Annotated in this window: 206 protein-coding genes and 11 pseudogenes (1 of these 217 only partly in view); 121 read left to right on the forward strand and 96 right to left on the reverse strand. The window is 54.7% G+C overall.

Annotation, left to right across the window (positions count from 1 at the left end; all coding sequences use genetic code 11):
• Positions 1-38: 38 nt before the first annotated feature.
• Complete coding sequence (locus LOY28_RS14800) at positions 39-686, reverse strand: hypothetical protein (RefSeq protein ID WP_258611993.1); 648 nt, start codon at positions 684-686, stop codon at positions 39-41.
• A gap of 302 nt (positions 687-988) precedes the next feature.
• Between LOY28_RS14800 and LOY28_RS14805 the strand changes: the two genes are divergently transcribed.
• Positions 989-1,393: a hypothetical protein gene (locus LOY28_RS14805; RefSeq protein WP_258611994.1), complete on the forward strand. Its 405-nt coding sequence runs from the start codon at positions 989-991 to the stop codon at positions 1,391-1,393.
• 25 nt (positions 1,394-1,418) lie between these two features.
• Positions 1,419-1,847, forward strand: coding sequence for a DUF262 domain-containing protein (locus LOY28_RS14810; protein ID WP_258611995.1), 429 nt, complete (start codon positions 1,419-1,421; stop codon positions 1,845-1,847).
• A 573-nt stretch (positions 1,848-2,420) separates the two neighbouring features.
• Here LOY28_RS14810 and LOY28_RS14815 read toward each other — a convergent pair.
• From LOY28_RS14815 to LOY28_RS14860, 11 genes and pseudogenes are all read right to left on the reverse strand, one after another.
• Positions 2,421-2,858, reverse strand: coding sequence for a GNAT family N-acetyltransferase (locus tag LOY28_RS14815; RefSeq protein ID WP_258611996.1), 438 nt, complete (start codon positions 2,856-2,858; stop codon positions 2,421-2,423).
• Positions 2,859-2,917: 59 nt separating this feature from the next.
• Positions 2,918-4,453, reverse strand: a pseudogene (gene tnpC, locus LOY28_RS14820) (IS66 family transposase).
• Between the two features lie 61 nt (positions 4,454-4,514).
• Positions 4,515-4,850, reverse strand: a complete 336-nt coding sequence (tnpB, locus tag LOY28_RS14825) for an IS66 family insertion sequence element accessory protein TnpB (protein WP_020352221.1) — start codon at positions 4,848-4,850, stop codon at positions 4,515-4,517.
• Positions 4,847-5,179, reverse strand: a complete 333-nt coding sequence (tnpA, locus tag LOY28_RS30135; RefSeq protein WP_408981021.1) for an IS66-like element accessory protein TnpA — start codon at positions 5,177-5,179, stop codon at positions 4,847-4,849. The genes tnpB and tnpA overlap by 4 nt, the downstream gene beginning before the upstream one ends.
• Positions 5,180-5,306: 127 nt before the next feature.
• Complete coding sequence (locus tag LOY28_RS14830; RefSeq protein WP_258611997.1) at positions 5,307-6,047, reverse strand: hypothetical protein; 741 nt, start codon at positions 6,045-6,047, stop codon at positions 5,307-5,309.
• Between the two features lie 115 nt (positions 6,048-6,162).
• The gene (locus tag LOY28_RS14835) at positions 6,163-7,005 is read right to left on the reverse strand and encodes a hypothetical protein (RefSeq protein WP_258611998.1); all 843 of its coding nucleotides are present in this window, start codon (positions 7,003-7,005) and stop codon (positions 6,163-6,165) included.
• A gap of 170 nt (positions 7,006-7,175) precedes the next feature.
• Positions 7,176-7,526, reverse strand: a complete 351-nt coding sequence (locus LOY28_RS14840) for a complement resistance protein TraT (protein ID WP_258611999.1) — start codon at positions 7,524-7,526, stop codon at positions 7,176-7,178.
• 363 nt (positions 7,527-7,889) lie between these two features.
• A complete protein-coding gene (locus LOY28_RS14845) occupies positions 7,890-8,885 on the reverse strand; it encodes a hypothetical protein (protein ID WP_258612000.1) in 996 nt (331 codons plus the stop codon).
• A 26-nt stretch (positions 8,886-8,911) separates the two neighbouring features.
• On the reverse strand, positions 8,912-9,655 hold the full coding sequence (locus tag LOY28_RS14850) for a hypothetical protein (RefSeq protein ID WP_258612001.1): 744 nt from the start codon (positions 9,653-9,655) through the stop codon (positions 8,912-8,914).
• 153 nt (positions 9,656-9,808) lie between these two features.
• Entirely contained in the window at positions 9,809-11,242 is a 1,434-nt protein-coding gene (locus tag LOY28_RS14855) for a J domain-containing protein (RefSeq protein ID WP_258612002.1), read from the reverse strand.
• A 310-nt stretch (positions 11,243-11,552) separates the two neighbouring features.
• Positions 11,553-12,785 (reverse strand): PD-(D/E)XK nuclease family protein, encoded by a 1,233-nt coding sequence (locus LOY28_RS14860; RefSeq protein ID WP_258612003.1) that lies wholly within the window; start codon positions 12,783-12,785, stop codon positions 11,553-11,555.
• Positions 12,786-13,294: 509 nt separating this feature from the next.
• On the opposite strand from LOY28_RS14860, the gene LOY28_RS14865 reads away from it, so the two are divergent.
• Both LOY28_RS14865 and LOY28_RS14870 read left to right on the forward strand, forming a co-directional pair.
• On the forward strand, positions 13,295-14,518 hold the full coding sequence (locus tag LOY28_RS14865) for a PD-(D/E)XK nuclease family protein (RefSeq protein ID WP_258612004.1): 1,224 nt from the start codon (positions 13,295-13,297) through the stop codon (positions 14,516-14,518).
• 98 nt (positions 14,519-14,616) lie between these two features.
• Positions 14,617-14,805: an AbrB/MazE/SpoVT family DNA-binding domain-containing protein gene (locus tag LOY28_RS14870; protein ID WP_258614455.1), complete on the forward strand. Its 189-nt coding sequence runs from the start codon at positions 14,617-14,619 to the stop codon at positions 14,803-14,805.
• 357 nt (positions 14,806-15,162) lie between these two features.
• On the opposite strand, the gene LOY28_RS14875 is transcribed toward LOY28_RS14870, so the two are convergent.
• Together LOY28_RS14875 and LOY28_RS14880 are read right to left on the reverse strand one after the other, a co-directional pair.
• Complete coding sequence (locus tag LOY28_RS14875; RefSeq protein ID WP_258612005.1) at positions 15,163-15,603, reverse strand: antitoxin Xre/MbcA/ParS toxin-binding domain-containing protein; 441 nt, start codon at positions 15,601-15,603, stop codon at positions 15,163-15,165.
• A 616-nt stretch (positions 15,604-16,219) separates the two neighbouring features.
• Positions 16,220-16,399, reverse strand: coding sequence for a phage protease (locus LOY28_RS14880; protein ID WP_258612006.1), 180 nt, complete (start codon positions 16,397-16,399; stop codon positions 16,220-16,222).
• Positions 16,400-16,665: 266 nt separating this feature from the next.
• Here LOY28_RS14880 and LOY28_RS14885 point away from each other — a divergent pair, with 266 nt between their 5' ends.
• Positions 16,666-17,757 carry a hypothetical protein gene (locus LOY28_RS14885; RefSeq protein ID WP_258612007.1) on the forward strand — a complete coding sequence of 364 codons (1,092 nt, stop codon included), beginning with the start codon at positions 16,666-16,668 and terminating at the stop codon, positions 17,755-17,757.
• 494 nt (positions 17,758-18,251) lie between these two features.
• Here LOY28_RS14885 and LOY28_RS14890 read toward each other — a convergent pair.
• From LOY28_RS14890 to LOY28_RS14900, 3 genes and pseudogenes are all read right to left on the reverse strand, one after another.
• A pseudogene (locus tag LOY28_RS14890) lies at positions 18,252-18,407 on the reverse strand (LysE family translocator); the annotation flags it as partial.
• 5 nt (positions 18,408-18,412) lie between these two features.
• Positions 18,413-18,628: a hypothetical protein gene (locus tag LOY28_RS14895; RefSeq protein WP_103393408.1), complete on the reverse strand. Its 216-nt coding sequence runs from the start codon at positions 18,626-18,628 to the stop codon at positions 18,413-18,415.
• A gap of 445 nt (positions 18,629-19,073) precedes the next feature.
• On the reverse strand, positions 19,074-20,117 hold the full coding sequence (locus LOY28_RS14900) for a hypothetical protein (protein WP_258612008.1): 1,044 nt from the start codon (positions 20,115-20,117) through the stop codon (positions 19,074-19,076).
• Positions 20,118-20,421: 304 nt separating this feature from the next.
• On the opposite strand from LOY28_RS14900, the gene LOY28_RS14905 reads away from it, so the two are divergent.
• The 4 genes from LOY28_RS14905 to LOY28_RS14920 all read left to right on the forward strand — a co-directional run bounded on the left by LOY28_RS14905 (position 20,422) and on the right by LOY28_RS14920 (position 27,701).
• Positions 20,422-21,414: a hypothetical protein gene (locus tag LOY28_RS14905; protein WP_258612009.1), complete on the forward strand. Its 993-nt coding sequence runs from the start codon at positions 20,422-20,424 to the stop codon at positions 21,412-21,414.
• Positions 21,407-24,517, forward strand: a complete 3,111-nt coding sequence (locus LOY28_RS14910; RefSeq protein ID WP_258612010.1) for a hypothetical protein — start codon at positions 21,407-21,409, stop codon at positions 24,515-24,517. Before LOY28_RS14905 ends, LOY28_RS14910 begins: the two co-directional genes overlap by 8 nt.
• Entirely contained in the window at positions 24,517-26,850 is a 2,334-nt protein-coding gene (locus LOY28_RS14915) for an RNaseH domain-containing protein (protein WP_258612011.1), read from the forward strand. The genes LOY28_RS14910 and LOY28_RS14915 overlap by 1 nt, the downstream gene beginning before the upstream one ends.
• Before the next feature lie 233 nt (positions 26,851-27,083).
• Positions 27,084-27,701, forward strand: coding sequence for a 3'-5' exonuclease (locus LOY28_RS14920; protein WP_258612012.1), 618 nt, complete (start codon positions 27,084-27,086; stop codon positions 27,699-27,701).
• Positions 27,702-27,741: 40 nt separating this feature from the next.
• On the opposite strand, the gene LOY28_RS14925 is transcribed toward LOY28_RS14920, so the two are convergent.
• Entirely contained in the window at positions 27,742-28,794 is a 1,053-nt protein-coding gene (locus LOY28_RS14925) for a phospholipase D family protein (protein WP_258612013.1), read from the reverse strand.
• A gap of 289 nt (positions 28,795-29,083) precedes the next feature.
• On the reverse strand, positions 29,084-31,216 hold the full coding sequence (rmuC, locus tag LOY28_RS14930) for a DNA recombination protein RmuC (RefSeq protein ID WP_258612014.1): 2,133 nt from the start codon (positions 31,214-31,216) through the stop codon (positions 29,084-29,086).
• A gap of 1,155 nt (positions 31,217-32,371) precedes the next feature.
• On the opposite strand from rmuC, the gene LOY28_RS14935 reads away from it, so the two are divergent.
• From LOY28_RS14935 to LOY28_RS14945, 3 genes are all read left to right on the forward strand, one after another.
• Positions 32,372-32,803 (forward strand): hypothetical protein, encoded by a 432-nt coding sequence (locus LOY28_RS14935; RefSeq protein WP_258612015.1) that lies wholly within the window; start codon positions 32,372-32,374, stop codon positions 32,801-32,803.
• Between the two features lie 146 nt (positions 32,804-32,949).
• Positions 32,950-34,296 carry a patatin-like phospholipase family protein gene (locus LOY28_RS14940; protein WP_258612016.1) on the forward strand — a complete coding sequence of 449 codons (1,347 nt, stop codon included), beginning with the start codon at positions 32,950-32,952 and terminating at the stop codon, positions 34,294-34,296.
• Between the two features lie 497 nt (positions 34,297-34,793).
• Positions 34,794-35,003, forward strand: coding sequence for a hypothetical protein (locus tag LOY28_RS14945; RefSeq protein ID WP_258612017.1), 210 nt, complete (start codon positions 34,794-34,796; stop codon positions 35,001-35,003).
• A 10-nt stretch (positions 35,004-35,013) separates the two neighbouring features.
• On the opposite strand, the gene LOY28_RS14950 is transcribed toward LOY28_RS14945, so the two are convergent.
• Positions 35,014-35,322: a DUF1652 domain-containing protein gene (locus LOY28_RS14950; protein ID WP_258612018.1), complete on the reverse strand. Its 309-nt coding sequence runs from the start codon at positions 35,320-35,322 to the stop codon at positions 35,014-35,016.
• A gap of 117 nt (positions 35,323-35,439) precedes the next feature.
• Positions 35,440-36,354: a LysR substrate-binding domain-containing protein gene (locus LOY28_RS14955; RefSeq protein WP_019579140.1), complete on the reverse strand. Its 915-nt coding sequence runs from the start codon at positions 36,352-36,354 to the stop codon at positions 35,440-35,442.
• Between the two features lie 198 nt (positions 36,355-36,552).
• Here LOY28_RS14955 and LOY28_RS14960 point away from each other — a divergent pair, with 198 nt between their 5' ends.
• The 15 genes and pseudogenes from LOY28_RS14960 (at position 36,553) to LOY28_RS15030 (ending at position 51,289) form a co-directional block, all read left to right on the forward strand.
• Positions 36,553-37,302: an SDR family NAD(P)-dependent oxidoreductase gene (locus LOY28_RS14960; protein WP_258612019.1), complete on the forward strand. Its 750-nt coding sequence runs from the start codon at positions 36,553-36,555 to the stop codon at positions 37,300-37,302.
• A gap of 97 nt (positions 37,303-37,399) precedes the next feature.
• Positions 37,400-38,698, forward strand: a complete 1,299-nt coding sequence (locus LOY28_RS14965) for an MFS transporter (protein ID WP_032831189.1) — start codon at positions 37,400-37,402, stop codon at positions 38,696-38,698.
• Between the two features lie 18 nt (positions 38,699-38,716).
• Positions 38,717-39,565: a transketolase gene (locus LOY28_RS14970; protein ID WP_258612020.1), complete on the forward strand. Its 849-nt coding sequence runs from the start codon at positions 38,717-38,719 to the stop codon at positions 39,563-39,565.
• Positions 39,562-40,584, forward strand: coding sequence for a transketolase family protein (locus tag LOY28_RS14975; RefSeq protein WP_258612021.1), 1,023 nt, complete (start codon positions 39,562-39,564; stop codon positions 40,582-40,584). The genes LOY28_RS14970 and LOY28_RS14975 overlap by 4 nt, the downstream gene beginning before the upstream one ends.
• A 396-nt stretch (positions 40,585-40,980) precedes the next feature.
• Positions 40,981-41,313 (forward strand): carboxymuconolactone decarboxylase family protein, encoded by a 333-nt coding sequence (locus LOY28_RS14980; RefSeq protein ID WP_008015705.1) that lies wholly within the window; start codon positions 40,981-40,983, stop codon positions 41,311-41,313.
• Positions 41,314-41,383: 70 nt separating this feature from the next.
• Positions 41,384-41,627, forward strand: a pseudogene (locus LOY28_RS14985) (alkene reductase); the annotation flags it as partial.
• A gap of 14 nt (positions 41,628-41,641) precedes the next feature.
• A complete protein-coding gene (locus tag LOY28_RS14990; RefSeq protein WP_008015707.1) occupies positions 41,642-42,985 on the forward strand; it encodes a 2-hydroxycarboxylate transporter family protein in 1,344 nt (447 codons plus the stop codon).
• Between the two features lie 71 nt (positions 42,986-43,056).
• Complete coding sequence (locus LOY28_RS14995) at positions 43,057-43,275, forward strand: DsbA family protein (RefSeq protein ID WP_081500264.1); 219 nt, start codon at positions 43,057-43,059, stop codon at positions 43,273-43,275.
• Positions 43,214-43,966, forward strand: coding sequence for a S9 family peptidase (locus LOY28_RS15000; protein WP_052037635.1), 753 nt, complete (start codon positions 43,214-43,216; stop codon positions 43,964-43,966). The genes LOY28_RS14995 and LOY28_RS15000 overlap by 62 nt, the downstream gene beginning before the upstream one ends.
• Positions 43,967-44,116: 150 nt before the next feature.
• Entirely contained in the window at positions 44,117-44,749 is a 633-nt protein-coding gene (locus LOY28_RS15005) for a response regulator transcription factor (protein ID WP_258612022.1), read from the forward strand.
• 295 nt (positions 44,750-45,044) lie between these two features.
• Positions 45,045-46,400, forward strand: coding sequence for a glutathione-disulfide reductase (gene gorA / locus LOY28_RS15010; protein WP_258612023.1), 1,356 nt, complete (start codon positions 45,045-45,047; stop codon positions 46,398-46,400).
• An 884-nt stretch (positions 46,401-47,284) separates the two neighbouring features.
• A complete protein-coding gene (locus LOY28_RS15015) occupies positions 47,285-48,718 on the forward strand; it encodes an NAD-dependent succinate-semialdehyde dehydrogenase (protein WP_258612024.1) in 1,434 nt (477 codons plus the stop codon).
• An 81-nt stretch (positions 48,719-48,799) separates the two neighbouring features.
• On the forward strand, positions 48,800-49,297 hold the full coding sequence (locus LOY28_RS15020) for a CMD domain-containing protein (protein ID WP_008015713.1): 498 nt from the start codon (positions 48,800-48,802) through the stop codon (positions 49,295-49,297).
• Entirely contained in the window at positions 49,294-49,869 is a 576-nt protein-coding gene (locus LOY28_RS15025) for a peroxidase-related enzyme (protein WP_008015715.1), read from the forward strand. The genes LOY28_RS15020 and LOY28_RS15025 overlap by 4 nt, the downstream gene beginning before the upstream one ends.
• Positions 49,870-50,173: 304 nt before the next feature.
• Positions 50,174-51,289, forward strand: a complete 1,116-nt coding sequence (locus LOY28_RS15030; RefSeq protein ID WP_258612025.1) for an AraC family transcriptional regulator — start codon at positions 50,174-50,176, stop codon at positions 51,287-51,289.
• Here LOY28_RS15030 and LOY28_RS15035 read toward each other — a convergent pair.
• Complete coding sequence (locus LOY28_RS15035; protein ID WP_258612026.1) at positions 51,286-52,884, reverse strand: NAD(P)/FAD-dependent oxidoreductase; 1,599 nt, start codon at positions 52,882-52,884, stop codon at positions 51,286-51,288. The genes LOY28_RS15030 and LOY28_RS15035 overlap by 4 nt on opposite strands.
• Before the next feature lie 290 nt (positions 52,885-53,174).
• Here LOY28_RS15035 and LOY28_RS15040 point away from each other — a divergent pair, with 290 nt between their 5' ends.
• Positions 53,175-54,053: a TauD/TfdA family dioxygenase gene (locus tag LOY28_RS15040; protein WP_258612027.1), complete on the forward strand. Its 879-nt coding sequence runs from the start codon at positions 53,175-53,177 to the stop codon at positions 54,051-54,053.
• A 25-nt stretch (positions 54,054-54,078) separates the two neighbouring features.
• The gene (locus LOY28_RS15045) at positions 54,079-54,393 is read left to right on the forward strand and encodes an EthD family reductase (protein WP_054597275.1); all 315 of its coding nucleotides are present in this window, start codon (positions 54,079-54,081) and stop codon (positions 54,391-54,393) included.
• 101 nt (positions 54,394-54,494) lie between these two features.
• On the opposite strand, the gene LOY28_RS15050 is transcribed toward LOY28_RS15045, so the two are convergent.
• From LOY28_RS15050 to LOY28_RS15085, 8 genes are all read right to left on the reverse strand, one after another.
• A complete protein-coding gene (locus LOY28_RS15050; RefSeq protein ID WP_081013814.1) occupies positions 54,495-55,634 on the reverse strand; it encodes a PLP-dependent cysteine synthase family protein in 1,140 nt (379 codons plus the stop codon).
• A 31-nt stretch (positions 55,635-55,665) separates the two neighbouring features.
• The gene (locus tag LOY28_RS15055) at positions 55,666-56,043 is read right to left on the reverse strand and encodes a Rid family detoxifying hydrolase (RefSeq protein ID WP_019579157.1); all 378 of its coding nucleotides are present in this window, start codon (positions 56,041-56,043) and stop codon (positions 55,666-55,668) included.
• Positions 56,044-56,145: 102 nt separating this feature from the next.
• Complete coding sequence (locus LOY28_RS15060; RefSeq protein WP_258612028.1) at positions 56,146-57,648, reverse strand: FAD-dependent oxidoreductase; 1,503 nt, start codon at positions 57,646-57,648, stop codon at positions 56,146-56,148.
• Positions 57,649-57,925: 277 nt separating this feature from the next.
• Positions 57,926-59,236, reverse strand: coding sequence for an FAD-binding oxidoreductase (locus LOY28_RS15065; RefSeq protein ID WP_258612029.1), 1,311 nt, complete (start codon positions 59,234-59,236; stop codon positions 57,926-57,928).
• 70 nt (positions 59,237-59,306) lie between these two features.
• On the reverse strand, positions 59,307-59,972 hold the full coding sequence (locus LOY28_RS15070; RefSeq protein WP_258612030.1) for an amino acid ABC transporter permease: 666 nt from the start codon (positions 59,970-59,972) through the stop codon (positions 59,307-59,309).
• Positions 59,973-59,982: 10 nt separating this feature from the next.
• The gene (locus LOY28_RS15075; RefSeq protein ID WP_007987610.1) at positions 59,983-60,651 is read right to left on the reverse strand and encodes an amino acid ABC transporter permease; all 669 of its coding nucleotides are present in this window, start codon (positions 60,649-60,651) and stop codon (positions 59,983-59,985) included.
• Positions 60,635-61,438, reverse strand: a complete 804-nt coding sequence (locus tag LOY28_RS15080) for an amino acid ABC transporter ATP-binding protein (RefSeq protein ID WP_008015725.1) — start codon at positions 61,436-61,438, stop codon at positions 60,635-60,637. The genes LOY28_RS15075 and LOY28_RS15080 overlap by 17 nt, the downstream gene beginning before the upstream one ends.
• A 46-nt stretch (positions 61,439-61,484) precedes the next feature.
• Complete coding sequence (locus tag LOY28_RS15085) at positions 61,485-62,306, reverse strand: ABC transporter substrate-binding protein (protein ID WP_258612031.1); 822 nt, start codon at positions 62,304-62,306, stop codon at positions 61,485-61,487.
• 275 nt (positions 62,307-62,581) lie between these two features.
• Between LOY28_RS15085 and LOY28_RS15090 the strand changes: the two genes are divergently transcribed.
• A complete protein-coding gene (locus tag LOY28_RS15090; protein ID WP_008015727.1) occupies positions 62,582-63,085 on the forward strand; it encodes an Lrp/AsnC family transcriptional regulator in 504 nt (167 codons plus the stop codon).
• Positions 63,086-63,130: 45 nt separating this feature from the next.
• Here LOY28_RS15090 and LOY28_RS15095 read toward each other — a convergent pair whose 3' ends face one another.
• Entirely contained in the window at positions 63,131-63,742 is a 612-nt protein-coding gene (locus tag LOY28_RS15095) for an ACP phosphodiesterase (protein ID WP_258612032.1), read from the reverse strand.
• 302 nt (positions 63,743-64,044) lie between these two features.
• On the opposite strand from LOY28_RS15095, the gene LOY28_RS15100 reads away from it, so the two are divergent.
• The 5 genes from LOY28_RS15100 to kefC all read left to right on the forward strand — a co-directional run bounded on the left by LOY28_RS15100 (position 64,045) and on the right by kefC (position 68,474).
• Positions 64,045-64,377 (forward strand): carboxymuconolactone decarboxylase family protein, encoded by a 333-nt coding sequence (locus LOY28_RS15100; protein WP_008015729.1) that lies wholly within the window; start codon positions 64,045-64,047, stop codon positions 64,375-64,377.
• A 44-nt stretch (positions 64,378-64,421) separates the two neighbouring features.
• Positions 64,422-65,546, forward strand: a complete 1,125-nt coding sequence (locus tag LOY28_RS15105; protein WP_019579166.1) for an alkene reductase — start codon at positions 64,422-64,424, stop codon at positions 65,544-65,546.
• 169 nt (positions 65,547-65,715) lie between these two features.
• Positions 65,716-65,934, forward strand: coding sequence for a 4-oxalocrotonate tautomerase family protein (locus LOY28_RS15110; protein ID WP_019579167.1), 219 nt, complete (start codon positions 65,716-65,718; stop codon positions 65,932-65,934).
• A gap of 190 nt (positions 65,935-66,124) precedes the next feature.
• Positions 66,125-66,646, forward strand: a complete 522-nt coding sequence (gene kefF / locus LOY28_RS15115) for a glutathione-regulated potassium-efflux system oxidoreductase KefF (RefSeq protein WP_258614456.1) — start codon at positions 66,125-66,127, stop codon at positions 66,644-66,646.
• Position 66,647: 1 nt separating this feature from the next.
• Entirely contained in the window at positions 66,648-68,474 is a 1,827-nt protein-coding gene (kefC, locus tag LOY28_RS15120; RefSeq protein WP_258612033.1) for a glutathione-regulated potassium-efflux system protein KefC, read from the forward strand.
• A gap of 255 nt (positions 68,475-68,729) precedes the next feature.
• Here the strand turns inward: kefC and LOY28_RS15125 are convergent, their stop codons facing one another.
• The 4 genes from LOY28_RS15125 to LOY28_RS15140 all read right to left on the reverse strand — a co-directional run bounded on the left by LOY28_RS15125 (position 68,730) and on the right by LOY28_RS15140 (position 72,884).
• Positions 68,730-69,461, reverse strand: a complete 732-nt coding sequence (locus LOY28_RS15125) for an SDR family NAD(P)-dependent oxidoreductase (protein WP_258612034.1) — start codon at positions 69,459-69,461, stop codon at positions 68,730-68,732.
• Positions 69,462-69,556: 95 nt separating this feature from the next.
• Complete coding sequence (locus tag LOY28_RS15130) at positions 69,557-70,825, reverse strand: carbohydrate porin (RefSeq protein ID WP_258612035.1); 1,269 nt, start codon at positions 70,823-70,825, stop codon at positions 69,557-69,559.
• A gap of 256 nt (positions 70,826-71,081) precedes the next feature.
• Positions 71,082-72,329: an MFS transporter gene (locus LOY28_RS15135; protein WP_258612036.1), complete on the reverse strand. Its 1,248-nt coding sequence runs from the start codon at positions 72,327-72,329 to the stop codon at positions 71,082-71,084.
• 21 nt (positions 72,330-72,350) lie between these two features.
• Complete coding sequence (locus tag LOY28_RS15140) at positions 72,351-72,884, reverse strand: 2,4'-dihydroxyacetophenone dioxygenase family protein (protein ID WP_258612037.1); 534 nt, start codon at positions 72,882-72,884, stop codon at positions 72,351-72,353.
• A gap of 243 nt (positions 72,885-73,127) precedes the next feature.
• On the opposite strand from LOY28_RS15140, the gene LOY28_RS15145 reads away from it, so the two are divergent.
• Positions 73,128-74,102 carry a helix-turn-helix domain-containing protein gene (locus tag LOY28_RS15145; RefSeq protein WP_258612038.1) on the forward strand — a complete coding sequence of 325 codons (975 nt, stop codon included), beginning with the start codon at positions 73,128-73,130 and terminating at the stop codon, positions 74,100-74,102.
• Between the two features lie 15 nt (positions 74,103-74,117).
• Here the strand turns inward: LOY28_RS15145 and LOY28_RS15150 are convergent, their stop codons facing one another.
• The 8 genes from LOY28_RS15150 to LOY28_RS30140 form a co-directional block, all read right to left on the reverse strand.
• Positions 74,118-74,438, reverse strand: coding sequence for a helix-turn-helix transcriptional regulator (locus LOY28_RS15150; protein ID WP_258612039.1), 321 nt, complete (start codon positions 74,436-74,438; stop codon positions 74,118-74,120).
• A 50-nt stretch (positions 74,439-74,488) separates the two neighbouring features.
• The gene (locus LOY28_RS15155) at positions 74,489-75,613 is read right to left on the reverse strand and encodes an alkene reductase (RefSeq protein WP_258612040.1); all 1,125 of its coding nucleotides are present in this window, start codon (positions 75,611-75,613) and stop codon (positions 74,489-74,491) included.
• 159 nt (positions 75,614-75,772) lie between these two features.
• On the reverse strand, positions 75,773-76,102 hold the full coding sequence (locus tag LOY28_RS15160) for a co-chaperone YbbN (RefSeq protein WP_258612041.1): 330 nt from the start codon (positions 76,100-76,102) through the stop codon (positions 75,773-75,775).
• A 72-nt stretch (positions 76,103-76,174) separates the two neighbouring features.
• A complete protein-coding gene (locus tag LOY28_RS15165) occupies positions 76,175-76,870 on the reverse strand; it encodes a DsbA family oxidoreductase (protein ID WP_054597272.1) in 696 nt (231 codons plus the stop codon).
• Positions 76,871-76,935: 65 nt separating this feature from the next.
• Complete coding sequence (locus LOY28_RS15170) at positions 76,936-77,559, reverse strand: TetR/AcrR family transcriptional regulator (RefSeq protein ID WP_019579172.1); 624 nt, start codon at positions 77,557-77,559, stop codon at positions 76,936-76,938.
• A 175-nt stretch (positions 77,560-77,734) separates the two neighbouring features.
• Positions 77,735-78,508 (reverse strand): SDR family NAD(P)-dependent oxidoreductase, encoded by a 774-nt coding sequence (locus tag LOY28_RS15175; RefSeq protein ID WP_019579173.1) that lies wholly within the window; start codon positions 78,506-78,508, stop codon positions 77,735-77,737.
• Positions 78,509-78,605: 97 nt separating this feature from the next.
• Positions 78,606-79,160, reverse strand: a complete 555-nt coding sequence (locus LOY28_RS15180) for an OsmC family protein (protein WP_019579174.1) — start codon at positions 79,158-79,160, stop codon at positions 78,606-78,608.
• Positions 79,161-79,645: 485 nt separating this feature from the next.
• Complete coding sequence (locus tag LOY28_RS30140) at positions 79,646-79,978, reverse strand: hypothetical protein (protein WP_258612042.1); 333 nt, start codon at positions 79,976-79,978, stop codon at positions 79,646-79,648.
• Here LOY28_RS30140 and LOY28_RS15190 point away from each other — a divergent pair.
• The gene (locus tag LOY28_RS15190) at positions 79,955-80,374 is read left to right on the forward strand and encodes a hypothetical protein (protein WP_258612043.1); all 420 of its coding nucleotides are present in this window, start codon (positions 79,955-79,957) and stop codon (positions 80,372-80,374) included. The two genes, LOY28_RS30140 and LOY28_RS15190, sit on opposite strands and share 24 nt — an antisense overlap.
• A 474-nt stretch (positions 80,375-80,848) precedes the next feature.
• Here LOY28_RS15190 and LOY28_RS15195 read toward each other — a convergent pair whose 3' ends face one another.
• On the reverse strand, positions 80,849-81,412 hold the full coding sequence (locus LOY28_RS15195) for a TetR/AcrR family transcriptional regulator (RefSeq protein WP_008022721.1): 564 nt from the start codon (positions 81,410-81,412) through the stop codon (positions 80,849-80,851).
• 106 nt (positions 81,413-81,518) lie between these two features.
• On the reverse strand, positions 81,519-83,003 hold the full coding sequence (locus LOY28_RS15200) for an amino acid permease (RefSeq protein WP_258612044.1): 1,485 nt from the start codon (positions 83,001-83,003) through the stop codon (positions 81,519-81,521).
• Between the two features lie 391 nt (positions 83,004-83,394).
• Between LOY28_RS15200 and metC the strand changes: the two genes are divergently transcribed.
• A complete protein-coding gene (metC, locus tag LOY28_RS15205) occupies positions 83,395-84,564 on the forward strand; it encodes a cystathionine beta-lyase (RefSeq protein ID WP_028941110.1) in 1,170 nt (389 codons plus the stop codon).
• Between the two features lie 110 nt (positions 84,565-84,674).
• Here metC and LOY28_RS15210 read toward each other — a convergent pair whose 3' ends face one another.
• Positions 84,675-85,988 (reverse strand): sigma-54-dependent Fis family transcriptional regulator, encoded by a 1,314-nt coding sequence (locus tag LOY28_RS15210; protein ID WP_028941109.1) that lies wholly within the window; start codon positions 85,986-85,988, stop codon positions 84,675-84,677.
• A gap of 197 nt (positions 85,989-86,185) precedes the next feature.
• On the opposite strand from LOY28_RS15210, the gene LOY28_RS15215 reads away from it, so the two are divergent.
• The 3 genes from LOY28_RS15215 to LOY28_RS15225 all read left to right on the forward strand — a co-directional run bounded on the left by LOY28_RS15215 (position 86,186) and on the right by LOY28_RS15225 (position 89,665).
• Positions 86,186-87,070: an MBL fold metallo-hydrolase gene (locus LOY28_RS15215; RefSeq protein ID WP_258612045.1), complete on the forward strand. Its 885-nt coding sequence runs from the start codon at positions 86,186-86,188 to the stop codon at positions 87,068-87,070.
• A gap of 84 nt (positions 87,071-87,154) precedes the next feature.
• Entirely contained in the window at positions 87,155-88,831 is a 1,677-nt protein-coding gene (locus LOY28_RS15220; protein WP_258612046.1) for a bifunctional protein tyrosine phosphatase family protein/NAD(P)/FAD-dependent oxidoreductase, read from the forward strand.
• Between the two features lie 3 nt (positions 88,832-88,834).
• Positions 88,835-89,665, forward strand: coding sequence for a sulfite exporter TauE/SafE family protein (locus LOY28_RS15225; RefSeq protein ID WP_019579180.1), 831 nt, complete (start codon positions 88,835-88,837; stop codon positions 89,663-89,665).
• A gap of 67 nt (positions 89,666-89,732) precedes the next feature.
• On the opposite strand, the gene LOY28_RS15230 is transcribed toward LOY28_RS15225, so the two are convergent.
• Positions 89,733-90,578: a fumarylacetoacetate hydrolase family protein gene (locus LOY28_RS15230; RefSeq protein ID WP_019579181.1), complete on the reverse strand. Its 846-nt coding sequence runs from the start codon at positions 90,576-90,578 to the stop codon at positions 89,733-89,735.
• Between the two features lie 232 nt (positions 90,579-90,810).
• On the opposite strand from LOY28_RS15230, the gene LOY28_RS15235 reads away from it, so the two are divergent.
• The 4 genes from LOY28_RS15235 (at position 90,811) to LOY28_RS15250 (ending at position 94,211) form a co-directional block, all read left to right on the forward strand.
• Positions 90,811-91,497, forward strand: a complete 687-nt coding sequence (locus LOY28_RS15235) for a GntR family transcriptional regulator (protein ID WP_019579182.1) — start codon at positions 90,811-90,813, stop codon at positions 91,495-91,497.
• A gap of 140 nt (positions 91,498-91,637) precedes the next feature.
• Positions 91,638-92,186 carry a YbhB/YbcL family Raf kinase inhibitor-like protein gene (locus LOY28_RS15240; RefSeq protein ID WP_258612047.1) on the forward strand — a complete coding sequence of 183 codons (549 nt, stop codon included), beginning with the start codon at positions 91,638-91,640 and terminating at the stop codon, positions 92,184-92,186.
• A complete protein-coding gene (locus tag LOY28_RS15245) occupies positions 92,186-93,025 on the forward strand; it encodes an AraC family transcriptional regulator (RefSeq protein WP_258612048.1) in 840 nt (279 codons plus the stop codon). The genes LOY28_RS15240 and LOY28_RS15245 overlap by 1 nt, the downstream gene beginning before the upstream one ends.
• Positions 93,026-93,323: 298 nt before the next feature.
• Positions 93,324-94,211 carry a DMT family transporter gene (locus tag LOY28_RS15250; protein ID WP_258612049.1) on the forward strand — a complete coding sequence of 296 codons (888 nt, stop codon included), beginning with the start codon at positions 93,324-93,326 and terminating at the stop codon, positions 94,209-94,211.
• Positions 94,212-94,392: 181 nt separating this feature from the next.
• On the opposite strand, the gene LOY28_RS15255 is transcribed toward LOY28_RS15250, so the two are convergent.
• The 3 genes from LOY28_RS15255 to LOY28_RS15265 form a co-directional block, all read right to left on the reverse strand.
• A complete protein-coding gene (locus LOY28_RS15255; protein WP_258612050.1) occupies positions 94,393-95,319 on the reverse strand; it encodes a LysR family transcriptional regulator in 927 nt (308 codons plus the stop codon).
• An 86-nt stretch (positions 95,320-95,405) separates the two neighbouring features.
• Positions 95,406-96,671 (reverse strand): Zn-dependent hydrolase, encoded by a 1,266-nt coding sequence (locus LOY28_RS15260; protein WP_258612051.1) that lies wholly within the window; start codon positions 96,669-96,671, stop codon positions 95,406-95,408.
• The gene (locus tag LOY28_RS15265; protein WP_258612052.1) at positions 96,664-98,043 is read right to left on the reverse strand and encodes a dihydroorotase family protein; all 1,380 of its coding nucleotides are present in this window, start codon (positions 98,041-98,043) and stop codon (positions 96,664-96,666) included. The genes LOY28_RS15260 and LOY28_RS15265 overlap by 8 nt, the downstream gene beginning before the upstream one ends.
• Positions 98,044-98,236: 193 nt before the next feature.
• Here LOY28_RS15265 and LOY28_RS15270 point away from each other — a divergent pair, with 193 nt between their 5' ends.
• The 16 genes and pseudogenes from LOY28_RS15270 to ycaC form a co-directional block, all read left to right on the forward strand.
• The gene (locus tag LOY28_RS15270; RefSeq protein WP_258612053.1) at positions 98,237-99,928 is read left to right on the forward strand and encodes a urocanate hydratase; all 1,692 of its coding nucleotides are present in this window, start codon (positions 98,237-98,239) and stop codon (positions 99,926-99,928) included.
• Between the two features lie 11 nt (positions 99,929-99,939).
• Positions 99,940-101,460 carry an amidohydrolase family protein gene (locus tag LOY28_RS15275; protein WP_258612054.1) on the forward strand — a complete coding sequence of 507 codons (1,521 nt, stop codon included), beginning with the start codon at positions 99,940-99,942 and terminating at the stop codon, positions 101,458-101,460.
• Positions 101,461-101,495: 35 nt separating this feature from the next.
• Positions 101,496-103,022: a histidine ammonia-lyase gene (hutH, locus tag LOY28_RS15280; RefSeq protein WP_105348921.1), complete on the forward strand. Its 1,527-nt coding sequence runs from the start codon at positions 101,496-101,498 to the stop codon at positions 103,020-103,022.
• A gap of 83 nt (positions 103,023-103,105) precedes the next feature.
• Positions 103,106-103,891, forward strand: a complete 786-nt coding sequence (locus LOY28_RS15285; protein WP_105348924.1) for an ABC transporter substrate-binding protein — start codon at positions 103,106-103,108, stop codon at positions 103,889-103,891.
• 80 nt (positions 103,892-103,971) lie between these two features.
• A complete protein-coding gene (locus tag LOY28_RS15290; protein ID WP_105348926.1) occupies positions 103,972-104,661 on the forward strand; it encodes an ABC transporter permease in 690 nt (229 codons plus the stop codon).
• A complete protein-coding gene (gene hisM / locus LOY28_RS15295; RefSeq protein WP_258612055.1) occupies positions 104,658-105,422 on the forward strand; it encodes a histidine ABC transporter permease HisM in 765 nt (254 codons plus the stop codon). Before LOY28_RS15290 ends, hisM begins: the two co-directional genes overlap by 4 nt.
• On the forward strand, positions 105,419-106,177 hold the full coding sequence (locus tag LOY28_RS15300) for an ATP-binding cassette domain-containing protein (protein ID WP_258612056.1): 759 nt from the start codon (positions 105,419-105,421) through the stop codon (positions 106,175-106,177). The genes hisM and LOY28_RS15300 overlap by 4 nt, the downstream gene beginning before the upstream one ends.
• Positions 106,177-107,409 (forward strand): M20 aminoacylase family protein, encoded by a 1,233-nt coding sequence (locus LOY28_RS15305; RefSeq protein WP_258612057.1) that lies wholly within the window; start codon positions 106,177-106,179, stop codon positions 107,407-107,409. The genes LOY28_RS15300 and LOY28_RS15305 overlap by 1 nt, the downstream gene beginning before the upstream one ends.
• A 32-nt stretch (positions 107,410-107,441) precedes the next feature.
• Positions 107,442-107,834, forward strand: a complete 393-nt coding sequence (locus LOY28_RS15310) for an ACT domain-containing protein (RefSeq protein WP_105348936.1) — start codon at positions 107,442-107,444, stop codon at positions 107,832-107,834.
• A 65-nt stretch (positions 107,835-107,899) separates the two neighbouring features.
• Positions 107,900-108,730 carry an NAD(+) diphosphatase gene (gene nudC / locus LOY28_RS15315; protein ID WP_258612058.1) on the forward strand — a complete coding sequence of 277 codons (831 nt, stop codon included), beginning with the start codon at positions 107,900-107,902 and terminating at the stop codon, positions 108,728-108,730.
• A 136-nt stretch (positions 108,731-108,866) separates the two neighbouring features.
• Entirely contained in the window at positions 108,867-109,208 is a 342-nt protein-coding gene (locus LOY28_RS15320; RefSeq protein WP_258612059.1) for a helix-turn-helix domain-containing protein, read from the forward strand.
• A gap of 238 nt (positions 109,209-109,446) precedes the next feature.
• Positions 109,447-110,586, forward strand: a complete 1,140-nt coding sequence (locus LOY28_RS15325; RefSeq protein WP_105348943.1) for a succinylglutamate desuccinylase/aspartoacylase family protein — start codon at positions 109,447-109,449, stop codon at positions 110,584-110,586.
• 151 nt (positions 110,587-110,737) lie between these two features.
• Entirely contained in the window at positions 110,738-111,484 is a 747-nt protein-coding gene (locus tag LOY28_RS15330; protein ID WP_258614458.1) for an ABC transporter substrate-binding protein, read from the forward strand.
• An 86-nt stretch (positions 111,485-111,570) separates the two neighbouring features.
• A complete protein-coding gene (locus LOY28_RS15335) occupies positions 111,571-112,689 on the forward strand; it encodes an aminotransferase (RefSeq protein WP_258612060.1) in 1,119 nt (372 codons plus the stop codon).
• Between the two features lie 219 nt (positions 112,690-112,908).
• Positions 112,909-113,523, forward strand: coding sequence for a transcriptional regulator (locus LOY28_RS15340; RefSeq protein WP_258612061.1), 615 nt, complete (start codon positions 112,909-112,911; stop codon positions 113,521-113,523).
• A gap of 179 nt (positions 113,524-113,702) precedes the next feature.
• Positions 113,703-114,209: pseudogene (ycaC, locus tag LOY28_RS15345) on the forward strand (isochorismate family cysteine hydrolase YcaC); the annotation flags it as partial.
• A gap of 77 nt (positions 114,210-114,286) precedes the next feature.
• On the opposite strand, the gene LOY28_RS15350 reads toward ycaC, so the two are convergent.
• Positions 114,287-114,652 (reverse strand): histone-like nucleoid-structuring protein, MvaT/MvaU family, encoded by a 366-nt coding sequence (locus LOY28_RS15350; protein ID WP_258612062.1) that lies wholly within the window; start codon positions 114,650-114,652, stop codon positions 114,287-114,289.
• A gap of 81 nt (positions 114,653-114,733) precedes the next feature.
• On the opposite strand from LOY28_RS15350, the gene LOY28_RS15355 reads away from it, so the two are divergent.
• On the forward strand, positions 114,734-115,741 hold the full coding sequence (locus LOY28_RS15355) for a PIN domain-containing protein (RefSeq protein WP_258612063.1): 1,008 nt from the start codon (positions 114,734-114,736) through the stop codon (positions 115,739-115,741).
• 213 nt (positions 115,742-115,954) lie between these two features.
• Here LOY28_RS15355 and LOY28_RS15360 read toward each other — a convergent pair.
• Positions 115,955-116,992: pseudogene (locus tag LOY28_RS15360) on the reverse strand (DUF4113 domain-containing protein).
• A 449-nt stretch (positions 116,993-117,441) separates the two neighbouring features.
• Between LOY28_RS15360 and LOY28_RS15365 the strand changes: the two are divergent.
• From LOY28_RS15365 to LOY28_RS15375, 3 genes are read left to right on the forward strand one after another with little or no spacing between them, the layout of a single operon-like run.
• Entirely contained in the window at positions 117,442-118,587 is a 1,146-nt protein-coding gene (locus LOY28_RS15365) for a mandelate racemase/muconate lactonizing enzyme family protein (RefSeq protein ID WP_258612064.1), read from the forward strand.
• Between the two features lie 27 nt (positions 118,588-118,614).
• Complete coding sequence (locus LOY28_RS15370; RefSeq protein WP_258612065.1) at positions 118,615-119,544, forward strand: LeuA family protein; 930 nt, start codon at positions 118,615-118,617, stop codon at positions 119,542-119,544.
• Positions 119,545-119,578: 34 nt separating this feature from the next.
• Complete coding sequence (locus LOY28_RS15375; RefSeq protein WP_258612066.1) at positions 119,579-120,325, forward strand: sulfite exporter TauE/SafE family protein; 747 nt, start codon at positions 119,579-119,581, stop codon at positions 120,323-120,325.
• A 309-nt stretch (positions 120,326-120,634) separates the two neighbouring features.
• Here LOY28_RS15375 and LOY28_RS15380 read toward each other — a convergent pair whose 3' ends face one another.
• On the reverse strand, positions 120,635-120,982 hold the full coding sequence (locus LOY28_RS15380; RefSeq protein WP_028941104.1) for a hypothetical protein: 348 nt from the start codon (positions 120,980-120,982) through the stop codon (positions 120,635-120,637).
• A gap of 723 nt (positions 120,983-121,705) precedes the next feature.
• Here LOY28_RS15380 and LOY28_RS15385 point away from each other — a divergent pair.
• The 4 genes and pseudogenes from LOY28_RS15385 to LOY28_RS15400 form a co-directional block, all read left to right on the forward strand.
• Positions 121,706-124,123, forward strand: coding sequence for a TerB N-terminal domain-containing protein (locus LOY28_RS15385; protein WP_258612067.1), 2,418 nt, complete (start codon positions 121,706-121,708; stop codon positions 124,121-124,123).
• The gene (locus tag LOY28_RS15390) at positions 124,120-125,415 is read left to right on the forward strand and encodes an ATP-binding protein (RefSeq protein WP_258612068.1); all 1,296 of its coding nucleotides are present in this window, start codon (positions 124,120-124,122) and stop codon (positions 125,413-125,415) included. The genes LOY28_RS15385 and LOY28_RS15390 overlap by 4 nt, the downstream gene beginning before the upstream one ends.
• A gap of 43 nt (positions 125,416-125,458) precedes the next feature.
• Entirely contained in the window at positions 125,459-127,633 is a 2,175-nt protein-coding gene (locus LOY28_RS15395; RefSeq protein ID WP_258614459.1) for a DEAD/DEAH box helicase, read from the forward strand.
• Positions 127,634-127,777: 144 nt separating this feature from the next.
• Positions 127,778-128,186: pseudogene (locus LOY28_RS15400) on the forward strand (transposase domain-containing protein); the annotation flags it as partial.
• On the opposite strand, the gene LOY28_RS15405 reads toward LOY28_RS15400, so the two are convergent.
• The 10 genes from LOY28_RS15405 to LOY28_RS15450 form a co-directional block, all read right to left on the reverse strand.
• Complete coding sequence (locus tag LOY28_RS15405; RefSeq protein WP_258612069.1) at positions 128,151-129,821, reverse strand: hypothetical protein; 1,671 nt, start codon at positions 129,819-129,821, stop codon at positions 128,151-128,153. The pseudogene LOY28_RS15400 and the gene LOY28_RS15405 sit on opposite strands and share 36 nt — an antisense overlap.
• A 10-nt stretch (positions 129,822-129,831) precedes the next feature.
• Entirely contained in the window at positions 129,832-130,800 is a 969-nt protein-coding gene (locus tag LOY28_RS15410; RefSeq protein WP_258612070.1) for a hypothetical protein, read from the reverse strand.
• A gap of 687 nt (positions 130,801-131,487) precedes the next feature.
• Entirely contained in the window at positions 131,488-132,495 is a 1,008-nt protein-coding gene (locus LOY28_RS15415) for an MBL fold metallo-hydrolase (protein WP_258612071.1), read from the reverse strand.
• 406 nt (positions 132,496-132,901) lie between these two features.
• Positions 132,902-133,156, reverse strand: coding sequence for a hypothetical protein (locus tag LOY28_RS15420; protein ID WP_258612072.1), 255 nt, complete (start codon positions 133,154-133,156; stop codon positions 132,902-132,904).
• A 293-nt stretch (positions 133,157-133,449) separates the two neighbouring features.
• Positions 133,450-133,638 (reverse strand): AbrB/MazE/SpoVT family DNA-binding domain-containing protein, encoded by a 189-nt coding sequence (locus LOY28_RS15425; RefSeq protein WP_258612073.1) that lies wholly within the window; start codon positions 133,636-133,638, stop codon positions 133,450-133,452.
• Between the two features lie 401 nt (positions 133,639-134,039).
• Positions 134,040-134,375 carry a hypothetical protein gene (locus tag LOY28_RS15430; protein WP_258612074.1) on the reverse strand — a complete coding sequence of 112 codons (336 nt, stop codon included), beginning with the start codon at positions 134,373-134,375 and terminating at the stop codon, positions 134,040-134,042.
• Between the two features lie 22 nt (positions 134,376-134,397).
• Entirely contained in the window at positions 134,398-135,126 is a 729-nt protein-coding gene (locus tag LOY28_RS15435) for a metallophosphoesterase family protein (RefSeq protein ID WP_258612075.1), read from the reverse strand.
• A gap of 154 nt (positions 135,127-135,280) precedes the next feature.
• The gene (locus tag LOY28_RS15440) at positions 135,281-135,496 is read right to left on the reverse strand and encodes a hypothetical protein (RefSeq protein WP_258612076.1); all 216 of its coding nucleotides are present in this window, start codon (positions 135,494-135,496) and stop codon (positions 135,281-135,283) included.
• A gap of 434 nt (positions 135,497-135,930) precedes the next feature.
• Positions 135,931-136,395 carry a hypothetical protein gene (locus LOY28_RS15445; protein WP_258612077.1) on the reverse strand — a complete coding sequence of 155 codons (465 nt, stop codon included), beginning with the start codon at positions 136,393-136,395 and terminating at the stop codon, positions 135,931-135,933.
• Positions 136,396-136,435: 40 nt separating this feature from the next.
• Positions 136,436-136,876 (reverse strand): DUF6957 family protein, encoded by a 441-nt coding sequence (locus LOY28_RS15450; protein ID WP_258612078.1) that lies wholly within the window; start codon positions 136,874-136,876, stop codon positions 136,436-136,438.
• Positions 136,877-137,184: 308 nt separating this feature from the next.
• Between LOY28_RS15450 and LOY28_RS15455 the strand changes: the two genes are divergently transcribed.
• Positions 137,185-137,658 carry an XRE family transcriptional regulator gene (locus LOY28_RS15455; protein ID WP_258612079.1) on the forward strand — a complete coding sequence of 158 codons (474 nt, stop codon included), beginning with the start codon at positions 137,185-137,187 and terminating at the stop codon, positions 137,656-137,658.
• Between the two features lie 609 nt (positions 137,659-138,267).
• Here LOY28_RS15455 and LOY28_RS15460 read toward each other — a convergent pair.
• The 3 genes and pseudogenes from LOY28_RS15460 to LOY28_RS15470 all read right to left on the reverse strand — a co-directional run.
• Positions 138,268-138,426: pseudogene (locus tag LOY28_RS15460) on the reverse strand (PLP-dependent aminotransferase family protein); the annotation flags it as partial.
• Positions 138,427-138,493: 67 nt separating this feature from the next.
• Entirely contained in the window at positions 138,494-139,984 is a 1,491-nt protein-coding gene (locus LOY28_RS15465) for a hypothetical protein (protein WP_258614460.1), read from the reverse strand.
• 588 nt (positions 139,985-140,572) lie between these two features.
• A complete protein-coding gene (locus tag LOY28_RS15470; RefSeq protein WP_018926017.1) occupies positions 140,573-141,595 on the reverse strand; it encodes a zinc-dependent alcohol dehydrogenase family protein in 1,023 nt (340 codons plus the stop codon).
• A 268-nt stretch (positions 141,596-141,863) separates the two neighbouring features.
• Here LOY28_RS15470 and LOY28_RS15475 point away from each other — a divergent pair, with 268 nt between their 5' ends.
• From LOY28_RS15475 to LOY28_RS15490, 4 genes are all read left to right on the forward strand, one after another.
• Positions 141,864-142,781, forward strand: coding sequence for a LysR family transcriptional regulator (locus LOY28_RS15475; RefSeq protein WP_064618037.1), 918 nt, complete (start codon positions 141,864-141,866; stop codon positions 142,779-142,781).
• Positions 142,782-143,143: 362 nt separating this feature from the next.
• Positions 143,144-144,397: a multidrug efflux RND transporter periplasmic adaptor subunit MexE gene (gene mexE / locus LOY28_RS15480; RefSeq protein WP_111455248.1), complete on the forward strand. Its 1,254-nt coding sequence runs from the start codon at positions 143,144-143,146 to the stop codon at positions 144,395-144,397.
• Positions 144,398-144,412: 15 nt separating this feature from the next.
• Positions 144,413-147,604, forward strand: coding sequence for an efflux RND transporter permease subunit (locus LOY28_RS15485; RefSeq protein WP_018926020.1), 3,192 nt, complete (start codon positions 144,413-144,415; stop codon positions 147,602-147,604).
• Complete coding sequence (locus tag LOY28_RS15490; protein WP_018926021.1) at positions 147,601-149,022, forward strand: efflux transporter outer membrane subunit; 1,422 nt, start codon at positions 147,601-147,603, stop codon at positions 149,020-149,022. The genes LOY28_RS15485 and LOY28_RS15490 overlap by 4 nt, the downstream gene beginning before the upstream one ends.
• Positions 149,023-149,257: 235 nt before the next feature.
• On the opposite strand, the gene LOY28_RS15495 is transcribed toward LOY28_RS15490, so the two are convergent.
• The 3 genes from LOY28_RS15495 to LOY28_RS15505 are packed head-to-tail and all read right to left on the reverse strand — an operon-like array spanning position 149,258 to position 152,565.
• Complete coding sequence (locus LOY28_RS15495; RefSeq protein ID WP_258612080.1) at positions 149,258-150,223, reverse strand: HlyD family secretion protein; 966 nt, start codon at positions 150,221-150,223, stop codon at positions 149,258-149,260.
• Positions 150,224-150,227: 4 nt separating this feature from the next.
• Positions 150,228-150,428, reverse strand: coding sequence for a DUF1656 domain-containing protein (locus LOY28_RS15500; RefSeq protein WP_018926023.1), 201 nt, complete (start codon positions 150,426-150,428; stop codon positions 150,228-150,230).
• On the reverse strand, positions 150,418-152,565 hold the full coding sequence (locus LOY28_RS15505) for an FUSC family protein (RefSeq protein WP_258612081.1): 2,148 nt from the start codon (positions 152,563-152,565) through the stop codon (positions 150,418-150,420). Before LOY28_RS15505 ends, LOY28_RS15500 begins: the two co-directional genes overlap by 11 nt.
• Before the next feature lie 210 nt (positions 152,566-152,775).
• Here LOY28_RS15505 and LOY28_RS15510 point away from each other — a divergent pair, with 210 nt between their 5' ends.
• Both LOY28_RS15510 and LOY28_RS15515 read left to right on the forward strand, forming a co-directional pair.
• Positions 152,776-153,675 carry a bestrophin family protein gene (locus LOY28_RS15510; RefSeq protein WP_111453630.1) on the forward strand — a complete coding sequence of 300 codons (900 nt, stop codon included), beginning with the start codon at positions 152,776-152,778 and terminating at the stop codon, positions 153,673-153,675.
• A gap of 76 nt (positions 153,676-153,751) precedes the next feature.
• Positions 153,752-154,807, forward strand: coding sequence for a tetratricopeptide repeat protein (locus LOY28_RS15515; protein ID WP_018926026.1), 1,056 nt, complete (start codon positions 153,752-153,754; stop codon positions 154,805-154,807).
• 85 nt (positions 154,808-154,892) lie between these two features.
• On the opposite strand, the gene LOY28_RS15520 is transcribed toward LOY28_RS15515, so the two are convergent.
• The 4 genes from LOY28_RS15520 to LOY28_RS15535 form a co-directional block, all read right to left on the reverse strand.
• On the reverse strand, positions 154,893-155,270 hold the full coding sequence (locus LOY28_RS15520; protein WP_018926027.1) for a response regulator: 378 nt from the start codon (positions 155,268-155,270) through the stop codon (positions 154,893-154,895).
• 44 nt (positions 155,271-155,314) lie between these two features.
• Positions 155,315-156,529, reverse strand: a complete 1,215-nt coding sequence (locus LOY28_RS15525) for a hybrid sensor histidine kinase/response regulator (protein WP_018926028.1) — start codon at positions 156,527-156,529, stop codon at positions 155,315-155,317.
• Between the two features lie 78 nt (positions 156,530-156,607).
• Positions 156,608-157,420, reverse strand: a complete 813-nt coding sequence (locus LOY28_RS15530; protein WP_018926029.1) for a protein-glutamate O-methyltransferase CheR — start codon at positions 157,418-157,420, stop codon at positions 156,608-156,610.
• Positions 157,420-160,911, reverse strand: coding sequence for a response regulator (locus LOY28_RS15535; RefSeq protein WP_258612082.1), 3,492 nt, complete (start codon positions 160,909-160,911; stop codon positions 157,420-157,422). Before LOY28_RS15535 ends, LOY28_RS15530 begins: the two co-directional genes overlap by 1 nt.
• 258 nt (positions 160,912-161,169) lie before the next feature.
• Here LOY28_RS15535 and LOY28_RS15540 point away from each other — a divergent pair, with 258 nt between their 5' ends.
• From LOY28_RS15540 to LOY28_RS15620, 17 genes and pseudogenes are all read left to right on the forward strand, one after another.
• The gene (locus tag LOY28_RS15540) at positions 161,170-161,532 is read left to right on the forward strand and encodes a response regulator (RefSeq protein WP_018926031.1); all 363 of its coding nucleotides are present in this window, start codon (positions 161,170-161,172) and stop codon (positions 161,530-161,532) included.
• A gap of 200 nt (positions 161,533-161,732) precedes the next feature.
• Positions 161,733-165,524 (forward strand): hypothetical protein, encoded by a 3,792-nt coding sequence (locus LOY28_RS15545; RefSeq protein WP_258612083.1) that lies wholly within the window; start codon positions 161,733-161,735, stop codon positions 165,522-165,524.
• Between the two features lie 146 nt (positions 165,525-165,670).
• On the forward strand, positions 165,671-166,966 hold the full coding sequence (locus LOY28_RS15550) for a glycosyltransferase (RefSeq protein ID WP_064618045.1): 1,296 nt from the start codon (positions 165,671-165,673) through the stop codon (positions 166,964-166,966).
• Positions 166,967-167,115: 149 nt separating this feature from the next.
• On the forward strand, positions 167,116-167,982 hold the full coding sequence (locus LOY28_RS15555) for a phospholipase (RefSeq protein ID WP_111453624.1): 867 nt from the start codon (positions 167,116-167,118) through the stop codon (positions 167,980-167,982).
• A 189-nt stretch (positions 167,983-168,171) separates the two neighbouring features.
• Positions 168,172-169,053 carry a phosphatidylinositol-specific phospholipase C domain-containing protein gene (locus LOY28_RS15560; protein ID WP_258612084.1) on the forward strand — a complete coding sequence of 294 codons (882 nt, stop codon included), beginning with the start codon at positions 168,172-168,174 and terminating at the stop codon, positions 169,051-169,053.
• Between the two features lie 80 nt (positions 169,054-169,133).
• Positions 169,134-170,039, forward strand: a complete 906-nt coding sequence (locus tag LOY28_RS15565) for an AraC family transcriptional regulator (RefSeq protein ID WP_258612085.1) — start codon at positions 169,134-169,136, stop codon at positions 170,037-170,039.
• A 288-nt stretch (positions 170,040-170,327) separates the two neighbouring features.
• Entirely contained in the window at positions 170,328-171,638 is a 1,311-nt protein-coding gene (locus tag LOY28_RS15570) for a sugar ABC transporter substrate-binding protein (protein ID WP_018926037.1), read from the forward strand.
• Positions 171,639-171,820: 182 nt separating this feature from the next.
• Positions 171,821-172,750: a carbohydrate ABC transporter permease gene (locus LOY28_RS15575; RefSeq protein ID WP_064618053.1), complete on the forward strand. Its 930-nt coding sequence runs from the start codon at positions 171,821-171,823 to the stop codon at positions 172,748-172,750.
• Between the two features lie 10 nt (positions 172,751-172,760).
• Positions 172,761-173,591, forward strand: a complete 831-nt coding sequence (locus LOY28_RS15580; protein ID WP_018926039.1) for a carbohydrate ABC transporter permease — start codon at positions 172,761-172,763, stop codon at positions 173,589-173,591.
• Positions 173,592-173,623: 32 nt separating this feature from the next.
• The gene (locus LOY28_RS15585; RefSeq protein WP_086944234.1) at positions 173,624-174,727 is read left to right on the forward strand and encodes an ABC transporter ATP-binding protein; all 1,104 of its coding nucleotides are present in this window, start codon (positions 173,624-173,626) and stop codon (positions 174,725-174,727) included.
• Between the two features lie 16 nt (positions 174,728-174,743).
• A complete protein-coding gene (locus tag LOY28_RS15590; RefSeq protein ID WP_258612086.1) occupies positions 174,744-176,219 on the forward strand; it encodes a mannitol dehydrogenase family protein in 1,476 nt (491 codons plus the stop codon).
• A 126-nt stretch (positions 176,220-176,345) separates the two neighbouring features.
• Entirely contained in the window at positions 176,346-177,842 is a 1,497-nt protein-coding gene (xylB, locus tag LOY28_RS15595) for a xylulokinase (RefSeq protein WP_258612087.1), read from the forward strand.
• A 13-nt stretch (positions 177,843-177,855) separates the two neighbouring features.
• On the forward strand, positions 177,856-178,794 hold the full coding sequence (locus LOY28_RS15600; protein ID WP_018926043.1) for a carbohydrate kinase: 939 nt from the start codon (positions 177,856-177,858) through the stop codon (positions 178,792-178,794).
• A 396-nt stretch (positions 178,795-179,190) separates the two neighbouring features.
• Positions 179,191-179,922 (forward strand): hypothetical protein, encoded by a 732-nt coding sequence (locus LOY28_RS15605; protein ID WP_018926045.1) that lies wholly within the window; start codon positions 179,191-179,193, stop codon positions 179,920-179,922.
• Positions 179,923-180,151: 229 nt separating this feature from the next.
• A pseudogene (locus LOY28_RS15610) lies at positions 180,152-182,442 on the forward strand (type VI secretion system tip protein VgrG).
• Positions 182,439-184,172, forward strand: coding sequence for a hypothetical protein (locus tag LOY28_RS15615; RefSeq protein WP_258612088.1), 1,734 nt, complete (start codon positions 182,439-182,441; stop codon positions 184,170-184,172). Before LOY28_RS15610 ends, LOY28_RS15615 begins: the two are co-directional and overlap by 4 nt.
• Positions 184,169-185,116, forward strand: coding sequence for a PoNe immunity protein domain-containing protein (locus tag LOY28_RS15620; protein ID WP_018926048.1), 948 nt, complete (start codon positions 184,169-184,171; stop codon positions 185,114-185,116). The genes LOY28_RS15615 and LOY28_RS15620 overlap by 4 nt, the downstream gene beginning before the upstream one ends.
• Positions 185,117-185,215: 99 nt before the next feature.
• Here LOY28_RS15620 and LOY28_RS15625 read toward each other — a convergent pair whose 3' ends face one another.
• Positions 185,216-185,512 carry a hypothetical protein gene (locus LOY28_RS15625; protein WP_018926049.1) on the reverse strand — a complete coding sequence of 99 codons (297 nt, stop codon included), beginning with the start codon at positions 185,510-185,512 and terminating at the stop codon, positions 185,216-185,218.
• Positions 185,513-185,884: 372 nt separating this feature from the next.
• On the opposite strand from LOY28_RS15625, the gene LOY28_RS15630 reads away from it, so the two are divergent.
• The 3 genes from LOY28_RS15630 (at position 185,885) to LOY28_RS15640 (ending at position 187,349) form a co-directional block, all read left to right on the forward strand.
• The gene (locus tag LOY28_RS15630; RefSeq protein ID WP_018926050.1) at positions 185,885-186,418 is read left to right on the forward strand and encodes a hypothetical protein; all 534 of its coding nucleotides are present in this window, start codon (positions 185,885-185,887) and stop codon (positions 186,416-186,418) included.
• Between the two features lie 171 nt (positions 186,419-186,589).
• Positions 186,590-186,859 (forward strand): DUF2790 domain-containing protein, encoded by a 270-nt coding sequence (locus LOY28_RS15635; RefSeq protein ID WP_018926051.1) that lies wholly within the window; start codon positions 186,590-186,592, stop codon positions 186,857-186,859.
• A 91-nt stretch (positions 186,860-186,950) separates the two neighbouring features.
• Positions 186,951-187,349: a hypothetical protein gene (locus LOY28_RS15640; RefSeq protein WP_018926052.1), complete on the forward strand. Its 399-nt coding sequence runs from the start codon at positions 186,951-186,953 to the stop codon at positions 187,347-187,349.
• On the opposite strand, the gene LOY28_RS15645 is transcribed toward LOY28_RS15640, so the two are convergent.
• Positions 187,346-187,615: a DUF1652 domain-containing protein gene (locus LOY28_RS15645; protein ID WP_026286409.1), complete on the reverse strand. Its 270-nt coding sequence runs from the start codon at positions 187,613-187,615 to the stop codon at positions 187,346-187,348. The two genes, LOY28_RS15640 and LOY28_RS15645, sit on opposite strands and share 4 nt — an antisense overlap.
• Before the next feature lie 390 nt (positions 187,616-188,005).
• Here LOY28_RS15645 and eco point away from each other — a divergent pair, with 390 nt between their 5' ends.
• Complete coding sequence (eco, locus tag LOY28_RS15650; RefSeq protein WP_086944229.1) at positions 188,006-188,488, forward strand: serine protease inhibitor ecotin; 483 nt, start codon at positions 188,006-188,008, stop codon at positions 188,486-188,488.
• A 30-nt stretch (positions 188,489-188,518) separates the two neighbouring features.
• Here the strand turns inward: eco and ilvA are convergent.
• Both ilvA and LOY28_RS15660 read right to left on the reverse strand, forming a co-directional pair.
• A pseudogene (gene ilvA, locus LOY28_RS15655) lies at positions 188,519-189,514 on the reverse strand (threonine ammonia-lyase, biosynthetic); the annotation flags it as partial.
• A gap of 222 nt (positions 189,515-189,736) precedes the next feature.
• Positions 189,737-191,215 (reverse strand): RimK family protein, encoded by a 1,479-nt coding sequence (locus LOY28_RS15660; RefSeq protein WP_258612090.1) that lies wholly within the window; start codon positions 191,213-191,215, stop codon positions 189,737-189,739.
• Positions 191,216-191,415: 200 nt separating this feature from the next.
• Here LOY28_RS15660 and rimI point away from each other — a divergent pair.
• A pseudogene (rimI, locus tag LOY28_RS15665) lies at positions 191,416-191,862 on the forward strand (ribosomal protein S18-alanine N-acetyltransferase); the annotation flags it as partial.
• A gap of 55 nt (positions 191,863-191,917) precedes the next feature.
• Here the strand turns inward: rimI and LOY28_RS15670 are convergent.
• Entirely contained in the window at positions 191,918-193,066 is a 1,149-nt protein-coding gene (locus LOY28_RS15670; protein WP_064618079.1) for a PQQ-dependent sugar dehydrogenase, read from the reverse strand.
• Positions 193,067-193,117: 51 nt separating this feature from the next.
• Positions 193,118-193,480 (reverse strand): hypothetical protein, encoded by a 363-nt coding sequence (locus tag LOY28_RS15675; protein WP_064618081.1) that lies wholly within the window; start codon positions 193,478-193,480, stop codon positions 193,118-193,120.
• A gap of 213 nt (positions 193,481-193,693) precedes the next feature.
• Between LOY28_RS15675 and LOY28_RS15680 the strand changes: the two genes are divergently transcribed.
• Positions 193,694-194,554 (forward strand): Ku protein, encoded by an 861-nt coding sequence (locus LOY28_RS15680; protein ID WP_018926060.1) that lies wholly within the window; start codon positions 193,694-193,696, stop codon positions 194,552-194,554.
• An 80-nt stretch (positions 194,555-194,634) separates the two neighbouring features.
• Here LOY28_RS15680 and lpxO read toward each other — a convergent pair whose 3' ends face one another.
• Complete coding sequence (lpxO, locus tag LOY28_RS15685; RefSeq protein ID WP_026286412.1) at positions 194,635-195,534, reverse strand: lipid A hydroxylase LpxO; 900 nt, start codon at positions 195,532-195,534, stop codon at positions 194,635-194,637.
• Positions 195,535-195,768: 234 nt separating this feature from the next.
• Between lpxO and LOY28_RS15690 the strand changes: the two genes are divergently transcribed.
• Both LOY28_RS15690 and LOY28_RS15695 read left to right on the forward strand, forming a co-directional pair.
• Positions 195,769-196,446 carry an SOS response-associated peptidase family protein gene (locus LOY28_RS15690; protein ID WP_018926062.1) on the forward strand — a complete coding sequence of 226 codons (678 nt, stop codon included), beginning with the start codon at positions 195,769-195,771 and terminating at the stop codon, positions 196,444-196,446.
• 182 nt (positions 196,447-196,628) lie between these two features.
• Positions 196,629-196,841 (forward strand): hypothetical protein, encoded by a 213-nt coding sequence (locus tag LOY28_RS15695; RefSeq protein ID WP_081626507.1) that lies wholly within the window; start codon positions 196,629-196,631, stop codon positions 196,839-196,841.
• Here the strand turns inward: LOY28_RS15695 and LOY28_RS15700 are convergent.
• A complete protein-coding gene (locus LOY28_RS15700) occupies positions 196,811-197,152 on the reverse strand; it encodes a hypothetical protein (RefSeq protein WP_018926064.1) in 342 nt (113 codons plus the stop codon). The genes LOY28_RS15695 and LOY28_RS15700 overlap by 31 nt on opposite strands.
• Before the next feature lie 154 nt (positions 197,153-197,306).
• Here LOY28_RS15700 and dapF point away from each other — a divergent pair, with 154 nt between their 5' ends.
• Positions 197,307-198,125, forward strand: coding sequence for a diaminopimelate epimerase (gene dapF, locus LOY28_RS15705; protein ID WP_018926065.1), 819 nt, complete (start codon positions 197,307-197,309; stop codon positions 198,123-198,125).
• A 39-nt stretch (positions 198,126-198,164) separates the two neighbouring features.
• Here dapF and LOY28_RS15710 read toward each other — a convergent pair whose 3' ends face one another.
• Positions 198,165-198,446, reverse strand: a complete 282-nt coding sequence (locus LOY28_RS15710) for an excalibur calcium-binding domain-containing protein (protein WP_081626508.1) — start codon at positions 198,444-198,446, stop codon at positions 198,165-198,167.
• Positions 198,447-198,794: 348 nt separating this feature from the next.
• Between LOY28_RS15710 and LOY28_RS15715 the strand changes: the two are divergent.
• From LOY28_RS15715 to LOY28_RS15725, 3 genes and pseudogenes are all read left to right on the forward strand, one after another.
• Positions 198,795-199,066 (forward strand): annotated as a pseudogene (locus LOY28_RS15715) (hypothetical protein); the annotation flags it as partial.
• Positions 199,050-200,639, forward strand: coding sequence for an ABC-F family ATPase (locus tag LOY28_RS15720; protein ID WP_026286413.1), 1,590 nt, complete (start codon positions 199,050-199,052; stop codon positions 200,637-200,639). The pseudogene LOY28_RS15715 and the gene LOY28_RS15720, both read left to right, overlap by 17 nt.
• Positions 200,640-200,808: 169 nt before the next feature.
• Positions 200,809-201,996 carry an MFS transporter gene (locus LOY28_RS15725; protein ID WP_258612091.1) on the forward strand — a complete coding sequence of 396 codons (1,188 nt, stop codon included), beginning with the start codon at positions 200,809-200,811 and terminating at the stop codon, positions 201,994-201,996.
• Positions 201,997-202,023: 27 nt separating this feature from the next.
• Here the strand turns inward: LOY28_RS15725 and LOY28_RS15730 are convergent, their stop codons facing one another.
• Entirely contained in the window at positions 202,024-203,061 is a 1,038-nt protein-coding gene (locus tag LOY28_RS15730; protein WP_111453602.1) for a dienelactone hydrolase, read from the reverse strand.
• Positions 203,062-203,230: 169 nt separating this feature from the next.
• On the reverse strand, positions 203,231-203,842 hold the full coding sequence (locus tag LOY28_RS15735) for an FMN-dependent NADH-azoreductase (RefSeq protein WP_064618091.1): 612 nt from the start codon (positions 203,840-203,842) through the stop codon (positions 203,231-203,233).
• Positions 203,843-203,972: 130 nt separating this feature from the next.
• Here LOY28_RS15735 and LOY28_RS15740 point away from each other — a divergent pair, with 130 nt between their 5' ends.
• Together LOY28_RS15740 and LOY28_RS15745 are read left to right on the forward strand one after the other, a co-directional pair.
• A complete protein-coding gene (locus tag LOY28_RS15740; RefSeq protein WP_018926069.1) occupies positions 203,973-204,881 on the forward strand; it encodes a LysR substrate-binding domain-containing protein in 909 nt (302 codons plus the stop codon).
• Entirely contained in the window at positions 204,878-205,237 is a 360-nt protein-coding gene (locus LOY28_RS15745) for an MmcQ/YjbR family DNA-binding protein (protein WP_026286414.1), read from the forward strand. The genes LOY28_RS15740 and LOY28_RS15745 overlap by 4 nt, the downstream gene beginning before the upstream one ends.
• Positions 205,238-205,244: 7 nt before the next feature.
• Here LOY28_RS15745 and LOY28_RS15750 read toward each other — a convergent pair whose 3' ends face one another.
• Both LOY28_RS15750 and LOY28_RS15755 read right to left on the reverse strand, forming a co-directional pair.
• Entirely contained in the window at positions 205,245-205,673 is a 429-nt protein-coding gene (locus LOY28_RS15750; protein WP_258612092.1) for a DUF1294 domain-containing protein, read from the reverse strand.
• Positions 205,670-206,500 (reverse strand): undecaprenyl-diphosphate phosphatase, encoded by an 831-nt coding sequence (locus LOY28_RS15755; protein ID WP_026286415.1) that lies wholly within the window; start codon positions 206,498-206,500, stop codon positions 205,670-205,672. The genes LOY28_RS15750 and LOY28_RS15755 overlap by 4 nt, the downstream gene beginning before the upstream one ends.
• A gap of 294 nt (positions 206,501-206,794) precedes the next feature.
• Here LOY28_RS15755 and LOY28_RS15760 point away from each other — a divergent pair, with 294 nt between their 5' ends.
• The 9 genes from LOY28_RS15760 (at position 206,795) to LOY28_RS15800 (ending at position 215,069) form a co-directional block, all read left to right on the forward strand.
• Positions 206,795-208,429 (forward strand): methyl-accepting chemotaxis protein, encoded by a 1,635-nt coding sequence (locus LOY28_RS15760; RefSeq protein ID WP_258612093.1) that lies wholly within the window; start codon positions 206,795-206,797, stop codon positions 208,427-208,429.
• A gap of 238 nt (positions 208,430-208,667) precedes the next feature.
• On the forward strand, positions 208,668-209,231 hold the full coding sequence (pnuC, locus tag LOY28_RS15765; RefSeq protein ID WP_258612094.1) for a nicotinamide riboside transporter PnuC: 564 nt from the start codon (positions 208,668-208,670) through the stop codon (positions 209,229-209,231).
• Entirely contained in the window at positions 209,228-209,752 is a 525-nt protein-coding gene (locus LOY28_RS15770) for an AAA family ATPase (protein ID WP_086946407.1), read from the forward strand. Before pnuC ends, LOY28_RS15770 begins: the two co-directional genes overlap by 4 nt.
• A 372-nt stretch (positions 209,753-210,124) precedes the next feature.
• Positions 210,125-210,577, forward strand: coding sequence for a hypothetical protein (locus LOY28_RS15775; protein WP_018926076.1), 453 nt, complete (start codon positions 210,125-210,127; stop codon positions 210,575-210,577).
• 1 nt (position 210,578) lies between these two features.
• Complete coding sequence (locus LOY28_RS15780) at positions 210,579-211,172, forward strand: adhesin (RefSeq protein ID WP_258612095.1); 594 nt, start codon at positions 210,579-210,581, stop codon at positions 211,170-211,172.
• 64 nt (positions 211,173-211,236) lie between these two features.
• Positions 211,237-212,178, forward strand: a complete 942-nt coding sequence (locus LOY28_RS15785; protein ID WP_096480148.1) for a heme utilization protein — start codon at positions 211,237-211,239, stop codon at positions 212,176-212,178.
• A 67-nt stretch (positions 212,179-212,245) separates the two neighbouring features.
• A complete protein-coding gene (locus LOY28_RS15790) occupies positions 212,246-212,926 on the forward strand; it encodes a C39 family peptidase (RefSeq protein WP_018926079.1) in 681 nt (226 codons plus the stop codon).
• Between the two features lie 45 nt (positions 212,927-212,971).
• On the forward strand, positions 212,972-213,718 hold the full coding sequence (locus LOY28_RS15795) for a hypothetical protein (RefSeq protein WP_018926080.1): 747 nt from the start codon (positions 212,972-212,974) through the stop codon (positions 213,716-213,718).
• Positions 213,719-213,764: 46 nt separating this feature from the next.
• Positions 213,765-215,069, forward strand: coding sequence for a hypothetical protein (locus LOY28_RS15800; protein ID WP_258612096.1), 1,305 nt, complete (start codon positions 213,765-213,767; stop codon positions 215,067-215,069).
• Positions 215,070-215,137: 68 nt separating this feature from the next.
• Here LOY28_RS15800 and LOY28_RS15805 read toward each other — a convergent pair whose 3' ends face one another.
• A complete protein-coding gene (locus tag LOY28_RS15805; RefSeq protein WP_007937802.1) occupies positions 215,138-216,463 on the reverse strand; it encodes a sigma-54 dependent transcriptional regulator in 1,326 nt (441 codons plus the stop codon).
• A gap of 343 nt (positions 216,464-216,806) precedes the next feature.
• Here LOY28_RS15805 and LOY28_RS15810 point away from each other — a divergent pair, with 343 nt between their 5' ends.
• The 3 genes from LOY28_RS15810 to nhaB all read left to right on the forward strand — a co-directional run bounded on the left by LOY28_RS15810 (position 216,807) and on the right by nhaB (position 220,215).
• On the forward strand, positions 216,807-217,073 hold the full coding sequence (locus LOY28_RS15810) for a hypothetical protein (protein ID WP_018926082.1): 267 nt from the start codon (positions 216,807-216,809) through the stop codon (positions 217,071-217,073).
• A 282-nt stretch (positions 217,074-217,355) separates the two neighbouring features.
• The gene (locus LOY28_RS15815; protein ID WP_258612097.1) at positions 217,356-218,645 is read left to right on the forward strand and encodes a hypothetical protein; all 1,290 of its coding nucleotides are present in this window, start codon (positions 217,356-217,358) and stop codon (positions 218,643-218,645) included.
• A gap of 67 nt (positions 218,646-218,712) precedes the next feature.
• On the forward strand, positions 218,713-220,215 hold the full coding sequence (nhaB, locus tag LOY28_RS15820; protein WP_258612098.1) for a sodium/proton antiporter NhaB: 1,503 nt from the start codon (positions 218,713-218,715) through the stop codon (positions 220,213-220,215).
• A 97-nt stretch (positions 220,216-220,312) separates the two neighbouring features.
• Here nhaB and LOY28_RS15825 read toward each other — a convergent pair whose 3' ends face one another.
• The 3 genes from LOY28_RS15825 to gnd are packed head-to-tail and all read right to left on the reverse strand — an operon-like array spanning position 220,313 to position 223,634.
• Positions 220,313-221,137, reverse strand: a complete 825-nt coding sequence (locus tag LOY28_RS15825) for an HAD family hydrolase (protein ID WP_258612099.1) — start codon at positions 221,135-221,137, stop codon at positions 220,313-220,315.
• Positions 221,134-222,657 carry a glucose-6-phosphate dehydrogenase gene (zwf, locus tag LOY28_RS15830; protein ID WP_018926086.1) on the reverse strand — a complete coding sequence of 508 codons (1,524 nt, stop codon included), beginning with the start codon at positions 222,655-222,657 and terminating at the stop codon, positions 221,134-221,136. The genes LOY28_RS15825 and zwf overlap by 4 nt, the downstream gene beginning before the upstream one ends.
• Positions 222,654-223,634 carry a phosphogluconate dehydrogenase (NAD(+)-dependent, decarboxylating) gene (gene gnd, locus LOY28_RS15835; protein WP_258612100.1) on the reverse strand — a complete coding sequence of 327 codons (981 nt, stop codon included), beginning with the start codon at positions 223,632-223,634 and terminating at the stop codon, positions 222,654-222,656. Before gnd ends, zwf begins: the two co-directional genes overlap by 4 nt.
• 272 nt (positions 223,635-223,906) lie before the next feature.
• On the opposite strand from gnd, the gene LOY28_RS15840 reads away from it, so the two are divergent.
• Entirely contained in the window at positions 223,907-224,089 is a 183-nt protein-coding gene (locus LOY28_RS15840; RefSeq protein WP_018926088.1) for a DUF6026 family protein, read from the forward strand.
• A 194-nt stretch (positions 224,090-224,283) separates the two neighbouring features.
• Positions 224,284-226,029, forward strand: a complete 1,746-nt coding sequence (locus LOY28_RS15845; protein ID WP_258612101.1) for a phosphoethanolamine transferase CptA — start codon at positions 224,284-224,286, stop codon at positions 226,027-226,029.
• A 65-nt stretch (positions 226,030-226,094) separates the two neighbouring features.
• Here LOY28_RS15845 and LOY28_RS15850 read toward each other — a convergent pair whose 3' ends face one another.
• The 6 genes from LOY28_RS15850 to speB all read right to left on the reverse strand — a co-directional run.
• On the reverse strand, positions 226,095-226,586 hold the full coding sequence (locus LOY28_RS15850) for a GNAT family N-acetyltransferase (protein ID WP_018926090.1): 492 nt from the start codon (positions 226,584-226,586) through the stop codon (positions 226,095-226,097).
• A 119-nt stretch (positions 226,587-226,705) separates the two neighbouring features.
• Positions 226,706-227,287 carry a DinB family protein gene (locus LOY28_RS15855; protein ID WP_258612102.1) on the reverse strand — a complete coding sequence of 194 codons (582 nt, stop codon included), beginning with the start codon at positions 227,285-227,287 and terminating at the stop codon, positions 226,706-226,708.
• Between the two features lie 18 nt (positions 227,288-227,305).
• Positions 227,306-228,424: a cell division protein ZapE gene (gene zapE, locus LOY28_RS15860; RefSeq protein ID WP_258612103.1), complete on the reverse strand. Its 1,119-nt coding sequence runs from the start codon at positions 228,422-228,424 to the stop codon at positions 227,306-227,308.
• Between the two features lie 91 nt (positions 228,425-228,515).
• Positions 228,516-228,857 (reverse strand): nuclear transport factor 2 family protein, encoded by a 342-nt coding sequence (locus tag LOY28_RS15865; protein WP_008010768.1) that lies wholly within the window; start codon positions 228,855-228,857, stop codon positions 228,516-228,518.
• A gap of 52 nt (positions 228,858-228,909) precedes the next feature.
• Positions 228,910-229,626 carry a YafY family protein gene (locus LOY28_RS15870; RefSeq protein ID WP_018926092.1) on the reverse strand — a complete coding sequence of 239 codons (717 nt, stop codon included), beginning with the start codon at positions 229,624-229,626 and terminating at the stop codon, positions 228,910-228,912.
• A 107-nt stretch (positions 229,627-229,733) separates the two neighbouring features.
• Positions 229,734-230,686, reverse strand: partial view of an agmatinase gene (speB, locus tag LOY28_RS15875; RefSeq protein WP_018926093.1) — the 3' portion only. It continues 7 nt past the right edge of the window; 953 of the gene's 960 nt are visible here — the last part of the coding sequence; its start codon lies off the right edge, out of view — the gene reads right to left on this strand; it ends in the stop codon at positions 229,734-229,736.

Genomic DNA, 230,686 nt, shown 5'->3' on the forward strand with positions numbered 1-230,686 from the left:
CTGTCGCATCCCCCATCTGTGAGCGTCAGCGGCTAATTTCATAACCATTGGAGACCGCATTTTAAGATTCCAGAGCTAAGATCTCTCGCACTGCGATGATGCAAGCTATCGGATGCTATCGCTAGGTGGAACCAGAGCCACAGTGCCTGCTTTGCAGTGAACTCCATCATGTAACCGCCAAATACCATCTCAATGGTTTCACCAAATTCAGTCGCTACAAACATGCGGAATGTGGCGTCTTCTCGACTGCGAAATTCAATCCTTGGGTCGGGGTCAACAAACTCACCACCAGCAATAAACAAGTAATCGGGATCAGGCAAAATCTCTAAGGATCCCTGCCCATCTTCCGGAAACATTGTGCCGCTAGTCCTATCGCTAGCAAAACACTTGAATACGTCTAGATGTTTTTTTGCCTTGGCCGAAGAATCGATAGGCGAGAAAAGTCTAGGTTTAATCTCTTCAATTGCTACGAGCGCATCGAAAATGCACCAGGCGACATCGGCCGCTTGATGCACCGTATAGTACTGTTCGAAATCATCCAATGTCATTCTGATTAACTGGCCTTGTAATGCTATTGATGCTTCGTAAGTGTCACCAGTACGTCCCAGCCAATGGAATTCTTCAAATTCCTCGAACTCCAAGTCACTACCGTATTCAAGATCGCAAACATTCTGTGAGTAGCTCATCACGCATCTCGCTTCGACAATCGTATTTATGCTTAATAAAAGCAACGGATTAAAATGAGCAAAACTTTAGCGTGGAGGCAAAATAAAAGTTCTCCCATCTTAAATTCAATACGTGGTTTCAATTTGAGAAAAATCGTTGTGACCACCCTTCCCCACAGACATAACCACGACCTCACGCAACCATTACTGAGCGGTTGTCACTCTGTTGAGCTCAAAACGGGCATCCGTTAATGACCCCAAAATGGGACATTAAGTGTCAAAAGCGAGGTTAATGTCCCTTTTTGGGGTCTTTAAAAGGGGCGATGATAAATCACCTGACATCCCGTTACGGCAAAAAAATCTTCTATCGCGCTCAAGGTTTTTCAAAACGATCCGTTTTTCATCTGTACGTACACAGTGAGAAATCAGCATTGAGCCTATCAACGATTGCATTCATCCAGTGCCTGCAGAGCGCTATTCCGTTTTCCAAGACGACCCAAGGCAATCGCCAACGGAGATCGTGGGAGCGACTGATCGATTACATCGAATCATCCGCCTCCCTTGCTGAGTTTGACAAAGCTGTGGCTCGGGCGGAGGGGTATGCTCAAGCACTGGTAGATAGTGAACAGATCGACACCAAGTCCCCTGAGCGTGACTTGTTGATCATCGTGACGGTGGATGAATGGCGACTGCACCGCATTCAGTCGAACATTCCGACCAGCCTTTAACACTCCCCCTTCCTAAAGGATATCCATGCCCACCGTATTTCCGCGCTACTGCAATGACGAAATTTTAGATACCAGTATCCAAATGCCCCAGCGAATTCTGGACACATCGACTCATCAGTTTCCGATTGATGTTCTCGCCCGGCGCTTTGAGAAGTACCTGGCAGACCCATCGTCTGTCCACGATAACTACCCATGGGCTGTGCGGTTTGTTATGGGTTTTCCTGTTTCATCATGGCAGCGTGAACTTGTATGGAATGCGGGGCAGCAGTCTCGATTCATCGTTGCTGTGTGGGTGGGGGCCGATTTGGGGAGCTATCTCACTAACGAGTGGTGCGGTTCTTCTGGTGGGCGCATGGCTATGGCCGAGAACAGCGAGATCCTGATTGATGGCCAGCAACGTCTGCATAGTCTGGAGGAGTATTTTCTTGATCGTTTGGCTGTCCCTGATGCCTAGGGTCTGGTCTGAGATTGGTAATGGCGAGCGCAAGCGGTTCTTTTCTACGATATTCACCCATTCCCAAGTATCCTCTGGTGACGAGGTAGCGCTGCGCAAGACTTATGATCTTTGCGCTTCAGGTGTAACGCCTCGGACGCACGGTCAGCGCGCGGCTCGATAAGCTTCGGATGTTCGATTGTTGGGGCATGCCCCTTTGGGGATGGCTGTCGTAAACCAAGCCCTGCCTGTCGACAGGTCTTGGCCCTTCGGGCTTCCATCCTCATGCTCTTCGACCATCCTGGTCTGCGCGCTCCGCTTCCACGATTACCCAGCCACTTCCAATCAGGGGTCAAAAGCAAGCAGCGCGTTTATTAGCCTAACGGCACATTGATTGAGCTTCTTGGAATCGCTTCGCACGTTACAGGAAACCTGAAGCCTCTTAGAAGAACATGCCTGCTAGGTAGATGACTTCCAGTGTATCTGGAACCAGACGGAGGGGGCTCCTAGCGTAAGCGTACGCCGAACACATCTTGCGTGATTAAGCGGATGCCCACCTAAGCGTAAGCATCTAATCAGTACATTTTTTGATTATTATTTCTGGCACTTTTCAAAGCGAATATCACCTTCTGGTAAGTTCTCCACGGGCTGCCAGCCGAGGCTTCGATAGAAGCCACTCGCACGGCTAGCCTCAGCTGTTTCTAGCCAGATCGTCTGGTGGTGTTGAAATAGGAAAGCCTCTGCTTTATCCATCAGTCTGCGCCCCAATCCGTTCCCCTCGAATTCGGGTAGAACGAAAGCGGCAAACACACATCCGTCCTCGACATCGGCCATAGAAAAGCCTACAGGGGCACCATTGACCTCGGCGACCCAAGCGCATGGGGCCTCTAGAATTGCCTGTCGTATAGTTCTGGGAGTAATCCCCATTTCCGCTAGCTGATCAAGGGATAAGTGATTTTCGTGAACGCTGGTTCGAATATCAAAAATGGCATCGATATCCGCTAGGTTGGCGAGTCTGATTGTTTTTTCCATGACGTACTCCTTTATATTCCATCCATATGATGGAAAGTATCCTTACATATCTGGCGCAATCAACGGTGGCCCCATTTGTACGGCAGTAACTCCGTAATCTCACTCGCCCGCTGCGTCGGCAGCCGTGTCAGCACGTCTTTGAGATAGGCATACGGATCATGACCGTTCATGCGTGCCGACTGGATCAGACTCATGATCGCCGCTGCCCGTTTGCCACTGCGAAGCGATCCGGCAAACAACCAGTTTGAGCGTCCAAGTGCCCATGGCCGGATCTGGTTTTCGACCTGGTTGTTGTCGATGGGCACAGCCCCGTCCTCCAGGTAGCGCGTCAGCGCTACCCAGCGTTTAAGGCTGTAATCCAGGGCTTTGGCCGTTGCTGATCCGTTGGGCACCAGATCACGCTGGGCCAACATCCAGTCATGCAGCGTTTTGATGATTGGGGCTGCCTTTTCCTGGCGTATTCGCCAACGATCCTCATCGCACATGTCCCGAGCTTGGCGTTCAACTTCGTACAAGCCACCAATCGAGTACAGCGCTTGTTCAGCCAGCTGGCTTTTGTTCGCCACATGCAGATCGAAAAACTTGCGACGGGCGTGGGCCATGCAGCCAATTTCGATGATGCCTTTCTCGAAACCGGCTTTGTAGCCAGCGAAATCGTCGCATACCAGCTTGCCGTTCCACTGCCCAAGGAAGTTGCGCGCATGCTCGCCTGCACGACTGGGACTGAAGTCATAAACCACAGCCTTGAGCGCCGAAAACGGCGTGGTGCTGTAGGCCCAGACGTAAGCGCGGTGAGTTTTCTTCTCGCCTGGCGCGAGCATCTGAACCGGAGTCTCATCGGCGTGGATCACGCCCTGGGCCAACACTTGTACACGCAGGGCATCGACCAGAGGCTGGAGTTGTACGCCGCTCTGTCCGACCCATTGCGCCAGTGTCGAGCGAGCAATCGCCAGCCCGGCCCGAGCAAAAATCTTCTCCTGCCGGTACAGCGGTAAATGGTCGGCGAACTTCGCCACCATCACATGGGCCAACAGGCCTGCGGTCGGGATGCCCTTGTCGATCACTTGGGCCGGTACAGGCGCCTGGATCAGTGTTTCGCACTGGCGGCAGGCCCATTTTCCACGCACATGCTGCTCGACGGTGAACACGCCGGGTGTGTAGTCGAGTTTCTCGCTGACGTCTTCGCCAATGCGCTGAAGTTGGCAGCCGCAGACGCACTGGGTGTTTTCTGGCTAGTGACGGATCACTGTACGTGGGAACTGCGGCGGCAGCGGCGCACGCTTGGGTGTCTGACGTAGCTCGTCCGGTGCAGGTGGCGGATTGACCGCCTTCAGCTCGGCCTCGATGGCCGCGATATCAGTGTCGAGCAGGTCGTCGAGCAAGCTACCTTGGTCAGGGCTTAGCTGTTCGCTGCGTTTGGCGAACTTGTGTCGCTTGAGGATGGCGATCTCATGAGCGAGTTGCTCGTTGACCGTTTCAAGGCGGTGGATTTTCTGGCCCATCGAGTCGACCTGGTGCAGCAACTGTAAGGCCTGTTCGGCCAAGGCACGTAGCTGTTCCGGTGTCATTTGATCGAGATTGGGCGAGGAAGTCATGCCGCTGATTGTGCCAGAGCCGGAAGTCAGCAGCGATAAACCGATGGGTTAATGGCAGGCGTTACAACACTGTGATCAAGCCGCCAGCACCGACCCGTTGCCATGGTAAGCCCAGTACCAAAGCCTGAAGTTGCTCGTTATCGAGTTCGACCTCCGATCCGTGCCGAATGCCGGGCCAGTGAAACTTGCCTTGATTCAATCGTCGCGCCGCCAGCCAGATACCCACGCCGTCATGCACCAGAACTTTCATCCGATTGGCGCGGCGATTGGCGAACAGATAAGCGCAGTGCGGCTTCGCCGCACCGAACACGGCAATGACCCGGGCTAACGCCGTTTCGGTGCCGGCGCGCATGTCCATCGGTTCGGTGGCGAGCCAGATCGCATCGATTCGAATCACCGCAACAGGTCTCGCAGAAAGGAGGCACAGGCGGCAGCGCTTTCGGTCGGCCAGTTCACTTTGACGGTGCCACGCGAGTGCTGGATTTCAACGCAGATGCTCGATGACGGAGCCTGGGAATGCCCTCCGGCGAGCTGCAAAGGTAGCGGAATGAAAGCAGGTTGCAGCTCCGTGGCTTTGTTCGTTTGTACCCGAATCCATTTATGGACGAGGTTCGCGTTAAGGCTGTGGTGCTGCGCGACGCTGGCAATCGACGCGCCGGGCTGAGCGCACTCTTGGACTACCTGGGCCTTGAAGGATTTGGAATAGGATCGGCGTTGTGGCTGCATGGAAAGACCCGCTTAAAAGGCTAGAAATGGTGTCCACCTAAAATAGGTGGACACCATCGCCTTTGGCGTCGTGGTCAGGAAGGTGAGTTGGCCGGACGCTTACCTCCTAGCAACGAATGCCCCCCTATTAAATTTTCAAATTTCTAAGCACCTGAGTCACTTGGGGGGGGCTCGATGCCAGTGAGAGCTCAATCAGTTCTATGCGATAAGCATCGCGATTCGTGATAAAGCGCACACACATCGCGCCGATTGAAATTGATAGGAGGAATGCCATCAACACCGTGATGATTTTGGTGGATGCAGGACTGTCCAGGCTGGTCGAAAATAGAGATGACCAATTACCTTGAGTAAGCATGTTGCCCAGCGTGAAATTGAGGATCAAGAGAGAGAACACGGCAAATTTTTTGCCGTCAGCTTCAATAAAGTAACCCAAGCGTCGCTCGAGCCTTTTGATCTTAAGCTCCAAGTAATGTTTAGCGCTTTTGAGGTCATCCACCTCGTAGCACCTCAGCTGGGCCACCAAGTCCTGATCATGGTCAATTTCGGCATCCCTGAGAATGCGTGAGCGTTCCTTCCACATCCGGATGCCGCACACCATGAGAATGGGTGGGCATAGCAAAGACAGCGTTGCAATCAATTGGGACAGCACTGCGCTCCATACGGCTAGCGTGACCCAGCCGCTCGACAGTGGAAAGATAAGCTTGTGCCAAATTGCGAGCACTATGAGCACGAAGAACGGTACTGAGGCAGCAATGATTCCATATTTGGAAATTCGATCTACGATGAGTTCAAATTTGGTCAAGGCTGTCCGGGGCCGGTAGGGCTTCATTGCCTCAAGGGTGTTTAGAAGTGCTTTGAGATTCTGCATATATTCTCATTTCAGTGTACGACCGCAATCATGACGGGGTTTCAGCAATGAACGCACCGGGATGCCTGAGAGGGCCTTCGAACCAAGAAGACTGATTCTCATTCCCATGTTTTCGTTAGCCGTCGCCATAGGATATCGGCCAATTCGCCGGCGAGGTTCCGGGCTCAGTGATGTCGTTCACATCTACAGTCTCAGGCTGTTCGGTCGTAAATGCTTCCGGAGCAACCCATCTGTTCGCTTGCTCTAGGAATTCGTAGAAGCAAATCCGCAGAGAGTCTCGATATTCGGTCATATCGCTGAAGTATCGGATAAAATCTTTGTGATCTTGGTCGAGATCTACGGTGTCGTTGGAGAACACCTGCGAAGGCCTATAGGTGTCACTTTCTGGGTGGTTCTCGTACTCCTCCACGAACAACCGAACCTTGTCGGTTATCACCAACCACTGCAAGGCTCTGTCTGCTCCAAGCGGCGATGCGATGGCTAAGGTCTGTCGGAAGTCGGAGAAGCGTGAGTGGGCAGTGAACAGCGCACATTTCAGCTTGAAGTAATCTGGCCGCTCCTTAACCTCCTCAAGGAATGTATCAATCCTCACCTTGGTAAGGATCTTCTCGTCGGCCTGCGTAATGGCCATGGTGTGTGCAAAGAAATGGCGTTTTTCGTATGCTTGTATCACCGACGCTATCAGAAGATTCAATATACGCAGAGCCTTAGCTTCATTCTTGTGTCTAGGCCAAAGGTCAATCAGGACATAGAAGAAGTATGCCGCAATAAGACCCGTGAGAAGGTCTCCAACGACGTCCTCGAACGCATCCGACTGCAACGCAGCAATCAGCCGTGGCCAATCCTTCATGGCAACAGGCACATCGAATTTGATCTTCACTATTAGCAGTAGGGCGAAGGCCATCCAGGCCCCCCAGAACAACCAGAACTCCCTATGACCCTTCAAAAAACTGAACATCCTGATCTCCATGGAAAAGGGCCCCGCAGGGCCCATTTTTACACTCAAGCCGCCTGCATACTAGGGTCAGCCAGCGACTGCCGTTTCGGGCATTTTGAGATGCTCCAGCAACCAAAACGACATTAGCGGATATCGGCATATCGCTATGGCTATAGATAGGATATGGAGATTCAAAGACTGAATTTGTGCCCGCAACCGTCCTTGAGACATTTGTAATTATCGAGAATGCTGTCATCAACGATTTCACCGGCTTTCGAGCCAACTGTCGCTCCGGCAGTACCACCCACTAACGCTCCCAAAACGCTCCCCGCGACTGCCCCAACAGTGGCACCCACAGCAGCACCAACTGGCCCGGCAAACATACCTACAATCGCTCCAGCTTCACCGCCAGCAACTGCACCAGCTGCCGCACCGCCGTAGCCAATAACTCCTCCGGCTACTGCCCCTGCAGCCGTGCCAGCCCGCTTGGCGTAGTTCCGCTTTTCGACATTTGTACCACCACATTTTGGGCATTGACTCATTCTTATTTCCTCAGGTTTAAAATCACCGTGGCTGGGTTGTATCCGCACTTGAACTCCACTGAGACAGTTCAAGATGTGCTTATCGTTTCAACGAATGCAGGAAACCCTGGCTGCACTCTCCAGGAGCGTTCCAGTGATGACCGACATCCGCACGTTCTCCGGCAAGCTAGTGTTCTTCGCGTAATTGTAAACTTGAACAACCAGCGTATCGAACACACCACCATTCTGGGACATCTGATCCATGGTCAGCGCAGCACGTTCGGCATCATCAGAGCCCGTGCCGAGCGAAGTACGCCGATCTTTCCTCTTCTGCTCAGGGCTATTGGCTAATCCCCACGTGTGCAAACGCTATATCGTCATCGTCTAAGTATTCTGGCGAACAGGTGCGAACTCGGCCCTCACGAAGTACGTCTTCTCTTCAGCAACTGCGTCCGCCAAGCCAGCTTGCGCGCTGACTTCTGCCAGCTTTGCTTTGACCGACAACTCTAGGTTTCTGTCAGTAGAAAACGACGTGCTTTCCTTGATTTCCAGTGATGCCGAAAGGCATCCACCATGCTCCCGAGCAAACACCACAGCCTTCCATGATGGCTCATATGAGAGCCAAAAGAAGCTGTCCCTTTCAACCTTGCTATCAACACCCCAAGCCCTTCCGGACAAAGAAAACTCGCGAGTATCGAGGCTACCGGCTTCTCGCTCGGAGCTACTCGAGTAGTTGACACCTCCACCCGCCACTTGCCCCGCCTGCACGGATGCTCCACCACTAACAGTCCTAGTGCTTTTGTCCGATGTTTTTTTTGTGATGGTGATCTTGGTTGCGCCGAGATGAACTAAGAGCTTTATCAGCTCCGACTCTCGCTCTTCTAGCAGTATCGCGTCGTAGCTATCGCTAGGAATGTAGAGGTTTCCATTCTCAGGATTCGGATAGTCCGTTAAGGGATGCTTCCTGTATGCCTTACCTACCACCGGATGGCCCGGCTGGAAACAATAGCCAGCAGCTTTCGCTTGAGAACGCGAAATTGAGTGTTGCTGCACATAGGAAGCAAGGAGACGCGCTTCTTCTAGCTCAGCTGGATCCCCCTCCGGTTTGGCAGTGTGATTCTTAGCGAATAAAGACATCAGGCTAGGTCTACCGAGTACCGCAGACGCTATCAAGGCAGTCGGTAGTGCAAACGGATTCAAAACCGACACCGCTGTTGTAGCGACAGCAGTTGCGATAGCCGCCCCGCCTGGGACTTCGAGCTTCGCTGCAGCACCCGCATCGCGACCAGGCATTGTAAAGTTGGGTTGGTAGGCCATGTCGTCATTTTTTGCAGCGTACGGCACGAACTGCTCTTCTACGATGTAGATCAGATCCAGCATTTAATGCTCCTTAGGCCAGACGCTTTTCAATAGAATTTCGGATGCCTGACGTGCCAGCTAGTCAGGAGGTGCTTTCGCCAGCCATGCGGAGCTTTTCCGCCCGAACTGAACAGTCTTTCCTCTAGCACCGCACCCGTGATGCGCAGGTGGGCAGCAAGCCCATCAATCCAGACGCAGTAATCCTCGTAATCCAAAGCAGAAACACGATCTACTACGCGAATCCTGAGAGCCGCGGGATTCATGCTTTTAGAGCCGGCGCTCACTTGGACTGCTGGCCATCCGTCTTGGTCAGTCAGCGTATGAACACTACGGGCAGTCCACTGATCCAGGATGTAACCATTAGCTTTCGGATAGGCAAAATGGATTAGCTTTGTGAAGTAAGCAGGGCCCATTCCTGGAAGCAGTCCCGCAGTACGCAATTGCATGAATGCATCGTAAGCAGATCGACGTGTGTGTTTTCCATTCCGAAGGTCATCACAGATCTTTATCCAATGAGCCATGTGCACCATCAGCGTTCGCCCATGGCTCGCTCTCATCCCCCCCCAGGCCAGGGTGACAAGGGCGCATACTTCTGTCGGTGCATTCGATGACCAAAGGGAATAAAGGGTTTTACGCGACGGCGCCGCCGCTGGGACGGATACGTGGTGAGCCATCAACGAGCCGACGTTACTAAGCCATTTATTAGGAGACTTACCAACCCAAGGAATAAGTGGGGTGCTGTAGCTGCTGAGGAAAATGGAGAGCTCTGTGTGGACAATTGGGAAACGCATGCTTCGATCCGTATTCAGTTACCAGTAGTGGCAAAATATTTTTACCAATGCATTCCTATTCAGAACCTGCTGAGATTGGGCGTGATCGGAATGACTCCGCTACGATCAATTATGAGGCAGCTGATGACATCTGCCACATCTGGCCTCCCCCGTTCAAAACTCGTCTTCGGCAAGGTTGTATGTCGTCATGTTGCCGTTGTGGACTTTATACAGGGTGAGTGTGAGGTCGCTGTACTGCGTGCCCCCGGACGTCTTTTTCTCCTCAAGCGTGAATTGCTCAGAGCGCGACAGGTAGCCGGCGACAAGATCTCTATAGCGCACATCATAGCTACCAGGCGTGACTGCTTTGATCGTGAAACGCCCGTGTGCGGGAATGAACACAAAGCGAGCTGGCTTGGCGTAGTTTCCGGTTAGAGATACGAGCTTTACAAAGACGTCTGAACTGTTTTGCCCATTGTCGATGGTGACAGTAGAAAGCCCGTTGGAATTGGTTTGAGGGTAACCCTTCACATAAGACGCCTGGGTTGGCCACGGTTGCCCATTTGGCGCCTTTGCAGGTCGCGTCCAAGCTCGCTTAGCAGTAGTGCCGGCATTCGTGGTGGACGCTTGAGCTATAGGTTGGCGAGTTGTGACTGTCCCAACAGCGTTTGATGCGGGTAGTCCAGTGGGCGAAGTCAGCTTGCCTTGATCGCCATTCGCAGTAACTTCAGATAGGTATGGCTTTGGGCCTCGAGGTGGCGAATAAGTGTGCGTCTGCGCGTTCATCACCGCTGAGGTAATGCCGGTGACAACCACAGCAACGACAGCTAACTGCACAAAAAACCGACGCTGCGTAAGTCTCCAAGCATTCCTGAGGCGGACACTGTCGCCGCCGAGTGCGGTTAAAAAAGCTTCAATAGTTGCACGTAACTTGGCTCCTTCATCATCGATGTATCCACCGCCGGACTTTTTCTTACGGGGGATTTTTTGCGCCAAGCTAAGCGCGTCCATGGCGACCGCGCGTGCCATATCTGGACGGCCTGAGGCCGCGAAATACCATGCCTGATGTGCAGCCAATCGTGCGTTAGGTAATACGGGCTGATTCCCTCCGAGCAAATTCACCCAAAGGGCATGGATGGAATAGATTGGGCCCCACGGAACACCCCACCAACCCAAAGCCCAGGTAATCGCAGATGCTTGAAGTGCCTTCTTTTCGGCGCAAGGGCTACAAAAAATCCCTTGGCTCATTGAACGTAGAGTGAAAACCAAAAAGCTCTTGGCTTTCAAAAAGATCACGTACCGAGGCTGTGCAGATACTTTGCCGCAACATGAGCAGACGATCGGCTCGGGAGCCTCGAACGTTTCGGCCGAGCCCTCCTCGGCCGTCTCTACTGATATCGTGTCATATTCAGCTCGAGACTCTGGTTCACTCAGTACGGCGTAGGCTTCATTGAGATGCTGAAATTGGCTGGTAGCGCCAGCTGACGTGTTGCGATCTGGGTGTAGCTCCATCGCCCGTCTGCGATAAGCAGCTTTGATCGATGCACCATCAGCTTCGGTATCTACTCCAAGAATGGCGTAGAAACCCTTAGGATCCTTGCTACCCATCACGCTACGTCCCTGTCTTTTTTAGCTTTTTCTTAGGTCTGGGTTGGCCATCGACAACACACACGAAAATCAATGTCCTTTACGTCGTGCCGTGTCCAGCTTTTTATTTTGAACGAAATAGATTCAACATGATTTTAGGGCATATCGCCACTATGCAGAAGGATCAAATTTGTTCGGACGCACGCTCCTATTTTTTTAATCGGAAAGTGTGTTGATCCGTTGCCTGCTTTGAATGCAGTCGAATGATCCATGGCTACCCTCCTCCCCCAATGCCGCAGTCGACGACAGTTTCGACATTGTCGCTGGATGATTACGCCAGCGAAGGCACAAGTGATAGGTCATTAGCGGTTTCGGCATCTTGCGAACTCGGCTGGAAGCCTTGAACGTTCTGTATGGTTTGTAGAATCTGAGGGACGATATGGGACGGGTCTAGCAAGCATTGCATGTTGTTGGCGACGTTATCTCGATAGAGATGGCTATGCCATTGGAAGGCCTTCCAATGCCGCGGAAAAATATGTGGAAGCTCCTGCATTGACTCCGCCTGCTGCTCAATACTTCCCATACCACCGCTGGTGACAGGCACAAAACCATAATGTAAGGCGTCCGACGCGACCTCGACTCTGAACAGCATGTTCTCGACACCGATGTTGAAAAAAAGGCCTACGTGCTTCACCTTCAACCTGCCGGCCATGAACCACTTCGAGCAATTTTCTTCATTTAATTCCAGGCCAGGAAATCCAGTAGGTGACGGCGCCCGTGGGTGGACGCTCGCAATCTCGCTTTGAATTGCCTGGAAGAAGCGGAACAAAACTGCTCCCTTTGCATAGGGAAGTGCTTCAGCGATGGCATCAGCCGACTTGAAGCTTTGATCGTCACTGCATAACAGCTCGATTAGAGTATTTCTGGCCTTCTGCGTCATTGTCATTCCTGAGATTTTTCGAACTAGGTTTCGGTACTGGATCAATGCGTGATGAAGGGCCGGTGTGTCAGTGCAGGATTCGAGACACAGATCGAGCCACTCAAGGATGTGCTCACGATAGGAAATCCGTTGGTAGTCGACCCCTTGATGACTACGTTCGTGAGCATCAGTACCTTTTTTGGTCAAGTACAAGAGATTCCAACTCTTGCCAGACGCCATGCCGATGTCGGCGTACTGCTTCAGCTGCCAGTTCCCGTCCTCAGCGTCGATTTTGTTTTCAATCAGGATGAGGTGACTTCGTAAGTGAATGACAATATCTACCCGGCCCCGACCACCACCAAACGTCTGCTCTTTTCGAACTTGCGCATTGTCCAAGGAGCTCTCGTGCTCAAGCTCAATAGTGGACAGAAAATGCGCAAGGAATACTGGGCCTTTTCCGTGACTACCTCGCGGATTGAGTAATTCCGCGATCATGGCTGAGTGCGTAGCGACCTCTGCCCGCTCAATTTTCGTGATCACGAAAATGTTAAATGTTTCGCCTGTGGCTGCGAGGTTCGCCTGACTCTCCTTCACTAGGTAGCCGGCTCGCTCCAAAAGCGATTGCGTGTTCGGTAGGTTTTGCATGTGCTGGGCGCACTCCGTTGCTCTGTAGATGACGTTTTAAGGGGTTTGCCATACGACGCCCAAGGTGCTCATGATGCAAAATGCTGCACTACCTCCTCCGTTGTAACCCACGGAAGAAAAGTAGAGCAGGCATGTCGTCTCCTTGAAAGGTACGCTAAAGCTTCAGGTGTCGGCGAAAAACCAAGTAACTTTTTGATTCTGAATCAGCGGCTCAGGCGGCGGGTTATCGAAAGGCTGGCAACTGTGCTATGAAATGAATACACGCATAGCGCTAGGCCTCCCCAAAAACTTTAGAAAAATCGGCCTCCACTGAGGCGCCCAGACACTTGGAGCCTTCGTGAAGGAAATACTCAGACTTGAGCAGTAAAGCAGGCCTCGCGAAAAATAGAGAGGACTTAATGTGCTGAGTTGGCACCTACGTCTGATAGACACCGTTACGCACAAACGTACCTGGCTTCGCGAAAACCATTTGCTCTAAGCCACCACCCAGCAGTGCACATGAGGCCAGAATGGAAGCATCCGTTATCGAGGACTTACTCACCGAATTTCAGATCTGGTACGACCTAGATCTCAAAGCGAAGCAAAAGTACCAAGCACAGCTAGCGCCGGACTTTCGACTGATAGACTTTCTTCAACGTGACGAAAATGCGCTTTCATCGTATCTCAGCCTCCTGCTCGACCCGGTTGGCCCACATGGACAGGGCGATGTATACCTAGCCAAATTTCTTGCCCTACTTCCCGAATCCAGCTTTCAACCGGCCACGGCGGATCACGTAAGCAGCCACACCGAGTTCAGGCTACCAAGCAATAGACGTTTGGATCTCTACCTACGATTTCGCACAGGCGGCCTAGCCATTGAAAACAAGCCTTGGGCGACTGATCAGAAGAAGCAGGTCTATGACTACGCAACATACCTGGATAGTCAGCATCTAGACGGACGATGGACGCTGATATATCTCTCCAACGGAGAAATATCCGAGCATAGCCTGCCCAAGCACGCGCCCGCTCATCTAGCGGATCGAGTTGTCAGCTTGGATTTTTTCCGGCTAGCTGGATGGCTGGACGAATGCGCGGTGCTCACCCGAGCTGCATCCGTGCGCCTGTTTGTTGAGACAGTCGCGCAATTTATTCGTGAACAGGTCAATGGAGAAATGCAGTTGGACAACGGTCACGAGCTTACCGAGTTGATGCTGCGAAATGAAAAAAACCTGAGGGGAGCTTTTTATATCTCTCAGCACCTGCACGAGGTCAAGCGCCAGCTATGGCGGGATTTTGCTGATCACTTGCGTGGCGAACTCAATGCATTAGGCGCCGAGTTGGTCTTTGACGAGGAGTTGATTGATGGTGCTGCTCATAATGTGATTGGAGTTCGTTTGAATCCTGCTGACCGATGTGGGCCTAGCTGGGCGTTCAATAAACGAAACCATGAAGGATTATATTTCGGTATCTGTGCCTTTAGCGAGGCTGACACCAAGAGGATTGACTCCGGAAAAATCAAACGAGCGATGGACAAGCTCTGCGATTTCCCTGGACGCACTACCGTTTGGTGGCCATGGTGGACATTCGACTCCAGGGCCTTCACTTCCCATCCAGTCCCGTCGAACTGGGTCAACAACGCAGACGCTTGGCTGGGACTCCAAGACAAAAGCCACGAAGGGTTCGCAGCCATAATCATCGGAACGGTCAAGCGTATGCAGAGCGATTTCGATATTAGCTTACTGCAAGGCCGTTGAGATTCGGCCACCCGAAGCCAACTCATAAGCTATGGAGACCACACGTGAAAAAGCCACCTATGAAAATCATGATCGAAGAATAGGATGGTGACGGCGCGATTCGAATTCCCGATGAGGCGTTGCAGGAGCTGGAGCTTGATGTTGGCGACACGCTGTATTTGATAGAGGAATTTGTCGGTAACACGCGATGCCTAGTCCTATCAAAAACGGCTCAAATCGCGGATCGAATAGACGAGCTCACTGAAGCCTGGGATAGCGAACAGCACGGTAGCGCTGATGCCACATGAGGAGTCAAAGAAAGGCCGGTTGCGACTCGGTATTAGGCCTTAATGTTGCTCGCCTCTAGCAGACCAATTTTCATCAGTTTTAGCATTTAGCCCGCAGGCCCGAAAGCTTCGGTGTAACGTAATTTTGTGCATCGTAACAATCGCAGGGTTACCATCAGAAAAGTGCGTTACGAGCCAATAAATGCAGCGCCAAGAGCTCAAAACGTCGTTCAACTCCGTCTACGTAGCTGGTTAGCTGATACCTCAATATTGGGCTCTGCCCTTTCGAAAGACCTAAGCCAAGCCGGGCGTTGCCCGAAGGGGCGAATGCAACAATCAACATCAGGTGCTACTGCTGAGCGACGCCCGTGACGAAACTCAGACGACCACTCCCCTCTCCAGTCGACCGATAAGATCCAAGACAGCATTCGTTTCTACCCTCGTCCCCAACATGTCGAGTGGGCGCCTTGATCCAAGCCCACGACCCCGGGAGTTCATCCATTTCTTCGCGGCGACGGCATCGTTCTCGAATAGGGAAAGGGACGCTTCGTACACAGCTATTAATGCGACCAGGCGATCACTTTCAGCGGTGTTCAAGCGACCAGTTTTCGCCCTTCGCGTCAACATAGCTGGTGACATGCAAAGAGCATTGGAGATATCCGCTCGCTGCATCTGCAAACGCATCGCTACCTCATCAAGAAGCTCAAAAGAAAGACCCACGTGAATGAGGTCATGGAGCCTTGTTCCGCGTGAAGGCAATCCAAGGGCTTCCCAAATGCTCCCAGAGACTGATGGGCTAGGTTGGTATTCGAAATTCATTTCTCAAATCCATCTGCGCCTGGCGGAGTGGTGAAAAAGCGTTGTCGGTACAGGCACTCTCTCGCAGTGTACTCGTGGAAGGTACGAGAACGAGCATCTCTATGATAGTCACGCTACGTGTCGATTGGTCACGCTTCGATTAAAATCGGTCAGGATGTTGATCTCAGCGTCAGGAGAGAGCGTACCGCCCTCATACCTGTCACCGAGAGATAGGCGACGCTAGAAATGTGGCGTCCATCGTTAGGGAGATGCTTGGCTGATTAGAGCTCGGAGGCCCGAAGACGCCATAACAACATTGCGCTGAGATTCTGTCGCTCGACAGCACTGATGGAACGTCTCAAACAACTCCCTCTAGCAGATCCTACATTTGGGCGAAAGCTGATCTGGGCGATCGGTAAGGATGGCCATTTTGTAGTCGAGTAATGCTCAGCACCTGCATATACCACATAGTAATTTTCAACCGCGAGCTCGTGCTCTCCATCCGACATTTGCCAGAGAAACTTCTTGCGTGCCATGCAGCGACCAATGGACTGAGCATCGATGCCGCTCTCCTCGTGAAGCTCATTGGGCGCCGAGGAAGCCAACGTGGCGCAGGTAATAAGCGCCCGGCACCGGGTTATTGGTAGCGCTGGGGATAGAAGGAAGCGGAAATTTTCTTGTAGCTGCCCTTGGCTACCTGCTCGGCGAACGAGACATCGACCTGTTGCGGCTTGGCGATCAGGCCTTGGGCGGTGGCTGTCAGTGACTTGACCCAACCAGCGGCCGGGGCGTCATGCTGGGGGTGCCCGATGACCATTGGAGCTTCGTGCAGAGCCGGGTCATACGCTCTCACAGTCGCGGCCAGATCGGACTGGTGTGCGTGCCGGGTTTGAAGATGTGCAGTGGTTTCATTGCTTTGCGCTGCGTGGAGGTGATGCGCACAGCCCGGGCCAATGGGTGGCAACAGGACTTTTAATCGAGATTAAAGAGTCAGGAATTCGGAGCTAACCTACCAACGTTCGCGGGGTGGTAGGCTGGGCGTAAGCTCTTCATTGGTTACAGCTACACGTAAAGGGATCGACAGTGGCCAAATTGACTACACCGCTTGGCGAAAGCAAAAACTCAAGAACTCGGCTGATCAAGATTGTAGAAATAGTTGGAAAGGTTGGATTAAGCGCAGTACCTGTACCGCCACTGGTTTCGGAGGTGGCGAAACTGGGCTTGGAAAAAATCTTCAGCTACGTTCGCCAACGAGATGAGCAACGGATTTTAGAGTTCTATCGGGCATTTCTTTACAGGGACGAATTACCAGATAAAGACATCCTTGATGCGGAAATAGAGGAAAGCAATTTCCACGCCTTGCTAAATGCCTGCGTCTCCGATATCGAGGAAGAAAAAACAGTCCCGTATGCGAATCTCACCCGGTCGATTGCGTTGGGCCGCGTAGATCCCGAACTGCGCCGTCATTTCATACTTACCCTCAGAGACCTGTCCTGGGAGGAGTTGGATCTACTGCGAAGAATTTACGTGGTAACGACGCATCCAGTTATTCCTAAGAGGGGCAAAGACTTTGACGTCTCTCACTTACTTACCTACCACCCCAATCAGATATCTGAAACTCTCGCAGTCTCGAATCTGAAAATCAAGGGAATGGTAGAGGATGACAAACTCTCTAGCGCAGGTAGTAGCTTTGTCACCGCCTGCTCGAATGAGGACGACTTTGAGCCCGGTGTTTACGACTATAAGGTTTGGTCAGGCGATACCTGCTTGATACTGCATCTGAGCGGCAAACGTTTCAGCAACACCGAAAGCGAAATGCTAGCTGCGTCGTTGAAATCAAGCTGTATCCATTCCTATTCGGTGACATCTGTGGGCGGGTTTGAGAGCAGACGGGATGATGCCTTATCTCGCTTGCGCACTAACTGCTGCGTGATCCTAATCGACGAGGATTTCGAGGCCACCCCGACCAGTTTGGAAGCGATTTCAAAAATTGCAGAGACAAGGCCTGTTGTTCAAGTGCTCAACAATCGGGAGGCCATTGATGAAGAACCGCTCGCTCGATTGCCCATGATTAGACTGGAACAGAGTAAAGGCGATTCTTGGCGAGCAGAAACTGTAAATTTGCTCATTCGAGAGATAAACCAGCACGGGAAAGCGAACGAGGCCCAGAAGTAGCGCAGGCCATCGTACTGAGGCGGTTTATAAAGCGTTTACAGCCGTTTTCTGCGGCAAGGTTCAAGCCATGTGGCATGGGGGCAAGTTTGCCCCATTGCTCAACGGCCTCTGCAAAGGGGCGCAGGCTATGCGTGCCGCAGGGCACGCCGCCAGTTGGTTCGGCCGAGCCTTAATGAACGATCTACGTTCGGGGCTTGGCGCTGTCGCCCTTGGCGCCAGTTGGCTCGGCCGGGCCGTGTTGAACGACCTTCGTTCGGCACTTACACAAGTAAGCCCACGGTTCAGGACAAGGCATTTCACAGGGAGCTCGATCAGATGCGTGCGGATGCTGAAGCCGGAGTGATACATAAATCAGTGTGCGAGCCAATGGACGATGGTGAGTCTAGCCTTGCGCTCGATGACTACCCTGGCTTGAAAGAGGCAGGCTCTGCATCAAATCAGTGGTGATGTTTTGGCGCCTGTGCTGCGGTAATCGGTACCTAGCCGCCCTCCTCTTATGCAGCCTGTCGACGCATGGTCAGGATGGCTGCTCCGAAGCAGATGAACGTCGACCCAACTACCCGGCTGACCCACCGGGATAGCTCGGGATAGGTCAACACGCCCTTGGCCCAAGAGACCAGTGCGGCATACAGACTAAGAAACGTCACCGAGCCAATCACGCGAGCTTTATGGCTCCGCCCTGGATATCGTCGCGCGCCATTCGCAAATCATTAGCGTCCTGGTTGAGCCGGTGAATCATGTTGAGCAACCGTTGGCGTAGCACTTCGTCTTGGAGCTGCTCAGCAGCACGCATCACATCAAGCGCCGCGGCCTCATTGTTGGTGGCAACGGCGTCGAGCAGTTTGCGCATGCTTCTTGATGGCCGATTCATCTCCAACCCTCCTAGGTTTCGGTGACGCGAATCATATGGCCGGAATGTTTCGCCAGTGTTTCAGTTGCACGAACTGGTTTTGAATCCCATTCCAGCTGGCCCGCTGGCCCGAACAAGCGACTTCTTCATTGCCCTCTGCGTAGGTCTATCAGACACAGGAAAACGTGATCTCGATGGGTACAGCAGTCAGTCGAAAGGACTTAAGCAAACGGAAGAGTCGATGGGATTAGCCTGATTCAGTCGGCGCGGGATTTCGCTAACGCTGTCGCTGGACTCAAGAATATGCCTGAAGGTTGTCGAGACCGACGGTAAAAAATCGATCTCGACTATAGATCGGCATGACTGCCTATAGCAGCTCGCTTCGACAATATAAGATCCAGACCTTGGTCGAAGCTTGAGCCATCCACCGCAAGTCAGCGTAGAGATTGGCCCCGCTGCCCACCTGTCAATCCTCCCGCGTAAACTTCTCATAAGAGTGAGCATGATAGGAGCACAGCCCTCCTTTATCTTGGTCTTCCTGACGGAGGGGCTCTTCACACATTTCACATTCTGCGTAGTCGAGTTCAGCTGCGCACCAAAGGCACTGCTGATCGAGTATGACGAATGTGCCACGTCCGCATTGGTTGCAGCCTTCCAATGTAGGCTCATCCCCATCACGAGGATCGTAGGCGTGGGCTTTCTCTAAAGCGTCAATCATGAGCGGAGCTATCAGTAGCGAATGGCCACAGGCAATGCAGGTGGCCTGGAATCGCTTATCGTTTGACTCGACAGTATCGCCCGCATCTAGATTTTCCTGCGAAGGAGCCAAGAGGGTGGAGGCACATTCTGGGCACTTGCATTCCTCCAGCCAAGGTTCCATCGCTTCAGGCACACCGGCCTCCGCCCACGCGTCATCGCAGCGCTGCTTGTTATCCACGAAGAAGTTGTGATGCAACAGCATGATTTGCCATGCGTCCCCAAGAATTGCGGCGGGTGACTCCTCCAGTACCGTGTGAATAAAATCCCTTAGCACAGGGAACAGCTCTGCTACAAAGTCGGCGACTTCACCCAGAGTATGTGCCGGATGCAGGTGCTCCAAATGATTGCGGCAGTCCTGTAGCTTGTCGACCACAGTCCAGTCGACCTCGATGCCAAAAGCCTCAAAACGTTTTTTTATAGTGCCAACATCGATGGTAGTGGATTTGAACTTCCCCACAGGTATCCATTTTATTCCTCCATCCCCATCGGAATGCGGCAGAACTTCCGGCGCGTTGAAGATCAGAGCCGCCGCATCGGAGGGGTCATCAGCACAGGTCGCGATCTTATACTTGAACAGGAGTAGCACGCCCGCGAACAGGTTCCGGATAGCAGAGAGCGCGCGAGCTGGATCCCCCTCTCCACCGGCCGCCCGACACCGCTCGAAATCTTCGACACCCAGGCGAATGGAGGTCATCGCATTATCACGTAGTTTGGCTGTATCGAAGCGAGGCATTTGTCGCTGCTGCACCATGGTTTTTTCCTTTCTGAAGGTAATACGACGATGGTATCCCAACTACTTGCAAGCCCAAAAACTATGACATTGGCATGATCATAAAGCCCCGTCATAAGAGCTTCCTTCGCGGTGAAATCCTGATGTTAAGGGTCGACGGTGTCAAAAAGGTGTGTTGCCCGGACGGTTAATCAGTAAGCGTCCGGCTATGCTGATATGACGCCTCACTTGTAGATCCTCCACCGAGGCCGTTTTCACCACACCAATGCCACCACGTCGGGGTAGCTGGATGGAGAGAGAAGCCTACCGCAGGAGCTTGCTCTGGTTGCTGGCAAACATTGCCATGACAGGTGCGCGTGACCGTGCGCAGACGCTTGCTCTCCTCTGCCAAGCATGCGCGGGTATTCACCGACTGGAACCCACGCTCCCCGTCCTGACTGCTGATCGGCTCGAAGCAAGCCTTCAGGTACCCGTAGAAGAGTGGCTGCCCGATACAATTCGTGGTGAGTTAACGGGCGCCCTCCTCGTATCGTCCTTAGTGCCCAGCCGCATCTGCAGGGAGATGCACCTGGAGTACGAGGCACATGAGCAGATGGATCTCACTCAGGCGCTGATCCTTAGGATCAGAGATTTCTGCAAAGTGCTGCCGGATGGTCAGACGCTGTATAGAACTTTCCGACGGTTCCTGATCCAAAGCCCAACGACCCAGCGACGCCCTGCGAGACTTATCTTCCAGCCGCTGGATGTGTCTCTGGACGACCTGTACAGACCGCCCAAACGACATGAAATCCTGGGGACAAACCTGTACTTGTGCCCCTGCTGCGGCTGGGCAATGAATGTCACCCAGCCCGAAATAGCTTGCACATCGCAGTGGTGCGAGCAGGCTGGCAGTCTATTTGATCGTCAGCATGATCAAGTGGTGCGACGCAGTAACGGCGCAGTTCTTGCGGGCGTTGCTGCTGAAGACATTCTGGTGCTTCAGGATACGTTCTGGAAATTCACCCTGTTGCCTGGGCTGCTGGAGCTCCAACTCGCGGAGGGGCTCCAGAATCTAGGCTTTAACCCTGTCCTATGGCCTGACTTTGATGACGCAGACGTTAGGATCGAGCTCGACGGGGAGTATTTAGACCTGGATGCCAAGGTTTGGCGGTACCCCGACGTGCTCGCATCCCACCTGAATGCTCTACCACGATCAAAGTTGCGATGGATTGTCATCCCAGATTATCAGGCCGCTTCCTTGCCGTTCCTACGGGAGAAAACCGGGCTGCAGGTTCACACCTATACCAGCTGCCTGAAGGAGCTGAAAAGACGTGCGTGAGACTGCAGATTTGAGTTGCATTCTCTTCCTGGCGCTCGCCGCAAAATATGTGAGCGCGAGCCCTGTCATCGCTGATGCAGCTGCATTGGCGGCCGGCCAAGTGAGTCACTGGGCCGGCTTGAAAGCGCTGACTCGCAAGGAGCTCACGACACTGGGGGTAGCCCTACGCTACATACATCCGCAACTGACCGAGCCACGAGAGTTTCTAAGTGCTGCCCAAAGCCTGCTGTTGCGAGACAGCACGTTGTTTGAACTGACGACTGATGAACCGCTGATCCAGCTGAGCTATCGGGATCAGTACCGGCTCGTGAGCGTCGTAGAAATAGACGACCTCATTCAAGAATACCTGGCTCGCCTATGTGCCTTTACGCAGCCAGAGCGTAAGCGCATCCCTGCCAAAGGTGCCTTCACGCTGAGGGCAAAGGTCGAAGGCAACTACAAGCTGTTTGAAATCCTTGAGGAGGATCGAGCAGCGCTCCCCCCACAGGGGCAGACCCTGCCGATTCCAAATGCGCCAGCCCTTGCTCGCGCGAGCTGGAACATTCAGGCCCTGCACACGCTAGCTGAACAGCTGGATACAGCGTCATCGGTGCACAACAGTCACCTGCAAAGCTTACGTAACATCATCCCCAAAGAAACCGACGTGCAAGCCGATGCTGGGAATTTCTATCGAGTCAACGCCCCTACAGGCTCGGGAAAAACGGTTTTAATGGTCATGATGGCCGTGGACGCTGCACGCCGATGTCAGCAAGTGGCAATTGGCGTGCCGGGCCTGCTTGAAGTTGAGGCAATGACCACCGAGATCCGACGAAGTCTGGATATCGTGGCACCCACGCTCACCGTTGCCCCACTACACTCTGAGAGTCGCATGGCGGAAATGGCAACAAGGCAGTTTGGCAAGAACAACCTGGCGGATCCTTACCGATACGTATGTTTGCTGAGCGCCTACGCATCTGACGGGCAGCCTGTAGCTCGCGGTAGCGAGCCCTGCTTTCGTACGCGGCTGGTAGAAAGTCAGGGGGCCGGCGCCGAGCGTTCCTCCAAAATGGATCACTGCCCATTTCTCTTCAAATGCGGGAAAACGGCGATGCTGGCTGGAGCGCTGCAGGCCAACATTGTGGTGGTCAATCACGACGCTTTGCTGAGTGCCTCGACGAGCATCCCGCTGGAAGACGGCAATCGAATCCGAGGGCGTCGCAGCTACCAGGAACTACTGCTACGCACCCGTTCGATTTTCCTGGTCGACGAGATCGATGGGCTACTGAGTCGTGCTATCCAAAGCTGCACCACTGAGCTGGAGCTCGGATCAAAACGGCAGAGTACCGCCCTGGCCCGTCTGCATTCCGACCTCGGTCAACGCTCCGAGGTTGCAGGCATCAAGAGCACGAAACTGAACAACATCAAGTGGGCGCTCACGTTCACAGGCCAGACACCTGATGAGATTCTGGATCTTCACGCGGAGAAACATTTTCAGTGGCCTCGTCATGGCATGAGGTGGCCGCAGTCTGAAGATTCCAGTCTTCAGGCCGCACTTAAGGTTGACGGTGGCGAGTTGCGTTCGCTTTACCAACTCAATGATCGGTCACTACCAGAACACCTCCATGCCTTGCACGACAATTTGAGTCACTGGAGCATCAAGGCCGGGCTGCAATCGCCAGAAGACATACTCCGTCAACTCACCAATATCCTGCGCGCGCTGCTTGCCGCTGACCGGTTGAAAACGGGCACCACGATCACGGCGGAACTGAAGGGCGCGTTGATTCTGCGTGGCGCCTTGACCCTCATACAGCGCCAAGTTCGTTTGCTTCATCGACACATTCCAGAGCTGATCTGGGCCGACATCCCATACGCTCGCGAGGTACAGAATGCGCTTGAAGGGCATCCACCCATTTCTCTAAATCGAAACGGCCCGTTGCAACAACCTATCTGCGGCTTTAAACATAAGATAGGAGAGCATGGCGGATCGACACTCCATATCGAAACACTGAAGGGAGACCCGCACGCAACGTTGCAGCTTCTTCCCAGCCTCACCTCTCTAGCATTCGCGGGTCATGAGCGAATCTTCATTGGGTTATCAGCCACTGCGCATTTCCCTGGGGCTAGTCGCTACGACCTGCCCGCCATAGATCTGATCGATGTCCCGGATGCTTCGGGCCAGATTACCTTCCAGGATTTGCCAACTACGACACGGGTTTCGGGAACCCAAATCCAGGCACGAAAACAGCAAGTGCGCCAGCTCGCTCAAGAGCTCGCGCTGTGTCTACCTGGAATGCTCGCCGCGCTCCATAACAATGATCCGACTCGCGCGCGAATCATCCTCGTCACCAACAGTGACGCCGATGCCGAAGTATTGGCTATCGCGCTTCGAAACATCCTGAATAACGATCCGCTAGTCAACGTGACCGGCACTATCCAGGGTATCCCTCGCGGATACAGAAGTCTCGGCAAACGTGTGCTTTGGCTTCGAGGAAAAGAGGCAGCAAACCGCCTCTCGGAGTTTCCAGCCGCTCAGGCAATGCTCCATCATGACCTTCCGACGCTGCTCACAGGAGAGCATCGCGACGCATGCATCCTAGTGAGCGCCCTGTCCCCAATCGCTCGGGGACACAACATCGTGTATGAGAATGGGCGTTCGGCAGTTGGGAGCATCATTGTATGTGTGCGCCCTCTTCCACCCTCTGATCACCCCGCCGACACTCATGCTCATATTTGCTACGAGAACTGCAAGAAACTGCAGTCGTATGCAACACCTGGTGAGGCGATGGAGGCTTCCCGGGCGCTGGCCTACCATAACCTGAATGCAATTCGTAAAGCCCTGCCAAGCTTCTCTCATCAGCCGAAAAATGTTCGGCACTACACCATCATGAACATCCTGGTGGACATTGCGCAGTTGGCAGGTCGAGGTCGGCGGGGTGAGACTTCGATCACCTGCTTATTTGCGGATGCAGCTTTTTTTGAAGGCAATAGCACTTGGGCCACCCTCCTCGACGCCAGTGTGTGCCTGATGAGGCAGGATGGTGAATGGGACGACTTTCGCAGGGAGCATGCCGGCATCGCTACAGCGATGGAAAATTACATTTTGATGTCACGCAAGGAGAGCTAATGAATACAGTACTGCGCACCAACCTGTTTCGTTTCGATCCTGCCCAACTGGGACACGCCTATCAGGCAGTGCTCGATCGCTCTTTCTACGATGCTTGGTATGCGCTCAAGGCGATCATTCCAAACTCTGATAAAAACCTTCCAACGCGTGGGCTTGAGGAACTGCTTGCAGTGTTGTCGCATGGGCCGGTGAAAGTTCAAGCGCGTCCGAGCGCTGATGGGCGAGTACCGGCGTTTCTACTTCTTAACCCGATCGCACCTGAAAGGTTGAATGAGGCCTTAGAGGTATGGGCATCGGAAGTGCTCAAGGATCATCAGGTGCGCTTCCCCGACTTGGCGAAGCGTCTGGTTGTCCAGGATGTGACCGAGCTCGATGCTGCCGCCCTTTTTTCTGAAGAGACGACATTGCCGAGCGCCTATATCGTCGCACCATGGTTAGCAGGTCAACTGCTGGCCGCAAAACCACTGCAGGCACAGGCGCAGGTACCGGTAAAACTGATGCCGGCGGCGGACTATCGCCATGATCGGGGTGGTATGACGCTGCTGACCTGGGAGAACCCGATTGTCACGCCGAATCAAGCAGCTATTGCCCACCATGTTTTAGATCTGAAGCTCTCTTTGCTCCATGGTCGATGCAAGCCCTATCTAGACCTTCGAGTACACGTCAATCGGGTCATGCCAAGTTGGGTGGGACAGAAGAAGCATGCTTGGGTGAATACAGGCAGCAGCGTTGTTTGCTGCAAGGTCAGGACACTGCCCCCTGTGGACGGCAAGTTCGTGACAGAGTATGTGTACCCTACCAGTCGACTTTTAGGTTATCTCGGGGCAGAGCCTCTTCCTGCGATCATTGAGGGCGACATTCCAATAAGCAGCCTGATCAGGCCTATTCACGCCTCTACTCCTTCCTTTGCCCTAATTGGCGCCGGCGCCGGCCCTATCTTTTTCGACCAAGCAAGCTTCCACGTGGCTGAATGTATCCCGGGTGCTGAGCCGATGCTCGCCGAGCAAACCATCAGGAGCTTCCTGCGCCAGAAGACAGCCCCGGTCGAACCGCTTTCCATCAAGGTGATGGTGCTTGCTGCCTCATCAGATCTGATGGTGCGACTTCACAATGCCGCTGAGGCAGTGGGCAAGGTCAGCGGTTTTTTCAAGAAGGCGCCAGCGCCGACGTTTGTGCTAGAACGGCTATCGGTCGCGGATGCGAGTAATTGGCTCCTGAATCCTTGCAGAGATAATCAGGGGCTTGCGCAGTGGTTTGCAGAGCAGGTACTACCTGAAGTGCTGCGCAGTGGGGTCAAGGTGGCGATCGTGGAAACGACGCCTGAGGTGGCTAAGAAGTCTGATTTTGATCCCAAACACAAGCTGCGCAGTCTGTTCGCCCTGCATGGCATCAGAACGCAGTTTATCTTCCACCCTCGCGCTGTTCCCAATCGTAGTTCAACGGGCAAACCTGACCAAGACCATCCCGCCACGAATGCGTTGATCGACACGATTCGGCTACACGGTCTAATTCCCTTGCCGTTGCCGCAGTGCAAGGCGGTGCCGCCGGACTGCGTCATTCTGTCCATATATCTGGAGCGCGTCTCCATCAAAGGGCCGGCAAATCTTCCACTCATCACTCGGCTACAGACAGGTTCACAACGCCCCGAGGTGTTTTGGTTTAGCGATAGAACGAAAACGATTGGCCGGTGGTATCCCTACGAAGAAGCGATCGCGCACATTCACAGTACTCCAGAGCTCCTCAGCGATTCCGAAGTGACAAAGCTGGTCAGTCAGACGTTCCTCTCGCCGACGCCGATTCCCGGTCAACCGCTGATTGTCTGTCTCGACAAGAACCTGTCCTCGATTTATAGAGGGCTGCAGGACACCCTGGGCGGTGGGCTGCCGCCGGTACCAGAAGATGCTGCGATCGTCCGGGTGCGCTCAGATACGAATAGCGCGCTGATGACGGGCAACCATTCAGCTTCACCTCACCACCCAGTTCATATTGGAAATCACATCGGGCTCTACCGAGCGCAGGACGACGCCCGCGTCCATTATTTTGTGGCACCTTCCAAGGTATTCAACAAGGAGCGTTCACACCGTGATGCGAACCGATACACAACTGAGTATGGGATGGATAAGCCATGGCATCAGCTCGGGGTCACTGAGCTGTTCGTTATGCAGGTGGGATGCTTCAAGGGTGAATCTGCGGTAGCTGAACAGATTGGCTTGCTGTGCCGGCACGCGCCTTTATGGGACTGGTATCTTCGGTTGCCGGGGCCGATGCATCTTGGCAAGAAAATTGGAGCTGACCATCCTCTCGTTGAGGCGTTGCGCAGTTCGATAAGCTAAGGGGCATTACGATAGGGAAACGCCTGTCTTGATCATTCACCCGTGGTGTCACAGCGCTCCTAAATTGCATCATGCAGAGCGTCATGATCATGGGAACGTCGACGATCCTCAATGATGCACAGTGCGGTGTGGCGGCTTGCTCTGCTCTCTCGTTTTTTGATCCTTTCCTAATGCCGCATCGGATCAATTGCTCGGTGTAACCTGAACAGACTCTAAATAAGGTCTTCCCAGCCATGAGCATCCAAGCCAAGCTTCTTCACCTTCAATCCATCCAAAATCTCCTAGCGCCATACCGCTACCTCTATTGCGTAGACCTTGAGGCTACCTGTGATGAGGTTGATGAGTCGGAATCACCAAGGCCGCTTGAAGTCGTCCCTGATCAGATGGAAACGATCGAAATTGGCCTGGTGGTGATCAATCTGGAAACGCTTGAGATCGTCGATGAATTTCAGCGTTTCGTCCGACCTCAAATCAAACCCACCCTTACCGATTTCTGCATAAAGCTCACATCCATTCAACAAGCGGATGTGGACAGCACAGGAACCTATCAAGAGGTTGGCGAAGAGCTACGAACGTTCACTATGCGCTATCCAAATGCGGCTTGGGCGTCATGGGGTGACTATGATGCACGACAGCTTGAGCGCGATGCTGGCTTTGCTGCGTGCCCTTCCCTGCTCGAAGGCTTGCCACATTTCAATGCCAGGAAATGGCATGCCGGCCTATATGACAATCGACCGAAAGGACTTATGCAAACGGTGGAGTCGCTGGGCTTGGTCTGGCAGGGTACCTATCACCGAGGAATCAACGATGCCAGGAACGTTGCATCCATCATTAAAGAGATGCTCGGCTGATTGGTGAGCCGGGCCCATTGGCCCGAAGGAGCAACCTGGCTCATTTAGAAGGCTCTGATCGCGTCCGACTGGTCAGGCATGGGGCTGTGATCTGGCGTAACGCCTCCTTCGCCCCGTATCTGACAGAAGCCTTAACTCCGCTCACCTTTTCATCTGCCAACCTTTCTAAGAAATTGTAGACGTGGTCGTACGTTTTCAATTGTTTGGCCCGATCAACAATGAACTCGGGTTCTCCCACTACTGGAAAGCCATCGATGTTTGTCTGAGCTTTGTGGCCTGTCGCTATCCAGATGATGTTTGCAGCGTGCGAGGTGGAGTATCGGCGCCAGTCTTTAGGAAGGCCGTTAAGCTGCTCCTCCTCCGATCTATTGCTGATCAGGTTATCGAATAGCCACTGGATATCTGCGTTTGCCATTCTCAACTTGTTTTCATACTTAGGGAGAGACTCCTTGCTACTAGAGCTGAACTCCTTCTTCAGCTTCACTGGCTTCAGCGGTTTGTCATCGAACAAATCGCTTTCATACAACTCCGGGGTGTCTTCGTTTGGCATAGGTGCTCTCACCGTTTGCACCTCGGCTTCTTCTGTTTTTGGCTCATCCTCTTTTACTGGCTTATCCGGAAAGCCCCTAGCGCTCCAAATTTCCTTTGCTGCCACCAGATCGGTAGCTTCGATTTCGGCTGCCTTGTCCCAAGTGCTCTCGAACCAGTCCAGGGCTTGCTTGAACTCATCGCGCTCAGGGTCGAGCAACACCCCGGCTTCATTCCAGCCCAATGCCTGCCCCTCGAACCCGAGAGCAGCGTCAGAGAAGTTGGCTGACCCCACGATAGCGCCCGCATTGGAAACAACTACCTTGGCATGCAGTCGGCTAGATTGCCTCATGCGGATGCCAGGCTGCGCCATGATGCGTTCTACAGCATAAGGGTTGGTTCCAGGGTGACTCAGATTGCAAATCAGTCTGCCGGCTCCTTGGCGGGGTATCAGAGCCTCTGAGCCATTACCCCAGAAAGCGACCGCCACGCCGTAATCGGCATCGGGGGCCTGAATGAGATCTTTGATTGCCGACAAAATTTGTTCGCGACTTCCCAAGAACATTGAGCAGAGTCCTTCCGTTGGCAATGGTATTGCAACCCTCCCAGATTGGAACGGGAGAGCGGTGGAGGTGATCAGTGCCCGCTGATTGAATAATCGGACGGCACCCTATGGAAATATTGGTACCTAAAGGACGTCAGCCACCACACGTAACCTCGACTAGCTAGCGTCCTTTATCCACATTCTGAGGAGTATTCCCTTGCCTGAAATGCAAGACCAATGAAAGCCAGCTCGCCTTGGAGACGGCCACCATCGGATCTTCAAGCTGAATCAATCGCGTGTCTATCGCCTCCTATTGGTGTGAACCATTAGCTCGGATGGAGTCAGATGAGGCTATCAATACCGTAGTTTCAACCTCTGCGAGTTCAACGACGGCACTGCTTAGCTCTAAGTTTGCGCGTTCGACCAGATCGGCTGGCAGCTCTTTCTGGACGGACACACCCAGGTCTTTAAACTCGGCGGCTTGTTTGATCAGGTTCCCTTTTCCGGTATACAGCTGACCGAAGGCTCTGTCGTAACTGTCACGGGCCCTGTCCAACTGGTTGCCCACCCCCTGCATGCTGGTCAGGAAGCCATTGAGCTTGTTGTAAAACTTCTCAGCTCGGTTGGCCAACTCGGCGGTGTGCTTGTTCTGATCCTCGAACCGCCACAGCTGGCGGACGATGTTAAGACTGGTCAACAGGGTGGTGGGTGTGGCAACCAGCACGTTACGCTCGATAGCCCGCTGGAACAGGGTTTCGTCGTACTTAAGGGCTTCGACGTAGGCGGATTCGATCGGAATAAACATGATCACCACCTCGGGTGAGTTCAGGCCAGGCAGCTTGAAATAATCTCGATCGGCCAACTCATTGACCCGGTCACTCACCGCCTTGGTATGGGCCGCCAACGCTTGACCGCGTTCCAAATCGTTATCGGCGTTTACATACTGGGTGTAGGACATTAACGACGTCTTTGCATCGATGATCAGATGCTGTTTTTGTGGCAGGTAAACGATCGCATCGGGACGTTGTCGGCCCTCTTCAGTGGTGAAGCTGACTTCCCGTTTGTAGTCGATATCAAGTCGCAGGCCCGAGTTGTCCAGTACGTTCTCCAGCATTAGCTCACCCCAGTTGCCCTGTACCTTCTTTTGGCCTTGCAGGGCGGTAGTCAGCTTGTCGGCCTGATCGGTGATTTCCTTGTTGAGCGTTTGTAGATTCTTCAGCTCAGTTCTGAGCTCGATGCGCTGCTCCGCATCTTTAGCGTGAATATCCTCCACCTTCGCCTTAAAGCCTTTCATTTCGGTATGGAGAGGATTGAGCAGGTTGGTGATGCTCTCCTGATTCAACTCTTTAAACGCTTTGCCTTTACGCTCTAGAACCTCGTTGGCTAGGCGTTCGAACTCTTTGGTTAACTCCTCGCGATTCTCCTGCAACAGCTTCAATTGCGCGTCAAAGTGTTGCTGCTTTTCATCCAACGAGGTCTTGAGCTGGCCATGGGCGTTGTCCAGCGCCGCATATCTGTCTTGCGTAGTCTTCAATTCGCCCTTGGACTGCTCCCACCAGGTTTTGTAGTTGGTGAGTGCTTCCTGTTTTTCTTCCAGTTGCGTCTGCGCTTTCTTCAGCGTCTCGCGAATTTCAGCCAGTTGAGCAGCAGTATGCTTTTGCACTACGTCGGCGGTCGCCAGCTTTTCATCCAACTCCGCGATGCGCTGATCTTTCTCTTCGATGCGCTCCTTCGAAGTCGTACCGTTAATGACAAGTTGTTCTTTCAACTTGTTCGCCGATTCCTGTGCCGTAGCTCCGACCTCACGAGCCTGTTTTTCTGTTTTACGCAGGGCTTCGAGTTCGGCTTTCTGGGCACCCCAATCACGTTCAAAACGCTCTTGAACGACCTGTTTCTCTTCGAGCTGGGTCTGGGCTTGTTTCAGTGCCTCGCGACTTTCGGACAGCAGCTTCGCTGTATTGGTTTGTTGCACCTCTGCGGCGACCTGCTTTTGATCCAGATCTGAAATGCGCTGATCCTTCTCTTCGAGACGTTCTTTGAAGGCGGTACTGTTACTGGCTAACTGGTCTTGCAGCTTGTCGGCCGCCTCTTGTGCTTTCGAGCTCGTCTCTCTGGCCGCTTGTTCGGATTTTCGCAAGCGATCTATCTCAGCTTGTAGGGCGACCATATCACCCTCAAGGCGGTCGATCCGTGCCTTGCCGCTATCCCGTTCCGTTTCCAACCGTCCAAAAGCAATATCCAGTGCTGCTTTCTCTTTAGACAGGGTGCCAAGCGTGGTCTGTTGTTGCGATAACTCTGCCTGGACACGCGTCAAATCGGCCTGTGTCACTTCCAGATCAGTCTGTAGTTGCTGGTTGTTGCGCTGAGCACGCCAACTGGCGATCGCCCAAGCCGCGATGAAGGTCACCAATGGCAATACGATGAGAATCACCAAATTTTCCATATCCATTCTCCTACGTCCAAATTGTAATTATTTAAGGCGAATGAGGTCTCAGGTCTTTAGCGTAGCTGACCCCAAGGATAAAAAATGTGTTCTACAGGATGCTGAGGGACGTCGCGCTTGATACACGAATGACGAGCGCCTGCGATCAGTCCTGCAATGAAAACTATAGCGGCCTCATGCCAGTTGAAATCAACGGCTAGATATTTACGCTTTTCAATGACTTGCGGCAGCTTGGATTACTACGAGGATTGCAGGTAACCCGAGGGGCGAGTTGGAACACTTTAAATCTGGCAGCGCTACGGCGCTGATCCGCGTGTACTGCTTAGTGGGTGGAAACGTGTCCAGTTTCAGCGTTCGCTGACTGCACTCTAAGCCAATTACGCAAACGAGGCCTTCATCGCGACCATCTCTGTGCGAAGCTGTTTGACAGCAAATGCTTCTGGCTGCAAGACATCACTTAAAAAAAGCACCACCTGGGTAATCTGCAACCTCTACTCGCTGATTAGAATGGCGATCAAATTGAGACCGCAATCCCATGATCCTGACCTCATGGCAAGATCAGATCACACGAAAATACGACTCCGAAAAGCACAGCCTTGGTTTGAATAGCAGCAAGCAGAGGCTTCGCTGTACCTTTAGGTGGTTATACAGATTGAGAATAACAGAGGTAAAGATGAGCTGATGTTTTGGAGGGAGCCGCTCAAGTGGTAGATGCAAAAGGATGGGGGTCTTTTGTGACGATCATCATAAAGTGATGATTGAGTGCTCTGATCGTGACTGCTTTGGGAGTCATTCCGATATCATCACTCTGTCCCCAGACGACATCCGAAATGCCCAAAATTAATACTTGGCGCCTCCCCTACTTGCGCCTTATAAAGAAACGAAATATATATTCGCTTTTTACTTGCCCTATGTAATAGCATTGCTCCCCATTATAGATTGAGTTTAACGAAATCGACGCGCACACACTTAGGAAATGTGTAACACCTGCGAATTAACAAACAAACGTATCGGTTCAGTTTTTGCTTACTACAAACATAAAAATAAAACACCTCTTGACAGAGGTAAAAATCGAGCCTACACCTTCCATACAAACACTTGCCAATACGGTTTTTGACTTGCGAGTCACTTGCAATTCTGATGGAGATTTTTGTTATGGAAGCAGAACAAAAAAGAACTGAACTTATTGATAAAATAACCACCCGTATTGGCTACGATGAAAAGTGGGCACGATCAGACTTCTTCTGTGCTCAGATATTCGTATGGTTGACAATTCTTGCTAGCTTTTTCGCTGCGATCCTTACTGCCGCACAAGCTGCTTCAGCTTTGTTTCTTGCCTTATTAGCAGCTATACCCGGCACAATGATTGTTATCGAAAAAAGCTTCGCGTTCGGTAAACGTGCTCGGTGGCACTGGGAAATGGTTGCAACTTTGGAGGGATATAAAAACAAATTGATTTTTCAAGACGCGGATGTCGGAGAAGTCTCGATACTACTGAGCGAATTCATAAAAGAGATGGAGAAAAAGTTCCCCATCGTGTCTGTAAATGCTTCACTTTCGGATACATCTACAAAGTCTGATGTTTGAAAAACAGATCATTCAAGGCTAATTTTCGTTTGTTCTGAGATCTCTACGAAGGTAACAAGGACAGGTATGAAAATCGTAACCAGTAAAGCCTGCAAACATTTGGCGCGCCCACTCTTTAATCTGAATGAAAAATAGGAATGCAAAAAATGGCACCTAAAGCAGGTAACAAAAAATACATTGAGTACACTCCTTTTTTTAATAATGACTTCGGTAAGTTAGGGGTAAAAATAGCTAATAAATGGCCAGAGAGCTCCGCGTTGAAGCGTAATGGCAAAACCAAGAATACGCTCGGTATTGCTCTTTCTGGTGGTGGATATCGATCAGCTATTTTTTGTTACGGAATCCTTCGTGGTCTCTACGAACTCGGCGTGCTGGAAAAAATAGATTATATTTCTGCCGTATCCGGAGGCGCTTGGATAGCTACACCATTCGCGATGGCCGAAAACCTCGATTACTTCTTCAACATCCCAGAAGATCGTGCGAATTTTATTGAGGAGGGTTTTGAATCTCTGTTGGTCAACCCACTTCGCCTTATGGAAGAGGCAGCGCTTACCCGCCCTAACAATAACTATGTGAGCGATCTATTTGGTCGACTTCTTGCGCGAACTTTTCTTCGTGAGTACGGTGATTATGGACGTTACAACCCACTTAATGATCCAAATCTGATTAAGGATGATGACAGACCCTTTCTTATCGTCAACGGAACATTAAACTTCCGCCGACCCGATGCTTACGATATTACCCAGGAGTGCTTCGAAATGACCCGTTTATACTGCGGCTCTCGCTCTCTTGGCTACCTGGATACTGAGAATATGCTCGCCGACGATGATACTATTCGAATCCGCGATGCTATTGCCATTTCTGGGGCCGCAGTAGCAGTTCACGTTCCTGGCTTGGGCAATGAGGTCTCAGGGCATGGGTTGAGTCGGGAGATAATAAACTTCGCTACCGGGCAAAAAACACCTACACAAAACCCACCAAAATCGAATCGTTTAGATGTCGCAGATGGCGGCCACTATAATAACCTTGGCATTGAGTCGCTTGTGAATCGCGGTTGTGGCTATATTATCGCTATCGATGCAGAGCACGACCCAGAGCACAAAATTGCAGGTGGTTCACGTCAGAAATTTGAAGGTTTGCGTACATTGATGCAACGCAACCACATCCCTCTGCCAGAGTTTGTCATTAAAAAACTCGACCGTGCAAACGAGCCTCTGCACCTCGTTTCGGGCGATAGCAAAGTACCAGACATCCTTTATATCAAGCTAAAATCACTAGCTGCGTTTAACAAGTTTGCTGCCAAGAGGCCCTACAATAAATCTAGCTTTTTAAGAAACATGTTTGATCGTGGGGAATTCGCTTTCGACCCGCAATTTAGCACAGCCAAGTTAGACTATAGCTTTGCTGAACATCGAAACCTTACCGAGCTTGGCACCTTTATTGTGAAGGAGAATGCAGATATATTTACCAGCTTTGCGAAAAAATCAAAATAAGACATCTCATCCAAATGATAAGAAGCTTGTAAAGCTCAACATCTAACATAGATCTCAACGGAAATTCCCCATGTTTTCGACAAGTTCGGGCAGGCTGCTGAACCACATGAAGGGGCCGCCCCCACTCCTCATGAAGTAGATGGCATAGGGTTTGCTGTGGCAGCGTGCAAAAGTGGCGTTCCCACCGCTCAATGCGTAGGCCTGCGGGCCAAGTCGACTTTTTCAACAAAATTGGTCGTAAGCGGTCAGTAGCTAACGGGTTCAGCCTAACCATGCCGACTCAGAAGCTGCCTTCCCTACGCCTAAGTTCAGCTAGAGTTCATCCACCGAGAGGGGTTCCCTGCTAGAAAGGTGGTACCTAGCTACGCTCACAGTTGAGCTACTAGCTGGCGTTACACGGAGCAGAGCGTGCGCAGCAGTTCAGGCACTAGCCAAATAACACGATCCATTTAAATTGTCCGACTGTTACGCTGTCCTTTTTCCATGGAGGAATCGCGATGCCAAACTCAGATCTGCTCCCTTCCCTGCTATTCAAGATCAACGAAAACCAGCAAGCCCTTGAGGCTGCCATTATGGAACTGACACTCTGGGTCGAGCAGCGTGGATCGGGTGAGGTTGGAGGCAATGTGCGCGGTGCCCTGGACGCGATCAGAACCAATGAAGAGTTCATCAACATGACGCTCGCTGTGTTGATGACACCGGAATAATTCACCCCCCCTACGCCGAAAGATCTTGCTGACCTTGGGTCACTGAAAACGTGCGCTTGCTGATTGTGCTCCGAGCCTGCTGAGCAAAAGAAACCCTCGTCGTGGCCATCTCTGAGCGAAGCTCGCTAATTAGATTGGCAATGGCTCGGCTCGATGTGAGATTCGCCGTCGAGATACCAGTGACCAGCAATTCCACTTGACCAGAGGATGGCTCGAATACCTTGATCATCAGAGATCCATCGGGATTCACGGTGCCGCTACAAGACAGCGGCAGGAAGCCACATTCAATGGTGTGGCGGAGCTCCAGAATGGAAAGCATGATGGTCGGCCTTAGCATTATTTCTCTTTAGTTTTTTCTCCCAAAGAATGGTCGTCAAGCAGTGTGACAGCGCAAAATACGACCAGTTGTCACATGTCTTCATGTTGGGTACAGGCATCAATAGGCAAAGTCATGCCCCAGCTCTTTCTGCATCCACTCCAAAAAGCGCCTGACCCGAGGGAAATTTGAATGAGCCCTAGGGAAAACTAGATGGTGTGCAGTGATAGAAGCGCTCAGCTCCGGCGCCACCTCAACCAATGCGCCTCTCGCAAGATAGTCCCGGGCCAGCAGCGTGCTTTCTAACGCAAAGCCAAGGCCGTGACTGGCAGCTTCCAGCGTCATATACGAGCGGTCGAAGCTTAGCGTGTAAGGTTGTTCGGGACGCGACAGGCCATGTTGTGCGAACAACTGCGGCCACTTTATTAACGTGGCCTCCGACAGAATCAGATTACAGTCCAGCAAATCCGCAACTACCCGGATGGGGCGCTTGGCCAATAGTTTCGGGGAAGCCATCACCGCCATCTTTTCATTGCGTATCGTGCGCACTTCATAGCTAGGCCAATTGGGCATGCCATGGCGGATATCCACATCAATCTTGTCTCGACTGAAGTGCAGTGATTCATAGGAGCACGAGAGGTTGAGCTGGATATCGGGATGGCTCTGGCGAAACTGCTCCAAGCGCGGCATTAGCCACAGCAAACCGAAACTGGGCGACGAGTGCAACCGCAGGCAATCCAGGCTGACATCACTGGTAGCGCGCTCTGTGGCTACGGCGAGGCTATGCAGGATGCCGGAAACCTCGGTGAGATATTGCTCACCGACCGGCGTCAATGTGACGCCTCTGGCCGTTCTGAAAAACAACTGTCTGCCGATCATTGCCTCTAGTTTGGCCAGCTGGTGACTAACCGCCGAGGGTGTCAGGTCGAGTAATTCAGCTGCGCGAGCGACATTGCCGAAGCGCGCCGTCTGTTCAAAGGCCTGAATGGCTTTCAGGGGTGGCAGTATCGGAGGTGCATCGCCGGGTGAACGCATGATTATTGTTATTCCGCTGCAAGTGACATAAGCCGGGCATCCAGCTATTCAAGCATCCGCTCACTGGGTTGGCGAGTGCTGAATTTTTTTCAGCACCGAGTGAGATTCGCGTTATTGCTCAAGGTCACCCTGGAGAACAAGCTGGGCCATCGATTCATTGCGGGTCGACCCAATAACAACAATCAGAGGTACCCTCCCATGCTTCTTCAAGGCAAAGTCGCGATCATCACCGGTGCCGCCTCCGCACGTGGGATTGGCCGCGCAACGGCGACTACCTTCGCGCAACAAGGCGCGCGTGTCGTGATCCTCGATCTGGATAAATCCGCCGCACGGGATGCCGCTGCTTCCCTGGGCGAAGGTCATTTGGGGATTGCGGCCAACGTCGCAGACGAATCGCAGGTTCAGCAGGCCGTCGCCAAAATCATCGAGCACTTTGGTCGCATCGACATCCTCATCAACAATGCCGGCATTACCCAGCCCCTCAAGACATTGGACATTCGCCCTTCCGATTACGACAAGGTACTGGACGTCAGCCTGCGCGGCACCTTGCTGATGTCGCAGGCGGTGATTCCGACCATGCGTCAACAGTCTTCAGGCAGCATTGTGTGCATGTCTTCCGTTTCGGCTCAGCGTGGTGGCGGCATTTTCGGTGGCCCTCATTACAGTGCCGCAAAAGCAGGTGTGCTGGGGCTGGCGAAAGCCATGGCACGGGAACTGGGGCCGGACAAGGTACGCGTCAACTCCATCGCCCCAGGTCTGATTCACACCGACATTACCGGTGGCCTGATGCAGGACGAACGCCGCCACGCGATCATCGATGGCATCCCACTAGGGCGTCTGGGTGAAGCCCAGGATGTGGCGAATGCCGCATTGTTTCTGGCCAGCGATCTCTCCTCATATTTGACTGGCATCACGCTGGATGTGAACGGCGGCATGCTGATTCACTAATTACACCTGGCGGGCCTCGCGGCCCGTGCGGATCTGGATCGACGATGCAGCCGGGCCTTTGGCCTGGCGGTCAATAAAAACAAGAGATCAGACCATCATGACAACCCTGTCGCTCGAAGCGGTTTCGACCGTGCGCTCTAACGCCTACCGGAAAACCGCCTGGCGCCTGATGCCTTTTCTGATGCTGTGCTACCTATGCGCCTACCTCGATCGCGTCAACGTCGGCTTTGCCAAACTGCAAATGATGAACGATCTGGCGCTCAGCGAAACAGTCTATGGACTCGGTGCGGGCATGTTCTTCATCGGCTACTTCCTTTGCGAAGTCCCCAGTAACATCATCCTGCACAAGGTCGGTGCGCGGGTCTGGATCGCGCGCATCATGATCACCTGGGGTATCGTTTCCGCCCTATTCGCCTTCGTCGAAACCGCCTGGCAATTCTATGCATTGCGCTTTCTGCTCGGCATCGCTGAAGCCGGTCTGGCACCGGGTCTGCTGCTGTATCTGACCTATTGGTTTCCGTCGTACCGTCGTGCCCGGATGACCGTGTTGTGGTTTATCGCCATTCCGCTGTCAGGCATGGTGGGTGGCCCGCTCTCCGGCTGGATCATGACTCATTTTGCAGGTATGCATGGCTGGGCGGGATGGCAATGGATGTTCGTGCTGGAGGCCATACCTACAGTCGTGGTTGGACTGCTGGTATTGAGCTATCTCAAAGATGGCGTGCATCAAGCGAGCTGGCTCAACGACGACGAAAAAGCACTGATCAACCGTGAGCTGGCCGAGGATGACCAGAAAAAAGTCACGCATGCCTCTGTGGGCGAATTCATCCGCGACCGTCGTCTCTGGTTACTGGCCGCCATCTACTTCTGTGTCGTGATGGGCCAGTACGCAATCACCTTCTGGCTGCCGACCCTAGTGCGTAACGCAGGAGTGTCCGACCCGATGAAAATCGGCGTACTGACCAGCCTGCCTTACCTCTGTGCAATTGTGGCCATGCTGTATGCCGGACGCAGTGGCGACAAACATCGTGAACGCCGCTGGCACCTAATCATACCGATGATCGCGGGTGCTATCGGACTAACCCTGGCGGCAATGATGGGCGGAAATGTGACGCTCTCGATTCTGAGTCTTTGCCTAGCTGCTTCCGGAATTCTGTCCGCGACGTCGATGTTCTGGATGTTACCCACCACGTTACTCGGTGGCGTGTCTGCCGCCGCAGGCATCGCGGCGGTCAACAGCTTCGCCAACCTCGCCGGCTTCTGCTCGCCTTACCTGATTGGTTGGGTCACCACGCTGACCGGTTCCAGCGCCATCGGCATGTACCTCATCACCGGCGTACTGGTGGGCGGAGCCCTGTTGGTACTGCGCATTCCCGCCGCCCTGGTCAATCGTTGATACAACGGAGTTTTAAGCATGACTACCCATCCTTCATTCGCTTCATCCAAAACCCTGGTGGAGCGCGCCCACGACATTCGCCGCCATGCGCTGCGCATGGGTCAAGTCCAGGGGCAAGGTTACGTCGGTCAGGCTCTCGGTGCCGCCGACCTGCTGGCAGTGTCCTACTTTCACGCCCTGAACTATCGGCCGGAGAATCCGGAGTGGGAGGAGCGAGATCGCTTCTACCTCTCCATTGGCCACTACGCGATTGCTCTGTACGCCGCGTTGATCGAAGCAGAAATCATCCCGCTCGATGAGCTCGAAACATACGGATCGGATGATAGCCGGCTACCGATGTCGGGCATGGCGACGTACACCCCGGGCATGGAAATCACCGGCGGTTCACTGGGTCAGGGCCTCGGCATCGCGGTCGGAGCCTGCCTGGGTCTCAAACGTAAAGGGTCGCCCTCCTTCGTCTACAACCTGCTGTCCGACGGCGAGCTGAATGAAGGATCTACCTGGGAAGCGGTGATGTCGGCGTCGCACTGGAAGCTCGACAACCTGATCGCAATCGTCGACGTCAACAACCAGCAAGCCGATGGCTATTCAAGTGAAATCCTGTCGTTCGAACCCATCGTCGATCGCTGGCAGGCGTTTGGCTGGTTCACCCAGCGTGTCGACGGCAATGACCTGGAGGCGTTGGTTACCGCGTTCGATGCCGCACGCAACCATCCTGGCACGCAACCGCGAGTCATCATCTGCGATACCAAAATGGGTAAAGGTGTGCCCTTCCTGGAAACCCGGGAGAAGACGCACTTCATCCGCGTGGAAGAGCACGAATGGGATCTGGCACTGAGCAATCTTGAAGAAGGAAAAAAGCAATGAGCAACGCCATCCACAGTCCGACTTCGACTGGCGAGCCAGCCAAAAAGCGCCTGACCACCTCGGCAATGATCGCGTCGATTGCCTCTGAAGGCCAAGCCACCCGCTCAGCACCTTTTGGCCATGCATTAGCCGCGCTGGCGGATCAGCGCTCAGACATCGTGGGCATGTCCGCCGACTTGTCCAAGTACACCGATCTGCACATTTTCGCCAAGGCCCACCCGGATCGTTTCTATCAGATGGGCATGGCCGAACAGTTGCTCATGAGTGCTGCAGCAGGGATGGCACGTGAAGGTTTCGTGCCGTTCGCCACGACCTACGCCGTGTTCGCCTCGCGCCGTGCCTATGACTTCATTTGCATGGCGATTGCCGAGGAAAACCTCAACGTCAAAATCGTCTGCGGCCTGCCCGGCCTGACCACTGGCTACGGCCCAAGCCACCAGGCCACGGATGACCTGGCGATCTTCCGTGCCATGCCCAACCTGATGATTGTCGATCCGTGTGATGCACTGGAAATCGAACAGGCGGTGCCCGCTATCGCGGCGCATCAAGGGCCGGTCTACATGCGGCTGTTGCGCGGGAATGTGCCGCTGGTGCTGGACGAGTACGGCTACAAATTCGAGATCGGCAAGGCCAAAACCCTGCGCACCGGTAACGATGTGTTGATCATCTCCACCGGCTTGATGACGATGCGCGCACTGGAAGCGGCCAAAGAGCTACAAGCTGACGGAGTTGATGTCGATGTACTGCACGTACCGACGATCAAACCACTGGATGAGCAAACCATTCTCGCTGAAGCGAGGAAGTCCGGTCGCTTGGTCGTTACCGCAGAAAACCACTCGATTATCGGTGGATTGGGTGAAGCCGTTGCAACGGTCTTGCTACGTAACGGCGTAACACCAACCTTCAGGCAAATCGCGTTGCCCGATGCTTTCCTGGATGCTGGCGCCTTACCTACGCTGCATGATCGTTACGGAATTTCGACTCAGGCGGTCTGCGCCCAGATCAAAGCATGGCTTTGATCTGGGCCTAAAGAGAAGAGCCTAAGCATCGGCTTAGCTGTCAAGAGCGATGAACAAGGGCGTCTTTCGACGCCCTGACTTGTTAAGCGGTCTTGATTACTAACTTCTCCAATGCATCTTTGGTGAGATGCTCATAAGCTTGACCAGGCGGATTTAAGAGAGGCGAACCTCGAGGACATTGGGCAAAGCCAATATCCGAGCGACAAGATTCCACCACATTCTCCTACCGCTACTGAATTGTCACGCCCATTCCCTCCCCCTTCGCAACGCCCTCACTACATATGGATCAAGTCGGCTGTCGCGCCCCCTTGCAAGCCTACCAACTAGATGGTAGATTCAATCGAATTCACATCTCCTCCCGTAAACCTACAGGGCGCCCCGCCCAGGTGAGTCCCCATGCAAGATTGGAAGCAAACTCGAAAAGACATCAGCGCCCGCCTAGTACAGCTGAATGGCCTGTCCCCAGAGACCATGAAAGGTATGGCTTCTCTAGGGAGCGCCGGCGCAAAAACAAACCACCTCGATGCTAAAACTCGTGAACTGATTTCGCTCGCCGTAGCGGTGACCACCCGCTGTGATGGCTGCATCGCTTTCCACGCTGCTGAGGCCAAAAAGCTTGGTGTAACTACTGAAGAGGTTGCTGAAGCATTGGGTGTAGCAATCAACATGAACGCCGGTGCTGCATTGGTCTACAGCACTCACGTTTTGGATGCGTTCGACAAACCTTAATGCAGGGCATTGCGGGAATATCAGAACTAATTGCTGCCATCCGCCCAGCCAATAAACTGCGAGACTTTTCATGAATGAGCTTTTCACGCCTACGATCTGTGCTGAACGCTATTAGCCAACCGTGTCGTTTTAGCCCACATGACTCGCACTCGAACGCTGAAAAACAATTCAAATGAACTTATCGCTCTCTACTACGCGCAGCAAGCGTCTGCCGGTCTGATCACAGAAGGACTGGAGGCCCGTGGCTATTTGTATACCCCGGGTATTTACACTGCGGAACAGGTTGAGGCTGGCGCCAAGTCAGTGATGCTGTATGAGGAATAGCGACATGAACAAGTCTTATGAGCAGTCCCTGAAAATCGATGCTCCCCGTGATGGCGGGTTGCGTCAACTGCGTAGCCTGTGCGGTTACGAAATAGGGGTAATCCCACTCCCAATTTTTCTCGGCATCGCCGTAATCGTATATCTCTCGGCACACTTGGGTTTTTTGCCTAATAACATGATCGGTGGCCTCGCCGTCATCATGACGATGGGCATGTTCTTCGGCCAACTGGGTTCGCGTCTTCCGATTCTGAAGGAAATCGGAGGAGGAGCCATTCTGTGCTTGATGCTGCCATCGATTTTGGTGTTCTACGGCTTCTTCGGGCCAGCCACGATTGACGCTACAAAAATGCTAATGAAAGAAGCCAACTTTTTGTACTTCGTGATTGCCAGCCTGGTAGTCGGCAGTATTCTCGGGATGAGCCGATTTATTTTGATTCAGGGCATGATGAGGATGTTCATACCTCTTCTCGTCGGAACCCTGGCTGCCGTGGCAAGCGGACTCATTGTGGGAAAACTCGTCGGCTATAGTTTCTACCACACCTTCTTCTTTATCATTGTTCCCATTATTGGCGGGGGCATTGGTGAGGGAATCCTGCCTTTATCGCTTGCTTACTCAGCTATTCTCGGCGGTACGCCGGATATCTACGTTGCTAAATTGGTGCCTGCCGCTGTAGTCGGCAACATCGCGGCGATTATCTGTGCCGGCTACTTGGCCCGGCTGGCGCTAAAACGCCCGCATCTCAATGGCGAGGGTTCATTGATCCGTGCCAAAGACGAGAATGATAAATTCCAAGCCAGGGAAGATAACGGCTCGACTATCGATTTCAGAGTGATAGGTGCAGGCATTCTGGTCATCTGTGCATTCTTCGTCCTTGGCGGCCTGCTTGAAAAAGTCTTGGGGATTCCTGGCCCTGTCCTGATGATCTTGGCCGCTGTACTTTTTAAGTACGTTCGCGTTCTGCCGGAAAAACTGGAGAAAGGCACAAGCGCTTTCTACAAGCTGATTTCTTCCGCCTTCATTTGGCCGGTAATGATCGGCTTGGGCATGTTGTATGTCCCTCTCGATAGCGTCGTAAAAGTCTTTTCTATCAGTTATGTCCTAGTCTGCGTATCCGTCGTTGCCTCAATGGCCATCGCAGGTTTTTTCATTGGCAACCTGATGAAAATGTACCCCATCGAATCAGCCATCGTGACCTGCTGCCACAGCGGCCTTGGCGGTACCGGGGATGTTGCGATCCTCTCAGCCTCCAATCGTATGTCGCTGATGCCATTCGCTCAGATCTCCACCCGCCTCGGCGGCGCTTCGACGGTGATCATTGCTAGTATTCTTTTGCGTATTTTTGCTTGATGCCGAGTGCAGGACACTCATCATCAACCCCTCAATAAACCCAATGGTTTTCACTTTCTAGTGAACACCATCTGAGGTCAGATTTTGTCTGCCCTTGGTGCTGGATTGCCAAACGGCGCTTTAAAGCAGCCCTTGAGCAGTTTGAGCACAAACATCTGGTAGAGATAAAGCTGCGGGCCTACCGGCACGCACCAGGCCAGGTATCAGAGCCGTTCAAGGAAATTCATGATGAGCAAACAAAAGATAACGTTCCGAAACGCCCAGGGTATAAGCCTGTCAGGTCTGCTTGAGACGCCGGAGGCGCCCAAAGCCTATGCATTGTTCGCCCACTGCTTCACCTGTGGGAAGGATATTAAAGCTGCCGCGAGAATTGCTAAGGCGCTAGTCGACAATAATATCGCTGTACTGCGATTTGATTTCACAGGTCTAGGCAGCAGTGAAGGAGATTTCTCCAACAGCAATTTTTCCTCCAACGTTGCCGACTTGGTAGCGGCGGCGGAGTTTTTGCGTGATACATACCAGGCTCCATCCATCTTGATTGGCCATAGTTTGGGCGGAGCCGCAGTCATAGCAGCGGCGAAGTACATCCCAGAGGCAAAAGGCGTGGTGACAATAGGTGCCCCCGCTGACGCGACCCATGTCCTGAAGCAGTTCAAAGGTCACGTAGAAGCGATCAGAGACATTGGTGAATACAAAGTAATGCTGGCAGGAAGAGAGTTTACTATAAAAAGGCAGTTTCTCGATGATATTGAAACCCAACAGCAGGATACAAATATCGCTAACCTACGACGCGCATTGCTTATTTTTCATTCCCCAGCAGACAGCGTTGTATCAATAGAGCAAGCCCAGAAAATTTACCTAACAGCTAAACACCCCAAGAGCTTCATTTCACTCGACTCGGCTGACCACTTGCTTACTAATAGTCAGGATGCGGATTATGTTGCGTCATGCATTACTGCCTGGAGCTCTAGGTATCTGTAACCCTAGGCATTGCTTCCCGGCGAAAATGCCATAGCACTGGGTCATTTTCATATGGCATCAGCACTTGGCCGGAGCGAGCTGGATATCGTGATAAGTATTCCCTGTAAGAAAATCTGACTTTTCCGACATCGATAACAGTTGGCACACTTAATGAACTTACCAACACAAATCCGGCTGGCCTTGGTCGATGATCACACCTTAGTGCGCGATGGGATCAGAGCTCTACTATCCGTCATTCCGACTGTGACCGTGGTTGGTGAGGCTGAAAATGGTGCGGATGCTATGGTGATGGTTGAGCACTGCAATCCTGATCTTCTATTGGTCGACATCAACCTTCCCGACATAAACGGTCTTGAGCTGACGCGAAAAATACGTGACAGGTTCCCCACCCTGAAGGTGCTCGTGCTCAGTATGTATGATAGTAAAGAATATGTAAGTGAATCCCTACGCTCCGGTGCGAGTGGCTATGTATTGAAAAACGCCCCCTCAAGAGAGATTGTCGCTGCGATTGAAGCAATTAAAAACGGAGGTACTTTCTACAGTGCTGAAATCGCACAAAAGCTGCTTCTTGATGATGGCATTATCAACGAGCTAACGCCCCGGGAAAGCCAAGTTTTATATAAAATGACTCAAGGGCTGAATAACAAGGAAATGGCACGAGAACTGAACATCAGCGTCAGGACTGTAGAAACCCATCGCTTGAGCATTCGACGCAAACTCAATATCGACAAACCTGCTGCATTGGTAAAGTATGCAATAGACCATGGAATAATTCCGAGATAGAGAATTTAGCCAGTGGTCGTGACGTGTCATTCAATTCATGTTTATAACAGTGCCCCCATCGGAACTGTATCGCCCATCCGCGACAGAAGTTGCCTAACGTGCCCACAAGATGTGGGCGCCACAGTCAGCGCGCCCTTGCAACCCTACCAATCGGATGGTAGATTCTGATCGCCCTCTAGAAATTACTAAGCAAAACTATAGGGCCTGTGCTCGATGAGTTGCAGACTTCCTACGACAGTCCGGCACGCTATTAGCCAACCGCTCTTATGCTGGGTGCCTGCCGAGGAGATTGAAAATGCCCTACGATTTTGACCTTTACGTGATTGGTGCCGGTTCCGGAGGCGTGCGGGCTGCGCGTTTCTCCGCCGGTTTTGGCGCGAAAGTGGCTGTGGCCGAGAGCCGCTATCTGGGCGGCACTTGTGTGAACGTCGGCTGTGTGCCGAAGAAGCTGCTGGTCTATGGCGCACACTTCGCCGAAGACTTCGAGCAGTCGCAAGGTTTTGGCTGGACGCCGGGCGAAGCGAAGTTTGACTGGGCGACGCTGATTGCCAACAAGGATCGCGAGATCAATCGACTGAACGGCATCTATCGCGATCTGCTGGTCAACAGCGGTGTCACCTTGCATGAGGGCCACGCCAAGATCGTCGATCCGCATACCGTCGAGATCAATGGCGAGCGCTACACCGCCAAAAATATCCTGATCACTACCGGTGGCTGGCCGCAGATCCCGGAGATTCCGGGACATGAGCACGCGATCAGTTCTAATCAGGCGTTCTTCCTTAAAGAGCTACCCAAGCGCGTTCTTGTGGTCGGTGGTGGTTACATTGCGGTGGAGTTTGCCGGGATCTTCCACGGACTCGGTGCCGAAACCACTCTGCTGTATCGCCGTGATCTGTTCCTGCGCGGCTTCGACGGTGCGGTGCGCAAACATTTGCGGGATGAGTTGACTAAGCGCGGCTTGAACTTGCAATTCAATGCCAACATCGAACGTATCGACAAACAGGCCGATGGCAGCCTGAAGGCGACGCTCAAGGATGGTCGTGAGCTGGAGGCGGACTGCGTGTTCTACGCCACCGGTCGGCGTCCGATGCTCGACAACCTGGGGCTGGAAAACACCGGGGTCAAACTCGACAAGAAAGGTTTTGTCGAGGTCGATGAAATGTATCAAACCGCTGAACCGTCAATCCTGGCCCTTGGCGATGTGATTGGGCGGGTACAACTCACGCCGGTTGCTCTGGCGGAAGGCATGGCCGTGGCGCGGCGTTTGTTCAAGCCCGAGCAATACCGCCCGGTGGACTACAAGATGATCCCGACCGCCGTGTTCAGCTTGCCGAACATCGGCACTGTCGGGTTGACCGAAGAGGAGGCGCGAGAAGTCGGACACGATGTGGTGATATTCGAAAGCCGTTTCCGGCCGATGAAGCTGACCCTGACCGAATGTCAGGAGCGTACCTTGATGAAGCTGGTAGTAGATGCCAAAACCGACAAGGTTCTCGGTTGTCACATGGTTGGCCCGGATGCCGGCGAGATCGTGCAAGGGCTGGCGATTGCCTTGAAGGCAGGCGTCACCAAGCGCGTTTTCGACGAAACCATCGCCGTGCATCCGACGTCCGCCGAAGAGTTCGTTACCATGCGCACGTCGGTAGCCTAGACGATTCCGACAACGGTACTCCGGCGCACGCGGAGTTTCGGGATAAGGCTAGTTTTTTTGGTTTTCGGGTTGCTCTGAAATCAAAAGCTAGCCGCGACTGACGTCGCAAAAAAACGATCTCCCTTGCCCTGCGGGCAAAGCCGTCCACTGTCATTCCCTGCCATTCGCTTCATTCTAAATTTCAAAAAAGGCAAGGACAGCGACAACAGCAACGACGAAGCAATCGAGTCGATTGCCCTAAAGCCTGAGGCAGCCACGAAAGCGCACAGCCATCGAGATCTCTGCTTTGTTTTGGAATCAAATATAGGAACTCCGTTTCCTTTTTTTAAATTCAAGGGCGCTAGCAAACTATTTTTTTGTAGGCCGTCCGGGCACCACTGTGTTTGCCTTTGGTGAAGGCGGAAAGGCCTGACGTTTAGGCACCCGCAGCGCTGAACGAACAGTGATACGCACGCTGCGGTTAGCAGGTGCGAACCCACTCCATCGGCATTCCGTCTTGGCTCTGCCAAGACACAACCATCTGCGCTCGCGCCTTTCTCCTAATCAGAAAAAAGCGTTCATCCAATAGGTGGCTTTATCCAGCCAAGTCGGATCGATATACCCATGGATCACCTCGGAACGTCTACAGTCAGAAACTCCCATGTAGTAGGCGCGCAATCGTACCCGATGCCTTGATTAAATATTTTTTTCACCAACACCTTAAAAATTAGAAGTAAATTCTAAATCCGAGCCGATTTTTGAAAAATACGGAAAATTTTTCGTTGGGAGATGCCCTATATTTTATTGAAGCCCATGTGTCGTTGATAGCTTGTAACTGAGCACCACAATGAGTTTTTAGCCAAGCCGTGGGACGTTGAAACCATTAGCAACTATGAGAGGTGATCATGGAACAAATACCATTGTTTATTGGCGGTGTATGGCGTAACACGCATCCCACTGAATCGATCCCCGTAATCAATCCGGCAACTGAAGAGCAGATCGGACTCATTGCGAAAGCTAGCTTGGCTGACATGGAAGACGCGGCAATCGCTGCGGAAAAAGGCTTTTCCACCTGGAAACAAGTCTCTGCGCTCGATCGCGCAACGATTATGCACAAAGCGGCAAACCTGATTCGTGAGCGCGCAGAAAATATCGCCCTCACCCTCACCGCTGAGCACGGAAAGCCCCTGGCCGAGGCGATGGGTGAAGTCGCTGCAACTGCAGACACCATCGATTGGCATGCTGAAGAAGGCAGACGCGCGTATGGGCGTGTCATCCCCTCGCGCGCATTAGGAATTCATCAGTTTGCCTTGATGGAGCCTATCGGGCCTGTAGTGGGATTTGCGCCATGGAATTTCCCGCTCATTCAAGCGGTGAAAAAGGTCGCTGGTGCGCTGGCCGCCGGCTGTTCGATCATTTTAAAAGGCGCAACCGAGGCACCTACGTGTGCTGTTGAGCTTGTGAAAGCATTCGCTGACGCTGGCGTTTCTCCAGGAGCCGTAAACCTACTGTTTGGCGACTCGAGCCAGATTTCTGAGTATTTGATTGCTCATCCTTCCATCCGGAAAGTGACCTTCACCGGATCAACGCCAGTGGGCAAAAAGCTTGCAAGCCTCGCAGGGCTGCATATGAAGCGATCCACAATGGAGCTGGGTGGCCATGCGCCGGTAATCGTTATGGACGACGCGGACATCGCAACCGCAGTCAAGATTTCTGTCGCCGCTAAATATCGCAATGCGGGCCAAGTCTGTGTCTCCCCGACTCGCTTCATTGTTCACTCAAAAGTGTTCGACGAGTTTGTTTCCCGTTTCGTGGAAGGCGCACGCGCAATCAAGGTGGGCGACGGCCTTGATCCGACGGTAACAATGGGCCCAATGGCTCACCTGGGCCGGCTTAAGGCAACAGAGGAACTCGTGGCGGATGCGGTATCCCATGGAGCGAAGCTGGAGACTGGCGGCAACCGCGTAGGCGACAAGGGTTATTTCTTCGAACCCACCGTTCTCACGAATGTACCGGTGACCGCTCGCGCCATGGTTGAAGAACCCTTCGGGCCGATTGCGTTGATCAATTCTTTTGACGACATCGATGAAGCCATCAAGGAAGCCAACAGACTGCCATATGGCCTCTCTGCCTACGCATACACGCGATCGCTTAGCTCGGCTAATAAGCTGTTTAACGGCATCGAGTCTGGCGCCATCTCGATCAACCATCACAGCGTTGCCCTACCCGAGCACCCGTTTGGCGGCGTAAAAGATTCCGGATACGGAACCGAAGGAGGCCCTGGCGCACTGGATGCTTTCATGACCACGAAGTTCGTTTCGCTTGCGAGCGTTCTTTAACGTTCGGCGAACGTGTTTTTTAGTCGCTATCGAGCACTGCTGCATTCAGGAAATAACGCGTCGCTAACTATTGGAACTCTTATGCTTACTCCGAACATTATCGAGCGTCTTGTCGGCGCAAACGAAAACTCTCCGCTCGCGATGGCCATTGCTGAGCGGGCAGAAATTATGGCGCTGAGTCAAGCGAGCCATGATGCAGTGATCATTCCGAAGGATCCCGGTGGTCTGTCACATGCAGAACGTGCAGCCCTTGCTGAACGAATCGCTCGGTTGAGCAACTCTGAAGAATTGGCTGATCACTACCATGCTTGTCTTGAGACAGCAGGTGGCGAAGAAGGCCTGTATGTTGCTGCCAATCCTCAGCAGTCCGCTTACGGGGATGAACGCTTTATGGCGATCATCCGATTCACGGATCTGGTCACTCAAAAGCCGCGAGAAGCTACAAAGCAAGATATCGATACGTTAAAGGCTGCTGGGATTTCAGAACCTGACATCGTAAGGCTCACTGAAGTCCTCGCTTTCGTGAACTACCAGCTCCGGGTCGTAGCAGGATTCAAAATTGCAGGAGAAATGAAATGAGCCAGGTCGTGCATAATTTCACCGTATCGGTGCCTCACTGGTCGCCGTACATCAAGCCTGTTGAGTTAGAAAGCGCGAGCCAAGAGCAGCTTGATGCGATGAAAGTGACTCCATCGAGCAAAAAAATCTCGGAATATGTGCTCACTCTCGCCCATGACCCCGAATCGCTCGCGGTGCGATCCCCTTTGTTCAACGCCATTATGTATGGCCGCGCCGGCTTGCCCCCAGCTGAGCGTGAACTTGGGGCGATTGGTTCTTCAATTGTTAATCGATGCGTCTACTGCGCTGCAGTACACGGCGCCCGATACAATCAGCTGACCAAAAGTACAGAGCTGGTCGCAAAAATTTTTGCAGACGAAACCGAAGCACAATTGGATGATCGCTCTCAGGCGTTGTTTGACTTTGCGGTTGAGTTGGCCAAGTCCCCCCCAATGCTGAATACACGGCATGCCGATGCCTTGAAAGAACTCGGCTTTGACACGCTTGGGGTTGTCGACCTCGTGCTGGCCACAGCCATCTTCGGTTGGGCAAATCGCCTGATGCATGTTTTAGGTGAACCCGTAAAAATCTGATCAGACGCTCCATTGAAGTGATATCAAAATAGCGGGCAGCCCCAAACTGCCCGTTCATCAAAATGACCGTTTTCGATAGCAGCATTTCCGCACCCCATCCTTCCGCATCCTCTGACTTCCCTCCTACTCGTATCTCGAAGCGAAATCGACGCTGCCGGCCAGGCCTTGGAATATCCCTATCAGACGTGCTACACAGTCTGTCGTAATACTTTGCTGCCCCTGAGCAACCGATTTGCAACGCAGCGCCAAGTAAGGGTCTCACCTCTTTCCGAGCAAGTATTGCGTGGCAGCTAACGGACATACAATGACCCGACCTCTCACCGTCAGTGCCACTTGGCTTGTAGGCGTCATCGAGGAACTGACTCGGCAAGGTATCGAGCCTTCCCGTTTGGGCGCTCCCTGGACTCAACAGTGGGACGACGTGGCGCCTACGCGGCAGCTGCAACTCGTGCAAGTGAGGAGGCTTTGGCAGCGCGCGATGCAACTCTCCCAGGATCCGCTGCTCGGCTTGAAGGTTGGCGTAGCACTGCCACTGCAATCGATGAACGTCGTAGCACTGGTGTTGATGCACAGTAGCTCATTGCGCTACGCGCTCGCTCATACGGTCAGGCTGCAGCAGTTAGTTAGCAACTCTGGTCGTTTTTCAGTTGAACCTGTTTCCAACAATGGTGTTCAGCTGGTTTACCACGTAACACCCAGCCCGGTTGCCATGCATCCGGCCCAGATAGATTCGCTGTTTGCCGCGTACATGCGCCTTCTCTATAACTGTATGCCGACTGATCGAAGGCCAACCAGAATTGAGCTACCTGGTACTGACGCGTGTTTAGCCGACCGCTATCAAGTCTATTTCGAATGTCCGATCATTCTCGGAGTCGAGCACGCTCGTGTTGTATTTGGCGCTGAACTGCTGGACTCACCCTGGCAGGCTGCTGATCCAACATTGCTTCGCATCGTACTCGGTCGCGCGGAGACGATGCTTAAAACCCAGGGTAGCTCCGACACGCTCGTTGATTACGTGACAGCAGCCATCGCAGCACAGGGATTTTCGGAAGCGAATTGCGACAGCGTAGCGCGCTCGCTGGATCTCAGCAGGCGTACTCTTCAGCGTCGATTGGCTGAGCGCGGTTCATCCTTCCGCCAATTACTGGAAGCGGTACGTATGAGCGAGGCATTGGAAGGCCTGGCTGATCCCAATCTGCCGCTTGTGATGCTGGCAGAACGGCTGGGCTATGCAGAGCCCAGCGCTTTTTCGCATGCTGTGCGAGGTCATTTCGGTAAAGCACCTAGTGCGCTGCGCCAAGAATTAGCAAGCAGCTTCTCTGCAGGAGGAAAGGCCCTTGCAATCACCAGCAACGAGAGTTCCGACAACCAAAATACGGCTTGTGCAGCCGATTCGACCCGGTGCGATCTTGAGGGCTAAAGCTCTCGGAAAAGATCACGCTCAAGAACTGCACTCGCCGCGACCAGCCCACTGACCATCGCGCCACTGACTCCGGCAGCGGTCACATCCTGTCCACCGAAAAACAGACCTTTAACGGGGCCATGCGCACGCATCCAGCGCTGTGCAAAACGAAGTGGCGTTTGCTCATATCCCATGAAATTGCCGTGACTACGATTTAGAAAGTGATTGAAAGTAAGAGGTGTAGCCAACTCGGCATGAGCAATGTGTCCGCCGATTTGAGGATAATGTTTTAAGGCCACGGCCAAGAGGTCTTCTCTAAGGCTTGCTGTCATGTCCTCGTACTCTGCACCTCGGTGCTTCCACTTCGTGCCAGTGAAACGTTCGAACACCGACCAATCTGTCAGGCCGCAGACGTCCATCGTGCTCTGCTTAGGGTGACGGTCGGCCCAACTCGGATCCCGCAGTGATGGATGGGCAATGAAATGAAGGGGCATGGGCTGTCCCTCTGGATCAGCTTTGTACCGAGCGAGATTCGCTGGTAGATCGTTGCTTGGGTGCACCCAAAGATTGGCTGGATGAATGTTCAGATCTGCGTTTGCGATGTCAATGCCAAGGTTAAGCACAGCAAAACATTGAGTTGTACCAATGCTCTTAGTCACCTCGCCCAATGGCTGCGCCAGTTCTGGATTTGCATGAGCCAGCAGCGGTACGGTCTGAGAAATACCAATCGCACTGACGACTCTGTCCGCGAAAATTTGGCTTCCGTCAGCGGTTTTTACACCTACCACGCAACCATCACACATCTCGATGCTCACAACCTCAGCAGTAACAAGGCAAGCTCCTCCTGCAGCACGTACTGTGTCGGCCATTGCTGTGGCGATGCGTTGCGAACCGCCAACGGGGTAGCTCGCACCATCGATGTAATGGCTGAAAACCATGGCATGGATCGCAAAAGAGGCCTCAGCAGGGGAATTGCAGTAGTCGCCGTAGTTCCCACACCAGACTGCCTTAAGGTCAGCGTTGTCAGTCAATTCGTCCAAAACACCCTGCACTGTGCGCTGTGCAAGTGGCATGAATGCAGTCTGAGCCTTGGTGAACGTTGCCTCAGACGTTGAACGTGGCAACGCCCGCTCTCCGAAGAAGCATTTCGCAGCCCGGCTTGCTTCACCCACTAGCTCTACGTAACGATCGATCGCGCGCGCATCCTTCGGAAAGTAATCCTTGAGTCGATCCTTGTAGGCTTCTGCGCCGGCCATATGATCGTAGCTATTGGCACCTACGATAATGCGATTGTAGTTTTCGGGCATGGGCGCCCATTCAAGTTGACCACCTGAGACTTTGTCGAAAAGGCGATAGAGGCCACTCGTTTTGCGGTGTACCTCGCCCATATAGTGCAGGCCTACGTCCCACTCGAAGCCCTGGCGTTTGAAGGATTGCAAACAACCACCCAACACCGCGTGGCGTTCGAGCACCAAAACGCGCTGTCCTTCGAGCGCCAACAATGCGGCTGTGCTTAGGCCGCCTGCGCCAGAACCTATGACAATCGTGTCGAACCTGCTGTCTAGCTCGCCACGAGCCAACGCGCGTTTAAAACTCAGATCGTAATCGCTCATCGCTCGTCCCTTCCCTGCCCTTTCCGGGATTTTTATTGATCACTGCTGCGCAATCGCTACGCAGCCTGGCTGAGTGTGGGTACGTGGGGAATCGGCGTGAATGGCACCACACGCCAAAGATTTGTTTCGACACGACAATTTAAAAGGTGGGAACACCAACCGCCCAAGGTATTGGCATCCCAAATCAATTCTCTGTCGCACGGTAGCAACGACAGCAGAGGACTGGCATCGGAGAATCCCTCCACGGTCTTCCTGTGATTTATTTATAAAAACGAGAGAAAGGGACTGCGATGATGGACAGCAACTTTAGGCATATTCAGGTGGAACCCGAGGCTCAGGGTTTTGGAGCTAGGATTACTGGTATCTCGATTGATAAGCCACTCACGGCAGCTGTACTAAGAGAGGTGAAGGAAGCGTGGGCTAGGCACTCGGTGATTTACTTCCCGGATCAGCCTCTCTCCCACACACAACTGGAGGCGTTCACGCTTCAGTTTGGTGAGTTCGGCGTAGACCCATATATCATCCCGATGGAAGCTCATCCGCACATTCTCGAACTCAGACGCGAGGCTGATGAAAAGGCAGTTAACTTTGGTGCACAGTGGCACTCAGACTGGAGCTTTCAGGAACAGCCGCCAGCGGGAACCATCCTACATTCCAAGATCACTCCGCCCGTGGGCGGCGATACGCTATTTGCCGACGGCTATCGTGCCTACGATGATCTTTCTGAGACCATGAAGGGACTCATCAATCATCTCGTCGCGATACATTCTGCGAGCATGCCCTATGGCAAAAATGGCCTGTTCGCAAAAGAGACAGAAGCACGCTCAATGAAGATAGTGGTCAGTGAAGACGCCGACAAAACCTGGCCACACCCGCTGGTACGTGTACATCCCGTAACGGGTCGCAAATCCCTCTACGTGAGCCCTGTCTACACGCAGGGTATTCAGGGTTTGACTCATGGAGAATCAACGTCGCTGCTGAGTTATTTGTATCAGCACATGGTGCAGGACACATATGTCTACCGTCACCGATGGGCGCCGAACATGCTTACTCTGTGGGACAACCGCTGCACGCTTCACAATGCAGAGGGTGGCTACGACGGCCACCTACGCCTCATGCATCGAACAACCATCTCAGGCGAACGCCCTGTTGGTGTTGCCGCCGTTTAATCAATAAACCAGGGAAATACACCCAATGATTGACGTAAGCATTCTGTACCCGAATGAAGCTGGCGCAACCTTCGACTTCGATTACTATCGTGAGCAGCATATGACGATGATTCAGCAGAAGATGGCCGGGGCCTGCAGTCACTTCACTATTGAGAAAGGCCTTCAAGGCCCAGTGCCTGGAAGCGCTCCAACCTACATTGCGATAGGTCATCTCTTCTTCGAATCACTCGACGCGTTCGCCTCTGCATTCGGGCCGCATGCCAAGGCTATCGGAGCGGACATCGCCAATTACACCAGTCTCAAGCCCACCATTCAGATCAGCGAAGTGATCGTCGGCTGATCCCCAAGAAACCAATTGGCGCACACCGAAAGGCACCTGTTTTTAAGAACCAGGTGCCTAATTATTTAACGCTTGCATAAGAGCCATCAATTTATTAATAACTAACAATGAGCCACAACACTACTACCGCATATATTTTTACAAAGGCTGATCAGTGACACATCCGAACTCTTTCCATCGAGAAACAAATTCAAATATTTCTCATAAGGCCTTATGTCAATATTGGCTTCTTTGAGCCAATCAGCATCGTAATATGTAGAGGCATAACGATCTCCCGAATCGCAAATTACCGACACTATCGAACCTGTCTGTTTCTGTGAGCGCATTTGCTCCGCAATACAACAAACACCAAAGAAATTCGTTCCCGTAGAACCACCAACACGGCGCGATAACCGCTCTGAAAGAACGTGCATGGCAGCAAGTGAAGCGGCGTCTGGAATCTTGATCATGTGATCGATGACATCAGGGATGAACGAAGGCTCTACCCTAGGCCGACCAATACCTTCGATGCGAGACGGAGTCGCACAAGTGCTCGCCTTATCTCCAGTATCGTAGGATTCGTAGAAAGCGGAATGTTCAACGTCAACTACACAAAGTCGAGTATTCAGATGCTTATACTTGATATACCTTCCGATTGTGGCTGATGTTCCTCCAGTGCCGGCACTCATAACCACCCACGCTGGTTCAGGATCTTGCTCCATTGCCATTTGCGAAAATATACTTTCGGCAATGTTATTATTGCCGCGCCAGTCTGTAGCGCGCTCTGCATTTGTAAACTGATCTAAATAATGACCACCCGTTTCACGAGCAAGTTGCTCGGCGACCGTATAGATAGCTCCAGGATTGTCAACAAAGTGACATGCCCCCCCTAATCGATTGATAGCATCGATTTTCTGGCAACTGGTGGAGCGCTGCATTACCGCAGTAAAGGGCAGATTTAGGAGCTTAGCGAAATACGCCTCACTGACAGCTGTTGAACCAGAAGATGCCTCGACTAATAAAGTACCTTTCTTTATCCAGCCATTGCAGATGCCATACAGGAAAAGCGATCGTGCCAAGCGGTGCTTCAGACTGCCTGTAGGGTGAGTAGACTCATCTTTCAGATAAATCGATATCCCAGGTAGCCCATTAAAATCCAAAGGAATCAGATGTGTATCGGCAGAGCGATTAGCATCCCCCTGCAACACGCCGATCGCCCAGCGAGTCCACTCTTTATCCTGATTTCCGAGATTAAGATTCATAAATATCCTGTTTTGGCCACTAATTCAACATTCAGTCCAATGCGACAATTGCGTCTACTGCGACGAGGGCTCCTTTCGGAAGTGCGGAAACCTCGAACGTGGCTCGAGCGGGGAACGGTGAAGAGAAATAGGTCGCATACACTTCATTCAACCTGGCGAAATCACCTAAGTTCGTAACCATTATTGTTGTTTTGATAGTCTTTGAAATATCAGTACCTGCTGCTCCAGCAATCGCTGAAATATTGCTGAGGCACTGTTTCATTTGAAGCATGGCATCTTCCGCTACTAGCTCTCCCTTGGAAGGGTCGATGCCGAGTTGTCCCGAAACAAACAGATACTCGCCATGGCATACTGCTTGCGAATATGGGCCGACGGCAGCAGGCGCTAACAAAGTGGAAATATTTTTCATAAAAATACCCTACCCTTTTTAGAATATTAAAATTCACAGCTTCGATATTAGTAAAGGTACCGATTGCCGATACCTTTCATGAACTGAACAACGACACTTAATTCAATCAGCGAAAACTTTTCTTTTTTGAGTTGAATTATTGAAGGGAACGACCCCTACTATTTCAAGCTCAGCGTAATCGGTAAATTTATTATAAATTTCTTCAGCATCCTCAAGATATAGCGATTTGGTGATACCACGCACCGCGCGAGGAACCGAATATCTAAAGCCGCTGATAGCGGAGCCGGAAAGCCCCATACTGACGAGTGCGCTATAGGTAAAATTGAATATCTTCGAAATGTAGGGAGTTTCCCCAGACCTTTTCTCGACAAACTCAAAATTCTCACCCAAGTAGGGATGACTGGAAATTTGAGCATCTTCCTCCCCATGAGCCGGGCTATATTTGTCTTGCCAGAGTGCTATGCTATTGGCAATGCTTGAAAGCTCCGGGCGTAGAGAAAAATCATTCACAAAACCGACGGCGACGATCAAATAGTCCACTTTGAGCTTGTCTCCAGACGCAAGGGAGACCTCAACTTGTTCTTTTCCGTCATCAATTACGAGTTTCACCCCTTCCCAGGCCGCATTGGTACGAACGCTTGCACCTTCTAGGCCTGACAATCGATTGTAGGCGTCCTGCGGAGCTGGAATGTTGTACCTGAACATATGCCGCATGTATTTCCACTTCAGGGAATCGTCCATATCAGCGTAATGATTAAGGAACCCTGCTTTTGCCATCCAGATCTGAGGATTAATACGCTGGATATCCTTGCGACGAATACAAACAGTCGCTTCTAACGCTCCCGCCTCAAGTGCGGTCGAAGCGTTATCGAAAGCAGATGCGCCTGCACCGAGAACAGCTATCTTCTTCCCTACAAGCTTGGAAAAATCAATATGCTCTCCTGAAGAAGCATATCGATCTTTGGGCAATGCCGATGAGATGAATTTGGGTACATGCCACGCCCCGCTGCCATCAACGCCCGTCGCAACAACGACTCTGCGAGCATAAACAAACTCGCGAGACGATATTTCCCCTCGACCGTCAAATCTGTTCAGCTCTAGTCGAAACAGTTTGTCTTCTGGAATAACGTTGGATACACCAGTAAGATTCTCGACTGGAATCTTCAGCGTATCGCGACACCATGTAAGATACTCTTGCCAGTCCCCTTTCGGAATCTTGACCAGCTCTTCCCAAGCCTCTTCACCGTATTTGGCTGTGTACCAGGCTTGAGGTGCAAGACTGGTTAAGGACGCATCAATACCTGGCAAATGCTTTACGGTACGCAAAGTGCGCATCCGCGCCGTATTGTTCCATGGGCCTTCCAGTCCCTTAGGCTGCTGATCAAAAACAACGATGTTATCAACCCGTTCGCGCAAAAGCCCCGCCGCGATTGCCAGCCCGCCTTGGCCTCCCCCGATGATCGCCACGTCATAGACATGCTTGCCGCTAGGGTGCGTCTTGGGCAGCACCCAAGGGTCATGGGGAAAACGTAGAACGTGGAGATCGGCCTGTACCCTGGACGCCAATTCATCAAGAGCACTACATTCTGTTGATTTCACACTCATTTTTCTTCACCTATCTACATAGATCCGAAATATAGGTCATCTCGTCGCAAACAGCCCTAGAGGCCACTCATATCGCTCTTTCGCTAATCCGGCTTGATAAAGTCAGTGTATTCTTCCTTCACTAAAAGCAGTTTCCAATCTTCACCGCTAAAGCCAAGCAAAACCGAATAGACTTCTAAAAAAAGCTAAACTTTTGGAAATATTTTCCAAGCATTCGCTAATGCGTGAACAAAGACCTCCAACAATACTGCAGAGCCCACAATTTTTTTCGTCTTGGTTACGTAAAAAGTAACGTATTGCGATAGAAACGAATTCCAGCGTCATACGCTTCTAATGCGATCTCACGCATTGGATATTTCGAAGACGTTCTTAGTGGCAATGGAGTAATTACATCATCGCCGAGTGCGATTTTAGCCAGCATTTTTCCGAAATAGGCATTTGGCGCAATGCCTCGCCCATTACATCCGATGGTTGCAAAGATGCCTGGGCGCGGTTCAACGAGATGCGGCAATCTGTCGACCGTTTGGCCAAGCGTGCCCGACCATCGATAACCCCATTTGAATGTAGGCGCGAATGGGTAGACGAACTTCATGGCGCGATTTACCCAATTATCCCCCTCCGAATGAATGGGAAGGAATCCAATAGATCCAACATGTAGGCGACCAACTGGGTCATACCTGAACCACAGCGGTATTTTATGGGTGTCCCACATGGCGATGTAGTGAGGTAAAATTCGCTCTCTCCACTCAGGAGGTAACGGATCTGCAGTGGCAATACCAAAAGCACCAAGAGGCATTATTTCCTCTTTGAAACCTGGTACCAGATCATTGCTGTATGCGTTGGTTGAGAGAATGACCTTGTCGGCTTTTATTGTCGTATTGCCGGTGGTAGCGACCCATCCGGTACCTGAAGGTTCCAGGGATGTCACTTTAGACCCGGTAGAAATTCTAAGACCTCTGGCGACTGCGGCTCGCGCTAACCCGCGCACGTAGGCAAGCGGTTGAAGCGTAAATCCGCGATGATCGATCAGTGCAGCTTTATATCGGGTCGATCCGTTCATCTCTTCGAGTTCAGAGCCATAGACCATCTGAACATTCGCGCCCAAGGCTTGCCAATCCACGGCCTGGGTTTCGAGTTCTCGTGTTTTCTGAGGAGACGTTGAACAGCGGATGATAGGCCTCTCGTCAGCGGCACAGTCAACACCGTAATCGCGTATCAGTTGACGGACGACGTCAGGCGCGCTGCCCAACTCCTTCAAAAAGAGCTGACCGTAATCCGGGCCGAGCGCACGAAGAATTTGTTCCGGCGAGAGAAACTGACCCGGATTTACCTGCCCTGCGTTCCGTCCGCTAGCACCAGAACCAATTTCTTGGGCTTCAACCAATATTGTCCTAGCGCCGCGTTCTGCACAGTGGAGCCCAGCAGTCACGCCATTGAATCCGCCGCCAATGATCAAGACATCGCAGGACTCTTGCCGCGCCAGAATCACGCTTTCTGGCTTTTCCCCACCGGTCGCAGACCACATTGAATGGTTGATTTCAGATTCTTGTCCGCTAATGAAAGGTCTATCGCCATTAAACATAGTCATCCTACTTCGCTACGAGCGCTTAAATTATTAACCATTATCAATCGCTACAAAGGGTTCGTTTTTTGCTTAACTAAATAGCCATGGTATGCAAAATCTTCCGCTCCAGCGCCGTGACAGCGCGAGTAATAGGAAACGCAATTACAAAATAAATTACTGCAGCAGCGGTCAACAGCTCCACCGGATGCCCCGTTCGGTTTGATATGTTTTGACTAACGAACATCAAGTCGGCCATACCCACGGCGGAGACGAGTGCACTCTCCTTAAACAAGCTAGTGCAATTCGATAAAAGCGTGGGAGCCGCTCTGAGGAGCGCTTGTGGTAGAAGAACGTACAATGTATGGACACGGTATGTCAGTCCGAGAGCAACCCCCGCATCATGTTGTTCTTTGCTAACGAAGCTGAACGATGCACGGAACGTCTCACTGGTTATCGCCGCCATATACAACGTAAGCGCGATGATTCCACAAGTCAGGTTCGAGAGCTCAACACCTAATACCAGAGGCAAGCAGAAAAACATCCAAAACAACTGAATGAGCACTGGAGTGCCACGAAACAACGCCACATATACGGTACTAATCCCATATATAATTTTGTTTTTTGAGCTACGCGCTATGGCGACCATAAAGCCTAAAGCGCAACCCAATATCACACAGATAGCTGTAAGCTTCAGAGTTAATAAGAGGCCAAAAAACAACGCAGCCTTGTAATCGAAGATTACTGAAAAATCTAGTTCCATGGCCGCGTCCTCATGAGTTTTCCGCTTTACGGCGGCGCTCTATGTATTCTACGAGCTGAGATATTGGGAACGATATCGCAAAGTATATGAGTGCAATAACCGTGAACACTTCTATAGGACGGTAGGTATCGGTGGCCAAAATTTTCCCCATGTACATTAGATCTTGCAAGGCTACGATCGCAACGAGTGCAGTTTGCTGAAAGGCGCCAATTCCGTTTGCAACTAACACAGGTAGAGCCGAGCGAAATGCTTGAGGTAGCACTACATAGACCGTTCGTTGAAACGGAGAGAGACCCAACGCAATAGTCGCGTCGTACTGATTACTTTGCACTCCCTGGATGGCCGCCCTGTACGCCTCTGCGTTGAATGCTGCGAGATTAAGGCCAATCGCCAAGATCCCCATCGTCAATGCATCTATGTAAACATCGAAGATGATTGGTATGCAGTAGAAAAACCATACGATCTGGACAAGCGCAGGAGTACAGCGGAAAAACTCGATGAACAGAGTGAAAGGCCAACGGAGTATCGGATTGGGGCTCATTACCAGGAGCGCAATAACGAAACCCAGAGTCAACCCTATGATGTTCGCCGCCACGGTGAGCTGTAGGGTTACGACTAACCCTTTCAGTAGTGGCCAGAGACCGTTCGCGATAAAGAACAAATCAAATTGATAGTTCACGTCCGACTCCTACAGTCTCGCCAATATGAAAGACTCTCTGTATGAACTCTCTCGTTCGAGCTTCCTTGGGCCTACCCAGTACCTGTTCAGGGGGGCCATCTTCGACCACCACACCGCCAGCGCAAAAAATCACGCGCGAAGCGATATTCTTTGCAAAGTGCATATCGTGAGTCACTATCACCATCGGCATGGACTGTTCAGCCAAATGCATAATGACTTGCTCGACTTCAGCGACAAGCTCAGGATCAAGAGCCGACGTAACTTCGTCGAATAGCATCAATTTTGGGTCGAGCATTAAAGCTCTGGCGATGGCCACTCGCTGCTTTTGTCCACCAGACAAGTGGGCTGGATAGGCTTTCTCCTTTCCTTCCAATCCAAATCTGATCAACAAACCACGTGCTCGCTGTTCTGCCGATTGTCTTGACTCCCCCCGAGCCTTGATCGGCGCAAGTGTCAGATTTTGTAAAATATTCAGGTGCGGGAACAAAGTGTAATGCTGGAAAACCATACCGATGTTACGACGAATATCCTTATCAATTACGGTTCTTCCGAACTTATCAGTCGTAATATAGTTTTTACCTTGAAACAGTAATTGACCTTTATCAATATCTTCTAGACCCATCAACACTCGTAGCAACGTACTTTTTCCGCCACCACTCGGCCCAATCACGACGACACGGTCACCAGGGCACATGCTAATGTCCAAACCTTGCAGCACAGGTTTTACGCCGCCTGCGTAGCTCTTGTGCAGCCCCTTCATTTCTACGAGATAGTTTGCATTTGCCATTAGCTTCTACTCCAAATTCAGACAGCCACTACCACTCACTAGGAAATTACTTAGTCTCGTGCGCTATAGCTTTTTTGATTAGCTCATCCATATGACCGGTCGTGACGGCATCATTGATATAAAGGTCTAATACTTGAAGATCAGCGTATGAGGTATCACGCCGTAGGCCAAACGAAACACCTTTTTTATCGATCGCTGGTACAGGTCTAAGAACTACCGCCCAGTCGGGGTGAGAAGCGGCGAAAAGGTCATTAGCTGCCGATGTATCGAAAATCACATCAGCTCGTTTGGACATAACAGCCAAACGGATTTCGTCGGGGCCAGGCAGACGCATGATCGATGCGTTTTTGATGATGGCCGTTAAAGACTTATCCTGAGCTGTGCCAGATGACACCGCGATGGTCACTCCCGATTGGTCGATATCAGCAACTCCTTTAGGCTGATTCGTCTTGGGATTTTTCTGGTTGTAAATAAAGGTCGATTCGGTAGCTGAAAGGTTTTTAGAGAACACGATAGAGAGCGCACGTTGCGGGGTAGCCGTAAGTGCCGGTGCCAAATCCCATTTTCTGGATTGCAAGCCAGCGATCATGTTGTCCCAACTGGTGTCCACAAAGACCGGCTTAACCTTCAGTATTTCAGCGAACTCTCTGCATGCGTCTACAAAGAAACCTGAATACTCCCCGGTGGCAGGGTCTTTCATGATGTAGGGCGGAGCCTCCGCCGTGCCACATCGAATTGATCCAGATTTTTGGGCTGCGGCCCATATGCCATCCCCCTCACCCTCGGCGTAAACGCCTGACGATCCGGAAACCACTCCTACTAGAACCAATGCCGGTAACAGACGCATGCCCATACGTTTGAAAATCATATCGGTATCTCCCAGTGATGCGCCGGCCAAGCGCAGATTCGAGGGGATGGCCCTCTGAGCCTCTTGTTATTTTCAGCGCGCCCGCTTTGGGACTGAGACGCACCTCTTTTTTTCTCCCTAATGAAGCACTCCGCTCGATCCGTCTCGCTGTTGAAAAAAGACTACCATTTGACAATAGGTAAACTATTGCAAAATTTCCACACTCGAACCTCTTGACTTGGAAGCAACTTCTAATGTTTTCTCTATCTGTGCAATATTTTTTCGAGGCTGTGTAAATGACCAGTTCTTCAAAGCTGCCGGATCGTTCCTCCCGTCTAGACCGTATCGATCGTCGAATACTGGCGGGACTTCAGCGCGACGCTACTCAGCCCGTAACCGAGCTCGCAGAGCAGGTCGGGCTCTCTATGACGCCCTGCTGGCGCAGAATTCAGCGCCTGGAACAGCAAGGTTTCATAAAGAAACGTGTCGCCATCCTCGATAGAACGACACTGAATGCAAAAGTGACAGTGTTCATCATGATCAAAACTAGAGAGCACTCCATCGAATGGATAGATCGTTTCTATCAAGCGACTCGCGATATGACAGAAATTGTTGATATCTATCGGATGAGCGGCGAGGTTGATTATTTGATCCGCGCGTTCTTACCGGACATTCAAGCCTATGACGTGCTTTATAAAAAAATCATCGGTCAGTTACCCGTAGCGAACATCACGTCCATGTTTGCAATGGAAGAAATAAAATCAACAAGCGAAGTACCGCTTGATTTTATTCCAGACTAAATCAGATTCTGAGGCAGCTCGCGGTATCCAGACGAGCTGCCTGGTCTAAACGCTAACCATCGAAATTGGCAATACTTCTCCTAATTCCGAACCGGGTTGGGCGTACTGCCACAGCAATGGATAGAACTCTAGGAAATCCGCACTTAGCGGCTCATACAGCGCTGTCAGCTCTTCGTATGCCCCATGCAAGCCTTCTGGTTGGGATAGGCGCAGGGAAATGACTTCCAGCCCATGTCCGATCATCGAAAAATCCCTATACGCGCCAAGCCAATCTTCCGAAATAATCAACGGCGCGATCTGGGCCAAGCGCTCCGGCAACGCGGGTTCATCCTCTAAAAGTCGGTAGATTTTTTGAGAGAAAACGTCCAGGGGCTGATCGGCGTATCGCTCCCAATCCCGCGCTAAGCAATGATCAAAAAACATGTCGAGAGCGATACCCGCGTAGCGACGTCTTGTAACAGGAAATCGCTCCAGAGCCCTTCTAACCAGTGGATGGGAATCCGTAAAAGCATCAATTCGACGATGCAGCCTGATTGCCTCTGCAGTCTGCGTAGAGAAATTTCCTAAAAACGTCCCCTTTACAAAATCCCCATAAAGACTCCCCAGCAGCTGCTGTGGCTCCTGACCGCCTAAGTGGAGATGTGCAAGGTAATTCATCAGCGACTCCTACTAACTATAGGGCTTTGGGGTGGGTTGATAGCGCTGGGCTCCGCCCGTCCGAGATTGGCCCTCTACACAAACGCTACCATTCACTAGGTAGGTCATCAATAGCAGATTTAAAGCCGACCAGCCATCCTAGCTCTGCAGCTGCGTGTCGCCCGCAGCCACCTTCAAAATGACATGATGACGCCGATTGTCGTTTTTCTCATTGCACGCCTACCAACTAGATGGTAGCGTATATGCAGATTCAAAATTATCCCCGTGAACCTGCAGGGCGTTAACGCCCACGTGAGAATCCTATGCAAGATTGGAAGCAAACTCGTCAAGACATCAATGCCCGCCTGGTACAGCTGAATAGCCTGTCCCCTGAGACCTTGAAAGGCATGGCTTCGCTAGGAGGTGCTGGCGCGAAAACAAACCAGCTGGACGCCAAAACACGCGAACTGATTTCGTTAGCCGTAGCGGTGACTACCCGCTGCGATGGCTGCATTGCTTTTCACGCTGCAGAGGCCAAAAAGCTCGGCGTAACTACTGAAGAGGTGGCAGAAGCTTTGGGCGTAGCAATCAACATGAACGCAGGGGCTGCGCTGGTCTATAGCACTCACGTGCTTGACGCCTTCGACAAGTCATAAGTCTTTCTCCGCCCTTCAACTCTTTAACGACGTCGAGATTAATCATGAATAAGCTGTTCACCCCTTACGATTTGTCAGGCATTGCGCTGAAAAACCGTGTTGTCATGGCGCCGATGACCCGCACCCGTACCCTGAACAACATTCCAAATGAATCCAACGCGCTGTATTACGCGCAACGTGCTTCTGCCGGCTTGCTGATCACCGAAGGCCTGCCTATCTCCGACGAGGCTCGCGGCTATCTGTACACCCCTGGCATTTACGAAGATGAGCACTTGCCAGGCTGGCGCAAAGTCACCGAAGCCGTACATGCCAAGGGTGGGAAAATTTTTGCGCAGCTCTGGCACGTTGGCCGTATGTCTCATGTTTCGGTGCATGGCATGGTGCCGGTCTCCTCGGGTACGGTGCCTGCGGTTGATACCACGGTGTATGCGTGGATCGACCCTGGCAAATCAGGCCCGGTTCAACCTAGCGCTCCACGTGCTCTGGAAACTGAGGAAGTAAAACGCGTTATCGCCGACTTTGTGAAATCTGCGCGAATGGCAATGGACGCAGGTTTTGATGGTATCGAAATCATGGCGGCGAACGGCTTTCTGTTCGATCAGTTCCTGAGCAGTGCCTTGAACACTCGAACCGACCAGTACGGTGGCTCGATTGCCAACCGTCAGCGCTTCCTGCTGGAGACCATTGACGCAATTGCTGCTGAAATCGGTGGCTCCCAGATTGGTGTACGTTTCTCGCCGTTTGGTCGCCTGTATGACTTCGGCGTGTACGACGGTGAAGAAGAAACCTGGATGAGCATGGCAGCAGCCCTCAATGAACGGGAACTAGCGTTCGTTCATCTGAACTACCAACCAACCATCCTCGCCGCGCAAACACCTCCGGGTTTCGGAGCAGCCTTCCGCGAAGCATACAAAGGCACCTTGATGGCTGCTGGCGGCTTCACCAAAGAGATCGCAGAGTCTGAACTGGCCAAAGGTGAACTCGACCTGATCGCTTTCGGCACCGCCTACATTGCCAACCCTGATCTGGTAGAGCGTATGCAGAACGGTTGGCCATTGGCGGAAGGCGATCGCGCAACCTACTACGGCGTAAGCGATTCGATTGAAAAGGGTTACACCGACTATCCGACTTACGCTAACGCTGCTCAGCGGGTTCCGGCTGAAGCGTAATTGCTTTAAGGCTCAGCCTACGTTGAGTTCTGCGTGGGCAGGCCCGTCGTAATGCGGTACCTACCAGTCATGTCTGCTGTAAAGACTGGATAGAAGCCGCGCCCCAAAGTCACGGAGATATGGGCGTCTTCGGTACTGACCTATAGCCCTTATTGAAATGGAGCACACTATGCCGTTAGTCATTATTAAAGGTATCGAAGGCGTTTTCACGGAAGAGCAAAAAGCCGAGGCGATTCATAAAGTCACCGAGGCCATGGTCTCAGTCGAAGGTGAAAATATGCGCGCTCTCACTTGGGTTCTTTTCGAGGAAGTGAAAAGCGGCAGTTGGGGGATTGCAGGAGAACCAATCACCGCAGAAAAGGTGCTGAAGCTACAAGCTGGCGAATAACGCGCGGCCCTGAAAATCAAGCCTTTTCTGGATTTGGTGCATCTCGTTTCTTGGGACTTGGCATCTTCTCCAGGAAGGGCTTTTTCATTCAAAAGACATTAATTGGCCTCAAAGTGCTTGAATGAAAACCATCCTTTACGCGGGATGGCCTCTATCACTCATCGACCTAACGGACATCCTGGAGGTCATCTTGATTCTTATCATTTACGCTCATCCATACCCCGAAAAATCACTTGTTAATCAAGCAATGCTCGAACGCGTATCCAGCAATCCGGACATAGTCATACGTTCCCTGTACGACCTTTATCCAGACTTCAATATCGACGTTGAGGCTGAACAGAAAGCGGTCGATCAAGCACAGCTGCTCGTACTGCAACATCCGATGTATTGGTACAGCTCCCCGCCCCTTTTGAAATTATGGATCGATAAAGTATTCACTCACGGTTGGGCATACGGCAAAGGCTCTGTCGCCCTCAAAGATAAGAGTCTGCTGTGGGCCGTCACGACGGGTGGCGAGCACGATCATTTCCAAATAGGCAACCACCCAGGTTTCTCGGTGTTGGCTCAACCCCTCCACGCAACGGCAATCTATTGCAGCATGCGCTGGCTGAACCCGGTCGTGGTACACGGCGCGTATGCAGCTGCACCCGACTCCCTACACTCACAAATCGAGCACTATTACGCGCGCTTGGCCTCCTGGAAGGAAGATTGATATGGAGACTCACAGTCTGATTGAAATGCTCATTTACTTGGGCTCAGCTGCCTTGATAGTCCCAATCGCCGTTCGGTTAGGCCTTGGCCCGGTTCTGGGCTACCTGTTGGCCGGCTGCCTGATCGGCCCGTGGGGCCTGAAGCTGGTAACGGATGTGGAGTCCATCCTGCACTTTGCTGAAATCGGCGTAGTTTTGATGTTGTTTATCATTGGTCTCGAACTTGATCCCAAACGTCTTTGGGCCATGCGCCGAATGGTTTTCGGTGGAGGCGCATTACAGATGCTGGCCTGCGGTGTTGCAATTGCCGTGTTTTGCGCCGCACTTGGCTTGAACTGGACAGCAGCACTGTTGGTGGGATTGACGCTGAGCCTGTCGTCGACCGCCATAGCCATGCAGGCCATGAACGAGCGAAACATGACCGCAACTGCCGTGGGTCGCAGCAGCTTTGCCGTGCTGTTGTTCCAGGACATCGCGGCGATTCCGCTGGTCGCGATGATTCCATTGTTAGCCGCAAATGGTGGTACGCCTACCGGCGCGGAACTCGCGTTGTCCATCGCGAAAATCGTCGGTGCGATTGTCGCGGTGGTGCTCTTGGGTCAATACGTCTCCCGGCCCGTTCTGCGCTTTGTCGCGCGCTCGGGTTTGCGCGAAATCTTCAGCGCCGTCGCGCTGTTTCTGGTGTTTGGATTCGGGTTGTTGCTGGAAGAGGCAGGATTGTCGATGGCGATGGGAGCATTTCTCGCCGGCGTTCTGTTAGCCAGCTCGGAATACCGGCACGCGCTGGAAAGTGACATCGAGCCATTCAAGGGGCTGCTGCTCGGTTTGTTCTTTATCGGCGTCGGCATGTCGATCGACTTCGGTACCCTGATCAATGCGCCACTGAAAGTCTTTACGTTGACCGTGGGTTTTATCCTGATCAAGCTGCTGGTGATCAAACTCCTTGGCCGCTTCCTGAGTGTCCCTACTGAACAGCGCTCCTGGCAGGCGGTGTTTCTCGGTCAGGGCAGTGAGTTCGCCTTCGTCGTATTTGGCGCAGCAACGGTTGCCGGCATCCTGGTCGACCCTTGGGGTAAAAGCCTGACCTTGGCGGTAGCACTGTCCATGTGCGTCACACCTCTGCTGATCCTAGTGCTCAATCGCTTGGAGTCCGCAAATAAACAGGGCAACCAGGAGGCTGACACCATCGACCAGCGCAATCCTCGGGTAATCATCGCCGGCTTTGGTCGATTCGGCCAAATCGCGGGCCGTCTCTTAATGTCCTGTGGCTTTGAAGTAGTGGTGCTGGATCATGATCCCGATCATATCGAGACGTTGCGCAAGTTTGGGGTCAAGGTGTTCTACGGCGACGCGACCCGTCTTGATTTGCTGCACGCCGCCGGTGCTGCTCAAGCAGTGGTGCTGATCAACGCCATCGACAATCAGGGAGACAACCTGGCACTGACTCGGCTGGCCCAAGAGCATTTTCCCTCCCTGAAGCTGGTGGTGCGCGCTCGCGACATGGGGCACATCATTACCCTACGCCAGATGGGCATAGAGGCAGTCGAGCGGGAAACTTTTGAGAGCGCCTTGTCCCTTGGACGCAAAGCGCTGGAACAACTGGGCGTCGGGCGCTACGAGGCCCGTGAACGCGCGGATAGATTCCGCCGTCTGAACCAGGAAATGCTTGAAGAAATGGCCGCGCAGCCCGAGGACGACACTGAGTTCAAGTACGACGCATACAAGCGGGCCAACGCCCTTCTGACGGAAATTTTCAACGAAGACCGTGCTCATCCAATCAATAATTGGCCTGAACATGATAGAAGCAGCCAAGAGGAAACACGAAGCTAAACTATCCTCATGATCGGGGCGCCTGAAAGACCAAAAATGATGATTTGCGTACTAAAGAGCGCGTAAACCGTGAGGCAACAACTGCGTAATCTCACTGGTTGGCTTCGTCGGAAGGCGTTTAATGAAGAACTTCAGGTAAGCGGTAATCGCCCGGGCAATACACCTTTGTCCCACCTTCGATCAAAGCGGCGGTGTCCACTTAACCTAAATTAGGTGGACTCCATTTTTAACCTATTAAAGTGGATGCGTACACACTTAGATAGCAGTCGTTAGGTAGCCACCATCCACAGGGAGAACGACTCCATTTATAAACGATGCGGCATCAGAAGCCAGGAAAGCAATTGCCTTGGCAACTTCTTCGGCAGTGCCAAACCGCTTCATTGGAGTTCGAGACAGCAATCTAGCTCTCTTGGCCTCGTCATCGATTTTTTCTAATAAGGGGGTTGCAATCCAGCCCGGAGCAACCGCGTTTACACGAATATTATCAGGTGCGTAGGCCTCCGCGAGAGACTTGGTAAGCTGAACAATCCCCCCTTTTGCTGCCGCATATGCGACAAGCTTGCCACCGCCGAAAAATGAGAACATTGAAGCAATGTTGATAATGGATCCGCCTTGCTTTGCCAACAAGGGGTATGACAGGTTAATGAGCCTATAAACGGCTTGCAGTTGTACTGATAGCACTTGGTTAAAAGCCTCCCACTCGACTTCTCTCTCTCCCAGGGTGCCTCCAGCTGCTGGCACCAGAATATCGAGGCGATCAAGGCTCTCAATGACTTTTTTGAGCGCCGCATCGTCAGTGACGTTGACTTCTCGAAGATCGAGGTCAACCCCAGGCGTGACGTTTGTTTCATCCGCGCCGAGACCTATAGCAACGACCTGAGCGCCGTGACGAGCGAAAAATTCAGCCGTTGACTGCCCAATACCCGAGGTACCGCCGCTGACGAGTACAACTTTTCCTTTAAATAAATCGCTGATATAGGTAGTCATTACAACCTCAAGGAGTTAGTTTCATGGTGAAAACAACTGTTGAATCCCAAGAAAGAACCGCTGCAATAAGCAAGAAGCATTGAGTTAAAAATATTTCAAAGCCCAAGCATTGAGCCCACATCAAGCATGACTTGGAGGCCAACAACGAAGCCATTGCTGCTCAGTTCTCTGACCCCAGGGTTATAGTAATTGTCAGGGTTAATCAGGTATTGAATGCTCGGCTCGACCGCCAGGTTATGGCTCAACGCAAAATGGCCATTAGCTTCCAGTGCGTAGATATTCTTATCGCCCAAGCGAGGATCGCCAAAGTTGGTGATACGTTCTCGCTGCTGGAACTCCAACTGGTGAGGATTGACCCGCATATAGCTGGTTTTGAAATTCAGCTTGTCTTGCGGTCGATCGAAAGGCGCGAGGTAGGTTAATCCACCTTCTGCGAAATAACTGAAGGGTTGCTTGCTGTCCGCAGCCGCCGAAACTGAACCGAACATTTGTAGGCCCTGTCCATCAGCGCGCCATAAGGTTTGCCGGAACTTGAAGAAGGCACCAGCAGTGCCATGGTCGCTAGTGCCGGTTAATGGATCTATCTGTTTTGAAGAGTTGAAGTAAGCATTGAGTTCGTATTGCGTGTTGTCGTCGCTAGGCTTACTGCCTATTCCCACCAAAAAGCTGGTACCACTGGCGTCATCGGTGCTGAAGTCCAAGCCTTTTCGCTTTTTCAAATAGTCCACAGGATTAGATTCAAACGCACCGGCGTGTACATATAGACTGGGATTCACTTGATACTTTAGGTAACCACCCCACGCACCAAAGGGAGGTGGCAGCATACCGGTGGAAGCGTCTAGGATTGGGTCAGTGCAGGTAACCACGGTTTCACAATTATAGATGTAAAAGTAGCGTCGGGCATTGGTTCGCCCGATATGCAAGTCGAGCTGTCCATCGAGCCATTTTTGCTCGAAGGTCATAAGACTCAACTGGTTGGCGGCGATGTCATTGTGAAGAGGGGCGCCAGCAAAGTAGGTGCCTGCTGCGCCCTGCCAGTTATGCGAAGTAGGCTGCCCGGTGCCATTGTCGAGAATGAACAATGTTTCTTCAAAATGAAACGCCGCGCCATCTAGGCCTGCCAAGGTCGCGAGGTCGACATCGGCACCTAGGTATAAGTCGCCACTGTTGCCAAAGCTATTGTGCCTGGGGCCAGTATCGAGATTCTTCATAGACAAGCTCGTGAATTGCACATGGGGCTGAATGCCATAATTGGACATTTTCTCGCCAAGCTCTACTAGAGGGCCTTCATTGTTTTGCGCCCAAGCTTGGGGAAACACAAATGCGGTTACCAGAAAAACGCCAAAACGTATTAGATAGCTCATGGTCAATACTCTTTTTTATTTTTGTAATGAGTAACTATGTCAATACTTCACTATCGACAGGACGTGGCAGGTAAAAGCGCCAATAACGCTTCCACCGTCCAAGTTTGTATATAGTTCGTTTACGTGTTCCAGCGCTTCACAGTGAAGATATTGCATCAAGTTCAGGCGCACGCTAGATAGCGCTGATCAACACTTTACTAATTCGGCCTACTGCCATGCTCTTCGGCAGCAGCTGTGCAACATGTCAGGAACAATGTCACAGATAGCTTCCCTCAATAGCATGAGTTGATGACGGCTGACGCTGGAGTACGGAGGGAGCAGTCTCCTTAAGAAACAGCGACAAGAGCGCTGCCAGCACCGCACCACTACTGGATATCCACATCACTATGGACAAGCCAAAACGGTCTGCGGCGAAACCAGCTACGGTCGGTGCTACAAAGCCGCCGATTAGCTCACCCACCCCCATGATCATGCCCAGAGCCGTGGCCATCACTTCCCTAGGCACGGTTTCCGCCGGAATGGTCGACATAAAAAGTGTGAAACAGCCCAGTCCGGTAAAGGTCAGCACCATCAGTATCCCGAGAATTAGCGGTGACGGAGCAAACAGCAGCGCCATCGGGCAACACGCCGAAATTAGAGAGAAAATCACCAACGTGGGACGTCGACCGATTCGGTCAGAAATAGCGGGCACCACAAATCCCCAGAGCACCCATGCTGCGCCCAGACAGCTCATGATCGCGCTCATACTGGGCGGGGTGTATCCGCGATCAGTCACTAGGAAAGTCGGAGTAAAGGAGATAAGGATGACGAACCAAGTCAGAAACACGCAACTGATCAAGGTGCATAGCACAATGTTTCGGCTTTTTAGCAAGGCCAAGCGGTTTCCGGGTTCCTTATCTCGAATGATTGGCGTAGGGCGTGGATCATCTCGCCGGACGTATCGCCATAAGAGCCAAGCTATCAACAGGCCCGGCAGCAAGGAAACTATGAATGCGTGTCGCCACCCATATGCCTCAGCTAGGTGTATTAATACTGGAGGCCCGACCACCGCACCAAGCAAGCCAGCCGCCGACCCCTGCAACAACCCCATATTGAGACCGCGTCGATGAGATGATGAGGCCTCCACCATCATCGACTGGGACAACGGCAATATTGGCCCCTCGGCCAAACCCATGATCCCACGAAACAGGAGCAAACTAAGAAACCCTGTGACCAGCCCAGAAAGCGCCGAACACAAGGAAAACAAGATCACTGCAATTACTAGGAGTGGCTTCCTCACCCCTTTGCGGTCTGACCAAGCTCCCACCAGCGCTCCTGATAGCGCCCAAGCGAGAGCTAATACAGAAGACAGCATGCCCAGATGACTGTTGCTTAAATTCAGCTCGGCAGACATGTATGGAAACAGAAAGGACAGCGCCAAACGATCAAAAAACACAAAGCCAAAAGTCAGAAATAGAACACATAGCAAAGTGTTTTCGTAACCGGCTTTATTATTGTCAGCCATAGTTATTCTCCGAAGAGCGAGTTAGCGAAATAGGCGATCCACAGCGTCAGCGCCCAAGCCAACCTTTTCATAGTGCTCACGGCACAAGGCAATGTAAGAGTGCACATCGAAGTAACCAGTGGACTCGCCCTGCTCGTCTAACCAGATCAGTGGCCCTTTGACAATGAAAAACACACGCATAGGCTCTTCGTGGTCATACGCGACCAAAGTGTGACCTTCGCCCGGTGTTTCATAAACAAAGTCTCCTGCGGTCGCCGTCCAATCGTGCTCCAGATAGCCCCATTTGCCGGAGAGGGTGTAAGCGAAAACCTCATGAGGGTGATAGTGCCTATTGACCAGACCAGCGCAGCTGGACATCAAAATATCGCACCAGCGGTTTTCACTTGGGGAAATCCACAAAGGTCGTGAAGAAACGGTTTCAGTGAAAGGCACGTAGAGTCGCAAGTCATCGCTGGCCGCATTGGGAAGATAAACCTCAGGTTTAGCGTCAGGCATTAAGCAATTTGCAATAGGCTGCAGGTCTTTCCAAAATTCGGTGCTGGCTAATTCGGGCATGGTCGGCCTCTGATTGTTGGGAGAGTGCGACCACTTTAAGGCGAGAAATTCAGATCGGTTTGACCACAACTGACATCATTGTTGCCTGAATCGGACGGAGGCTTTTGGGGCTGGCAGAACAATCGATTTGGCCCGGCGAGTCAGTTGACATGGGCTATTGCCCAGAGGTTAATTGGGCCTCTGAAAGCCTCGTGATTTGCCTTGCTTGCCTGAGCGCTTTCAAAAACAACGAGAATAATAAAAATGAAGACAGGCACCCTGCTCGACACCCGACGGGCGACTACCGATTGCGTCCCCCTTGACCAGCGCCTGGCCTTCTGGGAGCAGTACAACGCATCTACCTTGGTGGGCCTCAAATGCTCGTCCTATAGCGAGACAGGATTCGCCGCTAGCGAGGATAATCTGAGCCTGGAAAGCATGCGGGTAGCTCATATCGTCGCCAACGAACACGTTATTGAACGTGACGGCTCGATGATTCGTGCGGTGCCCAAGGCGTCCGTTTTCGTGTCTCTTGTCACAGGAAGTGCTTCGTTTTTCTTTCAGAACGGCAACTGCCATTTACTGGAGCCTGGAGAACTGATGGTGTATCGCACAGACAAACCCTACCTGTTTGGGTTTTCCGGCTCCATGCGCAAGTTCATATTCGACATTCCCCAGGAAGTTTTTGCCAGTCATTGCTTGAGCCGTTTCGAAACTGCACTGAAAATCAGCGCTCACACCGGCACGCAACGCTTGCTGATGCGCACACTCGCGGAGCGCACCCGAGGTTTTTTCGAGCAGCCACTTAGCCAGGACGCAGATAATTATCAAGACGATGCATTAGAGTTGCTGGGCAACATAATTGCGGGCCAGGTCAGCCAGCGTCGAATAAATGCGCTAGGTGCCTCCTATTTGTTAGCTGCCAAGCAATACATCATGGAACAATTGGCGGATCCGACTTTAAGTTGTGAGCGAATTGCTGCTGAAACCGGCGTCTCTACACGACATCTTGCACGACTGTTTGCTCAGGAAGAGACTCAGCCACATCGCTTCATTTTGGAGAAGCGCCTGCAGCGAGCTTTCCGCCTGCTGAATAGTGAACAAGGAAGGGGGCTAGACATTTGTGAGGTTGCCTACCGTCAAGGTTTTACCAGTCAAGCCCACTTTGCTAGGGCCTTCAAGTCGCGCTATGGACAAACACCTTCCGAGGTTCGAGCGATGGCCTCAGGAAAAACTTGAGGATGCGTCATGCCTTCAGCATTTCACGTCCAATTCGGCAAGGAGCTCGGTCAACGTGGCTGACAGTTGCTGGTCTCGGCGCTTGTAATACGTCCACTTACCTACTTTAGTCGCCACAACGAGGCCTTGATCACTGAGAGCCTTCAAGCAAAGCGAAGTGGCCGGCTGAGATAGCCCGGCCTTTTCCTGAATGAGACTGGCACAGACACCATAGACGTCGAAGGCGTATATCTGCGTCTGGTCGTGGAACGCCGTAAAAGGGTCTTTCAGCCACGCCAATACCTTCCTGCGCACTGGACTGGAGAGTATTTTCAGAGTCTCATTCAAATCCGGCATTTGGGTTGGTTCCTACGCACGCAGAGTATCCCTGCTACAAGCGGACTATCTTAAGCGTTGCAGAATGGATAGTCGATGTAACCTTCCTCTCCTCCGCCATAGAGCGTATCTGGGTTAACCGGATTCAGTTCGAGCCCGTTCCTGAGGCGATGAGGGAGGTCTGGATTTGCAATGAAGGTGCGGCCAAATCCGAACAAGTCTCCGTAACCTTTGGCGAGAATCTCTTTTGCTTTCGCTTCTGTATAGCGGCCGGAATACATGATCGGCGCAGAATATACTTGGCGCAGCGCCTCGCGAAATGAAGCTGGCAAGTCAGGGGCATTCTCCCAGTCAGCCTCGGCAATCGACAGGTAGCCCACCCCTAGTTCCTCAAGAATCTTGGCTGCCTCAATGTATGTATGCTGAGGATCCCGCTCCACGAGGCCTAAGTAGACACGCTCCTCTTCTGTCGTTTCGAACAACGGAGCGAACCGCACCCCTACCCGGTCACCTCCGAAGACGCTTATCACCGCTTCGCAGATCTCACGGAGGAACCTGAGACGGTTATCCAGCGAGCCACCGTATTCATCAGTTCGGCGGTTGGTGTGCTCGGAAATGAACTGATTAACCAGGTAACCGTTGGCGCAATGAAGTTCAACACCGTCGAAACCAGCTTTTTTAGCGTTCAATGCTGCCGCGTGATAAAGATCGACCAGCTCTTTGACTTGATCGGTCGTCAACTCGACAGGCTCGCTAGGTTCAGCAAGTGCACCTGCTTGCGGGCCGGTTTCGATAAAGACTTTCACAGCCGTGGCACGAATAGCGGATGGCGCGATCGGGGGGCGGTTATCGGGTTGGAGACTGGTGTGTGAGACCCGGCCAACATGCCAAAGCTGGCAGAAAATAACCGATCCTTCTGCATGGACAGCATCGATGACTTTACGCCAGCCTTCTACTTGAGCATCGCTATGAATACCCGGAGTCCAAGCGTAGCCCTGCCCGCGAGGTTCAATCTGGGTTCCCTCTGTGACCATGAAGCCTGCAGTTGCCCGCTGCCGATAATAGGCGGCCATAAGGTCATTGGGGATATTACCCGGTTGAGAACTTCTGGATCGGGTCAGCGGCGGAAGGACGATCCGGTTTTTAAGCTTCAGATCGCCTAGGGCAAGAGGTTGGAACAGGCTAAGGTCAGTCATGATGACTCTAAGATAATGAGCGGAGAGAACACATTAACACATTCGAATGTTTAAATGTGTTAAGCTCCCTGGCCTCCTCGCTCTTCGTATTCATCCGGCGTGAAAGCCCCTGATTATTTCGGCTAGCCTCGCGCCCATAACAAGCGGATCTGCATTTTCCTAGAAGACCTCGTTGAGCTCAGTAACGATTGCCTTTTTCAACGCTCCAACCGATCGAGAGCCGCCCAGAACCAAACGTAACCGCCCTTCGTGAAAAATCGCCAAGGATGGCACTGAGCGGATGCCATACATTTGGGAAATCGTCGGCGAAACAGCCACATCAATCCTTCCGAAGTTGGCGCGAGAATACAGCTTGTCTGCCAGGTCGTGAAAGACCGGTTTCATTTCCTGGCAAGGCTTGCACCAAGACGCCGAAAAGAGCACGACGCTGCTGCCTTTTGCAACGAATCTGGCGAACTGTTCGGCTTTCAAGTCTACGATACGGTTCATTTGCACCTCACCCACAACGCCACTTCAAATCTAGAGATTGCAGCACCAACAGGTGCCGCAAAGTCTCTAGCATCAATTACATCCATCAATACCGCAGACTTGACCGCTGAACGACTCCTCCTCGCCCTTTGCTTCCAAATACATTTGATTCAGTGCTTGGAGAAAGTCTTCTGGACGCTGAGCACCCGCCATGGAAAATGCATTATTGAACACAAAAAACGGAACGCCTGAGCCGAATTGGGCCGCCGCGCGCTCGTCTTCCTGCATCTGAAGGCGCAGATCCGGGGATGACCACGCGAGTCGAATCGACTCATCAGATACCCCTACAGACTTCGCTATCGCCTCTAAACTTTTCCTGTCAAAGAGCGATTTACCCTGGGTGGTACTTTGCTCATAGAGTGCTTCCACCAGGTTCTTCTTCACTGCTACATCTTCGACTGCTTTGACCAATACGTGCGCGTCCGCAGTGTCACCAAACAGCATGGTTTCGAAACGGTAATCAAGCCCCGAAGATTGGCCATATTGCTTAACCGTACTCATCATGGTTACAGCAGCGGTTGGACTACCCAATTTACGCTTGAGGGCTCCTACCATAGGCTCAGCAACATGGTTCGGGGCAAGACGGTAAGCTCTAACGTTGACTTGAACGCTGTCCTTGTGAGGAAAGTTTTCAAGCGCTTTTTCAAAACGACGCTTAGCGACCCAGCACCAAGGACAGACGTAATCAGACCAAATATCTATTACGAATTTCTTCGAAACACTGCTCATAAATCACTCTGTATTAAAGGAAATAAAAGAAGTCGTCGCTATTTGGGGAAGACTAAAAGCGACTGTTAATAACTCTGTTGATGCTCACTGGTATGTCTGATCTCATGAGCAGCCATTGCGGCTGATCGCTCCACCGATTCGAGCAAGCAGTCGAACCCAGCTAAGGGATCTGCCGATCTGCCCAATGTCCAATCAATGAGACTCGCCCCCTCTAATGCGCTCAACAGCATGAATGCATAGGCTTGAGCGGGCCTGGCCAGCAACCAGCCTTTCTGAATAGCTGCCTCACTGATGGTTCTCTGGAGCCAGTCAAGTTGCGTCTCGAAAAAGACTCGAGTCAGCACTTGAAGCGATAAAGGTAGCGCTGCCATTTCTGCCGCCAGTGCGCCACACAAAGGTAGAAGCCCATCATTCGCACTGACGACAAACAGACGAGAAAAAGCTCGAAGCCGCATCAAAGGATCCTTATCAGTGTCTTCAATTGACCTAATCGTCGCTTCGAAGCGATTGATTGAGTCTTTGATCAACTCCTGACCGAGACACTCTTTGGTCGGGAAGTGATGATGAATGCTGGCTTTTCTAATACCAATCGTTGCGGCTAGATCAGCGTAACTAAATGCTGAGTAGCCCTTAGACCTCATCTGGTCTTCCGCGACTTTTAACAGCGCTGCTCTTGTCGAAACAGACATTGAAAACTCCTGCGGCTAGGGCTCAGCCGCCCTACACCAAAAGCTGGCAAGCTGCTGCCAACTGGGCCAGTCAAATGGCCTTTGATTAACGTTCGAGCCATTGCACCTCCCAGCACTCTTGGTGATGGAATGGAAGTCGACTTAGGCGACTTCCATCAGACAGCGTTAGCTGAAATCAGGCACGAACGGCCATGATTCCCGCATCCACGTCCCAGATAGCACCGGTCACCCAGGATGTCTTGTCCGACAGCAGGAACACGATGGTGTTGGCCACATCCTCAGGAACACCAACTCGACCCAATGGGTGGAAATCGTTCAGCGACTTCATCGCTTCTGGGATCGCCTCTTTGTCCATGAAACCTTCATAAATCGAGGTGTGAACGATCCCTGGCGAAACTGCGTTGACGCGGATACCCGAGTGAGCCAATTCAATTGCCAGGTTGCGTGTCAGCGCATGCAGACCTGCCTTCGCCATGGAGTACGCAGAGGCCGGCGAACCTGCCAAAGCGGCCTGTGCACCGATGGAACCGACGTTGACAATTGACCCTTCGCGCTTGGCGGCGAGCATGTTCTTGACTACTGCCTGGGTGATGAAGAACGTTGCACGGTTGAGAGACAGGTACATGTCGTACTCAGCTTCGTCGTGCTCGGTGAAGGCTTTGGGAATGAATATGCCAGCAGAGTTCACCATCAGGCTGATATCGCTATGCTTGGCATTGATTTCGTTGCGAACGAAATTCATGCCTTCTTCAGTCATGAGGTTTGCGACTATCACAGAAACCGGGCCAAACGCGCTCAACTCGTTACGGACGGCGTCTGCCTTGTCTTGCTTGCTGCCTGTCAACACCACGCTGCCACCGGCTTTCAGCACCATGCGAGCAGTTTCCAGACCCATACCACTGGTACCACCTACAACAAGCAGTTTCTTACCTTTGAAAAAATCGTTCATTTCATACTCCAGCTAACCAAGTTATCGAAAATTGCAGCGCCAGAGTTCATTCGTCTGCTGGCGCTCTTAGGGTTCAGAGAATCAACCCCCTTGAAAATCAGTCCTCACGAACCTCGAGAGTCGGCTTCATACGGATAGCTTTCGAGAAGTTGGCGTAGTTAACCGAAGTCTTAATTACATTTTTATGCAACTCTTCCACGCGCTCACGAGGTGCGTCGGTGTGCAGGCGAATCACGACGCTCACTTCGTCGTACCCTGGGTTGACGCTCTCGTCGAGGCCCAAGAAACCACGCAGGTCGAGGGTACCGTCCGTCTCAATTTCCAGACTGTGGATCTTGATACCCATCATGGCGGCGTTGGCTGCATAGCCGACCGACATGCAAGCGTTGAGAGCGGCCATTAGCAGCTCTTGAGGGTTAGGCGCACTGTTCTGGCCCAGCAACTCATTTGGCTCATCGGCGACGATTTCGAAATCACGCGAATAGGTCTCACCGGCGAGGCTGTAGCGACTGACTTTCGCCACAGAGCGCGTCTGGCCTTTCCACTGAGTCTTAACGTTAAAGCTGGCGTGGCGCTTGCCCGCATCCTCAGCAACACCTTGGGCAAACTGCTGCAGGGCGGCTACGTCAATACCGTTCAGGTTATTTGTCATTTGGTAAGTCCTCTGTGCAACGCATTTTTGCGCGTGGGTTGATGTTCGACGGAAGAACTCTACCAACTGGTAGGGAGGAATGCAATAGAATTTTTTGAAATTGCTTGATGCGCGAAACCCAGCAAGGAGTAATCTACTCACAAGCCCGGTAAACATAGCCCAAAGCTAAGCACCGTCTATCCGAACGGACAGACGGCAAAACGCCTACGAGTAGGATGGCTTAAAGCAAAGAAGCTATTACCCTCTAAATCTTTACCAGGCTTAAAAAATTAATTGAAAAGGTATCAGGGAGAGTAGTCATGAACCGTAAAATAGCTTCAGGTCTTTTTTTATCAGCAATTGGAATATACATCGCTGTGCCTCAAACGTCGTTACGTACAGAGGCGCAAGAACTACCTACCGCAAGTTCTGTATCAGCTGTTGATAACCAATCCAAATCTACCGCTACTGCGTCTGATGGTGCTGATCATGTCGGCGCCGGCGCATTAGCACGAAGTGGCGCTGAGCATGGCACGGGCCAGGTGGCTGCTGACGGTGCCGATCATGTCGGAGCCAAAGGTGTCGCCGCTGATGGCGCCGATCACCTCGGGGCCAAAGGTGTCGCCGCTGACGGTGCCGATCACGTCGGGGCCAAAGGTGTCGCCGCTGACGGTGCCGATCATGTCGGAGCCAAAGGTGTCGCCGCTGATGGCGCCGATCACGTCGGGGCCAAAGGTGTCGCCGCTGACGGTGCTGATCATGTCGGAGCCAAAGGTGTCGCCGCTGACGGTGCCGATCATGTCGGGGCGAAAGGCTTGGCCGCTGACGGTGCCGATCACGTCGGGGCCAAAGGTGTCGCCGCTGACGGTGCTGATCATGTCGGGGCCAAAGGTGTCGCCGCTGACGGTGCTGATCATGTCGGGGCCAAAGGTGTCGCCGCTGATGGCGCCGATCATGTCGGAGCAAAAGGTCTAGCCGCTGACGGTGCCGATCATGTCGGAGCAAAAGGTCTGGCCGCTGACGGTGCCGATCACGTCGGGGCGAAAGGTCTGGCTGCAGACGGTGCCGATCACGTCGGGGCAAAAGGTGTCGCCGCTGATGGTGCCGATCATGTCGGAGCAAAAGGCCTGGCCGCTGAAAGCTCGGATCGCGTGGGTAAAAATCAAGTGGCTTCCAAAGAAACTAAGATTCGGGTCGGTGGTATTGGCTCCGATGCGGTGGCTTCACTTAGGTAGTTGGTCAATCTATAGGAGTAGTAGTGAATCCTATGGATCTATATCTCTAAAGGTCGCGGTGGAAATGGCAGTTAGCTGCCATCTCCTCCGCAGATCCGTGCGGAACTATCGCATACGGCTCCTCGCCTTAGTGACGCGAAGCGTTCCCCTGAGTAAGGATGTGCACTTCTGGTTTTGGGGGCTTTCTTGCCTACAAGGGCGGCATGCCGGAGACCGAAACCGCCAAGACGTATCCGGTTTTCGTCGGCGCGTGACAGTTGAAATACTCCCCCCTCTCACCTGCGATGCTGTACAACGGAAAATTCGATCAGCTTTGCCGTCGAAGCATTAAAGGGAGAATCAATCTTGGCTAGTGCGGTACTCATTGCACCGGAAGATGCTGCGCCTGCCATTGCGCTAACCCACTAAACTGTCGTCCGCGTAAAATGCCCCCCCACGGAAGAGCGGCAATATAGATCAAATCCTAAGCACAAGTTACGAAACGATAATATTTTGCAAAATCAAATTAAACCCAGACTGATCAACGACCTTGTCGCTAAGTGCCCAGGAGACAAAACTGCTGCCTTCAAGCAAGCTCAAGATCGCTCTTGAAACCTCTTTCGGATTGAGATCTGCCTTAATAACTTTTTGGGATTGACCTATGACTAGATTACTTTCTAACCAAGAAATATGAATCTCAAAAAATTTCTTAGTCAACTCCTTAAGGCTTTCTGGCAGCGCAGACAACTCAGCTGCAAGCGCACCGCAAAGTGGCAACATGCCGTTATCCGAGCTATCGACAAAAAGCTCGGCAAATGCTTTTAGCCGACCTACTACATCATGACTCTCTTCGTTTATTGACTCTAGATTCTTGGAAAATCTAAATAGGTAACTCTCAATAACAGCAATTCCGAGCCCTTCCTTTGTAGGGAAGTGATGATGAATGCTCGCCTTTTTTATGCCAATTTCGTCAGCCAGATCGGCATAGCTAAATGCAGCGTAGCCTTTGGTGCGCAGCAATAACTCGGCGGTGGTTAAAAGGTCGGAACGCGTACTCATAAAGCTTACCTAGAGTTTTTAATGAATGCATATTAGCTGCCTTAAGGCAAGAGTTCAACTCTAGAGATGAGAGGACGCTGTAAAACGACCTCCCATCTCTATTAAGCTAGGCCCCTACGTGGCTAGGATCGCTTTTAATTTCTTCCGAACCTTTAGCTTTGGAACGGACGGCCTTCGACCAACCCAGCATCAGTGCACCAGCGACTAACGGTATAGAAAGAACGGTGTAAGTTCCGTTGGGATAATCGAACGCCAAGAGAACCAATACCACAAGCAAGAAAACAAGAGTTAGCCAAGAGGTGAACGGCGCTCCAGGCATTCTAAATGAGACCATTTCGACCTCACCTCTTTTTACAGCACGACGGTAATTTATTTGCGATAAAACAATGAATGCCCAAGTCGAAAGAATTCCCAGCGATACCAAGTTCAGTAAGAGCTCAAATAATTGCGCGGGGATCAAGAAATTCAGTACAACACCAAATACGTTAATCCCCATGGTGACCAAGATCCCCATATAGGGTACCCCTTGACTACTCATGCGTTTAAACATTTTCGGCGCTGACCCACCCATCGCAAGTGACCTCAACACGCGCCCAGTGGCGTATAAACCTGAATTGAGACTTGAGAGCGCCGCTGTCATTACAACAATGTTCATTACGGAGCCAACGCCAGGTACACCAAGTGCTTCAAAAAAAGTTACAAAAGGACTGACGTTAGCGCTATAGGCTGTCCAAGGGAGCACAGTAACAAGCAGGAATACGGAGCCCACGTAAAACAAACTTATTCTCCAGATCACCCCATTAATGGCTTTGGGAATAACTTTTCTTGCATCCGCCGTCTCGCCAGCAGCAGTCCCCACCAACTCTATGCTCGCATAAGCAAAGATGACGCCTTGCACGATGATGATTGCTGGCAAAAGCCCATGAGGAAATATCCCCCCGTTATCCGTGATCAAATGCAAGCCCGGAATATGTCCTGCCACCTCATGCCCAGTAGCAAAAAAGAACGACCCGATCACCAAAAAAATACTGATAGCGGCGACCTTTATCACAGCGAACCAGAACTCCATTTCACCAAACCATTTGACACCGACCATGTTCATCAATGTCACTACACCCAAAGCACTTAGCGCGAATACCCACTGAGGAACATCCGAAAACACACTCCAATACTTCATATAAATAGCAATGGCGGTTATATCAACAACACCTGTTAACGCCCAAACCACAAAATACATCCATCCTGCAACGAAAGAGGCACGTTCACCCATAAACTCCCTGGTGTAAGATACAAAACTTCCACTGCTTGGACGGTGCATCACTAGCTCACCCAGCGCCCTCAAAATGAAAAAGGCAAATATCCCACAAACCAAATAAATCACCGCAAGTGCAGGCCCCGCGATTTGCAGTCTGGCCCCTGCGCCCAGGAACAGACCTGTACCGATGGCTCCACCCAGCGCCATCATTTGTACATGACGTTTCTTTAAATGCTTTGAATATCCGCTTTCATGAGAATCAAGCCAGTTCGATCTATCTTTTAGTTCGCTGCCACACTGAACTGCTGAGAGAGATTGTATTTTTTGTTTTTTCATGTTTCACCCAAGCGATTAATTTGCAGTTTTTGTTCTTATCCCTTGCAAACTTAACTTTCTTCTTCCCATTCCAAACGGGAAGTGCGAGAGAAGCCTTGAGCTCCCATGTCGTCAAAGACACTAAACCTCTCCCGCTCAATGCCACAACACGCTCAGATCATCGCTTTTCGGTCGACCAGGTAGCGAAATCCCAAGACACAAAAAACCTACCATTCACATGGTAGCCATGCAAACTCTATTTTTTAACTATTTTTAATATCTTGTTTTTTAACGAGTTTTACCTACAAGCCAACCTTGTGGTAGACATTTAATGAAAATGGCATTTTAATCTTGAATCTGCGGTAGCTAGTACGTAGCCAAACCTCACCAAATGCTAGAATTGGAAGCCGGTATGAAAAAATATAAAAACGTGCAAACCCTACTCGCCCACGCCTCTATCGAGCCTGATCAGCATCATGGCTTCGTTAATACACCGGTTTACCGGGGTTCCACTGTGGCGTTCCCTACGTGTGAGTCGATGCGTGAGGGCCGCCAAAAATATACGTATGGCCGGTGGAACAACCCCTCGACGGAAGCATTGACTCAGGCCCTCCAGCAGCTGGAGGGAGCGGAAGGCACGGTTCTTTGCCCTTCGGGGCTCTCGGCATGTACGACTGCCATACTGTCGGTGGTGGGAGCTGGGGATCACCTGCTCATTGCCGACAACGTGTATTCGCCGATAAGGGCTTTTTGTGAGCAGGTGGGTCAACGCCTTGGAATCGAGGTCACGTTTTACGACCCGACAATAGGTGCCGGCATCGTAGATTTCCTCAAACCAAACACTAAAGCCATCTATACCGAATCTCCCGGCTCTTTGACTCTGGAAATACAAGACATCCCTGCAATAGCCAAGGTTGCCCATGAACATGACATCCTAGTTATTACAGACAACACTTGGGGTACCCCGCTTTACTTTCCATCACTGGAACTTGGTGTCGATCTATCCATCATGGCTGCCACGAAATATATCGTCGGTCACTCAGATGCCGTTCTTGGTACCGTATCAGCCTCCAAGCGTGCGTGGGATAGCCTCAAGCGATTCCATTTCAACATGGGATTGTTTGCGAGTCCGGATGACGTGACGCTGGCGCTCCGAGGGATGAGGACGCTAGACGTGCGACTGGAACGTCATTACAAAAACGCGACGACTGTCGCCAAGTGGCTGGAGACACGCGAGGAAGTGGAAGCAGTTTATTATCCTGCATTAGAGTCTCACCCTCAGCACCAATTATGGAAAAGGGATTTTAAAGGAGCATCAGGTTTACTGTCCTTCGTGACAAAACCTTCCACGCAAGCAGCGGCAGATGCACTCTTGGATAGCCTATCGTTGTTTTCAATTGGCTACTCTTGGGGCGGTTTTGAAAGCTTGGCGATGATCGCAGATCCCAAACCCGTTAGAAGTGCGACGTCCTGGGAAATTGATGGACACCTTGTGCGGCTGCATATTGGTCTTGAAGACCCATCTGATCTGATCGAAGACCTCGAACAAGGCTTTGCGAAATTCAACATGTTACGCGGCTAATCTTGAAGCTGATTATATGCACAGCCCTTAATTGGGCTGTGCTTTCTTGTCCGCCCGAATGCTTTATCTCAAGATCAACACCTTCAACACTGCTCGCCGATAAGACTCATCTATTTCCCTTCTAAAACCTGAATCCGACGATAAAGCGTTCGTTCACTAATTCCCAGTTCTTTGGCTAAATCTGCTCGCGACCCCTCGAACCCATTAAGTACCTGGGCAAGGTTTTTTAGGGACTTGCTATTTCTATTTGTAGTTTTGTACTGGGAGACGTAGCCAGTTACATTCGTAGGCAAATCTCTTTCCCGTACAATCCCGTCGTCACTGAACAGACGCGCCCGTTCAAGAATATTTTTTAGCTCCCTGATATTCCCCGGAAATGAATACAGCATAAGGCGCTTCAATGCTTCCTCGTCAATTTCAGCCCGACTGCCAGGTGCAATTCGTTTTAGATGACTTTCTATAAGCAGCGGTAAATCGTCTAAACGCTCTCTCAATGGCGGAAGCGTTATAGGGAAAGCACTGATTCTGTAGTAGAGGTCTTCGCGAAAAGTGCCAAGTTCAACCATATCCTTTAAAGGCTTATGAGTTGCAACAACGAGACGAAAATCGGAATGGATCGTCCGTAAACTACCAACAGGTCTAAAACTGCCAGACTCAATTAGACGCAACAATTTGACTTGCATGGAGAGAGGTACATCGCCTATTTCGTCCAGAAAAAGCGTACCGCCATGCGCAGCCTCTGCAAGCCCAATTTTCTTACTGAGCGCGCCTGTGAATGCTCCTTTTTCATGACCAAATAATTCACTCTCGAACAGCGACTCTGAAAGGCCGGTGCAGTCGACTACAACCAGAGGTGCCTTTGAGCGCGGACTACCCATATGGAGCGCCCTAGCGAACAGCTCTTTACCGGTTCCCGACTCACCCTGCAAAAGAACGGGAATCGGGGAAGGCGCCGCTCGCTGCAGCGCGCTTAACGCTTGTTTAAAAGACGGCGATACGCCCACTAGCCCCTGCTTTTGCGGCTGCGCAGACGCTATGTCTACGGTGATCAATCTTTCAACGTAAGCAACTACCTGGCCCTGGCGATCCAAAATGGGACGAAGCTCAACATCAACGTGTTCTGGCCCCCGGGGAGTGTGGTGAATATGCAGTACCCTTTCCGCAGCATGGCTATCAAACGCCTTGCGCATTGGACAAAGCTCACCCGCCTGATCGCAGGGAACGGCATAGCCATGCGAAACCTTGAAGCATTTGGAGCCAACGTGTGGTTTTCCCTCAACACCAAAATGCCTTTGATAGGCCTTGTTGGAGGCGATGACGTTGTACTCGACATCCAGGACGATGGTGGGTCTATCGTCATGCTCAAGGTAAGAAATCAACGCTTGAACATCTACATTGCTCGTAGCGATTAGCCCACTACTCATAATCTTCTCCCGAACACATATGTTTCCTACTGCCAAATACTGCCACAGACTGCCAGTTAACTGCCAAAAATAATGGCAGACACTGATACCTCGCCCTGGAAACGCAGGAAACACGCTGTTTAGAGCGTTCAAAGGAAAGATCAACACTGGCATGGATCTTGAGACTGCTGACATAGCAGCTATTCAGGAGCTATCTAATGTATTTCGGCGAAAAAATATTGGTCGAAGAATTCTTTGACGAAGCGACATCGACGTTCAGCTATCTATTGCTTGACCGCTCTACCATGCAGTGTGCGCTTATCGATAGCGTGCTTGACTACGATCCGAAATCGGGCCGCACAAAAACTGAATCAGCCGACAGAATCGTTGCACGCGTGACGGAGCTGGGCGCATCCGTCGAATGGATCCTTGAGACACATTTACATGCCGATCATCTGACCGCTGCTCAATATTTGAAACAACGGCTAGGCGGCGAGATTGGCATCGGAAACAGAATAAAAGACGTTCAAAAAGTCTTTAGCCACTTGTTCCATACAGAAGATGAACTTAGAAGCGGTTCCGATCAGTTTGATATTTTGTTTGATGACAACGATACGTTTCATATTGGCAGCTTAACCGCCCAAGCGTTGCATACGCCTGGGCATACACCTGCCTGTATGACCTATCTTATCCAGGATGAACAAGCAGGTCTCGCGTTCGTGGGCGATACATTGTTCATGCCTGATTACGGCACAGCAAGGTGCGACTTCCCTGGAGGGGACGCCAGAACACTCTTTCGGTCAATACATAAGATTTTGGCGCTTCCTGAATCAACCCACATTTTCATGTGCCACGATTATCGTCCGAATGGCCGACCGCTCGCGTTTATCACCAGTGTAAAAGCACAAAAGCGTGAAAACATCCATGTCCGTGAAGGTACAAGCGAAGATACGTTTGTGAACATGCGAGAAACACGTGATGCAACTCTCGACATGCCAATGCTGATACTGCCATCCGTCCAAATCAATATGCGTGGCGGCAACATGCCAGAGCCAGAAACGAATGGTATCCGCTATCTGAAAATACCGCTCAACACGCTTTAACGCTTTAACGCTTTAACGCTTTAACGCTTTAACGCTTTAACGCTTTAACGCTTTAACCTTGCGTAGTTATCAACGGAAAATAATATGAATACTTATAAATTAAGTTCGGATTTTTCTATTGCGTCGCAACTGACCGTGGTCGATGTGAAGCAACTGGCTGAGCTCGGGATTCGTACCCTCATCTGCAACAGGCCGGATGGCGAGGCAACCGACCAGCCAACACATGTAACGATCCGCCAAGCAGCCGAAGCAGAAGGAATGACATTTCACTACCTGCCCACCCAAGCATCAGCCATTGCTGATGAAACGGTAGATTCCTTCGTCGCAATTTTAAAGGAGGCGTCGAGACCTGTGGTTGCCTACTGTAGAACTGGCACCCGGTCAGCGATGCTGTGGGCGCTCTCTGAGGCAGGCAAGCAGAGTCTGTCCGCCATTCTCGAAAAAACCAAAAGCGCACAGGTGGATGTTTCTTCACTTGCACGCAGAATCAGCAATGGTGGACGCACCGTTAATGCCATGGCTACGACTCATCACCAGATCGTCATTGTCGGTGCCGGCTCTGCAGGCATTGCCACTGCAGCCAGCCTGAAGTCACGAGAACCGAATCTGGATATCGCACTAATCGACCCTGCTGACGCGCACTACTATCAACCTGGGTGGACTATGGTCGGCGGAGGCATCTTCGAGGCTGAATCTACTGTAAGGACTATGGCATCTGTCATGCCTCGAGGTGTGACGTGGATCAAAACAGCGGTAACTGCTTTCGACCCACAGGCCAACGCAGTCGTCCTCGATGGAGGGAGAGTTATTCAGTACGACCAGCTTGTCGTCTGCCCAGGCTTGAAGCTCGATTGGTCGGCTATCAAAGGACTGACTGAGACATTAGGCTCCAATGGCGTAACCTCTAATTATCGCTACGATCTTGCGCCTTACACCTGGAAGCTTGTCCAGGAACTCCAATCAGGCAAGGCCCTCTTTACGCAGCCGCCAATGCCAATCAAGTGTGCGGGTGCGCCTCAGAAAGCGCTCTATCTCTCATGCGATCACTGGTTGAAAAACGATCGCCAGGCGCAGATAAAAACGCAATTTTTTAATTCCGGCGGTGTGCTATTCGGCGTCGCCGACTACGTCCCAGCCCTCATGGCGTACATGGAAAAATATGCGGTCGACTTGAAATTCAGCCACAAGCTGGTCGCCGTGGATGGCCCCAACAAACAGGCGACTTTCGAACGTACCGATAAAGATGGAAACACCCAGACCGTGATTGAGTCGTTTGACCTCCTTCACGTCGTGCCTCCGCAGGTTGCTCCAGACTTTATTCGCTCAAGCCCGCTAGTGGATGAGGCGGGCTGGATCGACGTAGATCCGACGACCTTGGCTCACCGCAAATTTTCCAATGTTTGGGCGCTAGGAGATGTGGTGAATACCACAAATGCGAAAACCATGGCGGCTGCACGTAAACAAGCGCCGGTCGTAGCGAACAATGTCTTGGTTAACCTAGGGATGAAACAGCATCAAGCTGCGTATAACGGATATGGCTCCTGCCCTCTGACGGTTGAGCGTGGAAAGGTTGTCTTGGCCGAGTTTCTCTATGGCGGAAAGCTAGCGCCGACGTTTGCCACCTGGTTTCTGGATGGGCGCAGACCCTCTCGTTTGAGCTGGTTTCTTAAAGAGAGAATTCTCCCGCCGTTCTACTGGCATTGCATGCTGAAAGGACGTGAATGGTTCGCTGACACGGAAGTAAGTCAGGCGGAGCATTAAAATATGGATGAGCACAGCATGCTGGCCGTCGTTCTTGGCGCGGTCATTGGAGGTGTTTTGGCCATGACCGGTGCAGGCGGGGGAATCCTCGCCATTCCTGTATTAGTTTTCGGTCTAGGTTTATCAATGACTCAGGCGGCGCCCGTCGGGCTGCTAGCAGTCGCTTTAGCTTCCGGCGTCGGAGCTGTGCTCGGATTGAAGCAAGGCGTCGTTCGATATAAAGCAGCAGCCTTCATATCGTCGATTGGAATCGTGGCTGCGCCGCTAGGCTTACACCTGGCTCAGCGCATTCCAAACAAGCCTCTCGCGTTGGTGTTTTCGTTAGTTCTCGTGTACGCCAGCGTGCGCATGTTGCGCAATGCAAGTCGGGAAATCCGTAATGGCGTTGCCACCCCACGACGCGAGGTGTTGCCCTGCGTACTCAATCCGGCAAAGGGGCGGTTACGCTGGACGCTGCCCTGTGCTCGAGTATTGGCACTAACCGGTTTCACGTCAGGCTTACTGTCAGGCTTGCTGGGTGTCGGAGGAGGATTTGTCATCATTCCGGCCCTGACGCGATACACCAATCTGGAAATGAAAAGTATTGTCGCAACTTCTCTTGCGGTGATCGCCTCGGTTTCAATCGGCGGAGTGATTGCTGCCGCTATTAGCGGCGTCATGTATTGGCAAGCAGCGGTACCGTTTGCTGCCGGTGCGGTTTTAGGATTGATCGCGGGAAGGCAGCTAGCTCACAAGCTGGCCATTCCTCGTTTACAACAGGCATTCTCGATCGTCGGAATCGTCGCAGCCATCATGCTGGGAGCCAGCGTATTCGATTTAGGTCTGGGATCATGACGTGCCAGACAAATTCCAATATCAGCAAGCGTCTCCACTGGGAGACGCTCATTTGCCGAGTTACAGATTACCTGGCTGGCACAACCTTCTGCCGCTGCTCTCCCAGACCGTCAATCCATAAATGGATCTGGTCGCCGGGGTGTAGCCACTGGGGCTCCGGTTTCATCCCCATGCCCACCCCCGGAGGAGTTCCTGTACAAATTACGTCACCGGGCTGCAATGTCATGTACCGACTGCAGTAGGACACGATCTGCGCAACAGAAAAAATCATCGTTTTTGAGTTGCCGATTTGGCGTCGCTCGCCATTTACGTCAAGCCACATGTCGAGATTCTGCGGATCCGCAACTTCGTCTCGGGTCACCAACCAAGGCCCTATCGGCCCGAAAGTGTCACATCCCTTGCCTTTATCCCATTGTGAACTTTGCATCTGGAAAGCCCGCTCAGAAACATCGTTCACCACGCAGTAACCAGCAACGTAGTCCAGAGCATTGGCTTCGGACACGTATTGAGCCTCACTTCCAATCACTACCCCCAGCTCAAGCTCCCAATCAAGCTTTGTTGAATGCGGAGGCTGAACGATGTCGTCATCCGGCCCAGAGAGGCAGCTGATGGCTTTATGAAAGATGATGGGTTCGGTGGGAATCGCCATGCCAGCTTCTTCAGCATGATCTCGGTAGTTGAGTCCAATAGCGATAAATTTACGCACTTGGGCCACGGGTACTCCGTACCGAACGCCCTCCTCTACCACAGGCAATCCAGCGACATCTAGCTTAGATAGTTCAGCAAGAGCTGCGGGAGCCAGTACCGAAGCATCGATATCGGTGACATGCGCAGAGAGATCGCGAATCCGACCATCGGTATCCAGTAAACCTGGACGCTCCTTGCCTGGAGGGCCAAAACGACAAAGCTTCATTACTACCTCGACTGTCTTCTAAAAAAACAACGAACGTTAATGGAGGCCGTTGAAGGAAGCGCAGCCTCAATCGCAGTGGAATGTGTGTTCTGTGAACGCTTTAGTCCGATGAAAGCCCTGAGGGGGAGCAGTCCGAGCAATCAGCGACCCTTTTGATAATTGAGAAAATCCATCTTATGACATAAAATATATTTTTCGCAACAAACAATATTTTAGTTTTGAGAGGCAGGTAATGGTAGAAAGCGCGGCCAAAAGTCTCACTCAGGCGACATACGAACGCCTACGCAGAGACGTTTTGTCCTGCGTGTTGCCGCCTGGAAGTAGAGTCAACGTCAAGGAGCTATCTGGACAGTACGAAGCCAGCGCAGGCGCAGTGCGAGAGGCCCTGTCCAGAATGACTGCCGAGGGGCTTGTCATAGCCGAACCTCAAAAAGGATTTCGAATTTCAGCTGTTTCGCTGGCGGATCTGAACGACCTCACGCAGGCCCGAATTGAGATAGAAGCGAGCTGCCTTCGCCACTCCATCGAAAACGGCAATGTCACCTGGGAGTCAGGATTGGTTTCGGCCTACCACTGCCTTTCGAGGATTGCAGGGCCTGACACCATCGACCAATACGAAGCTGACGCCTGGAATACAGCGCATGAGGCGTTTCACGAAGCACTGGTCAGCGCTTGCCCAAACACCTGGCTGTTGCGAATGCGAGCAATGCTATTCGAACAAACGGCGCGCTATCGGGCGATGTCGATAGCAATGACTGCCAAGAATAGGGATATCGGTGATGAACACAGGAGGCTCCTCGATGCAGCCTTAGCAAAAGATGCGACCAAGGCCAGTGAGCTGTTGATTCATCACATTCAGACGACTTCCGCAGCTCTGATAAAGGGGCTGGCGAGTATCCAAGCAATGAAGGAGCAATAGCGCTGAGTTAGTGCATCGCCTCTTTAATAATATTGCGGTTCGCCCAAATTGACTGGATTGCAATCAAATTCGAGCGGCGGCAAACGGGCAAGGAGTGGCTGGCACCGCAGAATATCGACTCCAACCACATCGGAGTCGGTATGAAAAAATCATTTCTAGTCGCTGGCATCTTGGCGCTTTCGTTGGCCGCAGGCATTACTCAAGCCCAAGAGTTCAAGGTGCAAAGCAGTAGCCCATTGAACGGACATCTTCAACAGGCCCAGTTCGCCAATGCGTTCGGCTGCAACGGCAAAAATCTTTCCCCTCAAATATCCTGGAGCGGCGCTCCGCAAGGTACGAAGAGCTATGTGGTGACTGTGTATGATCCCGACGCACCTACCGGGTCAGGCTGGTGGCACTGGGTACTGGCGAACGTACCCGGAAATGTAAATGAGCTAAAGGAAGGCGCGGGCAGCTCTGGAGGCAAACTTCCAGCCGGCACGCTTGAGGTTAAGGGCGATAGCGGTATGCCTGGTTACCTTGGAGCCTGTCCGCCTGAAGGACAGACACACAATTTCCTCATCACGGTTAATGCCCTGAAAGTCGATAAGCTCGAATTACCACCTACTGCCACACCGGCGATGCTCGGGTTTATGGTGCTGGGCAGCTCGCTTGGCAAAGCAACACTCACGGTACAAGGCAACCGCTAATGTCGATGACGAACGCTTACGACTCCTACAATGCGCTGCGCATCATGACTCGACCGGGGGTCGGGTCGGCGGGAGTCGTTCTTCAGCAACAAAATCTGGAGTTCAAGCGTTTGTATATCGAAAGCCCTGTGCTGATATACGTCGAGAAAGGCATGAAAGCGGTTCGGTGGCCCGGAGGAGAGTATTTGATCCGCGCAGGTGAAGCGATCGTTGTAGCTGGGGGTCAATCGCTCGACATCACCAACAAATTAGCGGACGACGGTAGCTACCGAGCGCACTGGCTGGCGTGGGATGAAACGTTGATCGCCTTAAACGCCGAATCCAATCCGGATTTGCCAGTCATTAAACATGCCCTTCCCATAAGAAGCGATACCGCAGATTTTGCGGTATCGCTTCACCGTTCAATTCAGGCGGTGGAGGACAGCACAGTCCCGACCATGATTGCTCGCCATCGCTTGCAGGAGCTTTTGGTGTGGATCGGCATAAACGGAGGACGACTTGAGCAGTCACGAGTGCTGACAATGGCGGTCAAGGTCAGACGACTCATAGGAAGAGATCTGGCTAACGAATGGAGCGCTGGAGTCGTAGCGTCGGCATTTGCGATGAGCGAGGCCACTATGCGCCGTAGATTGGCTGAGGAAGGGACTAACCTAAGCAATCTGCTGATCGATGCTCGCATGTCATTTGCGCTGCAGCTACTCCAATCGACAACTCAGCCTGTAATGCAGATAGCACTTTCTGTGGGCTACCAGACGCCGTCTCAATTCGCTGTCAGATTTCGAGATAGATTTGGCTTTCCACCGAGTGCAATCAGGGGACATCGACGCGCAGATCCTTGATTTGATCGAGCTCCCTGCCCCCTCTCCTAGCCCCGGCCATGTGACAGAGTTTTTTGCTTGCCTCATGCCCCCAGATGCAGAGCAAAAAAGAACTCTCCGGGAGCCCACTGCACAATCGCAGATAATTCCGTTGCAAGCCTACCAACTGAACGGTAGCCTTATTCATAGCAACCAACCATATATTTTATGAATTTCGCTTGACTTGAATAGCTGCTACCGGTCGCAGAAGCTGGAACCCTCAAGCGCGAGGTAACTTTACAAGTCTGTAGCAACCTATACGTACTGTGGGGAACAGCTAGTGTCAAAGCACATACTTGATATACCGCTACTCAAAGGCGCCCAAAAAGTAGTCCTGTTGACTACTTTAGCAATGCTAGCTTTTGCAGCCAACTCGGTGCTTTGCCGACTTGCTCTTCGTCATACAGAAATTGATCCTACCTCCTTCACACTAATACGTCTGGTGAGCGGAGCTATCATGCTTTGGGTGCTCCTAGCGATTAAAAATACTACGCCCCGCCCGTCAGGAACCTGGTTTGGTGCTTTCACCCTGTTCACCTATGCATTCGCTTTTTCATACGCATATTTGAACTTGGAAACTGGGACTGGCGCGCTACTTTTGTTCGGCGCAGTACAGCTCACCATGCTTGGTTACGGGTACTGCAAAGGCGAGAGGATGCAAGGAGTCGCAATTGTAGGGCTACTCCTTGCTATCGGAGGTCTTGTGGCCTTGTTATTACCCGGGACAAGTGCGCCTGCGCTTGGTAGCGCTGGAATTATGCTGTTATCAGGCATTGCATGGGCCGGATACTCCTTAATCGGCAAGCAATCGAACGACCCACTCGCATCGACTACAGGAAATTTCTTGCGAGCCGTCCCTATGATGCTTTTAGCTTCAGTCCCCTTCATTAGTGACTTTTCGATCGATTTTTGGGGGACTCTTTGCGCCATTGCTTCTGGGACGATTGCCTCAGGTGTTGGTTATGCAATCTGGTACGCGGCGATACGTTCGCTGTCATCGTTTCGAGCAGCAAGCATCCAACTGAGTGTTCCTGTCTTAGCGTCTCTCGCTGGGGTACTCCTCTTGGGTGAACAGCTTACCGTTCGCTTAGCACTGACATCGTTGGCAGTGTTAGGAGGAATTGGCTTGGTGCTTAGCGACAAGCGTTTAGCAAATGGCACTGATTGATTTCCTAGATCCCAATCGTAACCGGAGGGTATTGCACAGGTTCTGACGACCAGACGCTACCATTAACCGTGTAATCATCCCATTCCCAGTCGGGTGATACTTTCATTTCATCCAAGTGACTATGGGCTGCAAATGAGTCGACGAACCCAATTGGATAGTTGGGCTGGCCACTCCCCTCCTGCTATCCCCCGCGATGATCTCCGAAAGCTTCAACTAATGCGTCCTGCATGAGCATTGCGGTGCGCGTGCGGTGCTCTGACTCGCGAGCGACAGCAAACACCGGACGGTCGACTATGAACTCGGGAAGAGGCAAGCGATATAGCTCTCCACTAGAGACCCAAGGCTGAGCAATGTGGTCAGGCACAATCCCGACAAAACCGCCGCTGAGCAGCAGCTGCACAGTTGCTTCGACATGGTGGGCCAGGGGTGAGGAATGCTGCAGGAAGGAAGCTGGGGCTGAATCTTGGATCAGGTAGCCGCGACGCACATATCGCGCTCCCTGCTCGATGATATACCGCGTCTCATCTTCGTCTTTGCCATAAGCTTGATGACCTCGCCCGCAGTACAACGCAGAGGTCTCGTTGCTGATCACTTGATAGGTGAGCGACGGCAAATCCGACTTACAGATTGTGATGCCCACTCCAGCCTTCTTCTCGGCTACCGCGCGTTCGACCGCGTCCGGTGGGGCAACGCTGATACTCAGGTTCACCAACGGATACATGTTAGAAAAACTTGCAAGGGCAGTGGCGATGGGATTGGCGGGGGTGAATGTGCTGTGGTCAATTAGCCACAGACTAAGGTCACCTTTGACCTCGCCTTTGGAGTGGGCAAGCGTTTCGCGAAACTCATCTATGGAATCTAGCAATCGTAGAACAGCTGTGTACGCGACCTGCCCTTCCTGAGTTAACTGAAACCCGCTGCGCCCTCGCTGGCACAGCTGGCTACCGAAGCGCCCTTCCAGATCGGACAGTTGTCGACTGATCGCTGATATGCCCATACCAGTAGCCTCCTCGGCGGCGGACAGCCCGCCACACTCCACAACAGCCTTGAAAAGCCGCCAGTGTTTGAGGTCAATGTCGTGTAGAGGGGGAACCGCTGGGCTGTTCACTTCTTGTACTCCAGGATTGGTGAGTAAAGCGCTGGTATCGGCATACCTGCGCACTCGTCCTTGTTATTGGAATCGTGTGGAGCAGATTAATCTGGGGCCAGTTGAGCGTCCAGCCGCATAAGTGTTGCAGCCAGCACCTCTGTCCCGCGCATGAGTTGCTCAGGCTCAAGCCACTCTTCGGGGCAATGGCTTCGGCCATTGAGGCATGGAACAAACACCATGCCGATTGGCCCGGTAGCGCCCACGTAGACAGCGTCATGTCCCGCGCCGCTGGGCATAGTTATATTGGTGTAGCCCAGACTTTGGGCGGCTGCGCTCACAGCTTCGATTACCAGCATGGAGCAATCGGTTGGGTCGGCATACGTCAATGCCACCGATACCGCGCTCAAGCGCAGATCTCTGAGCACCGGCTCACATTGGCTCAACAGATCCTCTGGAAATTTCAGCAACACATCTTTGGAGTCACTGCGCACTTCAAGCACCATCTCAACCTTCCCCGGCACTGCGTTTGGTACATTTGGGGTCACATCAAGACGGCCGACGGTCGCAACGACATAGTTGGGGTTTCCGGACAGCGCAGCGGCCATATCGCGGGCCTTTACGATCATGTGCGCAGCACCGACCAACGCGTCTCGGCGAAGATCCATAGGTGTCGTACCGGCATGATCAGGTAAGCCACACACCGTGATGCTCACCCGCCGGATGCCGACGATGTTGGTAACCGAGCCGATCTGCACGCCCTGGCTCTCCAACACGGGCCCTTGTTCTATGTGCAACTCGACGAACGCGGCGGTGCTCTCGGGTGCCCTCAACGCCTGGTTCAAACCATTTGGATCGCCGCCGATACGTGTTAAAGCCTGCGCAAGGCTCTCGCCAACCCGATTCTTGGAAGCGAGCATATCGGTGCTTAATAGCCCAGCAAACGCGCGACTTCCTACACAGGATATGCCGTAGTCGCTGGGCTCCTCTGAGAGAAAATCAATCACCTGGAACGGATGGCGCAGGCACCGTCCTGCGTCCTTAAACGCATGGGCAACCTCTAACGCTGCCAATACGCCGATGATTCCATCGAAGCGCCCTCCGGCGACCACGGTATCGCAATGCGAACCGCTGATTAAAGGCTTGCGGCCAGGCTCGCTGCCTTTCATCTCACCGATTAAATTGCCACCTGCATCCAAGGTTACGCAAAGACCTGCGGACTCGAACTCGCCTTTGAGCCAGCGTCGTGCTTCTTCGAACTGAGGGGAAAAAGCACGGCGCGTCCACGGCACGCCAGAAACAATAAAACTGGAGAGCATTTCAACCCGGCCCCACAGCCGGTCGCGGTTCAATTTCACTTGGGAATCACTCATTTCGGTCGGTGCTCTTGTTTTGATTGTGGGGGCGCAGGAAACGACCGTAACCTGGGCTGTTGAGTATTGTTCCTTGGTCAAATACGCCTTGGCCGCGACAGAATGTTTTCTTGACCCGCGCGGAAAACTCCATTCCTTCGAACGAGCTCCACTTCACGGCGCTGAGGCTTCCGGAAGGATCGAAGCGGTAGCGCTCTTCAGCGAGAATCACGAAATCCGCGTCTTTACCGATTTCAAACCCGCCCTTGCGATCGTCCAATAAGAAATGTGCAGCAGGGTTATGGCTAAGCAGTTTCGAGACCAGCGTGGGTGAAAGGCTACGGGTGGTCGCCCCTGTCCAAAGCGCTGGCAGCAGCGTTTCCAAACCGGGGCCGCCGGAAGAGTTGCGGAACACATTTGGGTTATTTTTGCGCTCCAGCCCCCAGCTGACATGGTCGGAAGAAACGAATGTGCAATGGCCAGCAGCTATGTGGCCCCACACTTTTTCAGTTTCTGTCTTGGGTCTGATCGGTGGGTAATGCTTGGTCTTGGCTCCGAGCCGTCGTGTGTGCTCTTCATGGTTAAGCATCAGATATTGGATACAGGTTTCAATAGTCGCTGTATGACCGGCCTTGCGGTACATCTCGCAAAGCTCAAAACCGCGCCCGGTGGACACGTGAACTGGATGTGCACGAGCCCCTGTCTGCGCTCCGATCTCATAGATCAGTGCCGTAGCCAGATCTTCGATCAACGGCGGGTGAGCTCGAAGAAAGGCGTCCCAGCCCGTATCACCCACTTCGATTTGACGTTTGATGTTTTTGCGGGTCAGCTCCTGCATCTGGTTATGCACTCCACACACCAGTCCAGAAGGAGCTATGAGACTGAACAGCTCGTTCAGTAAGTCCTCCTCGATGCGAGGGAAACGGCCAGGGGCTGCCTCGAACGTTGAGAATTTGAAGGCACAAGCACCGGCCTCGATTAGTCCGGGAATGGCGCCCACCCCATGCTTCTCATCCACGGTAGCGAAAAGCCCCACATCGATATGGCAGTCCCGCTCGACTTCGGCCGCCTTGCGCAGTAGCTGTGCCGCACAAGCTACAGGCTCAGGATCGTCATATGGCATATCGACCATCACAGTGATGCCCCCGGCTGCTGCCGCACGGCTGGCCCACCCCAAGCCTTCCTGGTTCGCCTGACTACCAGAATGCACCTGACCGTCGATAACACCTGGCAGCACCCAATGCCTGCGTTCGTCGAGCGTGCACTTGGCGGCCGGCGGCTGACCTGCTCCACGAGCGGCAATTTTTCCGTCGCGGATGGCAAGCCATCCATCTTCAACTATCTGTTCGTGATCGACGATTCTGCCACGCACTACGAGATCGAAATCACTCATCGCTCCACCTCCTGAGGTGTTTCTTTTTACGAGTGAGTATCGAACTGTGCCTGCGGCATGAACCATGACGCATATGGAAACTTCGGTTGCAGCTTTTTGCATGGTTCGCCGAGGTGCCGGCTTAAATAATCGAGTCACCCGAGGGGAAGCCTGCCAACTGTGCTTCCGTAAAAAAACCTGAGAGTGGCTTGATATGACCCAACAAAAACCTCAACAGATAAAAGCTGCGCGTGGAAGTACCTTGCGGTGTAAGGGCTGGAAGCAGGAGACGATCTTGCGAATGCTCGAAAACAACTTGGAAAACGCGGAGGACGCGTCACGACTGACGGTCTACGGCGGGATCGGCAAGGCTGCACGTAACTGGGAAAGTTACGACGCGATCGTTGAGTCACTAAAGAATCTGGAGAACGATGAGACCTTGGCCATTCAATCGGGCATGCCGGTGGCCATTTTCAAAACACACCGTCTGGCCCCACGTGTAGTAATGGCCAACAGTAACGTTATCAAGGCCGACTGGCCAAAATTCTACGACCTAAGCGCCCAGAACCTCACCGCATTCGCCTCTTACACTGCTGGGCCTTGGCAGTACATCGGCAGCCAAGGCGTAATCGAAGGGACTTTTGAAACCTTGGCCCTGGTCGCTGACCGCCACTTCGGCGGCGAGCTCAAAGGCCGTGTGTTTTTCACCGCCGGCTTAGGCGGCATGGGGCGCTCGCAGCCACTTGCAATGACCATGCATGGTGGCGTCAGTGTGACAGTGGAAGTACGCCAAAAGAGCATCGACGAACGCCTGGCCAACGGCTACGCAGACATTCAGGCCGCCTCGCTCGAAGAAGCGATCGGAATGGCCGACTCTGCCCAGAAAGAAGGCCGTGCTCTTTCCATAGTAGTGCTCGGCAATATGGTTGAAGCATTGGAGCAGGCTCTGAACTATGGATGGAAACCCGACATCGTTACAGAGATGTGCCCATGCCATGACCCGTTCGCATTGATTCCGGCCGGACTGTCCTTAGCGGAAGCCGCCGAATTGCTTGAGCGCGACCGTGACGCCTACATGGCGAAATCCCGTGAATCGATGAAACGCATCGTCAAGGCTATGAACCGCTTCAAGAATGAGGGTGCGGTGGTTTTTGAATACGGCACGTTCGTGCGCAAAGAGGCGGTTGACGCTGGCATGTCCCGCGAAGAGGCCTTCGCCTATCCAGGCTGCATTGCTGAATACGTCCGCCCACTCTTCTTCATCGGGCGTGGCCCCTTCCGTTGGACTTGCGTGTCCGGCGAAGTATCGGATCAACGTCGACTCGACGACTTGGCACTGGAGATGTTCAAGGACGATCCACTTGTAACTCGCTGGATCAGCCGCTGCCGCGATCGCTTGCCGGTAGAAGGCCTGCCAGCCCGAATCTGCTTCCTCGGATTTGGTCAGCGTCGCGATTTTGGTTTGGCCGTCAACGCCCTGGTGCGTTCGGGCGAACTCAAAGGCCCGGTCGCTTTCTCGCGGGACAACCTCGATACCGGTTCCATTGCCAACCCCGCATTTGAAACCGAGAACATGCTTGACGGTTCGGATGCGATCTCCGATTGGCCGTACCTGAACGCTCTGCTCAACGTCTCGGCCATGGCAGACCTCGTGGCGATTCAATCCAACGGCACGATGGGAATTTCTGCCCATACCGGCGTCACCATGATCGCCGATGGATCCGAAGAGGCAGACCTACGTCTGGATGCTTGTCTCACCACCGATGCCGGCATTGGCGTAGTGCGCCACGCCCAAGCGGGCTATCCGATGGCGAAATTGGTAGCCCAAGGCCTCGGCCCGCTGACTGACCAAGAGATTCAAGTCCCGCTGTGGTGGAGCCCGCAAGCCACCCTGCATCGCCCATAAAGGACGAAGTCATGGCCCTTCTTCATTTGATTGAGCAAGTCAACGTTATAAGCACGGACGGCACAGCCCGTGTTATCGACGTGCTGATCGACGGCGACCGTTTCGTTGGTCTTGCACCACGAATCGATCATTCGACGGTCAATCTCGACGAGCGTACTGATGGGCGCGGCAAGCTGCTGATACCTGGTCTGATCAACGCACACCATCACTCGCACGACCGTTTTGATAAGGGCCGTTTTTCCGGCATACCGTTGGAAATCTGGATGGGGCTCTACAGTCCACCAACCCACCGCCGAGGCTGGACACCGCGAGAGGTTTACCTGCGCACCCTGGTAAACGGAATCGAGATGCTGCGCAATGGCATCACCACTGTAGTCGATGACGTGCACTTCGGTGGCCACTTGGAACCTGAGGTGGTGCACGCGGCATTTGAGGCATATTCGATCCTAGGCATCCGGGCCGACGTCAGCGTAGCTTGGTGCGACCGACCCTATCAGGAAGGAATTCCCTATCTCGCCGAGCGTCTGCCATCGGAGCTCAAAGGAGCAGTAACCGAAAAAGCGGCTCCACAGGTGCTTGCATACTGGCAGGAGATGGCGCAGCGCTGGAACGGCAGAGTGCGCTTCGTTTTCTCGCCCTCTGGCCCTCAGCGCTGCACCGCTTCTTTTTTGCAGAAAACCTGGGAGCTGGCCGAGCAGTATGACCGTCCCGTACTCATCCATCTGCTGGAGACCCGGATCCAGGCACTCACGGCGGCAAAGTTCTACGGCATGCCCATGGCCAAGTACATGGACGAGCTCGGCCTGATGAACTCGCGCAGCGTTCTCGCCCATGGGGTATGGCTCACGGCCGATGAACTCGACCTGATCGCCAGCAAAGGGTCGAGCGTGGTGCACAACCCTGCCTGCAACATGAAGTTGGGCAGCGGAGTGGCGCCGGTGGCCGAGATGCTCAAGCGTGGTATTCCGGTTGGCTTGGGGACTGACAATAACAATGGCAACGACTTGAACTCCATGTTCGATGCCATGCGCCTTGCCGCCCTCTCCAATGCACTACTGGATCAATCGTCTTCCAGTCCGGTGGATGCTCTTCAAGTGTTCACGATGGCTACTACGGGCGGTGCCAAAGCCATAGGCCGTGGACGCCAAATCGGCTCAATTGAAATCGGCAAGCAGGCAGACTTTTGCCTGATCGACTTAAAGACCTCTGCCTTCACCCCACTCAATGACGCGCTTACCCAACTGGTGTTCTGCGAGCAAGGCAATTCGGTGCGGGACGTTTATGTGGGAGGCCAGAAGGTTGTCGACAAGGGTCGCATCACCCGCCTGGATGAAGAGGCACTCCTACTCGAAGTTGCTGAACGCATGCTGACGTTGCAAGGAAGAATTGGCAGCGGTCAAAAAGCTCGCGAAATCCTTCGGCCGTATCTTGAAGGGGCCTACGAGGACTGCCTGCGCGACCCGCAAATGGAAGAACTTCGCCACTCAATCAATTACTTCAACCAACCCCGCAAAGCGCCGAAAGCGTTTTAGAGCGATCAACATATTGACGACCTGTGAGCACAAAAATGACTAAAGAACAAAAAATCGTTCCCGGCAAAACCCGCCTCGCGACCTGGCGCGCGATCTACAACGGCGCGCCTGCATGCCTTTGTGAAAGTGCACGCGCAGGCATCGAGGCCTCCGCCACAGCGGTGGATACCCTGGTCGAGAGTGGTCGCGCTGTTTACGGCCTCAATACCGGCTTTGGAAAACTCGCCAACGTGCGCATCAGCGACGCGGATCTGCGTCAGTTGCAGAAGAACCTAGTGATGTCGCACATGACGGGGTATGGGCCGGCCTTAGGCGGTGATGTCGTGCGGTTGGTGATGGCACTCAAAGTAGCAAGCCTTGGGCGTGGTGTTTCCGGTGCTCAATACCGAACTGTCCAGTTGTTGGAAGACATGCGCGAACGTGGCGTGATTCCTTACATCCCCGCCCAAGGTTCGGTCGGTGCAAGCGGCGACCTCGCCCCATTGGCACACATGACCGCTGTAATGATAGGCATGGGTCAAGCCTGGTATGACGGCGAACTGCTCGACGGCGCCGAGGCGCTGGGTCGCGCCGGTCTGGAGCCCATCGTATTGGCGCCTAAGGAAGGCTTGGCGTTGATGAACGGCACCCAAGTATCCACTGCGCTGGCGCTTACCGGATTGTTTGCTTTGGAGAATGCCTTCAAGGCCGCACTGACCATCGGCTGCATTACCACTGAAGCACTCGCGGGTATTGCGAGCCCCTTCGACCCCCGCATCCACGAAGTTCGGGGCCACGCTGGGCAAATTACGGTCGGCGCAGCCTTCAAACGTCTGCTCGATGGCAGCCCGATGCGCGCCATTTCCGAAGCGTCGGGCAAGGTGCAAGACCCCTACAGTATCCGATGCCAGCCGCAAGTGCTCGGCGCTTGCCTGGACATGATCCGTTTCGCCAGCAACATGCTAGAGATTGAAAGCAATGCGGCATCTGACAACCCGTTGATTTTCGTCGATACCGGCGACGTGATATCGGGCGGCAATTTCCACGCTGAACCTGTCGCCTTCGCTGCGGACATGCTCGCCATCGCTATCGCGGAAATCGGCAACCTTTCCGAGCGCCGATGCAACCTGTTGCTTGACCCATCCTTTTCGGGTTTGCCACCGATGCTAACTGTAGATGCAGGCCTGCACTCTGGGTACATGACGGCACATATTTCCGCCGCAGCCATGGCTTCGGAGAACAAGCAGCGTGCCACCCCAGCCTCTATCGACACTATTCCGACTGCCGGGAACCAAGAAGATCACGTGTCTATGGCCACGCATGGTGCGCGCCGACTGCTGGAGATGACCTCCACGCTGCGCGGGATCCTCTCGGTCGAAGCGCTTTGCGCAGTTCAAGGCATGGATCTACGCGGTGGCAATCCCTACAGCAAAGCGCTTTCGACGAGCATTTACTGCATTCGCGACCAAGTGCCCGCTATGAATGAAGATCGACCGATCGCGCCGGACATGGCGACCGTCGCTGAACTGATCAGGAGCGGGGCCTTATCCGCAGCAACACCAAGTCTAGACGAACTGTTCTAACCAACGCCGCCACCGGCTCCTGCCGGTGGCCAACCTCAGATACACAGCCTGTCACCTGCCAACTACTGCACAGAGAAAAAATCATGAACAAGAATCTCGTTGTAGCTTGCGTAGCCGCCACTCTGTTCGCCGGCTCAGTCATGCTCAAAGCCGAAGCCGAAGAGATGCTACGCCTGGGCGTTGATCCTACTTATCCGCCACTGGAATACCGCGATCCTCAAGGCAAATTCGTCGGCTTCGACATCGACTTGGGTAATGAAATTTGCAAACGCATCGAAATGAAATGCGAGTACGTGAACAGCAGTTTTGATGGTTTGATTCCAGGTTTGCTGGCTCGCAAGTTTGATGGCGTCCTTTCCAGCCTGTCCATCACAGAGCAGCGCCTCAAGCAAATTGACTTCACCGACAAGCTCTCTAATCCCTCTACCCGTTTGGTTGCAAAGGAGGCCGCCGGCATATTGCCTACCGAGGAGGGTCTTAAAGGCAAAACCGTTGGGTACCAACAAGGCACCATCCAGGAGTCCTACGCCCGCACCTACTGGAAACGGCCCGGCATCCGACTACAGGCCTACGCCAACCAAGATCAGGTTTACTCGGATCTGGTGAACGGTCGTATCGACGCCGCGCTCCAGGATGAGGTGCAGGCCACTTATGCCTTCCTCAAAACCGATCAGGGAAAAGGCTACGCATTCGCCGGGCCTGTGATCGAGGATGAGAAAGTCTTGGGCAGCGGCACAGCGATCGGCGTGCGCAAAGATGACACCGATCTCAAACAGCGGATCAACAAAGCCATTGCATCCATGCTTGCCGACGGCACTTACAAAAAGATCGCGAGCAAATATTTCGACTTCGACATCTACGGCGGGTAAACGCAGAACGCCGGCCACGTCGATGCGCCGGGCCGGCTTCGCAACCTCCCTCTCTGTCCACCGTTTGCGAGTAATGTGCCATGCAATGGCTTGAATACTTACCGCTGATTGCTAAAGGCGCTTTAAGCACCGTTCAGTTGGCGCTGGTAGCGCTGGTACTGGCGCTGTTTTTGGGGCTGCTCAGTTCCTTGGCTAAGTTGTCGGGCCGAGCCTGGCTAGTTATTCCAGCGCAGTGCTACACAACCTTGATCCGAGGTGTGCCTGATCTAGCGCTCATGCTGCTGATCTTTTACACGATCCAAATTGGAGTGAATCACATCACAGACAAACTCGGCGCTGGCCGAGTGGAAATAAACCCCTTCGCCGCCGGCGTCATGACCCTCGGTTTTATCTACGGAGCCTACTTCTCCGAAACGTTCCGAGGGGCATTCCTAGCCATTGATCGTGGTCAGACTGAGGCTGCAAATGCCTATGGTCTGTCAGGGCTACAAACGTTCAGAAAGGTGCTGATGCCGCAGCTAGTCAGGTATGCCCTGCCCGGCATTAGCAACAACTGGCAGGTTCTGGTGAAGGCCACCGCACTGGTTTCAATCATCGGTCTGAGCGATTTGGTATTAGCCGCCCAGGAAGCAGGCCGCAGCACTCACAACACTTTGCTGTTCATGCTAATAGCGGGAGCCGTGTACTTCTGCCTTTCCGGGATCTCTAGCCTGTTGCTGCACTGGGTGAAGTGTCGCTCAGCGGCGTGGGCCCGGGAGGTGGAATTATGATCGAACTCTTCACTACTTATTGGCAAAGCTTTCTGTGGTCGGATGGGCAGCAATGGAGCGGTGTCGCAGTTACCCTCATGCTATTGATCGCCTCAACAGTGGGTGGCTTCGTTCTTTCGATTCCGCTCGCAGTGGGCCGGGTCTCCTCGTCCCGAATGCTGAGCGCAGCCATATGGCTGTACACATACACGTTCCGCACCACGCCTCTGTACGTACAACTGTTGATTATCTACAGCGGGCTATACAGCTTGTCATTCATCCGGGATACGCCGCTAGTAAGCGACTTTTTCCGCGACGCCTATTGCTGCACTTTGCTGGCATTCATCCTCAACGAGTGCGCCTACATGACCGAAATCCTCGTGGGTTCGATTCGGGCTAGTCAGCGAGGCGAGATTGAGGCCGCGAAAGCCTTCGGGTTGAGCGCCGCCACCATCAACTTCAAGGTGATCTTGCCAAGCGCTTTGCGCCGCGCCCTGCCGGCCTATAGCAACGAGGTAATTTTCATGCTGCACGGCACGACCTTGGCATTCACTGCCACCGTGCCCGACATCCTCAAGGTGGCAAGGGATGTGAACTCGGAAACTTACCTGACGTTTACCACCTATGGGCTGGCCTCACTCCTCTACCTAATGATCTCTCTTTGCATTATTGCCAGCTTCCATGCTGCGGAAAAACGCTGGCTCAAGCATCTCAAACCCAGAAAGGCCACCAAAGCCGCCAAACCTTCCGCTCCTACTCTAAAAGAAGGTAGTTTCGTATGAATGCCCTGACCGTTGACAACATCCATAAAAGCTACGGTAGCCACAAGGTTCTACATGGCGTGTCGTTGAGTGCTCAGCGTGGGGAGGTGATCAGCATCATCGGCTCCAGCGGTTCTGGCAAAAGCACATTTCTTCGATGCGTTAACTTTCTTGAGCAACCAGATTGCGGCAAGGTCAACCTCGATGACCTGTGCATTGATATCGATCCCAAAAAATCGCCTAGACCCGACAAGCAGACGCTACGCAGACTGCGCACGCGCCTGGCGATGGTGTTCCAGCATTTCAACCTGTGGGCGCATATGACTGTGCTGGAGAACGTCAGCATGGTGCCGATGCAAGCATTGAAAGTCAGCAAGGAAGAGGCGCGTGCCCGTGCGGTCGCTTACCTCAAGAAGGTCGGTTTGGACGAGCGCTTCCACAATACTTATCCGGCCCATCTGTCCGGCGGCCAGCAGCAGCGCGTCGCCATCGCCCGAGCGCTAGCAGTCGAACCTGAGGTAATGCTTTTTGACGAGCCCACCTCGGCGCTTGATCCGGAACTGGTAGGGGAAGTGCTCAAGATCATGCAGCAGCTTGCCCAAGAGGGACGCACGATGATCGTGGTCACGCACGAGATGGGTTTTGCGCGAACGGCCTCAAGCAAGGTCATCTTCTTGCACGGTGGCAAAATCGAAGAGCAAGGTACGCCAGAGGAATTATTCGACAATCCTAAAAGTGAGCGCCTTCGCCAGTTTCTTGCCATGGGGCTCAAGTGATGAACAGTGAGCACGGCTACGGCAGCTTGATCAATGTCCCTGAAACCATTTACGCCATACGGCACGAGCTCCACAAACATCCCGAATTGGCTTTTGAAGAACATTCAACCGCGAACCTTATTGCTGAGTCATTGCAGAGCTGGGGACTAGAGGTGCACCGGGGACTGGCTGGAACAGGTGTCGTAGGGGTATTGCGAAGCCAAGTAGGCACGCGATCCATCGGACTACGCGCCGACATGGACGCATTACCGATACAGGAAAAGAATCAATTTTCACATGCGTCTGTGCATGCCGGCAAAATGCACGCGTGCGGTCATGACGGCCACTCCGCCATGCTGCTGGCTGCGGCGCAAGAGTTGTCACGCACCCGCAGCTTTGACGGAACGGTCTATTTCATATTCCAACCCGCCGAAGAGCGTGATGCAGGCGCCCTACAAATGATCAAGGACGGGCTGTTCGAGCGCTTTCCCATGGACGCAATCTTCGGTATGCACAACTGGCCGGGATTACCGGTCGGCCAATTCTCGTTGCGCCCTGGGGCCATGATGGCCTCGGACACCGAATTCCGCATTACCGTCTCTGGTAAAGGCGGACACGCAGCGTTGCCACAGCAATGCACCGATCCAATACCGGCCCTTGCGCACCTTGTCCAAGCGATCCCGATCATTACAACGAGGAGCCTATCGCCTTTAGATCCGGTCGTGCTATCGATTACCCATATTCATACAGGCACCGATGACACGTTGACGGTCATTCCAGATCAGGCCCAGCTCGGAGGAATCTTTAGGGCGTTTTCAAGAAACTCCATGACAACCATTGAAACGCGGATACGTCACTTGGCATTGCATGTGTCGCAAGCATTTCATTGTGATGTTCAAGTGCAGTGCAAGTCCGACTATCCCCCTCTGATCAACCATGCGCAGGAGACGGAGCTGTGTGTTGACGTCCTACGTAAACTCGTCGGGCCCGGCCAAGTGGTCACCGACGCGGAGCCGACAATGGCCTCCGAGGACTTTGCGCACATGCTCGAGCATACGCCTGGCTGTTACGTTTTCATTGGCAACGGCGCCAGTGACCAGCGCGGTCTCGGTCACGGCGACGGGCCATGCGTGCTTCACAGTGCCAGCTTTGACTTCAATGACGACATTCTGGCCCTAGGCGCCACCTACTGGGTGCGGCTAGTGGAGACTTACCTTCCGCACACTGACCATGCGGACAATCACCTGCGGTAAACGGTCGCCTCATCAATTTTCAAGGAGCAATCATGCAACTCGCAAAAAGTATCAATCTGAAAGTATTGCCCGACGTCTACAGCATTTCCCGACTGCACGGGGACGAAAAGCTTCCGTCCTGGGCAGATGGCACAGGATTCGTCAGCATCTCACGTTCGCCTGAAGAACTGTCGATCGTCTGCTTGCAATCACGTGTACCTGAAGGCGTTAAAGTTGACCGCGACTGGAGGTGCGTTCAGTTCGTGGGCCCATTCGCCTTCGATGAAACAGGCATCATCCTCTCTGTCATCCGCCCTCTTACCGAAAGCAGTTTTGGCGTGTTCGTGGTGTCAACCTTCGATGGCGATTACATGCTGCTCAAAGAGACCGACTTCGAGAAGGGACTGTCGGTACTAACTGAAGCTGGCCACAAAATTCACCGTTAGCTCAGCAGGCTGCGCCTAACTTTTATTAGCGGCGCAGCTTTACAGAACACATGGAGCGCCTAGTGATGTCGACGATCTGGACGCCAGCAATGGTCGATACTGCCCAACTTGCCGATCGGCTGTTAGTGCTGGGGCCGAGAGGTTTTTTAGCGACTTCCGATACCGTACTGTTTAAAGAGGCGTGGGTGTCGACCCTTGATCTGCATGTCGGCAGCGTACATGGCGTGGGTTACCTGAACGGTTCGCCCATACATATGATTCAAACCGTTTCTACCCAAGAGCTACCAAGCTGTGCCTGGATGCCACTTAGGCATCTGATGCTTGAACGTGACCTTGCAACTTACAAAATGTTGGCCTACGCAGCTCAAGTGGGAACCTGGGCACAGCAACATCGGTTCTGCGGTGCCTGTGGCGCGCCTACTGTCACGTCGAAAGCAGAACGAGCGTTATGCTGCGAAGACTGCCGCCTGCGCTTTTATCCCAGGATCTCTCCCTGCATGATCGTCCTGATCACGCGAGGCGAAGAGGTGTTGTTGGCCCGCTCACCCGCTTTCGCACCTGGGCTTTACAGCACCCTTGCCGGGTTTGCGGAGCCAGGGGAGTCCATGGAAGGATGCGTAATCAGAGAAGTCCGCGAGGAGGTGGGAATCGAGATATGCAACCTTCGCTATAAAGCCAGTCAGTCATGGCCTTATCCGCACTCAATGATGTTCGGCTACCATGCCGACTACGACGGAGGCGAAATTGTGCCGCAGCCGGGGGAGATCGAAGATGCGCGCTGGTTCAACTTGCATGAACTACCAACTCTATCTTCCCACCGCTCGATATCTCGTTATCTTATAGAGCTACATATTGCCGAAATGAAGGGTATGCCCTCTCCTGCTCCGCCTCAGTAAGGATAAGTTTTGAGCTGTTCGACTAGATGTTTTTCGAACTACCCGAATTCAGTGAGCTCAGACATGGAAACTTAATCTTTCTAGCTTTCTAATGGCACACCAAAAACAGATATTCGCAATAAGGAGAAGGTCACACATGAATATAAATTTGACTATGGGGATGCGCTTGCAGGAGGAGCGGAAGCGACTCGGGTACAGCCAGGAAGGCTTCTCCCTGCTCATGGGTGTCTCTCGTCGAACTCAAGTTAGTTATGAGACCCGTGACAAAAATGCGGGCTTATTATATTTGAGTAAAGCCCAAGCCAAAGGTCTAGATATTTATTACATCATCTCTGGAAACGCCATAACTACTGAACAACAGCTACTTTCCGAAACAGAGGCAAACCTGCTGAAAATTTATCGAAACCTTGACCGACAAGAGAAAGAGTCGTTGATGATCATTGCTCAATCACTAGCCAAAGCCCCATCAAAAAAATAACGATTTTATCGATTATTAGAACTGCCTAACTGAAGTTTAATACCCCCTCTCTGTTCCGTCCTTATCCAGCCCGTCCCTCGATCTGTTCGATCTGTCAGTCACCACGCTGATCCGCGTCAACGCGCGCTTAGCTCTCCCAGACCTCGTTTTCCGATCGCTCAAACGACCAATGACCACTTGAACTACGGAGACAAAAAGTCCACGATAGACAAATATCACACGAACAGGTGTCGCTGGCATGGCTCAAACCGTAGAAACCACCCTTCCTTCGCAAACCCCGGGCGTGGTGCACAAACTCTGCAAGCACACCTTCGGTGGTAGCTTGGGTCAACGAAGTGCCTACATACAGGCCGGGTTGCATGCCGACGAACACCCAGGGCTTCTTGTGATTCAACATCTTCTCGTTCATCTGCAAAAGCTGGAGCAGCAAGGGCGGATTTTCGGTCGAATTGTGATCAGGCCATTCGCTAATCCTGTTGGCATGGGTCAGCAGGTTTTTGGCCAACTAACTGGACGCTTTAATCTCGCCAATGGTGAGAATTTCAACCGCAACTTTCCAAATATCGTCGACAAGCTGGAGACCGTGCTGACAACGACACGACCAGCCCATAACGACACTTCAGCAATGAAGGCATTGATGCTGTCTGTGCTTGGCGATTCGATTCCTACGGAAACTGTCGCCGCGAATAAGTACCTGTTATTACATGAGGCGCTACAGCACGATCTGTTTATCGACCTGCACTGTGACACCTCAAGCATTTTGCACATTTACGCCAACCTCAATCAGCAGGAACGGGCAACACGTCTCGCCACATGCATGGGTGTAACGGCGGTGTTTCTCGAAGAGGAAGCCGGTGGATTCCCACTTGACGAGGCATATGCCAAGGCCTGGAAAACGTTGTATGTGAAAGAGTTCGTGGACAAAGAACACCTTGGTTTCTCCGCTACCGTCGAGCTTCGCGGCCAAGCCGATGTGGAAGACGATATCGCCGAACAAGATGCGATGGGACTACTGCGTTTTCTCTGTGCCGAAGGCTTGATTCGCTTGGACGATGACACCGAACACCCCATCAGACCGGAGCAGGTGACTATCTATCCACTGGAGGGGGTTGCCCATCTAGAAGCAACCGGCACAGGCATTATTGCCTGGAAAAAAGCGCTCGGCTCTGCCGTGCAGCGCGGAGAAATTATTGCCGAAATTTTGCCACTTGATATGCAGCTCGGAACTTCGCGTATTCCGGTACTAAGCCCAGTCGACGGCGCTCTCATTGCCCGACATCACATCAGGCTGGCTCGAGCGGGTCAACGCATTGGTATGGCAGCGGGAACCGAACCGCTGCCAGGACGTATTACAGGCCAATTGATGCACGCTTTCTAACAACCAGAGTAGGTACCAAACCTATCAATAAGCTACGAAGACTCAATTTTTAAACTGCCTTGGCAAGCTGCTTTTTGCGGCTTCACCAACAAAACCGACAATCAATCTGAGGCACCTAAAAATGAAAATCCACGCAGTATTCAGCGGTCTTATGCTCGCGCTCTCTATGTCCATGGCCCACGCGGCAGACCAACCGCTAAAAATCGGCATAGAAGCGGCTTATCCTCCCTTCGCCTCCAAGTCACCCAACGGAGAAATCACCGGTTTCGATTACGATATTGGCAATGCGCTCTGTGCAGAAATGCAGATCAAGTGCCAATGGGTCGAGCAGGAATACGACGGCCTGATCCCCGCTCTAAAAGTCAAAAAGGTTGACGCGATTCTATCGTCGATGTCGATCACAGAAGAGCGCAAGAAATCTGTCGACTTTACCGACAAGTATTATCAGAGCCCCGCTCGACTGGCGATGAAAAGTGGAACACAAATTGGTGAAGACCTCTCCGGCCTGAAAGGCAAGCGCATCGGTGTGCAGCGCTCCAGTATCCATGATCGCTTTGCGACCGAAGTCCTGACGCCCAAGGGTGCGGAGATCGTGCGCTATACCTCGCAAAATGAGATCTACCTGGATATGAATTCCGGCCGGCTGGATGGAACTGTCGCTGATCAAATCATTCTCAGCGAGTCATTTCTAAAATTGCCTACCGGTCAAGGATTCGCCTTCGCTGGCCCACAGTTGACTGATCCAAAATACTTCGGTGACGGCATCGGCATAGCCTTACGCAAAGGCGATGCCCCGCATGTACAAAGTTTCAATGACGCCATCAAGGCATTGAGGGCCAAGGGTATCTACCAAGCCATCAACGCGAAATATTTCGACTTCGACGTATATGGCAAGTAACCGCTGATATCAATACTCCTGGGGTAGTTCGCTACTTCACGTTGTGAACTGTTTGCTAACAAACTATCAAAACAAAAGGTACCTACATGAAGATCAAAGAGTTCGGCGTTGAAATCTGGATGAACGCCTATGAAAACGATTGCAAATACAACCTGGCCGAAACTTGCGTCGAGTCTTTGACCATCGAACAACTACTTGAAATGGCCGGTAAAAAAGACAGCATTCTCGATGAGCTGTTGCCGTTGAAGATGACGTATGGCGCCATCGAAGGCTCTGATCGCCTGCGAAACAACGTGGCGGCTTTGTACTCGAAGCAGAGCAAGGACAACGTGATCATCACCCATGGTGCGATAGGTGCTAACGCCTTGGTGTATGAAACCCTAGTTGAGCCTGGTGACCACGTTATTTCCGTGGCTCCAACTTACCAGCAGCACTACTCGATTCCCGAGAGTTACGGCGCCGACGTTTCGATTCTCAAACTACGTGAAGAGAACGCCTTCCTGCCTGACCTAGAAGAGCTCAGTGCGCTGGTCAGGTCGAATACCAAAGTGATTGCCATCAACAACCCGAACAACCCGACCGGGTCTCTGATGGATCAAGCCATGCTTGAGCAGATCGTGGCGATTGCTCGTTCGGCCGGTGCCTACCTTCTCAGTGACGAGGTCTACCGGGGCATCGACCAGGACGGCGACGGCTTCACCGTCTCGGTGGCAGATCTGTACGAAAAAGGTATCAGCACCGCCAGTATGTCCAAGGCGTTCTCGCTGGCCGGTCTTCGTTTGGGCTGGATCGTCGCGCCAACCGACCTGATTCATCGGGTCACCATTCACCGCGACTACAACACCATCAGCGTCGGGATGCTAGATGATCATTTCGCGTGTATCGCGTTGGAAAACAAGGACAAGATTCTTGCCCGCAACAAATCCATTACTCGCACCAACCTCGAATACCTCGATCAGTGGATCGCGAATGAGCCCAAGGTCTCGTTCGTCAAACCGAAATCCGGCACCACGGCCCTTCTGAAGATCGATGTCGACCTGTCCTCCCGTGACTTGTGCGTCAAGCTCCTGGAAAACAAAGGCGTTATGTTCACGCCAGGCAGTGCTTTGGACATCGAAGGTTATGTGCGCATTGGTTATGCCAACAACCTATCAGTCCTGAAAGAAGGCCTGGAAAAGGTTTCGGAATTTCTCGCGGAGTTTTGATCTTCTCCTCCATGCCTTCGCCAAGCCGCCTGGCATGGTCTGATGAATGATGCCGACAGCGATGCCGTCGGCATTTTCATTACTCGATTACAACATTCGCATGATGTTGGACGCTCCCATAGGCGGTCGTTACTAGCCCTACAAAACCTCGGCTCGTAGTCAAACACCGCAGCTGATACATTTGTCCACCTAATGGAATCTCTTGCGACCTGCTCCAGCATGAAAAAACTTAATAATTACAAGGCCATCGCCGACGGCATCGCGCTGCTGTATTTCCCTCATGCGGAAGTCATCATTCACGACGTAAAAACGCAAACCATCGTCCACATAGCCAACAATATTTCCAAACGAAAACTGGGAGATGATTCAGCCCTCGATCAGTTACCGGGAGATTTCGAGATCGTCAGCAACCTGGGCCCTTACGAGAAACTTAACTGGAACGGACAGAAAATTCGCTCCATTACCAGCGTGCTGAGAAACGACGACGATGAGCCCGAGGCGCTTTTGTGTATCAACATGAATTTCACCGTGCTGGAGATGGCACGTGAAGCGCTGAACAATTTCTTCGAGCCCAGCCGGTTGCTTCCACAACCTGACGCATTGTTTCGGGATGACTGGCAAGAACGCATCAATACCTTTCTGCACGCTTGGCTCAGAGAACATAATCTGTCACTTCCTGGACTGACGCGAAATGACAAACAACGGCTGGTTGAAGCTCTATTCGCCGAAGGCGCTTTTGAAGGCCGAAGTGCTTCAGACTACATCGCTAACGTTCTGTCGATGGGAAGGGCTACCGTGTACAAGTACGTGAAGCGCCTGCGTGAAGCAGTGTGATTCGATTTTAAGATCGATTACTGAGTACGCTGTATGGCCAAGACCTCGAACCCCTTTCACGACTGAAACCGTACTTGGCAAGCAATCGCGGAGCTTCGTTTCGAGCTCTGTTTTCTGCTTGAGGTCGGCTTCACTTTTCACGCAGCTCCCTCCTCACTCTGCTAATGCCCGACAACTCGCGTGTGGCCCTGGCTGACGTGGCCAAGTTCTTCGAACTGCCCACCGTCCTGACCACCAGCTTCGAACAAGGCCCTAACGGCCCACTGGTACCGGAGCTCAAGGAAGTGTTTCCGGACGCGCCTTACATTGCCCGTCCTGGCCAGATCAATGCTTGGGACAACGAAGACTTCGTCAAGGCGATCAAGGCGACCGGTCGTAAACAGCTGATCATTGCCGGCGTGGTAACTGACGTTTGCGTGACCTTCCCGACGCTGTCGGCCCTGGCTGAAGGGTTTGAAGTGTTCGTGGTCACCGATTCTTCCGGCACCTTCAACACTACCGTGCAACAGGCGGCGTGGAACCGCATGACGCAAGCCGGTGCGCAAATGATGAATTGGTTCTCGGTAGCCTGCGAGTTGCAGGGCGATTGGCGCAATGACATCGAAGGCCTGGGCAACCTGCTGTCCCAGCGCATTCCGAACTATCGCAATCTGATGAATAGCTACTCGGCATTAGCAGCGCGCTAAGCTTAATTCGGCCTTGCAATTCCGAAAGCGCATACAACAAAGGGCCCTCGAAGGGCCCTTTTGTACTCAAACCAAAATCACTTGCTAAGCCAGGACTCAACAGTGTCAGAGCCGTGTTTTGCTTTCCATTCCTTCAGAGTCTTGTGATTGCCGCCTTTGGTTTCGACGACTTCGCCGGTGTGAGGATTTTTGTAGACCTTCACCTGGCGCGGCTTACGAGTACCGGATTTTGGTTCGGCAGCTGGAGCGCGACGACTGGCTTGTGGATCAAGCAGGTTGATCACGTTCGGGAGGCTGTAACCATACTCGGCCAGCAAAGCGCGAAGCTTCGTTTCGAATTCGATTTCTTTCTTGAGGCCAGCATCGTCTTTCAGGGCTTCGAGCGCCTGAAGCTGTTCAGCGAGGTGTTTTTCTAATTGACGGAATTCGGCGAGTTTCGACATCGTTGTCTCCTTCATATTGATAGGCCATTATCGGGGGCTGCCCGACTCCAAGTCTAGCCAAGGGATCAAAAAAGGATTTTTATGCATTTAGTAATGCTCGACACCTGCGTATGGCTGGATATTTCGTCCCAAAAAGCAGAATTACCAATGCTCACTGCCCTAGAGCATCTTGTCGAAGAAGGAGTCATTAAGCTCCTGGTGCCAGAGCTTGTACGTACAGAATTCGAGCGGAACAAGGACAGGGTCATTGAGGCCACGCGCAAACGAATTGCCAGTGAGTTTCGAGTTGTCAAAGGGATCATCGAGTCGTTCGGCGGTGAAGAGAAAGACGCAGCGCTAAAGACTATTGATGATGTAAACCACAGGCTGCCAATTCTCTCTGAAGCCACTCAGGGCACCGTCAGCCGCGTAACGAAACTGTTTGACCAGGCTTTCCAGCCCCCTATCTCAGATGCCGTGAAGATCAAGGCTGCGGAACGAGCAATCGAGAAGAGAGCCCCATTCCACAAACAGAAAAATAGCGTTGCCGACGCTGTGCTGGCCGAGGCCTTCCAAGAATTCCGAATCGAGCATGCAGCAAATTTCGAAAGTTTCAGGTTCGTAACTCACAACGTTACTGATTTCTCCGGTAAAGATCACAGAAAGCCACACGATGATTTCGCCGAAATTTTTGATGGCAAAACTTCTCAGTTTTTCAACTCTACAAGCCCAGCGTTGGAGGATCTGCTCGACTTGGAGGAATTCCATTACGAGTTCAGCTTTGCTTGGGAAGATGAGACGCGTGGCCTGCAAGAGATCATGTTAGCCATGGACGAGTTATTCGATAAAGTTTGGTACAACCGGCACATGAACACGATGTATCGCATTGATACTGGCGAAACGGAAATAGTGCTTGCCGGAACCGAACTCTATGGTAATAACGTTATCCACGAGGACATTCTACTGATGGCTAAGGGGGCAGCTCAACGCATCAGAGAAAAATACGAAGATACCGGGCCTTGGAGCAATTTCGAATGGGGCATGCTTAACGGAAAGCTCTCCGCATTGCGGTGGGTACTGGGTGAGGAATGGGACATGCTCGACACCTGAGGACAACGAGGGGTTGTGCCCCCTCAATCCTCTATCAATCCCAGCATTCCTGAGAGCTTCATGAATTGCCCCCAATTTTGATGACGACGCGATGCTCCGATGCCCTTTACACAAAAAAAGTTATGGCTCAGCAATAATTATGGCTGAGCCATAATTCGAGATAATTCAGTTATGCCGATTCCCCGAGCGTCTCTGCCGATGGCACAACTTGAATCACCTGCAGTAAACCTTCCAAAGCTGATCAATGTGCGTCGTGAAGCTCTGACTCATCATCTCCCGCCGCATCCCCCAATTCGGATTAGTCGGTACACTCGCCAGGCGCATCGTCCCCCTGCCCCACCGACCATTGATAGCATCCAGAACGCCCATCACCTTTGCTGTCGATTCTGGCTGAGAGATAGCAAAGAAGTCTTCGGTTTACTCGCCTTTCCGGCGTAGATGTACCAGGAGCACCTCAGCCTTGCTGTACTTGAACCCCGGTCGGAAGACTCGATCTACCGCGTCTACCGCAGCCTTTGTCATCAAACGAACGTCGTCCGTTGGATAGGGTAATACCATCTGGACACCGTTGGCGTACTTGGCCTCCTCGGGATGTATGCTGACCCGAATCTTCTTGCGCAGCGAGTGTTGGGCTCGGAGCTCTTCAGTCGCACGTTGCATGTAGGTGGCCACAGCTTCTTTGATGGGTGCGATATCGGTGAGGCGCTTGCCAACATTCGGGAACAGCAAATCTCTTGTTTCGGTGGATCAGGTTCATCTAGCTCCAGGCATGGCGTGCCGGCCAACTCACGCGCTGTTTTCTCGATCACCACGCTGATTTTTTTGGGTAACATCCAGGGATCGGTTTTGGAGAGATCCCAGGCGGTCTTGATGCCCATGCCTTCAAGGTGAAGCGTCATCTTCCGTCCCACACCCTAAACATCCGAGACCGAGCATTTCTTCAGCACCCAGTTGCGCTGGGTTTGATCGCGAAGGTCGACGACTCCATCGCTCTGCGATTGCCATTTTTTGGCTGCATGATTGGCGAGCTTACTGAGAGTTTTCGTACTAGAGATCCCAACGCCGACCGGGATACCAGTGCTCCGATAAACCTGCGCACGGATCCGACGTCCTAACGCCTTAAAATCACCTGGAACGCCAGCTAAATCAGAAAAGGCTTCATCTGTAGACCTGAACGTTGAGCACCAGCGACTCGATCACACTCATTACACCCTCGCTCATATCGCCGTTTATGTGGAGTAGAAAATCAATCGGGAACCGAAAATTTAATTCATGCCACTGTTTCCCCTGCCCCAGCGCCCCTAACTATGTTCCAGCTGTTACCGCAGACCGAAAACTACCCTAGTAAAGTGTAGTGGGCGTGTGTGGGCAGTTTTTAGTACGCACCAACATACCTCAGATCTTCCTTAGACTATATTTCGATAATCTAGCTGGCGCGAAATCGTTCAAAGTTATAAATAAGTGAAAAAAACTGTTAACAACCAATCGCGTGCGAAAAGTGTAATAAATAAAATTGCTTTGAATTCAATAGCGAATAGCAAATGATCATCAATCTCAAGAAAGTCAATATGGAGCAGTATGAAACTTACTTCATGTTGATGGTTGGATCGCCTTATTTTCGGGGCTTGATACTGGCGCAGTGAACCAAGTACATTCACCTCGCTTTCCAATATCGATGGTCGCCAACAGGAAGTTACCCCATGCTCATTGCTAAAGCTGAAGTTTTTTTAACAGAAGTGTCATATAAAAGTCCTTATCAAACCGCAACCAATATAACCGCCAAAGGTCGACATGTAGTCTTGAGGGTGACGACAAATACGGGGCTGGTTGGATGGGGAGAGTCGGGGATTATATCGAGAGGGTATCCTGCGCAGGGTGACACTCCCGAAACGATGCTGGCGGTATTGGAAAATTATTTATGCCCAGCAATAATCGGTAAAAATCCGTGCATGTTTGAAATAATAATGAATAAACTCGATAGCGTAATTAAAGGCCATCTTTTTGCCAAATGCGCGATAGATCATGCACTTCTAGATCTTGCGGGAAAAGCATACGGAGTTCCAGTCTGCAACTTGTTAGGAGGAGCGCATGCACTTAGCTACAAGGTAAGCCGCAGCCTGCCGTTTGCTTGCGCGAAAGTCGTCACTGAACGTGCTCTTGAATTACAGGGGCTTGGTTACGAGCGACTGACACTCAAGGGATCCGGCGTATTGAAAGACGATTACACCTGTTTTAAATCTGTCAGGCAAGCTTTAGGAGATGACTTTGAGTTGGAAGTAGACCCCAACTGTGCCTATGACATTTCCACCGCTATTCAGTTTATAAAGCGCATAGAACAGCACGGCGTTTTTGCTGTCGAGCAACCAACACCTGGCCACGATATCGCCGGCTTGGCCGAGGTCAAACGCAATGTCTGCACCCCTATCATTGCCGATGAAAGCGTTTTCAATGCCAGAGATCTCAAGGAGATAATTCATCTTAACGCCGCGCATGTAATCTGCCTGAAACCATTCAAGTCCGGTGGCATATTATCCTCTCGCCGCTTATGCGCCGCGGCGGAGATCGCCGATTTGCAAGTGAGCACCGGTAGTATGCATCCATTTGGTATTGGCACCGCTGCCCTTCATCATTTTGTTTCTACGCTAAAAAATGTAGCAACCACAGGATACGGGTGCCCTACTGAGAGATTTGCAGACGATATAATTGACGAGAGTTGCTACTCATTTCGTGATGGTCAAGTTACACTTTCCATCGATAAGCCAGGATTAGGCGTAGAGGTTAATGAAGAAAAACTACTTTCATATACCTCACTCTATAAATCAATCGAGCGCTCAAAAGCCGTATAACCCCTTTAAGGCAATGGATTGTATTTTATGACTTTTATAACGCTCGTCGATTCTACGCTGCGCGAAGGAAATCAAGCCCCAGGGGTTAAACTCACAACCAAATCTACCTTGACCATAGCCTACGCACTCGCGGACGCGGGTATCGACTTTATCGAAGCAGGCCACCCGTACGCGTCGAAACAAGAGTTCGACAGAGTCACCGCTCTTGTAAAATCAAAAATCGCCAAAAACATACTCGCACACTCCCGCGCTCACCAAGACGACATTAATGCCGTTGCGGCGACAGGGGCAAACTGGATAGGAATATTTGCAGGCATCAATGAAACGTCACAGAAGTATCGCATTAGAAAATCAAAAGCACAGATACAAGATCTAATTAAACGAAGTGTGCTGTATGCAAAATCACTTGGCCTGAAAGTTCGCTACACTATTGAGGACGCTTCCAGGACGCCATCTGATGATTTGATTGAGACGTTTAAAATTGCTAAAGCTGCCGGTGCGGATCGAATTTGCTATGCAGATTCATTAGGGGTTTGCGATCCTTTCAAGGTTCAGGCCACTATTAAACTAATCAGGCAATCATTATCTGACATTGATCTCGAAGTGCACTTCCATGACGACAGAGGTTTGGCGATGGCGAATACCTTAGCCTCCATAGAGGCAGGCGCTACTTTTATTTCCTGCACGGTCAATGGCATCGGCGAACGATGCGGCATCACCGAAACATGTCTTCTGATTACTAATCTGCACTTCAACTCAATACTTTGCAGCGGTAAAGCCTCGAAAGTCTTAAAGCTCAGCAGCATCGTTTCGAAAGAGCTGGGAGACGCCTTTGACCGACGGCGCCCGATTATCGGCGAGTACAGCTTCGTACATACCGCAAAGCTTCATGTGACCGCCAATTCCCGAAACAAAAATTGCTATCACTGGATAGACCCTGCTTACTTGAGCGAATAAACCGCGAACTTGAATCTTATGCGAGCACCTCAACATGATGGGTCATGAGTGGTTGACAGGCGTCGGTCTGATTTTCCTCGGATTAATAACGGGATTCGTCGGAACCAACACGGGTGGGAGTGTATTTTTAACCGTCCCAGTGATGATCTGGCTGGGGATTCCGCCTCAGTCGTCGATCGCCACAGCGCGCCTGGCTTCGGTAGGCACCATGATTGCCGGACTGCGGCACTTCCATAATCAGGGAAAGGTCGATTATGCGTTGGCCGTTCCGGCTGCGGTACTTGGGCTGGCCGGGGCTCTTGGAGGAGCGAGCCTTCTTCTTCGAATAGACCCCGCGCTGCTGCACAAAGTAATTGGCGGGCTGACACTGCTGCTAGTCGCACTGTCGCTTATAAAAAAGCCTCGTAACGGCGAAACACCTCCCTCAGCGATCAGGCGTCTGTTTGGCTATATTCTTTTCATCCCAGTAGGAATGATCGGCGGGTTATTGGGTGGACAAGCCAAACTCTCGACGTATTTATTCATTATCTTTTTCAGAAAAACCATTAGCGAATCGGTGGGTACCCGCAAAGTCGGCGGGCTTGTCCTCTCCGTGGGCTCACTAATAATTTTCGGCGTCAGCGGCATCATTAACTGGCAGTACGGATGGTGTCTGGTTATTGGCACACTATTGGGTGCAAATGCCGGCGCGAAGTTTGCGTTAAAGAAGGGCGACCAATGGATGGAGTCAGTTTTCAATATAGTCGTGATCGCATTGGCATTGAGGATGCTGTTCTGGTAAGCAGAAATCACGCAGTCCAACGAAATCGGAAGGTGTACTCTCGAATACGTGAATGGGCTCCCCCTGTTTGCCAAGCCTTCATTTAGAAACGCTCATGTCCTGCCCTTTCTAGATTCGATCTCACAGGGTGTTCTGTTATCCAAAGCTGGCACGTTGTTAAGTTTTTAATTAGGCCGTCTAGCTTCTCTAAATCGCCTTCCACAATCGCGCGCTCATCCGCCGTCAATGGAACTGTTTTTAGGGAATTGTCCTATGTTGGCTTTGCTTTCCAAAGCTTGAGCTCATGCACCGACTTTTGGCTGGTTGAAATCACAGCCCTAGATCTCGACCCAACTGATCCGCTTTCACTTCATCTGTGGCAAGACCAACCTTCATGAGGTGCAATTGCAATTGGTTGCGCAAATGCATTCTCAGACGAGACCTAAGCTCGACGTAGTCGGCAGATGGGCCTGCATAGATATCACGACGTTTCATCACGTCACGCAGCACCCTGACGCTCTCAGTGCCAATCCCTGACGCGTGCAGCCGCACGCTAGGATCGAACCCAGGATCTCTCTTGAAACTACCGACAGCCTCTTCAACCAATCGCACAAACGCTGGCGCGTCACATGCCTGCTGAGCTGTGCGCCAAATCTTAATCTCCAACTCATCTTCCATCTGCTCTCTCCGATTCATACGAGACTCCGCGCACGTGAAAGTTGTCCGACACGGGTATTTTTTAAAAAAATGACTCGTTGTTTGAAATCAAACGGGGAAGCAGCGGCTTACGCCGCGAAGTGGCGATTTTGCTATGCCCATAAGGCAGGCCATACGTCAGCGTCAGCAGGATAAATCGCAGAAAAAAAGCCAGAAGCAGAAGCACTGCTAAAGCAAAAACTCACACCGTTTCGTCAGCAGGATCGGCGGCAGGTGGAGCGCCGAGATCGCTGCTTTTTTGTTGCTCTCAAATATAAAGATCCGTCGCTCAAAAAAAAATTCAAGGGGCCTTCTGAAAAAATATTTCTGTTGACACGATCGGAGCAAAGAAAAATACGTTCCGCTCTACCGCCTAACTCTGTGTAAACGACAGAGCTGCGATAGGCTGGAGCTTGGGCATACCCGGACGCTTCCTCAATCATCCGGTCTATTACGTGCCCCCCAGTTCATGGCTGCTCAGGTCAACCGAACTTCTCTATCACTGGTTTGAACAACGTATCCCGGTAGACAAAACATCCATGGTCTAAGCTTTCGATCACTGGAGTGACTGTGACAGCTAGCGCTGTAGGGTTCGTTGATGGGCATTTTTTCCGATCAGTAGCGCTGGGTAGTCCATAGTTCTAGAGATGCATTTATCGGATACCGCCATTGCGCCAGCCCCCACCTTTCAAGGTTGAAATACTCATGGCAAGGAAGAAGGCAAAAAACTCGACCGGCACCGGCATCCTGATCATTTTTGCACTGGCTTTTGGTGCATTCGCTTCGATCCCGAAGAATGCATGGATCGCTATTGGCATCGTCGCTTGCATCGTCGCCATTATGTGGTTGTTAGCCACTCGCACTAAACGACAGCTTGAACAGATTCAAAGGTCTGCTTCAGCGACAACGCACCTGCGGGAGCCGCGAAGCAAAGACGTGACCTTCTCCATGCATGAGGCTTCGTCGAGCAATAGGTCTGAAGAACCCTCCGAATTTTATACCGTCCAACTCGGCTCCCCCCCTTCCGCCTCCTTTAAAATTCCAGATGCAAGCAAGCAGAAATCCGATACCCGCTGGGTTCCGGCGGGCGAATCGGTCACTGTGTCTGGTTTTTCACTTCCCGGTGGAATGCTCTATGTAGGAAGCGCACTGGGCCGATACGACGCGCAAGAACCATCACTGCTCAATGCCAAACTGCGGATAGCCAAATCGTACGTTGATATCGAAGAGCGGCTGATGCCCTACTGGCCGAGTTTTCACTCCATTTCGCCAGAGGCTCGGCGCGGATACCTGCAGTGGCTAGAAGGCGGACGTCGTGATCCACTGGCAGACACCGGCTACGTCTTTTTATTTTTTTATGGCCTTGAGCGCCGTGCACTTGTTGATGCAGTAAGCGATCCGCAGGTGAAGGCCGAGATTCCTCTGATCACCAAAGAAGTCCAACGGCTGCTGGATATCTATGGGGACAATCGATCGTTCAGGGGGTACGCGGAGGGCTTTCTGGACTACCTGAGCAATCAAGCGCTCGATCCTAACCTTTACCTTGGCCCACCTCCTGATGCCGTTGCTTACAGCTACGAAATGCCGCTTCCACTACGCATAGGGTTAGGGCAACACGCCTCCAACAAACGACCACTTGATGCCGACTGGGCATTGGCATGGGCACTCGCCGACCCCAACATCAGCAAGCGCACCCCGGTAACTCGGTGTAAGGATGTCTTCGCTGCATTGTTCAAACTCAAGTACACGAGTACGCACCCTGCCGGGCTAATCCTCGCGCAGAACAAGACCAAGCTTAAAGCAAGCTATCGACCGGCCTCCGCAGTGTTAATGGCACCCGCAGTTAACCTGGGGGATCTTCCTGATGTTATGGCTACTTCAGGAACGCGTAAAAACCTGCAATTGATTGTTGAGCTTTGCACCAGCGAGTTGGAGCCCTATAGCCGCTATCTGGGCCGAAACCCTGAAAGCGCAGAGGCGCTGGAGGGGCTTTTGCAGCTTCCTGTCGCGCTATGGCCAGCGCCGGCCCGTGCAGAATTGGACGATCTTCAACACAGGATCGGTGATGACCTGATTGCCATGAGTTTTGGCGAACTCGCTGGACGGTTCAAGAGCGCAGGGGCGTTGTCTCGCGACAAAGTACTGGCACTCGCCCGCGCGCTGGAGTCACTCCATATCGGTATGGAACCTGACGTTCTGGCAGGCAGTAAAACACCGAAAGCCGAAGACCAAATTGCATTGTTCGTGACCCAACCAGAGGACGGATCACTGCGAGCTTCGGCGGCCTATAACGCGGCCTCGGTCACTCTTGACCTAGCCAGTGCAGTAGCATCTGCCGATGGGGATACTTCAAATGAAGAAGTCACCATGCTGGGTCAGCACATTGACTCATGGAGTCACCTGAGTGTTGCCCATCGCAAACGTCTCAAGGCGCACTTACGAATCCAAATTCAGCAACCTCCAACACTCGCAAGTTTGAAGAAAAAGCTCGACCCTTTGACCGTCGAAGCAAAGCGCGCGATTGCCAGCTTCCTAGCCCACCTCGCACAAGCCGATGGCACCGTCAGCCCATCGGAGGTGAAGCTTCTGGAGCGAGTGTATAAAGCGTTGCAACTGGACAGTCAGCTGCTCTACAGCGATCTTCACGGTGCTGCATCCGGAGCAAGAGTTGCATCCGTCATACCACCCGCCAACACCACTCAGTCCGAGCCTGGGGTTCCCCTCCCAGTTAACGCCAAGCAAGGGTTCGTGCTCGATCATGAGCGAATTGCTGAATTGCAACGAGAAACAGCTGAGGTATCCGCCCTACTTGCTCAGGTGTTCACTGATGACCGGGTTGAGGAATCTGAGCAGCTTATTGAGGATGCCGAATCGACTTCAGCGTCGAGTGCTGACGTTGCGGGCCTCGACTTGGAACATTCTGCGTTCCTACGCCTATTGGTCTCACGTCCAGAGTGGAGTCGATCTGAACTTGAGTCCGCTGCGAGCGACATGGAGCTAATGCTCGATGGTGCTTTGGAGCAAATCAACGACATGGCCTTTGACCGCTTCGATATGCCCATCACCGAAGGTGATGATCCCATCGAAATCAATAAAGACATTCTGGAAGAGTTAGCCTTATGACCACTATCAGAGCCAAGGATCGCGACGCGGTCATCCAATCGCTACGCGCCGGCGTCGTCCCTCGTGTCGGCCAACACTTGATTCAGGTCGGCCGGGTGGGCGAACTCGATGCGCTGATCACCGACGTTAACCGCCTGGTTGAAAGCGGCTCAGCATTTCGCGTCGTGATTGGCGAGTACGGCGCCGGCAAGACGTTTTTTCTCAACCTGGTACGAGCCATTGCGATGGAGCGCAAACTCGTCACCATGCATGCTGACTTAAACCCCGATCGCAGGCTGCATGCCACTGGGGGACAGGCACGCTCACTCTATTCCGAGCTGGCCAAGAACATGTCGACACGCACAAAGCCTGATGGTGGGGCTATGCAAGGCATCGTCGAGAAATTCATCTCCCAAGCCAAAACAGAAGCCAAGGCGGCGGGTACTGACAGTGAGACTGTCATCCGTACACACCTGGCTGAGTTGACCGAGATGGTCAACGGCTACGATTTCGCTGAAGTGATCGCTGCGTATTGCCGAGGTTTCGAGGACGGCAATGAGCAACTCAAGGCTGATGCCATCCGCTGGCTGCGTGGTGAGTTCACCACCAAAACCGATGCGCGTGCGGCTCTGGGTGTGCGAACGATCATTGATGACGCCTCCGTCTACGATCAGCTCAAGCTGCTGTCGAGATTCGTCAGGCTCGCAGGTTTTGGCGGCCTGATGATCTGCCTCGACGAGCTGGTCAACCTCTACAAGCTGGCCAACACGCAGGCACGCAATGCCAACTACGAGCAGATCCTGCGCATCCTCAATGATTCGCTGCAGGGATCGGCTGAGGGGCTTGGATTCGTCCTGGGTGGCACCCCTGAGTTCTTGATGGACACTCGCCGAGGTCTGTTTAGCTACCCAGCCCTGCAATCGCGCCTGGCCGAGAACTCGTTTGCTAAAACAGGGCTGGTGGATCTGTCGGGCCCAGTTATTCGCCTGACCAGCCTCACCCCCGAAGACTTCTATGTGCTGCTTCAGAAGCTGCGCCATGTGTATGCGGGCGGCGATGCTGAAAAATATCTACTGCCTGACGAAGCGCTCCCGCTGTTTATGGCGCACTGCAATCAGCGCTTGGGGGAAGCCTACTTCCGCACGCCGCGCACCACGATCACTGCTTTTATCAATCTGCTGGCCATCCTGGAGCAAAACCCGGGAGCTGATTGGAGGGTGTTACTGGGAGGTGTCGAGGTAGCTAAAGACCTGGGCGGAGAAGACGACACGAAGGTCGACGCGGACGATGAACTTGCCACCTTCACACTCTGAGTCATCAGGTTTCGACCAGCTAGAACCCCGTATTCAGCGATGGATTTGGGCTGAAGGCTGGACGTCCTTGCGTGACGCCCAAGAATGGGCAGTGCCTGTTCTAGTGGACGCAGACCAGGATGTCATTATCGCCGCCGCAACGGCGGCGGGGAAAACCGAGGCCGCGTTCCTCCCCATCCTCACCCATTTACTCAATCACAATGACCCTCCCGGCTCTGTGCTGTACATCAGCCCCCTCAAGGCCTTGATCAATGATCAATGGGGCAGACTCAGTCGTCTCTGTGAGCAACTGGAAATTCCTGTGGTCGGCTGGCACGGGGACATCTCATCGAGCAAAAAGCATCGATTTCTGAAGTCGTCGGAGGGTGTGTTACTGATCACACCTGAGTCCCTTGAAGCATTGTTCGTCAACCGAGGCTCAAGCCTGGCCGGCGTTTTCCAGAACCTGCGCTACATCGTCATTGACGAACTTCATGCATTCATTGGCAGCGAGCGCGGCAAACAGTTGCAGTCCTTGATGCACCGAGTCGAGCTCGTAGCAGGACGTCGGCTTCCCCGAGTGGGGCTATCAGCGACCTTGGGCGATATGAAATTGGCGGCGGAGTTTCTTCGTCCGGCCGGCGCCGACACGGTGACCGTGATCGAGTCCAAAAACTCCAATCAGACACTCCAGGTGCAAGTCCGCGGTTACATTCAGCCGCCAATGAGCGAGCTCAAAAGGGCTTCCGTCGAGCCTTCTGATCGTAACGAAAATGAAGATGAGACTGAGAACAAGGCAAGTCCTGACTTCGCGATCGCTGATCATCTGTACAAGGTATTACGAGGAAGTAATAACCTGATTTTTCCGAACAGCCGGCAGCAGGTCGAATGGTACGCAGACCAACTGCGTCGACGCTGCGAGAAAGACGGAATGCCCAACGAATTCTGGCCTCATCACGGCAACCTTTCAAAGGACTTGCGTGAGCAGGCTGAGCACGCTCTTAAGGCCGGCAACCAGGCGGCATCGGCGATCTGCACAACGACGCTTGAACTGGGAATAGATATCGGGAGCATCAAAACGGTAGTACAGATTGGTGCCCCTCCCTCAGTGGCAAGCCTGCGTCAGCGCTTAGGTCGCTCAGGAAGACGCCCAGGAGAGAATGCGGTACTGCGCGCGTACTGCAAAGAGTCGCCTCTCAAAGATGGATCGAGCCTTTCCGATCAACTGCGCCAAGGCCTGGTGCAGACCATTGCCATGGTTCGCCTGCTGATTCGAGGGTGGTTCGAACCCCCGAGAGCCCAAGGCGTTCACGCCTCTACTCTGGTTCAGCAAGTCCTTTCCATCATCGCCCAATGTGGGGGCGCATCAGCGGCAGCTTTGTGGAAAAGCTTGATCGCCGAGGGGGCATTTTCCAAAGTCGAAAAATCCGACTTCGTGGGGCTACTCAGGACATTGGGAGAGCATGAACTCATTGTTCAAGACAGTTCGGGATTGTTGCTTCCCGGGACGGTTGGAGAGCGTCTGATAAACCATTATGAGTTTTACAGCGCATTCACCAGCGATGAAGAGTTTCGCCTCGTGTGTGATGGGAAAGCCCTGGGGTCAGTACCGGTAAGCCGCCCGCTTACCAAGGATCAACGAATCATCTTTGGGGGGCGACGATGGCAAGTGCGTGACGTTGATCTCCAGGCCAAGGTCATTATTGTTACTGCCGCACGCGGCGGTGCTCCTCCCCAGTTCGATGGTTTGGGTGCAATGGTGCATGACACCGTCCGTGAAGAAATGCGTGCAGTGCTGGCAGATACTTCGCCCTGCCAGTTTATTGATCGCGGCGCCCATGATCTGCTCGACGAGGCTCGGAAGACATTTGTCTCATTAGGCCTCGGTGAACGCTACATCATCGAGTCGGGCAGCAAGTGTTATCTGATCAGCTGGCTAGGTGATCATGCTAACGATGCACTGCGTCTGTTGCTCAATCATGTAGGCCTATCTTGCGATAACGCAGGCCTTGCCATTGAGATTGACGCCAGCCTCATTCGAACCCAGGCAGCGCTGGAGGATGTCGGTAGATTGGATGCAGGCGATCTCGATTCGATTCTTGCGAATGTGGAGAACATGCTGCGCGAGAAATGGGATTGGGCATTGCCGGAGTCATTGCTGATGAAGTCGTTTGCTTCTATATCGCTGGATATTTCGACTGCTATCGTTTTTGCACAGAGTCAGACTTTGACCAAATAAGCTGGTCAGGCAGTACGGAATAGAAACTGAACCGACCAGGCCAGGCTGGAACGCATATACCTTTCAGGTTCGGCCAGTCGTGAGCGATCACTACCTACTATGTCCTGCGCAGCGGCGTCCACTATCGACGCACTACATACCTGAGTGATGGCCCAGAGTGACCTTGTGCCCGAAGGGTCGGTTATCGCTAAAGCTCTGGAGACAACCTCAAACGCTGGACGGCACTGACTCAATATCTCGAGGATGGCGCTGTGCCCATAGAAGATAATGCATAGCACTTGGACGCTCGAACTGGTTGATCGCCGGGTCACTACGCAGCGGTGTACGGGCAGCTGCAATCATGACCTTGATCGAATCGGCACGCATGAATGGGCATGATCCGTATGCCTATCTCAAAGATGTGCTGACGCGGCTACCGCGCACCAATGGATGCCCACCTGAGTTACGCAAGGTGACTTCGGCGGACGTTTACTTTCAAATCACGGTATTCGACTCCGGACTGAGCAGAGTCCGCTACCTAGCATTCAAGCGTCGCTTCAAGCGTGAGCAGTAAGCTGTCATTGCGACCCATAACCGCTCCCAACTCCGCATCCAAATGCTTGTGCAAAGCTTCCAGTTCACGGTTGCGATTAACGCCTAGAGGATCCAGCCGGTCGATCATGTACACGACAAAGACGCTCGTGATTCCAGTCAATGCTCCGATGATAACTGCAGAAACGACAGGGCCGATGAGTCCCAGACCAGGGATGGTCAATATGGACTTCTCAATGAATTCCTCCAGTGCAACGCCACCAATTACCACTGCGCCGGCACAGATAACTTTCAAAGCTTCATGAGCGCCTTCTCTAAAGGTCATTCCTTTCGGCGGCATTGCGAGTGTTTTGAGTGCACGCAACAGAGACATGAAACCTTCGCGGAACATGCGAATGACCCGTTTGCTGGTGGTCATTAGGGTATTCAGAAAAACGGTGATCAGGTTCGATAGTACGCCCGCAACGAAGCCTGCTCCGCCGGCCGCTAGGGCTTCCTTCCATTTGCTTCCCACTCGTGACGCCACACGCTCCATTCGGGAGCGCAGCTCTGGCCACCAGCGATCATGGGCGGCACCGTTACGATAAAAATCCTGAAGCTCGTCAAAACTTGCCGCGAAAAACTCGACGAGCATTAGACCGAACGCTTGTTGGAAGGCCATTTTACCGCCTTCCTTCACACTGGTATCAAACAAGTCCTTTTTGAATTTTTCACTCTTGTAATAGGCGTCGTGAAGCTTCGCTTCGTACTCGGCGCGAGCAGCCTTGTCCTTGGCCAGGATCAGCTCTGGGTTGTCAGCAATGGTCTGCTTCTCCAGACTGAGCTTGAGCTCGTTCCGCTCTTTGATCGTCAGCTCTGATTCGGGTTTGGATTGCAGTTCGGCTATCCGCTCTCGCCGAGCAGGGCTTTCTTTCTGCAGGCGCTTGACCAGATCCTCCACCTTCTGGTCGCCTTTGGATTGGTTGAAACGCTCCTTAGTAGGGTTCAAATTAGAATCGCTGTTCGCCAAAGGGACGGCATCAAGCCCCGCGAGATCTCGACCAGGATCCCGGTGGATCTCAGCAGCTGAAATCGTATGATCAAGGTTGCGTTTGTCTACTTGTTTCGGCGCAAAGATCTCATCTGTGTAGGCGTCTTTCAGACGCCCCCCTGCCTGATCGGTAGTGTCCGCTCGGTTCTTATCGACGTAGCGCGAGTCGCGATCAAAAGTTTTACGAAGAGCCTTGTCCATCGGGGGAACCTTCGCGTAGTTCTCTCGTGCCTCGTCGGTTGCGTAAACCTGTTTGCGGGCATTGTGGATGGTATCTACGTTGCCACCCACCTTGTCATAGGTAGCCAGAACCTTACCCAAGCCAAATGGAACTGCCACCGCCTGGAGCACCTCGCGGCGACTGTCCCGCACCAATTGATCAAAGCGCTCCCCGTTATACGCTTTAGTGAAATCCTGTAGGGCTGCATCAACCTGCGCGTCACTCACCTGCGTATCCAGGTCTACTGTGAGGGCACTGAATGCCAAGTCGACTCGCTGGGTGTCGATCGGTTGTTGCAGCATTGCTAAAGCGTCAGCAGGTGTTGGGAGGGAAACGAGTACGGGCTGGTCACGTAGCTGTGCCTGTAGCTGGCGGCGGGCTTTGAAACGATCAATACGATCCGTCATGTCACTCTCCTTAGGCGCTGGCGCGCAGTTGAACCCAGTGGGACAAGAATTGCCTCTCCGCATCCGTGACTTCATCATCCAGGTGAATCACAAAACGAATGACCTCCTGAAACAGGTCTTGAGCTTCGGCGCCGATCGCCTGAGCGATTGCGAACGCTTCTTTCAGCGAGGGAGGCTGGTCAATCTGAGCATCCAGAGCACCACGAACTTGAGGAGGAAGCCATTTGGCCCCCATACCTAGCAACAACTCGTCGATCTGTTCCTGTTTGTCCCGGCTAACCTGGCCATCGCTGGCTGCACACGCTTGCGCCACAGCTTGCATAGCAATGAGCATCCGGAAGTAGCTGTCGTTGTCCTTGATACGGGAGGTGGCCTTTTCAAGTGCCGACTCAAATCTATTTTCGCGCTCCAAATAAAACGCCTTCGCCTTTGCCTCACCCCGGGACTCCGCTTCCTTGACCTTTGCATCTTGCCTATTTTTGCGGGATGCCCAGAATTCAGTCATGGATTGACCAAAGTTACTTACGTAATCCTTGGATGCGTCGAAGCCGCTGCTCAATGCGTCCCGCGTCGACTCATAGGTGTCAGCGATGGCATCAGCCACGACGTCCGCTGCGCTGGAAACGGTATTCTGGGTGACGTCGAAAGCATTCGATGCAGCTGTGGCGGCTTTCTCCGAAGTCTCAGTCACAGTTGTAAGGGTGGCGTCGTAAGCATCGCAGACACCATCGACGACCTTGTCGGCTACATTCGCGACGGCTTCTTTAGTAGCGTCGTAAGCATCCGATGCAACTGTCACAGCTTTTTCCGAAGTCTCGGACACGGTGGTGATAGTGGCGTCGTAGGCATCGGAGACAACGTCGACAACCCTGTCGGTCGCATTTGATACAGCTTCTTTAGTGGAATCGAAGGCGTCGGATACGCTTTCCTTCACTTGATCGGCAGCCTGGGCAACCGAGTCGAGGAGTCGTTTGAACATTTGGGGGCGAATCCCTGCGGGCCAAATAAAGGCCCGATTTTGGGAAGCTTAGCTAGATGATGTCAATACGCTTCTATTGTCGCGCATCAGCGCCGAGGACTTGGATGTGGGTGACTCTCCTAGGACAGAATCCAGCGGTGGACTTCAATGCAAGTCCACGATCAGGAAAAACGCCTCCTACAGGGCTCACTCTAACGTCATGAGCATCACTGTCACCAGCGGGCAGCCCATCGAATTCAGCATCTTCAGAACCACGACGGATTCGATAAAACCTGCAATCAAGGGCAAGGTCTGAGCCTAACTCAGGCTGGCTTGATGTGCCGCAGCGACAAGGTATCCCGCAAGGTGGGCACAACCACGGGCTGTTCGAGTTTGGCTTCCAGGGGAACTCGGACTTCGCACTACCGAGGGGCAGACCCGGAAGGCCGCGGCTACTTCGAACAATGGGAAGTGGTCGCGCAGCGCATCGCGAAGTTGCCCGCAGGCGTACGCCAGTCGTGATCGGTGCTGCGGCACCGGATGCCTGTTCTCGACCCAGCCCAGCGGGGAGAAATCGGCGGCGATTCTGGCCGGCCAGGACTGCGCAGAGGCCAAGACCACGAAAGCATCTAGCAGCACGAAGGCGTAAAGTCATCCACTGGCGCGAGTTGAGTCGCCACTCGCCATCGAGTTCCGCCGGTGCCGATTCTACTCCCGCAGTGGCAGAGCAACGTCGGTAAGCGGATAGGGTGCGACGACATCGGCGTAATGCGTTTTCAGGCGTTCGAACAAAGGGATTTCCCCCTTCTGTGCTCGCAGCAATTGCGGGTCGTGCGGATCGTTGCCGAAAAAGTCTTCCCAGTGCCCGATGAGCAGCTTCCGGGGTTGAGTGATCTTCAGGAGGGCCTCGGGGTACAACTCAACTTGGTCTGTCGACGCCGCGCAGATGATTTCCACATCGACGCGCTTATTGTCCGGCAGGATAGGTGGAAAACCGTACGGTGGGTTGCTGGCTGAGTCCTGGTAGTGGATGCGGTAGACGATCTTGCCATCATCGTCCAGCAGATCCACCAGCCAGGCTAAGGTGGTGCCCTCACGCCAGCCGAACACCGTTTTGGGGAGTTCGCTCAGTTCCTTTTTGTCATAGTCTCCAGGCAGGAGATCGATACCTGCCACATGCGGTGCGTGCTTAGAGTGGATGGCCAAGAATCGGAAATGCCCGTTACGTTCCCAGCGTTGATCATCGGATTTCACAACAACAGGTTCGGCACGGCCATCACGCTCGACCGGGATCATCTTCGCTTCCATGTTCACGAACCGACTCGAGAGTGGTACGGCAGCAAGGATGTGGCCAGCGGTGACCGAACCGTATGCGATGGCATTGGGCGTGTACTTCTGCATGATCAAAGGGACATCGAGTAGATGATCGTAATGCGAATGACCAATCAGCAGAACGGTGACGTTTTTCGTCTTCGGCATGTAATCATCGATGCGCTTGGGATTGGCAGCCACCAGGAATGGCGGAAAACTAGGATTGCTGAAAGACGGTGCGAACAGCAGCTCCTCGCCTTTCCAGTTCAGCAGCCAGCCACCGACGCCGAGGTAGGTTATTTTCGGTTCGGCCAGTCCTTGCTGTCGTGTGGTTGGCTCCGTCCCAGTGAGATCCTTGGCGCAGCCTCCCAAGCACAACACCACAAGCAACATGACCAGACGCATCGCTAGCTCTCCCTGGATTTCCCTAGAAGACTAGCGCAACGCCAGCAGAAAACCGCGTAAACCTATCAGGTGGTTCCCCCAATTTCCCTGATCATGTAACAGGTCATACTTTTTCGTAGGTCATATGTACGTAGTCGAAGCGCTTTTCCCTATCGCGGATCGACTCGCCGCCCATGCCGCAGAGAAGCTGCCGCTCGCATATCGGCCCAAAGCGATCCCTGGTGATGGGCCACGTTTGGCCGACCATTGCACAGCCGGAGGGCTGCAATAGGTCGTTCTCTGCCGGTCATGTCCACGAAGCATGCTGGTCAAATCCGATGCAAAAGACTGGTCAGGTCGAATGCAAATGGGTGGGTAATTCCGTGAAATCATCCACTTTGCAACCATGTCATTACGACTCAAATTTTCAGCCAACGTTGACGCCAGATTCCTGAGGATCCATGTCCATCACAATCACTCTCTGACTAGAAGTGGGGTCAATGTGGGAAATACCAATCCAAGGCTCAAGTACTTCGTACGTAGCAATCCCCCTTCCCTTGCAGATGATGTCTTCGTAACACGCAACAACATCTTCGAGGCCTCCGCCTTCTGATCTAGGGATGATCACCGCCAGCTCGGGATCAAAAGCTTCCAGGGCTCTGATTAATTCACCAACCTTCATGACTGCTATCTCGCTGTGGAGGCCTCGTTGCTCGTATGATCAACACCGAGGACTAAGGAGTTGATGCGGGACACCAAGCGTGTATCTACAAGCTTCAACTTCTCTGGACGGAGGTCGATATCGGTGGCCAAAAGGTAAAGGACTTGGGACACGGAATCGCTTTCTCCTGCCCTTTCAGCCAGTAGGTGCGATCCGTCGCCCGGAGCGATGATTATGGGGGCATTCAAAGGAGTGGGAGAGTCTTTCATGTTGACGACCTTACCCAGCAGTCAATTTGGCCGAGCTTGATTGCATCAGGCTGGAGCTGAGTCGTTCGACTTCGGCGTCAAAACTATAGCCCCGTCAATCACTTCAATCGTCAGCACGTCACCGATATTCAGCCTTGAACTGTCGAGCAGCTCAGGTGGCAAGTCAATGATGAGGTCGCCACTCCCATCCGCAGCATCTTGGCATTTCACTATCCAGCATTGGACTTCGGTCATGATGCTACTCACACTTTGGTTTTGTCCGGGATGATTCACTAGCGGATCGCATTCACTTCATCGAGGGCAAGACCGCCCTAGGTCAGTGGATGATATCGACCACGGGCACAGCACCGTTCTCGTACCACCAGTGGCAGATGACATACCGGCTACCGTTAAATGTTTCGCAAAGCCGATAACCCTTAAGCTCGAATACCCTTTCGATCTTGGAGGTGCGGATTCTCCTGCCATCGGAAAAACGGCCCCGCGTTTCTGAAAAAACAACTCCAGTCATGCACGGAGACTGAATTTCAGCACAGCAAAGGTACCCGGTGATCGGGACACCGAAATCAATATCCTGTGCCTCTAACACGCTCTTTGGGAATCCCAACTATCAACCCTCTTGGCATTCGATACCGACGTCAGTGAACTCGATCAAACCGATCTAACGCGCCATTGTCATAAAGCCAGTGGGCTACGACATACTTACCGCCATCGACTGCAGTCACGACTTCATAGCCAGCGCGCTTTTGTCGATCAGCAATGGGTTGCGTATGGATTGGCAAACCTTCCGGAAAGACCCTGGCGTGATCGCAAAACAGAAGCCCAGTCATCCGCGGAGGACGCTCCAATGCGCATAGCAAATAGCCAACGACGTCTGGATCAGCAACAGCTTCGCGTGCTCGCTCAATGACCTTCGGCAGTTTGAAAAACCTTAAGTCAGACAGCTCCGCCCCATAAGTTTTGATCCAGTGCACCTGGTCTCCCCCTCTTCAGCGATCAGATTTCTACAGTCAAATTGGGAGCAAAACCCGTCTCTTCCCCTGGGTAACCACGGGGGTTCGAAATGATCCTGCATCCACCTAACTCGATATCCACCGCCCGATGCGTGTGACCGTATATCCAAACATTTGCTAGCGGCAGCAGCGATTGCCAACGGTTGAAAAAAGCTGCACTCAAATGTCCATCATTCTCTTCGCCAGCAAGCTCAGCCACGGGACAATGATGTGTAACCACGACAGTCTTGCCTTCAAATGGCTTACAAAGCTCATTCTCAAGGAATTCGAAAGCAGCACGATTTAGCTCAACAACATCTGCTGGGCGTAGACGTCGATAGCTGTCCTCAGTCCCAATCATTTTGAAGTCATTCATCAGTTGCCCACATATCAACGTCGCCGCCATTACGTCCCCGGTAGATGAGAAATCAGTCCACCCCGTTGTAACCAAAAATCGGATTTCATCGTGAATCCACACCTGATTTTCCAGGACATGAATATGGGGGGCGGCTGCGTCCCGCATTTTTCGCAGCGTGTGATCGATGTGACCACCGTAAAATTCGTGGTTCCCACAGACATAAATAACCTCACATCTGAAGGTTTCATTTGCCCATTCCACGCCACGACACTTGGTGTGTATGTCTCCCGCTAAGATCACCACGTCTGCGATGTTCGGAGGCGGCACGAAATCAGAAAACTCGAGGTGTAGATCTGAGAGCACGTGAACTTTCATCTGTGAATCCTCAAGCTCATTCTCCAGGTACGCCAGGAAAAATATGAGCCAGTGACAGGCGAGCAAGATGCGCCGTGAGGATTGAATCGCTCCTTCGCGTAAGCGCCTAGCTTTGCCGGATCACCCACAAGCAGCGAACCATTGGCTGGGCTAATCAGTGCTTCGTAGATTCACCAGCACCCCATGTCGGTGGATGCTCAACAATATCAATCGTCATCGTCAGCTCAAATTGCATACGAGCGAAAACAGTATCGAGCTTCGGATGAGATCCTGATTCACGTAGTGCTGTTACTAGCTGAAGAAGCTCTTTGCCGCTAGCCAGGGACATTTGAACATTGCAATACACGGTATTGTCGTCTTCATGAGACATATCGATTCCAGATACCCATGCCGCATGGGGCTGAGGTGAGCTCACCAAACAGTTCTAGGCACAGGAGACACATTCATACCCGCCAGGAAGGCTCGGAAGCTTTTCCGTCCATCCAAGCGTTTGAATGACGCAATCACGTATGTGGCATCCAACGTTGTGAGCACCCAGAACCGCCCTTCCTTCCTAGCAAAACGTATGGAGGAGGTGCGCAAAAAATGCCCGTCATCTAATCGCCCGAATTGATCGACCTCCCTGTGGCCGAACACGACTCCGATCGCCGTGCTGCCGGATACGAAAACATCGCTCAAGTAAGCCGTGATGGGAAGATCGTAGTGGCGCTGGCACGCACGTAGGATTCTGCGCAGATGAAAATCCGTGAGGCGTCTGGAATGAAGTTCGAGCGTTGTATTGCTTGGCATTGCCCCAGCCCCGATTTAGTAGATTTTTTTGACTTCAACTAAAGAGTCGATGCAAAACTGAGGATCGTGAACGTCTGCATACACTGCTCCGCTAGCCACTTCCAAGAGACACACTGGGATCCCAATTTTATTGTAACCAAGCGATAGCCCAGTCAATTTTTCCATGCTCCATGTATCAGTTTTGTTCATCCACTTTGGGATCACCGCCTGCACTTGTATCAACTCCAGATCAGGCCCGCTTTTTTCGAGGATCTCCTTAAACGCAGTTTCATCACCAGCCATTAGCACTAGAGGGGTCATCCGATCTTCATTACGGATTTTTACATCTACGTGATACCAATGAGTTGGGAGCAATCGAGAGATTTTGAACCAATGTGAATGACCTTTCCCGAACATTCCTTCATCCCCTGCCTGATCATCAATATCTGTTCCGAACGTTCCTTCGTCCTCTGCCTGATCGGCAATATCTGTTCCAAACATCTCAACCTAAGCTCCAATCAATTCGTGAACCGATTTCACACTAGAAAAAAGAAAAAACCGTCTTGAGACTTGCTGCCTTTTCGTGACCGGGGCCCTTCAACACGTAGACCGTGTTACGCGTTTCGAAGAGAAATCCTTCCTCAAACGAAACTGCAAAAGTACTTCGCATCCAGTCGCCAACGTCGAAGCGCCGCTCGCTGTCAAAGCGAACATTGTGAGCAAACAGAATCATCGGGAGCTGTCCTGCAGCGTGGATTTTGTTCAGCTCCTCTTCGGTGACGTCGACTTTGAAAATTGTCCAGTTCTCAACCAGGCAGTACGGTTTTCGCGGATAGAGAGCTTGGACAAGCCCAATGAGAATCTCATCTGCGTCCATGGGGCCCTGGCGGGGTTCGCCCGGGTCGCCGAGTAGTTCGTCATCACCTTCGTTTTGATCTGTACTCAACTGCAAAATCTCCGTTAATTCATTTTCTGTGTTCACCACGCGCGCCCTTCACAGGCTGTGCAGCTGTAGGTCGGAACCGATCTCGGACGAACGTGATTGGTTGATCACTATCCTCACTCGTTCGATGCCACTGCTCTCAGGTCTCTGAGAATCTCTAGAGTTGGCGTGTCCTCCATGAGCATCTTGGTTTGAACGCCCCGGCAGAGTTAGGTTGGCTGTGTCCTGCCACTCGCTCTCATCGCCGTGTACCGACTCTGGGAGCAGTCGGCTGTACGGATAATACACTATATTGACGTTTATCCGTAAAGCTCAGTTATGGCTATATCCTGACTTTTGAGAAAGTCATGGAACTGAGAACCGCATTTGCAGGTGTGCTTCGGGCGCTCCGCCTCGTCCGGCGCGCCAAGTACGCTGACGTCTCGGATGCGACCCACCGACGTAAAGTCAGTGCACTCGAGAACGCGCAGACCAGCATCACCGTCGAGCAATTTGACGAGCTGGCGCAATCCCTTGGCCTCGATCCAATAGCGATGCTTACCCTTTGCATTGCTCATCGCCAGGGTGAGCAGCCACTCACTGTTATCGGCCGCGCATTGACAGACGTAGCAACCTTCGAAGCTGAGGGTGGCATGAAGGTGCTCAGCGATCAGTTCGATGCTGACGGTAACCTGATAAAACGCGGACGCGGCAAGCCGCTAAACGCAGACAATGAGCGAGCGGTACTGGCACTTAAAGCGGAAGGTGCGACGCAGCAGCAGGCAGCGGCGCAGTTAGGGCTGGCTTTGACGTCTGTGAGGGAATACTGGAAGAAGTCCTAGGTATTTCGCAGTCAGTGGTCGAGGCTAAGATCGCGCCCCACTTAGGGGGCCGCGATTAAGTAGGAACACGCCGAAAACGCGGGCCTGGCGCTACATTTTGTTTTTCCTCCGCAGGCGGCTTCTTAGGTATGCTCAGAGAGCGGCAAGTGGAGCGCGCGAGCATGCGGATAACAGCCCGCCAGGGCCGAGACGCCAAGCAGCCCGGCTTACGATAGCCGTTCCCGAAGGGCACGCCAGAAGTCAATCTAGGTTAGCTCCTCGAATCACATCAATTGCCAAAATCCAAAGTCGTCACCCCCTCCCTCTCCTAACGTCCGACATCCAAGACGTTCGATCTGTTCGTCATCGATGGAGCGTTATCCCCGATCTTTTCCGCCTATGCTCCCTTCAGCATTGCTGCGGTCGGGCAGCGGTGCCAGAAATACGGGCTTCAGTGGTCTCCGAGATGCCAATATGAAAGTGTAAACAGACGGGTATATTTGGGGGCTATTTTTACGTTTTCAGCGTAAGTTGAGCATGCTGGTGATGATTATCAGCTGTAGGCCTTGCTATACGGGCATCCCAGAATTTAGATTTTTTTACATAGTCGTTGACAACGCTAAGTCACTAGGCGTATTGAATGGTCGAGATCGACACACTCAAACGATCCGCCAACTGCCGCAATGAGGGCAGGCGCACTCGCACGTCACTGCCCGGCTCATTGATCAGATTGTTCAGGTAGCGGTACACCGCCTGGTACGCGAAATCGGAATCTCGTGATCCTTTCATGGGTGATGACCGAACACGCTACGAACGTCATGACGCACTCTTGATGCATCCGCCAAACCAGGAACATTCACTGGCCCATCGACCATTCGCCAGTCACTGCTGTTTCATTCTCGGGGTCCATGTCTTCGACTTGCACGCCCGCGTCGCCGCTTTCCGTGTCTGGCACCCTACCCTCATCCCGAACCACCGGCCTCATGCGGTAAAGCGTACCGATCAGGCTGACCGGTAACCCGCTGACATCCACCATCCACTGCTGAACCTGCTCGGGTGCCGGACCGCCCTGCATCGCCCGGTGCAATTCCGGCAGCGCTACCAGCATGCCGGGATGGCATTGACGAAGAAAATGCTCCAGGGCCGCGCCGTTATCGACAAACGGGGCGAACAGCAGGCATACCAGTTGGGCTTCACTCAAACCGAGATTTTTTTGTGCCTCGGCTGTCGCCAATCCGCGCTGATCGGCCATGGTCAGCGGATTGCCGAAGGTCTCCACTGCCTGCTCGCAAAAGCGCTCGGGCAATTGTTTACGACGCATCATCACCAACGCCCGCTGCAGGTATTCGCTGACCCCCTCTTCGTAGGGGCGACCGTGTACAAAGCGCGCTTGCAAGCCGCGAAGGTGCGCGGATATCGACGGACTGACATGGTCGTTATCACTGAGTTGAGCCGTCAGTTCGTCAGGTTGGAAGCCGAGGAAGTCAGTGAGCAGCGGCCAGCGCTCTTCCAGGTTGCTGACCAGCATGTCGTGGATGTCGATGAAGGTCGTGCGACGGCAGGCCTCAAAGCGCTCGGCAGGACGCCACGCAGCCTGAGCAGAGTCGGGATAAAACTCGCGATAGCAGTCGCTGCCCAGTTCATCGAGCCGCGCGAACAATCCCTCGTAGCCCGTTTCATGGCGGCTCGTCGGCGCAAGCCCGGCCTTGGCTGCGGCACGGTTCAAACCCTCGATAAACTGCGCCTGCCGACGGGGTGAATCGCTGCTGACCATGACATCGACGCCGTTGTCCCAGCGGGCAATTTGTCCATAAAAATCACCTGTGGCCAGGTACCCGTCGTCCCACAACTCAAGCGGCCCGTTCCAGGCCCGACGGTGCCCGACCATCAGCAGGTTGAGCCGATTCGACTCGCGGCCGGCATCGGAGATTGGCGCCAAGTGATTGAACGGCAGGACCTCACGATTATCGACCATCAACATTTCGACCCGGGGATCGTCGTAGAGAAACAATGCACTGCTGCTGCGATGGATGTTTTCCAGTGCTGTCGCAGCCGTACCATTCAAGCGCAAAGTGGCCACTCGCAGCTGAAATGTCGCCGGTGCCCGACCGGCGATACTCAGTTGCGCGGCGCGCAGCAGCGCCAGTGTGTAGCAGCTGTCACGGGACCCGGACTGGATCGCCAACACCTTGTATTCGCCGATACGCTCCATACCTCCAGCCGACACCACCAGGCGCTGAATCATCAGTTGCAATGCCGTGCGCTCGGCGCGAGAGAAAAAGCTCAGCAAGCGCTGCAGTACTTGTTGATAAACATAATTCATTGCCTGTTCATGGGTATGGGTCATCATTGTTTACCTGTTACTCATAAGTTCGACGCCACGCAAACAATTACATGCACTGCGCGACGGATTGCCTGTCATGAATGGGGTGCCGGGGTTGTTATCAAATGCTAGCACTTAAGCATTTTGTAATTATTTGAAATGGTTGCATGTCTCGAGAACCCCAAACAGGGCAATACCGCCGCAACGCCAGGCAGGACGGGTGTTTTTCGGCCCCGAGCGATGTCCTAGGAAATTTCCGACAACATCCCACAGACGTGTAATACAAGAAATAAAGAAAGAAGTTGCCAATAAATGTATTACCGCCGAGCGGCGTCGAATTATTTGTTGAGCATGTATTGCCGATGCGCGTTGAAAAGTTTCAACCTGATACCCAGCCATGACTCTTTCCTTGAGATGAAATAATCATTCAATTATCAGGGCTTACATAATGATTAGAAGATACAGATCGAGAGCAAAAACCAGTTCAGTTGCTGAACCGCCCCACCGAGGGATCGATGGGATGTCTCATTTTGGAGGTTTTGACAGCGGAAAAGTCCGTGCCTGCACGGACCTTTCCAGAGGGGTTTATACAAGGGGGCTCGTACGAAGAGCTCAGACAGGCTCGACCTCAAGGGCGACCCGTTCGCGGCATGGGCATTCGTCCATGTAGCGGTGTGCTTCGACAAACTGGGAAAACGGGAATACCCGAGTCTTGAGCGGCAGCAGCACATGGTCTGCGGTCAACTGGTTGATGTCGCGCAGGGCACGTTGCAGTGCGGCCTGATCCTGGAGGATGCCCAGCTCCGGCTTGCCGGTGAAGTTGCCGATGCAGTGCACGAAGAACTGAATGTTCTTCTGGAACGCCGCACAGGCCGGAAATGGCGTCTGGTTACCACCCTGCAGGCCATAGAGCACCAGGCTGCCGCGAGGCGCGAGCACATCGCCGAGCAGCGACATCTGCGGGCCGCCCAGGCCATCGAACACCACATCGACGCCACGGTTGTCGGTAATTTTGTTGATCCGCATCAGCAGATCTTCTTCTTCGGTGACGATGACTTTTTCGGCACCCAGCGACAGCAGGTATTCACGCTCGTCCGCGGTTTTGGTCGCAGCGATTACTCGCACACCAAGGGCTTTGCCCAGCTGTACGAACGACGGCCCGGCGCAGTGACTGGCGTCGGTCACCAGAGCGAATTGCCCGGGCTTGACGCGCGCCAGATCGGTGTAGCCAAAATAGGCGACCAATAGCGGCGTGTAATGCACGCTGGCTTCGACCGGACTGAGCACGTCCGGGTAGCGGGTCAGCGCCGTGCGCGGCAGAACGATCTGTTCGCCGTAGACCGGATAATCGTTGGGGCTTTCGGCCGGGAAGCTGGCGACCTTGTCACCGATAGCGAGGTCATCGACCCCCTCGCCGAGCGCCGTGACCACCCCGGCCATTTCATGACCCAGGCCTGAAGGCAGGCGAGCATGGGACGAGGCCAGGTTCTGGCGCCAGAGAATGTCGTACCAGCTGATGCCTATCGCCTCGACACGCACCTGCACTTCGCCCGGCGCAGGCAGAGCGGCCGCATGCTCTTCGCATTTGAGCACCTCGGCTGGACCAAACTTGTGAAAACGGATCGTGCGGGACATCGCAAACCTCGTCAAAGTAACCTCTAATGCCCTGAACTCTATCTGGGCTTTCTACCCAAGACCATCAGTGGCTATTAATAGTCGACATGCCTGTCATTGATTCCGCAGCGACGGCGACATCATCCAATGCCGTAAAAACCGAAGCAGCCTTTCAGGGAAAACTGAATTACCCTGTGCAGAGTACCAGCCTTTCCCCGTAAGATTCACGCCGGCCATTGTTCTCATATGGTCGCTCACGTCAAGTTTGCTGAATCTGCCAGGACCCCAGATGAATCGTAATGACCTGCGTCGTGTCGACCTGAACCTGTTGATCGTTTTCGAAACACTGATGCACGAGCGCAGTGTGACCCGCGCTGCGGAGAAATTGTTCCTCGGCCAGCCGGCCATCAGTGCGGCGCTCTCGCGCCTGCGCGGGCTGTTCGATGACCCGTTGTTCGTGCGCACCGGCCGCAGCATGGAACCTTCCGCCCGAGCGGTGGAAATCTTCGCCCTGCTCTCGCCGGCCCTGGATTCGATTTCCACCGCGGTCAGTCGCGCGGCGGAATTCGATCCGGCCACCAGCACCGCGGTGTTCCGCATCGGCCTGTCGGACGATGTCGAGTTCGCGTTGCTGCCGATGCTGCTCAAGCGGCTGCGCGCCGAGGCACCGGGCATCGTGCTGGTGGTGCGTCGGGCCAACTACATCCTGATGCCGAACCTGTTGGCCTCGGGCGAAATTTCCATTGGCGTCAGCTACACCGCCGACCTGCCGGCCAACGCCAAGCGCAAAGTACTGCGCCGCAGCATGCCGAAACTGTTGCGAGCCGACTCCGTGCCGGGGCCGTTGAGCCTGGATGACTTCTGCGCCCGCCCCCACGCGCTGGTGTCGTTCGCGGGCGACCTGAGCGGCTTTATAGATGAAGAGCTGGAGAAGCTGGGGCGCAAACGGCACGTGGTGCTGGCGGTGCCGCAGTTCAATGGGCTGAGCACACTGATCAGCGGCACCGACATCGTGGCCACCGTCCCGGACTACACCGCCGAAGCGTTGACCGCCGCCGGTGGTGTTCGGGCGGAAGATCCACCGTTGCCGGTGCGCAGCTTTGAATTGCACATGGCCTGGCGCGGGTCGCAGGATAATGATCCGGGTGAGCGGTGGTTGAGGTCGCGGATTCAGATGTTCTTTGGGGATCCGGACAGCCTGTCCTGATCCTGATCCTGATGCTGATCCTGATGCTGATGCTGATGCTGATGCTGATGCTGTATTGAGGCTGATGGCCTCTTCGTGGGCAAGCCTCGCTCCTGGACCGGATCAACGATACACAAATCCCCAGTGGGAGCGAGGCTTGCCCGCGAAGGCCACTACACGGTTTCAAGCCAGACCTTTGCACTCCACGCAACACACAATTGTCATCATTTCATTTGATAGCCCGCTAACGAAAGGTGCATGCTAGAGGGCTTGCTTCTGGCTTATATCATTCCGAATGATAGTTACCTTTGCCTCGTTCGATTCGTTTGATACCGCCCCGCCAAGCATTATCCGCCCATCTCAATACATTGGCGGATGCATCCATGGAACAGTCACTCAAACATTTGCGCTTCCCCTTGGCCCTGTTGGCCGTGATGGTGATGAGCGCCTGCGGCAAGACTCCGGACGCTGCCGCCACCATGCCCGCGGCCAAAGTCAGCGTGGCCAAGGTGCTGGAGCAACCGGTCAACGAGTGGGACGAATTCACCGGGCGCCTGGAAGCGCCGGAAACGGTAGAGATTCGTCCACGGGTCTCCGGCCAGATCGATGACGTAACCTTCACCGAAGGCGCATTGGTCAAGAAAGGCGATCTGTTGTTCCAGATCGACCCGCGTCCGTTCCAGGCTGAGGTCCGCCGCCTCGAAGCCCTGGTTGCGCAAGCTCGCGCCACAGCCACCCGCAGTGAAAACGAAGCCCAACGCGGCGAACGTCTGCGCACCAGCAACGCGATTTCCGCCGAACTCGCCGACTCGCGCACCAGTGCCGCTCAAGAGGCTCGCGCCGCCGTCGGTGCACTCCAGGCGCAACTGGACTTGGCCAAACTGAACCTGAGCTTCACCCGCGTGACGTCCCCAATCAGCGGTCGTGTCAGCCGTGCGGAAATCACCGCCGGCAACCTGGTGACCGCCGATACCACCGCGCTGACCAGCGTAGTGTCCACCGACAAGGTCTACGCCTACTTCGACGCCGACGAGCGTGTGTTCCTCAAGTACAACCAGCTCGCCCGCCAGGGTCAACGCGGCGCCACTACCCCGGTTTACATGGGCCTGTCCAATGAAGACGGCAACCCGCACCAGGGCCAGATGAACTTCGTCGACAACCAAGTCAACCCGAAGACCGGCACCATCCGCGGTCGTGCGGTGTTCGACAACAGAGACGGCAGCTACACCCCGGGTCTTTATGCACGCCTGAAACTGGTGGGCAGCGGCACCTACTCCGCGGTGTTGATCAACGACGAAGCGGTCGGTACCGACCTGGGTAAAAAGTTCGTGCTGGTGATGGATGCCGACAACAAAACGGCTTATCGCCCCGTCGAGCTGGGTCCGAAAATCGAAGGTTTGCGCATCGTGCGCAGCGGCCTGAACAAAGACGACACCATCATCGTCAAGGGTTTGCAACGGGTTCGCCCTGGTTCGCCGGTCAGCCCTGAAGTGATCCCGATGGCCAGCAAGGAAACCCTCGCGGCTCTCGCTCAACAACGACAAGCGCTGGAAGCCAGCAACCTGCCCCAAGTCGCACCTGCCAAGGTCGCGCCGGGTACGGTTGTGAAACTGGCTGCTGCGACTCCACGCGGTTAAGGGGCAATTACTCCGATGAATTTCTCCCAATTCTTCATTTCACGGCCGATCTTCGCAGCGGTACTGTCGCTGCTGATCCTGATCGCCGGCGCCATCTCGTTGTTCCAGTTGCCGATCAGCGAATACCCGGAAGTGGTGCCACCAACCGTGGTGGTCCGTGCCAACTTCCCCGGCGCCAACCCTAAAGTCATCGGTGAAACTGTGGCTGCTCCTCTGGAGCAAGCCATCACCGGCGTCGAGAACATGCTGTACATGTCCTCGCAATCCACCGCTGACGGCAAGATCACCCTGACCATCACCTTCGCCCTGGGCACCGACCTGGACAACGCGCAGGTGCAGGTGCAGAACCGCGTGACGCGTTCCGAGCCCAAGCTTCCCGAGGAAGTGACGCGCATCGGTATCACCGTCGACAAGGCGTCGCCCGACCTCACCATGGTTGTGCACTTGACCTCGCCGGACAAACGCTACGACATGCTCTACCTGTCCAACTACGCCTTGCTCAACATCAAGGATGAGCTGGCGCGTCTGGGCGGTGTCGGTGATGTGCAGCTGTTCGGCATGGGCGATTACTCGCTGCGGGTGTGGCTCGATCCGAACAAGACCGCTTCGCGCAATCTGACCGCCACCGATGTGGTCACCGCGATTCGTGAACAGAACCGTCAAGTGGCGGCCGGTGCCCTGGGTGCTCCGCCTGCGCCGAATGCCACCGCGTTCCAGCTGTCGGTCAACACCCAAGGCCGTCTGGTGTCCGAGGAAGAGTTCGAGAACATCATCATTCGCTCTGGCGAAAATGGTGAAATCACTCGCCTGAAAGACATTGCTCGCGTCGAGCTTGGCTCCAGCCAATACGCCCTGCGCTCCTTGCTGAACAACCAACCGGCGGTGGCGATCCCGATCTTCCAGCGCCCAGGCTCCAACGCGATCCAGATCTCCAACGACGTTCGGGCGAAAATGGCCGAGCTGAAAAAGAACTTCCCGGAAGGCATGGACTTCAGCATCGTCTATGACCCGACGATCTTCGTGCGCGGTTCCATCGAGGCGGTGGTTCACACCCTCTTCGAAGCACTGATCCTGGTTGTGCTGGTGGTGATCCTCTTCCTGCAAACCTGGCGCGCCTCGATCATCCCGTTGGTGGCGGTGCCGGTTTCGCTGATCGGTACGTTTGCCGTGATGCACCTGTTCGGCTTCTCGCTGAACGCCCTGTCGCTGTTCGGACTGGTATTGGCCATCGGTATCGTGGTCGACGATGCGATCGTGGTGGTGGAGAACGTCGAGCGAAACATCGGGCTCGGACTCACTCCGGTAGAAGCCACCAAGCGTGCGATGCGTGAAGTGACCGGTCCGATCATCGCGACGGCGCTGGTGCTGTGTGCGGTGTTTATCCCGGCCGCGTTCATCTCCGGCTTGACCGGTCAGTTCTACAAACAGTTCGCCCTGACGATTGCGATTTCGACCGTGATCTCGGCCTTCAACTCGCTGACCTTGTCGCCAGCACTGGCCGCTGTGTTGCTCAAGAGCCATGACGCGCCGAAGGACCGCTTCTCCAAGGTGCTGGACAAGATCTTCGGTGGCTGGTTGTTCCGTCCGTTCAACCGTTTCTTTGACAAGGCCAGCCATGGCTATGTCGGCACCGTGGGCCGGGTTATCCGCAGCAGCGGTATCGCCCTGCTGCTGTACGCCGGCTTGATGGTGCTGACCTTCTTCGGTTTCTCCAACACCCCGACCGGTTTCGTACCTGGCCAGGACAAGCAATACCTGGTGGCCTTCGCGCAACTGCCGGATGCCGCGAGCCTGGACCGTACCGAAGATGTGATCAAGCGCATGTCCGACCTGGCCCTGAAACAGCCTGGCGTGGAAAGCGCGGTGGCCTTCCCTGGCCTATCGATCAACGGTTTTACCAACAGTCCTAACGCCGGCATCGTGTTCGTCACCCTGAAGCCTTTCGACGAGCGTAAAGACCCGAGCATGTCCGCCGGTGCGATTGCCGGTGCGTTGAACGGCCAGTACGCCGGGATTCAGGAAGCCTACATGGCGATCTTCCCGCCACCGCCGGTACAAGGCCTGGGGACCATTGGCGGTTTCCGCCTGCAGATCGAAGACCGGGGCAACCTGGGCTATGACGAGCTGTACAAAGAAACCATGAACATCATCGCCAAGAGCCGCAGCGTGCCGGAACTGGCCGGTCTGTTCACCAGTTACACCGTGAACGTGCCGCAGGTCGATGCCGCCATCGACCGGGAAAAAGCCAAGACCCACGGCGTAGCCGTCAGCGACATCTTCGACACCCTGCAGATTTACCTGGGTTCGCTGTATGCCAACGACTTCAACCGCTTCGGTCGCACCTATCAGGTCAACGTTCAGGCCGAGCAACAGTTCCGCCTCGAATCGGATCAGATCGGTCAGCTGAAAGTGCGTAACAACCGTGGCGAGATGATCCCGCTGGCGACCTTCATCAAGGTCAGCGACACCTCCGGGCCAGACCGCGTGATGCACTACAACGGCTTCATCACCGCTGAAATCAACGGTGCGGCAGCCCCAGGCTACAGCTCCGGCCAGGCCGAGAAAGCCATCGAGAAACTGCTCAAGGATGAACTTCCGAACGGCATGACCTACGAGTGGACCGACCTGACCTACCAGCAGATTTTGTCCGGCAACACTGCGCTGTTCGTGTTCCCGCTCTGCGTACTGCTGGCGTTCCTGGTGCTCGCGGCTCAATACGAAAGCTGGAGCCTGCCACTGGCGGTGATCCTGATCGTACCGATGACCCTGCTGTCGGCCATTACCGGGGTGATTGCCTCGGGCGGCGACAACAACATCTTTACCCAGATCGGCTTGATCGTACTGGTGGGACTTGCGTGTAAGAACGCGATTCTGATCGTCGAGTTTGCCAAGGATAAACAGGAAGAAGGCCTCGGCCCGCTGGCAGCGGTACTGGAAGCTTGCCGTCTGCGTCTGCGGCCGATCCTGATGACCTCCTTCGCGTTCATCATGGGTGTTGTGCCACTGGTTTTCTCCAGCGGTGCTGGTGCCGAAATGCGTCATGCCATGGGTGTGGCGGTGTTCTCCGGGATGCTCGGGGTGACCTTCTTCGGTCTGTTGCTGACGCCGGTGTTCTACGTACTGATTCGCAACTTTGTGGAGCGCGGTGAGCAACGCAAAGCGGCCAAGGCACTGAAATTGGAAAAGCAACTGGAGGCGCAACAATGAGCCTGAAAGCCTTCCTGCCGAGCCTGCTGGTACTGGCGCTGAGCGCCTGTGCCGTCGGCCCGGACTATAAAACCCCAGCCACCGAGGCGGCCAACATCACGGCCGCCAACGATGGCAGCGCCGGTCAGAAGAACTTTGACCGCGCCCGTTTCGAAGGCATCTGGTGGCAGCAATTCGACGATCCGACCCTCAACCAGTTGGTGAAGCAATCCTTGCAGGGCAACCGTGATTTGCGTGTGGCTTTTGCCCGTTGGAAAGCGGCCCGGGCGATTCGCGATGACGCCAGCAATGACGCCATGCCGACCATCACCAGCCGCGCGAGCAGCGATCTGGGCAAAGGGCAGATTCCGGGTCAGACCACCAAACGGGTCAACAGCGAACGCTATGACCTGGGCTTGGACATGGCCTGGGAACTGGACTTGTTCGGTCGCATCCAGCGCAACCTGGAATCCAGCGACGCTGAGCAGCAAGCGGCCGAAGCCGATCTTTACCAACTGCAAGTCACCATGATTGCCGAACTGGTGGACGCCTATGGCCAACTGCGCGGCGCGCAACTGCGAGAAAAAATCGCGCTGGCCAACCTGAACAATCAGCAGGAGTCACGCAAGATCACCGAAAGCCTGCGTGACGCCGGTGTTGGCGATCAGCTGGACGTGGTTCGTGCCGATGCGCGCCTGGCGTCTGTCGAAGCCAGCGTGCCGCAACTGCAAGCCGAACAGGTTCGTCAGCGCAACCGCATCGCCACCCTGCTGGGTGAACGTCCGGACAAACTGACCGTCGACCTGAGTCCAAAAGACTTGCCGGCGATCGCCAAGGCCCTGCCCATCGGTGATCCGGGCGAGCTGTTGCAACGGCGTCCGGACATCCGCAGCGCCGAACGCAAATTGGCGGCTGCCACCGCCCGCATCGGCGTGGCCAAGGCTGATTTGTTCCCTCGGGTGAGCCTCAGCGGTTTTCTTGGCTGGACTGCCGGGCGCGGTTCGCAGATCGGCTCGTCGGCGGCCAATGCCTGGGCACTGGGCCCGAGCATCACCTGGGCGGCGTTCGACCTGGGCAGCGTGCGCGCCCGTTTGCGCGGTGCCGATGCTGAAGCCGAAGGCGCCCTGGCGACCTATGAGCAGCACGTATTGCTGGCACTGGAAGAATCGGAGAACGCCTTCAGTGATTACGGCAAACGCCAGCAGCGCCTGATTTCGCTGATTCGTCAAAGCGAATCAAGCCGCGCCGCTGCGGACCTCGCCGAAATTCGCTACCGCGAAGGCACCGTGGACTTCCTCGTCCTGCTCGATGCTCAGCGTGAGCGTCTGGCAGCCGAAGACACCCAGGCCCAGGCCGAAGTCGATTTGTATCGCGGCATCGTCGCAATCTACAAAGCCCTTGGCGGCGGCTGGCAGCCAGAGACGGTCGCCAGCAAGTAATGCTTTAACGTGCCCCTTTGGTTGGTCGCAACCCAACCAAATTCTTTGCCCCGTGCCTCATTCGGTCACGGGGCTTTTTTTTGTCGGTCTTTAATTCAACGCATATCCCTGTGGGAGCGAGCCTTTGTGGCGAGGGGCTTGCCCCCGTTGGGTCGCGAAGCGGCCCCAATCTACGACTGCTGCGCAGCCGAACGGGGCAAGCCCCCTCGCCACGTAAGCCCGTCCCCATATGGGGTTAGTGGGTTGCCTCGTTACCCCGGTTTTCCATGACAGTGACGGTGGCCGTGGTCCCGGCACGCAGGCTGTTTTTGGCGATATAGTCGGCGTCGATCTGAATCCGCACCGGCACTCGTTGCGCCAGTTTGACCCAGGTATAGCTGGGGTTGATGTTGGCCAGCAGGCGACTGCCGGGGGAGTTCTCACGGTCGGCGATAGCAAAAGCGATGCTTTGTACGGTGCCGCCGAAGGTCTCGCCGCTCATCAACTCGATCCTGACCCGATCACCCTCCTTGATTCGCGGCAGCTTTGTTTCTTCAAAGTAGCCACTGATATAAAACGAATCGCTGTCCACCAGTGCCAACAATGCGCCCCCGGCAGTGGCGTAGTCCCCTTGGCGAGTCAGCAGGTTGGTCACGTAACCGCTGACAGGCGCTACGACTCGTGTGCGCTGCAAGTCCAGTTCGGCCTGGGTCAGAGCGGCGATCGCCAGCTGCACGTTGGCATGTGCCAGGCCCAGATTGGCCTGATTGCGCAAGAGTTCCGCCTGCGCCACAGCGACTTCGGTACTGGACTTTTCCCACTCTTCGCCGGAGATCGCGAAGCGCTGTTTAAGGGTTCGACGGCGCTGCTCTTCGCTTTGACGCTGCCGCAGCAGCGCTTCGCTGGAGACAATCGTCGCTTCGGATTGACCCAGCGTGGCTTTGGCAACTTCCACCGCACGCTTGGCATGCTCCACCGCCAGCGTATAGCGAGCCGGGTCGATCTCCAGCAGCAACTGGCCCTTCTCGACACGCTGGTTGTCTTGAACGCTCAGGCTGACGATCCGCCCCGAGACATCGGCGGACAACGTCACCACATCGGCGCGAACCCGTGCATCGCGCGTCCAGGGCGCGCGGGTGTAATGCTCCCAGGCGAACCAGCCAAGGATGACGGCCAGCACCACCACCGCCAGGGTCGCGAGTCGGGCAAGGATCGTCTTCAAGGCATCAGGCTCCCATCATCAGAATCAACGTTGCGCATACGCAGGCATACAACGCGCCTTCGAACAGGGCTTCATGCCAGACAAATCGCAATACCCCCAGGCGGCGCAAGGTCCAGTCCAACAGCAGAAAAATCGGCAAGGCCAGCAACAGCGCCTGGGCGATTGGCGGCAGATAGACGCCCCCCACTTCCAGATCAATGGGCAAGGGCTGGCACTCCTTCCTTGTCTGCGGGTTGAAAGTATTTGCGATGGCGCTCCAGAAACGACACCACGATCAACAACGCCACGCGCATCCTGAATACCGACCACAGGTGTTCATGTACGTCTAGATGCAAGTCGTCCATTTCATCGCCCAAGACATGCAAGCTTCCGAGCAACTGCACAAGGTCAACCCCGGGTCGCCCGGCGATCAATCGCCCTGTCTCTCGGACTGCCGCCAGCAAACGGTTCTGTTGTTGTGTACTCAACAACGTATTGCTCTGCCCCTGCTGCCTGAGCTGGTTCAAAGCCACCCCCAGCGCCATGCACCCGAGGCTGACTTCGAACAGCTCGCGGGTATGCTTGTCGCTGGTCGCCGGCAATAGTCCCAACATCATGGTCAGGCGATCGACCATACGGCTTTCAAACGCAAATTGCTGTTCATCGGTGGCCGGCGTCTTCAACAAAGCGTAGACCTGCTCGCAGCTTTCATTGAACAGCCGGCGCATTCGTAAATCGGGCCTGAACGGGAAGATCAAGGCGTAAACACTGAGTGCCAGCGCGGCGGCGCTGATATACGCGCCGGCAAATTCAAACCACTGAATGGCAGAGTTTTGGCCGATTCCTGCGTTTTGCGGCCCCAGCAACAACATGGTCGTCAGTCCAAGACCAATGCCTGTGCCAGTGGTTGGCGGACTGGCCAGCCCCACCGCGACCGCGTACAGCAATGGCGCAAACAACAAGGCGAGCAACTCGAAGTCACTGATCATCGGCATCAGCATGAACAGATAGAACGCCGACACCACCAAGGCCAGACCCAGCCCCCTGGCAAAGCTTTGACTGGCCAGCAACGGCCGCGGAAAAGTCGCCATCAGCGAACAGAGAATCCCCACTACAATCATCCCGCCACGGGCCCCATCCCAAGCAGTCTCGATCCAGATCAGCCCCGCCACCAGTAACGCTGTAAATGCCCGGACTGCGTTCATTGCTGCCAACGTGAAGTCCAGATGCAACGGGTTGTCCTGGCCGCGGAACACGCAACTGGCTTCCCGTCCTTCCTGGATCGCGTCGCTCAGTTCCAGAATCTGCCCCAGTTGCTCCAACATCCGTGCCTGCTCCCAGCGCAGTGCCCAGGCCAATGAACGCAGCGTGGCAGGCATCGTCTCGGTGAGTTGTTCGGCCTTGTAGGCCTGGTCATCGAAACGCTGTTGCAGCGTCAAAAAATGATGCCGCGCCTCGGTCGACAATGAGCGACCTTGCACGGCCAGCTCATCAAGGAATGCCAGTTCCTCGCTGCGCAAACGCTGTATCTCTTCCGGCAGCGCGCCTTCCCAACGTTCGGTGAGTAATTGCCGCTGGTGACGCAAAGCCGTCAGCCGCGAAGTCAGCAGCACCAGTTGATTGCCAAGCAATTGCACCAGGCTATTGGCGCTGCGCAACCGTGGTGCATCGAAGTACAAATGTCGACGCAGCCCTTCAAGGGCGCTGATCTCGCCCAACAGTTGCATTTGCCGCTTGTGGAAATCGGCCTCGCTTTCCTCGGTTCGAATCACCGCTGCCGCGTGAGTCGCGAGCAGTTTGATCACTTGATCGATCTTGGCGAAGTAACCCTTGGCCACCGCCTCCGGTCGCGCCGTCAGAAGGCTGACAACGCACACGCAGGCCACCGCCAGCAATGTTTCTGTCACGCGAGTGACTGCCAGCAGGAACGTACCCTCCTGATCGGGTTGCGCCAGCAGTGCCACCACCACCGCCGTGTAACCGCTCAGGACAAACGCTTGGGAACTGGTGTAGCGCAACAAGGTGCCGCCGGCGGTACACAGCGCCAACCACAAGGCCAGGGTGATGATGAAGGGCAGCGGCGCCTGGGGGAAAATGGCCATGATCAACACCGCGACCGCCGCGCCCAACGTGGTGCCGATGATCTGGCCGAAACTTCGGGCCAGGGCCATGCCGCCCAATGGCTGACTGACAATGATCACCGCCATGATCGACCACTTGGGCTGGTCGAGGTCGAACACAAAGGCCAGGTACAGCGTCAGCAGCCCCGCCACGATGGTTCTCAGGGCAAACAGCAGCACCTCGCGTCCGGGGTTGAGAATCGCCTTGAAGTATTGAAGCAGCGGTTGCATGGGAGCGCTCATCGAGTCATCTCCTGCAAGCGTAGTCATTGCTTCCTTGCTTCGACGAGTTTCAATGTCGACAAGACCTGTAGGCCATTTCGCCGATGGACACGCCTGCGTCGATAGAGCCTGTCGATCACTTCGTCAGCCAAAGCGATTGGACAGGATCCCCCCATGCCCCTAGGCTGAAATCGCTGCGAAAGCGTCACTCTCTCTATAAAGCCCCTGCCCATGATTGTGCGTCCCAAGCCGAATCTGCTCGGCATGTTGTTTTCCCTTAAAGGCTCGATTGCCAAGCGCATTGCCTTGCGCAGTCTGTTGGTGACCCTGCTGGCGTCGGTAATCGTGCTGGTGGAGATCTGGCACCCGGCGTATTTCTCCAAGGTCAACGCCACGCCGTTCACCCTGCTGGGTCTGTCGTTGTCGATCTTCATGAGTTTTCGCAACAATGCCTGCTACGACCGCTGGTGGGAGGGCCGCAAGCATCTGGGGCAGTTGATCATCGAAGTGCGATCGTTGATTCGTCAAACCCAGGGGCTGATGGAGGCGGCCGAACGTGAACTTATGCTGCGTGAACTCTGCGGGTTCGCCCATGGCCTGATCGCCCGCCTGCGCGTTGAAAACGAGATGAGCGCCATCAAGCCGTGGACGCAGGATGCCGTGGACGCAGAGCATCCGAACATCACTGACGCGCTCTTGCAGCGGATTGGCGTCCGGTGCTCGGCCCTTGCCGAACGCGGCCAGATCAGCGAATGGCGTTATACCCAACTGGAAACGCGACTGGTCAGCCTCAGTCAGGTCCAGGCCAGTTGCGAACGCATCAAAAGTACGCCGCTGCCCTTCCCCTACACCCTGTTGCTGCACCGCACCATCTACCTGTTCTGCATCTTGTTGCCGTTCGCCATGGCCGAATCTCTTGGCTGGCTGACACCGGTGATTACCGCCATTGTCAGCTACACCTTTTTCGGCCTCGACGAAATTGGCGACGATCTGGAAGACCCGTTCGGCTTCGATGAGAACGATCTGCCGTGCAATGCGATTTTGCGCACGCTGGAGCGCGAAGTGCTGGCAGCGTTGGGGCAAACCGACTTGCCACCGGCCCTTGAGCCCGATGACTACGTGCTGAACTGAGCCAGGGTTTGACTCACAGCCCGGCCTGACCGAAGCTGGTGACCTTGTAAAAGCCTGTCAGCTCCCGGATTCCTGCATGCCTCAGTCCCGCCGCTATCTGCTCATCAGCCTCTGTGCACTGTTTGCCCTCGCCCTTGCCTGGTTTTTTTTGCGCAGCACGACGCCCGTGGTGCCGGAGGCAATTCGACGCGGCTACAGCGAAGCGCTGACCCAGGCACGCATGGGTCAACCGGGGGCGGCGCGGGTTCTTTACCAGCAATTGGGCCGCCCTGACCTGTCCGACAAGCGCCGCGTCTGGCTGCATGCCGAACTGCCCAACTACCCCAGCCCGCAAGCCTTGAAACTGGCGGATGCGGACCTGCAACATCCATCGGCGGAGGTACGCATCGCGGCGATCAAAAGCATCAGCGGTTTAGTGCCCAATGGACAGCGAAGTCTGTTGCTCGGGCCCTTGCTCGATGACAGCGACCCAAGCGTCCGGTTTGCGGCGGTCAACGCCTTGCTGGGGCTGTCTCCGGATGAGCTGGGGTTGTATTTCGGCCCCCTGGAGCAAGCCATTGACGCTTGGGAGCAGGTCCTCAAGCAGCAGCCGGAAAGCGCCGACACCCAGTACCAGCTGGCACGCCTGCATTTGCACAATGCCGAACTGAAGGACGCGCAGCAGGCATTGGAGCGCACGTTGCAACTGGCGCCCGGCAACTTGCCGGCACTGGTGATGCAGATTGACGTGCTGGATCGACTGGGCCAAAGCGATGCCGCCCAGCAATTGTTGGCGAAGCAGTTAAAGGCCCAGCCCGATTCGGCCTACTTGCAACATGCGTTGGGGCTCTGGTTGCTGCATCACGGGCAAAGTGAGTTCGCGTTGCTCGGGCTGTCCAAAGCCGTGGAGCTTGAACCCGACAACAAGGATTACCGCTACGACCTGGCCACCACGTTGCATGGTGAACAAGAGCTGGAGGCCGCGCAGAAACAGCTGCAGGAAATCGTCCAGCGCCACCCGGCCGATCGCAAGGCGCGCGTGCTGTTGATCAACTATTGGAAGGAAAGCGGGCAGTTGCAGAACGTACAGATCCTGTTGGCGCAGCTCGAGCAGCTCAATCCGGATGATCCGGCGTTGCAGCAAGGGCTTTAATCAAGATCAAAAGATCGTCCGAACGCGGCCCGAGCCTTCGGCAGCGCCTACAGGGGGGCCGTACGACACAACCGTCGACGCAGCTTCAGGAGAGCATGTCCTGCATGATCTGTTGCAACACATCCAGATCGAATGGCTTGGCCAGGATCGGTGCCTTGCGGGTGATCGGGCTGTCGGTCTCGCGGATTTCCTGCGGGTAACCGCTGATGAAGATCACCTTGAGTTCCGGTCGCAGCTTCACGGCTGGTTCGGCGATTTGCACGCCAGAAATCCCGCCAGGCAGGCGGAAATCGGTGATCATCATGTCCAGGTTCGGTTTGCTCGCCAGAATCTCAAAGGCCTGCTCACCGTTTTCGGCTTGCAGCACTCGGTAACCTTCACCCGACAAATAAGCGGACAGCACCATCAAAATCGAAGGGTCATCTTCAACGATCAGTACCACGTCTTGTGCATCTTCACTCATGGAAAACCTTTGTTCGGTCAATAGCTGCTGATACGACCATGTGGTCAATCAGAGGTTGCGTTCATCGGGCTGTTTTCCTGCAGCGGCAGACAAACGCGAAACAAGGCGCCTTCGCCAATCCGGCTCTCGACGGTAATGGAGCCACCATGGGCGGCGACAATCTGCTGCGAAATAAACAACCCCAGGCCCAGCCCCGCCACCACGGCCCTGGTGGAAACCCGCTCGAACTGCTGAAAAATGCGCTGTTGATTCTCTACACCGATCCCGATACCGCGATCCTGAACCTCAACCCGCGCTTGCCCGTGGTGATTGTACACGCGAACGTCGATCGCGCTCTTGGCACCATAGCGCAACGCATTAGTCAGCAGATTGCAAATCACTTGTTCGATACGAAACTCGTCCCAGTCGCCCATCACGGGCTGGTCGGCGATCAAGCTGACTGACGACTCTGCGGCCTCAACCTGCGGTGCGAAGTTCTGCAAAAGATTGTGCACCAGTTGCACCAGGTCAAACCGACTGGGGCGGATAGAAAGCTTGCCGGTGCGGATCCGCGACACATCAAGCATGTCTTCGATCAGGCGGATCAAGCTTTTGATCTGCCGTTCGTCGCGCTCGACCATGGCGTGCATTTTGTCCAGGGTGAACGCCGCGGCGTTATCCCGGGCCAGGTGCATTTTGCGCAACTGGGTTTCGAGGATCAGGCCATTGAGCGGTGTACGGACTTCATGCGCAACGATGGACATGAAGTCATCGCGCATGCGCACCGCCTGCTTCAGTTCTTTCTGGGTGTTCTGCAACTGTTCGAGCAACGCCCCCTGTTCGCGGCGACTTTGCTCCAGGGCTTCGACCTGTTGCTTCATCGCCTTGCTCTGGCGATACAGATCGACGAAGACATTGACCTTGCTCTTGACCGCGTGAACATCCAGCGGCTTGTGCAGAAAGTCCACGGCTCCGCTTTCGTAGCCCTTGAATGCGTAGTTCAGATCACGGCCAGCGGCACTGACGAACACAATCGGGATGCTTTTGGTTTTTTCCGTGCCGCGCATCAACTCGGCCAACTCAAAGCCGTTCATGCCGGGCATCTGCACATCGAGAATGGCCAGCGCGAATTCGTGCTGCAACAACAGCGACAGGGCTTCGTCGGCGGACAAGGCCTTGTAGACGATGAGGTCCTGCCGCTTGATCAACGCCTCAAGCGCCAGCAGGTTCTCCGGCAGGTCGTCGACGATCAGCAATTTGGCCTGGATATTACTTAGCATGGGATTTGTTCCCGCTCGACACGAAGACGGCCGAAGCACCGATCACGATAGCTTCTACACAAGGAATACCTGCACGGTTCATGATTTGCGGTAGATCCTTTCTTGTTTGACCAACGGCTCAAACTGATTGCCATAGGCCGAAAAATCCAGGGTTTCCTTGCTGCCCAGTGCCAGAAAGCCCCGATGACACAAAGATTCGTGAAACAAGCCGAACGTTCGATCCTGAAGCTTTTTGTTGAAGTAAATCAGCACATTACGACACGAAATCAATTGAGTTTCGGAGAATACGCTATCAGTGGCCAGGCTGTGATCGGCGAACGTTACGTTGTCGCACAGGCTCTTGTCGAAAATCGCGTAGTCATAAGCCGCCGTGTAGTAATCGGCGAACGAACGCTGACCACCGGCCTGCTGATAATTGTGAGTGTAGGCCCGAACATTCTGCAGGGAGAAAATCCCCTGCCTGGCTTTATCCAGCGAGCGCGGGTTGATGTCAGTGGCATAGATGATAGTGCGCTCCAGCAAGCCTTCTTCGCGCAGCAGGATCGCCATCGAATAGACCTCTTCGCCGGTGCTGCAACCAGCAATCCAGACCTTGATCGACGGATAGGTCTTGAGCAGCGGCACCACTTCCTGACGCAGCGCCAGGAAGTGCGAAGGGTCGCGAAACATTTCGCTGACCGGAATCGTCAGCAATTGCAGCAGCTGCATGAACGCGGTTGGGTCGTGCAGGACCTTCTCTTGCAGCGCCGAGATGGTATTGCACTCGAATTGGCTCAATGCATGGTTGACCCGACGCTTGATCGACGCGCCGGAGTAATCGCGAAAATCGTAGCTGTATTTGAGGTAGATCGCTTCGATCAACAACCTCAGTTCGATTTCGCTGCGCTCCATTAGAGGCGTTCCATCTTCGGTAACCACACACGAATCAGCGAGAACAGGCGATCCAGGTCGATGGGCTTGGCCAGGTAGTCGTTGGAGCCGGCCTGCAAGCAGCGCTCCTGATCGTCCTTCATCGCCTTGGCCGTCACCGCAATGATCGGCAGCTTGCGCCAGCGCGGATCATTGCGGATTTCCAGAGTGGCTTCGAAACCATCCATTTCCGGCATCATCACGTCCATCAGCACCAGGTCGATGTCCTCGACTTCATTTAATCGCTCAATTGCTTCACGACCGTTACGGCCAATCACCACCACCGCACCCTTCTGCTCCAGCGCACTGGTCAGGGCGAAGATATTGCGTACATCGTCATCCACCAGCAGCACTTTGCGCCCCTCGAACACCTTGTCGCGGCTGCGGGCGGTCTTGAGCATAGTCTGGCGTTCATGGGATAAGCGGGATTCGACCTTGTGCAAGAAGAGTGTCACTTCATCCAGCAACCGCTCGGGCGAACGCGCGCCCTTGATGATGATCGAGCGCGAATACTTGCGCAGCTCGGCCTCTTCGTCCCGGGTCAGGTTGCGTCCGGTATAGACGATCACCGGTGGAAACGAGCAGATATCCTCGCAGGACATGCGCTTGAGCAAGTCGTTGCCAAGCATGTCCGGCAGTTTCAGGTCGATGATCATGCAGTCGAAAATCGTCGTGCGCAGCAAATCGAGTGCATCCTGCGCCAGGCCGACGGCAGTGATTTCGATGTCCTCGTCGCCGATCAATCGGGCGATGCTGTCACGCTGCAGATCGTCGTCTTCGACCAGCAATATGCGTTTGACCTTCTGGGTCAGTTTGGCTTCGAGGCGGGCAAACACCTCCTTGAGCTCCTCGCGCGTAGTCGGTTTGACCGCGTAACCGATGGCGCCCATGTGCATGGCGGCCTCGACACGGTCTTCGACCGAGATCACATGCACGGGAATGTGCCGGGTTTCGGCTTGCTCTTTCAGGCGCTGCAACACCGTCAGCCCGGAATGATCCGGCAGGCGCATGTCCAGCAGGATCGCGTCGGGGATGAATTGCCTGGCCAGGTCGTAGCCTTCATCGGCGCCGTAGGCCACCAGGCACTGATAACCGAGTTCATGGGCCAGATCGTAGAGGATGTGCGCAAAGTCCGGCTCATCTTCCACCACCAGGATGCAACGAGTGGCGAACGGCGCCTTGTAGCGATCATCATCGAAACGCGCGACTTCGACCTCGGCAACCAGCGGTACAGGCGCGGTAACCACGATGGCTTGCGGCATGGTCACCGGCGTGGCTTTCATCGTTTCGACAGGCGCATCGCCCGGTTCGATGTAGTGCTGCGGCAACACCAGGGTGAACACACTGCCCTGCCCCGGCGTGCTGGTCAGGCTGACGGAGCCGCCCAGCAAGGTGGCCAGATCACGAGAGATCGACAGGCCCAGGCCGGTTCCGCCGTAACGACGGTTAGTAGTGCCGTCGGCCTGACGGAAGGCTTCAAAAATGCTGTCCTGATGATCCGGCGCAATGCCGATCCCGGTATCACGGACGATAAAGGCGATGCCCTCGCCTGGCTGAGCCGCGACAATCAGGCTGACTGTGCCCTTTTCGGTGAACTTCACCGCGTTGGACAACAGGTTCTTGATCACTTGCTCCAGGCGCTGGCGATCGGTGAACAGCATCAGCGGTGCGTCAGCGCGCAATTCGACTTCAAAATCCAGTTTCTTGTCCGCAGCCAACGGCTCGAACATTCCTCGCAGGCCTTCCACCAGGCGCGCAACGCTGGTGTTCTCCGGACGCACCTCAAGCTTGCCGGCCTCAACCTTGGAAATGTCGAGAATGTCGTTGATCAGGTTGAGCAAGTCGTTGCCGGCGGAATAGATCGACTCGGCGAACTTGACCTGCTCGGCGCTGAGGTTTTCCTGCGGGTTTTCCGCCAGCAATTTCGCCAGAATCAACGAACTGTTCAGCGGCGTGCGCAATTCGTGGGACATGTTGGCAAGGAATTCGGATTTGTATTTGCTGGCACGCTGCAATTCTTCGGCGCGGGCCTCGAGCTCGAGCTGGGCCTGATTCAGCTGGCTGTTCTTCAGGTCCATGGCGTCGCGTTGCTCGGCCAGGATCTGCGCCTGTTCGGCGAGTTGCTCGTTGGTTTGCTCCAGCTCGATCTGCTGGGTTTCCAGGTGAGCCTGGGACTCCTTGAGAACCCGCGACTGCTCTTCCAGCTCTTCGTTGGCGCTCTTGAGCTCTTCTTGCTGAACCTGCAACTCTTCGTTGAGTTGCTGGGTTTCGGCCAGCACTTCCTGTAAGCGCTGGCGATAGCGCGCCGCTTCGATCGAGGTGCCGATGTTGCCGGCAACCAGTTCGAGCAACTCGATGTCACGATCTGTCAGCGGTCGCAGGAAACCGAGTTCGATCACCCCGTTGACGCGATCGTCATCGCTGGTCGGCACCGCCACTACACTGCGTGGTAAACCGTCGCCCAGGCCGGAGCTGACTTTGAAGTAGTCCCCTGGCACCTCATCAAGACGAATCAGACGCGCCTGTTGCGCCACCTGGCCGACAATCCCTTCGCCATTGTAAATCTGCTGCTCAAGTGCTTCCTGTTCCCGGGAGAAACCGTAAGACGCGATGCGCTTCAGGCCACCATGCTCCTCACGGACATAGATCGCCGCGACGGCGCTGCCCAGGTATTGCGCGCAGAACTGCAGGATATTGCGGCCCAACAGATTGAGCGATAACTGCCCCAGGACTTGCTCGGCCAGTTCGGTCTGGCCATTGCGCAACCAGGCCTGCTGTTCCAGACGCCGGGCGCTGGCCTGTTGCGCGGCGAGGTTGACGCTGTAGCTGCGGGACAGGTTGAGTAGATCCCGGCGGCCGACATAGGCCAGCAATCCGCTGATACCGGCTACGAACAACAGATAAAGGGCGATGCTCCAGATTGTGGCGCTTCGCACTTCTTCATTGCGCGTGGCACGCAACTGCTGCTCCATGTCGATCACGTCTTCGAATTGCTTGCGGATCTCATCGGTCAACCGTTTGCCGCGCCCGACCTTGACGACGCTGCGGTAATCACCGCCTGCGCGCTGCAAATCGATTATCGATTGCGCGTAATTGGCCCATTCCGTCTGCAAGGCCTGGAGCCGGTGCAAGCGGTCGGTTTGCACCGAATTGTCCGCGGTCAGTTCGAGCAAGGTATTGAGGGCGGCCACTATTCTTGGCTTGGCCGTCTCATAGGGCTCGAGAAAATGCTCGTCGCCACTGAGCAGGAAACCGCGCATACCGGTTTCCAGATCGACGGTCAGTTTTACGGCTTCATTGGCATTATTGATCACCCGGTCCGAGTGCTGGACCCACTGGATCACCGACAGCAGATAGGTGATCAGCAAGACAAAGAACGCCGCGCTGATGACACCGACACCCAACGGCAGGCTGACGTTGCGGCTCAGGAGTTTACGGAATCGTTGCTCATCAACCGCAGGCGCAGAGGTCATGGGAAGCCTTGTCGAACTGTTGGAAGCCATCGAGTCTGCCCCAAATCGGCCGAGGGGATCCATTTTTCTGACACGTTTTTCGGCAATATCCTGCATTTCACTGCTCCGGCGCAAAGGAGCGGTTATTCTTCGCGGCTCTTGTGCGGCTATTGTTCTTTGTAACGCCTCGGGAACTTGTCGTGATCCGTCACTTACTCATGCAAGAGCCCGGCGATTTCGATCGACGCTATCGTAAATCCAACCTTTGAGAGCCCCACTATGTCCACCAACACATCCACCATCCTGGTCGTCGAAGACGATGCCATCGTGCGCACGCTGATCGTCGATGTGCTGGAGGAACTGGAATACCGGGTACTTGAGGCCGATGGCTGTGAAGAGGCGCTGGATTTCATCAACGATGAGGACCAGCACATCGACCTGCTGATGACCGATGTGGGGCTGCCGGTCATGGACGGCCGGGAATTGGCGAAACAGGCACGCCTGCTGCGCCCCGAGTTGCCGATCCTGTTCGCCAGCGGTTATGCCGAAAGCATCGAGGTGCCTGACGGCATGCATGTGATCGGCAAGCCGTTCTCGATTGATCAACTGCGGGATAAGGTCAAGGACATACTTGAAGTGTAACTAAGCGCTTAAGCCGCACCGAGCACCTGCTCCTGAAAAGAGCGGTGCTTTTTAGTTTTTCCGCAACGGAACAGTCCGTACCCTCAACAACTTTATGACCCCATCTGAAACAGACACTAATACAATGCCAGTTGCCCAATAACTTAAACTAAAAGAGGATCCCCACACCTTTAAGCAACAACCAGTAGAAGGAACTACCAATGGACCAACAGCACACAACTGCGAATTATAATTTGCAACTATCCAACCCTCAAGACATCACCCCTCGACTTAAACAAGGCATTGAGGGCGATAAAATCGAGCGAGGCGAAATCATCGCACAGCTTAAAAAGGCTATTTCCGGAAAAGAAAACAATGAGCAGATAGACTGGGAAGAGCTATTCATTACAGTGACCGAAGGTTCTTCGTTCGAACAGGCGCTGCGCCCCGGCGCTGTCATGTTGCAGAGCATGATCGACAAGCCCGCCTTTAAAGAAGTGCTCGCCTACTATTCCGTCCATCCCGATGCTTCGTTCTATGTTGTCGATGCAGGTCACATCATCGCTTCCCATAATGGCCGCGAAATACGATTGACCGCAAAGACCAAACTTGATCCGGACCTCAATGATGATTTGGTTGCAATCGCGGATATTGCAGCAACCATCGACAGAGTGGTGTTCTTCGACAATCGGCTGGGTGTTGCTCAATGGATCACATTCCACGAATACGAACTGCCCGAAGATGTAAAACGCATAAAAAACCTGATCAAACATCTAGAGTTTGACTACCACCCTTCCCCTGCATTGGGTAACTACTGGGAAGCCATCACGAGCAGTGAGGACAGGGCTTTGGTGTTGTCGGCGGATGACAGGCAAACAATTCGTACCTTGACCGCTCAGCACATCGGCGGACGCGGAAAACTGCTGGTGGACCTGTGTAGCATTGCATTGGGAAATCGTTCGAAAACAGCAAACCGATTGAATTGCCGCGAACTGCTGCATGAATTGGGTGTACACCCCTATTTCAAAAGCTGGTCCGAAAGTTACTTAAAAGCGCTTGACTGGTACGGATCCAAATCAGGTGAGTCCGTCTCAGAGTTGAACCTCGAGCAGGTGCTCATGACTGCAATTATTCTCGACATTTACCCGGACGCGGGAGGCGACGAGCGTCGAAATCACATCGCGGGTTACAACCTTTATGCACCTGAAAACATAGAGAAATCGGTTCCAGAGGTTTTCACTGAACTGGAACGGCATCTTGAGAATGAGCATGACATTCCTTCTAACACCAGTACGCTCGCCGCCTACTTGCTGCTGGCAGGCAGGGCACCCGAATTTCTGGTAAGAAATCTGCCCGAATCATTGCGACTGGGCACCCCCGAATGGATTACGTTCTGTCGGGGTGTTGCCATAGCAGAAGCCAACGCTTGCGGCTCCGTGCTTTCCATGACATTTGCAAACGTCATGCAACTTGAAGCGATTGAGCCAGTCAACAACGAGCAGGAAATTCTGCACAGCGTGCTATCAGTAGACCCGATTATTGACTGGGCGCTGTTGAACAACGTGATTACTCTTGAGCAGGTGATCAGTGACTATAAAGGTTCTGGTGATCGTGCCATTGAGGCTTATCAGACCTTTGCGGATGCCTATTCGCAAGCAGTCGCCACGTTATCGACCCCACTGCCCAGCCGAAAAGCGATTTCCCGGGAGATACTTGAGCAGATCGTGCCGGACTGCGATTTCATCGACGAAAAAATACTGTTCGAGAAACAACGGGGTTGGCACGAGTTCAACAATTTCGAGCCGTTAGCCATGTCCATGGTAGAGCTCAACATGTCCAACCATCTGGGGACACTGAACTGGGATTTGAAAAGAAGCCCTAGTCTCTACCAGAGATTTCCGCACCTTGTGCCTAATCTGGTCTCTACGGAGGGGATTTTCAAACGTCGTTTTGACCAGGCTTATGCGCCATTGGAAAAAGCGATGGCCAGTATTGTCAAGCTGGCTTTGTCGGCGTTACCGCCGGCTGACCGGGTTCGTTTGCTGTGCGGTGAAGTCACTTTCTTCACTATCCGGCCCTCGGTTGCCATCATCCAGCCTCCCGATTTGTTTCCTCAGGAAAAACAGAAATCCAAAGATGAAGCCACGGGTCGCTATGGCGTCGTGATGTGCTCGAAATATGAAGGCCGGTTGTATTGTTATGAACTGTTCACCTTGCACGGTGAATGCAGGGAGAACCCTCAACTGGCAGCACTTGTGCAAAAAGAAGGTCTGCTGGCACAACCTGCGAGACTGGACTTTACCGATCACATCAACAGTTTGAGCAAAGCCGAAAAAATCCACAATTTGCCAACTGATATAGAGAGCTATACCCATGGAGTTCCACCAGGCAACACCCGGTCCAGTCATGGGGTAATTGAAAAACTGGGATCATTGAACGCATCGGTAAAAACAACACGCACTATTAAGCCTGGTTATTATGAGAGTTATCAAAGCGAAGAATTCAGCCCCCTGACAAATTTCATTTTGAAGCATCGCCCCCTCTGGACGTACGACGAACTGATAGAAGACGCACGGGGCCGAACGGAACTGGAGCAAAGACACTCAAAGGAAGAACAACAATTCGAGACATTCATTAATATTATTGTGCCCTTTAAATCCTGCATCGAAGACTTCTTCTCCGACGATCCGGACCGTAACAGGGGCAGTACGCTGTCCTGCACGCTTGAACTAGCGATGACCGTTTTGCTGGTCGTTGGCGTCGCCGCAAAAGCCGCTAGCGTTGCGGCAAAGGCCGTTTCCACGGCCTCGAAGACCAGAGCGCTAGCCAAGTTGGGCCTAGGGTTTCTCCACTCTGTGTTCAACCCGCTGGACGGTACGCCAGAGCTGATCCTGGGCGTCGGAAAGTATTTAAAGAAAGGTGTATTGGGTATCAGTCGGGCTGGCTTGAACTCTTTGGAAAGTGCAACCCATCAACTTCGAAGACTGACCGGCAGTGCTGACGCTTATGACTTGATCAAAGCGGCGCAACGAACTGATATCGGACAAGGAACCTGGCGTCCGCTGGGTAGCTCTGGAGATTCTTTCGTCGTGTCTGCGGTCCGCATGCAGGATGACTGGTACGCTCTCAACCGGCTGGGGCAGCCGTGGGGAAAGAAACTCAAAAACTTCGACTTGAGTTTCAAGTCCTACGTTCGCAAGAAACTCCTGCCGGATAGCTTCGTCTCCGCCTATGTCAAAAGAAGCTTACCGATCGCCCAGACAAAAATTGACACCGCACTGCATCAACTGGTGGCGAACAGTGCTGATTTCGAAGTAAAAGCAGTAATAAAGTATTTCTTCGGCAACAGTTCCGCTCAAACTGTTGAGCACCTGACCGAAGCATTACGCAAAATGAAAAAAGACCTCAATCACATCTCCCTGAAGAACATAGATATTGTAAAAAAACCTTCGGACGGCGCGCTGGCGGCAATGCTTCCCGAGACCTTCGCGCGATGGAAAGCAGCGAATTACCCTGCCGATTCAGTTAACAGTCGATTCATTAAGATCTACTCGGACAATATGACTGACTTTTTCCAAAAGGAAAGGTTCGACAGAGGACGGATCGCTGATGGCGTGGTGCATGAGATGTCTCATGGCTCACAACGTACGATTGACCTGATGTATGGCAACCCGGATCCCGCATTTGGTAAGGCCGGCGATGTCGATGTGACTCAGTTGATGAATCTGGCGAAGCATCCGGAAGGATTAGATCCTTTCACATTGCGGGATGCCGATCACAAGGGGTTCCGTGAGTTTAACCAGCTTAAAAAAGACTTGCCCAAGATCGTTGCCGAGGCTCCTGCACTCCTGAACGCCGACTCTTACGCCCTGGCTATTGGCTTGCTGAATCAACGATCGGCCAATTACCCGCGCTTTCTCGAAAACCTGGGCCGGATGAGGAGCAAGTTCGACACCGCAACCGGTAAGCACATCACGGAGGCTGTGATCATTAATCTGTCTACACTCGCCTAGATGCCTGGAACAGAAAATCTCTGTCAACGGGGGCGCTGACCTCCCGTCGACTCAAGTAAACGGCCGCAAACTCACAGGAATCGCCTCCTGTGGTTTAATTGCGGCCTTTTCTTCGTCCCTCCTCGCCTACACCAAGGAACACTGTCATGAGTCAGCTCAACGCAACCAAAGTCCTGGTCATTGGTTACGTCTGGCCCGAGCCCCGTTCTTCAGCGGCCGGTGGGCACGTCATGCAAATCCTTGAAACATTCTTGCAGCAAGGCTGGGACGTCACCTTCAGTAGCCCGGCCGGCACCGGCGAACATCGGGCTGATCTGACGGCGTTGGGCATTCGTGAAATTCCGATTGAATTGAACAACAGCAGTTTCGACGACTTCGTCAGTGAACTTGCTCCGGACATAGTGCTGTTCGATCAGTTCATGATGGAGGAGCAGTTTGGCTGGCGGGTCGAAAAATACTGTCCCGATGCCCTGCGTGTCCTCGAGACATCGGATCTGCAAAGCTTGCGGCACGCCCGGCATCAGCGCCTCAAGGATCGCTTGAAGGTCAATGACGACAATAATGATTTCAGCGACTTGTTCGCGCCGGCGTTGCGCGAAGAGTTCGAACTGATGGCTGATACCGATCTCGCCAAACGGGAGATTGCTGCGCTGTACCGTTGCGACTTGAACCTGATGATCTCTGAAGTGGAGATCGAATTGCTGGTCGAGCAGTTCAAGCTGCCGCGCAACTTGTTGCACTGGTGTCCGCTGATGGTCGAACCTGAGCTCGTACCGCCGACAGCCTTTGAAGATCGGGCGCACTTTCTCAGCATCGGCAATTTTCGACATGCGCCGAACTGGGATGCGGTGCTCTGGATGAAAACAGCTATCTGGCCGTTGATCCGCGAGCAACTGCCCACGGCTCAGTTGCATATCTACGGCGCTTACACCCCCCCCAAAGCTACCGCGTTGCACAACCCGGCCCAGGGCTTTCATGTCATGAACTGGGCAGAAGATGCTTTGCAAGTGATGTCGGCGGCACGCATTTGTCTGGCGCCTCTACGCTTCGGTGCCGGTATCAAAGGCAAGATCGTCGACGCCATGTTATGTGGCACCCCCACGGTGACGACGCCCATCGGCGCCGAAGCCATGCATGGCAATCATCCCTGGCCTGGGACCGTGGCCCGCACGGCACGGGAACTGGCTGACTGTGCGGTGCGCCTGTATAAGGATGAAGCGCTTTGGGCGCAGGCCCAATCCCACGGACAGAGGTTACTGGCCGATCGATATAAAATGTCGGAACATGGCCCGGCATTGATCAAGAAGTTGTTGCACTGCCAACAGCACTTGACTCAACTTAGACGCGATAATTTTACCGGTAGTATGTTGCGTCATCACCACCATAAAAGTACGCAATACATGGCGCAATGGATTGAGGCGAAAAACCGAAACCCCGCCTAAGTTACACACAACTAAATACACACATCTTGCATTATCACGACAATTGATCACCCCTCTCTTTCCCTTTATAAGTTCTTGACCGAAGTGGGTGGCAGTCACTCACTTCGGCCAACCAACAACACCTATCAAACTATGCAAGGAAGCATTAAATGGACAACATTGTTCAGAACAACTACGCATTTAGAAACTGGATGGGCGCCACGCCGGCGATTGATACTTTGTCGCTCGCCGAATTGACACTGCCAGGCACCCATAACGCCGGCAGCGACTGGAAGGCATCCTGGCCGCTGATCCCAGGCGCCCATTGGCTGGCGTGTCAGCACGAATCGTTTTACTCGCAACTGCGCCATGGTTCCCGAGTGCTTGACATCCGTTTGACGTATGACGCCAGTGCGCCGGGGCTCGGCAAGTTCTGCATTCATCACAACGGCTACCGTAACGGCCGCACGTTTGGGCACCTTGTCAAAGACGTAGAAATATTTCTGCAAGAAAACCCCAATGAATTCATCATCCTGGATTTTCATGAGTTGAATGGGGATACCTTTGATTACGCTTACTTCAATAAGATGATGATCCATTTCCTTGGATACCGCTTGATTCCCAACCAAAATCGCTCGTTGAGCATCGGCCAACTCAAACGTCTCAGCGACAGCCAACGCGTTGTGGTTGCTGCGCCTTGGCACTGGGCAATTGACAAGAACGTGTTCATTCAGCAAATCGAGCACAAATGGTCTGGAAACGGCCTCACCAGTGCCTCCGAGTTGGAACAGCACATTATAAAAGTGCTGAAATTCCCGCCAGGCACATGGGCACCATGGTCCCTGTCCGCGACCAGTTATAGCGCTCTCGGTGGTCCGGTAGATATTCACGATGAGCTTAATTCGTGGTTTGACCCGAATAAAAGCGACTGGGCAACACGGTGCAACATTATCAATGTCGACTTCATTGAAGAAAGCAACATCGTTTCGTATTGCCTGACCGCAAACCTGAGTAAAGCGGCCAAGCGCGCCAACTAGCGCCGAGCCATTAAAGGATTAATTCTTATGCAAGTATTTCCGTGACTGGCAATGCAGTCGCGCACTTCTATGCTGGGTCATGAAAGCCTTTCTACGCAGGCGAGCAATAGAGGTATGGCACGCAGCCACACCCTAAACATGGACCTCGTCCCCTCCATGGAAGGGACGAGTCTACGACAAGGAACTGTCATGACCCATAACGCAGTAATCACGCTGGATAAACAAAAATGGATGAGTAATGCCCTCGACATCGATCGTATAAAACTGACTGATGTTATCTGGCCCGGCGCCCATAACGCCGGCATGGATAAACAGGCGCCTAATTATGAGGTGGTCGTCGGCAACTGGACGACATGTCAAAACGGTTCATTTGCATGGCAATTGTCCAATGGCGCACGGGCATTCGATATCCGCCTGGGCTACACCGATGGGGCTGAGCAGTCGATTTTCTATTTCCATCACCATGGATATCAATCACATCGGGTTCTCGATGAACTCATCAGCGCAGTTTCATCTTTCCTGGACCGAAACCCGGATGAATTCGTGGTTTTGGACTTTCATCAGCTAGGGGACGGTAACAATCGCTTTGACTATCAGAAACTCAATGAGCTTCTGGTCAGCCAACTCGGACAGCGAGTGATACCGCCCGACAACGCCACAAAAACGATCGGCGAGCTCAAGCGGATCAGTGCTCGCCGCAGGGTGATATTAGCGGCGCCCGTACGGCGGGAACTGGATGAGAATTATTTCTGGCCGCGTATTGCACACAAGTGGATCAACAAGCGGTTTACCGACACCGAGGATTTGAAAACCCATATTTCCAACACACTCAAAGACGCGCCTTACGAAACATTTTTATGGTCGTTATCGGCCACCAGCTACGCGTTTCTGGGAGGGCCTCAAGACATCAAAAACCACATCAATGACTGGTTCAATCCCACCCGGGACTGGGTCACGCGCTGCAGCATCATCAATACCGACTTTTTCGACGAATCCGAAATCGTTCGTTACTGCTGGAGTGCCACCAGCATGAAAGCGGTATACGGTGATGCCTTGCATGCCCCCGCCTGAGCACAGTCGCGTTGCAAGCTGGCCTTAGGCGCCCCGAAAGAGGCATGATCAAGAGGCGATAACAATAAAAGCGCCCTGACATGACCCGAACAGCCAGAGTCACCGATCCTTCCTACGAATTGATGGACGACCACAACGGGTTGTCCATCATCTATCGCCAACACGGATTCCCCTGCCCCCTGGTGCGCTGGCATTTCCACAAGGAATACGAACTGCACCTGATCATCGCCAGCTCCGGCAAGGTGTTCATCGGTGACTACATCGGTAACTTCTACCCGGAAACACTGTTCCTGACCGGCCCCAACCTGCCCCACAACTGGATCAGCCAGGTGGGCGAAGACGAAGTGGTGCCCGAGCGCGACATGCTGGTCAACTTCACTGACGAGCTGTTCGAAAGCGGCTATCAGGTGTTCGCCGAACTCAAGACAATTGCGCCCTTGCTGGAGCGCGCGCAGTACGGCATCGAGTTTCGCTGCAAGCGCACCATCCGCCAGGCCATGACCTTGATGCAGCGCATCGCCGACACCCACGGCATGACCCGGCTCGGGCATTTTTTCATTCTGCTGGAGTTGCTGGCGGCGTCCGATGACTACCAGTTGCTGTCCGGTGCCACAACGCCGCAATTGGCCGATGAACACAATATCGACCGTACCAACCGGGCGGTGGATTACATCTTTGCCCATTACGCCAGGGATTTAACGCTGGAAGAGGTGGCCGAGCATCTGGGCCTGAAGCCGACCTACTTCAGCCGAGTGTTCAAACAGGCCACCGGACGCTGCTTCATCGAGTTCGTCAATCGCCTGCGCATCAGCAAATCCTGCGAGCTGCTGGCCGATGGCGACAAAACGGTGACCGATGTGTGTTTCGAGTCGGGCTTCAACAACATTTCCAACTTCAACCGGCGTTTTCAGCAACTCAAGGGCATGACGCCGTCGCACTACCGGCGGCTGGCGGTGCAACGGTTGACTGAGCAAAACCTCGGCTGATTTTTAGATCTCCTTCGCGGGCAAGCCTCGCTTTTGCAGGAGCGAGGTTTACCCGCGAAGAGGCCGATGAAACCTGTACAAATTCAATGACCGTTCGCCTCTGCAAAGCCTGTCCTTGCATCTCCCCCGCCAAAGCCCAGTGCAAAAAAGTATCGATCACAGTGCGATGGATGATTTGTCAGCCTGTCAATTGAAGGCTGTAATCGCTGCACATTCTTCCCTCCGCAGGAAGACACAAAAACAATAACTGTCCTTCTGTAACCCCCGGGTGCAGAAAAGGAGTGCACGATGCAACCTTCGGTAAAAGCTCTGCTTGCCCTCACCTGCATGACCCTCAGCAGCGTCAGCCTCGGCGCTCAGACCCTGACCATCGCCACCGTCAACAACAGCGACATGATCCGCATGCAAAAGCTCTCGAAAACCTTCGAAGCCGAGCATCCGGACATCAAACTCAATTGGGTGGTGCTTGAAGAAAACGTCCTGCGCCAACGCCTGACCACCGACATCGCCACCCAGGGCGGGCAGTTTGATGTGTTGACCATCGGCATGTACGAAGCCGCACTCTGGGGTGCCAAGGGTTGGCTGGAACCGATGAAGGACTTGCCGGCCAACTACGCCCTCGACGACGTTTTCCCTTCGGTGCGTGAAGGTCTTTCGGTCAAGGGCTCGCTCTATGCCCTGCCGTTCTACGCTGAAAGCTCCATCACCTATTACCGCACCGACCTGTTCAAGGAAGCCGGGCTGACCATGCCGGAGCGCCCGACCTGGGAACAGATCGGCGAATTCGCCAGCAAACTCACCCATAAAGATAAAGAACAGTACGGCATCTGCCTGCGCGGCAAGGCTGGCTGGGGCGAAAACATGGCGCTGATTACCACCGTCGCCAACGCCTACGGCGCACGCTGGTTCGATGAGAAATGGCAGCCGGAATTCACCGGTCCTGAGTGGAAAAATGCGCTGAATTTCTACGTCGACACCATGAAAAAGTCCGGCCCGCCTGGCGCATCGAGCAACGGCTTCAACGAGAACCTGGCGCTGTTCAACAGCGGCAAGTGCGCGATCTGGGTCGATGCCAGTGTGGCCGGCTCGTTCGTGACCGACAAAACCCAAAGCAAAGTCAGCGACCACGTCGGCTTTACTTACGCGCCGCATCAGATCACCGACAAAGGTTCGGCCTGGCTGTATTCCTGGGCACTGGCTATCCCAACCAGTTCCAAGGCCAAGGAAGCGGCGAAAACCTTCAGCGCCTGGGCCACGTCCAAGGAGTACGGAGCCCTGGTCGCGGAAAAAGACGGCATCGCCAACGTGCCACCAGGCACTCGCGCCTCGACCTACACAGAGGCTTACATGAATGCCGCGCCGTTCGCCAAGGTGACGCTGGAATCGCTGAAAGCCGCGGACCCGAGCCAACCGTCGCAAAAGCCTGTGCCCTACATCGGTATCCAACTGGTAACCATTCCTGAATTCCAGGCCGTGGGCACCCAGGTCGGCAAGCTGTTCTCAGCGGCGCTGATCGGCCAGACCACGGTCGACCAGGCCCTGACCGCCGCCCAGTCAACCACCGAACGTGAGATGAAGCGCGCCGGTTATCCCAAATAACCAGCGCCCCCCATGTAGGGGTCGGCTTGTGTGGCGAGGGAGCTTGCTCCCGTTCGACTGCGCAGCAGTCGCAAAGCTTTTGGGGCCGCTTCGCGACCCAGCGGGAGCAAGCTCCCTCACCACACAAGCCTCGCCCCTACAGTTGATCTTCATTTGTCTGTTCCCAATCGGTTCTGATCGCCATGAATACTTCAACCACTGTCAAAGCTCACATGGACATCCCGCAACCGGTGCGTAAAAGCCGGTTGACCAACCCCGGCTGGTTTCTGGTCAGCCCCTCGGTGGCGTTGCTGCTGCTGTGGATGATCGTGCCGTTGGGCATGACCATTTACTTTTCGATGATCCGCTACAACCTGCTCTACCCCGGCGAAAACGAATTCGTGGGGCTGGAGAACTTCAGCTACTTCCTGAGCGATTCGGGTTTCCTGCCCGGCGCCACCAATACCCTGTTGCTGGTGGGCAGTGTGTTGCTGATCAGCGTGGTGTTCGGCGTGTTGATCAGCGCGTTGCTGGAGGCCAGTGAGTTTCTCGGTCGCGGCATCGTGCGGGTGATGTTGATCTCGCCGTTCTTCATCATGCCCACCGTCGGTGCACTGATCTGGAAGAACCTGATCTTTCACCCGGTCTCGGGAATTCTCGCCTACATCTGGAAGCTGTTCGGCGCGCAGCCGGTGGACTGGCTGGCGCACTACCCGCTGCTGTCGATCATCATCATTGTGTCCTGGCAATGGCTGCCCTTCGCGATCCTGATCCTGATGACTGCCATGCAGTCCCTCGACCAGGAACAAAAGGAAGCAGCGCGCCTGGACGGTGCCGGCCCGATCGCGATTTTCTGGCACCTGACCTTGCCACACCTGGCCCGGCCGATTGCGGTGGTGGTGATGATCGAAACCATCTTCCTGCTGTCGGTGTTCGCCGAAATCTTCACCACCACCAACGGTGGCCCCGGTTACGCCTCGACCAACCTCGCCTACCTGATCTACAACCAGGCGCTGGTGCAGTTCGACGTCGGCATGGCCTCCGCCGGTGGCTTGATCGCGGTGGTGATTGCCAACATCGCGGCCATTGTGCTGGTGCGCATGATCGGCAAAAACCTGACAGACAAAGCCTGAGGCCCGCGCCATGACTCTTCAACAATCCCGTCGTCTGCAAAGCCTGCTGCTCGGCACCCTGGCCTGGGCCATCGCGATCCTGATTTTCTTCCCGATCTTCTGGATGGTGCTGACCAGTTTCAAGACCGAAATCGACGCCTTCGCCACGCCACCGCAGTTCATCTTCACGCCGACGCTTTCGAACTACCTGCACATCAACGAGCGTAGCGATTACTTCAGCTTCGCCTGGAACTCGGTGGTGATTTCCTTTAGCGCCACGGCATTGTGCCTGCTGATCGCGGTGCCGGCCGCCTACTCCATGGCGTTCTACGAAACCCAGCGCACCAAAGGCACGTTGCTGTGGATGCTCTCCACCAAGATGCTGCCGCCAGTGGGCGTGCTGATGCCGATCTACCTGTTGGCCAAGAGCTTTGGCCTGCTGGATACGCGAATCGCGCTGATCGTGATCTACACGCTGATCAACCTGCCGATCGTGGTCTGGATGGTTTACACCTACTTCAAAGACATCCCCAAGGACATCCTCGAAGCTGCACGCCTGGACGGCGCCACCCTGTGGCAGGAAATGGTCCGGGTGCTGCTGCCGATCGCTAAGGGCGGCTTGGCTTCCACGGTGTTGCTGTCGCTGATCCTGTGCTGGAACGAGGCGTTCTGGTCGCTGAACCTGACCTCGTCCAAAGCCGCGCCACTGACCGCACTGATCGCCTCTTACTCAAGCCCCGAAGGTTTGTTCTGGGCCAAGTTGTCGGCGGTGTCGACCCTGGCTTGCGCGCCGATCCTGATCTTCGGCTGGATCAGCCAGAAACAGCTGGTCCGCGGCCTGTCGTTTGGCGCCGTGAAATAGCCCTCAAAGAATAAACATAACGGAGCGCCATCATGGCCAACCTGAAAATCAAAAATCTGCAAAAAGGCTTCGAAGGTTTTTCTATTATCAAAGGCATCGACCTGGAAGTGAACGACAAGGAATTCGTGGTGTTCGTCGGCCCGTCGGGTTGCGGCAAGTCCACCCTGCTGCGGCTGATCGCCGGCCTTGAAGAAGTCAGCGGCGGCACCATCGAGCTCGATGGCCGCGACATCACCGAAGTCAGCCCGGCCAAGCGCGACCTGGCGATGGTGTTCCAGACCTACGCCCTGTACCCGCACATGAGCGTGCGTAAAAACATGTCGTTCGCCCTCGACCTGGCCGGTGTAGCGAAAGCCGAAGTCGAGAAGAAGGTCGGCGAAGCAGCGCGCATCCTGGAGCTCGGGCCGATGCTCGAACGTAAACCGAAACAGCTGTCCGGCGGTCAGCGTCAGCGCGTAGCGATCGGCCGGGCCATCGTGCGCAACCCGAAAATTTTCCTGTTCGACGAACCGCTGTCCAACCTCGACGCCGCCCTGCGGGTGCAAATGCGCCTGGAACTGTTGCGCCTGCACAAAGAACTGCAAGCCACCATGATCTACGTGACCCACGATCAGGTCGAAGCCATGACCATGGCCGACAAAGTCGTCGTGCTCAATGGCGGTAAGATCGAGCAGGTCGGTTCGCCACTGGACCTGTATCACCAGCCGGCCAACCTGTTTGTCGCAGGTTTTCTCGGCACACCGAAAATGGGCTTCCTCAAAGGCAAAGTCACCCGTATTGAAAGCCGGGGCTGCGAAGTGCTGCTGGACGCCGGCACCCGCATCACTCTGCCGCTGAGCGCGGCCAACCTGAGCGTCGGCGGCGCGGTGACCCTGGGCATTCGCCCGGAACACCTGGAGTTGGCGCAACCTGGCGACTGCACGTTGCAAGTCACCGCCGATGTCAGCGAACGTTTGGGCAGCGACACCTTCTGCCATGTGCTGACGTCGTCCGGCGAAGCGTTGACCATGCGCGTTCGCGGCGATCTGGCCAGCCGTTATGGCGAAACCCTGAGCCTGCACCTGGACGCCGAACACTGCCATTTATTCGATGCCAACGGCGTGGCGCTGACTCGTCCACTGCGCGCCGCAGCCTGATATCAGAGAACATGCGATGAAACTGAACAAGTCCAACCTCAACCGCCTCGCCCCCGAGGTGGCCCTGCCCGCCTACACCCTGAGCGACACCCGCCAGGGCATCGCGCACATTGGCGTCGGCGGTTTCCACCGCGCACATCAGGCGTACTACACCGACGCCTTGATGAACACCGGCGAAGCACTGGACTGGGCCATCTGCGGGGTTGGCCTGCGCGCCGAAGACCGTCGTGCCCGGGACGATCTCAAAGAACAGGATTACCTGTTCACCTTGTTTGAACTCGGCGATACCGACGACACCGAAGTGCGAGTCATCGGCGCGATCCGCGACATGCTGCTGGCCGAAGACGGCGCCGAGGCGCTGATCGATAAACTGGCCAGCCCCGAGATCCGCATCGTCTCGCTGACCATCACCGAGGGCGGCTACTGCATCGACGACAGCAACGGCGAGTTCATGACGCATCTGCCACAGATCCAGCACGACCTGAGCAATCCGAACACGCCGAAAACCGTGTTCGGCTTCCTCTGCGCCGCGCTGGCCAAACGGCGTGCCGCCGGCACGCCCGCGTTCACGCTGATGTCCTGCGATAACCTGCCGCACAACGGCGCGGTGACCCGCAAAGCCTTGCTCGCATTCGCCGCCCTGCGCGATGCCGACCTGCGCGACTGGATCGAGCGCAACGTCAGCTTCCCCAACGCCATGGTCGACCGCATCACGCCGATGACCAGCATCCAGCATCGCCTGCAATTGCACGACAAACACAGCATTGACGACGCCTGGCCAGTGGTCTGCGAACCGTTTGTGCAGTGGGTGCTGGAAGATAAATTCGTCAACGGTCGCCCGGCCTGGGAAAAAGTCGGCGTGCAGTTCACCGACGACGTCACGCCTTACGAAGAGATGAAGATCAAACTGCTCAACGGCAGTCACCTGGCCCTGACTTATCTGGGTTTTTTGAAGGGTTACCGCTTCGTTCACGAAACCATGAACGACCCGCTGTTCGTGCGCTACATGCGCGCCTACATGGACCTGGACGTGACGCCGCAACTGGCGCCGGTGCCGGGCATCGATTTGACCGAGTACAAAAACACCCTGGTGGCGCGCTTCTCCAATCAGGCGATTGCCGATCAACTGGAGCGGGTGTGTTCGGACGGCTCATCTAAGTTTCCGAAATTCACCGTGCCGACCCTCAACCGCTTGATCGCCGACGGCCGCGAGACCAAACGTGCGGCGCTGGTGGTGGCGGCCTGGGCGCTGTACCTCAAAGGCGTGGATGAGAACGGTCAGACCTATGCAATTCCGGATCCGCGGGCGGCGTTCTGTCAGGCGCTGGTGGCCGATGATGCATTGATCACCCAGCGGCTGCTGGAGGTTGAGGAGATTTTCGGCACGGCGATTCCGCGTTCGCCAGAGTTCGTCGCGGCGTTCGAGTGGTGCTGTAACAGCTTGCGGGAAGTTGGCGTGACGCAGACGCTCGAACGAGTGCTGGCCGTCTGATTATTCCCACGCTCTGCGTGGGAATGCAGCCCGGGACGCTCCGCGTCCCATCCAGAAGCGGACGCAGAGCGTCCATTGATGCATTCCCACGCAGAACGTGGGAACAATCTTCGGTAGGGTGTTTCCATGGCAAACCAACAACTATTCCTGGGCATCGACTGCGGCACCCAAGGCACCAAAGCCGTGATCCTCGACGCACACAGTGGTCAGGTCCTCGCTCAGGGCGCTGCTGTCCACAGCCTCATCAGCGGCCCCAATGGCCGTCGCGAGCAAGACACTGCCCAGTGGCTGGAAGCCTTTACCCAGGCCACCCGTCGCGCGTTGCTCGCCGCGGATGTCGATGGTCAGGCCATTCTCGGCATCGGCGTTTCCGGCCAGCAACATGGTCTGGTGCTGCTCGACGATCACGGCAAGGTACTGCGCCCGGCCAAGCTCTGGTGCGATACCGAATCCACCCCGGAGAATGATCGTCTACTGGCTCATCTGGGCGGTGAAAAAGGCTCCCTGGAGCGCCTCGGCATCGTTATCGCGCCGGGCTACACCGTGTCCAAGCTGCTCTGGACCAAAGAACAACACCCGGAAATTTTCGCCCGCATCGCCCGTATCCTGCTGCCCCATGACTACCTCAACTATTGGCTCACCGGTCGCAGTTGCAGCGAGTACGGCGATGCGTCGGGCACCGGCTATTTCAACGTACGTACGCGCCAGTGGGACTTGCAACTGCTGCGCGACATCGACCCCAGCGGGCGCCTGCAAGCCGCGCTCCCGGAGCTGATCGATGCCCACCAGCCGGTCGGTACGATCCTGCCGGGCATCGCCGAGCATCTGGGCATCAACCCCAAGGCCCTGGTCTCCAGCGGCGGTGGCGACAACATGATGGGCGCGATCGGCACCGGCAACATCAAGCCCGGCGCGATCACCATGAGCCTCGGCTCTTCGGGGACGGTCTACGCCTATGCCGAGCAAGCGCACGTCAGTCCGGACGCCTCGGTGGCGACGTTCTGTTCCTCCAGCGGCGGCTGGCTGCCGCTGATTTGCACCATGAACCTGACCAATGCCACCGGCGCGATTCGCGAGTTGTTCGAACTGGATATCGAGCAGTTCAACACCCTGGTCGAACACGCGCCGATTGGTGCTGAAGGCGTGTGCATGCTGCCGTTCCTCAATGGCGAACGCGTTCCCGCCCTGCCCCATGCCAGCGGCAGCTTGCTGGGGTTGACCATGACCAACCTGACCCGGGCCAATCTGTGCCGCGCCGTGGTGGAAGGCACCACCTTCGGTTTGCGTTACGGGCTGGACCTGCTGCGCCACAATGGCTTACAAAGCCGCAGCATCTGCCTGACCGGCGGCGGCTCCAAAAGCCCGGTGTGGCGGCAAATCGTCGCCGACATCATGAATACGCCAGTGATTTGTACCGAACAGAGCGAGGCCGCGGCGCTTGGCGCAGCGATTCAGGCGGCGTGGTGCAAGTCTTGGGCAAACGGCCACGAAGACAGCCTGGCGGACTTGTGCGAGCGCTGCGTGAAGCTCGACCTGGCCAGTGAAACCCTGCCGATTGCAGAAAATGTACAGGCCTGTCAACAGGCCTACGAACGCTATCAACAGCATGTCGCAACCCTTTAAAGAGCGAGCAACTATGTATCTGGTGTGTGGTGAAGCGCTATTCGATTTCTTCAGCGAAGACGATGCCAGCGGCCTGGCGTCCAAAGTGAATTTCAAGGCAATTGCTGGCGGCTCGCCGTTCAACGTCGCGGTAGGTTTGCGCCGCTTGGGCGTGGATGCCGCACTGTTTGCCGGGCTGTCGACCGACTACCTCGGCCGTCGCTTGCAGCAAGTGCTGCAGGATGAAGGCGTACGCCCGGATTACCTTGTGGACTTCGCCGCGCCGACCACGCTGGCGATGGTGGCGGTCGGTGCTAACGGCTCGCCTCACTACAGCTTTCGCGGCGAAGGCTGCGCGGATCGGCAGTTGAGCCTTGCTCATCTGCCGCAACTGGGGCCTGAAGTGCGCGGCTTGCACATCGGCTCGTTCTCGCTGGTGGTGCAACCGGTTGCCGATACCTTGCTGGCGCTGGTGCAGCGCGAAAGTGGCAAACGCCTGATCAGCCTCGACCCGAACGTGCGCCTGAATCCCGAGCCGAACATCGAGTTGTGGCGTTCACGGATCGCCACCCTGGTGGAGCTTGCCGACCTGATCAAGGTCAGCGACGAAGATTTGAGCCTGTTGTATCCCGAGCAGGATCCCCAGCGCGTGATCGAAAGCTGGCTGGAGCATCGTTGTCAGTTGGTGTTCCTGACCCGTGGCGGTCAGGGGGCGACGGTGTTCAGCCGGGCTCATGGCACATGGTCGGTGCCGGCCTGTTCGGTGAAGATTGCCGACACCGTTGGGGCTGGCGATACCTTCCAGGCGGCGCTGATTACCTGGCTGACCGAGCAGCAGCTGGATTCGGTTGCGGGTGTGCAGCGGCTGAGCCGTGAGCAGATTGACGGGATGCTCAGGTTTGCGGTGAGTGCCGCCGCGTTGACCTGCAGCAAGACCGGGCCGGATTTGCCGTATCGGCGGCAGTTGAGCTGAAATACACGCCCCCCATACCTCTCTACTATGGCGGGTCCTGATTTCAGGGCCTGCCGGTGGACTTGAATAAAAGACAGCTTGCATATCTTTCTTCATTGAGCGCTACATCTTTTCTCCCATTATATTTTTTAGATATAGTCTTATTGCAATTTAAAAATAAAACCCGTACAAAAGATAAGCGATCATTGACAGCTTTATATTTTTTATACCCGAGAAAATTTATAGCGATTTATACTTGCAACTATTCCAAAAAATAATCATATGCAGCCAACTACAACCAGTTAGTTACTTGACCGCTACATGCCTTCAACTAGTATCTTTTCCACGCACGGCGCAGGTAAGGACAATTGCTGTGCGAAATCCTTATACCACCACAACAGGAAAAGGAACTCCAACATGGAAAGTGTCGCTATCTCAGCTGCCCAAATTAACTGGAACGGCGGACAACGCATTACGCTCACCGCAGGTGATACAGCCACCTGTACTGCGCTTAGCCCAGGCCAGCTGTATGGGATCTTTATCTACAACTCCGCGCAAAATGACAACAACTCGACTGTCTCCGTGAACTGGAGCAACAGCCAGCCGCCCGTACCGATCACGGTACCTGGCACCACGGCCAATGCAGGCCTGGCATCGTTGGGTTTTGTCTCGGGCACCGATACTCAAACCGTTTCGGTCTCACTGTCCAGCAACGCCGGTAAATCACAGGTCGAAATCTGGCTGGGAAGTGTCAGCATGCCGACCAACACATCGGGGCTCAGCAACTATCCGCTGCCGGCCGATGGTGAGCAGCATCCGTTCAACAAGTACACCCGCTACTATGCGGTCCCTCCATCGAAATGGATGAACCTGACGATCACCAGCACCATTACACAGTTCCTCTCTTGCCAGTTCCGTGAGGCGCAAGCGACCGTGTTCGTCGTCAATGAGACGTCGAACGGCCTGCTCTCCGGCCAGGTCACCACGATCGGGCCTACTGCAAGTGAAGTTGGGGCCGTCAAGATCAGTTACTCGCAGATTCAGAGTATTTCCAATAATCTGCAAGGCGACGGTACGCAGTGGGTCTGGATGGATGCTGACAGCCAGCAAAACTCTCAGAGCGCGACCATTTCCCTGCAATCGCTTTGAATTTATTGGCTGAGTCATAAACGAAGGCCCCATCTGTGGGGCCTTCTTTTTTATATGGCGTAGCGGTCAATTGCCTCGAAAAGTGCCTGTATTCATCGTGCAAAACCTCAGCTATAGGGGAAAGCCCTACAAGCGTCAGGCCCCTGACCTACGGCATTTTCGCCTTGAACATGGCCATTTAATACTGCACCATCCGCCCCCTGCTTTTTCAAAGGACGGAATTCAAGGCATGCTGGACGCAAACGCAATCCATATCTCCCTCACCCTCGAAGGCGTTTCCGTCGACCTTCAGGTGCTCAGCTTCATCGGCCGCGAGGCCCTCAACCAGCCGTTCTGTTTCGACATCGAACTGGTCAGCACCCGCCCCGACCTGAAACTCGAAGAGCTGCTGCACAAGCCCGGTTGTCTGACCTTCGGCGCCACCGGCCAGGGCAAAATCCATGGTCTGGTGTACCGCATCGAGCAAGGCGATTCCGGCAAGAGCCTGACCCGCTACAGCATCAGCCTGGTGCCGCAACTGGCTTACCTACGCCACAACCACGACCAACAGATTTTCCAGCAACTCAGCGTACCGAAGATCATCGCCCAGGTCCTCGAAGCCCGCGGCATTCTGGCCGACGCCTACAGCTTCCAGCTCGGCGCGATCTACCCGGAGCGCGTGTACTGCGTGCAGTACGACGAATCCGACCTGCATTTCATCCAGCGCCTGTGCGAAGAGGAAGGCATCCATTTCCACTTCCAGCACTCGGCCAGCGGCCACAAACTGGTGTTCGGCGATGACCAGACGGTGTTCCGCAAACTGGCGCCGGTGAGCTACCAGCAGGACTCCGGCATGGCCGCCGAAAAACCGGTGATCAAGCGCTTCAACCTGCGCCTGGAAACCCGCACTACCCGCGTCAGCCGCCGCGACTACGACTTCGAAAAACCCCGGCTGCTGCCGGAAAGCGCGGCCAAAAGCGCGTTCGCCCCGGACCTCGAAGACTACGACTACCCCGGCCGTTTCACCGACCGCGCGCGCGGCAAGCAACTGGCAACCCGTGCCCTCGAGCGCCATCGCAGCGACTACCAACTGGCCGAAGGCAAAGGCGACGAACCGACCCTGGTCAGCGGCCACTTCCTGGCCCTCAGCGAACACCCGCGCGCCGAATGGAACGACCTGTGGCTGCTGCTGGAAATCGTCCACGAGGGCAAACAGCCGCAAGTGCTCGGCGAGAACATCACCAGCGACGTCACCGACAGCAAGGACGATTTCCATCAGGGCTACCGCAACCGCTTCCTCGCCACCCCGTGGGATGCGCACTTCCGCCCGGCCCTGGAACACCCGAAACCGCAAGTGCTGGGCAGCCAGACCGCCATCGTCACCGGCCCGCCGGGGGAAGAAATCCACTGCGATGAATACGGCAGGGTCAAGGTGCAATTCCACTGGGACCGCGACGGCCAGGCCGACGACAAAACCAGCTGCTGGCTGCGCGTCGCCAGCGGCTGGGCCGGCAATGCCTACGGCGGCATCGCCATCCCGCGAGTCGGCATGGAAGTGCTCGTCACCTTCCTCGAGGGCGACCCCGACCAACCGCTGATCACCGGCTGCCTGTACCACAAGGAAAACGTCGTCCCCTACGACCTGCCGGCGAACAAGACCCGCAGCACCTTCAAAACCCTCAGTTCGCCGGGCGGCAAGGGCTACAACGAGTTTCGCATCGAAGACAAAAAGGCGCGGAACAGATCTACCTGCACGCCCAGCGCGACTGGGATGAAAACATCGAACACGACCAGAAAATCCGCGTCGGCAATGAACGGCACGACACGGTCGAGGCCAACGTGTTCAGCGAGTTCAAGGTGGAAGAGCACCGGATTACCCATCTGGACCGCAAGACCGAAGCACGGGCGGATGATCACCTCACCGTGGGCGTGACCCAGCATGTGAAGATCGGCACGGCGCAGTTTGTCGAGGCGGGTCAGGAGATTCACTACCACGCCGGGGAGAAGGTAGTGGTCGAGGGTGGCATGGAGCTGACGGCCAAGGCTGGCGGGAGCTTTGTGAAGATTGATGCGGGGGGTGTGACGATCAGTGGGACTGAGGTGAAGGTCAACTCGGGTGGTGGGCCAGGTTCCGGCACTGGAATCGCCATCCTTGCCCCGCTTATTCCAGGACTTGCTGCTGCCGACATCGCCGGTCGCCTGATGAAAGAAGCCAAGACCAATCCGACCTGGCTGGAATTGAACCTGCATTACGACAACCTTGAGCCTGTGCAGGGCGCGTCGTATCGAGTTGATTTTGCCGACGGGTCGACCCGTGAAGGCGTGCTGGACGACGACGGCTTTGCTCGTTTGGAGGATGTCCCGAAAGGACCGGCCAAGGTGTATTACGGCGAGGATCCAAGACCGTACAACCGTGAATCAATCAAGGTTGTCGAAAGCTCCGACGATAAGATCAACGAAGACTTGCTCAAATTAGGATATGACCCGAACGAGGTCGATTTACAGGCTTTGGTTGAACAAGCTGCAGGGAGGCTGGCATGAGTGAAGTAGCACAAAATACCGAGGTCACAGACGACACAGACCGTAAGGCCGCTTATAAGGAAGCAGCTGTCGAGTTGGCCAAAGGTATCGCCATGGGCGCCGTGCCTTTCCTCGGCCAGGCCATCGACGCCTATGACACTATCGAATCGTCCATTACTTTGTATAACGCAGAAAGCGCAGACGGAAAGGAAGACGCCAAATTTGACCTTTTAATGGCAGTGATAGGCTGGATACCAGGCCCAGGCGATGGGTTGAAGAAAAGCATGCGCATCGTTAACCGCGACCCACAGCGATTTGCACCGGTTTTGTTCGATCTGTTGCGCTTCGTTCTTCAGGAGTGTGGAATCAAAACCAGTCCCGAGGAGCTGCTCAAGCAGGTTTTCGATGCGTCAAAATTGAGTGCTGAGCTAGACGCTATCATTAGCGCGGTCAAAGGCTCGTCGACATTTCAGAGTTTGCCTAATTGGGCAAAATCCGCGGTCGTTACCGTCTTGGCGACGTCTCGCGACAACATGCCGGAAATGCTCGCTATTGTCGAAAGACGCTTGCTCAAGTGGAAAGGCATGCAACGCAACAGCTCTGCGATGGCGGCGTCAAGCAAGCCGGCAACAACAAAGAAACCCGCGGGCAAAGATGCTTCAGTGGCGAGTCAAGGTGCGGACGGCGCGAGCGGCACACATTCCAACAAGATTGACCAGCAGAACGCAGCCACCAAGGTCTACCATATTGCCAATGATGCACTTGGCGTCAGTGGAGAGCATATCGCCGACTATTACTGCGCGGAAACTCTAGGCTGGGGTAAACATTGGGATGGCCATGATAAAGGCGCAGAGGGACGTTGGCTTAGTGGCAATCCTGACGAAAATACGTTAGGCAAACTTTCAATGGGTGGCACCCCAAAAGAATGGCACGCCCTGTATAAATTATCTGATGGGGCGAACGGTACTGGTATCGACGCAGTATGGCGCGCCGATCCTGCAACGAATGATTCAAAAAAGTTTGCGATTGTCGAAGCTAAAGCAAGCAGAGACGAAGACACTCCAAAGTTTATAAAAGATCAATACAGAAAAAAAGAAGAAGAGGATAAGGCCGCTAAGCACTCAAAAAAACCGGCGGCTTCAGGCCCACAACCAGAACCTCGTAAACCCAGCATTGTTTCCAAACTGGGTGTTTCGGGTGATATTGCAGTTGAAGAGTTACTCGAACCTGTTGATCAATCAGACACGACTGCAGAAACAACCGCGCCGAAAAAATCCCGACCGGGAAAAAAACACAATAGTACGACTACTAAAAATGCATCGACGAGCAGTAACAGAAAAAAAGCCACCAATGATAACGCACCAAAAGAAAAAGCTAAAACAATAGAAAAAACAGAGCAAAAAAAAGAAATTGACTCTGCTCAACCTACCGAAAAATCGGGCAAGGTTGTATTGGTACAAATGAGTATCGAATGGATTCACCAGAACATAGACAAAGCTCTACGTGAGAAAATTTCAAAGAACGTTCTTAGTTCATTCAGTCGGCATTTATTTTTCACACCTCTTTACAGCGTTCTCAATGGTCCTCGCGAACACGCAAAAGCTCGAAAAAATATGACGGGGCCGGAGACTCATACTGCGCACGAGGCTATTCACTACAAAGAAAACAAAGTTAAAGAAGCCGTCAATAAAAAGAAGGCGTCACTCACCAAAAAATACGGCAAATTGAGCTCCCTGAAGGCGGAGGAATGATCATGAGCAGAAGACAACAATTCTTAAGCGAAGCTCGCTTCGATAATTTTTTTATCAACTACAAAGATTCGATTGAATTCTTCAAAGAAAATACGTTTCAGGCGGACTCTGACGAGCAAGAAAAATCGCTCAGAGCCAGATACTTTCAGAAGCTGATACTCAAGGAAATACTGATACGCTACACCGCTGGCAATGAGATCGTAGTCCTGATCCCATTATTGGAAAAGCTTGTAGAAAGTTACGAGCTTCTTCAGGAGAAGCTGGCGAATTACGAAAAAATCCCGAACATTACACCATTAACGATTGATGACTGGCCTGATCAGTACGAAGAATGCGTTCAAGTGTTCAGTCTGTGCATTCTTCTACATCGCACCGACCTGCTAAAACGATTCGTTGCCTTAATAGATCCAGCAGGTTACGCAGGCGATGACACCCTCTATGAGGATTTGCTTTGCAAACTGCTGCCTGACCGATACGACGTCGATCGCTGGTATCACGATGTTTACTCGCCTCTGGTATACGCCACCTATGAGGAGGACAAGGAAGAAGCTTCCAAACTATTGCAAAAATATTGCAATGATTGGTATCCCGCGTTTGAGCAGGCCTCATGGCACGACTCTCACAAACAAGGGGATGAAGGAAGCTACTTTGGATATTGGGCGCTGGAGGCTGGTGCTATTGCTTTTCTGTACGGTATCGACGACAGCAAAATTAATCATATGGTTTATCCAAAAGACTTGGTCGAATACGCGAGAAATTACCAACCGACCGACACTGCCCAGATTGCTCGTATAAATGCAGGGCAACCTTGCAGTAAAGCAGGCTATTGGTTTACACCTGCACAAGCAGAATCTCGTCGCTATTTCGAACAGGGCGAAATCATGCCGAGCTTCAGCGACTCGAGATGGGGCGATACTATTTGGTATTGGTCAGGTGAAGAATAATAGCGGCGGCAGATTGACTTGACTTCAGCCAATCATTGTTCGGATGGGCGAACAAGCCAGCGTCCGCAAGAGGCTGGCTTGTGTGTAATACCGTATCCGTCAGACCGGCGCTTTCCAGCCCATCATCCGCTGCTGCGCAACTTGCAGCAGGTCGCAACCATCCTGGGTCAACAAATAAATCGCATGGGTAATGTGCGGAATGTCCTGAACATCACCGTGCTTGAAGCATAGGCAGTGAAGTGTTTCAAGTAACTGGCTGGAGGCCCGGATGCGCTGGAGGGCGGATTCGAGGATGTCCTGGGGATTGGCTTCTGTGTCGATTACCAAGGGATTTGAGTTGGTGACGCTGCTTTTGATTGAACGATAACGATCTGGAAACGGGTTAAAAGTTTGCATATGGATTACTCGATTGTTTGTAAGTAACCACCAGCACCGTGACCAAACGATGGAGGCGGACTGTGTACAGGCTTGGTCAACCGATAACAACCAACCGGCTCGCCCGAAGGCGTCCCGCACACAGCCGCCATAGCAACGCACTGTGAGGACATAGATGTCCGCAGCGCGAATGATGGCACATATGTGCGTTGTTATCAGGTGACCAAACCTGTTCGCTGATTTTGCAGCGACGCCAAACAGTAAACGCTGGCAGCCGGCCGGCGAAAGACGACAACACGCCCGAGCCTGTAGGAACGGGACGAAGCTTTCTTAGGATTTATCACGACTCAAGGGCAGTAACGTAGGACCCGACAACCGAAGGGATTTCCCCGAATGCAAACACCATGGAAGTACATCATCGCGGCACTGCTAGCCGCCCCGGCCTACGCGCAACCACTCCAGACAATCCTCACCTGCCCTTTGGCCGATAGAACTCAGGTGTCCTTGCTGGCGGAAACGAATGCGCAAGGCCAGCGCCTGTTTGTGAAACTCGACAGCAAAATCCAACCGGCCTTTACCGACATCCCGGATTTCGACTTTTTCGGCGAAGTCTTCCTGGCAAAGTGTGTTTCTTCCAGCCTGATATTCGCCTTCGCATACGGCTCGCCGTATCTAAAAGGCGTCGTTTTACGCAAGAACCCTGTCACTCACACCGTCGAGCGAATCGATTTTGCCGAGAAGGCGCTACCACGTTGGCTGTACCTCGGACGAGAGCAGATCCGACTGGTCATTCCTAATATCGGGTATGAAGTGTCGGCGAAGTTTCTGGTCTATGACTATGTTGCTGGAAGGGGGCAGTTGGAAGGACCCGCTGGTATAGAGACGCCTCCAGATCGACGTGGGTTCAAGGTTGTGCACCTCGAATAGATAACCGCACAACCGGCTCGCAACAACCATTAGCCCGCTACTTAACCTTCGATTAATCCTGCGGTCCAAAACTTTACTGGACCGCACTCCCTCAGCACCCTCTGACGCCCAGTGCGGCAGGTTCGACGCTCTTGCATCGAACTGGCTTCCCCTCTGCACTGGAGACCCATCATGAACATGCGAACACTGCTGATGACCACCGCCCTCGCCTGCACCGCTTTCGCCGGTTTCGCTCAGGCCAACGACACGTCGTCCTCTCAGGCCGTGCCTTATCACTACGGCATGCCGCTGAATGTGGGCAAGGTCATTTCCATGACCGAACCGTCGACGCTGGACTGCGAAGTGGTCACGGCGGACATGAAGTACATCGATAGCACCTCGGGCAAGCCTGCGGAAATTACCTATCGAAAACTTTCTGACGCGTGCAGTTATCAGAGCTGACAGACGATTCTGATTCGGCACTTGGCGGTAGGCCTGCGGGGATTCTGAGGCTATGCTTCGGCGTCCCCCTCTACTGCCGAAAGGATTCGCCATGCCGTTCTCGTTTCGCACGCTTTCAACGTTCACCGCCGCGCTTTGCTTTCTGCTGGCGCTGGTGTGGGGTTTGATGCCGCAATGGTTGCTGGCGATCTGGAGTATCGAGTATTCGCCCGCAGCGGGGTTTGTGGCCAGGCGCAGTGCGGTGCTGTTCGGTGCGCTTGGGGTGATGTTTTATCTCGTGCGGCAGGCACCGCCCTCGGCGGCGAGAAGTGCGATATGCAGCGGCTTTATGGTTGGCTGTTTCGGCTTGGCAGCGCTGGGCTTCGGCGAATGGCTCAATGGTCATGCCGGGCCGGGTATCTTACTGGCGATCCTGGTGGAATTGGCACTGGGTCTGGGGTTTATCCAGACCCGGCGCGTGTCGCTCGAATTGGGTGAAACAGTCGGCTAATGAGCTTTCGACTTAGTGCTGGGCAAATGGCTATGGGTCTTGTGCTCAAGGTCGGTGCGTAACTCGGCGATCAGATGATTAATCTCCCGACATCCGTTGAGGCGATGGGCGTCTATGCCGGTGACGCACAGGTCGAGATGGTCAGTCTCGTTGTCCGAATACACCTTGACGGTCATCGACAGATCCGGAGATAGCGTGCATTGGCAGCGTTTCGGAAGAAAACTGCTTTCAACGATATTGCGTAGTTCCAAGGCAGAAAGAAACATGGCCACCCTCTCGGTATTGTGAGATTGCCAATCGAAAATCAATTGTCGGTCGGAGCTCAGATCACCCGTTCTTTTCTTCCTTGCGGGCTTCATCGTTCCAACGTCCGACCGTTTTTTTGTTTCAGCGCTGACTCAACGGGACCGTGGTCAGCTCAAGACAGCTTCAGCATAAAACATGCCCGGAATTTCGCCCTGCGGCTCGTCGGCCAATCAAGGGTTTAACAAAGAAGGCAATACATCACGTCATGCAAAATGCAAGAAAGGACTGTTTTCGACACCTGCATTTTGCAACCCATCTCTGATGGCGGGTTTGCATTGACCGAGGACGGCAGTGAGAATGCGGCCATCTGTTCAGTATCCGCTGACCCAACGCACACGCAAGGAGGCATTATGGGTGCTTTGCCCTTTAATACGACCGTCGGGCTGATAGTTACCGTTCTGTCGTCCGTTGCCCAGGCCGCGACACTCGAAGACGTCGCGCCGTATCCCAAACCAGAGAGCGGCTTTACCCGCCAGGTCATTCATCTCGCCCCGCAAAAACAGGAAGACGCCTACCAGGTCGAAATTCTGGCCGGCAAGACCCTGACCGTCGACTGCAACCGTCAGCGTCTAGGCGGCATGCTTGAGGAAAAGAACCTCGAAGGCTGGGGCTACCCGTTTTACCGGCTGGAAAAAGTCACCGGCCCGATGAGCACCCTGATGGCCTGTCCTGACGGCAAGCACAAACAGGACTTCGTGCCGGTGGTCGGTGACGGTTTCAAGCTGCGCTACAACAGCAAACTGCCGATCGTGCTCTACGTGCCCAGTGATGTCGAAGTGCGCTACCGGATCTGGTCGGCGTCGAGCCGCGTCGAGAACGCCGTTCAGGAATAACTGGTCCATCCCTCACGCCGGGGCGCCGCTCAATGCGGCGCGCTCGGCCACATGACGCAAGCTGTCGAAGTTGATATTCGCACCGGAGTCGATGGCCACCAGGGTCTGCCCTCGGGTGCCGGTTTGCGCCACGTACTGCTTGATACCCGCCACGGCCAGGGCGCCGGAAGGTTCGGTGATCGAGCGGGTATCGTCGTAGATATTCTTGATCGCGGCGCAGAGTTCGTCGTTGCTGACGGTCAGCACTTCATCGACGCAAAACCGGCAGACCTCGAAACCATGCGCGCCGATCTGAGCGACGGCCACACCATCGGCGAAGGTGCCAACGGTCGGCAGCACAACCCGTTCGCCGGCCTGTAAGGCCGCCTGCAAACAGGCGGAATGTTCCGATTCGACACCGATGATCCGCACTTCCGGGCGCAGGTATTTGACGTACGCGGCGATACCGGCGATCAAGCCACCGCCGCCCACCGGCACAAAGATCACATCCAGCGGCCCTTGGTGCTGACGAAGGATCTCCATGCCGACGGTGCCCTGCCCGGCGATCACGTCCGGGTCGTCGAAGGGCGAGACAAAGGCGCGGCCGGTTTGCTGTGCCAGGTCCAGCGCATAGGCCAGGGCAAACGGAAAACTTTCGCCGTGCAGCACCGCATCGGCGCCCCGGCTGCGCACACCCAGCACCTTTAATTCCGGCGTTGTGCAGGGCATGACGATAGTGGCGGCAATCCCCAACTCGCGAGCCGCCAACGCTACGCCTTGGGCATGATTGCCTGCCGATGCGGTGATCACGCCCCGAGCCTTCTGTTCATCGCTCAGGTTCACCAGCTTGTTGTAAGCACCACGGATCTTGAAGGAAAAAGTCGGTTGCAAGTCTTCGCGCTTGAGCAGGATCTGATTACCCAACGCCTCGGACAAGGCCGGTGCCGCTTGCAGCGGCGTGCGCACGGCGAGTTCGTAGACCGGCGCGGCGAGGATCTTTTTCACGTAATGCTCAAGCAAACTCTGCTGGGCGGGGGTGCTGTTCATGGTCGTCTCCTGACGTTGATCGGAGCCCAAGAGACAGAAACTAAAAACCCGCCTCTAGGGCGGGTTGGGTGCTGCAGTCGTGAGCTAGCCCGCCAAATAAGGAATGGCGGTAATAATGCTTGGCTGGCAGCGCAATACGGTGGAAGTCATGGCTGGAAATTAGCCGGACGCTGATGGCAAGTCAATGGCCAAATTTCAACAAGCTCGGTAGGTTGAGGCCACTCACCAAGCCTGACCACGGCGTTTGAGCTCCAGCCGCCGGACGAACTCTTCCAGCACCAGCGTGTACAGATCGTCCTGCAGGTACGCGTCTTCGATGCCGGCGTCGATGTTTGGGTTGTCGTTGACTTCGATCACCACCACTTTGTCGCCGGACTGTTTGAGGTCGACGCCATAGAGTCCGTCGCCAATGAGATTCGCGGTTTTCACCGCCAGTTCAACCACTGCTCGCGGCGCTTCGTGAACCGCCAGGGTGCGGCATTCGCCGTTGATGTCCTGGCCTTTGGCCTTGTGGTTGTAGATCTGCCAGTGGCCCTTGGACATAAAGTACTGGCAGGCAAAAATTGGTTTGCGGTTGAGCACACCAATGCGCCAGTCGTACTCGGTGTAGAAGAACTCCTGGGCCAGCAGCAACACCGAGTGTTCGAACAGTTCGGCGGTGGCCTTGAGCAAGGCTTGCTGGCTTTCGACCTTGATGACGCCCCTTGAGAAACAGCCGTCGGGGATTTTCAACACCAAAGGAAACCCCAGACGCTCGCCTACCCGCTCAAAGTCTTCCGGTCGCTCCTTGTAGAGGATTTCAGTGGCCGGCATGCCCAGTTGATGGCTCTTGAGCAAGTCAGTCAGGTAAACCTTGTTGGTACAGCGCAGGATCGACGCCGGATCGTCCATCACCACCAGGCCTTCACTCTCGGCTTTTTTCGCGAAACGATAGGTGTGGTTGTCGACGCTTGTCGTCTCGCGTATCAGCAGCCCGTCGTATTCGGCGATTCGGGCGTAGTCTTTGCGTTCGATCAGCTCAACGTCGATGCCCAGCATCTTGCCGACCCTGACAAAGTTGTCCAGAGCCTTGGGGTTGGAGGGCGGCAATGCTTCTTGCGGGTCGTACAGAATGGCCAAGTCATAACGGGCCAAGCGCCGAGAGCGTGGCAGGCGCCAGATCTTGCGACTGAAACTATCCAGCGCGTTTGCAAACTGATCTTCCTGATCTTCACGCAACTTATGCAGGGTGCCGAACTTTACACCTTCGATGTGCCAACCGTTAGTTCGACGAAATTCAACTAACAGTATCGGACAAGGGAAAACCTCGAATAACTGTCGAGCCAATTCCTGTAATGGCTCGATTGAGGTCTGGCCGAAGTACAGGGTCAAGGTGAAACCTTCGGTATCGCTGTAAACATGATGACTTAAGGCTTTTTCCAGGGTTTTATCCAGATCGTCCAAGGCCAGGCCATACAGGGACTTTCGGGTCAGCTCGCTGATGGTCCGCACCGACGGAATCACCTTGTGCCCCCGCGCTTCGGCCAACAGCGAGCAGTAATAACCGTGCCCGAGGTACTTGTAACTGCGGCACAGGTTGATCACCTGAACCCGTTTGCCCTGCTCGTTGTTACGGGTCTGTTCGAGGTATTCCTGGGCGGTGACGATGTCTTCACTGGGAAAGTATGAGGCCCAGTCTTCCTTGCGTTCGACGATTATCATCAACGGACTGGAAGTTCTGATCGAGGCATTTAAATAGTTTGCAGAAGTTATTGCCGTCGGCAACGTTTGTTCGGATACTTCGCGCCAATGACCTTGTACCGCTGACATAGTGATTGATCCGTTGGAGAACAAGACCTTTCCTATTAAGCACGAACTTTTTCGAAAGTCCCGTTTCGTTACGCAACTTTTACGGCGGTCATATGAATCCTGTTTTTCGCTTGGCGGTCATTGAAGACCTTCCAGCACTGCTGGCACTCGAACAGCAATGCTTCACCACCGACCGGCTCAACCGGCGCAGTTTTCGATGGATGATCAGCCGGGCTCACGGGCAACTGCTGGTGGCCCAACGTGGCGAGCGATTGGTGGGGTATGCGCTGGTGTTGTTTCACCGGGGTACTTCACGGGCACGTCTGTACTCGATTGCGATCGCCGTTGATGCTCGCGGCAGTGGGCTGGGCAAGCAATTGCTCGAACGCGCCGAAGCCTGCGCCCTTGAGCACGATTGCGCCTGCCTGCGACTTGAAGTTCGCATCGACAACCCGATGGCAATCGCTCTGTACGAGCGCAACGGTTATCGGCGATTCGGGCTGATTCATGACTATTACCAGGACCATGCCGACGCGATGCGACTGGAAAAACACGTTCTGTAGCAGCTGCCGAACACAGGCTACGCCAGCAGCTACAAAGGTTGTGCGAGTCTGTTTACTTCAACCCAACCTTGTACAACGCACCATCGTCTTCATCGGTCAGTACATACAGATAACCATCCGGCCCCTGCCGCACATCGCGAATCCGTTTGTTCAGCTCACCCAACAGCCGCTCTTCGTGAACAACCTTGTCGCCGTCGAACTGCAGGCGGATCAGCTCCTGGCCCACCAGCGCGCCGATAAACACGTTGTGCTGCCAGGCCTTGAAGCGATCGCCATCGTAGAACGCCATGCCGCTGAGACCGGGGGATTTTTCCCAGACATGCTGTGGACCTACGGTGCCTTCGACGATTTTGCCCTTGGCTTCCGGGATCGGCAGGCCGGAATAGTTGATGCCGTGGGTTGCTATCGGCCAGCCATAGTTCTTGCCACGCTCGATGATGTTGACTTCGTCACCGCCCCGGGGGCCGTGCTCATTTTCCCAGAGCGTGCCGCTCCAGGGGTTGAGCGCCGCGCCTTGCGGGTTGCGATGGCCGTAGGACCAGATTTCCGGGCGTACGCCTTTTTGCCCGACGAAGGGGTTGTCCTTCGGCACCTTGCCGTCCGGATAGATCCGCACCACCTTGCCTTGCAGCTTGTCGAGGTCCTGCGCCGTGGGTCGATCGTTGTTCTCGCCCAGGGTGATGAACAGATAACCGTCGCGGTCGAACACCAGACGGGAGCCGAAGTGATTGCCAACCGAAAGCTTGGGCTCCTGGCGGAAGATCACATTGAAATCCTTGAGGGCCGTCAGGTCTTCCGACAACCGTCCGCGACCGACCGCCGTACCCGCCTTGCCGCCCTCACCGCCACCTTCGGCATAAGACAGATAGACCATGCGGTCTTGCTTGAAGTCGGGCGACAACACCACATCGAGCAACCCGCCCTGCCCGTTGGCCCAGACCTGAGGCACACCGCTGAGCGGACTCGAAAGTTTGCCATCGACACTGACCACCCGCAGGTTGCCCGGCCGTTCGGTCACCAGCATCCCTTGGCGACCGGGGAGGAACGCCAGCGCCCAGGGATGCTCCAGACCTTTAACGATCGGCGTGACCTCAAGGGTGCCCTCCTCACTTTTCAATTCCTGGGCAGGCGCAGCAAACACGGGCGCACTGATGATCAGTACGCCGACAAATAGTGTAGTCAGGAGGGTCTTATGCAACATGCACGATTCCTTTTGTGGTCAAAATGGCTGGCAAGACCTCTGTCCTGCCGTTCAACGGTTGCTGGTGTCTGCGTCCCGATGAGGTGGATTGGGTATGAATGTCGGTGGGCTGGCGGGAGCCTGGCGATCCTGCGGATAACGGTTGCCGATACCGCCGTTCTCCAGGGTCGGTGGTCGCGGCGCAGGCGCCGTACTCGGCCCGCGGATCACCGGGATGCCGGGTCGCGTGCCTTGCATGCTGTTGGGATTGGCCCGGCGGATCGGGTTGTTGTAAGGATTGTTATTGGTGCTGCCCGGCAGGTTCTGGACCAGCAGCAAGGGCGAGGATGGCGGAGCGGCGGCATCGGCCAGGGCCAGGCTGCTCAGCACGCCACTCAATACCAGTGTGATGACGCCGAACACACATCGGTTCATGGAAACCTCTCTAAAAGCGCGTGCAACGCTTCATGGATGAATAGAGCCACGCTACGCCCGGGGTTCGGATTTGTTAACTAAAACCTCCTTCAGAAGATGTAACACCAGTTGACTGCACCGTCGATCAGCCCGCAAAAGCGGGTCGCAGCCGACTGAAACTTTCCCCCGGGCAACAGGTCACCTGAACATCAATGGGCTGACGAGAACACGACGATGGCACGGGCAATCTGGAAAGGCGCAATCAGTTTCGGTCTGGTGCACATCCCCGTGGCGCTGGTCTCGGCGACGTCTTCCCACGGGATCGATTTCAACTGGCTCGACAGTCGCAGCATGGAGCCGGTGGGCTATAAACGCGTCAATAAGGTCACTGGCAAGGAGGTCACCCAGGCGCACATCGTCAAAGGGGTCGAGTACGAAAAGGGTCGTTACGTGGTGCTCAGCGAAGAGGACATTCGCTCGGCCCATCCACTGTCGACCCAAACCATCGACATTTTTGCCTTTGTCGACAGCAAGCAGATCCCCCTGCAAAACATCGACACACCCTATTACTTGGCGCCGGACAAACGCGGTGGCAAGGTCTATGCGCTGTTACGCGAAACCCTCAGCAAAACCGGCAAGGTCGCCCTCGCCCGTGTGGTGTTGCATACCCGCCAGCACCTGGCGGCCGTCATGCCGCTGGAATCGGCCCTGGTTCTGGTGATGCTGCGCTGGCCGGCCGAAGTGCGCAGCCTGGATCAACTGGAACTTGGTAGTGAAGTGACCAACCCGGACCTGGCCAAGGGCGAGCTGGAGATGGCCAAACGGTTGGTGGAGGACATGAGCGCCGACTGGACGCCCGAGGAGTACCGCGACAGCTTTGAAGACAAGATCATGGCGCTGGTTGAGCAGAAGGCGAATGAAGGCAAGATCGAAATCGTCGAAACCGCTACGGGCGAGGACGAACGCAGGACCGCGGATGTGATCGATCTGACTGAACTGCTCAAGCGCAGCCTCGGTGCCAGGAGTGCCGGTAAAACGGCAGAAAAAGCCAAAGCGAGCACAGATAAAAAAGCCACGAAGCGTTCTCGTGGCTGATCGGTTAGTGGAGTGCCTATACGTTATGCGGTGAAAATCCTGGCCTGCTTGCAATGACTAAATGCGCCGCAAAGCAAAACTCAGATCAGCACAAAAATCGCCAGCAACCCGCCAAAAATCGCCCACTTCTCCAGGTAATAGCGAGCGCGGTTACGCTTTTTGAGTGCTTTGCCGCGCAGGCGAACCGTGTAGATTTTGGCAAACAAACGGTTGATAGCACCGGTCTTGTCACCCGCATCGTTCGGTGCCCCCGCCGCCGCCATCACTGTGCGGCTGAACCAGCGGTTGAACGCCGCAGCCCAGCGATACTTCATCGGCCGTTCGACGTCGCAGAACAGGATGATGCGGTTCTGCTGGGTGCTGTTTTCAGCGTAATGAATGAACGTTTCATCGAACATCACCGCTTCGCCGTCACGCCAATGGTAGCTTTCACCGTCGACGTTGATATAGCAACCGGCATCGTTCGGCGTTTCCAGCCCCAGGTGATAACGGTACGAGCCGGCATACGGATCGCGGTGGCGGACCAGTTTGGAACCCGGTGGCAGTTCGGCAAACATCGCTGCCTTGATCGAGCCAATGCTTTGCACCAGTTCAGTAGTACGCGGGCAGAGCTTCGCGGCCGATGGGTGACTGTCGCCATACCACTTGAGATAGAAACGCTTCCAGCCACTTTTGAAAAACGAGTTGAAACCAACGTCGTCGTACTGATTCGAGCGCTTGATCTCCCCGGCCTTGAGCAGGTTCTGGCCTTCGGCGCGAATCTCTTCCCAATGAGCCTGCAAAGGGCTCAAGTCAGGAAAGTCCGCCGGATTGAGATAAGGCCGATTGGGGATTTTCGAGAACATATAAAGGAAGCAATTGATCGGCGCCAGAAACGTCGAGTGGTCGCTTAGTTGGCGGCCTGGTTTGTGGCGCACCTTACCGCGCAAGTGGACATACGCGATGGAGATGACATAGATAGCGGCAATAATGAGTTTCACGGAAATCGTCACACGTCTGAAATGAACAAAGTGCGTCCCGATGGCGCGTTCTTGAGCCATGCCGACAATCGACATGGGGGCGAAAGATGTCATTTTAGCCATACTTTGTAACCAATAGTTAACCTTCAACTGTGAAAATGTGTCTACTCATGCCCGCCAAAATGCCACGCGGCTTTAACGCCCTATTAGTTCAAAGGATCGTCTAAGCTCAGATGTAAGCATGAGGGCTCAGCCATGTGCGGACGACTTTCGCAGTACCGAGGCATTCACGACTTCGTCAAGGCGCTGAGCATGCCCAACGCCTTGGTCAACAATGCCGGCGATCAGCCATTCGAGCTCTACAACGCCGCACCGACGACTCAGCTCGCCCTCTTCCACCAGGAAGGCGACGTGCTGCACGCCGACAGGGTTCGCTGGGGCTGGCGGCCGCATTGGTCCGAAGAACACCCTATGCCGATCAATGCCAGGGTCGAGAAAGTCAGTCACGGCCCATTCTTCAAAGCCATATGGCCGCACCGGGCGATCGTTGCCATCGATAACTGGTTTGAATGGGTTTACGAGGGCGGCCCGAAGAAGCAGCCCTACCTCATCCGCCGCAAGGATCGCGCACCGATCCTGTGCGCGGCGATCGGTCAATACCCAAGGTACGAACATCAGCCGGACGAACATGACGGCTTCGTGATCATCACCGCCGACAGCAAGGGCGGCATGGTGGATGTTCATGATCGGCAGCCGGTGACGCTGAATGCCGAAATGGCCCGGGAATGGCTGGACCCGGCCACGCCGAAAGAGCGAGCCGAGCAGATAGTACTGTCGCAGGGCGAGCCGGCCGAGACATTCGAGTGGTTCAAGGTTGATCAAGCCGTGGGCAATGTGCACAACGATGGCCCTGGACTGATCGAACCTATCTGAACATCGCGAGACACCATTCGTCGCATGGAAAGCGTGGCGCGGAATACGCGTCAATGTCTGGCTTAGGGTTTGCACATGCCGGCGATAGCGGCCCCAGAACGACGTAATTCTGACGCGGCGGCATTCACATTAACGTTTAAGGACTCCAGCGATACGCTTGGTCAGTCACCGGGAGATGTAACGTGTCAACTCTCAACGAAATCGCTGCGAACCACGCGAGAATGGCTAAGGCAAAGGAAGAAGAGTCGACCGGGCTGAGTGAGCGCCCCCCTCAAATAGTGGGCAGTTTCGAAATCACATGCATTGATGAGCAACAGCACATTCCACTGCACCTGATCACTGGCGTACAGGACAACCACCATCATTACAACGGGCAGATAGCAACAACGTCATAACCACTGTCTGGAGAAGTGATCTGCACAGTCCAGCCTTGCGTAAAAGTCATCTCGTGATACTCGACGATGGCGCTGATTTCCGGGCAAAGCTTTTTGGCGTCCTCTGGAGAACGGTCTACCGAGATATTGACCGTACGATCCTCGGCCGAGAATTCGGAGGCCTGGGTCAAGGCATCATTGCCATCGAGGATTTTGCAGAGCAATGAGGCGTTTTCGGCGGACTCATCCGTAGCGCTGGAGTAAGCGTATTGAGCCGTCACAATCGTCAGGAAACAGAACATACCTGCTGCGAATTTGTTTCTCACTTCCATGTTCCTTGGGTGGGGGATGGAATACTAATTCAAGAGTCGATCGATCGTTATCGGTTTTGAGGGCCGGTGTTTTTCTTTACCTGCTCACGGCTTGCAAAGGTTATGTGATTGGGGCTAGATCGTTCTCAAACGCCAGTTCGCCCAGGATCTATTTATGCCGCTGAGTTTTCATAAAATGCACGCCAATGGCGATGACTTCGTCATTGTGGACTCGCGAAACTCGGCCAATCCAGTGACAAGTAGTTTGGCTCGGCGAATGGGTGATCGGAACCGAGGCGTCGGATTCAATCAACTCGCAGCAGTGCTTGATTGCGATGATGCCGATGCCCGCTTGATGTTTTGGAATGCAGATGGCTCCACGCTGGATGCTTGTGGCAGCGCAACGCGGGGTGCCGCGGACATGCTGATGCGCGAATCCAATATGACTTCGATAGCGCTGCGAACCAACCGTGGCCTACTCACTTGCGAACGAACTTCAGCCGGCGCAATTTCGGTCAACATGGGCGAGCCGCTTTTCGGCTGGTCGGATATTCCCCTGGCTCAGGAACTGGACACTGCTGTTTTGCCACTGGCTGGTGGCCCGGCAGCTTGCAGCATGGGCAATCCTCACTGCACCTATTTTGTGGATGATCTGACAGCCATTGATATAGCGACCATCGGACCGACCATTGAAACCGACCCACTGTTTCCTCTCAGGACGAACGTGCATTTCGTCCAGATCATTAACCGACAACACATACGGTTGCGCATTTGGGAGCGCTGGGGTGGTATTCCGCTTGGTTCAGGCTCTTGCTCTTGTGGCGCCGCTGTCAGCGGAATTCGTCGTGGTTTATTAGACCATTCCGTTGAGGTTGAATGTGATGGCGGCACCGTAACGGTTCAATGGGATGGCGTGGGCCCGGTCTTTCTCATCGGGCCGGTAGAGACTATTTTTTCGGGAACAATCACGGACAACTTATTACAAGTTTTGTAGCCGTCAGGCCCGTTTATTCCCCTTGTCCCGCGGCAAAAGTCATTGGCACCACTGCGACTCACAGGGCACGCCATCGTTGTCGCCATCCATTTTCATTCCCGGACAATTTTGCAGAAATTTTTTGGCCTCTGCACACGAGGTCATCTGCGAGCAATATTGGCGTCCGTCACATTTGAATGGCGCAGAAACAGGTTTCGGCGCAGTCGCGACTGTAGGGGTTACTTTCGGGGGCGGTAGCTTGGCTTCAACCCAAGGTTGTAACTCGGGGGAAAGCTTCCAGGCCAACAAACCAATGATTAACACGACCAAAATCAGTTTCATTTGATTCATCCGTGACTAGAGGCCGTTTATATTCTAGTCGCTTAGAACGAATCATCTGGCAAGAGCAACCAAAGCCTCGATGCCCTGGAGAGAGACTGCCGCCTCATGCGGCGTGGAGAGATAAATCCGAATAGGTGCCCACCCTGACCAAGTGCTGGCCATTCAGCAATCCTTCTGAAAGACACCTGGCCGGGCAAGCGCTGCCGACTTTACCCAGAGCAGCGCCCAGTGTCCCTAACACAACGCTGAACAAAAATAACATTGGCGTGTAATCAAGGATTTGCGCAGCGTTTCGCCACCCACCAGGACGAACCATCCCCTCGGGCAGACCCAAGCAGCGGGGCCAACCTGAAGAAGCTCGCGACACGTTATCGCGCGCCGTACAACTGCCGTCACACTTATGCGACAATATGCAGAATGTCTGGCATGAATCCCGCCTTTATTGCCCAACAGCTTGGACAAGCGTCCAGATGCTGCTCTCGACTTATGCGCGCCGGTTGAAGTCTAGCGGTGACTGGGGAGAGATGGAGAAACTCCAAAACGCCCCAGGTATGGCCCAAGCGCCAAAATGCGCAGCTCGCAACCCATTGATAGGTAAAGTAATTGATCTCCACAGCTAACATCACGATGCAGTTCGGCGCCAAGCCGCTATTCGAAAACGTTTCGGTCAAATTCGGCGCGGGCAACCGCTACGGCCTGATCGGCGCCAACGGTTGCGGCAAGTCGACTTTCATGAAAATCCTCGGTGGCGATCTCGAGCCGTCCGGTGGCCAGGTCATGCTTGAGCCGAACGTGCGTCTGGGTAAATTGCGTCAAGACCAGTTCGCCTACGAAGAATTCACCGTGATCGATACCGTGATCATGGGTCACGAAGAGCTGTGGAAGGTCAAGGCCGAGCGCGATCGCATCTACTCGCTGCCGGAAATGACCGAAGAAGACGGCATGGCCGTGGCCGAGCTGGAAACCGAATTCGCCGAAATGGATGGCTACACCGCCGAGTCCCGTGCCGGCGAGCTGTTGCTGGGCCTGGGTATCGGCATCGAGCAGCACTTCGGCCCGATGAGCGAAGTGTCGCCGGGCTGGAAACTGCGCGTGTTGCTGGCGCAGGCGCTGTTCTCCGATCCTGAAGTGCTGTTGCTCGACGAACCGACCAACCACCTGGACATCAACACCATCCGCTGGCTGGAAAACGTGCTGACCCAGCGCTCCAGCCTGATGATCATCATCTCCCACGACCGTCACTTCCTGAACAGCGTGTGCACCCACATGGCTGACCTGGATTACGGCGAGCTGCGCCTGTTCCCAGGCAACTACGACGAGTACATGACCGTGGCGACCCAGTCCCGCGAGCAACTGCTGTCGGACAACGCCAAGAAGAAAGCGCAGATCTCGGAACTGCAATCGTTTGTCAGTCGCTTCTCGGCCAACGCCTCGAAAGCCAAGCAGGCAACTTCCCGCGCCAAGCAGATCGACAAGATCCAGCTGGCCGAAGTCAAACCTTCGAGCCGTGTCAGCCCGTTCATTCGTTTCGAGCAGACCAAAAAGTTGCACCGTCAGGCGGTCATCGTCGAGCGCATGGCCAAAGGCTTCGACGGCAAGACCCTGTTCAAGGACTTCAGCTTCACCGTTGAAGCCGGCGAGCGAGTGGCGATCATCGGCCCGAACGGTATCGGTAAAACCACCCTGCTGCGCACCCTGGTCAACGAACTGACCCCGGACGCCGGCACCGTGAAATGGACCGACGCCGCCGAGCTGGGCTACTACGCCCAGGACCACGCGCACGACTTCGAAGACGACTGCAACCTGTTCGACTGGATGGGCCAATGGACCCAGGGCGGCGAGCAACTGGTTCGCGGCACCCTCGGGCGTATGCTGTTCTCCAACGACGAGATCCTCAAGTCGGTCAAGGTCATCTCCGGTGGTGAGCAAGGTCGCATGCTGTTCGGCAAGCTGATCCTGCAAAAGCCGAACGTGCTGGTAATGGACGAACCGACCAACCACTTGGACATGGAATCCATCGAGGCGCTGAACCTGGCGCTGGAGAACTACCCGGGCACGCTGATTTTCGTCAGCCACGACCGTGAGTTCGTATCGTCCCTGGCCACCCGCATCATCGAGTTGAGCGCCGATGGCGTGATCGACTTCAGCGGCACCTATGACGACTACCTGCGTAGTCAGGGCGTGTTGATGTAAGGCGGCTACTGGCTGCAAATGGAAAGCCCCGTCCTGGTGACGGGGCTTTTTGCATTTCAGGTTGATCCACTTACAGCCGATCTGTCATCCACATCGTTAGCCTGCTTTCTTTTATTTCACGCCCGCGCCATGATGCAGTTCTCCTACCGCCTACCGCGATCGAGCTCTCATGTCTGTGCAGCAACTGCCCCCGCAAAGCTCCATGGCGATCACCCTGCAGATCGTTTCCATCGTTTTCTATACCTTTATTGCCTTCCTCTGCATCGGCCTGCCGATTGCCGTGTTGCCGGGGTATGTGCATGAACAGTTGGGGTTCAGCGCCATCGTTGCGGGGCTGACCATCGGTTCGCAATACCTGGCCACCCTGCTCAGCCGCCCGATGGCCGGGCGCTTGTCGGACAGCGTCGGCACCAAACGGGCAATTGTTTACGGGTTGTCGGGGATTGTGTTGAGCGGCGTGCTGACGCTGCTGTCGACCCTGCTGCAAAGTTTGCCGCTGTTGAGCCTGATCATCCTGATCGCTGGCCGGTTGTTGCTGGGGATCGCCCAAGGGTTGATCGGAGTCGGCACCATCAGTTGGTGCATGGGCCAGGTCGGTGTCGAGCACACGGCACGTTCGATTTCCTGGAACGGGATTGCCTCATACGGCGCCATTGCCATTGGCGCACCGTTGGGCGTGGTGATGGTCGCTGAATTGGGCTTCGCCAGCCTCGGGATCGTGCTGTCGTTACTGGCCCTGTTGGCACTGCTGTTGATCCGCAACAAACCCTCGGTGCCAGTAATTCGCGGCGAGCGGCTGCCGTTTTGGGCGGTATTCGGGCGCATTGCCCCTTTCGGCGCGAGCCTGAGCCTGGCGTCTATCGGCTACGGCACGCTCACCACTTTTATTACCCTGTATTACGCCAGTCGTAGCTGGACGGGAGCGGCTTACTGCCTGACGGTGTTTGGGGTGTGTTTTATTCTGTCGCGGCTGTTGTTCATTTCCAGCATCAGCCGTTTCGGCGGCTTCACCTCGGCCATTGCCTGCATGAGCGTTGAAACCGTGGGGCTGGTCCTGTTGTGGCTGGCGCCCTCGACCGTTTACGCCTTGATTGGCGCAGGCCTGACCGGCTTCGGCCTGTCGCTGGTCTATCCGGCGCTGGGCGTGGAAGCGATCAAGCAGGTGCCCAATTCCAGTCGCGGCGCGGGTTTGAGTGCTTATGCGGTGTTTTTCGATCTGGCGCTGGCGATTGCCGGGCCGTTGATGGGCGCGGTGGCGTTGAACCTGGGGTATGCGTGGATTTTCTTCAGTGCGGCGTTGTTGTCCGTGACTGGACTCGGTTTGACCCTGTTACTGAAACACCGGGCGATGGTCTAAAGCCTGCTGTAAATCTCTTGTGGGAGTTTATTGATCGGCAGTTTGCATGCCGGCCCGACTCGGTTTGCCCAAGGCATGGGAGAAGAAACGTCCGGCTTCGGAGATCAGGTTGCGGTGAATGTCCTTGCGGTCGACGCCGTCGGCATCGGTGCACAGCGCCGGCATGGCGGCGATCTGTTCCTCGTTGCACGGTGCCAGGAACACGAAGTGCCCTGCCCCGGCCAGCAATTTGAAATCCGGTGCAGTCGGCAGTTTGCGCGCCAGCGCTGCGGCGTTTTTGTCGAACGCCACCAGTTTGTCGCCATCGCCGCTGTATAGAAGCACCGGCACATGCACCTCGGCCAAGGTCTGGCGGCCGAACTTCAGACTCAGCGGTGCCATCAACAGCAAGGCATGCACTCGCGGGTCTGGCACTGGCTGCAAGTCATCGCGGTCGACGATCAATTCACCTTGCGTGTTGCAGGCATCATGATCGTCCGGGCGCTCATGGCAATAACGGCGCAGACGGTCCAGGTCCGGGGTGGCGCCGGACAGGATCAACGCAGTCTCACCGCCCGCCGAATAGCCGATCACCCCAACCTGATCGGCATTGACGAAGGGCGCAAGCATACGGTCGCCCAAGGTCGCGGTTATGGCTTCGGAAATCTGGATCGGCCGCCCGTAAAGATTGCTCAAGGTGCCGAGGCGGCTGTGGTCTTTGGAGTTGTCGCCGGGATGGATCACCGCCACCACCACAAACCCCTTGCGTGCCAGCGAGGTGGCCAGATCGTGCAGGGCCAGCGGGGTTCCGGTGTTGCCATGGGACAGCATCAACATCGGGAAGCGTCCGATGGCGACTTTGGTGTCTTCACCGGCTTCGACCGTGTAGCCCTCGAGCTTGCTGGAATGTTCCCTCTCACTGGACGGATAAAAGGCGATGGCGCGCATCGGCTGCAAGTCCAGCGGGTCGAGGAATGTCATCTCATGGAAACCGACGCTCCAGTGAGGAAACAGCACAGGCGCGGCGTGCACCGAATTCAGGCTGCCGAACAGGCAAATCAGTAATGTTGCACAAAGACGCACCATGGGATGCCCCACCTTATTACCTGACCGCAGATGTTAACCCTCGACTGCATAACCTGGGCCAGAAACTGATCGCCGCCAGAAACAAAAAACTCTGTACCTGGCCATCACGATGACCAGAATACAGAGTTTCAGGGGTATTGCCCGAGCTGTTTACGACTTTACGCAAGCCTTACGCGGCGGCGAACAATTGTTCGCTGATTTGCGCCTGAGCGTCGCTCATGGCTTTGCTGCGTACTTCATCACCGTAGGCCAGGCCATGGGCGCGGACGAACTCGATGTCGGTGATACCGAGGAAGCCGAACATCACCTTCAAGTACTCTTCGTGAGCAGTGCCGGTCGGTTGGCCAGCGTGCAAACCGCCAGCCGTCGAAACGATCACCACTTTCTTGCCGCCGCACAGGCCTTCAGGGCCGGCTTCGGTGTAGCGGAAAGTCTGGCCGGCTACGGCGATGCGGTCGATCCAGGCCTTGAGTTGGGTCGGGATGGTGAAGTTGTACATCGGCGCTGCAATCACGACGGCATCGGCGGCGAGGAATTCGGCCAGGGCCTGCGCACCCAAATCGGCTTCATGCTGTTGCGCGGCGTTGCGTAGCTCAGCGGCGGTGCCAGCGGCGACCAGCGTGGCGGCGGAGAAATGGCTGATGGCATCGGCGGCCAGGTCGCGGTAAGTCACCACAACGCCAGGCTCGGCGGCTTGCCAGGCTTTGACGACTTCACCGCTCAACTGACGGGAAGCCGAGTTGTCACCCAGAATGCTCGAATCGATATGCAGTAATTTCATGTGGGATCTCCAAGGTGAGGATCGCCACCCGGCGATCTGATGGAAACAATCCTACCAACGAAACCAATAGCTGATTAGCTGGCAATAATGCGATAGTTCGTCCCACTGATAGAACAGCTGGATTTAAATCATGCAAGATCTCAACGACCTCTACTACTTCGCCAAGGTGGTCGAGGCCGGCGGCTTCGCGGCGGCCGGGCGTTTGCTCGGGATTCCCAAGTCTCGGTTGTCACGACGCATCGCCGAACTGGAAGAACGCCTGGGCGCGCGTCTGTTGCAACGCACCACCCGCCAACTCAACCTGACCGCTGTGGGCGAGCGCTACTTGCGACACTGTCAGGCGATGCTGCTGGAGGCCGAGATGGCCGACGAAGCGGTGGCCAGCATGTCCAGCGAACCCCGGGGGCGGCTGCGGGTTTCCTGCCCGGTGGGGTTGGCCCACGACATGTTCCCGTCGGTGATCAGCAAGTTCCTGGAGAAATTCCCGCAGGTTCAGCTGGAGATGCTGCTGCTCAATCGCCGGGTTGATCTGGTGACCGAAGGCGTCGATGTCGCCTTGAGAGTGCGGGAACTGGGAGATGAAGACCCACTGCTGGTCACCCGCCGCTTACGTCAGGCGCAGACTGTCATGGTCGCCAGCCCGGCGTTTCTTCGCGAGCGGCAGATCAAGACCCCGGACGACTTGAAAAACGTACCGATATTGGGCGCACTGGAAGCCGATCGGCTGGTGCATCTGCGGATGCTCGACCAGCAGGGCAAGGCCTGTGAAATGACATTCGAAGCCCGATTGGGCATCGACGATTTTCTCGTGCGCAAGGCGTGTACCCTGTCCGGGCTGGGTTTCACCGTGTTGCCGATGATGTATTGCGAGCAGGAACTGGAAAACGGCTCGCTGGTGCAGCTGCTACCTGACTGGTCATTGCCGGGCGGTTGGCTGCAAGCGGTCTACCCTCATCGGCGCGGGGTAATGCCGGCAGTACGCGCCTGGATCGACCATTTGATCGAATCATTCAATGCCTGTGGGGACCGACTGTTATGAAGGCAAGACCAATGAGCGAAGAGGATGTCGCGCAATTCTGCCTGGCGCTGCCCGGCGCGCGGGAGGATTACAAGTGGGGGGGCGTAAGGGTGTTTTCGATTGCCGGGAGCAAGATGTTCGCCTTGCAGAACCTGCGGGGTCAGTCCCTGGCCTTCAAGGTCGACAAGGACCTGTTCCTGGGTCATTGCGACCGACCGGGCATTCACCCGGCGCCGTATCTGGCCCGGGCGCAGTGGATCATCATGGACACGCCCTACCCGCTGGGCACCGAAGAGCTGCAAGGCTTGCTGCAACGTTCCCACCAACTGGTGGTGAGCAAGTTGCCCAAGCGCACGCAGATCGGCTTGCTGCTTTAAAACAGCTTTAGAACAGCGCGAACAGCTGAGCACCCAAAAACAACTGGTCGATCCAGAACACCTGATGCATCAGCACGATGAGCCAGAACACCAGTTGAAACGAAACCTTGCGGGTTTTGTGCCGAAACACTTGCTGGGCCAGCAAGGCACCCGGCCAACCGCCCGCCAGTTCCACCGCGTGCAAGACGTTCTCCGGCGTGCGCCAGCTGTCGGTGCGGGCCTTGTGCTTGTCGCCCCAGTACAGGAAAAACGCCAGCACGCTGACGATGCCATAGGCGGCCAGGGGAATCACCGACACCCCGCGCAGCCACAGCGACACCGAGCCAAACAACGGCACTGCGCACAGCAAAACGAACACCAGCAATTTCAACCGCAGGTTTTGAATCGCTCCCCCGGACTTGCGTCCGGGGTTGTTGCGTGCGGTGGCGTCGCTCATGGCTTGGCCGCGGTCCAGTCGACCCAACCGAACTGCCAGGTCGCCAGGATCACCAGGCCGAACACGATGCGGTACCAGGCGAACGCCGCGTAGCTGTGGCTGGCGATGAACTTGAGCAGGCCCCGGACGGCGATCATTGCAAAGATAAACGCGGTGACAAAGCCGATGGCGAACACCGGGAAATCAGCCGGAACAAACAGGTGGCGGTATTTGTAGCCCGAGTAAACCGCTGCGCCGACCATGGTTGGCATGGCAAGGAAGAACGAGAATTCGGTGGCCGTCTTGCGCGACAACCCGAACAGCAAACCGCCGATGATCGTCGAACCGGAACGCGAGGTCCCCGGGATCATCGCCAGGCACTGGGCAAAACCGACTTTCAGGGCCTCTTTCCAGGTGATGTCATCGACGCTTTCGGCATGCACGACATGCTGCCGGCGTTCAGCCCACAACATGATAATCCCGCCCACGACCAATGCGCTGGCCACAGTGATCGGGTTGAACAGGTACTTGTGGATCAGGTCGGCGAAAATCACCCCCAATACCACGGCCGGCATGAAGGCGATCAACAGGTTCGCGGTAAAGCGTCGAGCGCTGGGCTGCGTCGGTAAACCGATGATCACGTCGAGGATCTTGCGACGGAACTCCCAGACCACCGCCAGGATCGCGCCGAGCTGAATGATGATGTTGAAGGCCATCGCTCGTTCGCCGCCGAAATTGAGCAGGTCCGCCACAATGATCTGGTGCCCGGTACTGGAAATGGGCAAGAACTCGGTCAGCCCTTCTACAACGCCTAAAATCAATGCCTGAAAGGCTGTCCAAAGATCCATCATTCCCCCAAGAAGCCATGCCCCCAGGCATGCCCCGTTAATAATTTGTAGAGCGTTATTCGCGATCAGCGTGCGCTGAAACCCCGCGCGCACAAGATCCACACAAAACCGTAAAAATTCCGTGAAAAATCGACTTGGACTCAGGTTTTTCCGCGCGGGGCCGAAATCCTATCAGACAAGCCTCATTTACGCTGCCGCGTAATAGGACCTGAGTAGGATAGGCCCGATCGGCAACGTGTGGTTGGATGCTGGCGATCGTTTATGACAAGAACAAGAAAACGGAGTAACAGCGTTATGAACAGCTTGCGCAGTGTGTCGATCAGCCGACGCTTGTGGCTTATCTTGATCGTGGCCGTGGTGATGCTGTTGACGTTGGGCGTGTTGATGCTCAAGCAGATCCACGACGACCTCTATCAGGCCAAGGCCCAGAAGACCCAGCATGTGGTGCAGACCGCCAGTGGCATCCTGACCTACTACCACGGCCTGGAAACCGCCGGCACCCTCACCCGCGCCGCCGCGCAACAGCAGGCACTGACCGCCGTGCGGGGTTTGCGCTACGACCAGAATGACTATTTCTGGATCAACGACCTGACGCCAGTCATGGTCATGCACCCGACCAATCCAAAACTCGAAGGCCAGAATCTCTCGACGATCCGCGACCCGGACGGTTTTGCACTGTTCAACGAAATGGCTGCCATCGCCAAGTCCAAGGGCGCCGGCATGGTCAACTATCGCTGGCCGAAACCGGGCGCCAGTGCGCCGGTGGAAAAAACCTCCTACGTCAAACTGTTCGAGCCCTGGGGTTGGGTGATCGGCTCGGGCGTGTACATCGACGACATGCAAGCCGAGTTTAATGCGCAAGTCTGGAAGGCGTCTTTCGTCGGCCTGGTGATTGCCCTGATCATGGCGCTGCTGGTGATCATGATTGCCCGCAGCATCGTGCGCCCGTTGCAGGAAACCGTGAATGCCATGGCCAATATCGCCAGCGGTGAAAGCGACCTGACCCGCAGCCTCGATACCCACGGCCAGGACGAAGTCACGCAACTGGCCCGACACTTCAACGCCTTTACCGCCAAGCTGCGCCTGGTGATCAATCAGTTGCAAGTGTCCGCCGGCGCGCTGGGCCAGTCTTCCAGCGAACTGGGCAACGACGCCGCACAAGCCCAGCAACGCAGCCAGCAGCAGTCCCAGCAAATGGAACTGGTGGCGACCGCGATCAACGAAGTGACCTACGGCGTGCAGGATGTGGCGAAAAACGCCGAGCACGCGGCCAGTGAAATGCGCGATGCCGAATCTCAGGCACAGCAGGGACAGATCAATATCGATGGCAGCCTGCAGCAGATCGACAAGCTGTCTTCGACCATCGATCAAGCGGTGGAAGTGATTCGTACGCTGGCCGACGAAAGCACGCAAATCGGCAGTGTCCTGGAAGTGATTCGCTCTATCGCCGAGCAAACCAACCTGCTGGCCCTCAACGCTGCCATCGAAGCCGCCCGGGCCGGTGAGCAAGGTCGAGGGTTCGCGGTGGTCGCCGATGAAGTGCGCCTGCTCGCCCAGCGTACCCAGAAGTCGACGGCAGAAATCCAGTCGATGATCGAACGCCTGCAAAGCCATTCCGAAGCGGCGGTCAAGGTCATTGGCGACAGCAGCCGCGCCTCGCAACTGACCATCGAGCAGGCCGGCCTGGCCGGTGCCAGCCTGAATGCCATCGGCCAGGCCTTGCGCAACCTCAACGGCTTGAATGCCTCGATTGCCAGTGCAACCTTGCAGCAGGCGCATGTGGTGGAAGACATCAATCAGAACGTCACCCAGGCCGCCGGGTTGTCCCACAGCACGGCATTGGCGGCCGAGCAGTCGAGCGTGGCCAGTGTTCATCTCAAGGAATTGAGCGAACAGTTGAACGGGTTGCTCAAGCAGTTTCGCGTCTGATCACTTGTAGCAGCTGGCGCAGCCTGCGTTCGGCTGCGCAGCAGTCGTGAAATCAGGCGACGCCGGTTCCAGATAGACCGTGTGCGCAGAATTTATGACGGCTTCGTCCGAATGCGGCCCACACCGAACGCAGCCTCGCAGGCTCGGCAGCTGCTACACCGGACTGCGCAAGCCGGTTCTACTTGGCAGCGCCTGCCGCTACAATCCTCCCCCCTTTCGTCTTCCCCAAGGATCCTCCATGTCCGGGCTTGAACTGTTTGCCGCCGCCCTCGGTGTGATTGCCGTCTGGCTGACGGTCAAACAGAACCCCTGGTGCTGGCCGGTCGGTCTGGTCATGGTGCTGCTGTACAGCTGGATCTTTTTCGAGGTGAAGCTGTATTCGGACATGCTGCTGCAAGTGATCTACGCCGCGTTGCAGCTTTACGGCTGGTGGCAGTGGACTCGCGCGGGCGTGACGCATGACGGGCGGCACGTCAGCCTGCTCGATGGCCAATCCGTCGCGCTCGGGCTGGCCGTGGGCGCGGTCGGCAGCCTGCTGCTGGGCGCTGCGATGGCTCACTGGACCGACGCCGCCCAACCCTGGCTCGACGCCGCCTTGACCGGTTTCAGCCTGGTAGCACAGTTATGGATGGCACAAAAACGCCTGCAATGCTGGCCGCTGTGGGTCGCGCTGGACGTCATCTTCGTCGGCCTGTTCATCTACAAAGAGCTGTACCTGACCGCCGCCCTCTATGGGGTTTTCGCCCTGCTGGCGGTGCAAGGCTGGCGGACGTGGCGCGCCGACCCGGCGTTGCGCACATGAAAGTCCTGGTGCTCACGGGCCCCGAATCGAGCGGCAAGAGCTGGCTCGCCACCGAGCTGCAACAGCAATTCGGCGGCGTTCTGGTGGGCGAATACGTGCGTTGGTTCATTGAACAGGAGGCACGGGACACCTGCCTCGCGGATATCCCCGAGATCGCCCGCGGCCAGTTGCAGTGGGAAGATGATGCCCGCGCCCTTGCGCCACCGTTGCTGATTCTCGACACGCACTTGCTGAGCAACATGCTTTGGAGCCAGACCCTGTTCAGCGATTGCCCGGCCTGGCTCGAACAAGCGCTGCTGGCCCGGCATTACGACTTGCACTTGCTGTTGTCGCCTGAACTCGTCGACTGGACCGACGATGGCCAGCGCTGTCAGCCGCAGCTGGATCAACGCCGGGCTTTTTTCAACGCGACTCAAGCGTGGCTGGAGCGGCATCGGCAATCTGTTCAAGTGATCCAGGGTGACTGGGCAGAACGCCGAGCCCAAGCGTTGCAGGCCGTCACTCTGCTGCTAGGTTGCTGAATTCGGCTGTAGCAGCTGCTACAGCCCCCCCCAGCCCCCCAGCATTTGTTGCGATAATTTTTCAAATGCGTCCGTTTGTGAAACATACCTTTGCACTCGAACAGCCCGTTTCAGCGCTATTCATCATTGCGTCATGATCTGTGTTAAAGCGCTGATACATCACCACGCAAGCTATGGATCCAGAGCGTTGCGCCTACTTTTCCCCGTTATAGCCCCCGCTTTTGTCTCAGGCCTGAAACAGCTCAATCAAGGATCCATTTAGCCTGATCGATAACCCCTTGAATCAAAACAACAATCACAAAGCGGCACGACTTTCGCTCTCTCCTTCACAACGCTGATTAGGGCCAGCGCACAACAGAAGGAATCGCAGTCGTGGGGACTTTTCGTAAAGGCTTTACGCGCTTGATGCTGCTCGGATGTGCCGCCGTCTCGGTACTCAGTCTTGATGTTCAGGCTGAAGGCAATGGCGTGATCGTACTCACTCGTGATGTACAGCCCCACACCGTCGGCAGGCCGCCGTTCCAAAAAGACCCCTACCCGACCACTGTCAACGCCAACCCTTCGGATCGTGTCACCTCGACACTCAACAGCACCGAACTGAGCGATGGTGAGTTCGCCAGCGTGGCCAGCGGTTCGTCCATCAGCAACAGCATCAACCAGAACGGCAACATACCCGGCAGCCTCAATGTCGTGACCAATCCCAATGGCATGCCCGGCATGAGTGCCGGTCACGGCGGCGGTAGCGGTGGCGCGATTTCGGGAACGATCAACCATGCCATGAGCTCCGGCCTCGCGCCGTTGGGCAGATTGGCGGGAGGTCAATGACATGAGCCGCTCCCTGATCCTTCTCGCCCTGGTCATCGGTGCCAGTGTGAGCCCAGGCGCCATGGCCGACTCCAGCGTTCCGGTGGTCAACACCGCCAACATCCTGGATTCCGGCGCCCGGTACAACGGCAACTTCAACGTCAACCAGGCCTCCGGCGATCAACAGCAACAGGCCAATACCCGCGCCATCGCCATCGGCACCACTGATGCCTCGGCGACCACCCGCGTCATCCAGAAACTCGACACGCCCGCCAACCCGTCGATGAACGCGACGGCCACCATCGGCGGCAACTCTTTCAGTCAAGGCAACGGTGCACTGGGTGTCAACCAGGGCGCCGGGGCCAACAACCAGATGGCCAACGCAATGCACATCAGCATCAGTGCTGCGCCGCAAAGCGTCGACGATAGCGCCCTTTCTCAACAGAACGTGGCGTTGTTACCAAGCTCAGGGGCAACTGACGCTTCAAAAGGCAGTCGCCAGGTCGTGACAAGCGACCAGGCCTTCACCGGCAGCCGAGGAGTGATTCAGGTGAACCAGAGTGCCGGGGTGGGGAACCGAATGGCTAACACCCTGAGCATACGGGTCGCTGACTGACCCGAACGCAGTGCGATTAGAAAGTAACCAACACTTAACCAACTAATAAGCACGGAGAATCACCATGAAACCCACAATGGCTCTCAAGCCTCTCGTGTTCGCCCTGGCAGCCGTCATGGCGATGGCTGCACAAGCCAACGATAACGACCATGGTCACGGCCACCATCATCACGGCCCCAAAGGTCCCACCTGGGAACAGCAACTGTCAATCGACTCAGCCGCCAGCGCCTATGTAGGGGATACACAGGACAGCAGCGGCAACTCGGTACTCAACCAAGGCACCAACAACACCGCCGAGGCTGACAATTCGCTCAACGGTTCCAACGGCAACATGGGCGCCAACGTCGCGGGTGGCGATGGCAACCAACAAGACAACGCCGCCGCGCTGGCTACCGCTGATGAAAGTTTCATCTTCGGTTCTGCCGAGGCAACCTCCACCGCGTATCAGTACAACACCAATAACTACGTCAAAAACCGCTCTACTCAAAATAACGCCACGCTCAACAATGCTGGCAACAACGGCTCCGGCAACATTGGCATCAACGTGACTGCCGGCAACTTCAACCAACAGAAAAACAACCTGGCGATTGCCGTGTCTGGCGGCCGGGTAGCAACAGCCTCGGCTGACGCTTACCAATCCACCACCGGCCTGGATGTCGACAACAAGGCTGACCGGACCCACGTCACCACCACCCTCACCGATACCACCACGTCCTCGGGCACCTTCAAGGCCAAAGGCACCGGGACGATCGACGACAGTGGCTGGGGTCACAGAGGCGATGACAAGTTCAAATTCAGCGCCGTGGGCACCTTCGATCTGGCTGGCGTCACCACCCATCAAGTGCTGACTCCAGACGGCTGGAAAAACCCGGTTGTGAACAACGCCTCCATGACCAACTCGATGAACAGCTTCTCCGGCAACGGCGGTGCCAACGTGTCGGCGGGTGTGGGCAACCAACAAAGCAACTCTCTGTCCATTGCTGCCGGCTGCAGAGCCTGCATGTAATCGCGATCGAAATGAAAGCCCCGGCAACGGGGCTTTCTTTCCATGGCTCCTCGAGGGCGTATCGATCATGCGTACGACAGCCTTTTTCGCCCTGCTGTGCCTGTGCGGCCTGACTCAGGCGGCACAGATGCCAGTCGCCGCCTTGCCTGGCGGCATGCTGGTTTACAAGCAGGTGCAAAGCGTGCGTGAGCGCAAGTTCAGCGACATCGTCGAACAAAAAACCGACTTCAGCTGCGGCGCTGCCGCACTGGCCACGGTGCTACGCCAGGCTTACTGGCTCGATGTCGATGAGGAACACATCATCAAAGGCATGCTGATCAATGCTGATCAGAACCTTGTCCGTACTCAAGGTTTCTCCATGCTGGACATGAAGCGCTACATCGAAGCAATCGGCATGCGCGCGCGTGGCTACCGGATACCGCCCGAGAAACTCGAAGCGGTGACCATTCCGGTGGTGGTGCTGATGGAAATTCGCGGCTACAAGCATTTCGTGGTGATGCAGCGGGCGGACAAGAACTGGGTCTATATCGGCGACCCGGTGCTTGGGCACAAACGCTATTCCCATGATGACTTTGTCAAGGGCTGGAACGGCATTGTCTTCGCTATCGTGGGTCCCGGTTACGATAAAACCAATGCACTGCGTAGCCCTCCGGAACCGCTGACGGCCAAGAACAAGCTGGACACATTCAACCCGGTCAAAGATGCCGAACTGATGGACTTTGGCTTCATTCAGAGCGACTTCTTCTAATCGCCCACTGATGATAGAGAGGGCCGGATGCCCCGGGAGCAGCAGATGAAAACCTCATACTGGCTGGCCGCCGCTTGCCTTGCAGCAAGCGCATCGGGCTATGCCAATGCAGGATTCAAACCCATCGAACTCAAGGACCATGAGCTCGCCGAGCTACGCGGTCGTTATGTCATGCCAGGGCGGATCATCAGCTTTGGCATCATCATGAGCAGCACCTGGCGCAATGCCAGCGGAGACCTGATCGGGGTGGCGACTGCCATGCAGATCCAGGCCTCTACCGTAAAGCCGCAACTTTACGTGTCGACCATTAAAGAAACTGGTAATGGCAGTACGCCGCCATCGGGCACCGGAAATGTGATCGGTGGCGCAGGACTGACCACTACCCAGGGAGTCACCCAAACTGTTCGCGCCGCTGGTGACGGCAATACCGCCTACAACAATGTCGCCATCAACGTCAAAGAGGCCAACCAGGCGCCGGCGCCGAGTCCCGTCCAAGGGCAGGTGCTGACAAGCGGGCAAACCATTACCGACAGCAATGCCGCCGGTAGCGTCGCGGTGTCGAACACCGGTGGTGGCGTGCAAATGGCCATCCAGGCCAACAACAACCAAGGCACAGCCATGCAACAGGCGGCTCAGGGGGGGCTGGTGCAGAACACCCGGCTTCTGGGCAACAGCAACAGGGTCAATAACCTGACGCAACTTAATGTAGTGCTTAACAACAACGGCCGAAATGCCGGAGCAGTCAACTGCAATCTGAATCAACTCAAGGCACTACGCAGCCTGGGATATTGAACTACGCTGATGTTCGATCATCGGGCTTCATGGGGGACGGCTTATCATGTATCGGTCAGTACCACTGCGCGCGATCGTTTGTCTGAGTACTTTGTTCCCGTCGGCGCTGCTGCAAGCAGCGTCCGATGCGGACGTGGAAGCTTTGAAGCAACAACTCATGGAGCTCAAGCAACGATACGAAGTACAACAAAAGGCCTTGGCAGTACTCGAACAACGAGTCCGCCAAGTGGAGGATCAACCGGCGGCGGCACCGCCTAAACGCCTGGCCAAGTCGCCAGCCGACATGAAAGGCAATCCGCAAGTGGCCACAAGGACGGGAGCGGCCGCGGCTTCAGGAGGCGCCGCAGGCAGCGGCAGTTCCTATGGACAATCACTGGCCGATGACTCTCAACCGGCACAGAGTGTTTCCAACCTGTATGACGAGGCCAGCGGATTCTTCGGCGGCGGCAAGTTCAGCCTCGAAACCGGGCTGACCTATTCGCGTTACGACACCCGCCAGCTGATCCTCAACGGCTTCCTCGCACTGGACTCGATCTTTCTGGGCAACATCAACCTGGACCGGATCAAGGCCGACACCTGGACGCTGGACCTTACCGGGCGCTACAACTTCGACAATCGCTGGCAATTCGACCTGAACGTACCAGTGGTGTACCGCGAATCGACGTATCAGTCCGGTGGCGCCAACAACGGTGCCGCGGGGGTGACCAGCGAAGAAACCGTCACACGCGATCCGACACTGGGCGATGTCAACTTCGGGATCGCCTACAAATTCATGGACGAATCGGTCAACACCCCGGATGCCGTGTTCACCTTCCGGGTCAAGGCGCCGACCGGCAAGGACCCGTTCGGCATCAAACTGCGCCAGAGCGACGCCAATACCAACCTGTTCGTGCCTGACACCCTGCCAACCGGCAACGGCGTCTGGTCGATCAGCCCCGGTATCTCGCTGGTCAAGACCTACGATCCAGCGGTTCTGTTCGGTAGCCTGTCCTACACCCACAACTTCGAAGGTTCCTTCGACGACATCAGTGCCACCGTCAATCAGAAAGTCCCGGGCAAGGTGCGGATCGGCGACAGCTTCCAGATTGGCGCGGGCATCGCGTTCGCGCTGAACGAAAAAATGAGTATGTCGTTCTCGGTGTCTGACCTGGTGCAACGCAAAAGCAAGCTCAAGCAGGATGGCGGGGATTGGGAGTCTGTGGTGTCCAGTGACGCCAACGCCGGTTACTTCAACGTCGGCATGACCATCGCGGCCTCCGACAACCTGACGATCGTTCCCAACTTGTCCATCGGTATGACCGACGATGCGCCGGACTTTTCCTTCAGCCTGAAATTCCCGTACTACTTCTAAACCGCACCCCGCAATAGAAAAGGCCCACTACGATAGTTGTCGTAGCGGGCCTTTTTTGTTGCACCGCCCTAGCGGATCTGGTGCTTGTGCAGCAATCGGTAAAAAGTCGGCCGTGACACGCCCAGGACACGGGCGGCAACACTCAGGTTGTCGCTGTGCCGGTTCAACACATCGCACAGCGCCTGGCGTTCGGCGCGGGTCTTGTAGTCTTCAAGGGTGCCCATCGGCGTGGCGAAGGCGTGTTGACTGAGCAGCCCCAGGTCTCGCGCCTCGATCTGTCGTCCTTCGGCCAATACCAGCCCACGACGTACCCGATTGGCCAGCTCGCGGACATTGCCCGGCCAGTCGTGCTTGCCCATGGCGACCAACGCATCCTCGCTGAAGCTGCGCGGACGACGGCCGGTTTCACTGCTGTAGAAATGGGAAAAGTGGTTGGCCAGCATCAATAGATCACCATGGCGCTCACGCAGCGGCACGGTGACTACTTGCAGGACGTTCAAACGGTAGTACAAATCTTCGCGAAAGCGTTTGTTCTCGATGGCCTCTTCAAGGTCGACGTGCGTCGCCGCCAATACCCGCACATCCACCGGAATAGGTTGATGGCCGCCAACCCGCTCGATGTGTTTTTCCTGCAGGAAGCGCAGCAGATTGGCTTGCAGCTCCAGTGGCAAATCGCCTATTTCATCGAGAAACAGGGTGCCGCCGTTGGCCGCTTCTATCCGCCCGACCTTGCGCTGATGGGCGCCGGTAAAGGCCCCCTTCTCGTGACCAAACAATTCGGACTGGATCAAATGTTCGGGAATCGCGCCACAGTTGATCGCCACGAATGGCTTGCTGTGACGCTGGGATTGTTGATGCAGGGTACGGGCGACCAATTCCTTACCGGTGCCGCTTTCGCCGCGGATCAGCACCGGCGATTCGGTGGGCGCCAGTTTGCTCAGCAATTTGCGCAGCTCGCGAATCGGTTTGCTGTCGCCGAGCAGTTCGTGTTCAGGCTGATCGATATGAACCGTGCCCTGCCCGCGCAGGCGCGCCATGCCGAACGCTCGGCCCAGAGTGACCTGAACCCTTGAAACATCGAACGGCAAGGTATGGAAGTCAAAAAACCATTCGCAGACGAAATCCCCGACATTCTGCATTCGCAGGACATCCTGATCGAGCACGGCGATCCACTCGGTACCGCTACGGGTGATCAGTTCCTTGACGGCTTCCGGACGTTCCAGATGAAACGGCTGCAAGCGCAACAGGCCGACGTCGCAGGTTCGCTCCGCGGCGTTTTCCAGGGTACAGCTGTCGACATCCCAACCCACAGCGCGTAAACCCGGCAGCAAACGGTGGCAGTCGTCGCAAGGATCCACTACTAAAAGACGTCGTAAAGCAGGCGCTTCGATCATGACTGTTCCTTGGCGCCAAATTTTAGGAAATATTATTAAAAACAGTCATTTGGCGGGCTTCGGTGTAACACTAGCAAAATATTGACGCGGGCTTGTATCGATTGCTTATAGGGACGTCGGCTTATTAGTTATAAAAAATCACTTAATGAGTTGCCTAACGAATTGAACCTTTCATTCAGCTTTCAGCAACTGCCTGAATCGCCGGCGAATCAAAGAAAGTTGAAATTTCTTTTGATTGTGTGTGACCCAACCCCCGGTTGCGGACATCAGTACAAGTAACCAGCCGAACGGTAAGCCCAACCGACGGCACATCACTTGATTGGGCACACAGAGAGAAGACCCCATGAACGCCCCGCTCCGTATCAACGAAGCTCTTTTGATTGCCGACCGCGCATTCCAACCCTTTCAATGCGTGGCCTGGGCCCCACAAGACGGTAATGGTGAGCTCAGCCTGGCCATCATTGATCGCACTAACACTCGCATCAGCAGCAAACAAATCCCCAGCAGTGCCTATTCCGATCCACAGCAACTTGCACACTTGCTGGAACAAGCCCGCGCCGAGCTGAGCGAGGAAGGTTACACACTGCAATCGTGGTCCATGCCGCATTAATCTTTTTCGCGGATTACCGCCCGGTAATCCGCGTCCCTTCTTCTCCTTAGTTGACGGTTTCTACGGTCAGCTGCATAACGCCATTTTCGTTTTCCAACTTCTAGCCGCCAGATTACTTGGCAGGCTTGTCAGTGGTTCGAGAAGACACTGTTCTGGCACAAAACGCCGCTCCTCCCGAGCGTAATGGCAGTTGCGCATCATCGCATTCAGGGATTGAATGTTCTCCTCATGCAGTCAACCTCCGGGCACCCGGACAAGGACGACTGGCAAGGAGATCCGTGCATGCCACTCCAGACTGCTTTTGCCATACCGGCAGCGGTGAAAGACGCCGGGCAACTCGATAGCCATTTCGCTGGCAGCGGCAAGACTCAAGTGTATTTCGCCGGCAGTACTTCCAGCAGGATCAATGGCGTGGCGATTGACCACACCGGCCGAATACTGGCGGCAGCCAAGGTCGGCACGCCAGGTGGCAGCCGCTTTGGCCTGGCCCGCCTGCGTGAGGATGGTTCGGCGGATCTGGCCTTCGGCAAACAAGGCAGTGTCATCGGGCAATTCGCCCACGGCTACGAGGCCATGGCGGGCACGGTGCGGGTGCTGGCCGACGGGAACATTCTGGTGGCCGGCCTGCACTACGAAAATGCTCATCGTACGTTGCCCGCCGTGGCGATGTTTGATCAACGAGGCTGCCCGATACAGGGTTTTGGTGAGCACGGCCGCTGCGTGGTGCGCCTGCCGGGGAAGCTTTCCGAAGGCGCTCGCGACGCTTGGTTACCACCCGGCGTGCCGGGTACCGAGGCCTGTGATATCTGCGTGCAGGACGATGGTCGAATCCTGCTGCTGGCCAATCATCACTTTGAATTGGCCGATCACGTCGGCATGCTGATTCGGCTCAATGCCGACGGCTCGCTGGACAGCACCTTCAACGGTCGTGGCTTTGTCATGGTCCGGCACTTATTGATGAACACCTGGCTGAACAGTCTGATGGTGCAACATGACGGCCGAATCCTGGTGGGCGGATCGATCAACTTCCCCGAGGAAGGTTTGCTGGCGCGTTATCACACCGATGGCCAGCTGGATGACGGCTTCGCCGTGGATGGCTTCATGAGCTTCAAGGCCTGGGGTCAGAGTGCCCAGGTCTGCCAGATCGTCCAGCACGAAAATGGTGATTTGCATTGTTTTGGCAGCAGTCGCGACCCGATGCACTGCCTCGCCCTGAACGTTCACAGCAATGGCCAACCTGACATGCATTGCAATAGCGGCCAACCACAACTGTTGGAAATCAGCCACAGCGGCTGCCAGTGGACCGCCGCCCAGATACAACCGGACGACTGTGTACTGACGGTCGGAGCGACGGGCGGCGGGCTCGAAGGCGATTTCATTCTCGCCCGGTACTTACCCAATGGGGCGCTGGATCGCAGCTTCGCCAATGGCATGGGCTGGATCCGCACACGCCTGAGTCGAGGCCCGGACACCGCCACTGCATTGGCCGTGCAGGCCGATGGTTGCATCGTCGTCGGCGGCTATTCACTGGATGGCAACTACCGCGCCGTCGTCGCCCGCTATCAACCCTAGTTTCCTGCACTTGATCTTCCCTTCCGCTTACGGCAAGTTGCGCGCTTCTTAATACAAGGAGTAGCCGATGTCCGGCTCAATGGCCCAGGCCTTCGCACACAATTTTCTTGGGCATTCACCCCGCTGGTACAAAGCCAGCATTATCGGATTCCTGATTCTCAACGCCCTGGTGTTGTGGACGATCGGTCCGGTGGCGGCCGGCTGGCTGTTGGTGCTGGAGTTCATCTTCACCCTGGCAATGGCGCTCAAGTGTTACCCGCTGATGCCCGGCGGGTTGCTGCTGATCGAAGCTCTGCTGCTGAAAATGACCACGCCCCAGGCGCTCTATGACGAACTGGTGCACAACTTCCCGGTGATCCTGCTGCTGATGTTCATGGTGGCGGGCATCTACTTCATGAAGGACCTGCTGCTGTTTCTGTTCTCGCGCCTGCTGCTGGGAGTTCGCTCCAAGGCGCTGCTGGCGTTGATGTTCTGTTTCCTGTCAGCGTTTCTCTCGGCGTTTCTCGATGCATTGACCGTGACCGCGGTCATCATCAGCGCGGCCGTGGGGTTTTACTCGGTGTATCACCGCGTTGCCTCGGGCAACGATCCGCGTCAGGACAGTGAATTCGGCGATGACCGGCAGTTACCGACATTGCACCATGCCGACCTCGAACAATTCCGCGCCTTCCTGCGCAGCCTGCTGATGCACGGCGCGGTCGGCACAGCGTTGGGTGGCGTTTGCACGCTGGTTGGCGAGCCGCAAAACCTGCTGATCGGCCATGAGATGGGCTGGCACTTTGCCGAGTTCTTTCTAAAGATCGCCCCGGTGTCGTTGCCGGTGCTGGCAGCGGGCCTGGTGACCTGCGTACTACTGGAGAAACTGCGCTGGTTCGGTTATGGCACGCTGCTGCCGGACAACGTGCGTGCGGTGCTGGCCAACTACGCCGCTGAAGACAACGCCGAGCGTACTTCGCGTCAGCGCGCCGCGCTGCTGGTTCAAGGGGCGGCGGCACTGATTCTGATTGCCGGGCTGGCGTTTCACATCGCCGAAGTCGGCCTGATCGGCTTGATGGTGATCGTGCTGATCACCGCGTTTACCGGTATCACTGACGAACACCGCCTCGGCACCGCCTTCAAGGACGCCATGCCGTTCACCTCGCTGCTGGTGGTATTTTTCGCCGTGGTGGCGGTGATTCACGATCAGCAGCTGTTCGCGCCGCTGATCCAGTGGGTACTAACGCTGCCGGCGGATCAACAGCCGGGCATGCTGTTTATTGCCAACGGCTTGCTGTCGGCCATCAGCGACAACGTGTTCGTCGCGACCATTTACATCACCGAAGTAAAACAGGCATTCATCTCCGGCCACATGAGCCGCGAGCACTTTGAAACCCTGGCGATTGCGATCAATACCGGGACCAACCTGCCGAGCGTGGCGACGCCTAATGGTCAGGCGGCGTTCCTGTTCCTGCTGACCTCGGCGATTGCACCGCTGATTCGTCTGTCGTACGGGCGGATGGTGTGGATGGCGCTGCCATACACCGTGGTGATGGGAGGGCTTGGCTGGTACGCCGTAAGCTATTGGCTTTGAGGTGGCAGGTCTGACGCCTTCGCGGGCAAGCCTCGCTCCTACGGAATGTGTAAAACCTGTAGGAGCGAGGCTTGCCCGCGAAGAACGATAACGCGGTTCAGACTGAACTCAGGATGTATCGCTCGATCGCCTGGGCCGCGCCGTCTTCGGTATTGGCCCCGGTCACCACGTCGGCCTGACGCTTCACCGCCTCTTCCGCCTGCCCCATCGCAATCGACAGCCCGGCACGATGAAACATCGCCGGGTCATTGCCGCCGTCGCCCATGGCGGCAGTCTGTTCCAGCGACACCCCGAGAAACTCGGCCAGCGTCGCCAGTGCCGCGCCCTTGTTGGCCTGCACCGCCGTCACATCCAGATAGACCGGTTGCGAACGCGACACCTGCGCCTGCCCTTCGACCTTGGGCAGCAACCGCGCCTCCAGCTCGATCAACAGTTCGGTGTTGCTGCTGGCAGCGACGATCTTGTCGATGCGTGCCAGGCAAGGCTCGAAACTCTCGACCACCACCGGCGGATAACCCAGGCCATGTTGCTCTCGCGGGACCATCGGGCCGTTCGAGTCCTTCAACAGCCAGTCACCACCGCTGAACACCCAGACTTCTATGTCCGGCTGATCGGCAAACAGTGCCAGCGCCGTCAGCGCTGCGGTTGCCGGCAAATAATGCGCCACCAGCAAACTGCCATCCGGGTTGACGATCGTGCCGCCATTGAACGCCGCCGTCGGCAGATCAACGCCCAGGGCTTCGATCTGCTGCAACATGGCTTTAGGTGGACGCCCGGTGGCCAGGCTGAACAGCACGCCGGCGTCACGCAAGGCGCGAACGGCATCGATGGTGCGCTGGCTGAGGCTGTGATCGGGCAGCAACAAGGTGCCGTCCATGTCACTGAGCAGAAAACGGATGGGTTGTTGCGTGACGTCCATCATCCGAGGCTGTGCCAGACGCGACCGTCGCGGGTCAGCAGTTCGTCAGCGGTCTTGGGTCCGTCTTCGCCGGCTGCATAGCTCTCCACGGTTGCATCCTGCTGCCAGGCGTCGAGGAACGGCTGCACGACGCGCCAGCCGTTCTCGATGTTGTCGGCACGCTGGAACAGCGTCTGATCGCCGGTGAGGCAATCGTAGATCAAGGTTTCGTAGCCGGTGGAAGGCTGCATTTCAAAGAAATCCTTGTAGGCAAAGCCCAGCTCGATATTGGCCATGTTCAACGCCGGTCCCGGCCGTTTGGCCAGCAGGTCGAACCACATGCCTTCGTTGGGCTGGATCTGGATCCGCAGGTAGGTCGGCTGCAATTCTTCGACCTCGGTGTCACGGAACTGCGCATACGGCGCCGGCTTGAAGCAAATGACGATCTCGGTGTCGCGCACGCTCATGCGCTTGCCGGTACGCAGGTAGAACGGCACACCGACCCAGCGCCAGTTGTCGATCATCACTTTGAGCGCGACATAGGTTTCAGTGGTGCTGTCGGGCGCGACGTTGGTTTCCTGACGATAACCGGGCAACCGATTGCCATCGATCTCGCCGGCGGTGTATTGGCCGCGCACTGAGTTGGCTCGCGCTTCCTCGATCGACCAGGGGCGAATCGCGCCGATCACTTTGGCCTTCTCGCCACGTACCGCATCGGCGCCAAACGCCGCCGGCGGTTCCATGGCGACCATCGCCAATAATTGGAACAGGTGATTAGGCACCATGTCCCGCAGGGCGCCGGTGACCTCATAAAAACTGCCACGGGTTTCAACGCCGACGGTTTCAGCGGCGGTGATTTGTACGTGGTCGATGTAATGGTTGTTCCAGAAGGCTTCGAACAGGCTGTTGGAGAACCGGCTGACCAGAATGTTCTGCACGGTTTCCTTGCCCAGATAGTGATCGATCCGGTAGATCTGCTTTTCCGTCATCACTTTGAGCAAGCACGCGTTCAAGGCTTCGGCGGTATACAGATCCGAGCCGAAAGGCTTTTCGATCACCACCCTTCTGAACGCTTCAGGGGCTTCTTGCAACAATCCGGCAGCCCCGAGACGTCGCACCACTTCACTGAAAAAGCGCGGAGCGGTGGCCAGGTAGAAAACGGCGTTGCCGGTGCCGCTGGCGTCGATTTTCGCCGCCAGCGCGTCATAAGTGCGCTCATCCAGGAAATCGCCCTGGACGTAGCTGATGTGTTTGGCCAATTTGGCCCACAACGCCGGATCAAGGGCGTGATCGCCCTTGCCGACCTTGGCTGCCACTTCCGCCCGAATGAAATCTTCGAGTTTTTTGGCAAAGGCTTCGTCACTGATGGCGTTGTGATCAACGCCGACGATCCGCAGTCCATTCCCCAGCAAACCATCGCGACTCAGGTTGTACAGCGCCGGCATCAGCAGGCGCTTGACCAGATCACCATGGGCACCGAACAAAAACAGCGTGGTGGGCGGTGCGGGTTCTGCCTTGGATTTCCTGCGGATCACGTGGGTCATTTTTTCGCAGTCTCCACATGGCCGCCGAAGCCGAAGCGCTGGGCCGAGAGAATCTTGTCGCCAAAGTTGCCTTGCCCGCGCGAACGGTAGCGAGAGAACAGCGAGTTCGACAGCACCGGTACCGGCACCGCTTGTTCCATGGCGGCTTCGATGGTCCAGCGCCCTTCACCGCTGTCCGCCACTTCACCCGAGTAGCCGTCGAGCTTCGGATCGGACGCCAGCGCATCGGCGGTCAGGTCAAGCAGCCAGGACGAGACCACGCTGCCACGACGCCAGACTTCGGCGATGTCGGCCACGTTCAGGTCGAAACGCTGATCTTCCGGCAGGTTGGTGCTGGCTTTGGTCTTGAGGATGTCGAAGCCTTCGGCGAAGGCCTGCATCATTCCGTATTCGATGCCGTTATGGATCATCTTGACGAAGTGGCCGGCGCCGGCGGGGCCTGCGTGGATGTAACCGCGCTCGGCGCGATCGTCATCGGACTTGCGATCCTTGGTGCGCGGAATGTCGCCCATACCCGGGGCCAGGGACTCGAACAACGGGTCAAGACGCTTAACCGTCTCGGCATCGCCGCCGATCATCATGCAGTAGCCACGTTCCAGGCCCCAGACGCCGCCGGAGGTGCCGACGTCGATGTAATGCAGACCTTTTTCCGACAGGGTTTTGGCCCGACGGATATCGTCCTTATAGAAGGTGTTGCCGCCATCAATGATGGTATCGCCCGCTTCAAGCAGGGTGCTCAGGGTGTCGATGGTGTCTTCGGTCGGTGCGCCGGCGGGCAGCATTACCCACACCGCGCGCGGTTTGGCCAGGCCAGCGACCAGGGCTGGCAAGTCGGCGACGCCGGTGGCGCCCTCTTCGGCCAGGGTGTCGACGAAAGCGGTATTGCGGTCGTGAACAACGGTGGTGTGCCCATTGAGCATCAGGCGCCGCGCAATATTACCGCCCATGCGGCCCAGTCCAATAATCCCGAGTTGCATGTACTGATGCTCCCTACTACAAATAAAGTGTGTCTAAGGTTATAGCCCAACGCGACTAGTGAAGGTTAGTCCAGAGCGGTGGGATGAAGTTTCCGGGCATTGTGCCCGATCCAGACTGATAACGTCGGGAATCGTGCCGAAGACACAACGACCATGAAAAATAAAAAAGTTCCCTTCAAGGGCAAAAGAAATCAAAATTGGCGCCGATAGTAAGTGAGCACCCGATTTCGGGAGTCGACTTACAGTTGATACCGCCATTTGCGAGGTGAGCAATGGGCACCGTACACACAGCACTGCCAGCACAAACCCTTTACGTCACGATCCGTCGCGATGAACTGCGCCAGTTGAAAGAGGAGCGCGATCAGTTGAAGCGGGAAGTTGCGCAATTGCGCCTGCTGACCCAAGGCAATCAGGCTCAGCCCTTGCCCGTCACCCAACGTGCTCCTCACGCCTGATCTCCTCGCTTGAGTCGGAAGCGGCCCAGCGCTGTTTCTGACTCGCTGCAATCCTGTCCGCTGCGACAACTCACAAAGTTTTCACACTTGCTTGGCGATACTCCGGCCCTTTGTGGCTGCTTGCTTTGCGAGCGGCATCCGTTCGTCTGCGACAAGGAGAGTGCCGACGGCCGATCATCAGGCTGGAGTGTTGAATGGCTTTGCTTAAACGCAGAAAAACGTCTGCGAATGGTTTTGATTGGGCAGGATTACTCTGGTTATTTCTGTTCTTCTGGTATTTCTCCGGTATCACCCAACTACTGATTCAACTGACGGGCACCTCCGGTTTTAGCGGGTTCCGCCAGGCTTTTGTGATGAGCGCCATTTGGCTCGCGCCGATGCTGTTGTTCCCCAGACAAACCCGTGTGATGTCCGCGCTGATCGGTGTGGTGCTGTGGGCCTGTTCGATGGCCAGCCTGGGTTATTTCTTCATCTATCAGCAGGAATTTTCCCAGAGCGTCATCTTCATCATGTTCGAATCGAACGTGTCTGAAGCCGGCGAATACCTGACGCAGTATTTTGCCTGGTGGATGGTGCTGGCGTTCCTCGCCCACACTGCATTCGCGTACTTCCTTTGGACCCGCGTGCGTCCGGTGTACCTGCCACGCGTCCAGGCGCTGATTGCAGCGACGGCGATTGTGCTGGCCGTGATCGGTTACCCGCTGATCAAGCAGACCGCGCACACCGGCAGCCTGGCGGAAGGCTTCGAGAAATTCGAAACCCGCATCGAGCCCGCGGTGCCATGGCAGATGGCCGTGGCCTATCACCGTTACCTCGGTACCCTGGGCAGCATGCAAGGCATGCTCGACAGCGCCAGCAAGATCCCGCCGCTGAAGAACTTCACCGACTCGATGGCCAATCAGCCGGCGACCCTGGTGCTGGTGATCGGCGAGTCCACCAACCGTCAGCGCATGAGCCTGTACGGCTACCCGCGGGAAACCACCCCGGAACTGGATAAGCTCAAGGACCAACTGGCGGTTTTCAATAACGTCATTACCCCACGCCCCTACACCATCGAAGCGCTGCAGCAGGTGCTGACGTTCGCCGACGAAGAAAACCCGGACCTCTACCTGACGACGCCGTCATTGGTCAGCATGATGAAACAGGCGGGTTACAAAACCTTCTGGATCACCAACCAGCAGACCATGACCAAGCGCAACACCATGCTCACGACCTTCTCCGAACAGGCCGACGAGCAGGCGTACCTGAACAACAACCGCAACCAGAACGCCGCCCAGTACGATGGCGATGTGATCGAGCCGTTCAACAAGGCGCTGGCCGATGCGGCGCCACGCAAGCTGATCGTCGTGCATTTGCTCGGCACGCACATGAGCTACCAGTACCGTTACCCGCCGACGTTCAACAAGTTCACCGACCGCAAAGGCATGCCGGACGGCGTGCGTGATGATCAAGTGCCGACGTACAACAGCTATGACAACGCGGTGCTGTACAACGACTTCGTGGTCTCGAGCCTGATCAAGGACTACGCCAAGACCGATCCAAACGGCTTCCTGCTGTACCTCTCCGACCACGGCGAAGACGTGTTCGACTCCGCTGGCCACAACACCCTGGGCCGCAACGAGAACAAGCCGACCGCGCCGATGTACACCATTCCATTCGTGGCCTGGGCCTCGCCGAAATGGCGCGAAACCCATGACTGGAGTTTTGCCGCTGATCTGGGTCGGCCGTACAGCAGCTCCCAGCTGATTCACACCTGGGCGGATCTGGCCGGACTGAGTTTCGATGAACTGGACCGCAGCAAAAGCCTGGTCAGCGACAGCTTCAAGCCTCGGCCATTGATGATCGGCAACCCTTACGAGCGTGAGCTGCGGCCGTTGATCGACTTCAGCCTGATAAAACCCAAGGTCGCGCCTGTCACCCCGGCGGTCGTTCAGCAGTAGTTTTGAGGGGCCGACAAATGACTTAAGGGCGTCCTGATCGACGCCCTTTTTTATGGCTCGGAGGACTAAAGCGCTTTGGTCCAGAACAGCATCCGGCCGTGCGCCGGGTCGAACATGCCGGGTGAAAAACCGAATTTGCCATAAGACGCCTGGGCCACTGGATTGCCTTCCAGCACTTCCAGGGTGATCTTGCAGCAGCCGCGCTGACGTGCGATGTCCTCGACTTTGTGCAGCATTTTCTGGCTCAGTCCCAACCCGCGAAACTTCGACACCACGACCACATCGTGCACGTTGACCAACGGCCGACAGGCAAAGGTCGAAAAGCCTTCGAAGCAATTGACCAGCCCTGCCGGCTCGCCACCGACAAACGCCAATACACTGAAGGCATGGGGCCGCTTGGCCAGCTCCCCCGGCAGTTGTTGCAACACATGGGTGGGCAACGACTTACCGCCACCCATCGGGTCTTCGGCGTAATGGTTCAATACAAGACAAATCGCCTCGGCATGTGTCGGGTTGCTGTAACTGGCCTGAAGCACAAGAATTTCTGCGGATTCCATTTCCACCCTCGATCACACATGAAGTTGCCCCAGTTCGCTTCTTGCGCACTGAAAGGTCCTGCGACCTTATCGCGAGCGCCGGGGTGCCGACAACTGGATCCTGTTGTGATCGCGCGCGCTCAAGCCCCCCAGATCAGCGCCTCGGTCCATCCCAGCTCGGCAAAGTCCTCGGCCCTCAACCCCGCCTCACCGGCACAGAAAAACTCGTCCAGTTGCGGCGGCTTGACCGACGTGCCGCTGAGCATCGCGTGAACCTGCCTGCGATGGTGGATCTGGTGCTCGAACAGATGGGACAGCAGGCGTAATCGGCTGTCGTGTTGCGCGGTATCGCGCGCAATGGTCACGATTCGCCCGAGCTCTGCGTCACGCAATTGCTCGCAGTAGGCGATCAGTCGACGGTCGACCAGCGCTTGCTCGCGCTTGAGATCGGCGCCGTCGGTGAATGGCTCATCCTGGTTGAAAAACACATGGCAATCAGGATGCGGCTCGTCACCGCGCAACTCCCGCTCCAGGGCGTCCGCATAGAACCAGTCGCACGTCAGAATGTGGTTGAGGGTTGCGCGCAGGCTGGGGAAGAAACTGACGCGCGGCGCCGCCAGCTCAGCCGGGCTCAGTTGCATCCAGGCCTTGGCCAGTCGGTGATTGGCCCAGGCGTTCTGATAGGCCATGGTCAGCAAATGGTGGGACAAGGGCTGATTCATGTTCACTGCTCCCGGACATCAAGCCTCGGCAAAACGTTTTAGCTGCATCTCCTGCAAACGGCTGAGGGTGCGGCGAAACGGGAATTCCAGATAGCCCTCGGTGTACAACGCCTCCATCGGTACCTGCGCTTCGAGGTACAGCGGCACCTTGCGGTCGTAGCATTCGTCCACCAGGGCAATGAACCGCCGCACGCCGTCGTCATGCACCGACAACTGTGGCAACTCGCGATCCCCCGCCGCCACCCGCTCGACACCGTCTTCAGTGCCGCGGGCGATGCGCCCTTCGCGTTTTTGCGCGCTGAGATTGGGCACGTCACTCAACAGAATAGCGCTGAAGGTGTCGCACAGGGCCATGAAGTCCATGGCGGCAAAAGGCTGCTCGCAGACCTCGGCGTAACGGCACCAGAGCACGGTTCGACTGGCCTGCATGACATTGACCGAACGGTAGCCGATCTGCACCGGAGCGCTGGACAGCGACTGGCCGACAGTCAAGGCCTTGAACACTTCGCCGAGGGCTGCGGGCCGACCCGGAACGTTCACCCAGTAACGCTGCAGGCCGGCGCCAGGGTGCAGACGATGATCTTCCCCACCGTCCACCGCAATGACCTGCATGTGCTGCTTGATCGCAGTAATCGCCGGCACGAAGCGGTCGCGGTTGAAGCCATCGGCGTACAGCTGATCCGGCGGTTGGTTGGAGGTACAGACCACCACCACGCCTTGCTCGAACATCACCTGAAACAAACGCCCGAGAATGATCGCGTCACCGATGTCGTTGACGAACAGTTCATCGAAACACAGCACCCGCACTTCCTGGCTCAGCTCGCGGGCCAGGGCCTTCAGCGGGTCGGCGGTACCGGTCAACTGGAAGGAGCGCTGATGCACCCAACCCATAAAGTGGTGAAAGTGCTGCCGCCGGGCCGGGACGCGCAGGTTTTGATAGAACTGATCCATCAACCAGGTCTTGCCCCGCCCGACCGGGCCCCAGAGGTACACGCCGGTGATGGGCGCGCGGCCTTCCTGCAAGGCTTCGTGGCATTTTTGCAGCGCCCACACGGCATGTTCCTGGGCTTCGTCCTGGACGAAGCCCTTCTGTTCGATGGCGTGTTGCCAGGCGCTTAAGGGAGAGTCGACATTCATGCGCGGCAGTATACGTCTCTATAGCGGCTCGCCAAGCCCGGGCCGTAGCAGCTGCGTCGCGGTGCTCGACAGCTGCTACATAGGCCGGTGGTTACAGCGAGATGTCCAGCCGGGCGATCTTGCCCTGTTCATTGAGGCGGAACATATAGCGCAGTTCCAGCGGGCTGCCGGGAAAAGTGCCGGAGATCAGGTTGTGCACCAGCACTTTGCCAGTGCGCTGTTGAACGTCAAGCACCTCGACCCGCGGCTGATAACGTTGCGCAGTGTCTTGCATCCATTGGGCGATGGCTTGCGTGCCGACCTGATGCTGCCCCTCATCGAACACGTTGGCATCCTCAGCGAAAAAACTGGCGACCCTCGAGGTGTCGCGAGCATTGGCGGCAGCAATGTAGGCGGCAATGGCGGGGGCCAGTGAAGAGGCTGGATTGGACATGTTTACGGCTCCTTGTGAGTTGTTTCTGGAGCCATGCTAAAACAAGCCAGTGTCAGTTCTTGTCAGGAGTGAAACGCCCTGCTTCGTCCAGTTGCATCTGCTTGCGCCAGGTGCGCAACAGGTCGCTGCGCCGCCCCGGATAGCGCTCACCCTGTTCACTGGCGGCCGAGATCCGGTCGGTGCGGAACGTGCGATAGGCACTGCGCAACTCACACCAGGCGACGATGATCCGCACCTCATTGAGAAACCCCAGGGCCAATGGCCAGATCAACCGTTGGCTGGGCACCTGGTTGGCGTCTGCGTAATCGATATGCAACTTGGCCTGATCGCGGATGGCCTGACGAAACACATTCAACGGCACGGCGTTTTGCGGATAGCCACAACCCGGCGGCCCCGGCAACACCGTCGGGTTGCGCAAGGCGTCCTGGGCCGTCGGGTCGAGCACCGCGGCGATTTTTGCCAGGGCATCGGCCGCCGCTTTGCTCAACACCTCATCACCCCGCTGATCCACGTAGCGCAAACCGAGCACGATGGCTTCGGTCTCATCGGCATTGAGCATCAAGGGCGGCAGAAACAGACCGCTGCGCAACACATAGCCGATCCCCGCCTCGCCAAAAATCGGCGCGCCGAGCGCGGTGAGTTCAGCGATGTCGCGGTACAGCGTGCGTTCGGAAATCTCCAGCTCGCTGGCCAATGTCGCGGCAGTCACCGGACGACTTTTGCCGCGTAGCACTTGTAACAAGGTCAGTAAACGAGTGGTTCGCGACACGGCCAGCAGGCTCCTTTCTGGAAGTCGCCGGAGCTTAGCAGAGGCTGCTGTCAGAAAGTGGCAGTAGCGAAACGCCAGACACAAGCCCGCTCCCACATTTTGGCTTGTTACCGATCGACCTTATGCCTGGCCGCATACAAACACAGCATTTCCATGGCCAGGGTCGCCGCAGCCAGTGAGGTAATGTCGGCGTGGTCGTAGGCCGGCGCCACTTCCACCACGTCCATCCCCACCAGGTTGATCCCGCGCAAGCCGCCGAGAATCTCCAGCGCCTGCACCGTGCTCAAGCCGCCGCACACCGGCGTCCCGGTGCCGGGCGCGAAGGCTGGGTCGAGGCAGTCGATGTCGAAGGTCAAATACACCGGGTGATCACCGACCCGCGCACGAATCGCCTCGACAATCGCCTCGCAACCTTGCCGATGAACCTGCCGCGCATCCAGCACCTGAAAGCCCTGATGATCGTCATTGGTGGTGCGCAAACCGATTTGCACTGAGCGCGACGGATCCACCAGCCCTTCCCTGGCCGCATGCCAGAACATCGTGCCGTGATCGACGCGCTTGCCCTCTTCATCCGGCCAGGTGTCGCTATGGGCATCGAAGTGAATCAATGACAACGGGCCGTGCTGGCGGGCATGGGCCTTGAGCAGCGGATAACTGATGAAGTGATCGCCGCCGAAGGTCAGCATCGCGCAACCGTTATCCAGGATGTGCCCGGCGTGGGCTTCAATGCTTTCCGGCACCGAATGCGGCGCGCCGTAATCGAAGGCGCAATCGCCGTAGTCGATCACCGCCAAGTGATCGAACGGGTCGAACGTCCACGGCCAATGGCGTTCCCAGGCGATCCCGGTGGACGCCGCCCGAATGCCGCGTGGTCCGAAACGCGCCCCGGAACGGTTGCTGGTGGCGGTGTCGAACGGCACGCCGCTGACCACCACGTCGACGCCACGCAAGTCGCGGCTGTAGCGCCGGCGCATGAAACTGGTGATACCGGCGTAGGTACTTTCGGCGGCAGTCCCGTAAAGACTGTCGCGGGTCATGGCCTGATCGTTCTGTGCAGGGA

This window comes from Pseudomonas sp. B21-017 (genome assembly GCF_024749245.1).
Classification (GTDB): domain Bacteria; phylum Pseudomonadota; class Gammaproteobacteria; order Pseudomonadales; family Pseudomonadaceae; genus Aquipseudomonas.

Coding starts and splice junctions, on each gene's coding strand:
- LOY28_RS15730 (WP_111453602.1), bottom strand. CDS start 203,061: ATGGTGCGTCTTTGTGCAACATTACTGATTTGCCTGTTCGGCAGCCTG.
- LOY28_RS15455 (WP_258612079.1), top strand. CDS start 137,185: ATGGAACTGAGAACCGCATTTGCAGGTGTGCTTCGGGCGCTCCGCCTC.
- LOY28_RS15085 (WP_258612031.1), bottom strand. CDS start 62,306: ATGATTTTCAAACGTATGGGCATGCGTCTGTTACCGGCATTGGTTCTA.
- LOY28_RS15540 (WP_018926031.1), top strand. CDS start 161,170: ATGTCCACCAACACATCCACCATCCTGGTCGTCGAAGACGATGCCATC.
- LOY28_RS15800 (WP_258612096.1), top strand. CDS start 213,765: ATGTATCGGTCAGTACCACTGCGCGCGATCGTTTGTCTGAGTACTTTG.
- LOY28_RS15565 (WP_258612085.1), top strand. CDS start 169,134: ATGACCCGAACAGCCAGAGTCACCGATCCTTCCTACGAATTGATGGAC.
- LOY28_RS15580 (WP_018926039.1), top strand. CDS start 172,761: ATGACTCTTCAACAATCCCGTCGTCTGCAAAGCCTGCTGCTCGGCACC.
- LOY28_RS15745 (WP_026286414.1), top strand. CDS start 204,878: ATGAAGGCAAGACCAATGAGCGAAGAGGATGTCGCGCAATTCTGCCTG.
- LOY28_RS15575 (WP_064618053.1), top strand. CDS start 171,821: ATGAATACTTCAACCACTGTCAAAGCTCACATGGACATCCCGCAACCG.
- LOY28_RS15000 (WP_052037635.1), top strand. CDS start 43,214: ATGAGCAAACAAAAGATAACGTTCCGAAACGCCCAGGGTATAAGCCTG.
- LOY28_RS15445 (WP_258612077.1), bottom strand. CDS start 136,395: ATGTTTGGAACAGATATTGCCGATCAGGCAGAGGACGAAGGAACGTTC.
- LOY28_RS15265 (WP_258612052.1), bottom strand. CDS start 98,043: ATGAGTGATTTCGATCTCGTAGTGCGTGGCAGAATCGTCGATCACGAA.
- LOY28_RS15155 (WP_258612040.1), bottom strand. CDS start 75,613: ATGACTGACCTTAGCCTGTTCCAACCTCTTGCCCTAGGCGATCTGAAG.
- metC (WP_028941110.1), top strand. CDS start 83,395: ATGAAAAAATATAAAAACGTGCAAACCCTACTCGCCCACGCCTCTATC.
- LOY28_RS15530 (WP_018926029.1), bottom strand. CDS start 157,420: ATGGAGCGCAGCGAAATCGAACTGAGGTTGTTGATCGAAGCGATCTAC.
- LOY28_RS15285 (WP_105348924.1), top strand. CDS start 103,106: ATGAACAAGAATCTCGTTGTAGCTTGCGTAGCCGCCACTCTGTTCGCC.
- LOY28_RS15470 (WP_018926017.1), bottom strand. CDS start 141,595: ATGTCCCGCACGATCCGTTTTCACAAGTTTGGTCCAGCCGAGGTGCTC.
- LOY28_RS15065 (WP_258612029.1), bottom strand. CDS start 59,236: ATGACTATGTTTAATGGCGATAGACCTTTCATTAGCGGACAAGAATCT.
- LOY28_RS14880 (WP_258612006.1), bottom strand. CDS start 16,399: ATGGTCATCGGGCACCCCCAGCATGACGCCCCGGCCGCTGGTTGGGTC.
- LOY28_RS15025 (WP_008015715.1), top strand. CDS start 49,294: ATGAGCCAGGTCGTGCATAATTTCACCGTATCGGTGCCTCACTGGTCG.
- gorA (WP_258612023.1), top strand. CDS start 45,045: ATGCCCTACGATTTTGACCTTTACGTGATTGGTGCCGGTTCCGGAGGC.
- LOY28_RS15150 (WP_258612039.1), bottom strand. CDS start 74,438: ATGCCGGATTTGAATGAGACTCTGAAAATACTCTCCAGTCCAGTGCGC.
- LOY28_RS14975 (WP_258612021.1), top strand. CDS start 39,562: ATGAGCAACGCCATCCACAGTCCGACTTCGACTGGCGAGCCAGCCAAA.
- LOY28_RS15485 (WP_018926020.1), top strand. CDS start 144,413: ATGAATTTCTCCCAATTCTTCATTTCACGGCCGATCTTCGCAGCGGTA.
- LOY28_RS15040 (WP_258612027.1), top strand. CDS start 53,175: ATGATGGACAGCAACTTTAGGCATATTCAGGTGGAACCCGAGGCTCAG.
- rmuC (WP_258612014.1), bottom strand. CDS start 31,216: ATGGAAAATTTGGTGATTCTCATCGTATTGCCATTGGTGACCTTCATC.
- LOY28_RS15405 (WP_258612069.1), bottom strand. CDS start 129,821: ATGACGGATCGTATTGATCGTTTCAAAGCCCGCCGCCAGCTACAGGCA.
- LOY28_RS15815 (WP_258612097.1), top strand. CDS start 217,356: ATGCCACTCCAGACTGCTTTTGCCATACCGGCAGCGGTGAAAGACGCC.
- LOY28_RS15810 (WP_018926082.1), top strand. CDS start 216,807: ATGAACGCCCCGCTCCGTATCAACGAAGCTCTTTTGATTGCCGACCGC.
- LOY28_RS15240 (WP_258612047.1), top strand. CDS start 91,638: ATGAAAAAATCATTTCTAGTCGCTGGCATCTTGGCGCTTTCGTTGGCC.
- LOY28_RS14900 (WP_258612008.1), bottom strand. CDS start 20,117: ATGGTGCAGCAGCGACAAATGCCTCGCTTCGATACAGCCAAACTACGT.
- LOY28_RS15740 (WP_018926069.1), top strand. CDS start 203,973: ATGCAAGATCTCAACGACCTCTACTACTTCGCCAAGGTGGTCGAGGCC.
- LOY28_RS15415 (WP_258612071.1), bottom strand. CDS start 132,495: ATGCGTCTGGTCATGTTGCTTGTGGTGTTGTGCTTGGGAGGCTGCGCC.
- LOY28_RS15855 (WP_258612102.1), bottom strand. CDS start 227,287: ATGAATCAGCCCTTGTCCCACCATTTGCTGACCATGGCCTATCAGAAC.
- LOY28_RS14875 (WP_258612005.1), bottom strand. CDS start 15,603: ATGAATTTCGAATACCAACCTAGCCCATCAGTCTCTGGGAGCATTTGG.
- LOY28_RS15640 (WP_018926052.1), top strand. CDS start 186,951: ATGCCGTTCTCGTTTCGCACGCTTTCAACGTTCACCGCCGCGCTTTGC.
- LOY28_RS15170 (WP_019579172.1), bottom strand. CDS start 77,559: ATGTCTGTTTCGACAAGAGCAGCGCTGTTAAAAGTCGCGGAAGACCAG.
- LOY28_RS14965 (WP_032831189.1), top strand. CDS start 37,400: ATGACAACCCTGTCGCTCGAAGCGGTTTCGACCGTGCGCTCTAACGCC.
- LOY28_RS15330 (WP_258614458.1), top strand. CDS start 110,738: ATGCTCGCGCTCTCTATGTCCATGGCCCACGCGGCAGACCAACCGCTA.
- LOY28_RS15310 (WP_105348936.1), top strand. CDS start 107,442: ATGCAACTCGCAAAAAGTATCAATCTGAAAGTATTGCCCGACGTCTAC.
- LOY28_RS14850 (WP_258612001.1), bottom strand. CDS start 9,655: ATGCGTTTCCCAATTGTCCACACAGAGCTCTCCATTTTCCTCAGCAGC.
- LOY28_RS14950 (WP_258612018.1), bottom strand. CDS start 35,322: ATGCTTTCCATTCTGGAGCTCCGCCACACCATTGAATGTGGCTTCCTG.
- LOY28_RS15390 (WP_258612068.1), top strand. CDS start 124,120: ATGACCACTATCAGAGCCAAGGATCGCGACGCGGTCATCCAATCGCTA.
- LOY28_RS15465 (WP_258614460.1), bottom strand. CDS start 139,984: ATGACCCATACCCATGAACAGGCAATGAATTATGTTTATCAACAAGTA.
- LOY28_RS15510 (WP_111453630.1), top strand. CDS start 152,776: ATGATTGTGCGTCCCAAGCCGAATCTGCTCGGCATGTTGTTTTCCCTT.
- LOY28_RS15440 (WP_258612076.1), bottom strand. CDS start 135,496: ATGTCTCATGAAGACGACAATACCGTGTATTGCAATGTTCAAATGTCC.
- LOY28_RS15435 (WP_258612075.1), bottom strand. CDS start 135,126: ATGAAAGTTCACGTGCTCTCAGATCTACACCTCGAGTTTTCTGATTTC.
- LOY28_RS15805 (WP_007937802.1), bottom strand. CDS start 216,463: ATGATCGAAGCGCCTGCTTTACGACGTCTTTTAGTAGTGGATCCTTGC.
- LOY28_RS15210 (WP_028941109.1), bottom strand. CDS start 85,988: ATGAGTAGTGGGCTAATCGCTACGAGCAATGTAGATGTTCAAGCGTTG.
- LOY28_RS14935 (WP_258612015.1), top strand. CDS start 32,372: ATGGAAGCAGAACAAAAAAGAACTGAACTTATTGATAAAATAACCACC.
- LOY28_RS15825 (WP_258612099.1), bottom strand. CDS start 221,137: ATGATGGACGTCACGCAACAACCCATCCGTTTTCTGCTCAGTGACATG.
- LOY28_RS14895 (WP_103393408.1), bottom strand. CDS start 18,628: ATGAATCGGCCATCAAGAAGCATGCGCAAACTGCTCGACGCCGTTGCC.
- LOY28_RS15625 (WP_018926049.1), bottom strand. CDS start 185,512: ATGCAAACTTTTAACCCGTTTCCAGATCGTTATCGTTCAATCAAAAGC.
- LOY28_RS14990 (WP_008015707.1), top strand. CDS start 41,642: ATGAACAAGTCTTATGAGCAGTCCCTGAAAATCGATGCTCCCCGTGAT.
- LOY28_RS15055 (WP_019579157.1), bottom strand. CDS start 56,043: ATGAAAAATATTTCCACTTTGTTAGCGCCTGCTGCCGTCGGCCCATAT.
- LOY28_RS15095 (WP_258612032.1), bottom strand. CDS start 63,742: ATGAATTACCTTGCACATCTCCACTTAGGCGGTCAGGAGCCACAGCAG.
- LOY28_RS15770 (WP_086946407.1), top strand. CDS start 209,228: ATGAAAGTCCTGGTGCTCACGGGCCCCGAATCGAGCGGCAAGAGCTGG.
- LOY28_RS15305 (WP_258612057.1), top strand. CDS start 106,177: ATGAACAGTGAGCACGGCTACGGCAGCTTGATCAATGTCCCTGAAACC.
- LOY28_RS15370 (WP_258612065.1), top strand. CDS start 118,615: ATGACTTTTATAACGCTCGTCGATTCTACGCTGCGCGAAGGAAATCAA.
- LOY28_RS15050 (WP_081013814.1), bottom strand. CDS start 55,634: ATGAATCTTAATCTCGGAAATCAGGATAAAGAGTGGACTCGCTGGGCG.
- LOY28_RS15785 (WP_096480148.1), top strand. CDS start 211,237: ATGAAACCCACAATGGCTCTCAAGCCTCTCGTGTTCGCCCTGGCAGCC.
- nhaB (WP_258612098.1), top strand. CDS start 218,713: ATGTCCGGCTCAATGGCCCAGGCCTTCGCACACAATTTTCTTGGGCAT.
- LOY28_RS15230 (WP_019579181.1), bottom strand. CDS start 90,578: ATGAAGCTTTGTCGTTTTGGCCCTCCAGGCAAGGAGCGTCCAGGTTTA.
- LOY28_RS15735 (WP_064618091.1), bottom strand. CDS start 203,842: ATGAAATTACTGCATATCGATTCGAGCATTCTGGGTGACAACTCGGCT.
- LOY28_RS15005 (WP_258612022.1), top strand. CDS start 44,117: ATGAACTTACCAACACAAATCCGGCTGGCCTTGGTCGATGATCACACC.
- LOY28_RS14865 (WP_258612004.1), top strand. CDS start 13,295: ATGGAAGCATCCGTTATCGAGGACTTACTCACCGAATTTCAGATCTGG.
- LOY28_RS15035 (WP_258612026.1), bottom strand. CDS start 52,884: ATGAGCGATTACGATCTGAGTTTTAAACGCGCGTTGGCTCGTGGCGAG.
- LOY28_RS15620 (WP_018926048.1), top strand. CDS start 184,169: ATGATCATGAGCAGAAGACAACAATTCTTAAGCGAAGCTCGCTTCGAT.
- LOY28_RS15525 (WP_018926028.1), bottom strand. CDS start 156,529: ATGCTAAGTAATATCCAGGCCAAATTGCTGATCGTCGACGACCTGCCG.
- LOY28_RS15550 (WP_064618045.1), top strand. CDS start 165,671: ATGAGTCAGCTCAACGCAACCAAAGTCCTGGTCATTGGTTACGTCTGG.
- LOY28_RS15850 (WP_018926090.1), bottom strand. CDS start 226,586: ATGGAATCCGCAGAAATTCTTGTGCTTCAGGCCAGTTACAGCAACCCG.
- LOY28_RS15340 (WP_258612061.1), top strand. CDS start 112,909: ATGAAAAAACTTAATAATTACAAGGCCATCGCCGACGGCATCGCGCTG.
- LOY28_RS15520 (WP_018926027.1), bottom strand. CDS start 155,270: ATGAGTGAAGATGCACAAGACGTGGTACTGATCGTTGAAGATGACCCT.
- LOY28_RS14810 (WP_258611995.1), top strand. CDS start 1,419: ATGCCCACCGTATTTCCGCGCTACTGCAATGACGAAATTTTAGATACC.
- LOY28_RS15630 (WP_018926050.1), top strand. CDS start 185,885: ATGCAAACACCATGGAAGTACATCATCGCGGCACTGCTAGCCGCCCCG.
- gnd (WP_258612100.1), bottom strand. CDS start 223,634: ATGCAACTCGGGATTATTGGACTGGGCCGCATGGGCGGTAATATTGCG.
- LOY28_RS15215 (WP_258612045.1), top strand. CDS start 86,186: ATGTATTTCGGCGAAAAAATATTGGTCGAAGAATTCTTTGACGAAGCG.
- LOY28_RS15545 (WP_258612083.1), top strand. CDS start 161,733: ATGGACCAACAGCACACAACTGCGAATTATAATTTGCAACTATCCAAC.
- zwf (WP_018926086.1), bottom strand. CDS start 222,657: ATGACCCACGTGATCCGCAGGAAATCCAAGGCAGAACCCGCACCGCCC.
- LOY28_RS15420 (WP_258612072.1), bottom strand. CDS start 133,156: ATGAAGGTTGGTGAATTAATCAGAGCCCTGGAAGCTTTTGATCCCGAG.
- LOY28_RS15175 (WP_019579173.1), bottom strand. CDS start 78,508: ATGAACGATTTTTTCAAAGGTAAGAAACTGCTTGTTGTAGGTGGTACC.
- LOY28_RS15385 (WP_258612067.1), top strand. CDS start 121,706: ATGGCAAGGAAGAAGGCAAAAAACTCGACCGGCACCGGCATCCTGATC.
- LOY28_RS15320 (WP_258612059.1), top strand. CDS start 108,867: ATGAATATAAATTTGACTATGGGGATGCGCTTGCAGGAGGAGCGGAAG.
- pnuC (WP_258612094.1), top strand. CDS start 208,668: ATGTCCGGGCTTGAACTGTTTGCCGCCGCCCTCGGTGTGATTGCCGTC.
- LOY28_RS15270 (WP_258612053.1), top strand. CDS start 98,237: ATGACCCAACAAAAACCTCAACAGATAAAAGCTGCGCGTGGAAGTACC.
- LOY28_RS15030 (WP_258612025.1), top strand. CDS start 50,174: ATGACCCGACCTCTCACCGTCAGTGCCACTTGGCTTGTAGGCGTCATC.
- LOY28_RS15605 (WP_018926045.1), top strand. CDS start 179,191: ATGGAAAGTGTCGCTATCTCAGCTGCCCAAATTAACTGGAACGGCGGA.
- LOY28_RS15845 (WP_258612101.1), top strand. CDS start 224,284: ATGGCTTTGCTTAAACGCAGAAAAACGTCTGCGAATGGTTTTGATTGG.
- LOY28_RS15840 (WP_018926088.1), top strand. CDS start 223,907: ATGGGCACCGTACACACAGCACTGCCAGCACAAACCCTTTACGTCACG.
- LOY28_RS15160 (WP_258612041.1), bottom strand. CDS start 76,102: ATGAACCGTATCGTAGACTTGAAAGCCGAACAGTTCGCCAGATTCGTT.
- LOY28_RS15555 (WP_111453624.1), top strand. CDS start 167,116: ATGGACAACATTGTTCAGAACAACTACGCATTTAGAAACTGGATGGGC.
- LOY28_RS15235 (WP_019579182.1), top strand. CDS start 90,811: ATGGTAGAAAGCGCGGCCAAAAGTCTCACTCAGGCGACATACGAACGC.
- LOY28_RS15660 (WP_258612090.1), bottom strand. CDS start 191,215: ATGATAATCGTCGAACGCAAGGAAGACTGGGCCTCATACTTTCCCAGT.
- LOY28_RS15225 (WP_019579180.1), top strand. CDS start 88,835: ATGGATGAGCACAGCATGCTGGCCGTCGTTCTTGGCGCGGTCATTGGA.
- LOY28_RS15110 (WP_019579167.1), top strand. CDS start 65,716: ATGCCGTTAGTCATTATTAAAGGTATCGAAGGCGTTTTCACGGAAGAG.
- LOY28_RS15795 (WP_018926080.1), top strand. CDS start 212,972: ATGAAAACCTCATACTGGCTGGCCGCCGCTTGCCTTGCAGCAAGCGCA.
- LOY28_RS15755 (WP_026286415.1), bottom strand. CDS start 206,500: ATGGATCTTTGGACAGCCTTTCAGGCATTGATTTTAGGCGTTGTAGAA.
- LOY28_RS15600 (WP_018926043.1), top strand. CDS start 177,856: ATGTATCTGGTGTGTGGTGAAGCGCTATTCGATTTCTTCAGCGAAGAC.
- xylB (WP_258612087.1), top strand. CDS start 176,346: ATGGCAAACCAACAACTATTCCTGGGCATCGACTGCGGCACCCAAGGC.
- LOY28_RS15290 (WP_105348926.1), top strand. CDS start 103,972: ATGCAATGGCTTGAATACTTACCGCTGATTGCTAAAGGCGCTTTAAGC.
- LOY28_RS15535 (WP_258612082.1), bottom strand. CDS start 160,911: ATGACCTCTGCGCCTGCGGTTGATGAGCAACGATTCCGTAAACTCCTG.
- LOY28_RS15380 (WP_028941104.1), bottom strand. CDS start 120,982: ATGGAAGATGAGTTGGAGATTAAGATTTGGCGCACAGCTCAGCAGGCA.
- LOY28_RS15260 (WP_258612051.1), bottom strand. CDS start 96,671: ATGAGTGATTCCCAAGTGAAATTGAACCGCGACCGGCTGTGGGGCCGG.
- LOY28_RS14955 (WP_019579140.1), bottom strand. CDS start 36,354: ATGCGTTCACCCGGCGATGCACCTCCGATACTGCCACCCCTGAAAGCC.
- LOY28_RS15490 (WP_018926021.1), top strand. CDS start 147,601: ATGAGCCTGAAAGCCTTCCTGCCGAGCCTGCTGGTACTGGCGCTGAGC.
- mexE (WP_111455248.1), top strand. CDS start 143,144: ATGGAACAGTCACTCAAACATTTGCGCTTCCCCTTGGCCCTGTTGGCC.
- LOY28_RS15375 (WP_258612066.1), top strand. CDS start 119,579: ATGATGGGTCATGAGTGGTTGACAGGCGTCGGTCTGATTTTCCTCGGA.
- LOY28_RS15090 (WP_008015727.1), top strand. CDS start 62,582: ATGACCAGTTCTTCAAAGCTGCCGGATCGTTCCTCCCGTCTAGACCGT.
- eco (WP_086944229.1), top strand. CDS start 188,006: ATGGGTGCTTTGCCCTTTAATACGACCGTCGGGCTGATAGTTACCGTT.
- LOY28_RS15645 (WP_026286409.1), bottom strand. CDS start 187,615: ATGTTTCTTTCTGCCTTGGAACTACGCAATATCGTTGAAAGCAGTTTT.
- LOY28_RS15570 (WP_018926037.1), top strand. CDS start 170,328: ATGCAACCTTCGGTAAAAGCTCTGCTTGCCCTCACCTGCATGACCCTC.
- LOY28_RS15365 (WP_258612064.1), top strand. CDS start 117,442: ATGCTCATTGCTAAAGCTGAAGTTTTTTTAACAGAAGTGTCATATAAA.
- LOY28_RS15760 (WP_258612093.1), top strand. CDS start 206,795: ATGAACAGCTTGCGCAGTGTGTCGATCAGCCGACGCTTGTGGCTTATC.
- LOY28_RS15710 (WP_081626508.1), bottom strand. CDS start 198,446: ATGAAACTGATTTTGGTCGTGTTAATCATTGGTTTGTTGGCCTGGAAG.
- LOY28_RS15100 (WP_008015729.1), top strand. CDS start 64,045: ATGCAAGATTGGAAGCAAACTCGTCAAGACATCAATGCCCGCCTGGTA.
- LOY28_RS15060 (WP_258612028.1), bottom strand. CDS start 57,648: ATGAGTGTGAAATCAACAGAATGTAGTGCTCTTGATGAATTGGCGTCC.
- LOY28_RS15355 (WP_258612063.1), top strand. CDS start 114,734: ATGCATTTAGTAATGCTCGACACCTGCGTATGGCTGGATATTTCGTCC.
- LOY28_RS15145 (WP_258612038.1), top strand. CDS start 73,128: ATGAAGACAGGCACCCTGCTCGACACCCGACGGGCGACTACCGATTGC.
- LOY28_RS15635 (WP_018926051.1), top strand. CDS start 186,590: ATGAACATGCGAACACTGCTGATGACCACCGCCCTCGCCTGCACCGCT.
- LOY28_RS15015 (WP_258612024.1), top strand. CDS start 47,285: ATGGAACAAATACCATTGTTTATTGGCGGTGTATGGCGTAACACGCAT.
- LOY28_RS15615 (WP_258612088.1), top strand. CDS start 182,439: ATGAGTGAAGTAGCACAAAATACCGAGGTCACAGACGACACAGACCGT.
- LOY28_RS15275 (WP_258612054.1), top strand. CDS start 99,940: ATGGCCCTTCTTCATTTGATTGAGCAAGTCAACGTTATAAGCACGGAC.
- LOY28_RS15200 (WP_258612044.1), bottom strand. CDS start 83,003: ATGAAAAAACAAAAAATACAATCTCTCTCAGCAGTTCAGTGTGGCAGC.
- LOY28_RS15410 (WP_258612070.1), bottom strand. CDS start 130,800: ATGTTCAAACGACTCCTCGACTCGGTTGCCCAGGCTGCCGATCAAGTG.
- LOY28_RS14920 (WP_258612012.1), top strand. CDS start 27,084: ATGAGCATCCAAGCCAAGCTTCTTCACCTTCAATCCATCCAAAATCTC.
- LOY28_RS14860 (WP_258612003.1), bottom strand. CDS start 12,785: ATGCAAAACCTACCGAACACGCAATCGCTTTTGGAGCGAGCCGGCTAC.
- LOY28_RS14845 (WP_258612000.1), bottom strand. CDS start 8,885: ATGCTGGATCTGATCTACATCGTAGAAGAGCAGTTCGTGCCGTACGCT.
- LOY28_RS15350 (WP_258612062.1), bottom strand. CDS start 114,652: ATGTCGAAACTCGCCGAATTCCGTCAATTAGAAAAACACCTCGCTGAA.
- LOY28_RS14915 (WP_258612011.1), top strand. CDS start 24,517: ATGAATACAGTACTGCGCACCAACCTGTTTCGTTTCGATCCTGCCCAA.
- LOY28_RS15070 (WP_258612030.1), bottom strand. CDS start 59,972: ATGGAACTAGATTTTTCAGTAATCTTCGATTACAAGGCTGCGTTGTTT.
- hisM (WP_258612055.1), top strand. CDS start 104,658: ATGATCGAACTCTTCACTACTTATTGGCAAAGCTTTCTGTGGTCGGAT.
- LOY28_RS15105 (WP_019579166.1), top strand. CDS start 64,422: ATGAATAAGCTGTTCACCCCTTACGATTTGTCAGGCATTGCGCTGAAA.
- kefC (WP_258612033.1), top strand. CDS start 66,648: ATGGAGACTCACAGTCTGATTGAAATGCTCATTTACTTGGGCTCAGCT.
- LOY28_RS15505 (WP_258612081.1), bottom strand. CDS start 152,565: ATGAGCGCTCCCATGCAACCGCTGCTTCAATACTTCAAGGCGATTCTC.
- LOY28_RS15195 (WP_008022721.1), bottom strand. CDS start 81,412: ATGAGTACGCGTTCCGACCTTTTAACCACCGCCGAGTTATTGCTGCGC.
- nudC (WP_258612058.1), top strand. CDS start 107,900: ATGTCGACGATCTGGACGCCAGCAATGGTCGATACTGCCCAACTTGCC.
- LOY28_RS14805 (WP_258611994.1), top strand. CDS start 989: ATGATAAATCACCTGACATCCCGTTACGGCAAAAAAATCTTCTATCGC.
- LOY28_RS15690 (WP_018926062.1), top strand. CDS start 195,769: ATGTGCGGACGACTTTCGCAGTACCGAGGCATTCACGACTTCGTCAAG.
- LOY28_RS15325 (WP_105348943.1), top strand. CDS start 109,447: ATGGCTCAAACCGTAGAAACCACCCTTCCTTCGCAAACCCCGGGCGTG.
- LOY28_RS15475 (WP_064618037.1), top strand. CDS start 141,864: ATGAATCGTAATGACCTGCGTCGTGTCGACCTGAACCTGTTGATCGTT.
- LOY28_RS14925 (WP_258612013.1), bottom strand. CDS start 28,794: ATGTTCTTGGGAAGTCGCGAACAAATTTTGTCGGCAATCAAAGATCTC.
- LOY28_RS15725 (WP_258612091.1), top strand. CDS start 200,809: ATGTCTGTGCAGCAACTGCCCCCGCAAAGCTCCATGGCGATCACCCTG.
- LOY28_RS15515 (WP_018926026.1), top strand. CDS start 153,752: ATGCCTCAGTCCCGCCGCTATCTGCTCATCAGCCTCTGTGCACTGTTT.
- LOY28_RS14830 (WP_258611997.1), bottom strand. CDS start 6,047: ATGCAGAATCTCAAAGCACTTCTAAACACCCTTGAGGCAATGAAGCCC.
- LOY28_RS15300 (WP_258612056.1), top strand. CDS start 105,419: ATGAATGCCCTGACCGTTGACAACATCCATAAAAGCTACGGTAGCCAC.
- LOY28_RS15165 (WP_054597272.1), bottom strand. CDS start 76,870: ATGAGCAGTGTTTCGAAGAAATTCGTAATAGATATTTGGTCTGATTAC.
- LOY28_RS15675 (WP_064618081.1), bottom strand. CDS start 193,480: ATGAACCGATGTGTGTTCGGCGTCATCACACTGGTATTGAGTGGCGTG.
- LOY28_RS15130 (WP_258612035.1), bottom strand. CDS start 70,825: ATGAGCTATCTAATACGTTTTGGCGTTTTTCTGGTAACCGCATTTGTG.
- zapE (WP_258612103.1), bottom strand. CDS start 228,424: ATGAATGTCGACTCTCCCTTAAGCGCCTGGCAACACGCCATCGAACAG.
- LOY28_RS15780 (WP_258612095.1), top strand. CDS start 210,579: ATGAGCCGCTCCCTGATCCTTCTCGCCCTGGTCATCGGTGCCAGTGTG.
- LOY28_RS15670 (WP_064618079.1), bottom strand. CDS start 193,066: ATGTTGCATAAGACCCTCCTGACTACACTATTTGTCGGCGTACTGATC.
- LOY28_RS14980 (WP_008015705.1), top strand. CDS start 40,981: ATGCAAGATTGGAAGCAAACTCGAAAAGACATCAGCGCCCGCCTAGTA.
- LOY28_RS15080 (WP_008015725.1), bottom strand. CDS start 61,438: ATGGCAAATGCAAACTATCTCGTAGAAATGAAGGGGCTGCACAAGAGC.
- LOY28_RS15425 (WP_258612073.1), bottom strand. CDS start 133,638: ATGACCGAAGTCCAATGCTGGATAGTGAAATGCCAAGATGCTGCGGAT.
- LOY28_RS14855 (WP_258612002.1), bottom strand. CDS start 11,242: ATGGGTAGCAAGGATCCTAAGGGTTTCTACGCCATTCTTGGAGTAGAT.
- LOY28_RS15245 (WP_258612048.1), top strand. CDS start 92,186: ATGTCGATGACGAACGCTTACGACTCCTACAATGCGCTGCGCATCATG.
- LOY28_RS14960 (WP_258612019.1), top strand. CDS start 36,553: ATGCTTCTTCAAGGCAAAGTCGCGATCATCACCGGTGCCGCCTCCGCA.
- LOY28_RS15045 (WP_054597275.1), top strand. CDS start 54,079: ATGATTGACGTAAGCATTCTGTACCCGAATGAAGCTGGCGCAACCTTC.
- LOY28_RS15220 (WP_258612046.1), top strand. CDS start 87,155: ATGAATACTTATAAATTAAGTTCGGATTTTTCTATTGCGTCGCAACTG.
- LOY28_RS14815 (WP_258611996.1), bottom strand. CDS start 2,858: ATGGAAAAAACAATCAGACTCGCCAACCTAGCGGATATCGATGCCATT.
- LOY28_RS15140 (WP_258612037.1), bottom strand. CDS start 72,884: ATGCCCGAATTAGCCAGCACCGAATTTTGGAAAGACCTGCAGCCTATT.
- LOY28_RS15020 (WP_008015713.1), top strand. CDS start 48,800: ATGCTTACTCCGAACATTATCGAGCGTCTTGTCGGCGCAAACGAAAAC.
- LOY28_RS15180 (WP_019579174.1), bottom strand. CDS start 79,160: ATGACAAATAACCTGAACGGTATTGACGTAGCCGCCCTGCAGCAGTTT.
- LOY28_RS15790 (WP_018926079.1), top strand. CDS start 212,246: ATGCGTACGACAGCCTTTTTCGCCCTGCTGTGCCTGTGCGGCCTGACT.
- LOY28_RS15585 (WP_086944234.1), top strand. CDS start 173,624: ATGGCCAACCTGAAAATCAAAAATCTGCAAAAAGGCTTCGAAGGTTTT.
- LOY28_RS14940 (WP_258612016.1), top strand. CDS start 32,950: ATGGCACCTAAAGCAGGTAACAAAAAATACATTGAGTACACTCCTTTT.
- LOY28_RS14835 (WP_258611998.1), bottom strand. CDS start 7,005: ATGTTCAGTTTTTTGAAGGGTCATAGGGAGTTCTGGTTGTTCTGGGGG.
- tnpA (WP_408981021.1), bottom strand. CDS start 5,179: ATGCAGCCACAACGCCGATCCTATTCCAAATCCTTCAAGGCCCAGGTA.
- LOY28_RS14800 (WP_258611993.1), bottom strand. CDS start 686: ATGAGCTACTCACAGAATGTTTGCGATCTTGAATACGGTAGTGACTTG.
- dapF (WP_018926065.1), top strand. CDS start 197,307: ATGCCGCTGAGTTTTCATAAAATGCACGCCAATGGCGATGACTTCGTC.
- LOY28_RS15865 (WP_008010768.1), bottom strand. CDS start 228,857: ATGTCCAATCCAGCCTCTTCACTGGCCCCCGCCATTGCCGCCTACATT.
- hutH (WP_105348921.1), top strand. CDS start 101,496: ATGACTAAAGAACAAAAAATCGTTCCCGGCAAAACCCGCCTCGCGACC.
- LOY28_RS15335 (WP_258612060.1), top strand. CDS start 111,571: ATGAAGATCAAAGAGTTCGGCGTTGAAATCTGGATGAACGCCTATGAA.
- LOY28_RS15125 (WP_258612034.1), bottom strand. CDS start 69,461: ATGACTACCTATATCAGCGATTTATTTAAAGGAAAAGTTGTACTCGTC.
- LOY28_RS15750 (WP_258612092.1), bottom strand. CDS start 205,673: ATGAGCGACGCCACCGCACGCAACAACCCCGGACGCAAGTCCGGGGGA.
- LOY28_RS14840 (WP_258611999.1), bottom strand. CDS start 7,526: ATGAGTCAATGCCCAAAATGTGGTGGTACAAATGTCGAAAAGCGGAAC.
- LOY28_RS15680 (WP_018926060.1), top strand. CDS start 193,694: ATGGCACGGGCAATCTGGAAAGGCGCAATCAGTTTCGGTCTGGTGCAC.
- LOY28_RS15560 (WP_258612084.1), top strand. CDS start 168,172: ATGACCCATAACGCAGTAATCACGCTGGATAAACAAAAATGGATGAGT.
- LOY28_RS15700 (WP_018926064.1), bottom strand. CDS start 197,152: ATGGAAGTGAGAAACAAATTCGCAGCAGGTATGTTCTGTTTCCTGACG.
- LOY28_RS15135 (WP_258612036.1), bottom strand. CDS start 72,329: ATGGCTGACAATAATAAAGCCGGTTACGAAAACACTTTGCTATGTGTT.
- LOY28_RS15590 (WP_258612086.1), top strand. CDS start 174,744: ATGAAACTGAACAAGTCCAACCTCAACCGCCTCGCCCCCGAGGTGGCC.
- LOY28_RS14970 (WP_258612020.1), top strand. CDS start 38,717: ATGACTACCCATCCTTCATTCGCTTCATCCAAAACCCTGGTGGAGCGC.
- LOY28_RS14945 (WP_258612017.1), top strand. CDS start 34,794: ATGCCAAACTCAGATCTGCTCCCTTCCCTGCTATTCAAGATCAACGAA.